The sequence below is a fragment of the Oxalobacteraceae sp. CFBP 8761 genome (assembly GCA_014841595.1).
Lineage (GTDB): Bacteria > Pseudomonadota > Gammaproteobacteria > Burkholderiales > Burkholderiaceae_D > Telluria.
The window spans coordinates 2,239,684-2,470,369 of record JACYUE010000001.1; the positions used below are offsets into that span (position 1 = coordinate 2,239,684).

Below are 230,686 nucleotides of genomic sequence, written 5' to 3' on the forward strand. Positions count from 1 at the left end.
ATACGGTAGGGCGAAGCATATCATTGCGCGTCAGCGTCACGGCGATCGATGGCGACTGTCAGGGCCCATGCCAGGGTGTTACCATGCCGGCACGATTCTTTTTTCATTTTCATTCTTCGACTTCAGACATGCCAAAAAACAAGCGTCCGGTGCCCCGCACCTCGAACAACACACGCGAACCGGACACCAATGCCCAGGCCCAGGAAATGGCCGATCTGGCGCTCGAGATTGCCGAGCGCGAAGACCTGGAAACGGGCGAGCCCGACACCGTGCGCCGCGACCAGCTCGTGCTGGCGGTGCGCAAGGCCGTGCGCAAGAAGCGCGACGAGGTCCTGTACGAGGCCATCGAACTGGCCCGCTTTACGGATCCACTCGCCTGCCGCGTGCTGCGCGGGTGCATCGAAGAAGAAGCAGCGACGCTGCGCGTTGGGCGCGAAGGCGGCCCGGAACACGAGATCGACGCCTTCATGGTGCCGCTGTTCGTGCGCAGCGAGGGCGGGTTGGTGGCGCAGGAATTGTTCCAGGACGAAGCGGCCTTCGAGGCGCTCGTGGCCAGCTTCCGCAGTGGTGGCCTGGACAGCCCGGATGCGCGCGTGATCCTGCTCCAGCACGCGTTCGACCTGGGCGAGATCGACCATATCGCCTACGGCACGCTGCACGAGATGCTGCGCGAAGCCGCCGCCTCGCTGATGGAAAAGAAATTGCAACCGGCCCCGACCATCGCGGCAAGCATGCGCGGCTGGACCGGCGAGCCGGTCGCGCCCGACGAAACGGCGCTCGAGCTGCGTTTTCTGCTGGGCTTTTCGTTCAAGCGCAGCGACGATGCCTTCTACCGGATTCCGAAGGACGAGGCCGGCAGCGACGCCTATTTCACGGCCCGCATGGACCGATACCGTGACTGGACCGTGGCGGCGGCGCCTCTGGTAGCGCGCTGCCTGGCGGCCGACCCCGCACGGCTCGACCTGAACTTTTTATACCAGGACCTGTTCTACGGCGCCAAGGAGCAGGGCGTGGCCGAGCTGGCGACGCTTGGCGTGCTGGCCGAGATCAAGGGCCTGCTGCAGGCCAAGGACCTGGCGCCGGAGGCCGTGCATGCGGCTGTTGCGCCGATCGATATGGGCGAACATATCCTGCTGCGCGCGAACCTGTATGCGCTGGATGGTGGTCAGCCATGGGGCAGCGTCGAGAAGCTGGTCGACTTGGCCGCCGATCTGGTACTTGAGGTCGACGAACTGTGCGACGCGCTGCTGTCGCTTGGCCTCGAAGGCGTGTCCATTGCCGTGGGCTTCAGCGACGACGGCCATGCTGAGGGCGCCGAACCGTACCACCCAGGCTGAGCTGCGCAACCTGTTCGGGCGCATTGCCAGGCGCGCCCGGACAGGTTGACGGTACTGGAATTGCCAATCTGTTGTGCAGCGCAACCTGTCTGAACTTCCAATTTTTCGGCGTGACTTTTGGTGAGTTTCGTCAAGATTTTCACTTCTATTCGTAGTGGAATTTCCTGTCGCGCTGTAGGACGCCACTGACAGGAAATCATGTCAAAAATCGGCTTCTCCTATGAAGCTCGACAAAAATCTTCCACTGTCCTGTTACATTTCCTGAAATATTGCTATGCACAAATCAAAAAATTAAGAAAATTGCATGTTACGATCCACTCGTCCGGCCAGGTTCCCGCGCGCAAGCAGCGGTGGTCCCGAGTAGAGAGAGAAGAACCGTCCGGCTGCACAATTACCAACAACTATAGCGCCACCAAGGCGAAAAGGAAAACTCACATGCCGACCCTCATCGTGTTCTGCCATCTCCGCTGGGATTTCGTGTTTCAACGCCCTCAGCACCTGATGACACGTCTGGCTCAACACTACAAGATTCTCTTCGTCGAAGAGCCGATGCACACGGATGGCGAAGCGCGCCTGGAAAAGATGGAAGTTGCCGACAACATCACCGTCTGCCGTCCGCACACGCCGATTCATCAGTGGGGTTTCCACGATGACCAGCTGCCAACGCTGCAAGTTCTCCTGGCCGACCTCGTGCCAGCTGGCGAAGAGCCAATCGTCTGGTTCTACACCCCAATGGCACTGCCACTGCTGCAAGGCCTGAAGCCTTCGAAGGTGATCTACGACTGCATGGACGAGCTGGCAATGTTCAAGAACGCCCCGAAGCAGCTGCTGCAGCGCGAAAGCGCCTTGCTCAACATCGCCGACGTGGTGTTCACCGGCGGCCCGAGCCTGTATCAGTCCAAGCGCGACCGTCACGCCAACGCGCACTGCTTCTCGAGCAGCGTTGACGCCGGCCACTTCCGCCAGGCACAGGATGCCGCGATTTCGCATCCTGACCAGAACCATATCGCCCATCCGCGCCTGGGTTTCTATGGCGTGATCGACGAGCGCTTCGACGTCGACCTCGTCTCGAGCATGGCCGATGCGCATCCGGAATGGCAAATCGTCCTGGTGGGTCCGGTCGTCAAGATTGATCCGGCAACGCTGCCAAAGCAGGCCAACGTGCACTACATGGGTCAGCGCACCTACAACGAGTTGCCACAGTTCCTGGCAGGCTGGGATGTGTGCCTGCTGCCATTCGCGATCAACGACTCGACCAAGTTCATCAGCCCAACCAAGGTGCTGGAATACATGGCAGCTGAATTGCCATCGGTGTCCACACCGATCACCGACGTCAAGGTGCCATACGGTGACGTGGTCGAGATCGCCGAATCGCACGCTGACTTCATCGCAGCCTGTGAACGCCAGCTGGCGCTGACGCCCGAAGCCCGTGCAACGATGGCGGCGCGCATGCGTGAGGTCGTGGCCGGCACGTCGTGGGATCTGACCGCGCGCAGCATGCATGAGCTGATCGAGAGCGCCGTGCGCAGCAACAAGGTCGAGCGCTTCTTCGCCAGCAACCAGGAAGCCGTGCCAAGCACGCCCGATCTGGTCGCGGTTGCCAACGCGGGTTAATCGCGGCAGCAAGCGGTAATAAAAAGGCCGGTGTCGCAGGACACCGGCCTTTTTTTTTGCGTGGGCACCTCGTACGGGCTATGTCATCTGCCGCAGCACGTCCTCGATCGCTTCCACGGTTGCCGGCTTCGTCAGGTGCGCATCGAAGCCGGCCTGCGCGGTGCGTTCACGGTCGGCCGCGCCGCCCCAGCCGGTCAGTGCCACCAGGCGCACGGCCGCGTAGCGGGCATCGGCGCGGATCGCGGTGGCGACCTCGTAGCCGGACAAGCCCGGCATTCCCAGATCCAGAAACACAACGTCCGGCATCAGCATTGGCAGCATCCGCAGCGCCTGATGGCCATCGTTGGCGACCGGTGCGCTGTGGCCCAGCATCGACAGCAGTGCGGCCAGGGTTTCAGCCGCATCACGGTTATCGTCGACCACCAGCACGCTGCAGGGTGGCACCGCGCCTGCCGGGACCGCCTGGGATGCTGGCGGCGCTGCACCGACATGCTCGCTGTCAATGGGCAGGCGCACCGTGAACCGGCTGCCCGCATTCGTCCCGGCGCTATCGGCGCGCACGCTGCCGCCATGCAGTTCGACCAGGCTGCGCACGAGCGACAGGCCGATGCCGAGGCCGCCGGAGCCTGGCTGCTGCGCCTGGCCAACCTGCGTGAACATCCGGAATACCACTTCGAGCGCATCGGTTGCGATGCCGATGCCGTTGTCAGTCACGGTGATGACGGCGTCGTTGCCATCCCGCTCGGCGCACAGCGCGATGCGCCCGCCCTTGGGCGTGTAGCGCGCCGCGTTGTTCAGCAGGTTGCTGATGACCTGGGTCAGACGTGTGGGATCGGCCAGCAGCGGCAGGGGCAGGGTGGGCAGGTTCACGGTGAACGTGTGCCGCGCCGCCTGGAGCAGCGGCATGCTCGTCTCGATGGCTGCGTTCACGACCGTGGCCAGGTCGACCGGTTCGCAGCGCAGCTCGACCTGGCCGCGCTGGATACGGGCGACGTCGAGCAGATCGTCGACCAGCAGGACCAGGTGGTCGAGTTGCCGACCCATGATCTCGTGCACGCGGCTGACCGCAGCGGCGTCGCCCGGCGCGCGCCGGATGAATTGCAGCCCGCTGCGGATCGGCGCCAGCGGGTTGCGCAGCTCGTGCGCCAGCGTGGCGAGAAATTCGGTCTTGAGCCGGTTGGCCTCGGACAGGTCGGCCGCCATCTGGCGCAGCGCCGCGTCCGACCGGCGCCGTTCGGTCACGTCGGTGAACAGCACCGCAAGGCGGTACGCGAACGGCCCGCCCAATCGTGTGGCATACACGTCGTACCAGCGCGACAGGCCCTTGACTTCGTTCTCGAAGCGTACCGGCGCGCTAGTGGCGGCAACCCGGCCATAGATGTCGAACCAGTGCTGTTCGAGGCCTGGCACCAGTTCGCGCGCGGTCTTGCCGATCGCGTCGACGAGACCGGTGTGCTTGATGAACGCGGGATTGGTTTCGACGAAGCGGTAGTCGCATGGTGCGCCGTCGGCATCGAACAGCATGTCGATCACGCACAGGGCGTCGTCGATCGAGTTGAACACGGTGCGGTAGCGCTCTTCGCTGGCGCGCAGTTGCTGCTCTGCCTCGAGCTGGCGGGTGGCGTCGATGATCACGCCGCGCACCGTCGTGGGCAGTCCGTCGCCGTTGGTGTCGACATGGCCGCGCGCCATGACCCAGCGCCAGCCGCCGCCGGGCAGACGGATCCGGTAGGTGGCCCCATACGCGCTGCACGCCGCAATGGCCGTGCGGATCTCGGCCCGCGTCGACTCGACGTCTTCGGGATGGATGGCGGCCAGGTAGCGGGCCAGCGGGACGCTGCTGCGTTCGTGGCGGGGGACGCCAAACAGATCGGCCACGCGCTCGTCGGCCTCGACGCGATCGGCGCTGATATCCCACGACCAGATGCCCAGTTCGGCAGCTTCGATGATGCGCGCGAGGCGCCGGCTGGTGTCGTCGAGCGCGACCTCGGCGCGCCGGCGCTCGATCTGCGTGTCGAAGGCAGCGGTGTAGAAGCGCGCTTTGGCACGCAGGATCGTTGGCGAGAGTGGTTCGGTCAGTACGGCAATGACGCCGGCGTCGTACAGCGACTCGTGCGACATCGGCAGCGGCAGCGGCAAGCCCATCGCAACGATGGGCGTCAAGCTCGACCGTGCATTGCTGCTCACGGCGGACACGACGGCGAGCATGCCGTCCGGGTCACCCGCATAGCCGACCAGCACCAGGGCGAAATCCCGGCGCTGTACCTGCGTCAGGCCGTCTTCGAGGGACGTCGCATGCACGACCGCCCTGCCAAGTTCGCGCGCGACCTCCGTCACGACAGGATCGACGGTGGCGTGCGGGCAGATGAACAGAATGCAACTACTGGTGAGACTGTCGGGACAGTCGTTGGGAGTGTTCAACATGCGCCTGGCTTGCGAGTGTGTTTACTCTGACAATCTAATGCGCTGCTGAGCAAGTGTCAATGACAGACTTGCTCGCAAACAAGGCGGCTGGCACCACTGGCACCACTGGCACCACTGGCACCGGCCGCGCAATCACGGTATTACGGTTTTTCAGGCACCTGCTGCGAAGGTACCGGGGTTTTCAGTGCCTCTGGCAGAGAATCGGCGATGCCGTTGCCCGGCGCCTGGCCGATGCGTCGCGCTTCGTCGGAGTGCTGATCCAGACTGACTTCCTCGGCAACATCGAAGCGGCCGTCCTCGAAACCTTCCTCGCCTGGCAGCAGGTTCTCGGAGCGTTGTTCCTGACCACCGGCCGGTACCGGCGCGTCTGGCTTGCGGTCTGCTTGTTCTTGATCGGTCATGATAATCTCCAGCGTTGGTTTGATATGCGCCAATTATGTCGCAGCGACCGGGGGCAGGGCGCACGTCAACACCGACTGCGTCACACTGCGCGGACGGTGCGTGGCCTGCCGGTGCGGATGCGCTACGAGAATTTTATGCTCGGGAAATTGTCGCTCAGCTAGAATGCCCGCTGTTTCCCTCACCGTATCGTCATCATGTTCCGATTGTCCTTTGCCAGTATTGCCGCCCGGGTTGCATTCGCTGGCGCGTTGCTGGCCTCCGCGGCCGCCCAGGCCGCGAGTTGCCCTGTCCATTACCTCGACGGCCGTCCGCCGGAAATCCAGAACCAGAAGCTGGCCGTGTCCACGCGTGAACTGTGTTACGGCGTGTTTGGCATCGTGCATTCCGGTGTGACCCGTACGCCGTTGTGGTCCGCCGAATATGTGCGCGCCGATAATCTCAAGCGTGCCCAAGGGCTCGATCGGGACGATAAATTCCACGCCGAGTCGCGTCTGCCGCGGGGTCAGCGCGCCGAGCTGTCCGATTACGCCCGCAGCGGCTTCGACCGCGGCCACCTCGCGCCGAACGCGAACATGCCCGACCGCCGCACCCAGCGCGAAAGCTTTTCGCTGGCCAATATGGTCCCGCAAGATCGCGACCATAACCGCAAGATCTGGGCGCCGATCGAAGGCGCCGTGCGCACGATGGCAAAGAAAGAAGGCGAGCTGTACGTGATCACGGGGCCGGCGTTTTTGGGCACGAGCCTGAAAAAAGTCGGCAACGTGATCGTGCCGACCCATCTGTACAAGGTGGTCTACAGCCCGCGCCAGCGCCTGGGCGCGGCCTGGCTGACCGAAAACCGGGCCGATGCCCCGATCAACGTCGTGCCCGTGGCCGAGCTCGAGCGGATCGTCGGCATCGAACTGTTGCCGTCGCTGAGCACGAAGCAGAAGGAACGCATGCTGCGCCTGCCGACGATCAAGCCATCCAAGAAACGTTCATAACACGGAGGATCCATGAGCAAGAAAAAACCCGTCAGCTTTGTCCCGTTCGCCAATGAAGCCGATGTGATCGGGATCGGCGACCTGATGCTAGAAAACCGGCTCGACCGCATCACGATATCCGGCGACGTCGACCTGACTGTGGACGTGCCCGGTCTGGCGCATGCCCGTCGCCTGCACGCCGTGCTGGGCGACATCGTCGCCGCGCTGGAAGCCCGCGAGTCCTCTGGCGAGTTGCCGGCGCAATTACCGCCGCCCGACATCAAGACGATCGACAATCCATTCGCCTGACGTGTGTGTCGACCGGAACTAAATTTCCGCTCGTCAATGGTGTGCGAGTTCTACCGAGAATAGAGTAATGTTGACAACATAGCGCGAACGAAAGAGGCGGCGTCGCCGCCCGCGCAAGACCTACTATTTCGGAGGAACGACCATGCAACATACTCTCGTCGCGGTGTTCGATAACCGCACTGATGCACAGAACGCAATGAACGAATTGCTGTCGTCGGGCTTTACCCGCACCGATGTGCGACTGTCGACCGCCGATGCAGACACGATTGGTCAGAGCGATAGCCTGAACGCATCGTCCGATCTCGATACGACCCGCAGCGCCGATGGCGACACGGGCATCACGGCCAGCATCAAGAATTTCTTCGGCGACCTGTTCGGTTCGGATGACGCCGAACACGCCAACCGCTATGAAGGCGCGGTCAACCGCGGTAGCCATGTGCTGACGCTGGTGGCGAACTCGCTGCCGGAAGTCGAGCGCGGCGCCGACATCGTCGAACGCTACGGTCCGACCGACATCGATGAAACCTCGAGCGGCACGCCAGATCTGGCTTCGACCGGCTTCAGCAGCGGCGCAATGCACGCCGGCAGCACGATCGGCATGCAGCAGGCATCGTCGATGTCGGCGCAATCGAGCTCGACCCCAACCTCGACTGGCGCCGGCTCGGTGCAAGCCGCGGCGATCCCGTCCCTGGACAATCCAGGCGACCGTCAGCTGTTCCAGCATCAGGAATCGCTGGGCACGTCCGATCTGACCAACTCGACGCACCAGGAACCACTGGGCCAGAGCGGCCTGACCGCGACTGGCGGGACGTCGCTGCAAGGTTCGACCCTGCGTGACACGGCAATCCAGGGTTCGGCTCTGGATGGTTCGATCCGCCAGGGTTCGACCGCTGTTGATCGTGGCGACTCGCTCCAGCGCGATACGACGATGGGCGGCGCCAACAGCACCGGCACCCGGTTCACCGACAAGCAGCGCAATGGCGTGCGCATCTTCTCGCGCGGCCAGTCCGATGCCGCACTGGGCACGGCGCCGGGTTTTGATTCGGGTTCGGGCAGCAGCGCGATGGGTTCCCTGAACGGCGACGACACGTATTACCGCAATCATTTCGACACCACGTACGGCGCGACTGGCGCATCGTACGACGAGTACGCACCTGCGTACAGCTACGGTAGCGAAGCTGCCCGCAGCGGCCGTTACACCAACGGCGCCTGGGACGATATCGAGACCGACCTGCGCAACGACTGGGACAGCCGTTACGCGACCGGTGGCGAGCCATCGACCTGGGAAAAGATGAAGGCCGCCGTGCGTCACGGTTGGGAACGCATGACCGGTGACAACGACGACGATCAGTACCGCAGCCACTACGACAGCACCTACGCGTCGACCGGCGAAAAGTATGACGACCTCAAGCCGGCCTACTCCTACGGCACCGAAATGCGCCGTAGCGAGATGTACCGTAACCGTCCATGGGACGATGTCGAGAGCGACCTGCGCACTGGCTGGGACAGCCGCATCGACGGCACCCGCGAATTTTCCACCACCGGCAGCGACAGCAGCGAGCCATCGGCCTGGAATCGCGTCAAGAACGCCGTGCGTCATGGCTGGGACAAGATGACCGACGACAATGACGACGACATCTACTACCGCAGCCACTGGAATTCGGTCTACGGCAGCACCGGCGGCGCCTACGACGAATTCCGTCCGGCTTATAACTACGGCACCGAGATGGCGCGCGAAGAAAAGTACCGCAACCGTCCATGGACCGAAGTCGAAGCCGATCTGCGCAGCGATTGGGACAACCGTTATCCGGGCGAGCAATCGACCTGGGACAAGATGAAGTCGGCGGTTCGTCACGGCTGGGAACGCATGATGCGTTAAGCCTGTCGGATAACTGACAGAAGTAAAACGGCGCCTGTTGGCGCCGTTTTTTTTACGCCTCGAGCCCGTAATATCGGCCATGTGCCAGCAGATCACGCCGCCTCGGTCATCGGCAGGCTGATCCGGTTACGCCCCAGGTGCTTGGCCCGGTACAAGGCTGCATCGGCAATCGCGACCAGCTGGTTGGCATGGTTGTCCGGCCCGGCGATGGCCGTGGCCGCGCCGATCGACACGGTGACGTGGCCGGCGGCGAAGCGGCACGGCAACTGCAGTTGTTCGACCCGGCTGCGGATCCGTTCGGCCACGATGGCTGCGCCCTTGAGCGACTGGTTCGGCAGCACCACGGCGAATTCTTCGCCACCGTAGCGCGCCACCAGGTCATTGGCCCGCATTTCGCTGGCCACGGCGCGTGCAACGCGCTTCAGGCATTCGTCGCCGCCCAGGTGACCATGGGCGTCGTTATAAGCCTTGAAATTGTCGACGTCGACCATTAACAGCGAGAGCGGCTGCACCTGACGCAGTGCGCGCGCCCATTCCGCTTGCAGCGTGTCATCGAAGCAGCGTCGGTTGGCCAGGCCTGTCAGGCCGTCGCGGGTTGCCAGTTGCTCCAGCGCCGCCTGGGCCATCTTTTCATCGGTCAGGTCGCGCAGGGTTTCAACCACGGCCGACAACTGGCCGTTGGCGCCGAAGATCGGACTGGCGTCTGCCGCCAGGTAGCGCCGACGGCCAGCCCGTGGCATGTCGCACCAGCTCTCGATGGACAGCCCCGGCGCGGCGCGCCCGGCATCGCCCGGGGCGGCGAGTGCCTCGCCCGCCTGTGCCGGATCGCAACCGGTGCGCAGGACGAGATCGGCGAGGGTGGGCCGCTGGACGTCGTAGAAGCTGCGCCAATGGTCGCCCGTGCCAAGCACTTCGGGCGCGGGCACACCCGTCAGCTGCTCACAGGCACGGTTCCAGATCGTCACGCGCGCATGGGTATCGAGCACGAAGACCGGTACCGACAGGCTTTCCATCAACTGACCGACGAAGGCGACGTCCTGGAGCAGGGCTGTCGGGTATGCCGCGCTGCTGCTTGTGTTGATCATGAGCAGTCCTCTGCGAGTGGTAGCGCTTCGGTTTGCGGCAACCGGGTAGCTGCCGTCAGGAACCGATTCTGCTACTCGCATCAAGACATGCTATTGATCTTTAGCAAGGAGGTTTCAGCGTTGTGTTTAACGTACACGGTTGTGCGGTCGCACGCCGCTCATCACACGCTGATCACGCAACCACGGCCATTTCCGCAGCAAGTTCGGCAGCGGGATTCCTGACCGGCAGTGACAGGGACCAGCGCCCGGCATGCCCAGCGGTGGCAACGACGCGCAGCACGCCGCCCATGGCGCGGATCTGGTCGATCAGCTCGGCCGGCAGCGAGGCGACTGCGCCAGGGGCACTGGCGCAGCCATCGATCTCCAGACCCAGCGAGCTCGCGTTTTCCAGCAGGCGCACATGCAGTTCGCCGTGCTGGACGCGCGCAGCAGTGGCGAGCACATCCTGCAGCACACGAAACACGGCCAGCCGCGCGGCGCGATCCTGGCTGGCGCGCGAACTGGGGTCGACGCCGGCCTCGAAACGATAGCGCATGCCGTACAGGTGCGCGTGCTCGGCCAGGCAACGTTCGAGCGCGTGGCGCAGGCCGTCGCCCGGACCGAAGCCGCGCAAGCCGCTCGCTACCGCGCGCACGGCGCCGATCGCACCGTCGATGTGCGCCATGGCGCTGTCCAGGCGACTGGCCAGGGCCGGCGCCTGGGCCGTGGCGGCGCTGTCGTAAAGATTCGAGAGATCGGCGCGCAGTGTCAACAGGCGGCGCCCCAGTTCGTTCTGCAGTTCGCGTGCAATGCGCGTGCGTTCGCTGTCGCGGACATCCTCGTTCTGGCGCACCAGCCGGTAGACGACGTCGTGGTTGTCCGCCAATGCCTGCTCGGACTGCGCGCGCGATTCCCGTTCAGCCGCCAGTTGCCCGTGCAGGGTCCGGGCCCGTTCCTCCAGGCCCATGCTGCGGCGCAGGCTCAGGCATGCCAGCACCAGCGCCGCCATCGTCACCAGGATGCAGGCCAGCAGTTCCGGCGCTGCGCTGCGTAGTAGCATCGGCACCATGAAATAAGCGTCACCTGCGCTGGCGCTGCTGGCGACGAAGGGCAGGGTCACCAGCAAAAAGTTCGGTTTGTTCATGATTGCCCTCGTGAAGGTGTCGGAAGTTTGCGTAAGAACTTACCGCTCCGCTCATGTAGGAATATTGTTCAGTCTCAAACCTGACGTTTCCGACACCGTCTCAGCGAGCGGCCGTTTCCGCTGCGCAGGTCAATGCACCGCGCTATAATGGAAGGTTGACGAGAGGCTTAACGTGACTTACAGCATTAAAGAGATCTTCTACACCTTGCAGGGAGAGGGTGCCCACGCTGGCCGGCCGGCCGTATTCTGCCGCTTTTCCGGCTGCAATCTGTGGACTGGCCGCGAGCAGGACCGCGCCACATCGATCTGCCAGTTCTGCGACACCGATTTCGTCGGCACGGACGGCGAGCGCGGCGGCAAGTTCAAGGAAGCGGCGCTGCTCGCCGCCGAGATCGACGGCCTGTGGCCTGCTACCTATCCTGCCAGTAAATATGTCGTGTTCACGGGTGGTGAACCGCTGCTGCAGCTCGATCGCGCGCTGATCGACGCCATGCACGAGCGCGGCTTTACCATCGCCATCGAAACGAATGGCACGCTGCCGGTGCCTGACGGTGTCGACTGGATTTGCGTCAGTCCCAAGATGGGCTCGACGCTGGTCGTGGAAAAAGGCAGCGAGATCAAGGTGGTCATCCCGCAAATCGGACAAGACCTGGGCGCGTACGAGCGGCTCGATTTCGACCATTTCTTCGTGCAGGCCATGGATGGACCGCTGGCGGCGCAGAATATCCGCCTGGCCATCGAGACCTGCCGCGCCAATCCGAAATGGAAGCTGAGCCTGCAGACCCACAAGCTGCTCCAGATTCCCTGACTCATTCACTCCATTATCACTCCATTACCTAGCAAAGCAGCAATGTTGACCATTACCCGCAAGCTTGAATTCGATGCCGGACACCGGATTCCCGACCACAAGAGCCAGTGCCGCAACCTGCACGGGCATCGCTACACCCTCGAAATCACGCTGACCGGCGAAGTCATCGACGCTGACGGAAATTCCGACAACGGCATGATCATGGATTTCTCAGACGTCAAGGCGCTGGCCAAGCAGCATCTGGTCGACGTGTGGGACCATGCCTTCATCGTGTACGAAAAGGATGACAAGGTGCTCGACTTCCTGTCGTCGCTGCCGGATCACAAGACCGTCGTTATCGACCGCATCCCGACCGTGGAAAACCTCGCGCAAGTGGCGTTCACGATCCTCAAGACCGTGTTCATCGACCGCTTCGGTACCGGGCTGCGCCTGCACAAGCTCGTGCTGCACGAAACCCCGAACTGCTGGGCCGAGATCACCGATGCCTGAGGTATCGTCCGCAGTCGTGCATGACCATGCGGCGCACGCGCGTTTCATGGCGCTTGCCCTGGCCCAGGCACAACTGGCGTGGGACCGTGGCGAAGTGCCGGTCGGCGCTGTCGTGGTCAAGGACGGCGAAGTCATCGCGACCGGTTTCAACCAGCCGATCAGCGGCCACGACCCGACGGCGCATGCCGAGATCGTGGCGCTGCGCGCCGCCGCCGACAAGCTGGGCAATTACCGGCTGCCCGGTTGCGAGCTGTACGTGACGCTCGAGCCGTGCATCATGTGCTCGGGCGCGATGATGCATGCGCGCCTCGCGCGTGTCATCTACGCAGCAACGGACCCGAAGACCGGCGCCTGCGGCTCGGTCGTGAACCTGTTCGACGAGCCAGCGCTGAATCACCACACCGACGTGGTCGGTGGCGTGCTGGCCGATCAGGCGAGCAGCCTGCTGCGCGCTTTTTTTGCCGAGCGGCGTGCATTGGCGAAGAAGGCCAGCGCAGTTTGACCCTTCGTAGGCGAGTTGACTGACCTTGATCGGCACCGGTGGGCGCGGTAAGATGTTTCCAGATTCCACACACGTCTTCCCGCCCACCAGTGATCACTTCCCGTCTCGGCATCGCCATCGTGGCGCCCGCCGGCTGCACCAACGATCCGCTCGCCGTCGAGCGTGCCATCGCACGCTTTGAAGCGCAGGGCTGCCTGGTCCGCAACTACTACGATCACAGCTGTACCCATCAACGCTTCGGCGGCACCGACGACGCCCGCCTCGCGCAGCTCAACGCAGCGGTGCTCGACCCCGACATCCACCTGATCATCGCACTGCGTGGCGGCTACGGTATCAGCCGCCTGTTGCCGGCGCTCGATTTCGACGCAATTGCCGCCAGCGGCAAGATCATCGTCGGCTTTTCCGATGTCACGGCGCTGCACATGGGCCTGATGGCCAGAACGGGCGCGCTCAGCTACGCCGGCCCGATGGTGGCTGGCGACTTCGGTGCCGAAGAGCCGGTGCCGTTCACGCTCGACGATTTCTGGGCCTGCCTGGCCGGCCCGACGCACACGATCCGCGAGACGGTCAGCGGCAACCCGCAGCTCGATGTGCGCGGCACGGTCTGGGGCGGCAATCTCGCCATGATTGGCTCGCTCGTCGGCACCCCGTATTTCCCGCAGATCGATGGCGGCATCCTGTGGCTCGAAGACATCAGCGAGCACCCGTACCGCGTCGAGCGTTTGCTGCTGCAACTGATGCAGGCGGGCGTGCTGGAACGCCAGCAAGCGGTGCTGCTGGGTGACTTTTCCGGATACCGACTGGGGCCGCTCGATAATGGCTACGACTTCGACGCCATGCTCGAGTATGTGCGTCGCACGTTGCCGGTGCCCGTGCTGACGGGGCTGAGTTTCGGGCACATCCCACGGCGCGTCACGATCCCGTTCGGCGCGCAGGGGCAGCTCCAGTCGGATGCCGACGGTTTCAATCTGCTGCTGTCGGGCTATCCGACTGTGCGCCGCGCCTGAAGGGTCGCCGGTAAAGCTCGTCGGCCAACGGCGCCCGTCAATCCAGTCCATTCGCCCTGCAGGGCGTGCGATGGTAAAATAGCCGGTTAATCAAATACGCTTTTTGGGGTCATACAGTGCTATCCACAGCCAACATCACGATGCAATTCGGCGCCAAGCCGCTCTTCGAGAACATTTCCGTGCGCTTCGGCGACGGCAACCGCTACGGCCTGATCGGTGCCAACGGCTGCGGCAAGTCGACGTTCATGAAAATCCTGGGCGGCGACCTCGAGCCGTCCGCGGGTAACGTCAGCCTCGATCCGGGCGAGCGCCTGGGCAAGCTGCGCCAGGACCAGTTCGCCTACGAAGACACGCGCGTGCTCGACGTCGTCATGATGGGCCACACCGAGCTGTGGAACGCGATCGCCGAACGCGATGCGATCTACGCCAACCTCGAAGCGACCGACGACGACTACATGAAAGCCGCCGAGCTCGAAGGCAAGGTCGCCGAATACGACGGCTACTCGGCCGAAGCGCGTGCCGGCGAACTGCTGCTGGGCCTGGGTATCGGTACCGAGCTGCACCAGGGCCCGATGAGCGCCGTGGCGCCGGGCTGGAAGCTGCGCGTGCTGCTGGCGCAGGCGCTGTTCTCGAATCCGGACATCCTGCTGCTCGACGAACCGACCAACAACCTGGACATCAACACGATCCGCTGGCTGGAAGACATGCTCAACGAGCGTAACTCCACGATGATCATCATTTCCCACGATCGTCACTTCCTGAACCAGGTCTGCACGCACGTGGCCGACATGGACTACGGCACGCTGAAGGTGTATCCGGGTAACTACGACGAATACATGCTGGCCTCGACCCAGGCACGCAACCAGCAACTGTCGAACAATGCCAAGGCCAAAGAGAAGGTAGCGGAACTGCAGGACTTCGTGCGCCGCTTCTCGGCCAACAAGTCCAAGGCACGCCAGGCCACGTCGCGCGCCAAGCAGATCGACAAGATCAAGATCGAAGAGTTCAAGCCATCCTCGCGCGCCTATCCGTTCGTGCGCTTTGAAGGCGAGAAAAAGCTGCACCGCCTGGCGGTGGAAGCCGAGAACATCTCGAAAGCCTACGACCGTCAACTGTTCAAGAATTTCTCGATCATGGTCGAGGCCGGTGAGCGCATCGCGATCATCGGCGCCAACGGCGCCGGCAAAACGACGCTGCTGCGCACGATTGGCGGCGAGCTGTGCGGTCTGCAGCCGGATGGTGGCCGCGTCAAGTGGGCCGAGAACGCGAATCCCGGCTACATGCCACAGGATCCGACCGAAGAATTTGCAGTGGGCGACAACCTGACCGACTGGATGGGTCAGTGGACGCAAGAGGGTGACGACGATCAGGCCGTGCGCTCGATCCTGGGTCGCCTGCTGTTTGGCGGCGACGAAGTCAAGAAGTCGGTCAACGTGCTGTCGGGTGGTGAGAAGGGCCGCATGATGTACGGCAAGCTGATGCTGGGCCGTCACAACGTGCTGCTGCTCGATGAGCCGACCAACCACATGGACATGGAGTCGATCGAGTCGCTGAACATCGCGCTGGACAAGTATGCCGGCACCCTGATCTTCGTCTCGCACGACCGTGAGTTCGTCTCGTCGCTGGCCACGCGCGTGCTGGAAATCCGTGAAAACGAGATCGTCGACTTCCGTGGCAACTACGAGGAATACCTGGCGAGCCAGGGCATCGACGCGTAATGTAGTAATGGCAGGGGCGGCGCGTTCGGCACGTCCCCTGCCAAGGAGACCGAGAAGAGTATGGACACCGTACCGATCAAGACGTATGAATACGACCGGCCCCAGGCCGGTCTGGCCTGCACCGCCGAGGCCTGGGCACGCATCCCCAGCGCGCCCGAACTGGCCGAGCGCAACGCGCTCAAGGACAAGATTCGGCGCCTGCTAAAAGAAAAGGGCGCCGTCCTCGTCGCTCACTACTACGTGGACGCCGACCTGCAGGACCTGGCCGAAGAAACGGGCGGCTGCGTGTCCGACTCACTGGAAATGGCGCGCTTCGGCCGTGACCACGCCGCGCAAACGCTTGTTGTCGCCGGCGTGCGTTTCATGGGCGAGACGGCCAAGATTCTCAGCCCCGAAAAAACCATCCTGATGCCCGACCTCGACGCGACCTGTTCGCTCGACCTCGGCTGCCCGGCCGACGAGTTCGCAGCATTCTGCGACCAGCACCCCGACCGCACCGTTGTCGTCTATGCCAACACCAGCGCCGCCGTCAAAGCGCGCGCCGACTGGATGGTGACGTCGTCCATTGGCCTGGATATCGTGGCCGAGCTGCACGCGCAGGGCAAGAAAATCCTGTGGGCACCCGACCGTCACCTGGGCTCGTACATCCAGACCAGGACCGGCGCCGACATGCTGCTGTGGCAGGGCTCGTGCCTCGTGCACGACGAATTCAAGGGCATCGAACTCGACCTGCTCAAGGCTGAGTACCCGCTGGCCAAGGTGCTCGTGCACCCGGAGTCGCCAGCGAACGTCGTGGCGCAGGCCGACGTGGTCGGCTCGACCACGCAGCTGATCAACGCCGCGCAGACGCTGGACGCCACCCACTTCATCGTCGCTACCGACAACGGCATCCTGCACAAGATGAAGATGGCCGCGCCTGGCAAGACCTTCATCGAAGCGCCGACCGCCGGCAACAGCGCCACCTGCAAGAGCTGCGCGCATTGCCCGTGGATGGCAATGAACGGCCTGCGCAATCTGGCCGACGTGCTCGAGTCGGGCGCCAACCAGGTGCACGTCGACCCTGCCGTCGGCCTGCAAGCCAAACGCGCGATCGACCGCATGCTCGATTTTGCTGCGGCCAAACGCGCCAAGGCGTTGCCAACCGGCGCGCTCGAACAGAATGCCCCCATGTTTTCCGGAGTCGGCCCCGCATGACCAGTCTGCACAATCCCCACGCCCAGTTTGATGACAAGCTGCAGGCGGCGTTCGAACAGAATATCCTGGCCGCGCTGCTGGAAGACATCGGCAGCGGCGACCTGACCGGCAAGCTGGTGCCAAGCGACACCCGCGTCTCGGCGCGCGTGATCGTGCGCGAAGCGGCCGTGCTGTGCGGCGCCCCGTGGTTCGAGGGCGTCATGCTCGCGGTCGACCAGGACACCGACATCGCGTGGCAATTTGCCGAAGGCGACCTGATGCCGGCCAGCAGCACCGTCTGCACCATCACGGCGAACCCGCGCGCGCTGCTCACGGCCGAGCGCGCCGCGCTGAACTTCCTGCAGCTGCTGTCTGGCGTGGCGACTGCCACCCGGCGCTACGTCGACGTCATCGCGGGTACGAATGCAGCGATTCTCGATACGCGCAAGACGCTGCCGGGCCTGCGCCAGGCGCAGAAGTACGCGGTGCGGGTTGGCGGTGGCAAGAACCAGCGCATGGCGCTGTATGACGGCATCCTGATCAAGGAAAATCACATTGCCGCTGCCGGGGGCGTCACGCCCGCGCTGACGGCGGCCACCAGCCTGAACGCTGGCGCGCCGGTGCAGATCGAAGTCGAAACCATCGCCCAGCTCGAAGAAGCACTGGCTGCCGGCGTCAAGTCGGTACTGCTCGATAACTTTGACCTGGCCATGATGCGCGAGGCGGTGCAGGTGAATGCCGGCCGTGCGCTGCTGGAAGCCTCGGGTGGCATCAACCTGGACACCGTGCGCGCGATCGCCGAAACAGGTGTGGACCGCATTTCCGTCGGCAGCCTGACCAAGGACGTGCACGCCACCGATTACTCGCTGCGCATCGTCTGATCGCACCGCTCAACTCTCAGACTTCATTATGTCGATCACCACCAAACTGAAACGTTCGCTTGTGTTCCGCCTGTTCTGGCTCGGCTTCGGCCTGCTGCTGGGTGTGCCCCAGTTGATGGACGGGATTCTCTACAATATGAAGGGCGAACTGTTCTTCGGCATCGGCATGCTGCTGGTCGGTATTCGCGGCTTCCTGCGCCCGGTCGTGCTGAGCCGGGCGATGGCGATGCAACGCGATGCTGCAGCGTCGGATGCGTCGATTGGGTCGCCCGTGTTGCATGGCGTGCTGTCGATCGCGATGGCGGCGGCTTTGATCACCGGTTTGGTGATCAAGTTCAGCAATAATTAAGCCCTACGCCCCGAACAAACCCGCCACGAGCGGCAAGACCCGCTCGGCGGACGCTTCAATCTTCAGCGTGAGCATGTCGTCAGCGCGCGTGCGCCCGAGGTTCAGCGCCGCAATCGGTTTGCCGGCTGCTTCGGCCAGCCGGCAGAAGCGAAACCCCGAATACACCATCAGCGACGAGCCGACCACGAGCAGTGCATCGGCCGCTTCCATCCGTGCCAGTGCGGCTGCCGTGCGCGCCGCCGGCACATTGTCGCCGAAGAATACGACGTCAGGCATCAGCATGCCGCCACAGTGCACGCATGCCGGCGCCGTGAATTCCGTCACCGCGTCCGGATCGATCTCGGCGTCGCCATCGGGCAGCGGCTGGGCGAGCACCTGGCCCAGGCCCGGATTGTCCGCCTCCAGCTGCACCTGCAGCGCAGCGCGCGTGAAGTTTGCCCCGCAGCCGAGGCACGTCACGTGGTGGATATTGCCATGCAATTCCAGCACATCGCGACTGCCCGCCTGGGTATGCAGGCCATCGACGTTTTGCGTGAGGATCGAGCCGATGCGGTTGTCTGCGCCAAGCGCGGCGAGCGCGCGGTGGCCTGCGTTTGGCGCCGCGCCCGACATCATCCGCCAGCCCACCATGCTGCGCGCCCAATAGCGGCGCTGGACTGCCGGGTCGCGCCGGAATTCCGGACCCTGGATCGGGACCCGGCCGCGCCGCACGCCATCCCGGTCGCGGTAGTCAGGAATGCCGGACGCGGTCGACAGGCCTGCGCCGGTGAGCACCAGCGCACGGGGGTATTGTTCGAGAAACGCCGCCAGCTGCGTGGCCGCGTGGTGTTCGCCAAGTGGGTTGCCGAGTTCGTCGTTCATGGGTGGAATCGTACCACCGCTCCGCATTTACCGCGCCGACACGACAATTCCGCCGACGATCAGGCCGAACGCCGCCACGTGGTACAACTGCGGCAGTTCGCCCAGGAAGGCGGCCGACAGCAGCGCGGTAAACAGCGGCGTCAGATTGATGAAGAACGCACTGATCCCGGGCCCGGCGCGCTGGACGCCCGCGCCCCAGCAGCGCATGGCGATGATTGCCGGCCCGATCGCCAGGTACAGCAGGGCGCCGGCGAGGGGCCAGCTCCATACGACCTGGGGCGTGCCCAGCGCCCACTCGCCGCCGGCGAGCGCGGCCGACCACATCACGCCATACGCAACCTGGGCCAGCAGGAAGGCCGCCCAGTCCGCACGCAGGGCCGGCACATCGTTCTTTTGCAGCAGTGACCAGCTGTAGAACGACCAGACAATGGTCGCCACGATCATGATCAGGTCACCCGCTACCAGGCGGAGCGCGGCCAGCTCGGCCAGGCTACCCCGGCACATGACGACCAGCACGCCGGCAATCGACAGCACGGCGCCGCCGATCTGCCGGCCCTTGACGGGCACGTTATAGAACAGCCGGCCGACCAGCAGCATCCAGACCGGCACGCCGGATGCCACGAGCGTCACGTTCAGCGGTGACGAGGTCGTCAGCGCCAGGTATTGCATCGAGTTGTACAGTCCGATTCCCAGCAGACCGAGCAGGGCGTAGCGACGCCAGTTGCGCAGCACGCCGCTGCCAGGGCGGAGTGCGGCGCGGCCCAGCACCAGCAGGATCACGAGCGCAATCGACCAGCGTAGCAGGTTGAGCGTCATCGGCGGCATGGCGTCGCGCACGAGACGGCCGATGATGGCATTGCCCGCCCACAGTACGGGCGGGATGCTCAGCAGAAGGACCGTCGTGAGCGAAAGCCGCTGCCGTTCCATGCTAGCGTCGGCGCGGCGTGAGCACGCTCGGGAGTGCCTTGGGCAAGGTGTCCGGGAAATCGCGCGAATAGTGCAGGCCGCGGCTTTCGTGGCGCGACATGGCGCTTTTCACGATCAGGTGCGCCACTTCGACCAGATTGCGCAGCTCGAGCAGATCGGGCGTGATGCGGAAGTTGCGGTAGTACTCGTCGATCTCTTCCTTGAGGAGCTTGATCCGGTGCAGCGCGCGTTCGAGGCGCTTGGTCGTGCGCACGATGCCGACGTAGTTCCACATGAAGCGGCGCAGCTCGTCCCAGTTGTGGGCGATGACCACTTCTTCGTCAGCGTTCGTGACGCGGCTGGCATCCCAGTCCGGCAGCGCAGGGTTGACGATCGCCGGACTCGCCGCGATCTGCTGCGCGCAGGCACGGCCAACGACGACGCATTCGAGCAGCGAATTGCTGGCCAGCCGGTTGGCGCCATGCAGGCCCGTGCAGGCGACTTCGCCGACCGCATACAGGCCGGGGATATCGGTGCGCCCGGCCAGGTCGGTGACCACGCCACCGCAGGTAAAGTGCACGGCCGGCACGACGGGGATCGGTTGCTGCGTGATGTCGATGCCCAGTTCGAGGCAGCGCGCATAGATGGTCGGGAAGTGCTCCATCAGAAATTCGGGCGGTTGGTGGCTGATGTCGAGGTTGACGTAATCGAGGCCCCGTTTCTTCATCTCGAAGTCGATCGCGCGTGCCACGACGTCGCGTGGCGCCAGCTCGCCGCGTTCATCATGCGCCGGCATGAAGCGCTCGCCGGCCTGTGCGCCCGCTTCCGGCGGCAGCTTGAGCAGGCCGCCTTCGCCGCGGATCGCTTCGGTGATCAGGAACGACTTCGCATACGGGTGGTACAGGCAGGTGGGATGAAACTGGATGAACTCCATGTTCGACACCCGGCAGCCGGCGCGCCAGGCCATTGCGATGCCATCGCCAGTAGCCGTGTCGGGGTTGGTCGTGTACAGATACACCTTGCCGGCGCCGCCCGTGGCCAGCACCGTGTGCTCCGCCTCGAAGGTGAGCACGTCGCCGCTGTTCACATCCTGCACGTGCAAACCGTAGCAGCGCGGCTGACTGCCATGCGCGACCTTGGGCCGCAGCTTGGCGGACGTGATGACGTCGATCGCGACATGGTGCTCGAACAGCGAAATATTCGGGTGGGCGCGTACCTTCTGTTCCAGCGTGACTTGCACGGCGTACCCGGTGGCGTCGGCCGCATGGATGATCCGGCGCTGGCCGTGGCCGCCTTCGCGCGTCAGGTGAAAGCCCATCTCAGCGGTGGCGTCACGCGTGAACGGCACGCCCTGATCGATCAGCCATTCGATTGCTTCGCGCCCGTGTTCGACGATGTAACGGGTAGCGGTTTCGTCGCACAGACCGGCGCCGGCAACCAGGGTATCGGCCACATGCTGCTCGTGGCTGTCGCCCGAATCGAGCACGGCGGCGATACCGCCCTGGGCCCAGGCGCTGGCGCCGTCGAGCAGGGTGCGCTTGGAGATGATGGCAACCTTGCGGGTCTGGGCCAGGTGCAGGGCTACCGACAGGCCGGCCAGGCCGCTGCCGACGATCGCGACGTCGAATTTCATGGGATGGTTGAAATGTTTACAGAGGCAATACTATAAGCGATTTGCCACCGGCTGCGGGACAGCCTGACCAGGCCAAAGTCATCCGCAGCGGGTCGCAAATGTACGCCCGCGCACCGAACGGCGGCGTCCGGCACGCTAGGATGAGCTATTACTCACCCAATCAAGGATTCACCATGACCGCAGACCGCACCCACGTCGCAGCCCTCGAAGACCGCATCGGTTCCCTGCGCTTTGCCATGTTCACGTTCCGTGACCAGCACGACCACCTGGCCAGCCAGCCAATGACCAAGCAGGACGTCGATGCCGAAGGCGGCATCTGGTTCTTCGTGCATTCGGCCACCGCCCTGTGGGACAGCATCGCGCACCAGCCTGAAGTGAACATCAGTTTCTCGGATATCGACGACAGCACCTATGTCTCGGTCAGCGGCACCGCCGAGCGCATCGTCGATCGCGACAAGATTCGCAGCATGTGGAACCCGATGGTCCAGGCCTGGTTCCCGGCCGGCCCGGAAGACCAGCACGCCGTGCTTGTGCGCGTGGTCCCGCACGCAGCCGAGTACTGGGATTCAAACGACAGCAAGATGGTGCGCCTGTTTGCCGTTGCCAAGGCAGCCGTGACCGGCAAGCAGCCGGATCTGGATTCGGAGCACGGCACCATCAAGCTGTAAGCATTCCTCTGCACTAACTTGCGGCGGGGCATGAGAGTGGCGTAGAGTAGCCGCTCTCATTCAGAGGACATTCACTATGTTCCCATCCTGGCTCCGCCGCATCCGATGATATCTCCGCTTGAACTGGCCGCGAACCTCTTCACGGCTGCCGCAATCTTCCTGGCAGGCCGCAACAACGTCCACACCTGGTGGACCGGGATTGTTGGCTGCACCTTGTTTGGCTTGCTATTCATGGGGGCGCAGCTGTATGCCGACGTCGTACTGCAAGCGTTCTTTGTCGTGACGGGTGTGCTGGGGTGGTGGCGCTGGTTGCATGGTAAAGGCGGCGCACCGCTGCCGATTACCCATGCGGGCTGGCGCACGATGGCGTGGATGGCGCCTGTCGGACTTATTGCCACTGGCGCGTATGGCGCTGCACTTCACTTCTATACGAATGCTTACGCACCATTCATCGATTCAGCGGTGCTTGTGTTTTCTGTTATCGCGCAGTTGCTGATGATGGGGCGGCGCATCGAGAGCTGGCCGGTGTGGTTGCTGGTCAATACCATTGCGGTTCCGCTGTACTTCAGCCGCGGCTTGTACCTGACGGCGTTCCTGTACATGTGCTTCTGGGTGAACGCGATCGTGTCGTGGATCTGGTGGCGCAAATTGGCGAAGCAAGAGCAGGTTGCGGCACAGGTCTCAAGGGGGGAGCATGCTGCTGCAGGCGGCCCGCCGTGAAGTTTTGTGGTTGCCTGGCCTGCGTGGATAGCTGGCCAGACGAACATCGAAACGTTAGTGGCGGGCACAACTTACATCAGCGCGTGAATGGCGGCAGATCACCTGCGTTTTGATTGCCACCCGTTTCCGGCGCGCCCATGCCGGTCACCTTCGGGCCAGCCTGGCCTGGCCGCGTGTCCTGCGCGCCTGGATTAGTGTGCGTTGCTGCCGTGTCGAGCGGTACCGTGCTTGGCGCTTCCGGTTGCGGTGCGGCGCTGCCGTCAGTAATCGGCGGCTCATCGCCTTCGGTACCGTCGGGCGCGTTCACATACGGTCCGGACTGATTACGGGTCAGCCCCGGGCCACCATTGCCGCCAGTTTCTGTCTGCGACTCATGCGATGGCGTCGCGCCTTGCTGGCCGCTGGTCTGGCCACCAATACCGACAGTAGTGGCGTCCTGGGTTGCAGTCGTCGATGCGGGTGCGTTGCTGTTCATGGTAGTCCCCTCCGTAAAATGGATGATCCATTGTCGTGCAGGGCAGGGCGGACACGTATCGGCGCGCAGGGCATGGCGCTGTAGGACGAGAGCGCCCTTCATGGGTAATTTAGCGAAACTTTGGGCCATCAGACCTTACGAAGCCCGGCGGCACGATGCTATACTGTATATCCATACAGTTATATTCATTCGTGCTCATGCCTGTGTTCGTACCGATCAATCTCGACCCATTGCCACCAGCCGACCCTGATCGCGCGGCCGCAAGCCGGCTCGGTGCGGGCAGCTTTTCCAGCATGTACGATGAGCCCGTCACTTCGGCGACGAGCGATGCCGAACTGGCGCGCGAATACATCTCTCATGGGGAGCTCAGTCCCAAGTCGGTCGCCAATCTGCAGAAAGAGCTGTACCGCTTCCTGACCTGGTGCCGCGAAGAAGCAGGCAAGACATTCCAGCAACTGAACGTCGGCGACCTCAATCTGTACAAGGAATTCATCCGGCAGCCGCCGCCCGCGTGGATCAGCACCACCAAATGGCCACGCAACGACCCGCGTTATCGGCCGTTCACGGGTCCACTGTCCGATACCAGCCGCCGCCAGGCGATGATTGCGATCAAGGGCGTGCTGACGTTTGCCGAGCAAACCGGCTACCTGCGCCGCAATCCTGCACGGCTCGTGCGCAATGTCCGCGCTGCACACGCGAGCCGCATCACCCGCTATCTGAGTCCGGCCGCGATTGCCTATGCGCTGGCCGCGGCCGAAGCACGGCCTGGGGATACCGAAGCGACCGCGCGTCAACGCGCGCGTGACCGCTTCCTGCTGATCGCGTTCGCGCAGACCGGCGCGCGCCTGAACGAAATCGTCAGCGCGAACATGGGCGCCGTCTACAGCGAGGGCGACGGGCGCTGGTGGCTCGACGTGCTGGGCAAGGGCAACAAGCCGCGCCGGCTGCCGGCGCCCCCGGCTACGGTCGGCGCCTATCGCGACTACCGGCGCGCGTTCGGTCTGCTGGAGCAGACGAGCAGGGGAGATCGCATGCCTCTGGTGCTGTCGAGCCGTACAAAAGAGTATGTAGGAATCACCGACGAGGCCGCGTCCGAAGCGCTCAAGGCGATCTTCCAGCTCGCAGCGGATGATGCGGCGGCGAAAGGGGATGGCGACAGCGCGTCGACGCTGCGCCTGGCGTCACCACACTGGCTGCGCCACAGTATGCTGACCAATCATGCGAACAGTGGCGTGCAACTCAAGACGCTGCAAGATACAGCAGGGCACGCGAACATCGCGACGACGGCGGCCTATCTGCACAAGACCGATCACGAGCGGCATGACGAGATTCTGCGTTCGAATGGTGACCGGGGAATTAATTGACTGTGAAAGAAGACGTGGTCTTCTCTTTTAAAAGGTAACTAACCAACAGAGACAAGAAGCCAAAAATAAAACGCTAACGCCAACAACTCCGGCCATGACAATGCTGATCAGGCAAGCTACCAAGAGCGGGGGCGGTTTGGATCGACCTTGGGCAGTGCAAGATAACAGGGGGCACTGCCCCCTTTGTGCGCCTGCTCCCCGCTTATACCGGAATGGAGGAGGTGCCGCCTTCGGCGCTACCGTAATTCTGTAATTCGTCGAGTGTCAGACGCCGTTCGTTCAACGCGGTGATGATCGCCCCGAGCTGCTCATCATCCGGCTGGATATAGACGATTCGCTGTTCGAGCAGATTGTCCCAATAAGGAGTGTACGGAACAGCGGTCTCGGCCATGATCTCGGCAGCAAAGCTGCCATCGTGCATTTCGCCGACGAGCGTGATGCGGGTGGTTGCGGGGACAGTATTTTGGACGGTGATGTTCATGATGTTCCTTTGAGTGATCAATCAGTGTTCTGGCATTGTCACGCAGTCACCAATTACGCGCAAATTCCCGCCCGCGTGCCGTGCGCAGTTCGAGGCGATGGGCGGATTGCTGCATCCCCGGAAAAGGATGCAGCGTGTGGATGCAGACAGGCGATCAGCGATCAGCGACAGTAGGGGAGCAGCTCCCGCGGGGCTGGGGTATCGTTAGTGCGCGGCAGAAGCCAGAGAGGTGGTAAGTTCACTGGGGCCGGAGTTCCACATCTGGTTTTGGTATGTCAATCAACTGGAGGTCATCATGTCGAACAAAATTGCACCACAAGACAATTCATCCAATATGGATAACGCGAACAAGGGCACGCCCGGCACGAACAGGCAATATGACCAGGTTCAGGGCAACCGGGGAAAGCAGATAGCGGAGTCGAACAAGCAAGGCGGAGGCAGCACCACGACCAAAGGCGGGAAATCGAAGTAATTACACCGAAGGCGGCCGGCGAAGAGCCGGCTTTTCTGTCCAGTGAAAAAGCGTATTCCGAAAAAGCTCGTTGGGCGCACGGTTTGCTGGTGGCTCAACGGCCATGCTCCGAAGGATCGCGGGCCGGTATTGAGCAACTCGGAACATAGCGCCGTGCTACAGGTCTGCGCGCGCTGCGGCGTCCAACCTGATATCAATCACCTCCGGCGTGCATGGGCCCCTCCGTAATCTCGGTAGGGAAGAATGACCTTCGCGCGGTTATGTACGTGCGAACGGCACAGTATCCTGGCACACGCATCGCTACGCGTGCGCCACTTGCTCGCGGCCATTCGAGATCAACCAGTTATGGTGGTCCGGAACCGTAACAATTTTGTCTTTTCTCCTTTCGTCCATATCACAGTTTTGGTGGCTCGTAAGGTTTCAGGTTTCGGTTTTCGGGCGTCAGAAATTCCTGGTCCTTTTCCGGCCAATATCCTTGCCCGTTGCGGTCGCTCTTGTGGATGGCCAGCGACTGTTCTGCCAGCATGGTTACTGGACTGCTCAGATACCATACAAAGTCGGCGCTGCGGGTCATCATGCCGGTGCGAAAGCCGCGTGCCGGTTCCAACAGATTGACGCGGCGTGGTAATGGTGACTGCGCGTGCAGCGGCATGCTCATGCGCCACTGGTTTGCCGAATTCAAGCTGCGCTGCAGGGCGAAGTAGAGCGCCGGCGGTGGTTCAACCACCGCCTCTTGGGTCAGGGTTAGCGTCAGCATGCAGATCTTCGGCGGCGGCAGCTGGATGAGCGCCGGCGTCAGTACGCCGGTCTTGCTGTCGAACAGCCGCATCTCCAGCGTCACAGCGTTCTGCTTGACGCGTGTCAGCGTCGCCATCAGCTGCAGCACATCACCGGCCCGCAGCTGCGCCGGGGTACCGTCCTCTTCCAGCAGCACGGCAAGCGGCAACTCATAGACCGTGCCAGGTTTCATGACAAGGGCGCTGGCTCCTGCCGTGCTTGACAATTTCAGATCCCGTGATTTGCCGGCGACCGGCACCAGTCGCAGCGTCAGACGGCCCGCTGCGGTAGCACTTGCTGCTTCCAGGTCGCCGCCGGGGCCGACGCCAGCTTTTTCCGCGGCCGCCTGCGCCAGCTCGTCCAGCCGTTTTTCGTAGGCGATGTCGAGCATCAGCGTGATCACGCCACGGGTGTTGACGCGGGCGCGGTCAGCCGCCAGGATCATGCGCAGCGCGCCACGTTGCTGGTCGCCACCGGTTGCGGCCAGTGGCGCGCCATTTGTCGCGGGTGGCCCGGCCAGGTCGCGGTTGTAGGCCGGGTCGCTGAACACCATGGTGGCCGGCATCATGGGCAGCGCGCCGCGTGTGGACAGCGCCAGATACAGCGGCATGCGCAGCGTCAAGGGCGCACGCTCGGCATCCCCCTCGATCAGGCGCCCTTCGTGCCGGGCGGCGGCATCGAGGGCAATCGCCTCTTTGCCAAGCGGCACGAGGGCACGCGCAGAGCCTGGCTTGACGGTCCATTGCAGCTCCACCGGCGGCAGCGTGACCGAGCCGGATAGGGCCAAACTGATCGCGTCTAACACAGCTGGCGTCTGCTGATGCGCCGGCAACTGGCGCGGATCGAGCGTCAGGATCACGCTGGCACTATGCGTGACGATCCCGGCGGACTCGTCTTTGCGCCAATCCACCAGCTTGGCATGGGGTTCAGGCAGCAGCCAGCGGTAGTCGATGACGTGTTCGCCAATTTTGAGGCGCGCGCTGCTCGCATTGCTCTCGAGCTTGAGTACCGTCGCAAGAAAGGCGGCTGGCGTCGCCACTGGTTTCGGCCGTTCGGCCAGCTCGAAGCGCACGTCGATGCGGCACACCAGCCGCAGCGAGCCGTCCCAGCGCTCGCTGACCACGCTTGCCGTCTCCGGGCTGGCCACGACTTCGATGGCCCAACTAAGGAACTTGTCACCGCGATCCTTCGCGGTGCCCTCGAACGCGCCGCGCCCGCCCTGCACCAGGTCGGCTGAACCGAGCACCGCGCTGGCGGGTGCCAGCGGGCGCGCGGCCGACGCCTGTACACGGCGGTCGCGCGCCGGGTCGCCGACGTTGACCGGCAGCGGACCCGGGCGCGGGGTGCGCAGTTTGCGCGCGAATGATGATCCGGCCTGGGCCGGCGCGCCAAAGCGCGGGTGCATGGCATCGTAGGCATCGATGGCGGCGGCGGCGGGCGCGTCGAGCCGGGTCAGCAGGCGCACGCGGCGCACGGTCATGATCCCGGCCCGTTCGCCCACTGCCGCCGCGCCCAGCCATGCCGGCATGAACGATTGCACGTCGCCAGCTGCTTCGGCGGCGCCACGTGGCGCGCTGTCGCGCACTGCCGTCGAAAGATCGGCGTCCGTCGGCAGCCGCACCAGCGGCGGGGCATTCTGCAGCCAGGCCACAGGCACCCCCTGCAAGCCCTTCAATTGCAGCGGGAGGTACACCGGTACCTGGGTCTGCGACAGCCACACTACCGGCGCGGCGCCGACGTTACCGGCGAGCTTCATCCGCGCCGTCGCCGAGGTGGGTAGCGACAGATCGCGCGCCAGGCCGGCCAGACCCGAGCCAGTCCACGCCGAGCCCGGACCGCCGGGCTGTCTGGCGTCGCGAATCGGGCGCGCGGGACCTTCCAGCGCGGGCGCCAGCCAGCGCAGGGCATCGGATGCGGGCGCAGCGGGCAGGCCCCGGCCGCCATCGGCAAACCCGTTGTTGCCCGGGGCGCGCGCAGAGCCGCTGTCGAGTGCCAGCGAAGCGATGGCGCCGGTCAGGTAGCGCCGGCCGACGGCGGCGCCGGCCTGCACCAGCATGAATGCAACCGGATCGGCATCGATGGTGGCGGCCAGCGCCCGCAGATAGGCCACCATGGCGTCCGGCAGCTCGGCGCCGGATGCACTGCCATGCCAGCGGGCGTGGCGCAGCGTGGCGCCCAGCACGTACAGGCACGCTCTGTCAGACGCTGGTGGAATAGTCGGCTCCACGTCGCCCATGGCAACCGAAGCCGCCAGCGACAGCGGCCTTGCATCGCCCCGAACCAGGCTGGCAGCCACCAGCGACAGTGACGTCACGGTGTGCTTCGGGTCCGCCGGCAGGTTCAGCACGGCGTCGACCGAAACCGCCGCCGCCGCAAAGAACACCCCGCAGGCGAGCGTGACCGGCCCACCGTTCGGGCGATAGTCGAAGCTTTGCTCTACCAGCAGCGAACCCGCCAGCTGTGCATCGCCGGCGCTGGCACCCGCATGCACCAGGGAGCCGGCCAGCAGTGCTGCAGCCAGTGCCTCGTACGAAGCGTTGGCAGGGGAGGGCGCAGTGGGACGGCTGAGCGACACCGCGCGCGCTGCCGCGCCGTCGTTCCAGGCCAGCTCGATGCCGCCGCTGTCAAATTGATCCTGCGCCAGGGCCACGCCGCTGCCGGCCAGCAGCGGCAGGCGCAGCAGCGGCGCGGTCTCGGTCGCCGGCGCCAGCGTCAGCAGACCAAGGTACCCACCGCCCAGCATCAGCCGGTTGCGCTGCTCATTGTCGGCCGGCGTGCCGGCCCAGTAAAGCTTGCGCAGGGCGCCACCGAGAGCACCCTGCAGCACCGTGGCCGCGCCGCCCACACCGGCCCGCAGCATGCCCGGTTCGTCGTTGCCAAAGGTGCCGCCGGTGATATTGCGCTTGTAGCGCGCGGCAAACAGCAGCGGCTCACTGGCATGGCTTGCTGATGGATGGGGAATCAGACCCGCAGGCCGGCCCACGGCCAGCGATTCGACCCCGGTCCAGCTGACGTTGGTGGCGCCGCGTATCAGGCTGTGGCGTGCCATTGCAGGAACCACCCACACTACGCTCGAGTCACGCTGCATCACGGCCGCCGCCAGTTCGAGCGGCAAGCTGTGCCCAGCCAAAGTCCAGCGCACCTGGTGTTTGGCGCTTGCCCCGGCGCCCTTGCTGATCAGTACGCGCCCGGTGCGCGGCTTGGCGTTGGTCATGGGAAGGGGCACCGGCTGATCGGTTGCCACCGACAGTGCCGGCCAGGCAATGTCGCTCTGGGCGTCGATCTGCGCGCTCACCACCGCCGCGCCGTGCCACGGGCTGTCTTTCTCGGCACTGACCTGAAACTCCAGGCGCCCGCCCTGAATCTTGATGCCGGGACCGAACAGGCTGTCCGCTCCCGCGATGTAGCAACTCTGGTCCTGTTCCAGTACGCCTTCGCAGCGGCCCGCCACCAGGTCGACGGTGCCGTTGGCGCGCGTGGGCTTGCCGAGGCGTACTACCCAGGCCGCTTCGAATGCCGCCGTGCCGCCACCAACGGCAAAGCTGCCCGCCATACGTCCCGACAGCGCGCCATTGGCTTCTTCCACAGTCGGGCGCGCTCCAGCACTGTCAATGCCCAGCAGGGTGAGTTTGGCCGCACCGTCCAGTCCGAAGCTCAACGCCTGCTGTCCCTGGGAGAACAATTCGATGGTGCGCGTCCATGTGAGCTCCGGAGCAAGATCGGTCAGGCGCAGGCTGGCACCGGCACCGTCGATCCGGTAGCCGGCCTTGACTTCGGCCTTGGCAATGCGCAGGCGCGATGTGGATTCAGGCGCAGCGGACGGCGTGGCATTGATGGCAACCTGACACGCGCCGGCTACGTCGGCTGCTGGGGCGATGCTGGCCTCGCCCAGCTCCACCATGACGCCTGCCACATCGATGGCACAGGCGCTGGCGGCGAGGGCAAAACCGGTGCTGCCAGTGAAGTTGGCAGTGATCAGCACGCGGCGAAGGGCGTTATTTTTATCATCCTTGTCGTGCGCCATCAGGGCAAAGCGCAGCGGCAGTCCGGCGCGGACCAGGGTAAAGCCTGCGACGATGGGCTGGCCAGCCCCCTTCCTGGTCAGTGTCAACCGGACCAGGTTGCCGCTATCGATGCGCGGCGACAGGGTCAGGCGGCATAGCAGGGCTGTCGTTTCAAGGTCATCGTCCTTGACGGTAAGCGCCAGCAGGCGCAGCGGCTCCAGGCGGAAGCCGAAAAATGGAATCTCGCTGCGGCCCAGCAGCAGCGTCAGGGCCGCGTGGTCAAGCCCTGCCGCGCCAAGGCGCCACTCGAAACCGCCCACGGCCAGCTTGTTGTCGTCCTCCAGGGCGTCAAACGCCAGCGGCGCGGCGAGATCGTCCTTCAACTCCGCTTTGTCGTGCGTGAACAGCACATCCTTGAACCAGAACTGAAACACGCTGCCGTTGATCTGGAACTCCAGAGGCGCCGCGAGCGACAGCAGGCGCCTGCCGGTGCCGGCACCGCCAACCGTGACCGCGCGCTCGATCAGCCGCTTGTTGGCCGTGTGGACGGCGCGGGCCGCGCCCGTCAGGGCATTGTCCAGTTCCATGTCATTGGCATTCAAGGTACCCGGGCTGAAGCCGCGCACCCGCACCGCGCCCGGCGTCGACGCCAGGGCCGGGTTCAGTTCACTGCGCCGCAGGTCGGGCAAGAACCAGCCGTCGTAGCCGGTCAGCGCACTATTGCCACTGATCGGGGCGGCTCCGGCCAGGTGCAGTGCGCCATAGGTGGGCTGGCCCGCAACCGGGCGCGTGTCGAGCTGCCAGGTGGTTTTCCACGCCAGTTGGCGCACCAGGGTCTTGACCTTGACGTCGAGCATCGTATCGACCGCGCCGAAGCCGCTCAGGTAACTGTCGACCACGCGGCTGTTTTGCTGCTTGCGTTCCTGGTCCTTCCAGAAGGCGGCAAGCAGGGGCCAGTCGAGCGTGGTCGGCACGCTGGCATCGGAAGGCGGCTCCGGATTGGAAGCCGGGGCGTCCGGCGGCGGCAGCGTAGCTGTAGCAAAGGCTTCGTCCAGCAGCGGTAGATCGTAGCGCAACGCCGCCTCGAAACTGATCTTTCCGTAACCGGGCGCCGTGCCGCCACTGTTGATCACCCGCAGCTCGGCGCCGGGCACGGCGGCCATTGCAAAGGCAATGCCGCGCTCGTACAGTTTAGAGCATTCGATCCTGCCGGTCGGTTCGGGCCAGCATGGCAGCGAGTTCAGGCTGAAGACGGTGCCGTCCACCTTCTGCAGCGCCAGCAGGGGCGCGTGGTGCGACATGGCCAGCAGCGCCAGTGGCAGCGTGCCGCTGGTGGGGAGGGCACCGCCGGGGCGCAAGGCGAACGGGATCAGGTCGCGGCTCTCGAGAGGGCGGGCGGAACCTGCGCCGGCACGGGTCATCGGCATCGCAGCCGCAAGCGGCACGGTGGGATGGCGCAGCCAGGCGACGGCGGGTAAGGGGGCCTGGTATTGTTCGGGCTTGGGCGAAAGAGTGAAGTCATCGATCACGCAGTCGCCTGCGGCCTTGAGCGCAACATGTGCTTCCTGTGGTTTCAGAACCTGCTTGACCCAGCGCAGGTTGTCGACGCCAAAGCCGAGCGCCATCGACGTCCAGCCCAGCGCGGCCTGCCCATGCATCCCCTTTACCTCCACTGAAATCGACAGGCCGTCGACGCTGGCGGTGAGCGCGCTGCGCTCCGGACCCACGGTTTGCGGGCTTTGCATCAGCACATCAATGAAGGCGCCAGGGCCGGCCCCTAGCCGTGGCAGCGCTTCCTGTGTGTCCGGTCGGTCGGCCGACAGCCACAGCATGCCACGGGTGGACAGCACCGGGTCATGCAGCACGAAGGTGGCCGATTCGAGCGTGGCGGCACTTGCGCCGCTGCCTGGCGTGAGTACCACCGTGCCCGCCACAGCGCCGGCCTGCTCGACCGTCACGCTCCAGGGGGCGGCCATCTGGCGCGGCGCGCCCGCCGCAGGAAAGTGGCCCGATTGCACGGCGCCGGCCATGCCGGGGTGGCGCACGCGCAGAAAGCCGCCCAGCACATTGCGCGGTTGAGTGCGGGCAATCGTTGCAAACGCCAGGTCGTTGGTGCGGTCGAGCGGGCCCAGGTTGGGCACGGTCAGCTGGAGCCAGCCATTTTCAAGGGCCACGAAAGCAGGAATCAGGGGACGGCCAAATTCACGGCCGAGCGGACCGGGGTCGTTCCTGGCCGGGACTGGCGGCGGCGTCGGAAGTCCGTAGGCATCGCGCAGTGAGCGCGACAGCCTCACCAGTTCAATGTCCAGGCTAAGCTTTTCCTGCGCCATGTTTTCGAGCGTGAATGTGCCGACTGCGCACCGGCAGCGCAGTGCAAAGCTCGACTTGGGAGCGGCGCCGTCGGCCAGCGTGAACAGGATCTTGCCTGCTAACCCCGCCTGGCCTTCCGACGCGTGCAGCCGTGCCGGGAGCAGCGCCGCGACGCTGTCGATGGCGCCCATCACCGGTGGGCTGACCAGCGAGACGGCACAATCGGTACCGTCAACTTCGACTGCACGCTCCGGCAGCGCCATAGGCTCGCGGCCGCTGCCGTCAATCGCTACCGGCCAGGAAAAGCCGGGCAGCTTCCTGTCGCGCCGCGCCGAGAACTTGAGCCCCGCCAGTCGCTCGCCGGCGTCGCCGGCAGCCGGCACGATGGCATTCCAGGCGTCGGCCCAGGCCTCGTGATCAGCCGGTGCCAGCAGGTGCGCCCGGAAGGCGCCATGGCCATCCCCTGGTTCGGGGCGCAGCAAGATCCTGCCGCTCAGCGCCGAACGGCCCGGGAAGGGCAGCCTGGCGTCGAACTCAATCCCATCCGGCACCAGCCAGACGACCGGCCAGGTGTGCCAGTCCTTGCTTGCGCTGTCCACGCCGACCAGTCCCATGCGCACCAACCAACGGGCGTCGCGTGCTTGCGGATTGACTCGCAAGCCGACGCGGCCGGTCACCAGGCGCAGGGGCGCCAGCGGGATCACACGATCGCCTTGATGTTCAGGATTCGGGGCGACCTTGTCGGGCCTCGGCCAGCCGTCCGGCAGCAACTCGGCCACCACGTGAACGAACGGCGCCGCGCCGTCCGAAGCGTCACTCCCTTCGGGGGCGGTGCGCAGGCTGTGCCCGAAATTGGCCGGCAGCGAACGCGCGTTGCGGGTCCAGCCGAACAGCAGGCCGTCCGGATCTTCGTTATTGTCGGCGGCCACTTCGGGCTGACGGTAGCGCTCGTTCTGGGCGCCTACCACCAAATGCAGGTCGAACAGGCGCGGACGCATGGCCGGTGGTGCGCCGCTACCGGATGGGTCGGTGGCAAGGACCCGAACCGGATGCACGTGGTCGGCCACGGTGCCGTTTTTCTTGCCTTTGGCATCGACCGCGTTCTGGGCGCCGAAGCTGGGCGCGCCGGCATGCAAAATCCACATGGGCCACGAATGCGTGCCGTCGCCCACCATGGGGCCGGCCAGGCTCACATTGCGCAGCAGGTCCGGCCTCTTCGCCAGATCATCGATGATCTTGTCCATGTCCATGTCCGTCTCCTCAGTCTGCCCACGTGGTCCATACCGGAAGGGAGAGTGCGCCCTCCATCTCGCCCGGCGCGATCCACGTTGCCGTGCCATTTACCACCTTCGTGCCTACCTCGTTGCGGGTATCGACCGCGCGGATGACCATCTGCCGTCCGCCGCCAAGCAAGCGCTCGCGGCAGGCTGTCCACAGCTTGCCGCCCTGGATGGCAACAGGATGACCATCCTCGAACACCTTGTCGGCCTCGCTGTTGACCGGCACATCGCGGACCAGCAGCACGCGCTCGCCGAGCGTTACGCTGACGGTCAGGTTAAATGGCGTATCGTCGCCGAGCGCATCGAGCGGCTCCGGCTCCATCATGACTACGGTGACTCGTACCCGGTCCAGGCGGTCGGTTGGCGGCCAATCGCCAGCGGCAATGGCTTGCGCCTCTCTTTCCAGCCCGTCCGCCAGCGCGGCAAGCGCATCGATGGCTACCTGGAGCCGGTCACGCCCGAGGTCGGCCAGCTTCTTTGCGTGCTCGCGCAGGGCAATGGCGCGCGCCCCGAGCCATTGCACCGCGTCCGGTTGGGCCGGCGCGTCCTCCATCGGTCGGTATGCCAGCGTTACCCTGGTACGGATGCGGGCGAAATTGGCCGCCGCCAGGTTGAAGCTGTCGGCTTGCGCATCCGTCCCCGCCAGGCTGCCGGCCAGGCGCAGCGTTTGCTCGTCGGCCGGCGCCAGCGGCAAGGGGAAGCTCAGGTAGAAGTGGCGTGCGCTTGCGGCGGAAGCCCAGGTCACTGCGGACTGGAGGGCCTTGCCGGCGGGAGCCACAAAACGGGATCCGCGCAGCGCCAGCACGACCGGCTCGAAATCGGTGGCATCGTCGCCCAGGGGCCGGGAAATGAGACTGACCTGGGCATCTTCATCTTCGAAGCTGCGTCCCTCACCCAGCGATCCGCGCCGCAGTACGGTGTAGCGCACGTTCGGATCGGGCAGCCATGCTATGTCAGCTTCCTCGCCGGTGAACCAGGAGTGAGATTGCGTTTCGCTCAGGTCGGCGTGCGACACCATGCGCAGGCCCTCGACTTGAATCTCGGCGCTGGCGCCCGCCGCGGGACGAGAAATCGCCAGCACGGGCTTGTCCAGCAGGGCGACCGTTTCCTGCTCCCGCTCCGGAGCCGGCACGCGCAGCGTGAGCGCCAACGGCCGCCGCGGCGTCGCATCCTGTACCGCGGAGACCACCCGCGACACCACCAGACCGGCGCGCGCCACCGCCAGTGCGGCGACCCGGTAGTGAGCCGGCAGTTGCGCAATGCGCCAGATGTCGGCGCCTTTCCACAGTGACGGGTACTGGTGCGCCAGCCGGGACAGGGCATCGTCGCCAATGCTGGCCGCCATGCCCGGAGCCGTAGCGGCCAGATCGGCATGTCGTTCCGGGTACATGATGCAATTGAGCGCCCCCTGCGGTTGGGCCAGTTGCAACAGCTTGTCAGGCCATTGCGGATCGCGGTATTCGCGGATGAAGCTGAGCGCCGTCCCTTCGGTGCCGAGACGCGCGAACAGCGAGCGATTGGAGAAGGCCAGCGCTTCCTCACCGTGGCGGGCCACCACCAGTTCCCACTCGGACCGCTCGCCTTGTACCAGCTGCGAGCCGAGGATGACGGGCGGCTCGATGCGTTCGGTACGGGGTGACACGGCCAACGCGTAACCGAGCGCGTTGCGCAGCGTTGGCCCTTCGCGCAATGCCTCCGTCACCAACTGCTCGCTCTCGCTCTGCGCTTTGTAGTAGCCGGCGCCTAGCGCCAGGTTTTCGTAGCGCGGCGTCGGCCGCACCGCATACACCCGTGCGTGGGACCAGCGGTCGGCATGCAGGAACGACAGCGCAAGCTGGCCATTGGCATCGGCCGCCAGTCTCAGTGGATTGGCCCGGATCGGCGCGGCGAGCGCGAAGTGCACGGTGCCGGCCGGCCGACCTGGGGCGGCCGCATGATCGAGGAAGCGCTGCCACCACGGTACATAGGCTGCGGCTACCTGCTTGACGTCGGCCAGTGACACCTGGTCCACCCAGCCCGGGCCGGGCCAGACCAGCGCCGGTGCGACGTAGCGCAAATTCTCGCGCAGCGACTGCAAGGCGCCTGCCGCCGCGCCGTTGCTGGCGGCCAGGGCCTCGGCCCAAGTGTCGGAAGTCAGGGCGGGAAAGCGTTCCCACGGTGTAGGCCCAGCATGATCCAGATTGGCGGGCTTCTCATTGGCTGGACTGCTGACAGGATTGAATGTGATCCCACATTTGAATGGGGTGGCGGGAAACTTAACATCCTTGCCCGTCGGTTTGACCGCCATTTCCTTGAGATCCTCGAAAGACACGAGTGCTTCGGTCGCCTTGCAGGTATCGCTGCTCACCGTGCGTACCCGTGCCACCAGTCCCACGCCTGGCACCTGGTCGCCGTCGGGGGTGCGCAGCAAGTATTCCAGGGGCGCGCGGGCGCCCCGCACCACTCCCTTGGGAAACGCGCTCAGTGGAAAGCGCACGTTTTCGGCGATCAGTTCGCGCACGCCGCCTTCTTGCAGGGAAATAAGGTCGCACGGCACCGCGCCCGCACTGAACTCGACCTCATACCCGAGCAGGGTACGGGTAGCCATTCCATCAGGCGTGAGTTCGTGGGGCCAGAAGCCGGCCTTCCATTCCAGCGACAGCGTCAGGTAATGGCGCGCCGGCGCCGGCGCCGGGCGCAGCGAGATCTGGGCAATCGCAAGTGCCTCGTCAGCCAGGTTGAGGTCGCCCGCTTCTGTCTCAAGCCCGGCGCTGGACAGCACCGCTTCAAACGGACCTGCGCGCCGGTCCTGACCGGGCCGCATCAAGATCTCGACCATGGGTTGGCCGTAGAAGCGCGCATTATTTTGCGCATCGGGGAAACGGCCCAGGTAGCGCGTCATGGCGGCCTGCAGTACGGGCTCGATCCGTGTTAGCAGTTCGCCGGCGTCGAGGAAGCGGTCGAGGTCGCGATCGTACAGCTTGACTGTGCCGGCCAGGCCCAGTTGCTGCAGCACGCCCCAGCCGTACGGATCGGCTTCGGGATTGCTGTCGGCCAGGAATGCGGCCATGGTCGTCACTTCCAGCGGCTGCACCGGCTGCACCGATACCACATAGCGCCGATACAGGCGGTCGTGGTGGGAACTGTATTCGAGCTCGCCAAACACTTCTTCCAGGATCGGGTGCAGGAAGGACGACAGCACCAGTGGCTGAAGCACGGTTCCAGTTATCAGGTCCGGCTTGTTCGGCACAGCGGGCCGGCCTACCACCTTCAGCGCGCAGCGGATGCCTTCGCCTGCGGCCAGGGCTCTTTCCTGGAACGCATCCAGACCTGTGCCAGGATCCCAGCATACGCCCATCAGGGCGGCGCGCAGGCGCGCTGCGTCGAACGGGTCGCCATTGGTGATCCGCAGTTCCATGGCGCCATTGGCTGCAGTGGCGGTCAGCGCCAGGCGCGGCACCTGCGGGCTGCCAAAACCAAGATGGTCGCACTGCAAGGTGGCATTCTCCTTCAGCGTGGCGGCCAGTGTCTTGAGCCGGTCGTCGGCATCATCGGCCACGGTCCATATCAGCGTCAGCACCAGCCGCTGGGGAATGCCGAAGCGCAGCAGGTCGGCCACCGCCGCTTCGGAGGCGGTAGGGAACAGGCGCCGGCGCGGCACCCGGGCCGCGAACAGCGCGCTCGACTCGGCCGCCGAGTACCATGCGGCGCGGCGCGGCTGCGCCTGGCCCCTGCGGCCGTCAGCACGGTGCTGCAGGCGCCAGGTTTCGCTCGGGTAGTGGGCATGCCAGCCCGACCAGTCCTGGTTCGACTCGGGGAGCAGGCGCGCCATGGACGGCGGTACGCGTTCGATGCGCGCCACCCGCCGCGCCCGGTCCCAGGTAGTGGCGCTGGTTTCGAACTCCAGCTCGATGTTGGTGTCGAGCGCGGCGAGGTCGTCGAGGTCGATCTCGTGCAAATCGAAGCCGGCGATGCTGCTGGCATGGACGGGGTCCACCGTCGGCCCGGGTGTCTGGGCAAACGCCGGCTGGGCATCGAAGCTGATCTCGGTCAGGATCCGGCGCTCGGGGTCGCGCACCAGCGCGCAGGCCGCCTTGCCACCCTTTTCCAGGAAAGTCTTCAGGCTGTCCTCAGCCCGAGGCGCCCGAAAACGCGCGAAGCCGCTGCTTGCACGCACCTGGCCGGGTCCGTGCGGCGGCAGTTCCAGATGCACCGGCCACTCGAAGGCCTCCGGGCGCATCAGGCCTTGCTGGCAGCCCGCCTGCGGTGCGACGACGACTTCGATATTGACCGGCACGCGCTGCGAGATCCTGATGACCTTGTAGGTTTTTTTGTTGTCGTGATTGCCCTCGACCAAGTGCACTGTCTGGAGCCAGAAGCGGGTGGCGATGCGGGCGCCGGCACTGGCACCGTCGCGCCGCCACAGGCTTTCAAGGAAACCGACCAGGTCTTTGGGCTCGACCGCCTGCGGCGCATTCAGCGGAACCGCCTTGTCGACCGCATCGTTCCCGCTCGAACCGGCCAGGCGGCACCAGGCCGGATAAGTGCGCAGGGTCTCTTCGTCCGATTCGATCTGGTGCACCGGATTGTCGTCGCGCACGGTGCCACCGGGCTTGAGTGCTGAAACGAATTGCCCACCGGCGATCTCCCAGATCCGTTCGTCCGCGCCTTGCAAGGCCATGGACGCTAGTCCCGGGCGCTGCTCCGAGAGGCCGTCGGTGCCGTAATGGCCGGACGGGCTGATGTTGTCGGGGTCGGCGATCAGGTGGTAGCGGCGCGTGATTTTGCCGTTTGCCGTAACGAGCGGCGCGTGGTCGCCCACTGCCAGCAGCACGCCCAGCGCGCCGGCCGGCACGGTGCCGCTGTGGTGGGTGCCGCCATCGATACTACCAAGGTGGTGCACCATGAAACGCAGCTCGGCCTGGGCCGGACGCAGGTTCGGCGAGGGCTGTTCCACCTCGACCAGGAAGGACTTCGGCATGCCGCCCGAGCCGGCAATGTCCACTGGCGTGACGGTGTAGCTGATTGACAGGGTTTTCTGTTCGCCCACCAGCAGGGACCAGCCGAGCGCGGCCTCGAAGGCGGCGTCATCATCCTTGGTGGGCAGCAGGGCGCGCCGCAGGTCGGGGTCGAGGTCGGCCAGGTCGTCGGTGAACTGCCATTCGGGTGCCAGCAGCGTGACCATGCCATCGGCGTTGCGCCCGCCGAGTGTGGCCGCGGCCTTGACCTCAACGACACGCGGGGTAAATTCAAGGCCCTCGACCGTGCGCACGATCTCGTAGTGGTGCAGGAAGTGCTCTGGATCGGCCTGCGAACCGGGTGCGTCGGGTGTGGCGAAAGCAGTGGACAGATCCCAGCCCAGCTTGATGCCTTCGTGCCCCCTGGTGCTGCGGTCGCTGGCCAGTACCGGGTCGTCGGTGACGAACCAGCTCTGAAGCGGATTGAGCACGGTCACGTCGCCCATGCCGCCATGTTCAGGCCGCGGTCCCAGCAGGTCGTTCTTGATGACCTTTAACGCGGCCAGTTGTTCAAGGTCGTCCAATTTGCCGTAGAACACCAGACCGAGGTCGGTGACATGGGCAAACCGTGTCGGCGGCACGCCGTTTTTGGCCAGGTTGACAAACTGGTCGGCGAACATCGACAGCACCGACGAGCGCGCCTGATAGGCGCCCTCGACCACAGGGTTGGCTGCCGCCTGGGCGGAGCAGGCACGCTGGATGCTGTCGCGCTCGGCATTGCGCTCTTGCTCGGTACCGCTGGCGGCCCGCGTGGCCCGGGCGTGGATGCGCGCGGGCACTTCGGCCCAGGCCGTGGTGCGGCGGTATGGCGGTGCGCCATCGATGCCGGCACGCCACTCGGTGTCGGACAGATAGCATTCGTCAAACACCAAGGCCAGGGTCAGGTCGGCGGAGCCGTCTTCGGTCTCGACCGGGCTGTTCCACTGCGCCGCAATTGGCTGCCACTGATTTTTTTCGAGATCGAACGGAACGAAGTTGCGCGCGGCAGTGGGGTCGCAGCGCTTGAGTCGGTTCAGTGCATCGCGCTGCTCGTTTGTGACGTCTGCGGGCAGGTACAGGTAATGGGCGGGCTGGGCCGGGTCGCGCTTGCCCGAACCGGGCATGAAAAAGCAGGCCGGGGCGTAGAAGGCGTTCAGGTAGGCGTCCGGTCCGGGGTCGCCCGGGCGCTGGCTCAGGCGTGCTTCGCGCGGCAGCAGCAGCGCGTAGCCATAGCCTTCCGGGATGAGCGCGTCATCGAACACGGCGGCTTGGTGCAGAACGCACCAGAATGCCGTTTCGCGCACCGCGGTGCCGAATTTTACGCGCGTTTGCGAGGCGGGCAGGGTCATACCGCCAGGGCCGGGCGTGCTTACCTCAGCCGGCGCGGGGGCAGCGGCGGCAGCCTGAGCATGCTGCGCGTCCTGTTGCATGCGCACGTCGCCGCTCTGGTTCAGCGCGGCGGGCGCGGCATCCGGTTCCTCGGCCGTGATCGACATGGCCAGGAAGCGCTGAACACGGGCGCGCGCTTCATCGAGCTTGCCGCTCCCCAGCACGAAGCCGACCGAGACCGACAGGGTAGCGCCGAACACCGACACCGCCACGCGCGCATCGACGCGGGCGCCGATTCCCTCCGGCGACAGGGCGAGTTCGATCGCGGCCGAGAATTGCAGTGTTGCGGAGAAGCCAATGCGAATGGTGAACTTCTTGATCCCGAGGTCGATTTCCATCCACGCGCGGAAATTGACCATCAGCCTGGCATCGAGCGCGATCAGGCCGTAGATGAGCGAGCCGGCGAAACGCCACGACAGGTAGCAGATCACGCGCGCCAGCAAGCTGGCAGTGAGGGTGGCTTCGGCGCAGACCCCGACCGGGCCGCTCTGGACCGAGCCGCCAAAGCGGAAATAGGCGTCGGCCTCGATGTTGTAGCCCCACAGCAGGCCATCCTCGGCGGCGCGGAAAATCATGCCGCCGCGAACAGTCACGCGCATGTTTTCTTCGTCGAACAGGCGTGCCGCCAATTGGTTCGGCCAGCCCAGTTCGTAGTGGAAGAGGCCCGGCTTGATGAACAGGGTGGCCGACCAGTCGACCGACTGCAGGGCCTTGCGCAGCGGCGCCCCCTCGGCCAGGGCGGGGATACGGTCACCGATATACCCCTTGCTGTCGCCGATCATCCGTGCCAGCAGGCGCTGTTGCGGAGCCGAAATGTACAGGTAGCCGCGCAGGCCCGGCTTCGAGCGCAGTCCATCCTTGTCTTTGAGGTAGTCGATGTAATTGGTGCCTACCCAGCCGCGCAAGCCCATGAACAGCGTGAAGTCGGAGCGGATTGCCGCTACCAAGTCGAACATGAAGGGGTTTTGCGCTTGCTTTTCCGCTTCCTCGTCCCAGGTCTTGGCGGCCGGATAAGCCTGGATCGCGCCCTTCAGGGCCAGGGTGACGCGGTCGCTTTCCGGTTCCGGCTTCCAGGCCGAGAACTTGTGCAGATCGCCCGCGGTCTTCGACACTTCGTCCAGCGCGTTGATCAGCTTTGGAATCGAGGTGGCCTTGTCGGCGGCAGCGATGGCGTCCAGCGTGTAGCGAAAGCCCAGGCCAAAGCCGGCTTCCCGCAAGTAGAAATTCCATGCGGGCGTGGGAATTTCAATGGCCAGTTTCTTTTTCTCGGCGTAGAAATAGAAGGACTTGCGACGCTCGCCCGGACGGTCCGGGTGTTCCAATTCCAGAAAGCCAAGGCTGGCGCCCATGGAGCCCCAGCCGGGAATGTCGAATTCGCCCCGTCCCAGGAAGCCGTAGGTTTTGTAGCCATCGGGCGCCAGCTCGCTGCCTTCCACCGTCGGGGTGTCGGCGTCAACCGCGATGACGGTGCCGCGCACCCGGATCGCGCCTTTCAGGTTCAGGTCGATGCCGAGGCCGTCCGCCTTGATACGCGGCAGTGATTCGTGTTCCCGGGGCGGCGCGATCCACAGGCCGTGGAAATCGATCGACGGCGCCATCACGTCGCCGATCTCCACAAACTTGATCTGGCCCGATATGTTGACCGCTGGCGAACCATCGAACTTGGGCGATGCGGGGTGGTAGCCGAAGCCGCGCAATTCAAAGGTGAACAGGTTGAACAGGTTGAAGCTTTTCTTTGGATTGAGCGTCTTCTGGAACGAGATGTGCTTGACCAGCACCCGCGGATCGGCCGACAGCGGCGTGCGTTCCAGGTTCATTTCGACACCGTCGAGATACTGCAGCAGACCGTTTTCAAATTCGCCCTCTTTGGGCGAAAAGCGCAGCGCCCCTGTCACGAGATAGTAGAAGTGATAGCCGCCATCCTTCACGAATGCAATGTCGAGGTCGCTGATGGTGAGCGTGAAGCGCGCCGCGTGGCAGATGATGGGATCGTTCTTTTTGTCCAATTCCACCTTGCCTGCCTGAAGAACGATGCCTTCGCCAGGCACTTCGCCGAAGGTCAGCGCGACCGTGCAGTCGGCTTCCCCGATCAGGTCCGGCGGCAGCGCGCCGCGTCCGGCGACCGTGGCGCTGACCAGGCGCCCGCCCTTGATTTCCAGCTTGCCCTCGGTGAAGTGGAAGGGAACATCGATGCCGTTCAGGCGCACCGGATTGTCGGCCACCCTCGCCACCAGATCGAGCCCGCCGGGGCCGATCCTGAAAGTGTCGACCTCGAACACCAAGCCTTGGCCGTCGGACGATAAGCCATTGAAGCGCAGTCGCATGCGGGCCTTGCCTTTGGTGTCCGCGTCGGTCAAGGCGCGGTTGAGCTCGAATCCGCTCTGACCGCCGGCAAAACCAATCGAGAACATGTCGATTTTCGTGTTGGCCAGGCGCTCGTCTTCGTTCGCCTGTTCGATGACCCACACCAGGCCCAGGGCTTCTTCCTCGATCCGGTCGGAAGCAATCGGGAACACATTCGACGCTTCCAGGCGCATGGCCAGCGAATCGAGCGAAAGGAAGGCTTCCAGGTCGAGCGTGGTTTCCAGGCCGGCCGCTTTCAGTCCGAGCAGCAGATTGATTTTCACCTCGCGCGTGGCCAGGCTGCCACTGCTTGTGCTGTCCTTGACCCACACCACGTTCCCCAGCGACTGCTGCAGCTTGTCGAGGAAACTGGAGCCGTCGGCCTTTTCCCCCTGCTGCTTTTTCTTGTCACCCGATGCCCCCATGCCCAGCAGGGGCAGGATGCGCTCGGTGGCCAGTTTGACGTCAAGATTGAAATCGTTGTCCGAGAGGGGTTCGAGCCGGAACGGGCCGTCGATGCTGCGCGCGTGCAGGCCCAGCTGGCCGGGAATGGGAATCTCCATCGAATTCCCGGCCAGGCGCTGGAAGAACACGCTCTGGCCGCGGTTCAGTCCTGCCAGGACCAGCATGGTGGTGGCGGCCCCGGTACCAGTTGCCAGAGCGAGTTCGAGGCTGAGCAGGGGCTGGTCCCCGGGCTGGCGTGGTTCCGGTGCGCTGGTCTTGCCGTCAACATCGCGCAGCGCCTGGCTTTCGACCTTGCCGCCGGCCCCGGCACGATCGAGCCACAGGTCGGTGGACAGGGTGGCGACATCGAGCTGGCCGACGCCTGGGTCCTGGTCGCAATGGAGTACCAGGTAAGCGCCTGGCTGGGTGGCAAAGTCGAGCAGCAGGCCCGCCTTCCAGCGCTCGGGAATGGACAGCTTGAAGCCCAGCATCTCGCGTGCCTGTTTGGGCAGCGGCTTTTTCAAGGTCACCAGGATTTGCTGCAACGCCAGCGGACGAGTGGCAACGCGCACTTCCAGCGCCAGGTCGTTCGTTCCGGGGGCCGCTGGCATGAACTCGGCCAGCTTACTGAACAGCTCAGCCAGCATTTCGCCGACCCCGGCCACCGCATTGGCCAGCATGTCGCCCAGCGAGTTCAGGGCACCGTCGGCCTTTTCCGCGATCAGGATCGCAGCGCGACCAAGAGCGGCAGCCATGCTCCCGAGGATGCCGAGCAGCTTTTGAACTCTTTCCTGAGCGATGTCGGCCAGACTGGCCACGATACGCAGGACGCCGGCACCGGCACGCACGATGTCGTCAGCGGCGCTGGCTAGCAGGACCAGCGGATAGGGCTGGACCAGCGACAGCCTGAGAAGCCGAGCGCCGGAAGGGTCGATGTCGACCGCGCCGTCGAAGGTGAGGAAGGCCTCGGGGTCGTCTGTCACGCGTAGCGTCAGGCCGGTGAATTCCATCACTGCGCGCAAGGTGGCGCCCTTGACGGAAGGCGCGCCACCGAAGCTGTTGCCTTCGTGTGAGGGCGTGAGCGTCATCGTTTTCCAGCTGACCTCGAACGGGCCAAGCCGTTCGAGCCCGTCGGACGGGAGTTCGATGGGGTCCGCCCTAGCCACCACCACGCCACCGAAAATTTCCTTCCCCGCCACGTCGCCCAGCCGCAGGTCGGCGATTTCCACGCTGAGGCCGGGGGCGGCGGCGCTGCTCGTGACGACCTTGAACATTGCGATCTTGTCGGTCGTGGTCAACAGTTCATCGACATAGTCACCGTTGACCACCAGCCAGTCGATGCCGGGAGCGCCAGAGCGCGTCCGCAATATCAGTCGGGGCGGGCCGGCGGCGTCGTTGACATGGGTGACCTCAACGTCGGCATCAGGAATCATTTCCCTGAGTGAGGAGACTGCGTTCGTCAGGCCATCGGCCAGGTCGAGCGGCGGCAGGTTCAGGGCGAGGTCGAAGCCGCTGAGATCAAAACTGGGAAACGACACGCCAAGATCATCGGCATCGATACGCAGCCTGGCATCGAGCCCGGCATTGAGCATCACGATCAGCGAGGCGGCGCGTTTCACGCCGGCAACCATGATCGTCATGCCGACACCGAATTCCAACGCGGCGCCGTTTTTTACGGCGAACTCGGCGGGCGCGACCTCGGCGTTTGCTTCCCAGATATCGAAACGCAGGCAGGCACTGGCGAACGCGCCGTCAGCAGGCGTCATGCCAAGAAACGTTGGCTTGAGATCCGCGTCGACCTTGAGATCGACCGCCATGGAAGCCGCACGCCGGATGGCTTCCTGGACGGTTGCCACGAAACGCTTGCGCAGTTCGGCGGCGACGAGACCAAGCTGGTCGTTGATCTCTTTGCTGGTACTCAAGCGGTCCGCCGTGATCAGGGCGCCGGGGATACGCAGGGGACGCGCCAGCATGAAATTGCAGGACGCGTCGAGCGGCATCTCATCCGGCTTCGCGCTGCACGGGCCGACGAGGCCGGTGACGTCGACGTAAGCTTCGCTCAGGCTGCCGTCTTCGAGCACTTTTCCAAGGGTGCCCGAAAAGGTACCGATCAGATAAAAGCCGGGCGTCCTGGCAAACGGGATGGCGATGAAATTTGGCACGTACGGCTCCTCTGACCAGCAAGCGCGAGGGCCGCGGGTCAATTGGGTAGGGCGGAGAAAGCGCTACTGGCGTCGAACGCCGTGCGATATGACGGGGCCGCTAGCGCGCGTGGCGGCGCTTGCGCAGCAGGTAGGGAGACCAGGAAGACGGGATGTGGATGGAAGCTGGCACTGCGCGTTCGTTAAAGCCGGGCATATCAATTCCTTTTGGGAATATTATAGGATCGAGCTAAGAACTGGCGGTTAAGCAAATAATGCGGTGGCAATCAAAAAAACTGTTTGACATGTCGTTTCGTTAATTCGATAGTGCAGCGGTGCAGCTTTTTAGTCAATGCACCACAATTAATATTGAAGCAAGGCTTGTCGTACGCAAGCGACGGGTTGCGGCAATACTCACCGGACAGAATGATTGACGCCTCCTTGCGCTTATTCCGGTATGAGCGCAGTCAGCGCGCTCCAGATACCAGTTAACTTTTTGTCCAAAAACAGTGGAATTGCAAGGACTGCCCATGGGTTCCGCCCGACTCATCGACGACTTCCGGCGCCGTGCGGTCAAAACGGCAGGCAGCGGGTGACGCGCGCAGGTGGCGGGGGCGGAAATGGTGCGCCGATCCGATCGCAGATCAGGAGGCGCATCGGGATCAAGGCGCCAGCGGACCTCTTGATAAGGGGCGCCTGGCACCCTTATGGGTCGTTTTCCTCTACTGGTCCAGCCCGGCCGCACTGCTGCTTGAGCGTTTCCAAAGATACGAGCAGGTGCTTCAGCCGAGACTTGATGAACTGCCCAGTGCACGCCGAGTAGGGGTGTGGTCCCGTACCATACTGAGCAAGGCGCTCTGCTGTCGCGACAATGCCGGGTAGCTCGGCAGCCAGCGCCTCTGGGGGCATGTAGGTCGCACACCTGACCATGCGTTCCAGGCCTTCCAGGTCGCATGCCAGCCGGCGCAGTATGTCTGTCCTTGCGTCGACCAAGCCGGAACGGTTAAGGCCATACACGTCGATACTGGCGTGTGCATATCGGTCGTCGCCGCCTTCGACCTGTTTTGGGACCGCGAGCGCCGGGCCGGGCACTGCTGGGTCACCGGTTGCCCATGTGAGATGGTCCGCCGGATCACGCTGGCAGGGATCGATCAGCAAGGCGTCCTCGTCCGGGAGCGCATCGGCCACGCATCCCGCGCGCCGGTTGCCCGCAATCGGAAACATGTCCTGCTTGCCGGCCAGGTGCCGCAGGTTGGTCACATCGCCGCCCTCTGCCTCGATGCGGTATAGGTCCTGGTAACGACGTCGATTGCAATCGATGCAGGACGGTAGCAGGTTTGTCCATTCCGCGGCCAGCCACCAGTAACCCGGGTGGTCCTTGTCGTCAAATACCGCGCCTTTCGGGCGGTAGTGTTCGACATCCATCGGATGGACCGCCGCGTAGCTGCTCTCGCAGTAGGCGCATTTTCTGTGGAACAGCGTGGCCAACGCGTCGATCACGTCGCTGGACTTGTATGCCTTGAAGCTGAACGCTGCCGCATTGGGCGTGGTGTAATGTTCCCGTGCCGTTTCCAGTTCCCTCAGCCCGGCGCCGTCCGGATGGGTGAGGGACGCGGGTGGTGCAATGCGCGTCCGGTCGACGAATCTCATGATTGCAGGTTTCGCTTGAGTACATCCATCACGGTGGTGATGGCGTCTTCGCGCATGCCCGCTTGATAGACGATGTCGCGCGCCGGAGCTGCACGCAAATGTCGTGTCAGGGCTTCCGCAAGGATCTGCCGGTCGAGGCTCTCGCGGATGGTCGGAATTCCGCCATACTGTTCGAGCAGCCAGTCGCGCCGGGTTCGCTGTGAAGGCAAAAGCTCGGCGTCGCTACCTCGCACCAGGCCGGACAATTCGTTGAGCATGCGCTCCTGGGCCGGCTCGGCAGTGCTGAACAGGCCAAAGTAATCCGAGATGAGAATCTGCTCAATCCTCAGCAATTCGATATTCGGCAAGTCCGTCAGCAAGGCCACTTCACTATCTGCTGTACGGTACATGAGCTGCACTTCGCCGTTTCGCATGCCGCGCAAACATAAGGGGTCGTGGGTCGTCGCGATGTACTGTACATGGGGCATCGCTTCGCGCAACGCCGCCATCACCCGCAGCTTCCAGCGCGGATGCAGGTGGGTTTCGATTTCATCGATCAGGACGATACCGCGTGCGTATTCAAGGTTGGGCGAATCCTCCAGCATATTACGCATGATGTCGGCGGCCATCCCGAACAACGACCGGTAGCCGTCGCTCATATGTTCGATCGGCGATGTCCGCCCGTGCGCCTGCACCAATACCACGCCCTCGCTGCGAAAAATCCGGTCATCCGGGCGCAGCGCCAGGATGGCGCGCATGGCGCGTGCCACCGCATCGAACTGCTGGCCATCGAGGCGGTGCAGCCAAGCGCTCGGGTCGCGCAGGGCGGCCATCGGGTTGAACAGCGAGCGGTTGGCGGTTCCCGCCACGTTCGCCTGGAATATGCGCCGCGAACCGTAGGCAAGCAGCGTGACCTTTTTTCTTCCTTCTACCACGAAGCGATTGCTGTCTTCCGAATATGAAAGGTGGACGGTACTCTTGTCGGCAAACCTGAGCGTGACCGCCAGTGCACCGGTGCGATCGAATTGCCAGCTCCCTTTCGCGCGGCTGACGAAGTCTTCCGCATTGAGTCCCAGCCGGCTGAGATTCCCCTGGCTCATCAGCGGGATAGCGATAGCCTGGAGGACCGAACTTTTGCCGGTCGAGTTCTCGCCCAGCAGCATGGTTGCGCTTGCACGCTCGGAATCGGGCGGCGGCAACGTCATCTCGAGCTGGCGGATCCCCTTGAAGTTCTGGATGGTGATGCTCGCCAGCGGAGCTTGTTCCCGCACCTCGTGGCGAAATGTCGCCCGATGTGGCTGTGATGCCGGCAGGGCAAGCGGCAGGGGGTGGCGCATCGAGTCCAGCGCCGTCTGCAGGTTTTCAGCGTCCACGCTCGCGAGATAACCGAGCACGGCGGCGATATGGGCCCGGGCCAGGAAATAGCGAACCGGTTTGGGTGCCTTGGCGCGTTTGCACAGTTCGAGCAGAAAAATCCAGACCGCTCCGTAATGCGGCGAGGACTCGTTGCAAACAGTCGCCCCGTTTGCCCCGTCGCCCCGTTTCCCTGAGCCGGAGGACGATTTTAGCGATGTCAGGACCAGTCCGATCGCTTGTGCGCGGGCATGGCGAAGTTCGGGACGATCGAGCCCAAGGACCTCGATGGTCGTCATTCCACGTTCGCTGAGTGGATAGGTTTCCCCGTGGAGCGTAAAGCCGATGTGCGCCACCGGGTCATCGGCGCAGGGATCGAGCAGCAGGGCTTCCTCTCCCTTGCCGGCTTCTGACCAGGTCGACATCAGCAAGGCGCGGCGTTCGCCCCGTACCGGAAACAGGTTGCGCTTGTGCCGGTTGCAGCCCGGGCAGATCAGCAGCAGATTCTTCCAGTCATAGGCCAGCCAGGAGTAATGATCGGGGCTCTCCGGCTGGTCATTGGCGGACGAGGCATTCGAGACAGGCCGGTAATGCCCGACGTTGCGAAACGACCGGTCCAATACCTGCTCGCAATACGCGCATTTGCGCGCAAATACCTCGTCCAGCGCGTGAATGACCTCGTCGTGAAGAAGGACGTCGGGATCGTAGGGCGCCCGCTGGCGCATGCGTACTTGCTGCTCGAGCCTGAAGTGTTCGCGGAGCTGGCCGAGCTGCGTCGCCAGGTTCGTGCTTCTCAGGCGTTCGGGTCGTGGAACAAATGCACGGTCGATTTTACGCATTGTGCCTCCTCAGCCCAGCTTTGGCGTGATTTCCAGGGTTGGACGGGGCCGTGGGACCGTTTCCGTCAAGGCATGGATGTCGCTCGGGTCCAGCCCTTTCTCCAGAGCGTCCCAGAAAATGAGCCCTGCCTTCCGGGAGGCGGGACCGAGTTTGTAGGAAGTGGGCTGACCGGGAAAGGCCCCCTCCCACATCTCGTGGTAGCTGGGGGACTGGGCGTTGCTGCGCCACGTCCTGGCCAGTGGCGCAATCGTATCCTGCAGGACTGCCGTTGTGCTGCGTGCCCGGACCCAGCGATGATTCAGCCAGCCTTCGCCCTTGCCGTCGGAGCCGACAAAGCGCTCGATGACCTTATTGGCCGCCAGGATGCCGCTCTTGCTCATGGCCTCGATGGCGCTATGGGGCATGTTCAGGTTGAGACCGCCTTCCTTCTTCGTGTGGCGAATGCGCACGATCCGGTCGCGATATCCCGGAGTACGTTGCAAGGCTTCGTCACGCCAGGCACGCGAGGTGTTCAACAGGGCAATGATAAAACTCAACAGGGACGGCTTGCCCGCCCGGTTATCGACGGACAGGTAACTGCTGACCAAGCCCTGCGCGTGCGTGTCCGGGAGCTTGACGCGCTGGCAGTCAGGCGCGCCTTCGGCCAGGCTGTTTTCCAGTGCAACCCCGAAGGCAGGGCGCTCGGGCAGCAGCTCATCGAAGAAATGCATCGGGAAGTTGCTCGATAGCCCGCCGTCCGAAAACCAGATCGGCGCTAGACGTACAGAGCCTTCATCGATGCCATTGCCTTCGATGTAGCGTAGGCGAAACAGCGGCACCGCTTGCAGGAGGATGGGAAAACTCAGGCTCAGGCGTGCAGCAAAAACGACCGGCAACTGCTCTTCCGGCGGCAGATAGAAGACGTCTGCCCGATCCGTTCCGAAATGCGGGTCGGCCTTCCGCAGCGCCTCAAGGGTGGCCTTGCGTGTGCTTGTCTGGCGCCCATGTGTACAAAGATGATCCACGACATCCGCGGGAAACAGCTGGGCCAGGTGGGAACGGCGAAACAACAGGTCATCGCTGTCGTGCGGAAGGCGGTGGGCGCGGCGTTCCGCAAGGCCCGTGCTCATGAATGCAAGGGTGATGGACTTCGAGGAGTTCGCGAGTTCGCCAAAGGTCAACGGCGGGTGGGTCTTCGACTGATAGGCGATTGCCTGGATCAGCCCATGCAGCCACTGCGTCAACGCCGGCTCCCCGGCATCGCTCCCCATCCCCGGACACATGCCGAAATTATTCCGGCACAGCGCGAGGTAACCGGTCACCACGAACTGGATCACGGCGAGCAGCACGATCATGAGGGCCGAAATCAGGACAAGTGCGATGAGCGACAACTGCCCGAGCGCGTAGCCAAGCAGGCAGCCGAGCAGGCCCAGTGCGGGGGCTTCCCAGCAATGAACAATCGTCGAACGAACCCCTGCGGTCACCCTGGACACGGCGCTCGTGCGATTGAGCACCGACGATAATATCGCGAAGTGCCGGCGCAGGCCCGGGCAGGGCTGGAACAGGGAATACAGCGTCGACTTTCCGTTTTTCCTGGGCTCGCACAGTTCTTCCGGCAGACAGGCAAGGCGCTGGAAACCCAGTTCGGCCGCTGCCGGATCACCTTGGGCTTGACAGGCATTGCGCCAGAACTGGGCAGCAGCCGTTGCCGATGCCGCGACAGCGCCGACACTGGTACCGCCGATACAGCGAAAATCAAAGCGGGTCGAAAGACGCGCGATAAAAGACGGGAAGACGACGCCGGAAGTCACGCCACCTTCCATGATCACGTCGCATTCGGTCGGTACAGTGAGGTGCTTGTCCATTTGCCCTCCGTTATAACGAAGCCGGCCGGGCCGGCGTGTGCAGGGTCCACCCCAGCACAGTGAGCGGATTGGCGCGCTTGGGTGCTGCCGAGGTTCCGGGCGGCAACAACGCGAAATGGACATGGCTCGAAGTCAGACCTTGGCCATTCGGGGAGGACGAGCAGGTGCCGGCATAGTCGGCATTGCCCGAGCAGCCGATATAGCCGATCGTCTCGCCCTTTGGTACGCTACGAGGCGCGCCATTGCGTGCGCCGAGGTGGCCGTAGTGGAATTCGTAAGTTTTACCCGCGACGCTGATCGAGAGCACTGCATACAAGCCCAATCCACCGTTCTGGTCGCGGAAGCTGAGCTCACCGTCGACGACCGCGACCAAGGCTTGACCGACCGGACCGTAAATATCAACGCCCCAGTGCTTCTTGCCATTACGGTTGCCCTGGTAGGCAGACCATTCAGGCTTCCAGAGGAGGGCGCCGACTTCGCCGTACATGCCGCGCAGCTCGCCGGCCTTGCCCGGCTGGATTAATTCGCCCTGGGTCGGATACAGGATCGATGGAAACAGCGAGGCGGTCCGCGCCGCTGGCTGGAGTACGAATGGCGTCGCCACGTCGACCGGCGTCACGGGCAGGATTTCGTCGTCATGATTCACGGGCATCTTGGTCTCCTTTGTTCAATAGGTGAAGCATGGGCGTCAGGAACTCGTCAGCCGCCGCGGGGACGCATGTCTGGCCGTTGCGGTTGTTTGCGATCGGGGTAAGCGAGCGTCCCGCTGGCTTTCGCATAGCTGGGCCAGAGACGCGCCTTCAGGGTGACGGGCAGGGCGTCGATCCAAAGTGCGAAGGCGATGTTGATGGGCGCCGCTTTCTCGCCCATGGTGGGCGCCGGATTGCGGGACCCGACGATGTTCCGGAGAAGAACATAGGCACCGCGCAATCTGCTGCCGATGTCCAGGATGTCGCCGAGCTCTACGGAGCGCTGGCCGCACACATAACACTCCGGAATGCCCGGAATTGACAGAGCGATGAAGGCCATCGGTTTTCCCTGTATAGGTGGCTTGCCACAACATCGGCCAGACTGCAAGAGTGTCGGTGATGCTGATCCGAAGAATGTAGTTTCGATGCGCTTGGATCAAGCCACATCGAATGTGAGACTGTCGGCAGTACGTAGTCTATCCGTAGAAACACCGAAGGGGAACACGCGGTTGATCCTGAACGCCGATATTTTCTTAGCAAAGTTGCTAGGAGCCTGAAACGGCGCAGTGCGCTATCATCGCGTCCCCACTGGCTTGGGTTGCGGTCACAGTTACCGAGAAGCGCTGCACCATTTCGCCCTGGCAGGCCGGCTACAGATTTATCCTTGGCGCTGCCTCCTTCCGAGCGGCAGTGGCCGGTGCGACCCAAACGTGGAGAGTGGGTGGGAACTGGGACGCCGCAATAATGGAGAGAGCATTAGCCGCAACACCATATGAAGGATTTTCAATCGACATTAGAGAATATATTGTCGAGTTAGATCTTGTAGTCAGGGTATGTCCTTGTCCCCTGTTTGTGATAAGGGTAGAGTCCCGATAATGATCAAATTTACCTTTCCTGATGAAGATTGAGCATATTTCTGCCGGGGCCAACGTCGCTTTGCAACGCAATGATGACCACGTTGCGCTGTTCACTTCCGCTGGAGTGGCCGACATTGTCGTCATTGACGGTGGCTCATCCGTGGCGGAACGGGATTACATCGACGGCATCCACGGCGATGTCGCATGGTTTGTCCATGCATTTGCCAGCGCACTTGAAAGAACCCTGATACCAGGGCGGGATCAGTCTGAATGCGTCCGGACGGCAATTGCCGATGTCCGAGAGCAGTTTATGCACCTGACAGCCGGTCACGACGTTCCAGTGCACGCGTGGCCAATCGCAGCGATGACCTGGTTAAGGATTTCACATCACGATGAGTCGACACGTGCGACGCTGTACAGCCTTGGCGACTGCACGACGCTGTTGTACACGGGCTCTGGTCCTTGTATCGATCTGGATCCATTCGTGAATCCTCAGGAAGCTGTTCTACAGAATGTGATTTCCAAATTAACGGCCGACGGTATCGAGGATCCGTTACGTCGACGCGAACAGATGCTCCCAATGCTGCGTGCTCGGCGGGAATCACAAAACATGGCGCAGGCGCCCGGTATCCTGTGTCTCGATCCGAATGGGCCGTTCCAGGCGCGTATGCGAAACGTCGAGCTGGAGCACGGTGCCAGCATTCTGGTGATGACAGATGGCTTCTACCGGCTGGTTGATCTCTACGGCTTGTACACTGATGCGGCGCTGGTGGAGGCGTGCATCACCGACGGGCTCAGGGCGCAACTCGACAAGTTACGGAACTACGAAGCAACGGGTGCACACACTGCAGCACGCGCAGTGAAGGCCGCAGATGATGCCTCTGCAGCGATCTGGACTGCGTCGTAGATTGCACCGAGAGGGAGGCATTTCCGCTGTTCGGCTTCCTGTTTGCCGCCCACACATACAGCGCATTTAACATAATATAGATTATGCGGTTTTTGGATTTTCGTTTGGCTGACTGCATCTCGATTCATACCCGAGCCATATTTCAGTCATGCCCCAAGTCTTTCCCATCGAAATCCCCGGCCACCGGCAAAACAAACCCATGACCCAATTGCGCCATGTGTAACGCCTGTTCAAGTGACTCGATGCGGCGCAGCAGCGTGAGTGCCAGCGCAAGACCGTTGCGGTCCAGTTCAAAGTCATCGCGCAGCCGGCGCGCCTGTCTTGCAGTCAGCACGTGCGCCAGATGGAAGCCGGTCGCCGGATCCGATGCATCGGCTGGCGCCATCACGCCATCCTCGACCAGATTCCTGATGTCATCGGGCGACAAACCAGATACTTCGACCAGATGCTCGATCGAACACACTGCCGTATCGTTCAGCCAGACCGCATGAGTCACTTGCATGGACATGAGTAAATCTCCTTAGCCGAAGTTGGCACGAGCGTGAAACCTGGATGCCTCTGCCAGTTGCTGATACAGCGCGCGCTCGGCGTCGCTGACCTGAGATGGAACCTTGATGACGATGACCGCGTAAAGCGCACCGGCAACACCATCCGGCCCGCGCAAGCCACGCTTGGCCAGGCGCAGTTGCTGGCCCGCTGTGGATCCTGCCTTCACAGTCAGTTCGACGTGGCCATCCAGTGTCGGAATCCGAACCGCTGCGCCCAGCACGGCCTCCCACGGAGCAAGCGGCAGATCCATGTACAGATCGCGCCCGCTGAGGCGATATAACGGGTGCTGCGTCAATGCCAGCGCGACGTAGAGGTCGCCGGGCTGACCACCATGGTGGCCGGGACCACCCTTGCCTGCCAGGCGCAGCCGCTGACCGCTGGCCGCGCCGGCTGGGATCGTGATGCGAAACGTCCGGCTGACCAGATGTTGCACGCCGCGGGCATCGGACTCGGGCAGATTCGCACGTACTTCAATCTCTCCGCCGCCGTGAATCTGCTCGAGCGTGACGTCCGCGGAAATATCCACGTCCTGGCCCCGGACGGGCGCTGGCCGGCGTGCTTGACCACCTCTCCCGCCACGTCCAAACGCGGCAAATAGATCGGCAAGGTCGGCGTCGTCGAAGCCGGCCCCAGCCGTGCTGAAGTTGTTCTGCCATCCGGGCGGCGGCGCAACGTCGGCGCCTTCCGGCGCCTTGCCAAGCGCATCGTAGGCAAGGCGCTTTTCAGGATCTTTCAAGACCGCATAGGCCTCGCCGATTGCCTGGAATTTCTCCTTCGCCGATGCATCCTTCGAGACATCAGGATGAAATTTGCGTGCCAGTTTGCGATACGCCTGCTTGATCTCGTCAGCACTGGCGGTGCGCGGAACGCCCATGGTCTGGTAGTAGTCTTTATATTTCACAGAGATCCCGGGAAAGTAATTGCGATGTCAACTGTTGCGATGTGATGCCGTTCGAGCACCCTGCTCCGCCCGCTATCGCGCACTGCTGCTCAGGATGCCGTGTTCGACGGCGAAGACGGCCGCCTGCACGCGGCTCGTCAGTTTCAGTTTCTTGAGAACATTCTGGACGTGGATCTTGACCGTGCTTTCGGCCAGGTCGAGCGTGCGGGCAATCGCCTTGTTGCTTTCTCCGCGGGCGAGGCAGCCGATGATCTCGCGTTCGCGCGGGGTCAGTTTGTCGAGCTCCGAGGCCACGGGCAACGCGCCACCGTGCAACTGGGCGACCAGCTTGGCCGTCATGGCTTCGGCGACGACGGTTTCACCTGCGGCGGCGCGGCGGATCGCGCGGGTCAGGAAATCGGTATCGATATTCTTGAGCAGATACCCGGCCGCGCCGGCAATCAAGGCGGCCGACAGGTCGAGTGCATCTTCGGACACGGTCAGCATCACCACGGCGCTGTCCGGGCAATCCTGGAGGAGCAGGTGGAGCGTTTCGAGCCCGGACATGCCGGGCATGTGCAGGTCGAGCAGAATGACCTGGGGTTGCAGCTGCAGCGAGCGCTTGATGCCGTCGACCCCGTCGGCGGCTTCGCCGACCACCGTGAATTCCGGATGGCGCTGCAGCAGCGAGCGTATGCCGCTACGGAATAACGTGTGATCGTCGATCAACAGCACGCTGATTGTATCGGCGCCCGGGGTGGTAGGTTGCTCCATGTTTTTCTTGTTCCGTGATGGCTAGGCCGCGCGCCGTTGCGCGCTTGCCAGACTGAGCTGCACCTGCGTTCCGTTGCCCGGCGCCGATGTGATGTCCAGCGTCGCATGCATCCGGCGGGCCCGCTCGCCCATGATGTGGATACCGATATGGCCGTCGTCCTCGGCGCCGACCAGCGCCGGATCGAATCCGGCTCCGTCGTCATCGATGCTGAGCGAGAAGTCGTGCCGGTCATGCAGGCGGACCTGCACGTGCCGGGCGCCCGCATGCTTGCGGATATTCGACAGCGCCTCCTGCACGATGAACAGCATCTGCAACTGCTGCTCGCGCGGGAAAGGCGCCCCGTCGGTATCGGCCTGCAACGCGATCTCGATGCCCGTCTGCCGACGAAACTTTGTCACGGTCACTTCGAGCGACTGTACAAAATTCCCTTCTTGCAGCCGGGTCCGGTAGTTCTGCAGCAGCTCGCGCACGTCCTGATAACTCTCTTCGACGCCTGCGCGCAGCGCCGGCACGATAGTGGCCACGTCCTCGTACTGGTTCTGCGCGAGCGACTGCTCCAGCATCTGCACCTGCAGATTCAGAAAATTCAGGCTCTGCGCGATGCTGTCGTGCAGCCCCTGCGCCACCAGATTGCGCTCCTCGGAAATGGCCATCTCGCGCTCGCGTTCGGCCAGGCGCTGATTTTCAATGGCCGTGCCCAGCAGCTGCCCCAGCGTTTCGAGCAGGGCCAGCTGGCGCGGATTGAAGGTGGTCGCTTCCCGAAAATGCAGGTTGAAGAAGCCCAGGTGCTGGCTCTGCGCAAAAATATGAAACACCGACACGGTCGCGAAGCCCTGGCGATGACATGCAAGGCGCACCGATTCGGGCATGCGGCGCATATCGTGCACGACCGAGATTTTTTTCAGGGCCGCGTCGCCGCACAGGCAATCGCCCACTTTCAGGCAGTGATCGGCCTCCATCAGTTCGTCTGAAATACCCTGATGACACATCATGTGCAGGATGCCGCGCGTGGGATCGAGCACGCGCACCGAGCCGCCATCGGCGTTGAAGAAGGTGCGGATCCGGGTGAGGAATCCAGCGCACAGCGCTTCTGCCGATTGGGGGTGCTGCAGGAACGACGCGCTCTCGAACAGCAGCGACAGCTCCAGATTCCGGCTTTCCAGCGCGACGGTTTTGGTTTCGACCAGCTGCTCCAGATTGCCATACAGCGCGTGCAGGCGATCGGCCATCAGGTTGAAGTCTTGCGCCAGCCGGCCGAATTCGTCGTTGCTGTCGACCGGCAGCCGCACGCTGAAATCCTGCTTGCGCATGCGCTCGATGCCCCCTTGCAGGCGCTCGACCGGCGCAATGATCATGTTGAACAGCAGATAAATCACGGCAATCGTGCCGATCAGTGCCAGTGCAAGCAAGGCCAGTTGCGACGCGCGCAGCCAGAAGGCCCGTGCCTCGCTGTCGCGCTCGATCAGGCGCACAAGCGCATCGGCCCGACTGACGAACCGGGCAATGCCGGCTTCCAGGTCGTCCTGCCCGGCCGGCGACACGGTCAAGCGGTCCAGGTGCGCCAGAATCTGCGGGCGCAGCGCGTTGTGCCACTGCGTGCTGACGTGGCCAAAGCCGGTCTGGATCTCGGCCCCCGGCGGCAGCAACAACGGCCGCTGCGGATCACCCCTGCGGATCAGGGAAAGGGTGTCGTCCATCTGCGCGACTTGTGCCAGCACCCTCGCCCGGTGCACCGGCCTGTCGCCAGGCGCTGGCGCGGTCGCCAGCAGCATCCCGAGCCGGTAGCTGTTCATGCGCAGGCTGCCGGTGACGTTGATGGCCCCGCCGCTGCCTTCGAGCTGCCAGGTCAGCAGCAAGGTAGAGCCAATAACCGTCAAACCCAGGCATAAAAAACTCACGAGCATGACGACAATGCGCGTGGACAGCTTCTGCCACGTCGAGATGACGAGCGGGGTCAGCACGGCGCAACTGCGCGCGGGCCTGAAGGTGCAAGACCTGGAACAGCATGACGCATGGCGGCTCCGTCGGTAGAAGAACAAGTGGATGTGCGACCGAGTATATACCCAGTATCTGAACGTATGGAAACTTCGGTCACTCCCGGTGGCTACTGCACCAGCGGGCTGTCCGCCCCTTCCAGTTCCACGCCCTCGATGCCCGCACGGCCCACGAGGATATGCAGGTACTGGTGCAGTGCGCGTTGCCACGATTGCCGTCGCAGTTCGTCGGCAAGCTGTTCGTGCACCGCGTCGAACGGTACCTGCCTGCCCTCGATGCGGCGTTCAGCCTGCACTATGTGCAACCCGAAGCGCGTTTCCAGCAGGCGGCCCGACAGCTCACCCGGCTGGAGCCGAAACAGTAACTCCTCGAATTCCGCAACGCACTGGCCCCGTCCCAGCTGGCCCAGGCTGCCGCCAACGGCGCCTGACGGGCAGTTCGAGTATTCACTGGCCAGCGCGGCGAAGCGCTCGGGGCGTAACCGTAACTCGTCGAGGATCAGTTCGGCAGTCTGGCGCACCAGGTCCAGCGGCGCCGACGCCGTCACCTGGAACAAGATATGGCGCGCCTCGACCATGGCGCCGCTGGAAAAGCGCGCGGCCTGGCTCTGGTAATAGCGCAGGCAAGCCTGTGCATCGGGTTCCGGCACCCGCACTTCGCGCACGAACAGCGCCTCGATGCGGTCGTCCTCTTCTAACTGGCCCAATCCGAGGCGCACCGCTTCCTGCAACAGGACTTCGCGCAGCACCAGTTCGTGCACCGTTTGTTTCAACGGATTGTCTGCGCCCTGATGGTGCGCCAGTTCGCGCGCGATGGTGGCGTCGCTCAGTTCGACGCCGTTGACAGCAATACCCATGATGTTCTCCTTGACGAATCAGCGTGCGCGCACGAGTTGCCAGGCGCGGCCAAGGTAGCCCAGGGCGCCAAAGCCGCTCCAGACGTGCACCAGGCGGGTGAACGGGAAAACCACGAACAGCGACATACCCATGAACAGGTGGAGCTTGAAGACAAGCGGCGCGTCGATGACGAACGAGGCCGCATCGCCGCGCAAGGTCAGCACGTGCTGCGCCCAGGTCATCAGCATGACCATCATGTGGCCATCCATGTGCGAGGCCGACGCGAAAATCGACGAAAGTCCCAGCAACAGCGTCGCCAGTATCCAGAACAGTACGATCTTGTCGCGGAACGTGGTCACCCGCAGCAGGCGGTCGTTCGAGAACCGGCGCGCCAGCAACAGCAGCAGGCCAACCAGCGTCAGTAGTCCCATGACGCCGCCGGCCACCATGGCCACCAGTTGCTTGGTGCCGTGGTCGATGCCGAGCGTGTCCCAGACCACGACGGGGGTGAGCAAACCGACGACGTGGCCGAAGAACAGGCCCAGGATGCCCACGTGGAACAGCGGGCTGGCCAGCCGCAGCCAGCCCGTGTGCAGGGTCTGGCTCGACTCGGATTTCCAGGTGTACTGCTCGCGGTCGAAGCGGATCAGGCTGCCGAGCAGGAAGACGACGAGCGCGATATACGGATAAATCCCAAACAGGAATTGATTCAGGTAGTTCATGGCGGTTCCTTCAAGGGCGCTGCGTGGCAGCGGCCTTCGGATAGAAGTTGATCGGTTGGGCCCCGCCGGTCATCGTCTTGAGCAGGGGCTCGACCCCGTCTGCGCCAGGGCCAAAGGTTTCCAGCGCTTCGTCCATGTCGCGCACGGGCGGCTCGGTGAGCGCCTCCGCAGCAACCGGGCTCATCGTTTCGAGCAGCGCGAACACGCATGCATATGGGCTGGCATTCGCGGCGAGCTTGCCGCCGATGTGGGCCAGCACATGGATCGCATCGCCCAGCAGGCGGGCAGCTTCGTCGTCACTTTGCTGGCCGATGAATTCGAGGAACAGCGGCACGAAGTCGGGCAGGTCGTTGCCGACCATCTGCAAACCATGGCGGCTGTACTCGGCCAGCAGGTCGACCATCGCCTGGCCACGGTCGCGCGATTCGCCGTGAATGTGCTCGAACAGGTGCAGCGAGTGCGACGGATTGCGGTCGAACGTCATCACATACTGCTGCTGCAGGTCGATCAGCGGCGTTGCCGCCAGGTGCGCAAACAACGGGGCGAGCCGGCTCAGGGCGCCCTCGTGCGGCGCCAGGGCTGCGCTCAGTTCGGGCAGCGCCTCGCACAGCGCGCGCTCGGGGTATTGCAGCAGTGCGGACAGAACTTGGTAGGTTTTCATGATGGTTCCTGGGTTACAGCTTTCTTGCGCGACCGTGGCATCGCCATGAAGATGGTCGAGCCCTGCTTCTTTTTGCCGAACAGGCTCGGCTCGCTCACGCCATCGGCGCAGCCGTTGCCGAAGCTGAAGCCGCAACTGCCCTTCTCGTTGAAGCTGTCTTCCGCCATCTCCTTGTGGCTGCTCGGGATCACGAAGCGGTCTTCATAATTGGCAATGGCCATGATGTGGTACATGTCCTCGACGGTGGCCTGGTCCAGCCCCACCTGTTCGAGCACGTCCAGGTTGACGACTTTCTCGACGGTCTTGCTGCGCATGTAGGCACGCATCGCCAGCATGCGGTCGAGTGCCCGCACGATCGGCGGCCCGTCGCCGGCCGTGAGCAGGTTGGCCAGGTATTGCACGGGAATGCGCAGGCTCTGCGTATCGGGCAGGATGCCGTTGCGGCCCATGCGGCCCGATTCGGCGGCCGCCTGGATCGGCGAGAGTGGCGGGATATACCAGACCATCGGCAGCGTGCGGTATTCCGGGTGCAGCGGGAATGCCACCTTCCATTGCACCGCCATCTTGTAGACGGGCGAGCGCTTGGCGGCGTCCAGCCAGCTGTCCGGAATGCCCTGCAGGCGCGCCTCGGCGATGATCGCCGGGTCGTGCGGATCGAGGAACAGACCCAGCTGCGACGGATACAGGTCGCGCGGATCGGCCACCGATGCGGCTTCTTCGATCTTGCCCGCGTCGTACAGCAGCACGCCCAGATAGCGGATACGCCCGACGCAGGTTTCCGAGCACACGGTCGGCTGGCCGGCCTCGATGCGCGGATAGCAGAACGTGCATTTCTCGGCCTGGCCGGACGACCAGTTGTAATAGATCTTCTTGTACGGGCAGCCCGAGATGCACATGCGCCAGCCGCGGCACTTGTCCTGGTCAATCAGCACGATGCCATCGTCCTCGCGCTTGTAGACCGAGCCGGATGGGCACGACGCCACGCAGGTCGGGTTCAGGCAATGCTCGCACAGGCGTGGCAGGTACATCATGAAGGTGTTCTCGAACGTGCCGTACATCTCCTTCTGCATATTGTTGAACAGCTGATCCTGGCTGCGCTTGGCAAATTCGCCGCCCAGATCGTCTTCCCAGTTCGGGCCCCACTCGATCTTTTCCATCGTCTTGCCGGTCAACACCGAGATGGGCCGCGCAGTCGGCGGCGTTTCGGACAACGGCGCATTCTGCAGGCGCTCGTAGTCGTACGTGAACGGCTCGTAGTACTCGTCGATCTGCGGCAGGTTCGGATTGGCGAAGATGTTGGCCAGGATTTTCAGGCGGCTGCCCTGACGCGGCTCAAGCTTGCCGGCGGCGGTGCGACGCCAGCCGCCCTGCCATTTGTCCTGGTTTTCCCACTGCTTCGGGTAACCGATGCCGGGCTTGGTTTCGACGTTGTTGAACCAGGCGTATTCGACGCCATCGCGGCTGGTCCAGACGTTCTTGCAGGTGACCGAGCAGGTGTGGCAGCCGATGCACTTGTCCAGGTTCAGGACCATGCCGATTTGCGCTCTGATTTTCATTCTGTGCTCCTTGATGGTGACGCGCTCATGCCGGTTGCTCCAACGGGCCTTCCAGCCAGTCGACCTTGTTCATCTTGCGAACCAGGACAAATTCATCCCGGTTCGAGCCGACCGTGCCGTAATAATTGAAGCCCCAGGACAGCTGCGCATAGCCGCCGATCATGTGGGTCGGCTTGGTCACGGTGCGCGTGACCGAGTTGTGGATGCCGCCCCGTTTGCCCGAGATCTCCGCACCCGGCACATTGATGATCTTTTCCTGGGCGTGGTACATCATCGTCATGCCTTCGGGGACGCGCTGGCTGACGACGGCGCGCGCCGTCAGCGTGCCATTCACGTTGAACACCTCGAGCCAGTCGTTGTCGACGATGCCGGCCGCCTTGGCGTCGGTTTCGGACAGCCACACGTGCGGCCCGCCGCGCGAGAGCGTCAACATGCGCAGATTGTCCGAGTAGGTCGAGTGAATTCCCCACTTCTGGTGCGGCGTGATGAAGTTCAGCGCGATTTCGCGGTTGCCGTTCGGGCTGGCGCCCAGCATGGCCGCCGTGGTCTTGGTGTCGATCGCCGGCTTGTAGACACACAGGCCTTCGCCGAAGTCGCGCATCCAGCGGTGGTCCTGGTAGAACTGCTGGCGGCCGGTCAACGTGCGCCACGGGATCATTTCATGCACATTGGTATAGCAGGCGTTGTAGCTGACCTCTTCCGATTCCAGGCCCGACCAGGTCGGCGACGAAATGATCTTGCGCGGCTGGGCCTGCACATCGCGGAAGCGGATCGTGTCGTGCTCGCGCGGCAGCGCAAGATGGGTATGGTCGCGGCCCGTCATGGCCGACAGCGCGGCCCAGGCCTTGACTGCCACGTGGCCGTTGGTTTCCGGTGCGAGCGACAGGATCATTTCGCAGGCATCGATCGCCGTGTCCAGGCGCGGCTGGCCCTTCGAGACACCTTCTTCCGTCACCACGCGGTTCACGCCGCGCAGCACCTCGACCTCATGGCCGGTCTTCCAGGCGATGCCCTTGCCGCCGTTGCCGGCCGATTCGAGCAGCGGCCCGACCGACGTGAACTTCTTGTAGATCTGCGCATAGTCGCGCTCCACGACCGTCATGTTCGGCATGGTCTTGCCCGGAATCGGCTCGCACTCGCCGGCACGCCAGTCTTTCGGATCGAACGGCTGGCCCAGCTCGCCCGGGGTATCGTGCATCAGTGGCGTGAGCACCAGATCGTGCTGGATGCCCAGTAACGCGCCGCCGATCTCGCTGAATTTCTCGGCAATGCCCTTATAGATGTCCCAGTCCGAGCGTGACTGCCACAATGGTTGCACGGCCTCGGATAGCGGATGAATGAACGGGTGCATGTCGGACGTGTTCAGGTCGTCCTTTTCGTACCAGGTGGCGGTCGGCAGCACGATGTCGCCATACAGGCAGGTCGTGGACATGCGAAAGTCCAGGACCACCAGCAAATCGAGCTTGCCTTCAGCGGCGGGACGTACTTTGACGTCGCGCGGCTTGATGCAATCGTCTTCGTTGCTCATCAGCGCGTTCTGCGTGCCGAGCAGGTATTTCAGAAAGTATTCGTGGCCCTTGCCGGAGCTGCCCAGGATGTTCGAGCGCCAGACGAACATATTGCGCGGGAAGTTCGCAGGATTATCGGGGTCGTCGCACGAGAATTCGAGATTGCCGGCCTTGATCTGGGCCAGCGCGTAGTCGGCCGGCGTCTTGCCCGCAGCAAGGGCGGCACGCGCCACATCCAGCGGGTTCGTTTGCAGCTGCGGCGCGGACGGTAGCCAGCCCATGCGCTCGGCCTTGGCGTTGTAATCGAGCAGACTCATTGGCGCCACGTCATCCCCCGCCAGTGGCGACGAGATTTCTTCGGTGTGCAGCTTTTCGTGGCGCCACTGGCTCGTGTGCGCATAGAAGAACGAGGTGCCGTTCATCTGGCGCATCGGCCGGTTCCAGTCGAGCGCGAAGGCAAGCGGGGTCCAGCCCGTTTGCGGGCGCAGCTTTTCCTGGCCGACGTAGTGGGCCCAGCCGCCGCCCGACTGGCCGACGCAGCCGCACATCATCAGCATATTGATGATGCCCCGGTACGTCATGTCCATGTGGTACCAGTGATTCAGCGCCGCGCCGACGATGACCATGCTCTTGCCGCGGGTCTGGTCGGCATTCTGCGCGAACTGGCGGGCCACGGTGATCACGTCGGCTGCCTTCACGCCGGTGTGCTTGACCTGCCATGCCGGCGTGTACGGCACATCGTCGTCAAAGCTCGTGGCCACGTTGCCGCCGCCCAGGCCGCGGTCGATGCCGTAGTTAGCCAGGGTCAGGTCGAACACGGTGGCCACGAGCACGCTGCGGCCATCGGCCAGCGTGACCCGCTTGACCGGTACGTTGCGTGGCAACATGTCGTTGGCATCGCGGCCGCCAAAGTACGGAAAGCCGACTGAGACCACCGCGTCGCTGCTGTCGATGAGCGACAGGCGTGGATCGATGGGCTGGCCGTTCCCGCCCTGTTTCATCTCCAGATTCCACTTGCCCGACTCGCCCCAGCGGAAACCAATCGAGCCGGCCGGTGCCACGATGTCGCCGCTGGCGTCGTCGATGACAAGCGTCTTCCAGTCCGGGTTGTTGGTCTCGTCGAGATTGTGTGCCAGGTGCGAGGCGCGCAGAAAATACTCGGGCGCCAGGTAGCCATTCTGCTCGGTGAGCAACACCAGCATCGGGAAGTCGGTGAACTGCTTGGCGTAGTCCTTGAAATACTGCGACTGGCTCTGGGCATGGAACTCCTTGAGGATGACGTGGCCCATGGCCATGGCCAGCGCCGCGTCGGTGCCCTGCTTCGGCGCCAGCCAGATGTCGCCGAACTTGGCCATCTCGCCGAAGTCGGACGACACGGCCACGGTCTTGGTCCCCTTGTAGCGCACTTCGGTATAGAAGTGGGCGTCGGGTGTGCGCGTCATCGGCACGTTCGATCCCCATACCATCAGATAGGTCGAGTTGTACCAGTCGGCCGATTCGGGCACGTCGGTCTGCTCGCCCCAGACTTGCGGGCTGGCCGGCGGCAAATCGCAGTACCAGTCATAGAAACTCAATGCCACGCCGCCGATCAGCGACAGGTAGCGCGTGCCGGCCGCGTAGCTGACCATCGACATCGCAGGGATCGGCGAAAAGCCGACAATGCGGTCAGGGCCGTATTTCTTGATCGTCAGCGCATTGGCGGCGGCGATGATCTCGTTGCTCTCGTCCCAGGTGGCGCGCACGAAACCGCCCAGGCCGCGCACCGACTTGTACCGCGCCGCACGTTCCGGATCCTGGCTGATGTAGTCCCAGGCTGTGACCGGGTCCATCGTCAGGCGTGCTTCGCGCCACATCTCCATCAGGCGGCCGCGCACCATCGGATACTTGACGCGCTGCGCCGAATACACGTACCACGAATAGCTGGCGCCGCGCGGACAACCGCGCGGTTCGTGGTTGGGCAGGTCGGGCCGGGTACGGGGATAGTCGGTCTGCTGGGTTTCCCACGTGATCAGGCCGTTCTTGACGTACACCTTCCAGCTGCACGAGCCGGTGCAGTTCACGCCGTGCGTGGAGCGCACGATCTTGTCATGCTGCCAGCGCTGGCGATAGGTGTTCTCCCACGTGCGGTCTTCGTCGACGGCGGCGCCGTGGCCGTCCGAGAACGTCGATGTGGTCTTGCTGAAAAACTTCAGTCGATCCAGAAAATGACTCATGCTGCCTCCTCGCTGGCGCCGCGTGCCGGGCCAGGAAATGAATTCGGTCCCACGCACGCTGCATGGACCGCCGATGAAATCAGTCTACGGAGCACGACTGTTTCCCGGTATCGGCAAGAAGCCCGCATCCGGATGCGAGAGGAACTAGTCCGGCGTACACCTTTATGACTAGGCGTGCGCCGCCTGTGCCAAAAGGACTACCCGCACTAGTTACTGCCACCGATTGGCAGGCCTGGGCGGGCAGGCTATAAGGGTCAGGGTGCCGTCACTTTGCCGCGCGCCGCAGATCAACAGGAATCAATGATGACTATCGACAGTTTCGAAGGGCTGCTGGTTGCAGCAGCAATGCAGGACGAGCCACAACGGTTGCTGCTGGCCTTTGCCGCGTCAGAGGCCGAACCGGGGCCCACGGCGGCCGCCCCACGCCAGACTCTGGTCCCGGTCATGTGTGTGGCCAAGCAGGTCGGGGAGCTCGATACATTCGCCAACCTCGAAGCGGAGGCCAGCAAGTTGGGCATGCACTGGGATGTCGTGCTGGTGAGCACGCTCGGTGGCGCTGGTGGCCTGCTGCCGGACAGCCGACGCACCGACGCAGCACTGGAGAAGATGGTGAGTTACATCCGGGCCGGTCAGATGGACCGGTTTGCCGCGTTCGGCCGCGGTGGCGCCGTACTGCGCTACGCCTGACGCCCGCCGCGCCCTGCAACCGACCGCAGCGGCGCTGGCAACGCGGCGCCACGCCGGGGGCTCAAGCTGCGCGCGCAGCCTCCACGCTGTCCGTCCACGGCAGAGCGCTCTTGTCCACCTGCCCAAGCTGCACATCGCGGCGCGGTACCAGCGGACACACAAGCGGCAAGAATCGCTGCTGCCGCGCAGAATAGGCCATCAACGCACCTGCCTCGATATCGAAATACCACCCGTGCAGCTTGACCAGTCCCTGTTCGACGCGGCGCTTCAACCACGGGTAGGTCAGCAGATTGTCGAGCGACTGCAGAATGCTGGCGAACTCGCAAGCCTTGTGCTGCTCGGCGCTGCTGCGGTGCGCCAGGTCGCGCCTCACCTGGCGCGCTACCGGCTCTGCAATGCGCATCCACTGACCGACGAAATCCGTCTCGGCCACTGGCGTGCGCGGGCCCATCAGGGCGCGGATTCCGCCGCAATGCGAATGACCCAGTACGATGACACGCGCGACCTCGAGATTGCAAATGGCAAATTCGATCGCCGAACTGACGCCAGGCGGCGCCTGCGGCGTACATGGCGGCACCAGGTTGGCGATATTGCGCACCACGAACAGCTCACCCGGCAGGCTGCCGGTCAGCAGCATGGGATCGACGCGTGCATCGCAGCACCCGATGACCAGCGTGGCTGGACGCTGCCCGGCCCGCAAACTGTCAGGCACGTTCTGCGGCTCACTGAAGTATTGCTGCTGGAAGCATGTGAAACCGTGCACAAACTTTTCAATATCGTGCACCGACGTTCTCCTTGGTGGCGTGATTGCATCAGCCGGCATAGCGTCGTCATGCACCCGTGGCAAAGTCCGGGTCGTCACGGTCGGATACGACGATTAACGCGGCCCTGATTGCGTTGGCTTGCGCACGAGTTCCGCATCGAATGGCAGTGGCTGCAGAGGTGGCAAAGAAACCTGCCATAGCGCCATCAACATGGCATGTCCGCGTCCTTGCGCGCGTAACACCACCAGGTAATGACGATGCAGCTGACATAGAAGCCGATGAAGCACCACAGGGCTGCATCGGCGCTGCCGGTCAGTGCGATCGAGGTGCCGTAGCTCTTGGGAATGAAGAATGCGCCATAAGCCGCCACCGCCGACGTGAAGCCCAGCACTGCAGCGCCTTCCTTGTTTGCATCGGCGACCGCCTGGTGCTGGAGCGCGATGCTCTTGCCCTTGGCCGCGCGCTGGTGTTCGGTCAGGAAGATTACGGGAATCATGCGGAACGTCGATGCGTTACCCACGCCGGTGCCGGCGAACAGCAGCATGAACATCCAGAAGAAACCGGTGAAGTCGCCGTTCGTGCCGGCGTTTGGCAGGAACCAGATCACGCCGTAGGCAGCCGCGATCATGCCGGCAAACGTCCACACGGTCACGCGCGCGCCACCCAGTTTGTCAGCGACGATTCCGCCCAGTACCCGCGCAAGCGCACCGACAAGCGGCCCCAGAAAGGCATATTGCAGTGGATTGACATCCGGGAACTGGGTTTTGATCAGCAGCGGAAAACCAGCCGAATAGCCGATGAACGAGCCGAATGTCCCGGTGTAAAGCCAGCACATGAGCCAGTTGTGCTTGCGCTTGAAGATGACGGCCTGCTCGGCAAACGAGGCCTTGGCCGAGGCCAGGTCGTTCATGCCGAACCATGCCAGCACGGTACTGGCGACGATGAATGGCACCCAGATGAAGCCGGCGTTCTGTAGCCACAGCGTGCTCGTCGTTCCGGCCTTGATTGCCTGCTGGGGCGCTCCGCCAACAGCGCCGAACACGCCGGCAATAATGACCATCGGCACGACGAACTGCACGACCGATACGCCCAGATTCCCCAGGCCGGCATTCATGCCGAGTGCATAGCCCTTTTTCGCCTTCGGGTAGAAAAAGCTGATATTCGCCATCGACGAAGCAAAATTGCCGCCGCCAAAGCCGCACAGCAAGGCCAGCAGGAGCATGGTCGGGTAGCCGGTGGTGACATCCTGCACGGCAAAACCAATGCCGATGGCCGGGATCAACAGCGAGGCTGTCGAAATCGTGGTCCACTTGCGGCCGCCAAAGATAGGCACCATGAACGAATAGAAAATGCGCAGTGTCGCACCCGACAGGCCGGGCAACGCAGTCAGCCAGAACAGCTGATTGGTACTGTATTGAAAACCAATAGCGGGCAGGTTGACGACCACCACACTCCACACCATCCAGATGGCGAAGGCCAATGCCAGCGCCGGAATGGACAGCCACAGGTTGCGATTGGCAGTTGCACTGCCCCCGTCGTGCCAGAACGCTGGATTTTCCGGTTCCCAGGCGTTGATCACATATTTGCTCATGAATGTCTCCAGATTGCGATTGAAAGTCAGGCAGCCGCGCGCAGTGCTGCAGCACCAGGCGCCACAGCGGCATCTGGCTTGAATGAGAAGTGCATCCAGATCAGCGATACACAGACGGTGCCGTAGAGCAGCATGAAGGCGCTCGACCGGACACCGGTGAGGTCCAGCAGCACACCGAACAGGATGGGCAGGACAAAGCCGCCCAGTCCGCCGGCCAGACCCACTACGCCGGAGACGGCGCCGATGTTGTCGCTGTATTCGTCGCCGATGAATTTGAAGACTGACGCCTTGCCGATCGCCATCGCCGTACCGACGATGAACAGCAGGCCGGTAAACATCCACGGTGTCAGTGCCAGGCTCAGGTTCATTTCGCCGTTGACCGTCTTGATGGCCATGCTGGTCGGCGGATACGACAGCAGGAAGAAACAGACCCAGCACACCCACATCACCCACCAGGTGACCTTATAGGCGCCGTAACGGTCCGAAATCCAGCCGCCCAGCGCACGCAGCACGCCGCCTGGCAGCGAAAAGCATGCAGCCAGCAAGGCCGCCAGACGCAGATCGAACCCGTATTCGCCGACGTAGTATTTGGTCATCCAGAGCGCCAACGCTACATAGCCGCCGAACACCACCGAGTAGTATTGGCAATAGCGCCACACGCGCGGGTCCTTCAGCACCTTCATCTGTTCCGAGAACGGCACACTGGCGCCGCTCTGGTGCGCGGGATCGGTCGCGCTGAATAGCCAGAACAGGATTGCCGTCACGAGGAGCGTCACGGCATACACTGTAGGCAGCATCTGCCATCCGTAGGCAGCGATGATCGCCGGTGCGACGAATTTGGTGAGCGCGGAACCGGAGTTGCCGGCCCCGAAGATACCCATCGCAAGTCCGCGGCGCTCTTTCGAGAACCAGCGCGCCACATACGGCGTGCCGACCGAGAACGAGCCGCCAACGATACCCACGATCAGGCCCAGCACCAAAAATTGCCAGTATGCGGTCGCCTTGCCGATCAGGTAGATCGGGATCACCGATACCAGCATCAGCAGGAAGAACACGATCCGTCCGCCATATTTGTCGCACCAGATGCCCAGCGGTACACGTACCAGCGACCCGCTCAGTACCGGCATCGCTGCCAACAGGCCAAACTGCGTTTCGTTCAGGCCCAGCATCGCTTTGATGGGAATGCCAAGCACCGCGAACATCATCCAGATTGCGAAACAGATCGTGAACGATATCGTGCTGCTGGCCAGTACCTGCCCTGCCTTGCTTTTGCTTGCCACGTGATTCTCCTGACGCCTTGGGGATCGCATGAGCTTAGTGGGCGCGTGTACCCGCGCCAATTGGCAGGAAGGGTGAATACGAATGGCAAGCGGCCTAGCCGCATCCGTCAAACTGACTAGGCCATCACGGCAATTGGCGCCTTGCCCGGGAACTGACGCACCTGCAAGCCGCCGGCACATCACTTCAGCGCCCGGCGTCAATCGGTCTCAATATGTCTATACCAGGTACAAAGCCGATCGAATATTCGGCCTGGAATATCATTTCCGCATTGATACGCGCCGGTGCAGCCAGTGGGGAATTCGGTCGCAACGGCGCAAGTGTTTTAGCTGAGCGGCCGAGATCTTCGCTGTTACTTTCCCCAAGCACCAGATTGTTCTGTCAGTTGGCTTAGACAGTTTTGTCAATGAATCGCGTGAACCTTCTGAAAGTAATGAGACAGGTGTAATTGGAACCTCTGGATGCGGATGAAAACACATGCGACAAGCCATGCAGGCTCAACTCTCATTCGTCACGATTTGTATCGTTCCCGCGAGCGTCTTATGCACCGGACATTTGTTCGCAATGTCGGTAAGGCGCGCCCTTTCTTCGCTGCTCAATTCACCGACATAATGAATACTCCGGGTAAATGCATAGGACCCGTCCTGCTGACCGTGGCTGATATGCACATTCACATCGTCAAGCTTGTAACCCTTGCGTCGCGCATACATTGTCACTGTAAGCGCGGTACATGCGCCCATTGCTGCCGCCAGCAGGTCGTGAGGCTCGGGGCCGGTCGCTTCGCCTCCCGCCTCAACCGACGCATCCGCAGTGAGGCGATGCGATCCAACCTCGATAATCTGTTGCAGCTTGCCTTCGCCGTGATGCGTGACGATCTCCATTTGATATCTCCCTGTTCGTTGTGACGTTTCAGTCGCGAGCGCAGGACGCCATGCGCGCAAGAACTGCGGCTGCCAGCCTTCAGCGGTTCTGATAGCCGCCGTAGACAGCCACCGGGCTCCACGCCGGCGACACAGGCGGCATTTGCGGATTCAGCGGCGAATAAGGACCGGCGCCGTAGACCACCGTGCCGTTCACCACGGTCAACAGGCTCTCCAGGCGCTTGATGCCTTCCGCCTCCATCGTGAAGTAGTCCTGGGGCAGGACCACGAAGTCGGCATACCGGCCACGCCGAATCGTTCCCTTGAGCTTCTCTTCGCCGCTCATCCAGGCCGAACCCGTGGTCATCAACCTCAGGGCCTGATAGCGGCTTGGTACATCCCTCGCCTGCCAGGTCGACATGCCGCCAGCAGTCTTGCCAGTGGCGGCCCAATACAGCGACGGCCAGGGGTTATAGCTCGACACCCGTGTGCCATCGGTACCCAGGCCGCCCGGGATCCTCATGTCCAGCATCTTGCGAATCGGTGGCATCTGGCGCGTCTGCGCGCCATAGCGCTTCCAGTAGCTCTCGCCCTGGAAGTGCATGCGGTCCTGGACTGCGATGCCGCCACCCAGCTTCTTGATGCGCGCCAGCTGGGCGTCGGTGACGGTCTCCGCGTGGTCGACAATGAAGCGCAGCCCGTTCAGCGGCGTTGTCGCGTTGACCTTCTCGATCACCGCCAGGTCGCGGTCGATGCTTTCACCGTAGGTGGCGTGCAGCCGGAACGGCCAGCGCTTCTGCACCAGCAGGCTGACCACCTGCTCCAGCTCGTCCTCCATGTGGGTTGGCAGGTCGGGACGTGGTTCCAGGAAGTTTTCGAAGTCGGCCGCGCTGGCGACCAGGTTCTCGCCCGCACCTTCCGCCGAGAAGCCATTCGGATAGAACATGTGGTCGTTCTTCTTTGGGTGGGTCATGCCGATCCAGCGCTGGAAGTCTTCCAGTTCCTTGCCGGGACGCTGGGCAAACAGGTAGTAGGCGGTGCGCACGGTGAGCTTGCCCTCGCGCGCCAGCCCGATCGTCACGCCATAGTCGTCCGGGTAGTTCTGGAAGCCGCCGCCAGCATCGATGACGCTGGTCACGCCCAGCCTGTTGAGTTCGCGGTAGTAGTGCAGCGTGGAATTGACCTGATCTTCGCGGCTGAGCTTGTTGGTCTTGGCCAGCGTCGAGTACAGGATCAGCGCACTCGGCTTGGCGATCAGGCGCCCTGTCGGATCGCCGTTGGCGTCCAGCTCCACCACGCCATCCTTGTACTTCGTCTCGCTGGTGTAGCCGAGCGTCTCGATGCCTTTCCTGTTCAGGAAGCCCAAGCCGTACAGGTAGAGAACGAAAACCGGCCGATCGGGCACGGCCGCAGTGATCTCCTCCAGCGTCGGCAAGCGCTTTTCCTCGAACTGGTACTCGTTCCAGCCACCCACCACCTTCACCCATTCGCCTTCCGGCGTGCGCGCAGCTTGCTCCTTCAGCATGTCGAGCGCGCGCTTGAGCGATGTCACGCCGTCCCAGCGCAGCTCCATGTTGTAGTTCAGGCCTTCGCGGATCACATGGGTGTGGGAATCGTTCAGGCCGGGAATCACGGTGCGCCCGCCGGTGTCGATGACCCGGGTCGTGGCGGTCTTGTGCTTCAGCACAGCGGCATTGCTTCCCGTTGCCAGCACCTTGCCGTCCTTGACCGCGACGGCCTGGACGAACTCGCTCTCGCGGACCATGGTGGCAATCTTGCCGTTGGTGAGGATCAGATCGGCCTGGGCCTGGGCCGCCGCTGCGGCCAGCAGGCCGGAGGCCAGCAACGCCGCATGGACGCCGGTACGACGGGATGGGATGGTGTGGTTCATGGCGCTTCTTTCGTTGGTATCAAGCGAGATGCATGCTTTTCTTACCATAGCAGCGTAGCACCTGGCCGGCCCCTGTCATTTTGCGGGGGCGGACGGCAGCGCAGTCGGCTCTTCGGGCATCCGGGCCCTGCAAAAACACACGCGCATAGAACTATCGTATGAATGATATGTCAACGCAAGCAGCCATAATCAATCGGCGGCGACCTTCTGCGCCCCGCCCCAGATTGTTCACTCGATGAAAGCACGTCCCATCCCATGAACCAGGTTCCACACACTGCCCTGTCAGTCCGGCCCCTGCGTGATCCACACCCACATGCGGCGTCATCTAGCGCAAGCGCGGTCAGCCGCAAGCCCGATGCGGCCTGGCAGCTGGCGGCAATGGTCACGTCGGTCATGGCCAGCCTAGAACAGGCGGCCTGCGAACTGGCATCCATCTGCGAAGATGACGCAGCGCCGGCCTGCGCTGCGCTCTGCCTTGCGAGTACCGGGTTTGCGGCAGGCATGCCCTTGCCGGAACTGGCGGGCCGCCTGGCCCAGGCAAGGCGCCGGCCCGCGGGCGCGCAGGACCGGGCGGAACTGGCCGGCCGCGCCGCGCTGGTGGACATCCTGCTGGTCGGCGACGAGGCGGTGGCATCTACCGCACCCGATGGCGCGATGCTTGAACATCGCTTCGGCCACTGGCTCACCGTCCTGCAAACAGCCTGGTATGCGGGTGCGCAAACCCAAGCCATGAACGCCATCGCCCGCGCCCGCGCCCTCGCCGCTGCACCGCAGCCTCCGGCAGAGCGCATGAGTTTCCACCTGTTCGCTGCGCTGGCCACGTCGCGCAACATGGATGCTGGCGCCGACTGCAAGCCGGACATCCATTGTGCGGAGCTGCGCCGCATGGCCTGGCTGCACCCGGCCAATGCCGCCAGCTTTTCCCTGCTGGCCGATGCGGCGCACGCGCGGCACAACGGCGATGTCCTGGCCGCCTTGCGCGGTTATGAGGCGGCGGCCGACGCGGCCACCGGCCAGGGGCGGCACTGGATGGCTGCCCTGGCCTGGGAAGAAGCGGCGCACCTGACCCATGCTTGCGGCCTGGCCTCGGTCACCAGCCACTTCCGGCAGGCCGCGCTTACCAGCCACGGCCACTGGGGGGCCCACGGCCGGCGTGCCTGCCTGCGGTCACGGTGGGGCCTGGTGGAGTCCGGCCACGCGGGCGAATCGCCCAGTTTGCCGATGGAGGCGCATGCGGTTCAAGCGGCCGGCCTCGGTGAACTCGGCTTGTCGATCGCGCACGAGGTCAACCAGCCGCTGGCGGCAATTTCGCTGCACGCCGCGGCGGCAAGGAAATGGCTGCGCAAGGCTGAGCCGGACATTGACCGCGCCCTTTCATCGATCGCCCTGATCAGCGACGCCGGGCGGCACGCCGGCGAGATCGTGCGCAGCATGCAGCGGCTCGCGGCGCACCGACATAACGATATGGGGCAGGTGAAGGTCGACCAGACCGCGCGCGACGTTCTCCAGCTCCTGCAGCGCCGCATGCGCAAGGAAGGCATCGACGTGAAGGTTGCGCTGGGCCTGGGTGAGACCACGATTCACGCCAATGCCACCCAGCTGCAGCAGGTCATGACCAACCTGCTCGTGAATGCGATCGAGGCGTTGACCGGCTCCAGCGCACCGACCGGACCGAAACAAATCAGTATCGCCACGCGCCCGCATGGCAGCCACGAGGTGGAAGTGCGCATTAGCGACAACGGCCCCGGCGTCCCCTTGCACCACCGCGAGCGCGTGTTCGGTAGTCTGTTCACCACCAAGCCCGGCAGTACCGGCCTGGGACTGGCAATCTGCCTGGCCATCGTGCGCGCACACGGGGGGCGGATCGCCTACGAGCCGGGGCAGCCCCGGGGTGCCTGTTTCCACTTCATTGTTCCCATGCACCCAGGCCGGCTTGACCTGGGCTGAAAGCCGCGCCAGACTGTTATTCGTTTTACAGCTTGCCCACATCGACATGGACACATGAACCATCCCGACCAGCCGATCCGCGTGATGATCGCCGACGACCACCCCATGATGCGTGACGGGATTGCCGCCACCCTGCGCGCCCAGGGCGGCATGGACATCGTCAGCCTGGCCAGCAATGGCGCCGAAGCCATCGCCCAGTTCGCTCGCCACCGGCCGGACGTGACGCTGATGGACCTGCAAATGCCGGTCAAGGATGGGCTCGAGGCGATTGTGGCGATCCGCGCCTTGCATCCCGATGCACGCATCATTGTGCTGACGACCTTCAGCGGTGACGCGCGCGTGATCGCCGCACTGAAGGCGGGTGCCACCGGCTATCTGCTCAAGGACGTGACCGCGGCCGAACTCGCTCATACGGTACGCCACGTCTACCAGGGCGCGAGCGTCATCGCGAAGGTGGCCCAGGATGAGGTTGATGGCCACTTCCCTGCCGACAAGCTGTCTGCGCGCGAACTCGAGGTGCTGCGTCTTGCTGCCAACGGCAATTCCAACCGCATGATCGGCGCCATCCTCACCATCAGCGAACCCACCGTCAAGAGCCACATGAGCACCGTGCTCGTCAAGCTGGGCGCGAGCGACCGCACCCACGCGGTGACCCTGGCCATCAAGCGCGGCTACATCACCCTGTAGCGCCCGTCCGCCTTGCACGCAGTGCGACCCCGTCATTCGGCAGGGTCGCGCTGCGCGGCGCCGCCGTAGGATAGACGTGACGGACCTTGCAGCCATGGTCCGCAGCTATTCATCACCACGGCATCGATCGACCATGAAAACACGACTTCTCCCAACAGGCATACTCGCCATTCTTCCCTTTTGCCTTGGCTCGGCCGCCCGGGCCCAGTCCGACACGGTCCAGATGTACGGGCGCCTCAATCTCGGCCTGGAATCGGCGCAAGCTGGCCGCTCGCCCCCTGCCGCAGCGCGCCTGACGCGGCTGGCGAACTACCGCTCGGTGATCGGGCTGCGCGGCAACGCCCCGCTCGGCGACACCCTGCATCTGATCTGGCAGGTCGAGGGCGCGGTTGCGCCCGACACCGGCACCGGCGCCCTCGCCTCGCGCAACACCCGTGTCGGCCTCGAAAGCCGCTGGGGTACCCTGTTTGCCGGCAACTGGACCACGCCCTACAATGCCTCGACCGCCGATCTCGATCCCTTCTACGTGACGACGGCGGGCTACATGAGCATCATGGGCAACGGCGCTGCGCCCAGCAGCGACAACCTTTCCGATATCAGTTCCTTCGATCGGCGCCAGCAGAACAGCCTGCATTACTGGACGCCGGCCTGGCGGGGCCTGTCGCTACGCCTGGCGCACGGCTTCAGCAAGGAGCGCCCCGCAGGCGGCGCCCGCCCGGCGCTGGACTCGGCAGCCCTGCTGCTGGAGCGCGGACGGCTGTACGTGGCACTGGCGCATGAACGCCATCGCGACTACCACGGGCCGGCCCGCGATGACCGTGGCACCAGGCTGGCGCTGGCCTATCGCGTCGGCCCGACGCGCCTGGCACTGGTCGGCGAACGCCTGGATTACCGCACCAAGAGCGGCGCGCTGCGACGCGACGCCTGGTACATGTCCGCGACCCGGCAGGTTGGCCAGCATACCCTGAGCCTCGGCGTGGCAAAAGCGCAGGACGGCAAGGGCACAGCGAGGGAACGGATCGGCTTCGTCAGCGCAGGACCTGACACCGGCGCGGTGCACGCCACCATTGGCTATGAGCTGGCCCTGTCGCGTCGCACCACCTTGTTCGCCTTCCACACGCGTCTGCACAACGATGATCGCGGAACCGTCGACTTTGCCATCAACGGGCTGGATCCGGTCGCAGGCGCCCACCTGCGCGGCACCGCGCTCGGCATCAGGCACGCATTCTGAGGCCGTACTAGCGGCTGCGCGCCCTTGCGATCTGAAGCCGCTCGGCGTAGCGCACCAGGTCGGGCAAGGAGCGCGCGCCCATCTTGTCCATCACCTTGCGCTTGTGGGTCTTGGCCATGATTTCGCTGACGCCCAGGGCGTCGGCCACCTGCTTGTTCAGCAGACCTCCGATGACCAGCTCCATGGTTTCGCGCTCGCGCGGGGTCAGGCTCGACAGGCGCTGGCGCAGTTGCGACGTTTCCCGGCGCGCCGCCAGGTTCGCCTCGTCGGTGCGCAGGCCGTCACGCACCGCGCGCAGAAGTTCGTCCGGTGCGACCGGCTTGGTGAGAAACTCGATGGCGCCGGCCTTCATCGCCTGCACCGTCATCGGAATCGAGCCGAAGCCGGTCATGAAGATGATGGGCATGTCGCTGCCCTGGCGCGCCATTTCAGCGGCGACCTCCAGGCCACCCAGCTCGGGCATCTTCATGTCGCAGACCAGGCAGGCCGCCGTATCCGGGCGCGCTGCCCCGATGAACGCCGTACCGGCTGCGAACCCGCGCGCCTCGAAACCCTCGGCCGCAAGCAGGTTCAGGATCGACGCGCGCACCGCGTCGTCGTCGTCCACCACGAATACCATTGGCGCCGTCATGGCGAATCTCCTTTCAGGTCGGCCGTCAATGGCAGGATGAAGACCAGGTGACAGCCATGCGGTGCGCGCGGCTGCGCCCGGATGCTGCCACCATGGGCTTCGATGATCGATCGGCATACTGCCAGGCCCATGCCGATCGCCCCGGGCTTGGTGCTGACAAACGGCTCGAACATGGCTTCCAGCCCTGCCTCGCAGCCGCCAACGCCGTTGTCCGACACCTGGACCTCGACGCCGTCCCGGACGCAGACGGTCGCCACCTGCAGGATCCGTTCACGGCCCGTGGTGGTGGCCATCGCCTCGATCGCATTGCCCAGCAGGTTGGCCAGTACCTGCTGCAACTGTACCGCGTCGACCTCGATGCGGTCCGGATCGGCTGCCAGGTCAAGCATCACCCTGATTTCATGGCGGTCCAGCTCGCCGCGCGCGAGCGCGAGGGCATCCCGTATCATCGCATGCAAGTGGGCCGGGTGGAATACGGGGCTTTGGTGTCCCAGCGCCTGCAGGGTCTGGATGATCCTGCCGGCGCGCTGGCTCTGGCCGACGATGTCGTGCAGCAGGCCGCCCAGCTTATCGAGCGCCGGCGTGTCGCGCTGCAGCCAGCGCAGGCCGGCGCCTGCATTGCTCGAGATCGACATCAGCGGCTGGTTCACTTCGTGCGCGATCGCAGCCGTCAGCTGGCCAACCGTGGTCAGCCTGGCGCCGCGCACCAGTTCCTCCTGGGCCCGCTGCAGCGAAGCCTCCTCCGTCTTCCGGCGCGTGACGTCGCTGACGGTACCGACGTAGATGTCGGTCTCGTTGTCGGCCATCGGCTGCCCGATGACGGACAGGTGGCGGATTTCCCCCTTGGCCCCCGTGATCCGGTGCTCGAAACGAAACGCCTTGCGGGCGGCGGAGGCTTCGCCCAGCAGGTGCGCGGCGCCGGCGCGGTCGCCCGGATGGATACGTGCCATCAGGGCGTCAAAGGCAATCCACGTCACCTCGGGATCGAGGCCGAAGATACGGCGGAACTCGGGGGAACAGTTGACCACGGCGTCCTCGATTTCCCAGGTCCAGCTCCCGCTCTGGTTGATCCCTTCCCCCAGCAGCAGGGTTGCGCGGCTTTCCCGCAAGGCACGCTCGGCCTGGCGCCGCTCGCGGTTTTCCTGCAGCAGCTCGGCATACAGGTTCGCATTCTCGAGCGATACGGCCGCCTGCGCCGCCAGCAGCGACAGCAACTGGGTATGCTCGCCGGTGAAGCCGCTGGACGACAGGCGGTTCTCGAGATACAGCATGCCGACCAGTTGCGATCGCTTGATCATGGGAATCGCGATCGCAGCGCAGCGCGGGTGAGTGCGCAGGTAGGGATCGAGCGCATGGCCGGGAGGGCGCTGGCTGTCGCTGACGCTGACCGCCGTGCGCGAGCGCAAGGCGGTATGGATGAGCGTGAGTGGAAGATCCAGTTCGCCCGGCGTCGCCTGAGTCATGTCGATGTCGATGTCGACGCCGTCGGCGCCGAGGCGCGCGCTGGCCTGGACCTGCAGCCGGTCGCCGTCGCGCCGCAGGAGCACGCCGCGCTGGGCGCTCGCATATTCCAGTGCAATGCTCATCAAGGCCTTGACCAGTGGCGCCGGGTGAATCTCTTCCGACAGGGCGCGCGTCGCACGAATGACGCCGTCGATGTCGCGGATCGCCCCGGTGGCGCCGGGCGGGCCCAAAGGGGCCGCGCCGCCCGACCCCGGACAGGCAGCCTCGAGTCGGGCCACCTTGCCGAGTGCGCCCCAGCGGCGGTAGGCCGCGCACGCGGCGCTGGCGTGCGCGCTCGCCGCAGTGGCCAGGCCCCCGTGCCGGGCCAGCCGCGCAGCACATTCGTGCGCGATTCCTTCGATGTGCGTGCTGCCGCCCTCCTTCGCCAGCGCCGCCGCGTGTTCGTAGGCCGCGAGCGCGGCCATGGCCTCGCCGCTGCGGTCGAGGACGGCGGCATGGGCCAATGCCAGCTTGTCGGCGAAGCCGCGCGGATAGCCGGCGGCCCAGGATGCAAGCTGCGCGACATGCGCATCAACACGTGCACGGACGCCAGCGTCGCCAGCATCGCCAGCGGCCAGGCCAGGCGCGCGGCACAAGGCAAGGATGCTGAACAGGTGGTAGTCGGCCTGGTGCAGGTGCGCTGGCGCCGACCAAGCGAGCAACCCGGCCTGCTCCAGGCAGAACAGGGCCTGCGCGTCATCGCCATCCAGGTAATCGAGCATGCCGATGTAGAGCCAGTGCCAGAAGCGCAGCGTTGACATGGATTCGGCAAAGCCGTTGCCGGGCTGCTCGTGCCGGCACAGCAGCGCCGTTCGCTCGCTGCCGCCCGCCTGGACCGTCCTCAGGCAGTCCACGACATCGCGCTGCACGCACAGGATCGCTTCCACATCCGCAAAGCCGACCTGAGTGACGAAGGCCAGCGCGCGTTCGATTTCCTCGCGCACCGCCTCGAGCCGGTCGCCTCGCGCCAGCAGGATGCAGGTCCGATGGCAGGCTTCGAAGCAAGCGATCGTGAAGTCTCCCTGCGCGCGCGCGGCTTCGAAGCCGGCCTGGGCGCAATCGAGCGAAAAGTCCAGCGGCTGGGTCCAGACGCTGGCCTGGTCGAGCGCCAATAGCACTTGCGCCTCGTGCGAAACGTAGCCATGCCGCCCGATCAGCTCGCGCGCCTGCTGCGCATAAGCGAAGCCGTCGTCAAACGCGCGGTAGCGCTCGCATACAACGACGCCGAGCCAGGCGAGCGACACGGCCGATGCCGGCGTCATGCCATGCCGCAGGGTCAGTTCCAGCATGTGGCACAGCTGCATGAACAGCAGGTTCAACGACGTGAAGGCGGCAGGCACCAGCAGGCTGGCCAGCAGCGAGACCACGATCCGGGCCTCGGGATCCGTCAGCGGCGCCAGGTTGCCCAGCCCGTCCAGCCTCGCGCGCAGCGCGGCGTAGGCCCAGTCGCAGGCGTGCTCCGACGGTTCCAGGGGAATGGCGATCCCGAATCCGCGCAGGGCGTCGAGCGCGATGGTGCTCGCCTCACGGTAGCGGCCGCGCCGCACCTCCAGCTCGACCGCGAGGCACTGTACCTGGGCCTGGACGAACCGGTCCGGCACCGTCGCCAGCAGCTTGCGCACCAGGGCAGCGCAGTCGTCCAGCTGGCCGGTCAGGAAGCGGCCATGGGCCAGTTCGAGCTCAATGTCGAGGGCGAGCGCGGCGCCCGGTACGGACGCCGGCACCCGCGTCAGCAGCTCCAGGGCCTGCAGCTGGTAGCCGCAGGCCGCAGTGTAGGCGCAGGCGCGGCGCGCGAGCCGGCCTGCGCGCAACGCCAGCGTTGCCAGTTCGACCGCCTGCGCGGCCGGTACCAGGGCGGCGGCGTGCGCCAGGTGATCGACCCCATGAAACAAGGTACGGTCCTGGCCGTCGAGTCGCGCGCGCGCCAGCAGCACGAGAGCTGCCGCGTAGTGCAGCCGGGTGCGGCGGGAAGGCTCGAGCATGGCGCAGGCCGCCTCCTGCAGGCGGTCATGCGTGAAGACGAAGCTCCCGCCGCGCCGTGCCAGCACATCGGCGCGCAAGGCTGGCGCGAGCATGTCGTCGAGCGCCTCCGGCTCGGCGCCGGAGACGTCGCACAGCAGGGCCAGATCGGCCGCCCGTCCCAGCACAGCGATCGTGCCGAGCAGTTCATGCAGTTGCTGTGGCAGCTGGATCAGGCCCTGCAGGGCCAGGCCCAGCATATTGTCCGTGAAGGGGCGCCGCCATATCCCGTCGAAGTCGAACTGCCAGCCCGTCTCCCCGAAGTGCGCCAGGCCACCGTCGGTCAACCCCTGTAGGAACTGCCGCACGAAATACGGGTGCCCGCCCGTTTTGTGATGCACCAGGCCGCCAAGCTGTTCCAGCTGCGGCTGCGCGCCCTCGAAGGTATCGGCCAGCATCTGCCCCAGTTCTGTCACTGACAGGGTCTCGACCGCCAGCTCGCGGTAGTAGGCGGCGCGCGCGGCCAGGCGCCGGCCCAGGCCGGCGGCCTCTCCAAGGGTACTGCCGGCACGCGAGCGGGTCCCGATCAGAAGCATCACCGGCAGCCCGGCGGCCAATCCGACCACCTGCTCGAGCAGCGTGGCCGCGGCGGGGTCGAGCCAATGGGCGTTATCGATCACGATAACAAGCGGGCGCTCGGCGCTGGCGAAGGCACGCAACAGCTGCAGGACCGCCGCCGCCAACCGGCCGCCGCCATCCAGGGAAGCTTGGGGCGGTTGCCGCGTCGCCGCTTCCAGCAACAGGGCGAGTTCCGGCACCAGCGCAAGCGTCAGCTCGGGATCCGTCACAGCGGCGCCGATGCGGCCGCGCCAGTGTGCTACCGCGGCTTCGCTCTGCCCGAGGATGTCCGTCACCAGCGCGCGCATCCCGTCCACCAGTGCCGCATAGGGTGCGTCTCCCCCGTATTGGTCGGCCCGGGCGCTGATCACCGTCGCATCGCACAGAGAGGGGTCGGCCAGGAAACGCGCCAGCAGCGCCGACTTGCCGATGCCCGAGGGGCCGTGCACGACCGACACCCCGAAGGTGCGCTCGCTGCGCACCCGGCCGAAGTCCGCAGCCAGCTGGGCCAGCTGCCACTCCCGGCCATACAATCCGGACAGGTCGTGCGCGGCAGGCGGATCGGGCGACGCCGTCATCCGGGTCGCTTGCGGGTGCTGAGGGCACATTCGATGTGCTCGAACAGCAGGTCGGGGTCGACCGGTTTGCGCAGCAGCGCGATCGCGCCAGCGCGGGCCGCGCGCAGTTCCATGTCGCGGTCGCTGTGACCGCTCAGGAACAGCAAGGGAATGGCCAGGCCCATGGCGGCGAAGCGCTCCTGGGTCGTGAAGCCGTTGATGCCGCGCAGCTTGACGTCGAGCAGGACAAGGTCGATGTCGGGCAAGTGCGGCGATGCGAGGAAGCTTTCGCCGGACTCGAACAGGAATGTCGCGTAGCCGTCCGCCTGCAGCAGGTTGGCCATGGCCTGGCGTACCGCGGCGTCGTCGTCGACCACGCAGATGCGCGCCGGTGCTGCATCGTCACTCGCTTGCTGGTTCATACCGTTGCCCGTCCCGCTTCACGCTTGTGGCTCGCCTGTCGTCGGCGCATCAGCGCGACCCGTGGGCGTTCCAGCGTCGGTGGGGCTGGCGGGAATGCCGGTGATCTGGGCCACGCAATGCGTGCGCAGCCAGCTCGCCGTGATCGGTTCCCTGGCGAGCATGCGCTTGACCAGCGGGACCGACTGCTCGCCGATCAGCATGCCGAGCAAGCCGACCAGGGCAACAACCGGCGGCGCCGGCGAGCGCACCTGCAGCAGCGCATAGATCAGGCCGACCAGCAGGCCGGCTGCCAACGCCACGACATAGATTTTCATGGGATCCTCCATAAAAAGAACGGCAAGGCGGCACGGCGCCACCGTGCCGGCCCTGCCGGATTGCCGCGCTGACGGATTATTTGGCGGGCACCGGTGCCAGCGTTTCGTGGCTGCCGGTGATGCGCTGCGGCGCCTTGTGCACCATCGTGTAGGCGTAATCCACGCCCATGCCGTAGGCGCCGGAATGCTCACGCACGATCGCCATCACGTCATTGTAGGTGTCGCGGTGCGCCCAGTCGCGCTGCCACTCGAGCAGCACCTGCTGCCAGGTGACCGGCACGGCGCCGGCCTGCACCACGCGCAGCATCGCGAAGTCGTGGGCGTCCTTCGAGGTGCCACCCGACGCGTCGGCCACCATGTAGATCTCGTACTCGCCTTCCAGCATGGCGCACAGGGCGAACGTGGTGTTGCAGACTTCGGTCCACAAGCCAGCGACAATCACCTTTTTCCGGCCGTTGCTGGCCAGGGCGTCGCGCACCTTCTGGTCGTCCCACGAGTTCATCGATGAGCGTTCAAGAATCTCCTTGCCCGGGAAGACGTCAAGCAGCTCCGGGTAGGTATGGCCGGAGAAGCTTTCGGTCTCCACCGTGGTGATGATGGTCGGGATATTGAAGGCCCTGGCGGCCTTGGCCAGCCCGACCACGTTGTTCTTCAGGACCTGGCGGTCGATCGACTGCACGCCGAAGGCCATCTGCGGCTGGTGATCGATGAAGATCAGCTGGGAGTTTTGCGGGGTCAGGACTTCGAGTTTCGGGTTGGGCATGATGTTCTCCATGTCGTTGCTGGGGCGGCTCATCGTGGTGTGGGCCGCAATGGTGGGAATCGTACGACGCGGCTTCCCCTGGAACCAGTATCCAAAGGTATACCTGCCTTACGGTGGGGTCGTCCGCTCCTGCACCGGCATTGCCGGCGTTTCGCTCGCCGTCAGGCCGAGCAGGATCAGGACGGGGAGTACCAGCGCGGCAAAGCCGAACCGGTGGAACGCGAAGGCCGCGACGACGCAGCCGATGGCGAACGCCGCCAGGGGCCAGATGAACTTGGCACACCGGCCTTTCAGGCCCGGATCGTTGGCCCCGCGGGCGGCGTCTGTCAGGTCGATGACGATCTGGGTGACGTTTCCGGTCATCATGGAAGTCGGTGCCAGGTGGGCCAGCAGCAGACGGCTGGTGGCGCTGTGCGCCCCCATTCCCGCGGTGCCCAGCAGGCCCGCCGCCATCGCCAGCCACCCGGCGTGCCCGCCGATCGGGGTGGCCGCGATGCCGCAGGCCATGAAGCCCGACAGCAGCACGACCTGCAGCAGCAAGGCCGGGCGCAGCGCGGCACCGCCGCGCCGCTCGACCGCGACAATCAGCAGGCGCGCCATGACGACGCCGACGATGAAGGCCGGGAAAGCCAGGAACTTCAGCAGCACCATCTCGCGGCCGGGGTCGGCCAGCGCGGCGCCGATCATGATGAAATTGCCGGTCACGTGGGCGGTGAACAGGCCAAACAGGGCGAGAAAGCCCAGCGAGTCGACATAGCCGGCCAGGAAGCCGAGCGCCAAACCCTGCGTGCGGTTATGTGTTGGTTCGCTCATGCGACTCTCCAGGTTGGGTGGTGGATGGACGGCAATCGATCCTTCACCGGCCACCGCTGCCCGACATCGTAGGCAACCGGGGTACGTCGCGCCCATCCCATTTGGCCAGTTTTACGACCTGCCCCTCCTATCCATTGGTATAGCTAGACCGTCATGGCGACCACGCCGACAATGCGGCCATCAGACTACGGACAGCGGAGCATCCAGCATGGACAAGTCCCCAATTTCACTGGTCATCGCCGACGACCACCCCCTCATCCTGGCCGGTCTTGCCAGCCTTATCGAATCCGAGCCGGACCTGGCGCTGCTCGGCCAGGGCGCCAGCGCGGCCGAGGCGGTTGCGCTGTATGAGCGCCTGCGCCCGGACGTGATGCTGGTCGACCTGAACATGCCGGGCGGCGGCCTCGAAGCCATCATCGCGACCCGCAGGATGCATCCGGACGCGAGAATCGTGATGCTCACCAGTTACGAAGGCGATGAGAACGTGCACCGCGCACTGCAGGCGGGGGCGGCGGGTTACCTGCTCAAGCAGGCCGGCTTCGAGGAGATCGTGCGCTGCGTGCGCCAGGTCGTGGAACAGCGCCGCTATCTGCCGGCGCTGCTGGCGGACAAGCTGGCGCTGCGCATCCACACCAGCCCGCTGTCGCGGCGCGAGCTGGACATCCTGGCCCACCTGAGTGCGGGCAAGAGCAACAAACTGATCGCACGCGACGCGGGAATTGGCGTGGGCACCGTGAAATACCACGTCAACAACATCCTGTCGAAGCTGAACGTATCGTGCCGCACCGAGGCTGCATCCGTGGCGCAGCAACGCGGCCTGCTGCACGCCTTCTAGACTATCCAGGAACAGGGACCACCCATCATGAACCAATCCACCAGCACCGCCGCCAAGACCGCCCCACTGATCCTGTTCAACGGCTGCTTTCACACGGTTGACCGCCAGAACCCCCAGGCCAGCGCAGTGGCGATTCAGGACGGCAGATTCCTGGCAGTGGGCGATACGGACGAGGTGATGCGCCATCGCCAGCCGGACAGCCAGGTGATCGACCTCAATGGCCGCACCGTGATTCCCGGCCTGAACGACTCGCACATCCACCTGATCCGCGGTGGACTGAACTACAACCTGGAGCTGCGCTGGGAAGGCGTGCCCTCGCTTGCCGACGCGCTGCGCATGCTCAAGGCGCAGGCCGAGCGTACCCCGCATCCCCAGTGGGTACGCGTGGTGGGCGGCTGGAACGAGTTCCAGTTTTCCGAAAAGCGCATGCCAACGATCGAAGAGATCAACCGCGCCGCGCCGGACACGCCGGTGTTCGTGCTGCACCTGTACGACCGCGCCCTGCTCAACCGCGCCGCCCTGCGCGCGGTAGGCTACGACAAGGACACGCCCAATCCGCCGGGCGGCGAAATCGTGCGCGATGCGGCCGGCAACCCGACCGGCATGCTGATCGCGCGCCCGAACGCCATGATTCTGTACGCCACCCTGGCCAAGGGCCCGACCCTGCCGCTTGACCAGCAGGTCAATTCGACACGCCAGTTCATGCGCGAACTGAACCGCCTGGGCGTGACCAGCGTGATCGATGCCGGCGGCGGCTTCCAGAACTACCCCGAAGATTATGCCGTCGTCGATGCGCTGGCCAAAGATGAGCAGCTGACGGTGCGGATCGCCTACAACCTGTTCACCCAGAACAAGGGTCAGGAGCTGGGCGACTTCGAACGCTGGACCGCGCTCGTCAAGCCGGGCGACGGCAGCGACTTCTACCGCCACAACGGCGCCGGCGAGATGCTGGTGTTTTCGGCCGCAGACTTCGAAGATTTTCTGCAGCCACGCCCCGACCTGGCCGAAGGCATGGAGGCCGAACTCGAAAAAGTGGTGCGTCACCTGGTGCAGCAGCGCTGGCCGTTCCGCCTGCACGCCACCTACGATGAATCGATTTCGCGCATGCTGGACGTGTTCGAGAAAGTCGACCGCGACATCCCCTTCGCCGGCTTGTCCTGGTTCTTCGACCACGCCGAGACGATCACCCCCCGCAACATCGACCGCGTCAAGGCCCTGGGCGGCGGCATCGCCATTCAGCACCGCATGGCCTTCCAGGGTGAATTTTTTGTCGAGCGCTACGGTGCTGACGCAGCCAGGGCCACGCCGCCCATCACCCGCATGCTGGAGACCGGCGTGCCGGTCGGCGCCGGTACCGACGCGACCCGCGTGGCCAGCTACAACCCGTGGACCGCGCTGTACTGGCTGGTATCAGGCCGCACTGTCGGCGGCCTGCGCCTCTACGATGCGGCGCAGCGCCTGCCGCGCGAGACCGCGCTCGCGCTGTGGACCAGCGGCAGCGCGTGGTTTTCGAGCGAGACCGGCAAGAAAGGCTGCATCCGCGAAGGCATGCTGGCAGACCTCGCGGTACTCTCCAGCGACTTTTTCCGCGTGGAGGAAGAATCGATCAAGGACATCGAGTCGGTGCTGACCGTGGTCGGCGGCAAGATCGTCTACGGCCAGTCTGAATTCAGTTCGATCGCGCCACCGCCGATTCCCGTGCTGCCCGACTGGTCGCCCGTGAACACCGTGCCGGGCCACCACCGGAAAGCGACGCCGGTTGCCGCACTGCCCCACCAGTGCCGCGGTGCCTGCGGCGTGCATGTTCACGCCCACGACCGGGCGCGCAGATCAAACGTGCCGGTGTCGGACTTCGCCGGATTCTGGGGTGCCTTCGGCTGCAGCTGCTTCGCCTTCTGAGCGTTTTACCGCCAACCCGGCGCCGCCGGCATCGCGCCATCCTCCTGAAAGGAAACACCATGAGCCATACCATCAATACCGTGACCACCCACGACGGCACCATCATCTACTTCACCGACTGGGGCCACGGTACCCCGGTGGTGTTCAGCCACGGCTGGCCGCTGAACGGCGACGCCTGGGAAAACCAGATGATGTTCCTGGCCGAGCACGGCTACCGGGTGATCGCGCATGACCGCCGCGGCCATGGGCGCTCGAGCAAGGCCTGGCACGGCAACGACATGAACACGTACGCCGACGACCTGGCGGCACTGCTCGAAACGCTCGACATCACCGGCGCCACCCTGGTCGGCCACTCCACCGGCGGCGGCGAAGTGGCGCGCTACATCGGACGCCATGGCACCAGCCGTGTCGCCAAGGCAGTGCTGGTGGGCGCGGTCACGCCCCAGATGATCGTCTCGGCTGCGAATCCGGACGGCGTGCCGATGTCGGTGTTCGACGGCATCCGCGACGGCGTCAAGACCGACCGTGCCCAGTACTTCCTTGATCTGGCGGTGCCGTTCTTCGGCTTCAACCGTCCCGGCGCCAAGACTTCCGACGGCCAGCTGCAGACCTTTCTGATCCAGGGCCTGCAATGCAGCCTGAAGAGCGCCTATGCCTGTATCAAGCAGTTCTCCGAGACCGATTTCACGGAAGACCTGAAGAAAATGACGGTGCCGACCCTGGTGGTGCACGGCGACGACGACCAGATCGTCCCGCTGGCCAGCACCGCACGCCGCGCCGTCGAGCTGCTGCCGCAGGGCCGCCTGTCGGTATATGAAGGTGCAGGTCATGCGCTGCCGGTGACCCACAAGGACCAGCTGAACGCCGAACTGCTGGCGTTCCTGCGCAGCTGATATGCCTGGCGCTCCCGCCTGAGGCGGGAGCGCTGAGCGTCAACCACACCGGGCGTCGGCCGCTGCAGTCGCGCGGCCCCTACTCGCCACTGGCTCTTTCGTCTCGCTTGATTTAGTATCCCATTCACTTCAGGTCAGACAATCTCAACGCAAATTGGTTACAAGCGCACTCATTTCACCCGGCGCATGGCTGCGCGCCGTATCCTCCATTCTGGCCGTCGCCATGCTTGCGCCGTCCGTTGCGGCGGTCGAGACGCGCTCGCCTGCACCGAACCTGCGCGACTACCACCACACGCGCTGGACCGCCGAGGAAGGCGCGCCGCAAGCGATCCGCGCAATGGCGCAGACCTCCGACGGCTGGCTCTGGCTCGGCACCATGGACGGTTTGTACCGGTTCGACGGTGTGCAGTTCTCGCGCTATCCACTTCCGCCCGGCCTGGGCCTGAACCGCAACATGATCCGCTATCTGCACGCCGGCAGCCGCGGCGAGTTGTATATTGGCCGGGCCGCCGAAGGCATGTCGGTGCTGCATCCCGACGGCCGTTTGCAGGACTTGCCGCCAACGCCCGGGCCGGGCGCCATGATCGACATCCTGTCGGCCGATGCCGATGGCAGCGTGTGGATGGTCAGCAAGGGGGTGTATCGCCTGGAAGGAAATCGCTGGCTGGCCCTTCAGTCTGGCGCGGACTGGGACGCACTCGATGTACGTGGCTTCCTCCTGGACGGGCAAGGCCAGCTCTGGATCAGCAGGGATAACAGTATCTGGCGACTCGACCCGCAGACCCGCCGCTTCGTGCGCATTCTGGACACAGGGGGCGACCTGCTGCGCGCGCCCGACGGCAGGCTGTGGCTGATCTCCGGCGAAGGCGAAATGCGCTTGCTTCCGGCCGGCGCCTCGCCCGGTCGCCGCACTGTCCCGCGCTCCCCGGAGGCGCTCGGTACCGGTCAATTCTCCGACGACGGCGCCCTGTGGGTGCTCGACTGCCCCGGGCCGCCGTGCGTGGTGCCAGGCGCCGCACGCCATGCCGCTCCCGGATACAAGGTGGGGCGGCCAAGCGCCGCGCCAGCCGACGCGACGATCCGGATGTCGGGAAAAACCCTGACCTCGATCCTGGTGGATCGCGAAGGCGCGACCTGGGTCACGTCTGAAGGCGGCATCGACCGGTTTCGCCCGAAGCGGGTAGTTCCCACTGAACTGGAAGGAGAAGGCGTTGTCTACAGTACGGTGGCCGATGGCGCTGGACGGATGTGGGCCGCGAATGCAGTGACGGGCAAGATGTGGCAGTTGCTGCCCGAGCGCGCCGTGCCAGTAGAACCTCGGCATCCGGTCACGGTACTGGGCCGGGACCCGGCCGGCGCCCTGCTGCTGGGCGGAAAACGCAGCATTTGGCGTCACCATGCGGATGGTGCGGCGGAGATACCACTGCCCCTGGGGGCAGACGGGAAGCCGATGGACCGGCGGCTGTTCGGTATCCTGGACGACGGCAAGGTGTTGTGGACAGCAGCAGCCGATATCGGATTGATCGGCTGGCGCGATGGGAAATGGCAACCTGGCAGGAACTTCAATCTGCCGCCCAAGATTTACCAGTCGGCCCTGGCCGGGCCCGGGCAGATGTGGCTGGCTACCGGAAACGGTGAGCTGTTCCATTACGACCTCGCGACCGATGCCACCCGCCCGCCCATCGATATCCGTGCCCTTGGCATGACTGCGGCGATCTTTCCGGAGACGGATCTCGTGCTCAGTGGGGACAACGGCACCGGTGTCGTACAGGGCGGCGTTCTGCGCATGCTGCACGCTGCTGACCCGAGCGTCCTGCGCAATGTTTCAGGCTTTGTCGTCACAGGCGACGGTGACCGCTGGTTGAACGGCGCCGCTGGACTGGTCCATGTGACAGCTGCAAACTGGAAGCGCAGCATCGACAATCCCGGTCTGCCGCTGAATTATGACGTCTTCGATGCCCTGGACGGCTATCCCGGCCGCGCCGTCATCGAAAGTCGCTGGCGCAGCGCATGGACCGTGGACGGCCGCACGCTCTGGCTGGTGGCGACCGGAGGCGTGATGCGGGTCGACAGCGCGAACCTGAAGCGTAACCACGTTGCGCCGACACCATTGATCTTGTCCCTATCAAGCGACAAGGCCGTGTTCACCCCCGGATCGCCCGGCTGGAACGCGGCGATCCTGCCAGCGGGAACCGAACGTTTGCGTGTCGACTTCACCGCGCCCTCGTTGCGCATGCCGGAGCGTGTGCGTTTCGAGTATCTGTTGGAAGGGATCGATTCGGTGTGGCAAGACGCCGGCACACGCCGCACGACGTCGTACACCAATGTGAAGCCCGGAAATTATGTATTCCGCCTGCACGCCATCAACGAAGACGGCAAGCGCAGCGCGACGCAGGCGGTGCTGCGCTTTACGGTCGAACCGACAATTTGGCAGACAACGTGGTTCAAACTGTTCGGTATGGCGCTGATCGGTGCCCTGCTGTTCCTGGCCTATCGCTACCGCGTGCGCTATCTGACACGGCGCGTGGCCGAGCGCATGCACGTGAAGATGGCCGAGCGCGAACGCATTGCACGCACCTTGCACGATACCTTCCTGCAGACGGTCCAGAGCCTGGTATTTCGTGTGGATGCGATCGCTGCGGGTTTGCCCAAGGACGCGGGGGCGCGCGGAGAGATCGAACAAGTGCTCGGCCATGCCCGCCGGGCGCTCGGCGAGGGGCGCGAACAGCTGCAAGAGTTGCGTTCAGTCGGCAGCGAACAACCCGAGGACCTGCTGGAGGACAGCATTGCCGCGTTGCGGGAAGCACATCCGGGCATTGCCATCGCCCTGCGGTCCAGCGGCCTTCGGCGCCGCCTTGCTGTCGGGACCGGCGCAGAAGTGGCCGCCATCGCCCAGGAAGCGCTGCACAACGCCTGTGTCCATGCCGCCGCTTCCCATGTTGAAGCACGCCTGGAGTACCAGCCCGAGCGGCTGGTACTGACCATCAGCGACGATGGACGGGGCATCGACGCAGCGGTGTTGCACAAGGGCGCCGCGGACGGCCGCTGGGGCCTGGTCGGCATGCGCGAGCGTGCCGATCGCATCGGCGGCACGCTGGAACTCGAATCGGGCAGCGACGCAGGCGCAGGCGCAGTCGTCAGACTGACGGTTCCCGCCGTACGGGCCTATGCCGGTTAACGACCGGCCATCGGGACTGCCCGTATCGTTCGGCCAGTCCCGACGGCCTGGCCTTCTGGCCGGGTGCAGGCAAGGCACGATTCTTTAGACTGGAGACAGCCCTGGGCTTGCGAGCACAGGCTTCTGTCCAACCTGAAAGGATCCACCATGTCGAACCAAGCTACCCTGTCGCGCCGCAGCCTGCTGGCGGGCGCCGCATCCGGCGCCATCGGCGCCGGCCTCGCGGTGGCCGGCAACGCTGCCGCCGCGACCAAGCCACAACGTCCGTCCACACCGGGCGGGCGCGCCGGCAACTACCTGACCGTCGAAGACGGCACTGTCATCCACTACAAGGACTGGGGCAGCGGCCATCCAGTGGTGTTCAGCCATGGGTGGCCACTGCAGGGCGATGCCTGGGAAGACCAGATGTTTTTCCTGGCCGCGCGGGGCTACCGGGTGATCGCGCACGACCGCCGCGGCCACGGCCTGTCGAGCCAGCCGTGGAACGGCAACGACATGGACCACTACGCGGACGACCTGGCGGCACTGATCCGGCACCTCGACCTGAAGAACGCGGTGCTGGTCGGTCATTCGACTGGCGGCGGCGAAGTCGCACACTACATCGGTCGCCATGGCAATCAACGCGTGGCCAAGGCGGTGCTGGTGGGCGCGGTCCCGCCGCAGATGGTCCGGTCGGCCACGAACCCGGGCGGCCTGCCGATGGACGTGTTCGACGGCATCCGCAAGTCGGTGGTGGAAGACCGCTCGCAGTTCTTCATGGACCTGACGATGCCCTTCTACGGCTATAACCGCCCGGGCGCCAAGGTCTCGCAGGGCGTGCGCGACACCTTCCGGACGCAGGGCATGCAGTGCGGCCTGAAGAACGCCTACGATTGCATCAAGCAGTTCTCGGAGACCGACTTCACCGCCGACCTGAAAAAGATCGACGTACCAACCCTGATCGTGCATGGTTCGGACGACCAGATCGTCCCGATCGACGCCTCCGGCAAGGCGGCGGCGAAGCTGGTGAAGAACGCGACCCTGCTGGTCTATGAAGGCGCGCCGCACGGCCTGCCGACCACCCACAAGCACCGCCTCAACGCGGACCTGCTGGCCTTCATCAAGGCCTGACGCGCCTCAGCCCCCCTGCGCCGGCTTCCCGGACGGGGGCCGGTGCGGCCTGGCCTGTTCCGTAGAGACCCGGGTTTCCACGTGGTCGAGCATGGCGCTCTCCTTATCTGTCTCGGGTCTCTGCCATGTCTCCCGCTTCCGTGGCCCGCGGGCGAACGTCCGGCTTGAGCCAAATAAGTGCGAGCAGCATATGCACCAGCGCACCTGCCAGCGTGGACCAGAGCGACAACAGGACGGCCAGTGCATACATCAGCACCGAAAAGCGGTTCTTGCGGCTGGCCCAGGCGGTGCCTGCAGCGCCGCTACCGCGCTGCAGGCACCACGACAACAGCGTGAAGGCCAGCGCGCAGTTCATTAGAATCACGCCATACAGTGCCACCGGTACCGGATCCATCGGGTGCTGGCCGGCCCACGCCGTCACGTAGGGAATCAGCGACATCCAGAACAGCAGGTGCAGGTTGGCCCACAGCGCCGGCGCGTCGATGCGCCGCACCCGGTCCAGCAGCGCATGGTGGTTGACCCAGTAGATACCGACGTAGACAAAGCTGAGCAGGTAGCGCGCCAGGGCCGGCCCGGCATCGACGATGGCAGCCAGGCTGCTGGATGCGGGCGCATGCAGCTCGAGCACCATGATCGTGATGATGATGGCGATGACGCCGTCGCTGAATGCCTCGGTGCGGTTCTTGTCCATGCCGCCACCTTAGCGCGGAACACGGCGCGCTTCCCCTATCAAGGGATAGTGGTGACGGCCGGCGCGTACGACCTCGGCCCGCCACGAATGCTGCCTTCTCCGGGTGCATTGGACCAACAGAAGTACAGCGACAGTTTTCGTAATTGCTGGAGTTCCGGTTTACTGGGGGTCGTGGAGCGCCTAACCCGGTGAAGAAGTCCGCGACCCTGTGCTGCCGACTACGTCGTACTCAGTCAACAGGAATTGCAGTACGGCCAAGGTAATGATCACACCCGACTCGACGAAGATTCCGACGTTATAGCCTTCTCGCAGCACTGACGACAAGATTGCGCGAAGACACATGTACGCGATCACCAGGTAATGTGTCGCCTTGCGCTTGATGCGCAGTGTCGTCATGCATGTCGGGCACGTGACGGTACTGTCGAGCGTAGTCGATAACGTCGAGGAAGCGGAGATGGCGTGATCGTGACATTGAGGACATTGGAACATACTTCCTCCCGGTTAAATGATCGCGTGCTTCGGTTTGATGGTATCTCAAAAAATTCCCCTTAACCTCACAGAAAGTCACGCGTAGCCAGATAAGCTACTTTCCGGTCCCTCCTCCTGCATCAGCGTGTCTGGACTGACCTGGCTGTTCCGAAGTCGACGGATAAGACAGGATCAAACCTCCTCTCTGTAGACTGCCTTTCAGTTGCTGTCTCAAATGTAGTCGAATAGCGTGATATGGTAGCTTTGCTCGAATCATATGTTGGTTAGTTACCTTTTTATGGTACTCTACAGCTTCGTCATCCAACCTGATCTTCCATGCTCACACCAACTTCATGGGACCGTGATCCCATCCAGGCATTCAGGCAATTCGTCGCCACGACAGCATTCGCCGAAACCGGCCGTCGCCTGCCTGCCGATGGCACGCTGCGCATCCCGTCAGCGGCATCGGCCAAGATCTACAACTTCATGTTCGCCAATGTGGCAGGCTGGATGTTCGAGAATGGCCTCACCTTCTCCACAGTGACCCACACTGACCTGGCCCGTTTCATCGGCCGCACCACCAAGGGAAAGCTCATCCTGAACAGCAAGATCGCCTACCGCTACCTGCGTCTGCTGGAGCGCTGCTACGAGCACCTGGACGTCAACCCCAACCCTGCGCAGCTGGCCATCCTCCACATCGACCGTGCCCATATGACCCGCGATGAAGCCGGCCGTACATTGTCCGACGAGCAGTTGGTGCGGTTCTTTGCGGCCTTGCCAGCCGAAGCGCCCAAGCGCCGTACCAGCACCCCGTTCGAGGGCTGGAAGCGTCGACGCGACCGTGCCATGCAGGTCGTCATCGCGCTGGCTGGCTTGCGCGTATCGGAAGCGATCGGCTTGCTGATGTCCGAGATCGGCCGCCAGCAGGCGCTCGACGGCTCGATCGTGCTGACGATCACGCCGGACGAAAAGCATGACACCAGCCACGAACACACGATCACCCTCCCCCGCGACGGCGCCGATGAGCTGCTGCCGTGGCTTGCCGAGCGCGAGACGCTGGCCATCCCTGGCCAGTTCGTCTTCCCGGCCAATGCTGCCGGCGCCAGGATGACGAGAAAAACGGTCTATGTGCAGATGCGCGCGACATTCGAGCGCGCCGGGATGGATCTGGCGCGCTCCGGCGGGCGCACGCTGCGCAACACGTTCGCCAAGCAACAACTCGACAACGGCGCGAGTCCTGACGACCTCAAGGACGTCCTCGGCCTGGCGCTCGAGCGCTCTGCGGCCGATTACAAGCTCACGCGCGTCAAGCCGGATCCGGGCGAACACACCGACGACAAGGGCTGATCCGACCGGCTCACTCTGTCCGGGCCGACGCAGCCTCACGACGAGCGCCCGGATCACGCGCAACGATGGCGCCAATAGCAATGGCATCGGCCATTCTCCGGTACCCGGCATCGCCCGGATGCAGATGGTCGCCCGAATCGAACGCTGCCTGCATGCGCTGCGGTCGCGCTGGATCGCGCAGCACAGCGTCGAAGTCGACCACCGCATCGAATATGCCAGCGCCACGAATCCAGTCGTTCAAGCGCATGCGCAATGCCTCTTTCTGCGGGCTGTAATGCCCGGCAAACGGTGTCCCCTCCAGCGCCCCCTCGAACGGTGGCAGCGTGCCCACCGTGATCCGGATTCCCCTGGCCTGCGCGACAAGCGCAAGCTGGCGAAAGCCCGCCGTCAGTTCGTCGGGCGTCACCATCGGTTCAGCCAACGCGAATGGGCTGCCAGGCCAGCCGATGTCATTGATACCCAGCAGGACAATCACGTCCGCCACCCCGGGCTGACCCAGCACATCGTGGTCAAACCGGGCCAGCGCGCTGTCGCCCATGCCGTCTTTCAGCAACCGCGCGCCGGAAATACCGGCATTGGCCACGGCGATGCCATGCGGCGCCAGTCGGCGCGCGAGGAAATCGGGCCAGCGCTGATCAGCATCCGGCGTCGACCCATTGCCGTCGGTAATGGAGTCGCCCAGCGCCACCACCGTGCGGCCACCCGGTAATGCATCGACCAGTACGGCACTGAGAAACAGGCGCCCTTCCACCCGCGCCGCCTTCGAGAAATCGGCCGCCTTCCTGGCGTTGCCGGCAGCGATGCTGATACGTTGCGACGCGCCCCAGTGAAACCCGGTGATGGCGGTGCGCCGTGGCAGATAGGTCGTGACCTGCAGCAGCGCCAGCGGCTTGACGGGCAATGTGATCGGGTCACTCGTGACCGTCGTGCCAGGCGGGATCATCACATGCCGCATGCCTTCGAACGTCACCGCCCGCGTCATCACGCTGACCGCGCCGATGTCGAGCGGGACTTTGCCATAACGGTTGGTGAAGACCAGTTTGATGCGATCTCCGCCAGCACTGATGCGAACGTACTCACGTACGGTTTCATCTTCCAGAAATGCAGGGACGTTCATCGGCAAGACGAACGTGCTGTCCCAGCCTGGTTGGGATGCTGCATACCAGGACGTCACCCAGTTCGTGCGTACTTCTCCTGCCAGCGCGTTGCCTGCGAGGGTGATTGCGATCCAGATCGCTGCGGTGTGAAAGTGATGGTTCATGGGATCCCTTATGAATGATGGGCCCAAGGTAGGTCATTCGGATATCGGCAGGAAGATGGTAAATTGGAACATCACTCATTCGATTTGAGAATATATCGATGGATACCCTTCGTGCCATGTACGAACACTCGAGCTGGGCAGCTTGTCGGCGGCAGCACGCGATCTTGGGACCACGCAGCCGACGGTCAGCAAATTGCTGGCCCAGCTAGAGCAGCACCTGGCCGTACGGCTGTTCCAGCGCAGCACCAGGGGCTTGTCGCCGACCGAACAGGGGCGGCAGTTCTATCTCGATGTCAGACTGGTGCTCGACGGATTCGACGCTGCCGTCGGTACTGTCCAGGGCATGGCAGGGCAACTCTCGGGCCTCCTGCGCATCAATGCGCCGGTCGGCCTGGGGCAGTTGCAACTTAATGCGATCGTCGGGCGTTTTCTTGCGGCGCACCCGGCCGTGGAAATCGAACTGATACTGGACGACCGCTACATCGACATGGTCGCCGAAGGCGTCGATATCGCTTTCCGGCTGGGTGGACCGCTGCCGCCGGACGTCACCGGCCGCCACCTGGCCACGATCCCCCGCTTTCTGGCGGCCTCGCCCGCGTATCTGCAGCAACGCGGCGTCCCACGGCAGCCGGCCGACCTGGACGGCCACGACTTCGTGCGCTTTGCGTGGACACCCGGCACCACCATTGAACTGCATCGCGGCGATCAAGCGATCCAGGTCCCGGTGCGCAGCCGGTACCGCGTCAATAACGCGCTGGCGATCCGTGAAGCCGTCGTACATGGCAGCGGCATTGCCGTTTGTCCCGACTGGCTGATCCACGATCTGTTGGCGCGCGGTGCGCTGGTGCAGGTGTTGCCAGACTGGGCCGCCGGCCACCAGGATTTGTACGTGCTGACGCCGTCTCGCCGCTTCCAGCCGCTGCGCGTGAAGACCTTCATCGACTTCACGGTGGAGCAATTCCGGCAGCTGGGCGGGTTTCATGTAGCGGTGCCAGCGCCGGCGGCAAGCGATCAGACAAACGCCCTTTCTACGTCGCCGTATGCGCGATGAAGGCCGACAGGCGTACCTGCCCGAATTCACGCAGCAGTGTGCCAGCGGCCTGGGCCATGGCCACTTCGAGCGCCCCGTTGATTGCTTGCTCCTGCGGGCAGCCCGAATGATCGACATTCGCGCCGATTGCAAAGATCACGGGTTCTTCCAGCGCCTGATACACATCGAGCACCGTGATCGCGTCGGGATCGACCGCCAACACCCAGCCGCCATTGCGCCCTGACGTCGACGTTACATATCCTGCGGCGCGCAGTCCCCCCATCATCCGGCGCACGAGCACGGGATTGGTGTTGAGCATGACCGCAAGTTCCTCGGAACTCGTGGTATTGGTGCGACCGTGAATATGGCTCAGGACGTGCAGCATGCGCGCCAGTCTGAAATCTGCTCTCATCGTTGTGATCCTCCTGACGCAATGATACCGAAACTTCAGGAGTATCGATATAATCGTCATTTAAATGCAATTCGTCGAGTTTCAGTTTGACGCGCTGTCATTGGCCCTGCGTGTGGTAACGCACCCAGTCATCGGGGCACATGCGCTATCCTCGAATCACACTACATCACGAAAGCAACCATGTCCCTGAATAACGCTGTCGTCTGGCTCGACCACACCAAAGCCCAAGTCATCCACTTCGACAAGAATGCGTCGGAATCCGAATCGATGAAAACCCATTCGACCCACCCGCATCCGCACCAGAAGCACGGCGACAACCATGTCAACGGCGATGACAACACGCTGTTCTACAAGGACATCGCCGCTGCGCTGACCGATAGCGAGCAGATCCTGGTCGTGGGCCCAGCCGAAGAAAAAACCGCGTTCGTGAGCTACCTGACGAGCAAGATGCCGGCGATTGCCGACAAGATCAAGTCTGTCGAAACCGTGGATCATCCATCGGAAGGCCAGTTGCTGGCCTACGCACGCGAGCATTTCATCAGCAGCGGCGGCATGCAGTAATTCGCTGACAGTCTTTCAGCGCCAGCGCGCTGCCAACCCGCTTGCCGTCATGGCATAGCGGGTTTTTTAACGCCTTCGCTTAAACCGCAACTTCAGCAGTATCAATTCCGCCACCGTACTGCCTGACGGTCAGACCGCACGCCCCGCGCACATGGCCATCGCCATCAGCTGCTGCTCGCGCATCAGTCGGTACGACATCGAGACCTCGCGCATCAGGCAGATGAAACTGGTCGTCAGGGCCAGCATCGCGCCGATGAAACTGGCAGCAATCAGATGAACGAGCGGCAGGCCGGTGGCGTCGCCGAGAAACAGCATTGCGATCACGAGACAGATCAGCAGGCCGCACAGCGTGCTGGCGGCAATGGCGATGTTGATCAGGTTGGAGCGGCGGTGCAGACCGCTCAGCGCAGTCACACACTCGGCGTCGACGCACTTGATGGCGCGCTCTTCCAGCAAGCGCATCTGATCGATGATGCGGCCAAGCCGGTTGGTCAGTACGATCAGCAGGATGCTGACACCAGCGAGCAGAAATACGGGCGCGATTGCCAACTGAATGACCTGACCGATATCGCCGAGCTGGAAGTTCATTGCAACGCTGTCCGTGAGAAGGAAGATGGCAGAAGTGTAGCAGCAACAGAATGCAAAGCACGCGTGTCGGATGGACGCCACGCCGACTGAATAGTGCATGACTGTGTGATATGGCGAACAGGCGAAATCGCCCCTGGCCTGCTAGGATCAGATCGTTGCCATAAAAACACATCGCCATGCAGAATCCTGTTTCAACCGTCCCTGCACTGACCACCCTGCGCAGCAGCTTGACCAGCCTTGCCGGCATGCCCCCGACCGAGGCGCTGTGCGAACTCGTGCGCGCTGGCCATGCACGCCTGCCATTGCCCGGCCACGGTGCGACGCTCGCCCGCTGGCAGGCGCTCGCCGCCGTTGGCGCGCATGATCTGCCCCTGGCGAAGGTGTTTGAAGGTCATACGGATGCGCTGGCCATCCTGCACGAAGCACAGGCGCACGCGCTGGCCGACACCCCGCAAGCTACCTGGGGCACCTGGTGTGCGGAACCACCCGATGCGCGCCTGGCTCTGCTGGCCGTCGATCACCGCCATGTTCTGCGCGGTCGCAAGGCCTGGTGCTCGGGGGCGCATGGCGTCACGCATGCGGTGGTCAGTTGCTGGGATGACGCTGGGGCCCCGATGCTGGCGGCAGTCGACCTGCGCCAGCGTGGCGTGCGTGTTACCGACGACGGCTGGAACGCGGTGGGCATGCGCGCCACGGCGAGCGTCGACGTCTGGTTCGATGATGCCGTGGCCACGCCACTGGCTGGTCCGGGCTTCTATGTTGAGCGGGCTGGTTTCTGGCACGGCGGCGCAGGCGTGGCCGCATGCTGGTTCGGCGCTGCCACGCGTCTGGCCGATGCGCTGCGTGAACGGCTGGCCGAGCGCAGCGATCCCCATCGCCTGGCACAACTTGGCGAGGTCTCGGTCGCACTGCAAGGCTGCGCCGCGCTGATCCGCGAGGCCGCGGCAGCCATCGACAGCGCACCGGACGCGAACGCCATGGGCACGGCGATGACAGTCCGCCTGAGTGTTGAAGCGACGGCCAACACGGTCTTGCGTGCCGTTGGCCGCGCACTGGGCGCCGGTCCGCTGTGCAAGGATGCCGCGCTCGCACAACTGTATGCGGACCTGCCGGTCTTCATGCGCCAGAGCCATGCGGAGCGCGACCTGGAAGCCGTCGGCAAGCTCGTCACTGCGCTGGAGGATGCACCATGGACCTTGTGAATAGATCACGTCATATTGGGGGCACCGGCCCGGCAGCGGACGATTGGGCGCGCGACGCTGCGCTGGCCGCCGTTCCGCAGATTACGCTGGATGCGCTGATCCCGCCGGGCACGCGCGTCGTCGTGGTCGCGCCCCATCCCGATGACGAAATCCTGACCTGCGGCGCCTTGCTGCAACTGGTCGCCGCGCGGGGCGACGCACCGCTGATTGTGGCCGTCACCGATGGTGAAGCCAGCCATCCCGGCTCGCCTGCGTGGCCGCCCGAACGCCTGCGCCAGGCACGGACCGACGAAACCAATGCCGCCCTGGCCCACCTGGGCATCGACGCCAGCCGCGTGCGACGCCTGCATATCCCGGACGGCGGCGTCACGGCGGCCGCGCCCGCACTCGAGCGCCAGCTGGCCGCAATCATCGCGCCGGGCGATATCGTCATCACGACCTGGCGCTTCGACGGCCACCCGGACCACGAATCGACGGCGCTGGCCTGCAGTGCCATCGCGCACCAGCGCGGTGCCCGCGTGCTGCAGGCGCCGGTCTGGGGCTGGCACTGGAGTGCGCCGGGCGACGGCGCAATGCCCATGAACCAGGCGCGCAAATTGCCGGTCCCCGCTGACGTTCTGGCGCACAAGCGCGCCGCCCTCGGGTGCTTCCACAGCCAGATCGAGGGCGACGCCAGCAGCGGCGCAGCGCCCATCCTGCCCGCGTTTGCCATGGAACGCGTCCTGCATCCTTTTGAAATTTACTTCCCTGATCATGCGTGACGCCCAACCTCTGGCCCATTTCGAAACTCTCTACGCCGCATCGGACGATCCCTGGGACGTGCGCGGCGCCTGGTATGAACAGCGCAAACGCGCGATCCTGCTCGCCAGCCTGGGCAAGCCGCGTTACCGCAGCGCGTTCGAGCCTGGCTGCGGCAACGGTGAAATGAGCGTGGCGCTGGCCGGACGTTGCGAGTGCCTGCTGGCGTGCGACGGCGCCACCAGTGCGCTGGACGCCGCACGGCGCCGCGTCCCCGACGCTGCCACGCGCGGCATCCGCTTCGAGGCGCGCCGCCTGCCGGCCGACTGGCCACTGGACGACACCTTCGACCTGATCGTGCTCAGCGAACTGCTTTATTACTTCGACGAAGACGCGATCGCCTCGATGCTGGCGGGTGCTGCGGCCAACCTGGCGCCGGACGGTGAACTCGTGCTGTGCCACTACCTCCACGACTTCGACGACCGCATCACGCCGACGGCGACCGTGCACGATCTCGCCGACGCGCTGCCCGGCCTGCGCCGCTCGCTGCACCATCGCGACGAGGCGTTCGTGCTCGACGTCTGGCGCCCGGTAGCGCCGCTGCAGGGAGTACAGGGAGAACGCGCATGATCGGCGTCGCCATCCCCGCCCATAACGAAGAAGCATGCCTCGGCGCCTGCCTGCAGGCCGTCCTGCGGGCAGCGACGCATCCGCAACTGGCCGGCGAACCCGTCATCGTGTGCGTCGTGCTCGATGCCTGCGAGGACGGCACCGCCGCGATCGTCCGCGAATGGCAGACGGCGTTCGCGCTGGCCGGTTGCCGGCTCGACGCCTTGGAGATCTCCGCGCGCCAGGTGGGCAGCGCGCGTGCTGCCGGCGCGCTGCACCTGATTGCAGCAGAGGCGCGCTGGCTTGCGTTCACCGATGCCGACACGCGCGTCTCGCCGCAATGGCTGGCCGTGCAGGTCACGCTGGGCGCCGAAGTCGTCTGTGGCTCGGTGGCGGTCGACGACTGGTCGCCCCATGCGGACAAGGCGCAACTGCTGCGCGAGCATTTCGCCCGCACCTACCACGACCGCGAAGATCACCGTCACATTCACGGGGCGAACCTGGGCGTGTGCGCACTGGCCTACCAGGCGGCCGGGGGTTTTGCGGCAGTGGCCTGCCATGAAGACGTGCTGCTGGTGCGGGCGCTGGAACTGTCGGGCGCCCGCTTCGCCTGGAGCGCGCTGCCACGCGTGTTCACCAGCGCCAGGCTCGATGCCCGGGCACGCGGCGGATTTGGCGACACGCTGCTGGCCGTGACGTGCGAGATGGAAGTGCCCCTGACGACGACTTGAGCGTCGTCGGGGGCGGCCAGCGACGCCCCGCCAGATTACGTTACATGAACGTGGCTGCGAACCATCCGGCGCGCCGCAGCGATGCGCATCCCATCCACCAGCAGCTGCGCCGCCCAGCGGAACACCGTGTATTGACTGACGACACCGCGCATCGCGCGCAGGCGCCGGGTCTGCTCATCCGGCGGCATGTCCAGCGCACGTTCAATGGCGCGCGCCATGCCGGCGATGTCACGCGGATCGACGATCAAAGCCTGGTGCAATTCGGCGGCAGCGCCAGCCTGACTGCTCAGCACCAGTGCGCCGCGCAGGTCGGTACGGGCCGCCACGAATTCCTTCGCCACCAGGTTCATCCCGTCATGCAGACTCGTGACCAGGCATACGTCGGCCGCGCGGTAGCAGGCCGTCACGGTGGCTGCATCCGCGCTCTGCGCGTGCAGCACGACCGGCTGCCAGTCGTCCTTGCCAAAGCGTGCGTTGATCCGCTGCGTGAGCGCACCCACGTCGCGCGTGATCGTTTGGTAGGCGGCCAGTGCCGAGCGGCATGGCGCGCCGATCTGCAGCAGCGTTACTTGCCCGCGCAAGTCGGGCCGCCGCTCGAGCAGCAGCTCGAACGCCTGCAGGCGCTCGCTCAAGCCTTTCGTGTAATCCATGCGATCGACACCGACCAGCAGTCGTACGCCAGGCGCGATGCCGAACTGGCTGCCTACCGCGTCACGCACGCCAGGTGTGGCCACATCATTCCTCGCCGGCCACGCGATCGAGATCGGATAGGCGCCGGCGTGTGCCGCGCCGCGGCCTTGGGCCCCGGGAATGGCAGCACGCGCCAGGCTGAAGTTGGTCAGATCGGCCGGCGTTTGCAGGCCCATCACGGTGCTGGCGAGCAAGCCCGACATCATCTGCTGCGCCCATGGGAACGTGGCCAGTACCTGCGGGGTGGGGAAAGGAATGTGCCAGAACAGGATGATGACGGCGTCCGGCAACCGCTCACGCACCATCTGCGGCACCAGCGCCAGGTGGTAATCCTGCACCAGCACCACCGGCCGCTCGCTTGCGGCTTCGGCAATCACAGCGTCGGCAAAGCGGCGGTTGACGGCCACGTAATGCGACCAGTCGTCGAGGCGGAAGGTCGGCGCGACGCCGGTGCGGTGGCACAGTGGCCACAACGCCTCGTTGGCCAGGCCATCGTAGTAGCCGGCCACTTCGGCATCGCTGAGCCACAAGCGGCGCAGCCGGTAAGGCGCATCGAGATGCTCGGGCAGGACGTGGTCGTTGGCGTCGACCGTGGCACGGTCGGCCGTGCCGCTGCCATGGGCGATCCAGCAGCCGCCTTCTTTGGACAGCACGGCTTCGAGCGCCGTCACCAGGCCGCCGGCGGGCCGCTGGGCATTGACGCCGTCACCGGTCTGCGAATGCACGCACGGTGCGCGGTTGGATACGACGATCAGGTCGTCGCCACAGCCAAGTTGTTCAATCAGGCGGGCCAGGTCGGCGCTGTCGCGCACGTCCTCGGGCAGCAAGGCTGTGGGGCGCGCGATCTTGCGGCGCTCGCCCGGAAAGGTTGGAAGGGGTAGAGGCGCCGGATTGCTGCGCATCCTCGTCGTGGGGGCGGAGTGGTATCGAGCTGTCATGGGAACAGCTTAAGATGTTAGCGTTCTCCGCTTCTGTTCGATGACGAACCCAACGTGGCTCAAACCGCCATCAGCAAGGTCAGGTAATGGTCGGCCAGCAGCGCGCCGAACAGCAGCGCCAGATACACGATCGACCAGGCAAATGCCTTGCGCGCGATCGCGTCGCTGTAGTGCTTGTGAACCAGCCAGCCATGGCGCAGGAACACGGCGTTCAGCGCGCACGCGCACGCCAGATAGAACAGCCCGCTCATGCCCACCGCCCATGGCAGCGCAGTCCCGACCGCCAGCGCCACGCTGTAGCGCCATACCTGCTGGCCCGTGTGGGCCATGCCGTGGGTGATCGGCAGCATCGGCAGGCCGGAGCGCGCGTAGTCGTCGCGCCGCGCCATCGCCAGCGCCCAGAAATGCGGCGGCGTCCACAGGAAGATAATCAGCACCAGCAACCATGCCTCGAGCGGTACGCCATTGGCCACCGCCGCCCAGCCGAGCGCCGGCGGCATGGCGCCGGCAAACCCGCCGATCACGATGTTCTGCGGCGTGGCCGGTTTCAGCAGCAAGGTATAGATGAAGGCGTAGCCGACAAACGTGGCCAGTGTCAGCCACATCGTCAGCGGATTGACCTGCGTGTACAGCAAGGCCGCGCCGGCACCGCCCAGCACCAGCGAAAACACGACCGTCGGGGCTGGCCCCAGGTCGCCGCGCGCGGTGGCCCGGCGCGCCGTGCGGGTCATCCGCGCATCGACCTGCGCTTCCAGCAGACAATTGACGGCAAAGGCGGCGCCGGCGAGCAGCCAGATGCCGGCAGCGCTGTAGAGCAACACGGACCAGGAGGGTGCGCCATCGGTGGCCAGCAGGCTGCCGATCACGGCGCAGAACACGGTCAGCAGCGTCACGCGCGGTTTGGTCAGCGCCCAGTACTGGCCGGCGCGCTGCGCCAGGCCACCAGCGGGCGAGGCGCCAATAACGACGCCAGTAGCGACATCAGGAATGGCCAGGGCGGCTGGCGGGATTTCGACAACTTTTGAATTCGACATGATCGGGCGACCGCTGCAGGCAGGTGGTCATTTCACAGAACCCATCATGCTAGAGGAAAACGGCGGCGCGACCAACGGGCAATTTGTCCTACTTGCCAAGCGAGCCACATGCGCGCCACCAGCAAAACCGGTTCAGCGCACCTCTTTTGCGCGAGCAGCGCGCGCATCGACGCCGTGCTCATGGCGTGGACCCATGGCCGGCACCCGGTGTCGCAGGACAACCGCTTGCAGACTGCACAGCGCCACGTAGGCCAGCAGCTCGACCAGTTCTTCGAAGACCTGTGACCGTGACGCGATCAGATCGATATGGCATGACATATGCCCCTCGGCGCAGGTCGACCCCACGGCGGCGCCAAGCGCCACGAACAGCAGCAGCCAGGGCGCGCTGCGCACGAACGCCACGCGCACCACCTCGTCGATGCGGTAATGCCATGCGCTGTAGACAAGCCAGCCGATGAGCAACGCCGCGCCGGGCCAGACCAGCGGCTGGAACCACAGCGGCTCCGGTGGCAGCGCCCTGCCCGCCGCATCGAACCCGGGCACGGCGCGCCAGGCGCGGCCCCAGCTGAGCTCACGGCCCGCCAGCAGCAACCAGACGGGCGCGGCCCACAGCGCCAGCATCGCCGTGCGTTCCGGGCGACGCCGTATGAAGACGACCACCGCCAGCACGAAGCCACTCAGCAATACCAGCACCTGCAGGTTCTCCAGAACGCCGGCTTCACGGCCCCATGAAAGCGGCAGGAGCAGGCTCGCGGGGTAACAAGCCACAAGTGCTGCCAGCAGCGCCCACTGCGCTGGACGCGCCTTCGCCCATGAAAATAATCGCCCCATCGTCTCTCCGCTTACAAAAGTATTGCCCAGTTGAACGGGCTAATTCGCAATTGTACGAATTGGCAGGTCGCGCACGATTGGTTTTTGGAGAAATGCGACGGGCCTGGACGGTATTTATTGGAGACGACAGGCGTGGAACTGTCACATCGGCGCAGATTCCTTGACACGTCTTCAACCGGTCGGTTACCTTATGGTCAATAATTGCCATAGAGCAATTATAACGATCCCGGTCGGCGTAGATGGTCGGGGCATGCGGAAAGCAGTTTGAAGTTCACCCATCGACGTTCATACGAAGGAGTTTCACCATGGATCAACTGCCTCGCGGGCAGTCGTCACGCCGCATCCGCATGCCCGGCGTGCCACTTGCACCCATCCTGCTGCTCCCGCTACTGCTGGCGGGTTGCGGCGGCGGCACGGCGGAGTCGCCTGTTGCCGTCATGCAGAACGCCAGCGCCAGCCTGTTCAGGACCGTGGCCGGCGTGTCCGCCAGCACCGAGACCGCGCTGACTCCGGTCAAGGCCCAGGCCAGCTCGGCCGAGCGGCCTGATCTCGACGGCCCGGCGGCGATCGACCACGACAACACGACCCGCTGGGGCAGCCGCTTCACTGACGATGAATCGTTGACCCTCGACTACGGTGTGACACAGACGATCACCCGTGTGCGCATCGACTGGGAAGCCGCCCATGCGAGCGCCTATCTGTTGCAGGTGTCCGAAGACGGCGGCAGCTGGACCACGATCAAGAGCGTCACCGACAGTGTCGGGGGTACGGAGGATTTCACGGGACTGAATGGCCAGGGCCGCTACCTGCGCATGAAGGGCGTCAAGCGCGCCGGCCAGTATGGCTATTCGATCCTCGAACTCCAGGCGTTTGCCGGCACCCCGGCAGCACCGACGCCCAGCCCCAGCCAGCCGGCGCCGGAACTGCCGGTTGACCTGACCCGTCCCGGCGTCGCCATCAAGCCAGTCGCTGCGACGTCGTCGACGCCGGAGAACGGCGGCATGGCGGCCGGCATGGCCATCGACGGCAAGCCGGGTACGCGCTGGTCGAGCCGGCCCGAGGACGGCGCCTGGATCAATTTCGATTTCGGCGCGCCTGCCGCAATCGGCTACATGAAGCTGAACTGGGAACAATCGTACGGCAAGGTGTATACGGTGCTCACGTCGAACGACGGCGTGGCATGGACGCAGCTGCGCCATGTCGGCACCGGCAAAGGTGGCGTCGAGGAATTCTTCAATCTGGGTTTTCGCGCCCGTTACCTGCGCCTGCAGGGTGTCGCGCGCGCGACGCAATACGGTTACTCGCTGTTTGAAGTCGAGTTCAAGACGCCGGGCAGCGACAATACGCTGCCCGATGCACCGACGTCGGCAGTGGCGTTCCCGGCCAATGGCGCTGCCCTGAGCCCACTGCCGGGCACGGCCGAGCCGATCGAATCGCTGCAATTTACGCTGGCGGACGGCACGCTGGTGACGCGCTTCGGCGCCCGTGGCCTGGCGCGCCATGGCCGCGAGCGCGGCGAAGAGTGGAACGAGATCGGCTACGGCCCGAACGACACGATCGATCCGGCCAGCGGCCTGCCCGTTGACAAGGGCCCGGGCAACTACCTGACGTTCGTCCCGCAGTATCACAAGAACCGTACCTGGGGCGTCGAGATCATCGACAACAGCCGTGTTGCGGGCGTCACGCAACCGACGCTGGTCGTGAACCAGTACACGACGGTCGACTTCCTCAAGGGCGGCGTCGCCTTTTTCCGCCAGTTTGACGAGCCCCATTCGACCGGCTACGGCTGGATGCGGCCCGGCGAACTGGTCAACAACGATATCCCGATCTGCAAGCCGACGCCCTATCCGCAGAATAACCGGCTGGCCAGCGCCAACGGCATCAATGGCGGCTGCACCCTGCTGGTCAAGGACTACCCGGGCCACAGCGAGCTCAATAGTGAAGGCTTCAGGACCGGCCGCAGCGTGCCGGGCCGGCCGCTCGTCAAGGGCGACATCATCGAAGTCTCGCCATCGTACTTCACCACACGCGAGGCATTGGGCGCGCTGGGTGACACGGGCGGCATCCGCTACTACTCGCAGGAATGGAGCTACGTCGTCGGCCAGGGCCTGCGCCCATGGTACGGGGTGCAGCCGCGCCTGAACTCGGTGCCGCTGCCGGACGACGTACTGTCGGGCGGCCTGGGCTCGGTGTCGTACAACTACAGCGACAATGGCCTGTTCATGTTCCAGCAGCCGCACAACAACGTCGGCATGCAGAACATGCAGCGCTTCGTCGAAGGCCGGCGCCTGCTCCACACCAACTTCACCACCGGTGAGCACAATGAACCGGGCAACGACCGCTACGCGGCGGCAGTGGGTCTGCAGGGCGGCCGCTTCAACCAGTCGGCTTGTATCGCCTGCCACGTCGGCAATGGCCGCAGCCCGGCCCCGGCGGCGATCAACCAGCGCCTCGACGGGATGGCGGTGCGCGTGGCGCGGGTTGGTCCGCAGGGCCAGCAACTGCCGCATCCGACCTATGGCACCACGGTGCAGATGAATGCGGTCTCCGGCAACGGCACCCCGCAGAACTGGGGCACCGGCGTGCGCGTGGCCGGCTTCGACACCCGCGTGGTCCAGCTGGCGGACGGCACGAACGTCGAACTGCGCAAGCCCAAAATCGCATTCGATGGCCCGGTGCCGGAGACCGTCTCGCTGCGTGCGGCCCAGCCGATGATCGGCACCGGTCTGCTCGAGGCGATTCCCGAAGCCAACATCCTGGCGCGGGTGCGCTCGAGCCCGGATGGCGACGGCGTGCGCGGTACGGCCAACTTCGTGTTCGATCCCGAAACCGGCGCCGTGCGCCTGGGACGCTTCGGCTGGAAAGCGTCGAAGGCCACGCTACGCCACCAGGCCGCGTCGGCGCTGCTGGCCGACATGGCGGTGACGTCGCCCGTCTACCCGAGCCTGTCTTGCGACGCCAACCCGGCCGCATGCGCCACGGCGCCCCGCCAGCGCGGGATCTCGGACGCGGAGCTGCAGTCGATCTCGAACTACCTGGCGCTGCTGGCCGTACCGGCCCAGCGCAGCCTGGCCAGCGGGTTCCCGAAAGGCGTCGCGCCACTTGACGAGCACCGGGTCGACACACGCCAGGTTGCCACGGGCCAGAAGCTGTTCGAAACGATGCGCTGCGTGGCCTGCCACACGGCGTCGATGAAGACCGGGGCAAAGCACCAGTTCGCGGAGCTGCGCGACCAGACCATCCGGCCGTACACCGACCTGCTGCTGCACGATATGGGGCCGGGGCTGGCAGACAACTACGTCGAGGGCCAAGCCACCGGCAGCATGTGGCGCACCGCGCCGCTGTGGGGCATCGGTTACAGCGACAAGGTGATGGGCAAGGATGGCAAGGTCGGCTACCTGCATGACGGCCGCGCGCGCACCCTGAGCGAAGCGATCCTGTGGCACGACGGCGAAGCCGCCGCCGCACGCAAGCGCTTCGAGAAGCTGGCGACGGTGGAACGCGAGGCGTTGCTGGCGTTCCTGCGCTCGCTGTAATGTTCGCTCTGATGTAACGAAGGCGCCGGGCTCGCAGCCCGGCGCTTTTTTTGCCTCGCATATTCTGCACTGTAAAAGCGGGGGGTCAGGTCTGACATTCGGACACGATCTCGACAGCTGGATAGTCGAAACTCGCCGGCATTGGGCTATGCCAAGGCTGATCGATACACGATTGGACGTGGCTCACGCTGAGGCCGTGTCTGAATGTCAGACCTGACCCCGGCTGTGCATGACCCCGGCTGTGCAGTGACCGGTTTCCCTTGGCTCCACCGGCGATTTAATATATACTTCGTATACGATTCATTTAAGGAGTATGCCCATGGGCATTGTCAATATCGACGGCGACCTGCACGATCAGGTCCGGCTCGCCACCAAGGTGTCGTGCCGCTCCATCAACGCACAGGCCGCATTCTGGCTGAAGGTCGGCATGCTGGCCGAAACCAATCCATCGCTCAGCTTCAACGAGATCATGGCGCGCGAACTGGCGGCCGCCGGCGTGGCGGTGCCGCCACTCGTCACGGGGTTGCGCGTCGCATGACCAAGCAGCCGCATGAACTGGCACTGATGGCCGAATCGGGACGCCTGCTGGCGTCGGTATTCGGCATGCTCGATGGCTTGACCCTCGCGGGCATGACCACCCTCGATGTCGATACGCTCGTCGAGCGCTTCATTGTCGACGAGCTGCACGCGCGGCCGGCCAGCAAGGGTCAGTACGACTACGGCTTCGTGCTCAATGCCTCGATCAACCACGTAGTCTGCCACGGCGTGCCCAACACGCGCGATGTACTCAAGGACGGTGACATCGTCAACTTCGACATCACGCTCGAAAAAGACGGCTTCATTGCTGACTCCAGCAAGACGTATCTGGTCGGCGCGGTCGACCTGGCGGCCAAGCGCCTCGTGCAGACGACCTATGAAGCGCTGTGGAAAGGCATCCGCGCCGTGCGGCCGGGTGCGCGCCTGGGTGACATCGGCGCAGCGATCGAGCGCCATGCGAAGCGCAATGGCTGTTCAGTCGTGCGAGAGTATTGCGGCCACGGCATCGGGCGCGAGATGCACGAAGAACCGCAGGTGCTGCACTTCGGCGCCAAGGGTACGGGCCTGAAGCTGGTCGAAGGCATGGTGTTTACGATTGAGCCGATGCTCAATCGCGGTGGTCGCAGCGTGCGCACCGAAGACGACGGCTGGACAGTGGTGACGCGCGACGGCTCGCTGTCGGCGCAGTTCGAGCACACGGTGGCAGTCACAAGGACCGGCGTGGCGGTGTTGACGCTGCGGCCTGAAGAAACCGGAATGCTGACGGCTTAGAACACCAGCATGCGCCAGCCGGGCGCGCTGCCCTGCTCGACAAACGTCACCATGCCTTCGACGCCAGCACATTGGGGCGACAGCGCAGCGAGGTCCGCGCCAAGTGCGCTGAGCGCCTGGCTGCAGGCGCGGATCTCAACGCCCAGGTCAACCGTCGCATCCAGGTGCCGCGCAACCGTCCAGCGGTCAGCACCGAAGCCGGTCAGACGTGCGCTATGTTGGCGCAGCAGCCACGCGACCGACTGGTTCGTGAACAACATCTTGACGGGCATGTCGAGCGCCGCTGCGGCCTGCGCCGTCATGAACGGCGTCGTCAACGCTTCGGGCCGGGTCAGGTCGCACGACCAGACCATGATCGCCAGACCCGCCTGGGCTGGATTCACGGCTTGATCCAGTCATCGACCGGCTCGAGCCGCATGCGCCGCTCGGCCTGCTCAACCAGATCGGCGCCATGCGCCAGCCGAGAGCGGTCGCGTTCCCAGTTGGTGGCCTGAATCACGGAAATCCAGCCGGCACCGTACGGGTCCTGATGGATCAGTTCGGGCGTTTCCTCGAGCGCCGTGTTGATCTCGACGATCGACCCGGAGACTGGCGTCTTGATCGTCACGACCGTCTTGCTGAGCTCGACGACACCCACCGTCTTGCCCTGCTCGACCTCGTTCCCCACCGGCTTGGGCCGGCACATATAGAAATGGTTGCCGCTGATCTGCACACCGAACGCGCTCACGCCCACCTGCATGCGGCCGTCACCCACCGGGCGGCACCACATATCGTTGTCGAGGTCGAAATAGCAGTCGTCCGGATAGTCGAAGCCGAGGATGATCATAGGAGTGTGTAGAACAGGAACAACAACAGAAAGGATGGCGGAAGGATGCGGGAGTCGAACCCACCCGGCGACGCATGGCGCCACCAACTGGGTTTGAAGCCCAGCCGCCCCACCAGGGACGATTTCCTTCCGTTGAGCCGGGATTTTACCTTGTACTGGAAAATTGCGTCAGGGTCACAGCGTTTTCTCTGAAAACAGCAACGTTCCCGGCCGCAGCAGATGCGCGTCGCCCACGCGGCGCAGCAATCCAATGCGATCGAAGAACTCCAGGATCTGGATCGCGCGCTTGCGCCCCAGGCCCGTCAGGTCGCGAAAACGCGCGGCCGTAACCTGGCCACCGGCTTCTTCCGCAGCGAGCTTGCGTGCCAGCGCCGCCAGTTCGTACATCACGGCCGGGTGATAGAACAAATCCTTGACCACCTGGTACACGTCGCCGCCACGCGCCATGCGGCCCAGCACCTGGCGGACCTGCGCTTCGGGCAACCGTGCCTGCAACGCGATGTCGCGTACCCACGGCGGATCGAAGCGCCCTTCGCGCAGCATGGGCAGCGCGTGTTCGGCCACGATCTGTTCGGCCGCGCGCAAGGCGACACCGTGCTCCGGCAAATGCAGGAAGCCATTCCGGCGCGCGAGCACGCCGGCCTCGATCATGTGGCCTGTGAGCTGCAGCCAAAGGGCCTCGGGCATGCGTGGCGCGGCCAGACGGCGCGCGCGCTGTACGTCGGGGCCGATTTCATCGGGATACTTGTCGTGGAAATCGCGCAAGGCCGCCAGCAGACCGGCCTGCGCTTCATCCAGGCGCGCGCGGGCGATCAGCCACTCGCCGCCAGCGCCCACGACGATGTCGGGCACGCTTGCCAGATCGAACGGCCAGCGCGCCAGGCCACTGCTGCGCAGCCAGGTGGCGCCATTGACGCCGTACTGCGCCTGCGCCAGCGCGCCCTGCAGTCGGGTCAGCGGATCAATCGCGCGCTGGGTATCCAGATACGCAAGGCGCTCGGGCGTCTGCCGGTAACGGATCGGGCCCAGTGGATCGAGCACCTGGCCACCGGCCACCGTGCGCACCGCCGACGCGTCGCGCAGTATGAAACGGTCGCCATGCCAGACATTGGCCGGCTTGTGCAGCACCAGCTGGGCCGGCGCGCCGGCACCCGGGGCGATGGACGGCTGGCCCAGCACGGCCACCGTCGCCAGGCAATCCTGGGTGGCCGCGTGCAGATGCACGAGCGTACCCGAGCGCAGCGCCTTGTCTTCGGTGGCGGCGACCTGCAGCCAGACATCGATCCGCTGCGTGGTGAGCGCAATGGCCGGATCGCACAGCACCTGGCCACGCAGTTCATCCGTGCGTTCCAGGCCCGCCAGGCCCACGGCGCAGCGCTGGCCCGCCTGGGCCGCCTGCGCCGCGCGGCTGTGTACCTGCAGGCTGCGCACGCGGTAGGTATCGTCCGGCGAGCCCGCCAGCGACAACGTGTCGCCAATCGTCACGCCGCCCGCCGAGACGCTGCCCGCCACCACGGTGCCGACGCCATCCAGCGTGAAGGCACGGTCCAGGCCCATGCGGAAACCCGCGCCCTCCACGCCGTCACCTGGCGCGTGCGCCAGCGCGTCGACGAGATCCGCGCGCAAGTTGTCGATACCGTCACCGCGCACGCTCGAAACGTGCAGCACCGGATACGCATGCAGCCCGCTGCTGGCCAGCAGTGCACGTACACGGGCTTCGGTCTCGGCGACGCGCGCCGGCTCCACGCGGTCGATCTTGGTGATCACGGCCGCGCCACGGCGCACGCCCAGCAGCGACAGGATCGTCGCATGCTCGATCGTCTGCGGCATCGGGCCGTCGTCCGCTGCGATGAGCAGCAAGCCGAAGTCGATGCCGCTGGCGCCGGCCACCATCGTGCGTACGAGCTTTTCGTGACCCGGCACGTCGACAAAACCGATGCGGCGGCCGTCTTCCAGCGGCATCCAGGCGTAACCGAGTTCGATGGTGATGCCGCGCCGTTTTTCTTCCGGCAGCCGGTCGGCGTCGATGCCCGTCAACGCGCGCACCAGCGCCGTCTTGCCGTGGTCGATGTGACCTGCTGTGCCGACAATCATGGGGCTTCTCCGATGATGGCCAGGCGCAGGCCAGCCAATTGATTGATGACCTCGCCTGGATCGTCGACGCAGCGGCAATCGAGCAGCACCCGGTCGTCGGCAATCCGGCCGATGATGGGCGCCGGCAAGCCGCGCAGCGCGTCCGACAGCGCGTCGAGCGCGGTGCCCATGCCACGTTTGCCGGACAGCACCGGCGCGATCGCCAACCCGCACGATGGCAGGCGGTCGATCGGCAGCGAGCCCGAGCCGATCTGGCTCAGCATCGGTTCGAGCGTGACCGTATAGCGCGGCGCCAGCGCAGCGCGCAGCGGCTCCAGGATCGCGTTTGCGGCCACCGCCACCTGCTCCTCTGTGCGGGTCAGCCAGCGCAGCGTCGGCAATTCGCGCACGAGCAGTTCGGGTTGCAGGTACAGCTGCAAGGTCGCTTCCAGCGCCGCCAGCGGCAGCTTGGACAGCCGCAGCGCGCGCTTCATCGGAAACTTGCGGATGCGTCCGATGTGTTCGCGCGTGCCGACGATCAGGCCCGCCTGCGGGCCGCCCAGCAATTTGTCGCCCGAGAACATGACCACGTCGCAGCCATCCGCCAGCATCTGCTGCGGCGTCGGTTCCTGCGGCAAGCCGTACTTGCCCATGTCGATCAGCGAGCCGCTGCCCAGGTCCGACACCAGCGCCACGCCGCGGGCGCGGGCCAATGGCGCCAGTTCGGCTTCAGTCACCGCACTGGTAAAGCCCTGCACCATGTAGTTGCTGGTGTGGACCTTGATCAGCATCGCCGTGCGCTCGGTGATCGCGCGTTCGTAGTCCGCCAGGTGCGTGCGGTTGGTGGTGCCCACTTCGACCATGCGCGCGCCGGCGCTGTCCATCACGTCCGGCATGCGGAACGCGCCGCCGATTTCCACCAGTTCGCCGCGCGAGATGATCGCTTCGCGCCCGCCGCTCAGGGCGGCCAGCGACAGCAATACCGCCGCAGCGTTGTTGTTGACGACCGTCGCCGCTTCGGCGCCGGTGATTTCGCACAGCAAGCCTTCGACGATGCTGTCGCGATCGCCCCGTGAGCCGCTGTCGAGGTTGTATTCGAGATTGTTCGGGCCGGCCATCATGGCCGTCAGGTGGCGGATCGCCACGTCCGGCAGCACGGAGCGGCCCAGATTGGTATGGATGACCGTACCGGTCAGGTTGATCACGCGGCGCATGCGCGGCGCAATGCGCGCAGCGATGCGCTCGGCCAGCGCTTCGCCCAACGCATCGGGCGTTACTGCGCTTGCCGCAAGCACGCCGGCCAGCGCCTGTGCGCGCAGGTCGTCGACCAGCGCGCGTGCCTGCCCGGCGACCAGCGTGTGGCCGTGGGCAGACAGCTGCGCCTGCACCGATGGCAAGCGCAGCAGTTTATCGATCGAAGGCAACTCCTTGACTGTCGCCTTCGAGCCGTGGACCACGGACTCGTTGAGCGACATGATCAATTACTCCGGTTCGATGGTGGTGCGATGGCCGGTTCGCCCGGTGCTTCCTCGCCGCCCGACAGCAGCAGCAGGTTCACGCCATGCGCCTCGTAGCCCGCTTCGGACACCAGGATGTCCAGCGTCAGCGACGCCAGGTCGTCCGCCACCGGATCGACATTGAGCTCACGCTCCATGCGCACGATCTTGATGTAGTGATGGCACTCGTCGCACGTTTCGGCTTGCACCGACGCCTGCGACGCATCCTGCACCGCGCCATCCGTGGCCAGCGCCTCGAGTGAATGGTAGTGGATGCCCTTGGTGCTTTCGCAGTGGCTGCACTTGACCCGCACCATGTGCCACTGCGCGGAGCACAGCGAGCAGTGCAGATAGCGGAAGTTGCTGCCGGTCTGGTCAACGCGCGTGATCGACGACGTTGGCAGGCTGCCGCAGCACGGGCAGGTCGTCATGTCGAGCGTGCGGCCGTACGGCTGCTGGCGCGCGGCGCCATACGCTTCCTGGATCGCCAGGACCATATTCGTCCAGTACACCTGCAGACCGGCCGCTACCAGCGGTGCGGCGCTCATGTCCAGGCCCGCCGCGCCTTGCAGCAGCAGTTCGGCCTGGCCTTCGAGATGGTCGTCGCCCGCAGCCAGCAGGTTCTGCACGGCGGCTTGCGCCGGGCTGCCCGCCAGACGAGGGACCAGCAGCTCCAGCATGCGGCGCATTGCGCTGCGCCAGACCGGATCGCGCGGCCACAGCGGCGCCGGCACCGGCGCCTGGGCGGCGCGCGCGGCGGCGGCCAGGTCGTCCAGCGTCGGCAACGTGACGGTCGGGTAGTCCTGCAACACGTCGTGCTGCACGGCGGCAAGTTCGGCGGCAAACAGCAAGAAGTCGTGCATCGCGTGCCCCGGCGCCAGCTGGCGCAGACGGGTCGCACGGGCGGAGAACAACTCGCGGCGCACCGGGAGTTGGATATACGGCATTTGCTCGCCAGCCCGGACAGCGATTTCTTCGGGGCTGAGCAGCTTTGAGGCTTTGGTAATGCTCATGGAAAGGATGCTTCCTATTCGGTTCTTGCGATGGTCAATCCGATCGGCCGGGGCCCATTTACTGCCCCCGTTAGTGGAAAGACCGTCGTTCCCGCGGTGGCGGAAACGACGGTCTCGACAGCCAGCTTAGCCGAACAATACTACGTTAGCGCTTGTTGCGCTTGGCGTCCTCTGCCACTTCCTTGTACCACAGCGGGTGGTGCGCCTTGGCCCAGTCCTCGTGCACCGTGCCACGGGTCATGGCGCGGAACGAGCCCTTGACCCAGATGGCGGCGTACACGTGCATGATCACGCTCAGCACCAGTGCCAGGGCCGCAGCCGCGTGCACCAGCATCGCGAAACGACGCAGCGGAATCGGGAAGAAGTCCGCGAACCATGGTTGCCAGAACATGAAGCCGGTGATCAACAGCAGCACCAGGCTCACGGCAAAGATCCAGAACACGGCTTTCTGGCCCGCATTGTACTTGTGTACAGGCGGCATCGCGTGCTCGTTACCCTTGAGGAGTTCCGGCGCTTTCTTGACCCAGGCCGTATCGGTCTTGGTCCAGAAGTTGTCACGCACGACGGCGAAGAACAGGAACACGAAACCCAGCACCATCAGCAAGCCGAAGAACGGATGCAGGATACGCGTCCACTGTCCACCACCAAACAGCGTGGAGAAGAAGTACATCGACGGATGGAACAGGGCAAGGCCAGTCAATCCGGCGCAGATGAACAACAGGGCCACGGCCCAGTGGTTCATGCGCGTCATGTCGCGATAGCGAGTGATAAACATGGTCTTCTCCTTATACCCGTTCGTCGTCGCGCTGGTCGGGACCAGGCGTCGGCTGAACATCGGGTTCGTCGTGGTGCGTCTCGATCGGGCCAACCTTCATGTAGTGGAAGAAGCCGGCCACAGCGGCACCGACCATCGCAGCCACACCCAGCGGCTTCGCGATACCCTTCCACAGCGCCACGGTCGGGCTGATGGTCGGATTCTCGGGCAGGCCGGCATACAGATTCGGCTTGTCCGCGTGCTGCAGCACGTACATCACGTGCGTGCCGCCCACACCAGCCGGGTTGTACAAACCGGCGTTCTTGTAACCACGTTCCTTCAGGTCGACCACGCGGTCACCTGCGTACTCGATCATGTCTTCTTTGGTGCCAAAACGGATGGCGCCAGTTGGACAGATCTTCACGCAGGCCGGTTCCATGTTCACTGCAACGCGGTCGGCGCACAGTGAGCACTTGTAGGCCTTCGAGTCCACCTTGCTGATGCGTGGCACGTCGAACGGGCAACCGGCGACGCAATAGCCGCAACCGATGCAGTTCTCGCTGATGAAATCAACGATACCGTTCGTGTACTTGACGATCGCACCCGGGGCCGGGCAGGCCTTCAGGCAGCCTGGCTCGTCGCAGTGCATGCAGCCGTCCTTGCGGATCAGCCACTCCAGACGATCCCCCTCTTCCTCGGACTTGGTCACGACTTCCGAGAACTTCATGACGGTCCACGACTGTGGCGTCAGGTCGATCGGGTTGTCGTAAGTACCGTGGTTTTCGCCGATTTCATCGCGCAGATCGTTCCACTGCATGCACGCCACCTGGCATGCCTTGCAGCCGATGCAGCTGGACACGTCGATCAGCTTGGCCACTTCGGGCTTGTGCGTACGGGCCACCGGCGACTGCGTGGTGGTTGCCGAACGCGCCGCAATATCGAGAGATTGTAATGAAGACATTGTTTAGACCCTTTCGATATTGACCAGGAACGACTTGAATTCCGGGGTCTGGGTATTTGCATCGCCCACGAATGGGGTCAGCGTATTGACCAGGAAGCCCGGCTTGGCCACACCGACAAAGCCCCAGTGGTTCGGCAGACCCACTGTATCGACCTTCATGCCATCGCAATCGAGTTGCGGAATACGCTTGGTCACCAGGCACTTGGCCTTGATGAAGCCGCGCATCGACGACACCTTGACCATATCGCCATTCGTGATGCCCTTGGCCTTGGCCAGCTCTTCACCGATTTCCACGAACTGCTGTGGCTGGATAATCGCGTTGGAAACAACGTTCTTGGTCCAGTAGTGGAAGTGCTCGGTCAAGCGGTAGCTGGTCGCGACGTACGGGAAGTCCTTGGCCGTACCGAACGCTTCCATGTCGCCCTTGAACACGCGGGCCGCCGGATTGGCGCGGGCAAGCGGGTTTTTCGGGTGCATCGGATTGACCGGGAACGGCGACTCGAACGGCTCGTAGTGCTCCGGCAGCGGACCTTCGGCCATGCCGGTTGGTGCGAACAGACGCGCCACACCTTCGGACGTCATGATGAACGGCTGCGTACGGTTTTCTTCGGCCGGATCGGCGTCAGGACGGATGTCCGGAATATCCGAACCAGTCCAGGCCGTACCGTTCCACGAGATCAGGTTCAGCGCAGGATTCCACGGCTTGCCCGTCTTTGGATCGGTCGACGCAGCGTTGTACAGCACGCGGCGGTTCGCCGGCCAGGCCCAGGCCCAACCCAGCGTTTGTCCGATGTTGTACGGGTCTGCATTGTCACGGCGCGCCATCTGGTTACCCGCCTGCGTCCATGCGCCGGCATACACCCAGCAACCGCTCGCGGTGCTGCCATCGTCGCGCAGCACGCCAAAGCCCGGCACCTGCTCGCCTGCCTTCAGGATGAGCTTGGTCGGATCTTTTGCGTCATAGATATCGGCCAGCGCCTTGCCGTTGAATTCCTTGGCCAGCTCTTCGGCAGAAGGGCTGTGCGGAATCTTGTACGGCCACGATAGCTTGGTGATCGGATCCGAGAAGGCACCGCCATCTTTCAGATAGAGGTTCTTCATGCGCGAGAACAGGTCGGCGATGATCTCGATGTCCGGCTTGCACTCGTACGGCGCTTCGGCGCCCTTCCAGTGCCACTGCAGCCAGCGGCTCGAGTTCGACAGCGAACCGTCTTCTTCGGCGAAGCACGTGGTCGGCAGGCGGAACACGGTCGTCTGGATCTTGCTTGGATCGACGTCGTTCGACTCGCCGAAGTTCTTCCAGAACTCGGACGTTTCGGTGTTCAGCGGATCCATCGTCACCAGGAACTTCAGCTTGGACAGACCGGCGATGATCTTCTTCTTGTTCGGGAACGATCCAACCGGATTGAAACCCTGGCAGATGTAACCGTTCAATTTACCTTGACCCATCAATTCAAACGCCTGCAGCACGTCGTACAGCTTGTCGATTTTCGGCAAGTAGTCGAAGGCCCAGTTGTTCTCTTTGGTCGCGGCATCGCCCCACCAGGCTTTTTGCAGGCTGACGAAGAACTTGGGATAGTTCTGCCAGTAGCTCATCTGGTTCGGACGCAGAGGCTTCAGTGCGCGCGGCTTGTAGTAGGTCTCGAGGTCCTGCTCTTTGTCGGTTGCCAGCGACAGATAGCCTGGCAGCGAGTTCGACAGCAGACCCAGGTCGGTCAGACCCTGGATGTTCGAGTGACCGCGCAGTGCATTCAGGCCACCGCCGGCGATACCGACGTTACCCAACAGCAGCTGCATGATCGCGCCGGTACGGATGATCTGGCTACCCTGGCTGTGCTGGGTCCAGCCCAGTGCGTACAGGATCGTCATCGCACGGCCTGGCTGGGCAGTCGACGCGATGTATTCGCAGACCTTCAGGAATTGCTTGACCGGGGTACCGGTGATCTTGCTGACCTGCTCAGGGGTGTAGCGCGAATAGTGGCGCTTCATCACCTGCAGCACGCAACGCGGGTGTTCCATGGTCGGATCGACCTTGGCGTAACCGTCGTCACCCATTTCGTAGCCCCAGCTTTCATTGCTGTAGCGACGCTTGGCTTCGTCGTAGCCCGAGAACAGGCCATCCTGGAAGTCAAAGCCTTCGTTCACGATGAACGGGGCGTTGGTATAGCTCCGGACGTATTCGGTCTGGATCTTGTTGTTGGTCAGCAGATAGTTCAGGACGCCGCCCAGGAAGGCGATGTCCGAGCCAGCGCGGATCGGCGCGTAATAGTCGCTCATGGCGGCCGAACGCGTAAAGCGCGGGTCGACCACGACCAGCTTGGCTTTATTGTGATGCTTTGCTTCGATTACCCATTTAAAACCGCATGGGTGTGCTTCAGCGGCATTGCCGCCCATGATCAGTACAACATCGGCATTCTTGATGTCAACCCAATGGTTGGTCATCGCTCCTCGTCCGAACGTCGGGGCCAGACCGGCCACCGTAGGTCCGTGTCAAACGCGAGCCTGGTTATCGAATACGAGCATGCCCATCGAACGCATCGCTTTGTGCGTGATGTAGCCCGTTTCGTTGCTCGACGCGGACGCGCACAGCATACCCGTGCTCGTCCAGCGATTGACCAGCTGGCCTTCGGCGTTGGTCGGAATGAAGTTCGCATCGCGGTCAGCCTTCATCAGGCCAGCCAGGCGCGTCATCGCCTCATCCCACGAAACGCGTTTCCATTCGTTGGTGCCAGGTTCACGGATTTCCGGGAACTTGAGACGGTTAGGCGAATGGATGAAGTCGAGCAAGCCGGCGCCTTTCGGGCACAGCGTACCGCGATTGACCGGGTGATCCGGGTCGCCTTCAATGTGGATGATGTCCGAGGTGACGTTCTTTGCGCCGTCGCCCAGACTGTACATCAGCAGGCCGCAGCCCACCGAGCAGTACGGACACGTGTTGCGCGTCTCCTTGGCTTTCGCCAATTTATAGTGCCGCGTCTCTGCCATCGCCGGCAACGGCGAGAAGCCGAGCGCGACGATGGTGGAGGCGGCGAGTCCCGCACCGCTTGCGCGGAGGAACTGCCTTCTGTTCATGCCCATCTAGATTCTCCTGCTAGTAATGGATTGCGCACATCAGAATGGGGTCAGCCAGGGTCGTCGCCCTGGCTTTGTTTCCATCCTGACCGTTACCGACGCCACCATGCGCCGGTGTGCGCGCCGTTGGACTCGCCGGCAATTATTTTGCCGGCGGCGTCGCTGCCTGCGTGGTGGCGCCATCGCCACCCGTTGGTTCTGAAGCACCGCTGTCGCGGGGTTTGTTCGATTCTGCATCCTGACCGGCAACCATGCCGCCGATCGCGGTACCGCCTTCGGCAGGACCGGTTTCAGCCACTGCCGCAGGGGCGGTGGCCGATTCGGATTTCAGGCCTGCGTGCGGGTCAATGGCAGCGCCATTCGGACCAGCCACATCAGGCGTCTGCACCGGAGCGGTCGCTTCCTTCTTCTGGCACGCGGCCAGGGCGAATACAGCGGTCGCCACGATGGCTGCATTGCGCAGGGTAAGCGCTGTTTGTTTGATATAGATCATTGCAATATCCATTGACTTAGAGATACAACTGAAAATATAGCGGAAATGCGGAACTACTTGAATAAGTATTTTACGCACAGCCGTTCGTAAAGGGTGATTTTCCGTGAGTTTTGACCCGCTTATATGACAAATTTTTTCGTCAACGGCGAATGTAAAGGCTGTCTGGCCGCCAAATTGACGGATTTATCGACATCCTGACTGTTTCGTGCCCGCTTTCCGGCGGGTCGCAACCATAGGGCAAGGCTAGTGTAGCCTGCCTTCGCGCGCGTTGCAGACACACGTCAAATTTCAGATTTTCACAGCACAAATCGCTGTCATCCACGGTGTCACTGGGCGTGTATTTTCTGGCTGGCGCCCTACCCTATTCACATCAAACGACGCGACCGCGTCAAGTGCTATGTAGCAAAAATGGTATTTACCAACAGGCCTTAACAAAAAATGGTTGCGCATAACATTTAGTGTTATATTATTTTACAGCTTGCATGGACGCCGCCCCTACGCCCCTGACGAGCAAGGTATTTCCAGCAGAGAGTCCCGGCAGATGGGCTCTTCACAACAAAGACGGAGACAACAGAATGAAGCATCTGAATCGATCGGCGATTGCCGTGGGCGTGGCACACCTGTGCTGGTTGTCCGCAGCGTTTGCCCAGGAAGCCGCCCCGGCCCCTGCCGAAGCACAGGTCGTGACCATCACGGGTCAGCGCGCCGCACTCAACAGCGCACAGCAACTCAAGAAGAATTCGGACGAGGTCGTCGATTCGATCGTCGCCGACGACATCGGCAAACTGCCCGACAAGTCGATCACCGAAGTCCTGCAACGCATCCCGGGCGTCACCATCGACCGCACCATGTCGCGCTCCGACCCGGAGCACTTCTCGGTCGAAGGTTCGGGCGTATCGATCCGTGGCCTGACCTGGGTGCGCTCGGAACTCAATGGCCGCGACTCGTTCTCGTCCAACGGCGGCCGCGCACTGAGCTTCGAGGACGTCCCGCCAGAGCTGATGGCCGGCGTCGACGTCTACAAGAACCCGTCCGCCGAGCAGATCGAAGGCGGCATCTCCGGCCTGGTCAACCTGCGCACGGCACTGCCGTTCGACATCAAGGGCCAGCGCATTTCGGGCAGCGTCGAAGGCACGTACACCGAACTGAACAAGAAGAAGGACCCGGCCGGCTCGTTCATGTATTCGAACCGCTGGAAAACCGGCATCGGCGAATTCGGCGTGCTGGTCAACTACGCCAATTCCGAGAGCAACACCCGCACCGACGCCTTCCAGGTCGAGCCGTACTACCCGGTGGCCAATGCCGAGCCGGGCCGCACAGTATGGATTCCGAAAGGCGCCCAGTGGCGCACGCTGGACTTCGAGCGCAAGCGCCAGGGCGCCTACGCCGCGCTGCAGTGGAAGCTGGACAACACGCTGCGCAGCCACCTGACCTACTTCAAATCGAAGTACAAGATGCAGTGGGACGAGAACGCGCTGTTCTCGGCCGAAGGCAATCCGACCAATCTGCGCGTGACCAACGGCGTGTACGACGCCAACGGCGCGTTCATGAGTGGCATCCTGTCGAACCCGACCAATGACGGCATCGAGTTCGGCAACGATACCCGCACGTCGAACCGCGATTCGTCGACCACCGACGTCGCCTGGAACGTCGAGTGGAAGCCAGCGACCAACTGGACGCTGACGTCGGACGTCCAGCACGTCAAGGCGAAGTCGGAAGGGCTCGACTCGACCGTGGCGCTGGGCACGATCATGCAGCAGCAAAACCTGGACCTGACCGGCAGCTACCCGAAACTGATGTTCGATGCGGCCCAGACCGCCGGTCTGAGCGACCCGAACAACTACTTCTGGGCCTTCACCCAGGAACACCGCGACCGCAGCATCACCGAGCAGACCGCATGGAAAGGCGACGTCAAGTACGACTTCGACCATCCGATCCTGCGCGACATCCGCGTCGGCGTGCGCTTCACCGACCGCGATGCCAAGACCATCAATTCGAACCCGAACTACAACTGGTCGGCCATTTCGCAGCGCTGGATGATGCCATGGCAGATCAACCAGCTGGCAACGCTGAGCGATCCGCGTTTCAATGCACCGACGACGGTCAACCAGTTCAAGAACTTCTTCAATGGCGACGCAAGTGTCCCTGCCGTCGTGTTCCCGGCGCAGTCGCTGACGGCCGGCTACCCGGACTCCTACACCCAGCTGCACAGCTACCACGACATCTTGTGCGCGCAGGCCGGCAACAGCTGCGATCCGTGGAAAGCAGCCGCCTTCGGCGAAGCCAACCCATCGGGCGACAACGAGCAGTCCGAGAAAACCAAGGCACTCTACACGCAGCTGCGCTTTGCGTTTGATGACCTGAAGATGCCGATCGACGGTAACATCGGCGTGCGCTATGTGAAGACCGACAACAAGTCGTTCGGCTACACCGTGTACAACTCGACCTTCATCATCCCGCCAGGCGGCACCACTGGCCTGGCAGTACCGACCATCGCGCCGTTTGCCGGTCGCCAGGATTACGAGAACACCTACCACAACTGGCTGCCGAGTCTGAACCTGCGCATGAAGGCGAGCGACCAGCTGCAGTTCCGCTTCGCACTGGGCAAGGGCATGTCACGCCCTGACTTCGGCCAGTTGCAGGCGTACACCACCCTCGGCCAGAGTGTCCAGAGCACGACCAGTGGCACCGGCGCCGCCCAGGTCACCAATGTGACGTCCGTGGCCCATACCGGCGAATCCGTCGGCAATCCACTGCTGCGCCCGGTCACCTCGCGCAACATGGACCTGACCGCAGAGTGGTACTTCGCCCAGGCCGGTTCGCTGACCTTCGCCGTGTTCGACAAGCGCCTGAAGGACATCATCGTCAAGCAGAATTCGTCCTACCAGCTGACCGACTCGGCCGGCCGTGTAATCGATTTCAATGTGGCGACGCCCGTCAACGGCGCACGCGGTTCGGCGCGCGGTATCGAGATGGCATACCAGCAGTACTTCGACAAGCTGCCAGGCTGGCTGTCGGGCTTCGGCGTGCAGGCCAACTACACCCACGTCAAGAGCAAGCGCGACCTGTACAGCCCGGTTTTCTCGCAGTACTGCTCGAACGTGAGCGGCGCGGCCAACCTGAACCTGAACCTGAACGGTTGCGACACCGATGGCCGTACCTTCGGCGACCTGCCGCTGGAATACCTGTCGCGCAACTCGTACAACCTGGCGCTGCTGTACGACAAGGGCCCATGGTCGGCGCGTCTGGCCTACAGCTGGCGCTCGAAGAGCCTGCTGGGTAACAACAACAATGGCACCAACGGCACCAACGGCGTCGACACCAATCCGGACAGCCCGACCTTCGGCCAGAACGTGATTGCCTGGGGCTTGCCGATCTGGGCCGACGACTACGGTCAGCTCGATGGCGGCGTCAGCTACAAGTTCAACGAGAACTTCCGCCTCGACTTCCAAGGCACCAACCTGACGGACGCGAAGTACAAGCAGATCATGACGCACCACATCGGCGACAAGGGCCGTGCATGGTTCGTCAGTGGTCCCCGCTACAGCGTGCGTCTGGGCGTGTCGTTCTAAGTCGATGCTGATGTAATCCCGACGCACGCTGACCTGCCGCCCCGCGCGGCAGGTCAGCGGGCTTTTTGCTTTTCCAGGAAAACCCGACCAATGCAAAGCTCGACTTTCTCGTCGCTGGACACGTTCGTCTTTTTTGTCTACTTCATCATCGTGGCCGGCTACGGCTTCTGGGTCTACAAGCGCAAGCAGCGTTCGGCCTCCGCCTCGCACGACTACTTCCTGGCCGAAGGCTCGCTGACCTGGTGGGCGATCGGCGCCTCGATGATCGCGTCGAACATCTCGGCCGAGCAGTTCATCGGCATGAGCGGCTCGGGCTTCAAGATGGGCATGGCAATCGCCGTCTATGAGCTGATGGGCGCCTTCACGCTGATCCTGGTGGCGGTCTTCTTCATGCCGATATACCGCCGTAACCGCATCTACACGATGCCCCAATTTCTCGAACAGCGTTACGGCAGCACCGTTGCCACCGTCATGGCGCTGTTCTGGCTGTCACTGTACGTCATCGTCAACCTGACCTCGATCCTGTACCTGGGCGCGCTGGCCATCGGCGCCATCGCCGGCATTGATGTCTGGACCTGCATGGTGTTCCTGGCCGTATTCGCCGTCATCATCACGCTGGGTGGCATGAAGGTCATTGGCTACACCGACGTGATCCAGGTCCTGTGCCTGGTGCTCGGCGGCCTCGTGACGACCTGGCTGGCACTCGACCTGGTTGCGCAGAACAATGGCGGCGGCGGCGTGATGGCCGGCTTCAACCACCTGCTGGGCGTGGCGCCCGATCACTTCGACATGGTGCTCACGCGCGACAACCCGAACTACCTTGACCTGCCAGGCGTGTCGATCCTGATCGGCGGCATGCTGATCGTGAACCTGAACTACTGGGGCTGCAACCAGTACATCATCCAGCGCGCACTGGGCGCCGACCTGCACACGGCCCGCAAGGGCATCCTGTTCGCGGCCGGCCTCAAGCTGCTGATGCCCGTGATCGTCGTCCTGCCGGGCATCGCGGCGTTCGTGCTGCACCAGCAGGGCGTGCTGGGGGCATCGATGGGCGTGGGCGCGGACGTCAATCCGGACCGCGCTTACCCGGTGCTGCTTACGCTGCTGCCGACAGGCCTGAAAGGCATCGCGTTTGCCGCGCTGACGGCTGCGGTGGTCGCTTCGCTGGCCGGCAAGGCCAACAGCATCGCCACCATCTACACCTTCGACATCCACAAGAAAGCCTTCAACCAGGGCATCTCCGAACAGCGCATGGTCTGGATCGGCCGCGTGACCGTGGTCGTGGCCATGCTGCTGGCGGTGCTGATCGCGCCGTTCATGGGCATCGACAAGAAAGGCGGCTTCCAGTACATCCAGGAATACACGGGCTTCGTCTCGCCCGGCATCCTGGCCATGTTCCTGATGGGCTTCTTCTGGCGACCGGCCACGGCCAGCGCAGCGATGTTTGCCACGGTCGGCGGCTTTCTTGGCTCGATCATCCTCAAGTTTTTGCCCGGTCTGATGGACCTGTCGTTCCTGGCGCCGATCGGTTTCGCCGTGCCGAACAGCGCCGGCGTCTACGAGATTCCTTTCGTCGACCGGATGGCGATCGTGTTCGTCGTCGTCATCATCGGCATGGTCATCATCAGCAAGCTGTGGCCAAAGGCCGGCCTCGAGCAGAGCAAGGGCGTCGAGGTCGAAGCGTCGATGTTCAAGGTGCAGCCGGGGTTCGCGTTTGGCGCGACCGTCATCTGCATCGCGCTGATCGCGATCTACAGTGCGTGGTGGTAGGCTCACGCCGCGGTAACAACGTACCAATACAAAAACAGACACACTAGGAGACACACACATGCACCCAGCTTTGCCCTTCGGCCGCTCGGCCATCGCCCTCGCCGCCGCCCTCGCCTTTGGTGCGGCGCACGGTGCGCCAAATACCGCACCGGATGCCGCGCAAGAGCGCGCCGCCAAACTGGTGGCCCAGATGACGCTCGATGAAAAAATCGGCATGGTGTTCGGCTACTTCGGCACCGAATTCAAGGGCCAGAAAGCGCCCGAGGGCGCGCTGCCCCAGTCGGCCGGTTTCATCAAGGGCATCGAGCGCCTGGGCATCACGCCGCAGTGGCTGACCGACGCCGGCATCGGCGTGGCCTCGCAGCCGGGCAAGGACGCGCGCGAGCGCACGTCGCTGCCGGCGGGGATTGCCACCGCCGCCACCTGGAATCCGCAGCTGGCGTTCGAGGGCGCCGCGATGATCGGCAAGGAAGCGCGCCTGTCGGGCTTCAACGTGATGCTGGGCGGGAGCGTGAACCTGGCGCGCGAGCCGCGCAATGGCCGCAACTTCGAGTACACGGGCGAAGACCCGCTGCTGGCCGGGATCATGGCCGGCGAACAGATTCGCGGCGTGCAGTCCAACCATGTCGTCTCGACGCTCAAGCACTACGCGTACAACGACCAGGAGACAGGCCGCAACCACCTGAATGTCAAGATCAACGATGCTGCGGGCCGCATGTCCGACCTGCTGGCATTCCAGATCGCCATCGAACGGGGTGACCCGGGCTCGGTCATGTGCTCGTACAACCGCATCAACGGGCCGTATGGCTGCGAGAACGACCACCTGCTGAACAAGGTGCTCAAGGGCGACTGGGGCTACAAGGGTTACGTGATGTCCGACTGGGGCGCGGCCCACTCGACGATCCCGGCCGCGCTGGCAGGCCTGGACCAGCAGTCGGGCTATCCGTTCGACAAGTCGCCCTACTTCGACGGCGCGCTGAAGGAAGCCGTCGAAAACGGCCACATCCCGCAGGCCCGTCTGGACGACATGGTCGCCCGCATCCTGTGGGCGCTGGGCGCGCACGGCGCGCTGGATCACCCGGTCAAGGTCCAGGCCAAAGAGATCGACTACACCGCGCACGGCAAGATTTCGCAGCTTGATGCCGAAGAAGCGATCGTCCTGCTCAAGAACACGGGCAACGTACTGCCGCTGGCAAAGAACGTGCAGCGCATCGCCATCATCGGCGGGCACGCCAACAAGGGCGTGCTGTCGGGCGGCGGCTCGGCGCAGGTCTACCCGCGCGGCGGCATGGCCGTGCCGAACGAAGGCCCGGCCGCCTGGCCAGGCCCGATGGTCTACCTGCCAGGCTCGCCGATGAAGGCGCTGGCGGCGCGCACCAAGGCCAGAATGACCTGGCACGATGGCAAGGATGCCGCCGCAGCCGCGAAAGTCGCGGCGGGTGCCGACGTGGTGCTGGTGTTCGCGACGCAGTGGACGTCCGAAGCGGCCGACGTGCCCACGCTGGCGCTGCCGAACAACCAGGACGCACTGATTGCAGCGGTGGCCAAGGCCAATCCCCGCACCGTCGTCGTGCTGCAAACGGGCACGCCAGTCACCATGCCATGGGTGAACGATGTGGCCGGGGTGGTCGAGGCCTGGTATCCGGGCACGAACGGCGCCGAAGCCATCGCGCGCGTGCTGACGGGCGAAGTCGATGCGTCGGGCCGCCTGCCGCAAACCTTCCCGCTGGCCGAGAACCAGCTGCCGCGCCCAAAGATCGATGGCATCGACCTGCCGAAGGACACGCGCTTCGACGTCGACTACGACATCGAGGGCGCCGCCGTCGGCTACAAGTGGTTCGACCTGAAAGGCCACAAGCCGCTGTTCGCATTCGGTCACGGCTTGTCGTACACGAGCTTCACCTACACGAACCTGAAGGCCGACGCGACAAACGGCAGCATCCGCGTGCGCTTCAACGTGGCCAACAGCGGCGCGCGCGCCGGCAAGGCAGTGCCGCAGGTGTACGTGTCGAAAGTGGGCGCCGGCTGGGAAGCACCGAAACGTCTTGGTGGCTGGGACAAGCTGGCACTGGACGCCGGCGCAAGCCGCACCAGCGAAGTCACGATCGATCCGCGCACGCTGGCCGTGTTCGACGGTGCCAGCAACCGCTGGAAGATCGCGGCCGGCGACTACCGCGTGATCCTGTCGACGGCGGCCGACGCGCCGGTATCGACGGTGACGGTGCGCCTGCCGGCGCGCGAGTTTGCCGCCGGGGCGCGCTGATTGCGGTCCTGCGCGACCACCGACTGAAAGACTGACCGCCCGTGCCCTGCCAGCAGCACTCGCTTGACCCGCAGCGCGACCGCGAGAGGTCGGCGATCCTGTACGCGATCGCCAGCCGTTTCGCGGATGCGGAGCTCGAGCTGGGCGCGGTTGCGCATGGCGCCGGCGTGAACCGCAACAAGGTCAACGATGTGCTCAAGGCTGAACTGGGTTGCACGTTCACCGGTTACCTGAACCGGTTGCGCCTGACCGAAGCAGCGCGCCTGCTGGCCGAACGCGATTCGGCCAGCATCACCGACATCGCCTACACGGTCGGCTACAACCACGTCTCGTATTTCAACAAGCTGTTCAAGCTCGATTATGGCTGCACACCGAAGGCATTTCGGGCGCAAGCGCATCGCACGCCCATCTGCCCCTCGCCCCCATCCGGAGAAAAGACCCCATGAAGCACACGATTACCACCATGACGCTGGCGACGCTGCTTGCCCTGCCAGCCGTGGTCCATGCGCAGCAACGTGTCATCGACGTCGACGTCACCCAGGTCAAGGGCCAGCTCGATCGCATGTTCAACCTGTCGGTTGGCGCCGGCCGCGCCAATGAGGGCCTGCGCGCCGACTGGCAGCAGCAGCTGGCCGAACTGCGCAAGGACACCGGCTTTCGCTACATCCGCATGCATGGCCTGCTGAGCGACGACATGGCCGTGTTCCGCATCGACGCGCAGGGCAAGGAGCAGTACAACTTCCAGTATGTCGATGCGCTGTTTGACTATCTGCTCAGCATCGGCATCAAACCGTTCGTGGAACTGGGCTTCATGCCGTCCGCGATGGCCAGCGGCACCAAGACCATCTTCTGGTGGCGCGGCAATGTCACGCCGCCGCGCGACTACGCCCAGTGGGAACGCCTGATCAAGGCGCTCACCACACACTGGACCGAGCGCTACGGCAAGGCCGAAGTGGCGAGCTGGTACTTTGAAGTCTGGAACGAACCGAACCTGGACGGCTTCTGGGCCGGCACGCAGGACGAGTACTTCAAGCTGTACGCGCACGCCGCGCGCGCCGTCAAGAGCGTCGACGCGTCGTACCGCGTGGGCGGCCCGGGCACTGCCGGCGCGGCCTGGATTCCCGAGATGATCGGGTACGCCAGCAAGAACGGGGTCCCGCTCGATTTCGTCTCCACCCACTCGTACGGCGTGAACCAGGGCTTCCTCGACGAATTCGGCACCACCGGCACGGTCCTGAGTCCCGACCCGATGGCCGTGACCCACGATGTGCTCAAGAACCGCAAGGAGATTGCGGCCTCCAGCATGCCGAAGCTCGAGTTGCACTACACCGAATGGAGCTCGTCGTACACGCCGTCCGATCCGACCCACGACAGCTACCACCAGCCGGCCTACATCCTGAGAAAGCTCAAGCAGAGCACTGGCGCCGTGCAGTCGATGTCGTACTGGGTGTTTACCGACATTTTTGAAGAAGCCGGGCCGCGCTTCGAAGCGTTTCATGGCGGCTTCGGTTTGATGAACACGCAGGGGATCAAGAAGCCAGCCTATTTTGCCTACCAGTTCCTCAACCAGCTGGGCGATCGCGAACTGAAGAACGCCGACCAGGATTCGACGGCGACGCTCGACGACAAGGGTAACGCCCAGGTGCTGCTGTGGGATTACTCGCACACGCTGCCGGCGGGGATCAACAACCAGCAGTACTTCATCAAGGACTTGCCTGCGAAATCGAAAGGCCAGGTCAAGGTGGCGATGCGCGGCCTGAAGCCGGGCGCTTACACGATGACGGTCTCGCAGGTGGGCTACAAGCAGAACGATGCGTTCACCGCGTATATCGGCATGGGCTCGCCCAAGCAGCTGACGCGGCCGCAGGTCGCGGCATTGAAGGCGACGGCGACCGGCAAGCCGTTGAAGCAGCAAGCGGTGACGATCGGGCGCGATGGCGTGTTTGCCACCGCGTTGCCGCTGCGCGAGAACGATGTCTACCTGCTGCAACTTGAGGCGGCGCGTTAGCGCTCGCTGTCGCGCGGTGCGCCCAGGCTCAACTCGACGCGCCGGGCCTCGAGACGCTCGATGACGCGTGCAGCGAGCAGGCGCAGCGCGTCGAGCTGATGGACGGTCAGCTTGCGCGGCTCGGTATCGATCACGCACAGCGTACCCAGCGCCTGACCGGTTGACGTCACCAGCGGCGCGCCGGCATAAAAACGGATGCCGGGATCGCCCGTCACCAGGGGATTGCCGACGAAGCGCGCATCGAGCGTCGCATCCACGACCTGCATGACCTGCTCCGGTTGCTCGATCGCGTGGCTGCAGAACGCGTGTTCGCGCGGTGTTTCACGGGCCTGCAGTCCCACGCGCGCCTTGAACCATTGACGCTTGTCGTCGATCAGCGAGACCAGCGCGATCGGCGTCTGGCAGAACGTGCTGGCCAGGTGTGTCAGCTCGTCATAGGCCGCTTCTTCTTCGGTATCCATGATGTGCAGGGCCGCCAGCTCCGCCAGCCGTACGCGCTCGACCCCTTCGTCGGGCGCGCGCGGCGGCTGGCCAAAGACGGTTTCGACGAGGGTCATGGCATGCGTCGTACTGACCTTGGCAACGCTTGCAGCGCGGTCGCGCCGGAGCACGGCCTCGTGCAGAAGACGCGCAAGATCGTCCAGCGCGTACGGCTTGGGCAGCAGCAGGAATCCGTGGTCCGTTTCCTGCGCCAGAACGTGGCTGTAGCCACTGGTGAGCACGACGGGGATGTCGATCTGCAGGCGTGCCAGTGCGCGCCCCAGGTCGATCCCGGTCATGCCCGGCAGGACAACATCGGAAAACACGGCCGCGTAAGGTTCGGCATCATCGCGCAGCAATGCCAGCGCCTGCTCCGCACTGGTCACGATGGTCGTTGCGTAGCCAAGTTCGTGCAGCGAGCTCTCGACCATCGCGCGCAATTCGGGATTGTCCTCGACCGCCAGGATGCGCAGTCCCCCGCCGCCGGGCAGCGCGTGCTGGACGCCCGGTGTGCTGCCGCCAGCAAGCGCTTGCGCTGCACACGGCAGGTACAGCGTGAAGGTCGTGCCTGCACCTGGCGTACTCACGACCCGCACATCGCCGCCCGACTGGCGCGCAAAGCCGAACACCTGTGACAGCCCCAGGCCGGTGCCGTGGCCGACGCCTTTGGTCGTGAAAAACGGCTCGAAAATCTTTTCAAGATTTTCCGGCGCGATGCCAGCGCCGGTGTCATGCAGCGACACGGCCACGAACATGCCGCTGATTGCCGGTTGCAGGCCGTCCTGCGGCAAGCCCTCGACCGACGCGACCTTGACCGACAGCGTTCCGCGCGACTGCATCGCGTCGCGCGCATTGACGGCGAGATTGACCAGCGCAGTATCGAACTGACTCTGGTCCGCGTTGACGAAACAGGCCTGGTCGGGCAAGTCGAGCACGACCTCGACCCCGACGCCGGTCAGGCTCCCGATCATTTCCCCGATCGCGCGCGTGCTGTTCCCGACGTCGAACACGGCCGGCTGCAGGGCCTGCCGGCGTGCAAAGGCAAGCAGCTGACCGGTCAGGCGGGCGCCGCGCGTGACTGCGCTGGAAATCGAATCCATGAAGCGCTGGCGGCGCTCGTCGCCAAGCTGTACCCGGCGCAGCAGCTCGATGCTCGACTTGATCACCGCCAGGACGTTGTTGAAGTCGTGCGCCACACCACCCGTGAGCTGACCGATCGCTTCGAGTTTCTGGGACTGCCGCAACGCCTCCTGGGTTTCGACCAGCGCTTGCTGCTGCTCATGCCACTCGGTCACGTCCAGTGCCGTCATGAAGGCGCCGATCTGCTTGCCCTCGTGATCGCGCAAGATCTCGAAACGCATTTCACTGGTGCGCTGTTCGGGTGCGGCCTGGCCGGACGTCTGCTGCAGCGAGAACGCCTCGCCGCCCAGCGCGCGGTCCCACAGCGCCAGAACTGCCTGCAGTTGCTCTGGCCGGTCGGCCAGCACGTCGGTCAGGCAATCGCCAACCGCGACACGGCGCTTGATCAGGCGCCAGTAGTCATCGACGCTGGCCTGGTTGATCGCCAGGAAGCGGTAGTCTGCATCGATCACCTGCAACAGCAGATTGGTGGCCTGGAACACAGCCGCAAGCACGTCACGTTCGCGCGTGCGCAGTATCAACGCTTCGCGCTGCTGCTTTTCGTCGGTGACGTCGCGTGCGGCGCAGTACACCTTGCCGTCCTCCGGCACGGCAACCCATGACAGCCAGCGCCAGACACCGCCACTCGTGCGGTAGCGGTTCTCGAAACGCACGACCGCCTGACCCCGCTCACTCGCCTTGATCCAGGCCGCCTGCGTCGCCGCGAGGTCGTCGCGGTGCACGAACGCCGTGAATGGCTGGCTGGACATCTCGGCTTCGGTCCAGCCCAGCACCGTCTGCCACGCCGGATTGGCCAACTCGACATAGCCATTGGCATCGATGATGCACAGTGGCTCCAGGCTCACGGCCCATGCTCGGTCCGGCGCCAGGGCGCGCGGGGCGCAGCGCTGTTCAAGTTTTGCGACTCGTTCACGCAACGCGTTGCCAGCGCGCGCCTGGCCAATGCGTGCCAGGGCCGCGCCCATGGCGACGCAGACGTGGTGCAGCAGTTCGCGCTCGTGCGGTGTGAATGCGTGCGTGTGCGTGGTAGCGCCGGCGCACAGGGCCTGCTCGATCTGCTGTGCAGATGGCGCGTCCTGGTCAGGCTGGACCAGCCCGTGGACGATCAAGGACAGCGCGGATGGGTCGAGCGGCAGAATTCCGGGAAGGCGGTCCAGCGACAACTGCACCACGTCGTCGACGCTGTCGAGGCCAGCCAGGGCGGATACGATGTCGAGGACCTGGAGCAGGCGCTCTTGGGGGAAGACGGTGTCCACCCCGGTTACAGCGGGACCGTCAAACGGGCGCGCCCATCGGGCTGCCCCGCCACACCTGAAGCCACTGCATACTGCGATTCGAGAGCCTTGACGTTTGCCATTCCACGACCATGTAAAGAGGTACAGGATGGGACGCACATGCCTACCCACATCCCATTAAACGTGGTCATATTAGCATGTTGTGCTGGCCGCGACGGCACGCTTGCACCGCTGTGCGCGGTCTTATTCGTCCCATCCTGTGGCCGACAATGCCGTGACGAGGTCTCTGGAAAGAACAGCACCAGCGGGGTCAGGTCTGACATTCGGACACGAGCTTAACAAGAAGTCTGTTGACGGATACCTTTTCAAACGTACTAGGGTAGAGTCCGTGTCCAAATGTCAGACCTGACCCCGGCTATTTTCCGTAAGCGATCGCATCCTCGAGACGGTCATTCCCCCAGAACATCTCGTCGCCAACGAAAAACATGGGTGCGCCAAAGATGCCGCGGGCCTGGGCATCAGCTGTACGAGCACGCAGCGCGGCCTTGCACGCATCCGTTTTCGCTGCCGCAATGATCTCTGCACTGTCAGCGCCAAGTCCTGCGAGAATCCCGGCCAGCACCGCCTCGTCGCCAATGTCGCGGTCGTCCGCGAAATTGGCCAGCATGACCTGTTCACAGAAACCTTCAAGCCAGCATGTGCCTTCGCCCTGTAGTGCGATGCGCGCGGCAAGCAGCGCATTACGGGGAAATACGGAAGGGCGCTGCCAGCGCAAGCCGTATTTGACGCACTGGCGGCGCATGTCACGCCATACGTAATCCCCTTTCAGCGTCTGCAGCACGAATGGCGACGTCCCCCACCCCAACGACTTGAAGATCGGGCCGAGCATGAACGGCTTCAGCTCGACACCCAGGTTGGCAGCGGCCGCCGCGCGCCGTATCCGCATCATGCTCAGGTAACTATAGTTGCTGCCGAAATCGAACCAGAATTCGATGGTGTTCATTTAGCGTGGACCCTGTGAGTCGAAGATGAAAAGGCAACGGTTCTCGATACTCTCACGGGGAGGAGTATCGGTCGGCGTGGCAGGATGGGTGAATGCCGCGTGGGGCGCATGGCATGGCATGTCGGTGGCCGAGTCGTATTGCTTGAAAAGCAGCACCTCATCGAACTGCATCTCCTGGAGATCGATTCAGGCGTGGGCCGGGTTGTACAGCACTTCGAGGACTTCGACCACACCGGCGGGGTCAGGTCCGACATTCAGGCACGGGCTTAACAAGATGCCTGTTTAATGATGCCTGGTTGAAGGTACTAGGAAGAGTTCGTGTCCAAATGTCAGACCTGACCCCGGCTACTGACCCCGGCTACTCAGGCTACCGCAAGCTTGTGCCACAAGGCGCACCGATGCACTCGTGCGGTGACGCCTTCCAGCGTGCACTCAAACTGTCCCCAGAAGGGAACAGCAAGCTTCTACAACGTCGAGGTCAACGGCAAAGTCAACAAGGATGCGGCCTGGCCGTATGCCACACCGCCGTGAGCCCAGGCCTGCCTCACCGCGGCATTCCTGGGACAGCATAAGCGGGCTCGAAACGCGTCCCGCTTATCATGCTAGAGTTGATTGCCGAATCAAACAACCAGCGCCATGCCCCATATTGCTGTTGACGTCAATAACGTGCGCATTACGACAATCAATCTGGCCTCAGCGCGCCTCATGAATGTGTCCGTGCATGGGGCGCTCGACCGGGCATTGAAAGCAACCATCGATGCGATGGGCGGTCGTTACGAAGAAGGCAGCTGCGGCCATTTGACCTGGTTGATCGACCATCCCCTGCAGCCGGGAGACATCGTCCGCGTCCACCTGAACCAGCATGACGCGAAGGGCGATGCCGGCAAGACGTTCGAGGAACTGTTCCCTGACGAGCCGCCATCGACCCAGACCGATTTTTCGATCTCCGACACGATGGCCGCTGAAATCCGCGCCAGGCCACGCCTCCATGCGGCATTCGAGGTGCAGGCATCGACATCGGCCGGGCAACAGGCAACTGCCACCAGCGACGAACGCAATACTGACTTCAGATTCAGCGTGCTATGGGATCACTTCCAGCCGGACGAGGCCCGGATCCACCTCGCAACCTACTGCCTCGATCATGTGCTGGCCCGCATGGCGGGAACGACGCATCTGCAAACGACGATCCGCGCAGGCGAGACTGCGACGTTCTCACTCGTGGCATGACAGGCACTGCACCGTTATTTGGTCCCCGTCCAACCCAGTTTTTTTCGCACGAACGCGGTCAGCAAGTCCGCATTGGCCTGATGCTGTTTGACGCGCGGATGCTGGCCGTAGCCGGTGAACGGGAAGAACAGCGTATCGATGCGCGCGTCACCTGATGCGCGCAGGTTCGCCACCGCCGACTTGACGTAGCCCGGCCACACGGAACCGGCACGGGTCGCGTCCATGCTCCCCAGCGCGCAGACGATGTACGCTTTCGGATACAGCGCGCGCACGCGGGCAACGAACGCCTGGTACGCCGCGATCCGCTGCGCATCCGTCGGTTCCGGCTGCAGCTTGTGATCGCGCCCGATCAGCCAGCTGTCGTTCTGCATCAGGTTGATGACGACGACGTCAGGCGTCCAGCGCTTGAAGTCCCAGCGGCTGTCGTTGTCGCCGACGGCATTGATCTGGTCATAAAAATCCGGCATCGTGAACGGGAACCAGCTGATCATCACGCCGATGCCGCTTTGCGACGTGATGTGCGCTTCGGCGCCGAGCTGGCGCGCTGCGATTGACGCATACGATTGGTAGTTGTTCTTGTCCTTGCCCAGATCGTCCCGCCCATCATCGGGCGCTTCGTTGCCCATGCCGCTCGTGATCGAATCGCCGAAGAACTCGATCCTGCGCGTCGGCCGTGGGGGCGGCGGCGCCAGCGTCGCCTTGTCATCGAGCTCGATGCCCTTGAAGACGGTGGCGCCCTCCTCGCCCTCGGTGCGTTTGGTCAGCAGAAAACGGTGCGCGCCCGCTGCCAGGCCATTGGCGACCAGATAGGTCTTGCTGCCCTTCTCCAGCTGCAGAATGACGGGCCGCGCGGTGTCGCCATCGACGAACACATTGAAGTAATTTTTGCCGTGCTGGTCGTCGAGCACGATCGCGAGCGACGTCCCGGTAAAGTTGCCGGCAATCGACGTACCGGGCCAGCTCAGAACGGGCGCCTTCACATCGGTCATGTCCACGCGGCCCGTATAGGCCAGGTTAGGATGATCCGCCGCGATCTGGTTGGCAGCGCCAGCGGGCGCAAGATGCAGCAAGGCGGCCAGTGCAAGTGAATACGCGAGATTTTTCATGGATGTCAGTATGAAAAAAGCCGGGTGCATGCTGGCACCCGGCTGTTGATAAGCGCCGTAATGATTACAGCTTGATGGTCACCGGCTTGCCGTCATAGACCACGGTCTTGTCGGCCGCGTCCAGATTCTCCGCCGTCGACACGCCCGGCTTGATGACGCGCACCTTGAACTCGCGCTTCATCGGCATGCCCTTGTACTGGCCGGCGCGCTCGCCGATCTGCACGACGCCTGTCTTGTCGTCGTAGGCGATGCGGATGCGGCTGGCCTCACCACGCTCGTAGGCATTGGTCACGCCATCATCTTCGTACAGCGTGGCTTCGCCATTGGCACCCGCGTACACGAACAGCGTGACCGGCGCATCCGGCTTCTCGTCGACGTACTGCGTCACCGGGCCCGCCGTGATAACTGAGCCGGCCTTGACGAACAGCGGCATGCGCTCACGCGGTGCCTGCACGGTGCGCGTGGCCCCGCCCTTGAAGCGCTCGCCCGTATGGAAGTCATACCAGTCCGCGCCCGCCGGCAGGTACACCTGGCGCGACGTGGCCTTGTACGCGTACACCGGCGCCACCAGGAACGATGGGCCGAACATATACTGGTCCTTGATGTTCTTGACCTTCTCGTCGTGCGGGAAGTCCATCACCAGGCCACGCATCATCGTGCCCGAACCGTAGTGCGTGTCGGCCGCCATCGTGTAAATGTACGGCATCAGGCGATAGCGCAGCTTCAGGTACCACACCATGTTGTCGCGCATGGTGTCATCGCCATTGGCGATATTGTAGATCTCGCGCTTGACCACTTCACCGTGCGAGCGGAACAGCGGCGTGAAGGCGCCGAACTGGAACCAGCGCTGGTTCAGCTCACGCCATTCCTTCATGTCTTCCGGATTGGCTTCGGCGCGCGAGGTGACGCGGTTTTCCTGGGCCGAGCCCACGTCGCCCGTCTGGTAGCGCACTTCCTGCGCGTAGCCGCCGATATCGTGGGTCCAGTTCGGGATGCCCGACATCGACATGTTCGTGCCCGATGCGATCTGGTCGAACAGGTTGTTCCAGCGGCCGACCGTGTCGCCGCTCCACACTGCCACCGAATTGCGCTGGATGCCGGCAAAGCCTGAGCGCGACAGGATGAACTGGCGCTTGTCCGGCTGGTCGCGCGCCAGGCCATCGGCCATTGCGCCCGTGCTCACCAGGCTGTACGGATTGAACGTGATTTCGCCGGCGCCATACACGGTCGGGCCGATCAGTTCCTTGAAGTCTTCCAGGCGGCTGTTGGACAGAACGTCAGGCTCGGTATTGTCCATCCACCAGGCGTCGAAGCCCAGGTCGACCAGTTTCGTCTTCAGCTGGCGGTAGTAGATGTCGCGCGCTTCCTTGGTATACGGATCGTAGTGGCTGTTCAGGTAACCCTTGCCGACCCAGTCGCGCGAGCCGTTCTCGACGTTCTTGGTCCACATATAGCCCTTGGACTCGAGCTCCTTGTAGTTGTCGGTATTGGCGTAGAACTTGCCCCACACCGACAGCATGATGCGCGCGTTCTGCTTGTGCACCGCGTCGACCATGCCCTTCGGGTCCGGGAAGCGCTTCTGGTCGAAATCGTGCGAACCCCAGCCGTCTTCGGGCCAGTAGAACCAGTCCTGTACGATGTTATCGAGCGGCCAGCCGCGCTTGCGGTACTCGGTCACTGTATCGAGCAGCTGCTGCTGCGTCTCGTAGCGCTGGCGCGATTGCCAGAAGCCGTACGACCATTTCGGCATCATCGGCTGCTGGCCGGTCAGGTGGCGGTAGCCGGCAATCGCGCGGTCCATGTTGTCGCCGCTGATCACGTAGTAGTTGATCGCTTCGGCGATCTCGGACGACAGCGTCAGCGAATGGCGCTCCGGCGCCGGCAACGGATTGTTGTGGGTGATCGCGACCATGCCGCCCGATGGCTTCCACTCCAGGTGCAGCTTGACCGGCTTGTTCTTCGCGAACTTGACTTCGAAGTTGTGGTACCACGGGTTCCAGCCCATGCGCCAGACATCCATGACCTGCTTGCCGTCGACGGTCAGCGTCGTGTAGTCCGACGAGTACAGCTGCATCTTGTGCACGCCCGGCTTGTCGCTGCTCATCGTGCCTTCCCAGACCACGCGCACGTCCTTCAGGTCCTTGTGCGGGCCGAGCTCTTTCGGCCAGTTCTCGTCGAGGTCCTTCAGGTACTGATAATCGATGTCTTTCTCTTGTCGCGTCAGCGCCAGCTTGCCGCCGATGTAGTAGCGGGCCGTCAGGCCTTCGCTCTTGCCATCGACGCCGCGCAGCACCAGGTCACGCGACATCAGGTCGTACGGCGTCTGGTCGCCGAAACGCGAGATCGAATTGTTGTCCCACAGGACGCCATAACCCTTGTCGGACACGACGAACGGCACCGCGGCGATCATATTGTGCTGCTGGAGCAGCACGTCTTCGCCGTTGTAGTTCATCTGGTTGTTCTGGTGCTGGCCCAGGCCGTAATACGCATCCTTCGTGCCGTGGTTGAAGCCCTGCTTGATCGCCACGAACGGCTTGCCGCCCACGTTCACGGGCTGCATCGATTCGGAAGCCTGCGCCAGGAAGCGCTTGCCGTTGGCATCGAAGAAGGCAACCTGGCCATCCTTGAGCGACACGGTGGCGGCGATCTTGCCGGCCTTGAGCTGGACCGTGTCCTTGCCCGGCGTGACGGTGAAAGCGCAGCTGCTGGCGCACGGTTTGGCCACCGTCATCAGGGATGGCGTGAGCGTCTTGTCGGCCTGGTCAAGCTTGACCACCTGGACGATGTTGTCGCTCATGAGGTTCAGCCGCACCACCTTGGCGCCGCTGTCTGGACGCACTTCGATACCGGTCGCGGTCTGTTGGAAGGTGCCAGCATCGGCCCCGGTTGCCGCCAGCATCACTACTGCGGCCGCCACTTGTGTCATACGCATTTGTCGATCTCCTGTTGTGTACTTTTTATGTTTATTACTTGTTATGCCTACTCGGTATAGGTGCCCAGCCGGACCTTGAGGACGGTCGGCGTGGCCGGCAAGTTCAGGCCGTAATCGGTCTGGTCGCCATTCCAGTTGCGCTCCATGACCCATGTGCCATTCGCGTCGAAGCGCCCTTCTTCGACCCGTGCCAGCATCGACGGCTTGCCGTAGTTGGCGCCGCTGCCGGAGAGCTTCACGCGCGCCTGCTGGCCGACGATGACGAATTCGTTGTCGCCGATCTGCGCGAACGCGACGCCGCCACCCGGCTGCTCGGTGCCCGACTGGTACTCGTTCTTGTCCTTCAGGTACTGGCGCTCGCCGAACTGAAACTCGCGGAACGACACGTTCGCCGTCCAGCCCTGCATGGCCACCGTCTGCGCGGCGCGGTCGTCGCCCTCGGCCACGCCGTAGGTACGGCCTTCGAAGGCCCAGCGCGCCCACTGGCGCGTCATCGGCGCGAACACGCCGTACACCTTGGCGAATGGTTCGACCATCCGCTTGTCGGTGTGCTTGGCGCCCAGTGGGTAGTTGCTGTAGTCGGCGTAATCCAGGCCGAACGGCGCCACACCGATCGCGCCCATGCCCAGGGCCTGGTACACATAGCGCGCGTAGCCGGGCGCGTTGCCCATTTCCGGGATCATCAATGGGTTGTCGGGCCGCTGGAACGACTTGAGGACCGCCGTGACTTTTTTCGATTCCGGCATGTAGATGTCCGGCGCAGCGAAGTCAATATGAGGAGCGGCCACTTTATAAATGTCGAGGACGTCATAGGTTGGCCCGCCACTGGCGAAGCCCCCGCCGTCCTTCCACAGTGCTGCCGGTTTGCCGTCCAGCGCCGGTTCGCGCAGCGCATTGTTGACGAACATCGGCAAGTCGTAGACCGCGCGGCCGGCCTTGGCGATCGACTCGATGTAGCTGGCAATCGCCCAGGAATGGAAGTACTGGGCGGCGTAGTCGCCGTACACCTGGGTCCAGGTGCCACTCGTGACGCCCTGGACCTTCGGCGTCTGGCGCGCCACGACGGCGGCCGGCACTGGCTGCGCGAACGCGGCCTGCGCGCGCGCGCCGAAGTCGCGCTCGAAGCCGTAGGTGCCCACCTCGTTCTCGACCTGCACCATGATCACGGTGCGGTGCGCACTGTCGATCTTCTTGATGTGCTCCATCATGCGCACGAATGCGCGGCGGTCCAGCGCCAGCGTCTCTTCGCCAAACGGCGAATGGCTGTAGACGGTCTTGCCGTCCTTGTCCTTCATGCGCGGAAAGCGCGCGTTGTCGAACTTGACCCACTCGGGCAGGTAGCCGGGCCCCGTGTTCTTCCAGGTGCCGAACCAGACGATCACGAGCCGGATCTTGTTGTCGCGCGCCTGCTTGACCAGCGTGTCGAGGAAGCTGAAGTCGTAGCTGCCCTCTTTCGGTTCGATCTGCTCCCACGCGATCGGCATCTCGAGCGTATTGGCGCCCGCGTCCTTCAGCGCGGCCCAGACCTTCGGCAAGGCCGCCGGGTAATTGCTGGAGTTGTGGGCCTGGCCCGCCAGCATCGTGAACGGCGCGCCGTCGACGATCAGGGCGTGGCGGCCGTCCTTGCTCTCGAGGCGCGGCAGCTGGGGCGCGGCCAGCACGCCGTGCGCCGTCAAGGCCAGGCACAGTGGCGCGAGATGCGTCAGGCTGCGAGCGATCTGGTTCAGCTTCATGCGGGTTGTCTCCTTCGTGGTGTCGTTTTTTATTTGAACAGCGAGGCAGACACAGTGCGGCTCTGCCCTTGTTTGAGTTCGACTTCGGTCACCCAGGCGCCGTAGCGCAGCTTGACCTTGCCGTCGTTCGACAGGGCGCGCACGGTGACGTTCTTCAGCAGTCCCTTGCGCCAGACGATGTCGACTTCAAAGCCGCCGCGCGCGCGCAAGCCCTTGACCGAGCCCGTGGCCCAGGCTTTCGGCAACCCGGGCAAGACCTGGATTTCACCTGCGTGCGATTGCACGAGCATTTCAGCCATCGCGGCGGTGGCGCCGAAATTGCCGTCGATCTGGAATGGCGGGTGCGCGTCCAGCAGGTTCGGGTAGGTACCGCCCGCATTGTTATGTTCCGAGAAGATGCCGCCCTGCTCGGCGGCGCGGGCGCCGGGCGCGGCCAGCACGCCGCGCAGCATGCGGTGGGCGCGTTCGCCGTCGTGCAGGCGGGCCCAGAACGCCATCTTCCACGCCATCGACCAGCCGGTGCCGGCGTCGCCGCGCGCTTCGAGCGTGCGTTTGGCCGCAGCGGCCAGCTCAGGCGTTTTGACAGGCCCGATCTGGCGCCCCGGGAACAGTGCGAACAGGTGCGACACGTGGCGGTGCGTGTCATGCGGCGTATCGAGCACCGGATCGTGTTTTTCGTCCAGCCACTCGAGCAGCTGGCCCCAGCTGCCGATGCGCGGGCCGGCCAGGCGGTCGCGCAGATTGGTCAACTCGGCGCGCAGTTCGGGATCGATGTCCAGGATGCCGGCCGCTTCGATCGTGTTGTTAAAGAGGTCCCAGACGATCTGCTGGTCGTAGGCGACGCCGTCTTCGACCGGGCCGTGCTCGGGCGACCAGCCTTGCGGCGCCACCAGGCGTCCGTCGGGCAGCACCTTCAGGTAGTCCTGCCAGAACGCGGCAGCCTCCTTCATCATTGGATAAGCCGTCTCGCGCAGGAAGCGTTCGTCGCGCGTGAAGGCGTAATGTTCCCAGAAGTGCTGGGCGTACCAGGCGTTGCCCGTCTTGTTCCACAGGTAGCCCATCGCGCCAAACGGGTTCGATTCGGTGCGCAGTGTCCAGCCGCGAATCGGCGCGCCATCCTTGCCCTTGAATTCCTGCGCCGTCTGCTGACGCCAGACCGGCGCCAGGCCATTCACGAAGCCGAAGAACGGTTCGGCCAGTTCGGAGAGGTTGGTCACCTCGGCCGGCCAGTAATTCATCTGGACGTTGATGTTGGTGTGGTAGTCCGCACTCCATGGCGGCGCATAGCTGTTGTTCCACAGGCCCTGCAGATTGGCCGGCAGCGAGCCGCGCGAACTGGCGGTGAGCAGGTAGCGGCCATACTGGAAATACTGCGCTTCGAGTTCGGGGTCGCCGCCTTCGCGCGTGTAGGCCAACAGGCGCGCGTCGGTCGGCAGCGCGCGGCGCTCGGCGAGTGTCGGGCCCAGATCGAGCTCGACGCGCTTGAGCAGGCCGCCCAGATCGCGCTCGTGCTCGACGCGCAGCTCGTCGACGGGGCGCGCGGCGGCCGTGCTCACCTGCTGCGTCACGCGTGCGAGCGGATGGCCGCCTTCAAAGCGGCGCGCCGGATCCATCACGAAGCTGGTGCCGGCGCCCAACACCAGCGTGACCGAATTTGCATTCGCAAAGCCGATCCGCTTGCCGTCGACGGCCAGCTTGCCGCCGTCGTTGAGCACCTGGACCTGGCTCGCATACGACATCACGTTCGTGCTCGGGGCCTGGTCGGGCAGCACGAAGCCGGCCAGCGTGCCCGCCGCGTACAGGCGGTTGCCGCTGACGGCCAGGTGGGCGCCGTGGCGGTCGGTCAATGCGACGCTGCCCGTGTAGCGGCCCGGCTTGTCGGCCGACAGGCGCAGCACGATCACCTGCGCCGGATAGCTGGCCCAGGCTTCGCGTTTGTAGTTCACGCCGTCGTGCGTGTAAGTGACCATGTGCACGCCACGCACCATGTCGAGCGTGCGGCGGTAGTTGGTCACACCGCTCGCATGGGCTGGCAGGTCGACCAGCACGTCGCCGAAAGGTTGAAAAGCGCCCATCGTCCTGTCGTCGCCGGTCCAGAGGGTGATGTCGTTGAACTGCAGGTGTTCGCGGCCCGGCTGGCCGAACACCATGGCGCCGATGCGGCCATTGCCGATCGGGAGGGCTTCCTTCTCCCAGCCGGTGTCGTTGTCCTGCGCGGGCGCGTGGTAGCGCAAGACGAGGTCGGGAGCGGCCAGCGCGGCGCCGGCAAAGGTCAGGCCGAAGCCAAGGCTGGTGGCGGCAAGCGCCACGCGCAGCGTGTGATTCAAGGTCATTGGGTAACAGGCTTTCCGTGCACGATGCCGCGTCCGGCAGTGCTCATGTAGACAACGCCGAAGCGGTTCATGTCACCGACGATGAAGTGGCCGTCGCCAGGGCCGCCGTACTGGTGCGCGTCATCGTTGATGCGCTGCCAGGTGGCGCCCGTGTCGAGCGAGCGGTAGATCCCGCGCACGCCCTTGACACTGCCCCAGATGAACACCGTCGGATACGTTTTGCCCGGTGCAGCCTTGCCGAAGCCGACCGCGCCGCAATAGTCGATATCGAATACCGGCTTGAAGCTGGCGCCGCCATCGATCGAGCGCGCAAGGCCCCCCTGCTTGAGCGGGGCCCACAAGTCGCCTTCCCGTTCGGGCGCCGCGCGGATCAGGCGCGAGCCGCCCGAAGGCAGACTGGCGCGCGCCGTGAACGTGGCGCCGCTGTCACTGCTGGCCACCAGGGCTTTGTCATCATACGCGTAGAACACGTTCGCCCGCACCGGATCGGCCACGGCGCGCATCCGGTTGCCCGTCAGGCCGGCGACCGGGGTCCAGGTGGCGCCCGTGTCGCCGGAGCGGAACGAGGTCGTCGAGTCCTGCGGCGTGTGCACGAGCGTTGCGCCATCGGCCGAGATGGCAATCTGGCCCCGCTTGCCCTGCATCGTCGGTGTCTTGTTCCAGGTGGCGCCACCGTCGCGCGTGACCAGCATCGCGTCGCCAACCCGCACCAGGGTGCCGGGCCGGCGCGCCGCCGCGTCCAGGCCCGTCGTGGTACCGATTTCGGGCTTGTGGATGCGGCCATGGCGCGCCGGATCGTCGTGCACGAAGCCGTCGTAGTCGCCGATGGCGGATACCAGCGGTGCGCCCGGCATGCTCACCAGGCCGAGCGGCACCGTCTCTTCCAGCCCCTTGACCGTGAACGTCCAGGTGGCCGGGACGGCGTCGATGTTCGCGGTGCGGAAGATGCCGTTGCCGGACGTGACCCAGACCGCGCGGGAGTCGCGGGGATCGAATTCGACCGGCCCGGCCCAGTGAATCGCATGCCCTTCGAGCCACGGCACGCCGGCGGCGTCGCGCCGGAAGCCACGCGCGATGACGTCGGTCCAGGTGGCGCCGGCGTCGTTCGACACCAGGATGCGGTCGCCTTTGGCGTCGCCTTGTGGAATAAACGTGTTGATGGTCGAGACGACAAGGCGGCGCGGGTTGACCGGGTCGACGCTGATGCCGGCGAACGGGCGCGTCCAGCCGGCCGGCGTGACGTCGGCCCAGGCACCCGTGGCGATCTTGTAGCGCCAGACCTGGCCCCGTTGCATCGGTTCGTTACCGCTCTTGTCCGGATGCGGACCGGCGCCGTCGGCGTACGCGATATACAGGTTGCCTGCGCCATCGAGCGCGGCACGCTGGGGCATCAGGCCGGCCGGTCCGCCTGTCACCGGCTGGAAGCTCGCGCCGGCATCGTCGCTGCGGTACAGGTTGGGGCCGACGCTGCCGAAGCGCGAGACGCCGACGAACACGCGGCGCGCGTGTCCATCTTTTACGCTGGCGGGATCGGGCAGCACGATGTTCAGGCCGACGTCGTTCGGCGTCGTCGTGACGGGCAGCGCGTCGTTTCTCTGCCAGGTCTTGCCGGCGTCGTTACTGGCAAACAGGCCGTTGCGGCGTGAGCCGAGGTACAGGCGTGTATTCGTCGATTGATTCGATCCCGGATCGACAGCGAGCCGCTCGCCGTTTTGCCGGCCGAAGCCATTGCCGTGGGTTTTGAACTGGGCGGTGACATCGACGACGTCGAAGGTCTTGCCATAGTCGGTCGAGCGCAGGATGGCGGTGCGGCCGCCGTTCAGGTAGGCGATACCGGCCAGCAGCCAGATATTGCCGGCGTTGTGCGGATCGACGGCGAGTGCATCGATGCCCAGGAAGCCCGTCTGGTCTTCGCCGACCCAGTCGAGCAGCGGATACCAGCAGCCCTCTTTTGCGCTCCAGCGGTAGGCGCCGCCAACATCGGTGCGCGCATAGGCGACGTCCGGCTCGCTGCGGCTTGGCACGACGGCCGTCACGAAGCCACCGCCACCGATGGCGACGCTGTCCCAAGCATAGGCGACGGTCGATGCAGTCGATGCAGTCGATACAGTCGCTGATACCTCAGCGCCGGATGATGACGCCGCGGTCGCTGTGTCCGTGACGGTGGCCGTGGCCGTGGCAGCGGCCCCGACGACGATGGCCGCGACCGCGCCCACGAACACGCCAAGCTGGCGCGCGTACGTGGAAGGCATGGTGTCTCCTGATTGTTCTTATGTGTCGCCTGTGGGTGGCGACTATTAGCTTGATGCAAACCATGCTAAACAATACAGACGACGCTGGCAAGCAGAATGTTCGCGCTAACAAATAATTTTCAGGATAGGAAGCAGGATCTCGCCCAACATCTCCACGCAGGCATGATTGCGTATAACATTGGCGACCTATACGAATTCAACACAGGAGATTGCATGAACATCAGCGGAGAAATGATCATTGGCGCACGCATCGTGCGCGGCGCAGCCGGCACCGTGCGTGCCTACAACCCGGGCACGAAGCAGGAGCTCGAACCCGCGTTCGGTCTTGCCTCGCCCGACGACCTGGCCCAGGCCTGCCTGCTGGCCGACGCCGCCGTCGAACCGTACCGCGCGCTGAGCCTGGAAGAGCGCGCCAATTTTCTTGAAACGATCGCGCAGCGCATTTTGGATCTGGGTCCGGCACTGATTGAGCGCGCCAGCCAGGAAAGCGGCTTGCCGACGGCGCGCCTCGAAGGCGAGCGTGGCCGCACCGTCGGCCAGTTGCGCCTGTTCGCCAAGGTCGTGCGCGACGGCTTGTTCCTTGAAGCGACGCTCGACTCGGCCCTGCCCGAGCGCACGCCGCCGCGCGCCGACCTGCGCATGCGCAAGATTCCCGTCGGCCCGGTCGCCGTATTCGGCGCCAGCAACTTCCCGCTCGCGTTTTCCGTCGCCGGTGGCGACACCGCTTCGGCGCTCGCCGCCGGCTGCCCGGTCGTCGTCAAGGCGCACAATGCGCACCTGGGCACGTCCGAGCTGGTCGGCAAGGCTGTGTTGCAGGCAGCGCTCGACTGCGGCATGCCCGAAGGCGTGTTCTCGCTGCTGATCGGCGAAGGCAACATGATCGGCGGCGACCTCGTGAGCCATCCGGCAATCCGTGCGGTCGGCTTTACCGGTTCGCGCGCAGGCGGGCTGGCCTTGGCGCAGATCGCCAGCCGCCGCAAGGAACCGATTCCCGTCTACGCCGAGATGAGCAGCATCAATCCGGTCTACCTGCTGCCGGGCGCGCTGGCCACCGGCGGCGCCGCGCTGGCAGGCGCGTTCGTCGACTCGCTGACGATGGGCGTCGGCCAGTTCTGCACCAACCCGGGCCTGGTGATCGGCGTGGCCGGGCCGCAGCTCGACGCGTTCCGCACTGCGGCAGCGGCAGCGCTGCAACTCAAGCCGGCGGGCACGATGCTCACCGCGGGCATCCATACTGCCTATACGGACGCGGTGGGTATGCGCGCCGGTATCGCGGGCGTGACGCTCGTCGCGCACGGCAGCAGCGAAGGCGCGGGCTGCGCGGCGAAGGCGGCGCTGTACGAGTGCGACGCCGCCACCTTCCTGGCCAATCCGGCGCTGGAAGAAGAAATCTTCGGCCCGGTCTCGCTGCTGATCGCGTGCCAGGATGAAGGAGAGCTGCTGGCAGTGACGCGCCACCTGGAAGGCCAGCTGACGGCCACCGTGCATGCAGTCGCGAGCGACCATGCACTGGCCGGCGCCCTGTTGCCGCTGCTGGAACGCAAGGTCGGCCGCATCCTGTTCAATGGCTTCCCGACCGGCGTCGAGGTGGCGCATGCGATGGTGCACGGCGGCCCGTTCCCGGCCACCACCGATCCACGCAGCACCTCGGTGGGCGCGACTGCCATCGAACGCTTCCTGCGCCCCGTTTGTTACCAGGACGTGCCGGCTGGCCTGCTGCCCGATGCGCTCAAGGACGGCAATCCGCTGCGGATCGCCCGCCTGGTCAATGGCGAGCTGAAGCTGCCTGCGTAAGCACCACGAACGCTGACCAGGGTTGCGGGACCAACACCGCGGCCATGGTCAGCGTCTGCGTCCGCTTCTACGTCTACAAATGCTGCCGTTCGATATCCTCGGCATCTCCGGACAACATATGCGCATCGTCCGGGGCGAACGCGAGTTCGACCCGGATCTCGCTGGCCAGGATGGCCTTGCCGGCCGGCGGACGATCGCCGTCGACACGCACCCAGGACAACGCGAGCTCGCTGAAATTGACGCGGTCTTGCCGCGCCAGCAAGTACGACACATCGAATTCGATCCGTGGCGTGCCGTGGTGCGCTGCGGCGGCGATCTGGAATGCGCCCAGTGTGCCGATGAGCGACGCCTCACGCTCCGCCTGCGACGCAACCACGGCCGGCAGGTCGAGATACAGCGCATAGAAAAAGCCGCCCTTCTTCGCGGCCGTGCCGACGGCCAGGTTGTCAAACACCAGCTTGATCGTGCCCGGCATCTGTCGAGAATTGGAAAGAGAATCGGACTTGGAATCCAGCTCACCAACATCACGGCACAGCGCAACGACCCGTGCAAGTTCGGCCGCATCGCTTTTCCCCAGCCGCAGCAGCACCGATACCGATTGCTCATCGAAAGGCACTTGCGCCACGCCACTCACTGACCGCCGTGTGCTCGACAGGCGGCGCCCTGCCACCGTCCTGAACGACTGGAACGGCGGCCGCTCCAGCAGCGCTGCACGGGCCGCAGAAACGGCAGGGACCGGTGGCAGCGTCGTCGGTACAGCGTTGGACGCATACGTCGTGCCCAGCCAGCCGGGGATTCTGGTCTTGTAGCGCTCGATGCTCAGACCGCTCGCATACACATGGTTGCCTGCCCAATAGACATCGCTGTTGGTCGACGAATACGGATTCGCTGACTTGGGCATGGTCTTGCCCGTTAGCAGCGACCATGCATGCGTCAAGCGGTCGACACTGGCGTGATGCAGGAAAAAGATGGGATCGAGCGGCGACTGCATCGTGCTCATGACGCCGCCGATCAGATCATGGATGGGATTGTGCACGTCTTCGATGCTCGGCTCGAACGCGTTGCTCTTGCCACGCTGAAAATTGCGCACCGCCGACGCGAATGGCGCCAGGCTCAGTGCGCTGCGAACGTTCGAACTCTGCCTGGGCACATACAGCGGATTGCCGGGCGCCGTATCGGTAAACTCCGCTGGCAAGGTCGCGTACGCATAATAGTCCCAATACGGCAGAGTCAGGTTCGGATTGCCGGACACGGTACGCAATTGCTGCTCGAAGTGATACAGATACCCGCGGTGCCATGAAATGAAATAGGGCACGCCGTGCGGACAGGTGTTGACATGCACATTGGACCAGTAAGACAGTGAGCCGGGGCTGGCCTGACTGGCGTTGGCGCGCATCGTCGCAATGGCATTGACGAAGGCCGGATATTGATTGGTGGTCTTGAACTGTTTCCATTCAAGCCGCGGCCCACTACTCGCCTGCGCGGCCGCCAGGCCGGGAAAACACTGTAAGACAGTGACCCCGATACCTGTTTTTAGAAACGTTCTCCTCGCGCCACTATGGGTTTTCATCGCATCCCCCGACTGAACAAAAAACGCTACATGTTCAGTCGAGTGTAGGAAAAGATCCGGCGGATGGCGCGCGCACGATTGTCCGATTTAACAGCGATCAAAAACGCGCCAAAGCGCGTGGCTCACATCGGACAATTGGTGCGCTGACAGCGATAAATCCAATGAAGCTTAACGCGTGTTGCCGCGCGTCGCGACATCCAGCCACACGGCCAGTGTCAGAATCAAGCCCTTGACGATCATTTGCCAGTACGCATCCACATCCAGCATCGACATGCCATTGTCCAGGCTTGCCATCACGAGGGCGCCGACCAGGGCGCCATGCACGGTGCCGGCGCCGCCGCGCATCGAGGTGCCGCCGATGAAACAGGCAGCGATCACGTCGAGCTCGGCCGACACCCCGGCCGACGGCGAACCGGCCGCCAGGCGCGCCGTGTTGATCAGGCCAGCCAGCGCGCACATCAGGCCCATCAGGCCGAAGATCCACAGCTTCACCTTGCGCACGTCAATGCCGGACAGGCGCGTCGCTTCCATATTGCTGCCCACCGCGTAGATGCGGCGGCCGAACACGGTCTGCCGTGCGATGTAGCTGAACACACCCAGCAGCACCAGCAGGATCAGCACCGGCAGCGGAATGCCTTCGTAGCTGTTGAAGGTCGAGATCAGGCCAGCCAGAACTGCGCCCGCAATCACCACGCGCAGCGCCGAGCGCCACATCGGAATGACCGGCAGCTTGTGGCGCGCCTGGCTCGCACGCTGGCGCCAGACCAGCACGCATGTCAGCACGAACAGGGCCACGCCCAGGATACTGCCCCACAGCGGCGGCAGGTACGCCTGGCCCAGCTGCTCCATGCCAGGCGACACGGGCGCCACGGTGGCGCCGCCGGTCAGCCCCAGCACGACCCCGCGGTACGCCAGCATCCCGCCCAGGCCGACAATAAAGGACGGTATGCCCGCATACGCCGTCAGGTACCCGTTCAGGAACCCGCACAACAGGCCCGCACCGAGCACGATGAGGACCGACAGCGGCAGCGGCAAGCCATGCGTGACATCGAGCACGGCGGCCATCCCGCCCAGCAGACCCAGCAGCGAGCCGATGGACAGGTCGATTTCGCCGGCGATGATGACGAACACCATGCCGCAGGCGAGGATACCGGTCACCGACATCTGGCGCATCAGGTTCGACAGGTTGCGCGCCGAGGTAAAGCCGCCGTCCGTCTTCCAGCTGAAGAAGGCCCAGATCAGCGCGATCGCCACCAGCAGCGCCAGAATCTTGTACTGCGTGAAAATCCGTTTGAACGTCATCGTGGTCATTGTGTGATTGTGGTTGTCATGCGTGATGTGGGATCGATGGCGCGGCGGCGGCCTGGCCCAGCGCGGCGGCCAGCACCGTTTCCTGGTTCAGGTCCTGGTTGACGAAGTCGCCGTTCAGGCGCCCTTCCTTCATCACCAGCACGCGGTCGGACACGCCCAGGACTTCGGCCAGTTCGGACGAGACCATGATGATCGCGATCCCCTGCGCCGCCAGTTCCAGCATCAGTTTGTAGATTTCGAACTTGGCGCCAACGTCCACGCCGCGCGTCGGTTCATCCAGGATCAGCACTTTCGGGCCAGTCAGCAGCATCTTGGCCAGCACCGCCTTTTGCTGGTTGCCGCCCGAAAGCGACGTGATGGCCAGGGCCGGCGTCGCGGTCTTGAGCGCCAGCCGGCTGATTTGCTCGCTCACGGCGCCCGCTTCTTCGTGGTCGTCGATGCGGCTCGCGTGCGAAAAGCGCGGCAGGACCGACAGCGTGATGTTCTCGCCCACCGACAGGTCGCGCACGATGCCGTGGTGCTTGCGGTCTTCGGGCACCAGCGCGAAGCCGGCACGGATGGCTTTCAGGGGTTCGGACGTATCGACCTTGCGGCCCTCGAGCCAGACTTCGCCTTCATGCTTGCCCGGGTACGCACCAAAGATGGCCGTCACGAGTTCCGTGCGCCCGGCCCCGACGATCCCGGCGATGCCGAGAATTTCGCCGCGCCGCACCTGGAACGACACGTCGTCGACCTTCTTGCGACCCGGCTGCTCCGGGTCGTAGCACGTGATGTGGCGCGCCTCCATGACCACCTCGCCCACCGGATGCGGCAGCGACGGATACATCTGGCTCATCTCGCGGCCGCACATCTGGTTGATGATGCGCTCGACGCTCATCGCTTCCATCGGCGTGGTGGCGATATGCTTGCCGTCGCGGATGACGACGACGGTGTCGCAGATGGCCGCGACTTCTTCGAGCTTGTGCGAGATGTAGACGCAGGCGACGCCCCGGCTTTTCAGGTCGCGGATGATGTCGAGCAGGACCGCGATCTCCGACGCCGTCAGCGATGCCGACGGCTCGTCGAGGATCAACAGGCGCGCGTTCTTGTTCAGGGCCTTGCCGATCTCGATCAGCTGCTGGTGCCCGCCGCCGTAGTGCTTCACCGGCAGCACCACGTTCACATCCGGCAGTTTCAGGCCGCGCAGGATCTCGGCAGCCTTCTGGTTCATGGCCGGATAATCCATGCGCCCGCCGGGCAGCGTGATCTCATTACCCAGAAAAATATTCTCGGCCACGCTCAGTTCGGGCACGAGCATCAGTTCCTGGTGGATGATGATGATGCCGGCGTCCTCAGTCTCGCGCACCGAGCGCGCCCGGAGTAGCTGGCCATCCAGCACGATCTCGCCCTCCCAGGTCCCGTGCGGATAGACGGCCGACAGCACCTTCATCAGCGTCGATTTGCCGGCGCCGTTCTCGCCGCACAGGCCGATGCACTCGCCCGGGCGGATCGCCAGGTCGATGCCATCGAGCGCGGGCACCCCGTTGAATCGCTTGGCGATTCCCTTCATTTCAAGCAGATAGCCGGCCATCGAAAGACTCGTTTCAAGACGTTGGACCACCGGCCGGCGAGGCTCGCCAGCCGGTGCGCCCGCAGGCGCGGACGCTGTAGCAGCGTGACGCCGGCTTATTTGCCGGCCAGCTGGCCCTGGGTGTAGAAGCCGTCCTTGACCAGCATGTCGACGTTGGCCTTGTTCAGCAGGATCGGCTTGAGCAGGATGGTGTTGACGGGCTTGAAGCCGTTATTCAGCTGCGCGTTGTAGGCCGGCTTTTCATTGCGCACCAGTTGCACGGCCAGCGTCGCGGCGCTGGTGGCGATATTGCGCAGCGGCTTGTAGACCGTCATCGACTGCGTGCCGGCGATCACGCGGCGCACGGCGGCCAGGTCGGCGTCCTGGCCCGAGACCGGGACCTTGCCGGCCAGCTTCTGCGAGGCCAGCGCCTGGATCGCGCCACCGGCGGTGGCGTCGTTCGAGGCCACGACGGCGTCGATCTTGTTGCCGTTGGCGGTCAGCGCATTCTCGATGATCGCCATCGCTTCGGACGGGCTCCAGTCCTTGACCCACTGGCGGCCGACGACCTTGATGTCGCCCTTGTCGATCAGCGGCTGCAGCACCTTCATCTGGCCTTCGCGCAGGATCTTGGCGTTGTTGTCAGTCGGCGCGCCGCCCAGCAGGTAGTAGCTGCCCTTCGGCTTGAGCGCGACGATCGACTGCGCCTGCAGTTCGCCGACGGCCTTGTTGTCGAACGAGATGTAGGCGTCGACATCGGCGTTGAGGATCAGGCGGTCGTACGACAGCACCTTGATCTTGGCTTTTTTCGCTTCGCGGATCGCGTTGTTCAGCACCGTCGCGTTGTATGGCACGATGACCAGGACGTCCACGCCGCGCGAGATCAAGTTCTCGATCTGGGCGATCTGGCGCTGCTCGCTGGCGTCGGCCGACTGCACGTAGACCTTGGCGCCGAGCTTTTCGGCCGCGCCGATGAAGTAGTCGCGGTCACGGGTCCAGCGCTCCAGGCGCACGTCGTCGATCGAAAAGCCGATCTTCGGATTCTTGGCGTCGGCCATGGCAGGGGCCGATGCGAACAGCATTGCGCAACCGATGCCGACTGCCGTGATGAGTTTTTTCATGCTTGTCTCCAGTTATTTTCGACGCGTGGACAGTACCGTCCAGGCGAAGTTCCGACATTCTGCTCAAGAATGGCTATGAATGCCACTTTTAGTCATCGTACAAACTGCCGTTTAGTGGTTATGCCGCGGCATCGCGCCGGCCACGGCCCGGTACGGCAAGGCCAGTTCCATGCAGGCGCCCGTGTGCAGCTGGCCCACCGTCGCGCGGTAGATCTCTTGCCACGGGGTCTGGCTTGGCGGGATCGCGGGCGGCGTATCGAGCTTGCGCGCCTCGAGTTCGGCGTCCGACAGCAGCACGTCGCAGCGGCCGTGCACCAGGTCCACGCGCACGATGTCGCCCGTGTGCAGCAGCGCCAGATTGCCGCCGGCCGCGCTTTCGGGTGACGCATTCAGGATCGACGGACTGTCCGAGGTGCCCGACTGGCGACCATCGCCCAGCGTCGGCAGGTTGTTGATGCCGCGCTTGATCAGCGCATCGGGCGGTTGCATGTTGACGACTTCGGCCGAACCGGGCCAGCCGATCGGGCCCGCGCCGCGGATAACCAGCATCGTCTGCTCGTCGATACCCAGTTCAGGGTCATTGATGCGCGCATGGTAATCGTCCGAGCCGTCGAACACGACGACCTTGCACTCGAAGCAGTTCTCCGCGCCCGGCGTGGCCAGGTAGCGTTCGCGAAAGCTCGGCGAAATCACGCTCGTCTTCATGATCGCGAAATCGAACAGGTTGCCCTTCAGGACCAGGAAGCCTGCGTTTTCCTTGAGCGGATCGGCGAATGGGCGGATCATCTCGCGGTCCATCGTCTGGTGCATGTCGATGTTCTGGGCCAGCGTTTTGCCGGTCACCGTCAAACGGTCCGAGCGCAACAGGCCCGCCTGATCGAGTTCCCACATCACGGCCGGCACGCCGCCGGCGCGGTGGAAGCGCTCGCCCAGGTATTTGCCGGCAGGCTGCATGTTCAGCAGCAGCGGCACTTCGTAACCGTAGGTCATCCAGTCCTCGGTCGTGATCTCCACGCCCGCATGGCGCGCCATGGCCATGATGTGCGGCTGCGCATTGCTCGAGCCGCCGATGGCCGCGTTGACGACGATCGCATCGAGGAACGCGTCGCGCGTCAGGATGTTTGACGGGCGCACGTCTTCCATCGCCAGGCCGACGATGCGCCGGCCCGTCTCGTACGCCATCTGGCCGCGCTCGCGGTACGGCGCGGGAATCGCGGCGCAACCGGTCAGCGACATGCCCAGCGCTTCGGCCACGGCGTTCATCGTGGAGGCCGTGCCCATCGTGTTGCAATGGCCGGCCGACGGCGCCGAGGCGGTGGCGATATTCATGAATTTCTGTTCGTCGATCGAGCCGGCGGCCAGTTGACGGCGCGCCTTCCAGATCGCCGCGCCCGAGCCCACCAGTTCACCGTCGAACCAGCCGTCGAGCATCGGCCCGCCCGACAGCACGATGGCCGGCATGTCGACGGTCGACACGGCCATCAGCTGGGCCGGCGTGGTCTTGTCGCAGCCGGTCGTCAGCACCACCGCATCGATCGGGTAACCATGCAGGATCTCGACCAGGCCGAGGTAGGCCAGGTTGCGGTCCAGCGCCGCGGTCGGGCGGCGGCAGTTTTCAAAGATCGGGTGCAGCGGGAATTCCATCGGGATGCCGCCGGCATCACGGATGCCGTCGCGCACGCGCTTGACGAGTTCCAGGTGGATCCGGTTGCACGGCGTGATGTCGCTGCCGCTCTGGGCGATGCCGATGATCGGTTTGCCCGAGCGCAGTTCGTCGGGCGTGATCCCGTAGTTCATGAAGCGCTCGAGGTACAGTGCCGTCATGTCGATCCGCTCCGGATTGTCAAACCAGTCCTGCGAGCGGAAACGGAAGGTGGATTGCTTGGTCATGCGGTGATTCTCCAGTGCGCGTTACAGGTGCAACGCATGTTGCGGCAGGCCCGGCGCATCGGCGCGGAACGTGAACAGGCCACCGGCCAGCGGCTGCGCCAGCAGATCGGCCTCGCTCAAACCCTTGCGCGCGGTGGTGGCATACACGGTGCGCAGATCGTCGCCGCCAAAGGCCGGCTTGGTGATGTTCGCGCACGGGAAGCGCACCTCACCGACCTTGCGTCCTTGCGGATCGTAGCGGTCGATGCGCCAGCCGCCGAAGACGGCTACCCAAAGGTGCCCTTCGGCGTCGACTGCCATGCCGTCCGGATGGCCGCTGCCTTCTTGCGTGACGAACAGGCGTTTGCCCCTGATCGCGCCGTCCGGGCCCAGGTCGAACGCGTAGATGGTGCGTGCCAACGTGTCGGTGTGGTACAGCGTGCTCGCGTCCGGGCTGATGGCCGGGCCATTGGTGATGATATAGCCGGCGTCCATTGCGCGCGCCGGCTGGCCGGCGCCGTCGAAGCGGTACAGCGTGCCGGTGGCCTCGCTCTCGCCATTGTCCATCGAGCCAAACCACAGACGCCCGGCTGCATCGACGTGGCCATCGTTGAAGCGGTTGCCCGGCAGGTCGGCTTCGACGCGGGCCAGCGCGATGAACGCGCCGTCGTTCTCGGCAAAGCGGTACAGGCCATCTTCGAGCCCGCACACCATGCCACCATCGTCGCTCGGCGCGAGAAAGCCGATCTGCGACGGCGCATCCCAGCTCTGGCGCGCGCCGCCGTCTTCATCGCAGCAGTGGATGCGGCGGCCCTTGATGTCGACGAACCAGATCTTGCGCCGGACCGCGTCCCACAAGGCGCCCTCGCCCAGCGTGGCCTTGACGTCCCACAGGCAGTGCACGGCGCCGCTCATGCGCCGTACCAGCCAGCGTCGACGAAGTATTCGCGGCCGCTGCAGCGGCGCGCGTTGTTCGAGGCCAGGAACAGCGACAGCGCCGCCACGTCCTGCATCTCGACGCGCTGCGGCAGGCACTGGCCGGCCAGAATGCGCGCTTCTTCTTCCGGCGTGTGCCACAGCGCCTGCTGGCGCGGCGTGCGTACGGCGCCCGGGATGACAGTATTGACGCGGATGTTCTCGGCGCCGAGGTCGCGCGCCAGGCCGCGGCTCATCGCCTCGATCGCCGCCTTGGCCATCATGTACAGCGACAGCTGGTTCGACGCGAGGTACCACGAGATCGAGCCGAAATTGAGGATCACGCCACTGCCCTGGCGGCGCATCATCGCGACCGCCGCCTGGCTGCAGAAATAGGTGTGGCGCAGATTGACCGCCATCCGGCTTTCCCAGTAGTCGGGCGTGACGTCGTCGATGCCGTGGCGGTCGTCGTTGGCGGCGTTATTGAGCAGGATGTCGATGCCACCAGCATCGGCTTCGATGGCGGCAAAGGTCGCGGCCAGCGCATCGAGGTCGGTCAGGTCGCACGGCAAAAAGCGTGGCTTGTGCGCGGAACCGGCCAGCGCGTCGGCCAGCGCCGTCGATGCTTCCCTGGCGATGTCGAGGAACCAGACCTGCGCGCCCTGGCCGGCAAATGCCGTCACCAGTTCGCTGCCGATGCCGGTACCGCCACCGGTGATGACGACGCGCTTGTCGCGCAGGTCGGGATAGGTCGCGTAGACCAGCGCGGCGGGGGTGGAATCTGGTGTTGAATCGTGCATCGTGAACTCGTGGTTATCTTGAAGCGGATCGGGAAGCGAAACGTGCAGCGCGCCGTCAGGAGGGGTCATGCTGGACGGCCTGCCAGCAGGTCGCGCCGGGCCAGGTTCTGGTACAGCGCGCGCACGCCGAAAGTCCATGGCGTAATGGTGTCGCTGCGGCCGACCGTGTTGACCAGGGCGCCCAGCGCCGGGGTCGAGATGGTGACCTTGTCGCCCGGGTGGTGCGTAAAGCCGCCACCGGCCGCGCCGCGGTCCTTGATCGGCGAGAACATCGTCCCCAGAAACAGCATGAAGCCATCCGGATACTGGTGATGCGCGCCGCAGGTCTGGGCCACCAGATCGAGCGGGTCGCGGCTGATCTCGCGCATGCGGCTCGAGCCGGCCAGCGTGAAGCCGTCGTCCGCGCCCTCGATCAGCATGCCCACTTCGCAGCCGCGCAGCGTGTCGAGCGTGAAGTCGCCGTCGAAGAGGCGCACGAACGGGCCGATGGCGCACGAGCCGTTGTTGTCCTTGGCCTTGCCCAGCAGGAGCGCGCTGCGCCCTTCAATGTCGCGCAGGTTGACGTCGTTGCCCAGTGCGGCGCCAACGATTTCGGCGCGGCTGTTCACGGCCAGCACGATCTCGGGTTCCGGGTTGTTCCAGTGCGACGACGGGTGCAGGCCGACCACCGCGCCATGGCCCAGCGACGACATCGGCTGCGATTTGGTGAAGACTTCGGCGTCCGGGCCGATGCCCACTTCCATGTACTGCGACCACAGGCCGCGCGCGCTCAGCTCCGTTTTCAGGCGCATCGCGGCGCTGGAACCCGGCACCATCTCGGCCAGGTTGGTGCCGATGGTGGCCTGCAGCTCCGTGCGCAAGGCAGAGGCGCGGGCAGGATCGCCCTTGGCCTGTTCTTCGATGACGCGCTCGAGCAGGCTGACGGCAAACGTCACGCCGGCGGCCTTGATGGCCTGCAGGTCGCATGGCGCGAGCAGCCCGACGCCGCCCTCGCCCAGGCCACCGTCCAGCGCGGCCTGCAGCAGGCTGGCAGCGTCGCCCAGGTCCTCGCCCGCCGCGCTCCTGACGATCGCCAGCATGTCGGCGGCATCGCGCTCGAACAGGTCGGCGACGGTGGCCGCGTGGTGGGTGATGTCGATCAGGCGGCCGGCGCGCACGGCGACGACTGCCGGGCCGTCGATCGGCGCCGGGCGCCAGACGCGGCCAACCAGCAGGGCCGACGCGATGTCATCGGGTAGCGAAGATGCGGTCATGTTCTCTCTCGTTCGTGGTGATGGGTCTTGGCGGGCGCGCAGACGGATGCAAAGCAGCGTGGCGCGGGCAACCGGGACAGACCGGTACTCAGGAGGTGTGACGGGAAGGCGCGCGGCGCAGCGTGGCTGCAGCCACGCCGGCGGGCAGCCGGGTGTGCGGGTCTGGCATGGTGGTCTCCTGATGCTTTTTGATTATTTTAATGTGCGTCACAACAATCCTTTAACAGAATTGTTAGCGCAACCATTGCAGTCTAAACTTCTGCTCGGACGGTTGTCAACGAATTATTGGAAAGCTTGCAGGCGGGAGAGACGGGTACAGAAATCGTTGCTGCGTGCTGGCCCCGGCCCACGGCGGGGCCAGGACGGCATCTTGATCAGAGGGTCCGCGCAGCAGCAGGCAGGCGTGCTGGCGGGCGCACGCGTGGCGCGGCGTCGGACTGGCGCCGCACCAGAACGAAGTCCATCCGCGTCTGCTCCGGCTCGGCCGGTTCTTCTTCGCGCATTGCGCGCACACGCCGCACCAGCGCCTGCACCGCTTCACGCGCCATCTCGGCAATCGGCTGGCGCACCGTCGTCAGTTCGGGCCAGATGGTCGTGGCCAGCGCGGTATCGTCGAAACCGGTCACGGTGAGGTCGCCCGGCACGTCCAGCGCCAGGCGGTGCGCGACAGCGACCGTGGCGGCAGCCATGTCGTCGTTGCTGGCGAAGATCGCTGTCGGTCGCTCGGCGAGCGCGAGCAACTGCTCGGCCGCGTCCAGGCCCGAGCGGTAGGTGAACATCCCCTGCACCACCAGTTCATCGGCCGCGTCGGCGTTCATTTCCGCGATCGCGGCGCGGTAGCCGTCGAGACGGCGCGCGCTAGCGCTCTGGTTCGGGTGGCCGACGATGAAGCCGATGCGCTGGTGGCCGAGGGCGATCAGGTGGCGCGTCATGTAGTGGGCGGCATCGTAGTCGTCGATGCTGACGGCGCCCAGGCCCGGTGCGGGCGAACCGCAGGCAACGACGACGGCGGGAATGCCGGCGCGTTCCACGCAACCCAGCACGGCTTCGCTGTCGCACAGGGGTGGCGGCAGGATCACGCCATCCAGCCCGTTGTCGATCAGGCGCTGCGTGTGTTCGGTTTCGTGGTTGCCCGCTTCGCACTTCTCGACGAACAATTGCACGTTGTTCAGGCCCGACTGGTTCAGCAGGCCGACGAGAAATTCGCTCAGGTACGCGGCACTCGGGTTGCTGTACAAGAAACCGACGCGAATCGGCTTGGAACCGGCCAGATTGCGCGCTTCCTGGTTCGGCGTATAGTTCAGTGCAGCGACCGCATCGGCAACCTTGCGCCGAGTGCTCTCACGCACCAGGGTTTTCCCGTTCATGACGCGCGAGACCGTCATGGCGGACACGCCGGCCAGTTTGGCGACGTCCACCATCGTTGGCTTACCGTGTTCCATCGCTTCACGGATGCTGTCGAGCGTCACTTTACTCATGTCAGGATTGTTTTCAAGGCCAGGGAAATGGGCTTGATGTTAGCACAGCAACGCTTGGGATTGCGCTAACATCCTCTCGCGTCGACCGGCGCTGCAACGTCGCGGCACATGACGGCAGCGCGCCGACTGGCTATAATCCCGGTCTTCGCATCGAAGGATTCCCCATGTCATTGCTAGCCCACGAGCTTGAACTGCTCTCGCCCGCCAAAACCGCCGAGATCGGGCGCGAGGCGATCCTGCACGGCGCCGATGCCGTCTATATCGGCGGCCCGGCATTCGGGGCGCGGCATAATGCCAGCAACCCGCTCGAGGACATTGCCGGGCTGGTGCAGTTCGCGCACGCCTACCGGGCGCGCATCTTCGTGACCATGAACACGATCATGCACGACAGTGAACTCGAGCTGGCACGCAAGCAGATCTGGCAGCTGTACGAGGCCGGCGTCGATGCGCTGATCATCCAGGACATGGGCTTGCTTGAACTCGACCTCCCGCCGATCCAGCTGCATGCCAGTACCCAGTGCGATATCCGTGGGCCAGAGAAAGCGAAATTCCTCGCCGACGTCGGTTTTTCGCAGCTGGTGCTGGCGCGCGAATTGACGGTCGAGCAGATCCGCAAAATCCATCAGGTAACCGACACACCGCTCGAATACTTCGTGCACGGTGCGTTGTGCGTGGCGTACTCGGGCCAGTGCTATATCTCGCACGCCGACAACGGCCGCTCGGCGAACCGGGGCGACTGCTCGCAGAATTGCCGCCTGCCCTACACGCTCAGTGATGGTCAGGGCCGCGTGGTTGCGTTCGACAAGCACCTGTTGTCGATGAAAGACAACGATCAGAGCCGCAACCTGGGCGCGCTGGTCGATGCGGGCATCCGCTCGTTCAAGATCGAAGGCCGCTACAAGGACATGGGTTACGTGAAAAACATCACGGCCCACTACCGGTTGCTGCTCGACGAACTGCTGGACCAGCGGCCGGAATTCGTGCGCGCCTCGAGCGGCCGCACGCGCGTCATGTTCACGCCGGATGTCGACAAGAACTTCCACCGCGGCCATACCGAGTACTTTGCGCAGGGCCGCCTGACCGACATCGGCGCGTTCGATTCGCCGAAATACGTGGGCGTGGAGCTGGGCATCGTGGCGCGCCTGAATGGCGACAGCTTCGACGTCGTGACGGGCGCGCCGATGGCCAACGGCGACGGCCTGAACTATATGTACAAACGCGACACCGTCGGCATCCAGGCCAACAAGGCGGACAAGCTGGGCGACGAGGCCGATGGCCAGCGCTGGCGCGTGTATCCGAATGAGCCGATGCAGACGCTGGCGGGCTTGAAGGTCGGCACTGTCATCCATCGCAACCGCGACCACGGTTGGGAAGCGACGCTCAACAAGAAATCGTCCGAGCGCAAGGTTGCGCTGGAACTGGTGCTCAGCGAACAGCCGGATGGACTGCGCCTGGACATCATCGACGAGGACGGCATCGCATCGCATGCAGCGGCGGCGATTGCCCTGCAGCCGGCGACGCAGGCCGCGCAGGCAGATGCCTCGCTGCGTTCGAGCCTGGCCAAGCTGGGCAACACCATGTTCGAAGCCGGTCACGTCGAGCTCAAGCTGAGCCAGCCGTGGTTCGTGCCGAGCGCGGCGATCAATGCGCTGCGCCGCGACGCCATCGCGGCGCACGAAGCGGCGCGCCTGGCGGCCTGGCAGCGGCCCGAGCGCAAGTCGGCGACCACGCCGCCGCCGGTGTATCCGGACGTGCAGCTGAGCTACCTGGCCAATGTCTACAACGACAAGGCACGCGCGTTCTACCAGAAGCATGGCGTGCAGCTGATCGATGCCGCGTACGAGTCGCACGAAGAAGCCGGCGAAGTCTCCTTGATGATCACCAAGCACTGCCTCCGCTTCTCGTTCAACCTGTGCCCGAAGCAGGCCAAGGGCGTGCAAGGCGTGCAGGGCCAGGTGAAGGCCGAGCCGATGACGCTGGTCAGCGGCGAAGACCGCTACACGCTGCGCTTTGACTGCAAACCGTGCGAGATGCACGTGGTGGGCGCGATGCGCTCGAACATCCTGAAGCAGCCGCCACCATCGGCCGTGTCGTACACGCCATTGACGTTCCATCGCCAGCGGCCGCGGGCCTGACCGGCTGCTGCCGGCTTATTGTTGTCAACCAAACGGCGCCTGCGGGCGCCGTTGTTCATTTCCGGAGGATCGTGCAATCGATGCCGAGGTTTCGGCATGGGCAACGCCACGCCCGATGCCCATACTTGCGCCACTGTCAACACACCAGGGAGCACAGCATGGAACACGCATCGAAAGTCATCCTCATTACGGGCGCCAGCAGCGGCATCGGTGAAGCCACCGCCCGTTTTCTCGCCGCACAGGGGCACCGCGTCGTCCTTGGCGCGCGCCGCGTCGAGCAGCTGGTGGCGCTGGCAGGCGCCATCCGCGCTGCAGGCGGTGCTGCCGACGTCGCCCGGCTCGACGTCACCAGCATGGAAAGCATGACGGCGTTCGCCGACTTCGCGCTCGACTGCCATGGCCGGATCGATGTCCTCGTCAATAATGCGGGCGTCATGCCGCTGTCGAAACTCGACGCTTTGAAGATCGATGAATGGAACCAGATGATCGACGTGAACATCCGCGGCGTGTTGCACGGGATTGCTGCCGTGCTGCCCGGCATGCAGACGCGTGGCAGTGGTCAGATCATCAATATCGCGTCGATCGGTGCCTATGCGGTCAGCCCGACAGCGGCAGTGTATTGCGCCACCAAGTTCGCCGTGGCAGCGATCACCGAGGGCTTGCGGCAAGAGGTCGGCGGCGCGATCCGCGTCACGCTGGTGTCGCCTGGCGTCGTGGAGTCGGACCTGGCCGAGTCGATCTCGGACTCTGCTGCGCGCGCCGCGATGCGCGAGTTTCGCAAGGTGGCGATCAAGCCGGAAGCCATTGCACGGGCGATCGGGTTCGCGATCGATCAGCCGGCCGACGTGGATGTCAGCGAGCTGATCGTACGGCCCACGGCCAGTCCTTACTGAGGCGGATTTGCCGGCTTGATCATGCCGGGATCTTGAGCCCTTTTTGCACGGTTGGGCGCGCGAGGAATGTAGCGAGCGCGGCCGACACGTGCGGGCAGTTCTCGATGCCGACCAGATCCCCTGCTTCGTAGAAATTCAGCAGGCCATTGATCCAGGGGAAGATCGCGATATCGGCGATCGTGAATTCGTCGCCCGCGATCCAGGCATGCTGCGCCAGTTGGCCCTCGATCACGCCCAGCAGGCGGCGTGACTCGTCGGCGTAGCGGTCGCGGGGGCGCTTGTCCTCATAGTCCTTGCCGGCAAACTTATGGAAAAAACCGAGCTGGCCAAACATCGGCCCCACGCTGCCGATCTGGAACATCACCCACTGGATGACCTGATAGCGCGCGGCCGGGTCCTGAGGCATGAGCTTGCCGGACTTGTCCGCCAGGTAGATCAGGATGGCGCCCGACTCGAACAGCGGCAGCGGCTGGCCACCGGGGCCGGCCGGATCGATGATCGCCGGGATCTTGTTGTTCGGGTTGAGCGACAGGAAGGCCGGCGAATGCTGTTCGTCCTTCGCGAAGTCGACCTTGTGCACTTCGTACGGCATGCCGACCTCTTCCAGCATGATCGGAATCTTGACCCCATTGGGCGTTGGCATCGAGTACAGCTGCAGCCGGTCCGGATGCTGCGCCGGCCATTGCTGCGTGATGGGGAATGCGGAGAGATCGGTCATGGTGATGGCGCCCGCCCGATCAGCCGAACAGCTTGGCGGCGGTCTCGGCGATCAGCTTGCCCTGGTGGCGCGCACCGCCCAGGTCGATCTCGCTTGGTTGACGCTCGCCCTTGCCGCCGGCAATCGTCGTTGCACCGTACGGGCTGCCGCCGGCGACTTCGTCGAGCGTCATCTGCTGCTGGTAGCTGTATGGCAGACCGACGATGGTCAGGCCCAGGTTCATCAGATTCGTGATGATCGAAAACAGCGTGGTTTCCTGGCCGCCGTGCTGGGTGGCCGTCGATGTGAAGGCGCCGCCGACTTTGCCGTTCAGGGCGCCACGTGCCCACAGGCCGCCGGTCTGGTCGAGGAAGGCCGCCATCTGGCTCGGCATGCGGCCGTAGCGCGTTGGTGCGCCGATGATGATCGCGTCGTAGTGCTCCAGCTCATCTACCTTCGCGATGGGCGCAGACTGCTCCAGCTTGAAGTGGCCGTTCTTGGCGATGTCTTCGGGGACGGTTTCAGGGACGCGCTTCACGTCGACCGTTGCACCGGCGCCGCGTGCGCCTTCCGCCACTGCATTGGCCATCGTTTCAATGTGACCGTAGGTCGAGTAATACAGAACCAGTACTTTTGCCATGGACTTCTCCGATAGGTGAAAACAGAAAAGCCATTGTAGCGAGATCGGCAAAGATGCCTGTTTCGCTACAATGGCTTGTCGTGTCGTCTCTGACGTGTCGTCTCTGACGTGTCGTCTCTGACGTGTCGTCTGATTATCGGCGCGGTTGGCGTACGTCAGATCCAGTAAATGAATGCGGCTAGTGCGATGACCAGCGCCACGCGCGTGATGTTGTACGCGGTCTTGTTCCAAGCCTTGAAACGGCGGCGGTACTGGCCCATGTAGAACGAAATGCGGAACAGCTTGCTGACCAGGCCCACCTGGTCGCCCGTTTCGTTGGGCGATGCGGCGGCCGTCATCAGGTTGCGGCCGAGCCAGCGATTCACGCTCTGCATCCAGCGATAGCGCATCGGGCGCTCGACATCGCAGAACAGGATGATGCGGTCGCTGTCGCTGCCATTGATCGCCCAGTGGATATAGGTTTCGTCAAACACGACGCCCTGGCCATCGCGCCAGCTGTGGCGCTCGCCATCGACTTCGATGAAGCAGCGGTCATCGTTTGGCGTGGCCAGGCCCAGGTGATAGCGCATCGAGCCGGCAAACGGATCGCGGTGCGGATTGAGCTTGCCGCCAGGTGGCAGCTCGGCGAACATCGCGGCCTTGACGGACGGGATCGACTGCAGCAGCGCATAGGTCTGCGGGCACAGGCGCTCGGCCGACGGGTGGCTGGCGTCATACCATTTCAGGTAGAAACGCTTCCAGCCATTCTTGAAGAAGGAATTGAAACCGGCGTCATCGTTCTGCTCGGCAGCCTTGATCTTTTTGAGCGCGAGCATGCTCTCGGCTTCGGCGCGGATGATCGGCCAGTTCTCTTGCAGGCGGGCCAGTTCGGGAAATTCGGAGAGCGGTGTAAACGGCGCATTGGGTACGCGCGAAAACTTGTGCATGAAGATATTGATCGGCGCCATGAACGACGAGTGATCGAAAATCTGGCGACGAAACGGTAGACGGACTCGGCCGCGGAAATGGATGTGCAGGATCGATAACACGTAAAAACCGACGACAACCCACTTCATACCATCCTCCATCCCAGTCCATCGCGTGGCTGGCTTGCTTGATCAAGGACGCAGAATACCACAACGGCTATGGGGCCGTTGCGGGCGGGCCAGGTTCACAGGGAGAGATGCCGGCGCATCGGCAAGGGGCGAATTGCGCGCTTGCCGATGGAGGAGAGTTGACGGGCATGAGGGCCCGCCGGGGAAATCTTAGTGCGTCACCGACGTGATCGCGTACCCTTTTTCAGCGATCTGGTCGCTCAGGTGTTCGATGTCGAAATCCTTGATCGCATCGGTGTTGTCTTCCACCTCGTAGCCCTGGGCTTCGACTTCCCAGTCGGTGTTGGTGGCTTCTTCAGGAATGCTTTTCGATTCCGGGACGGCCAGGTACGAAAACTTGCCATCATGTTCAGCTCGGCGATAGATATCCAGGCGCATATTATTTCCTCTATTTAATGTTTGCTTTCGAATGAAAGCGAGCATCTTCACAGTAGAAGATCGCGCTCGACGCGTCTGTTAATTGCCCAACACTCAGTCATGCCATAACGTCATCAGCAACCCGGTTGCTGCCTCAATACCCGCGCCGGCAGCATGACGATGGCTTTGAGCAGATTGAACACGGCATCAACACCGATCCCCAGCAGCCTGAACGGCAGCAGCAAAAGCCACACGACCGGATAGATCAGCAGCGCCAGCAATGCAATCGGCCAGCACACCATCAACAGCAGCACCCACACCAGAAAACTCAGCATATTGCCTCCACGTTGAACATGAAGGCACTTTACCGGCCACCATCTTCAACAGGCCACCCTCATCCGACGCACGGTCATTTCCCCGGCACGAACGGTCGCACACCCCGATAAACGGCCCAGGCAATAGCCATAAGGCTCAATCCAAACAATTAGGGTCAGTGTCGAATTATTGAGCAACTGATTTACTGAAGTTGGCAAACAATTCGACACTGACCCTATTTATCCGTCGAGCAATGACCCATCAATTGGGGTCAGAGTAAAATTATTGAGCAACTGATTTACTGAAGTTGTCAAACAATTCGACACTGACCCTGGTTGGGGGTTAGGCGTATTCGGGGATTTGTTCGGTGACGGATTGGGTGACGACGTCGGCCTGGATCGAGGCTTGCAGGGACGGGATCGAGCCGCCGGCGCGGTAGGCGAAGGACAGGCGCAGCAGGTCGCCGGCTTTGACGGTAATGGGCGTGTAGAGTGGCAGCGTCATGTAGTGGTTCAGCCAGTCGATCGTGGTGGCTTGCTCCTGCACGATGGCCAGGACGTTTTTCGTCACGAAGCGCATGGCGTTCAGGGTGCCGGACTGTTCGATCAGGACCGAGCCTTCCCAGGCGATCAGGCTGTCGACCGGTTGGCCGAAGTCGATGATGCTGTAGACGGCGGGCTGCGACAGCTCGATCGTGCCGGGCTGGACGACGCCGGTTTCCTGGAACTGGACGATCGGGGCGTAGAAGCCGTCGAAGTCGTATTCCTGCTGGAGCGGCTGGACAGCCATGATGACGGCTTCCGGCATGAACAGTGGCAGCGGGCCGCCGAATTTGGCCAGGTAGCGGCGCTTGAACGATTCGATCACTTCGACCTGTTTTTCACGCAGCATGCCGACGTGGATCATTTCGCAGATGACGACATCGACCGGCTCCGGTGGCAGGTAATCGAATGCGTCGGCGTGGACGACTTCGACTTTGTGGCCGTTCGGGTTCATGGCCAGGAAACGGCGCGCTTCGCGCACCATGTCCGGGTTGTATTCGACGCAATAGACTTTCGATGCTTTCTGCGCCGCGAAGAACGACAGCACGCCCGTGCCGCCGCCCAGTTCCAGCACCTTGGCGCCGGGGAATACCGAGTAGTGGATGGCGGACTTGAAGCTGTGCATCCGGTTCTGGTCCATCAGCATATTGTGATGGTAGTGGACTGGAATGAACTGCCCCAGGTAGCAGCTTTCGATTTCGCGTTCGTTCAGCATGATTATCCTCGTCGTCCTGTGTTGTGGGACCGTAGGACTATTATGGATACTCTTTCCTGCGCGCAATCTGTCGAGGTGAGGGGCAAATGACGTCCAATTCAATCCGGACGCCATTCGCCACTCTTTACCGGCCGGACAGCAGTCCGGCCAGTTTGTCGTGCCCGGCCTGCTTTGCCAGCTGGGCAGCGGTGAAGCCTTCTGTATTCTTCAGGCCCGCGTTCGCGCCCTTGGCCAGCAACAGGCGCACGATCCCATCCTGTCCCTCGCGCGCCGCCATCATCAACGGCGTCACGGCGCCGGACGGTCGCGGCGACAGTGCATTGACCTGCGCGCCACGCTCGATCAGCAGTTGCGCGATCGCGGCGTCGCCGCTGGCGGCTGCGTAATGCAGCGCTGTCCAGCCGGGCTGGTTGACCTTTGCGCCCTTGTCCAGCAGCGCGCGCACGGTGTCGCCATCACGCTTGAACGCTGCCATCATCAGTGCCGTGTTGCCGTTGACTGCCTTGCGTTCCAGATCGGTGCCCGGATGCGCCAGCAGATCCTGCACGACCGCCGTCGAGCCTTCGCGGATCGCCAGTACCAGCGCCGGTTCGCCACCCAGCGGATTGAGTTCGTTCGCGTTGACGATCGTGCCGACCATCTTGCGCACGGTGCTTGCATCGTCCATCTGCACGGCGCGGAAGAACGACGACACCTGCTTTTCATTGGGCGCCTGGGCAGCGATGGCATCGACGGCCACCACACTCAGCACACCGGCCGCGCACATGCGCGCCATCGAACGAACAATCCGCATGCGTCAGCTCCTAGCTGTCTGGAACAGGTTGAAGAAGTTCTCGCTCGTCTGCGCCGCGACATCGCGCAGCGACACGCCCTTGAGCGTGGCGATGTACTCGGCCACGTGCGCCACATACCCCGGCTCGTTCATGCGCCCGCGAAACGGCACTGGCGCCAGGTACGGCGAATCGGTCTCGATCAGCATACGCTCGAGCGGCACGGCCAGCGCCACTGCCTGCAGATCCTTGGCGCTTTTAAACGTGACGATGCCCGAGAACGAGATATAGAAGCCCTGCTCCATCGCCGCCTGCGCCACTTCCAGCGACTCGGTGAAACAATGCATCACGCCCGCCACGCCACCGGCGTCGGTGCCGGCGCCCTCTTCCTTCATCAGGCGGATCGTGTCTTCACTGGCGGCGCGCGTATGGATGATCAGAGGTTTACGCGTCTCACGCGACGCGCGGATATGCACGCGAAATCGCTCGCGCTGCCATTCGAGGTCACCCTTGAGGCGGTAGTAATCCAGGCCCGTCTCGCCGATGGCGACGATCTTCGGATGGTCCGCCAGGTCGACCAGCTGCTGCACGGTCGGCTCAGGGGTCTCCTCGTAGTCGGGATGCACGCCGACCGAGGCAAAAATATGCGGATACTGCTCGGCCAGCGCGAGCACTTGCGGAAAGTCCGGCAGGTCGACCGACACGCACAGGGCGTGCGTGACCTGGTTCTCGGCCATCTTGGCCAGCACCTCGGGCATGCGGGCGGCCAGTTCCGGAAAATTGATGTGGCAGTGGGAATCGATAAACATCCCGCCATTGTACGCGAGGCGCCCGGCCGCAGCATGGGCGCAGCCTACGCGCTCAGGCCACCCGCTTGCCCAGAATGATCAGATCTCGCTCGATGCCGTCGAGGTTCGCCACGCGCGGGAAGTTGGCCCAGGTCTCGAACCCGTACTTACCGAACAGCGCCAGGCTCGGCGCATTGTGGCCAAAGATGAAGCCCAGCAGCGTGTGCACCTTGACCTCGGGCGCGAACGCGATTGCCAGCTCCAGGCAGTAGCGCCCCAGGCCCTGGCCGCGCGCGCTTTCGGCGATATAGATCGAGACTTCCGCCGTGCCCGAATACGCCGGGCGGCCATAGAAGTTCGAGTACGACAGCCAGCCAATGACGGCCGGCTGTTCGCTCGTATCGAGCGCATCGTGAATCACCCACAGCGGGCGCCGGTCGGGCGTGTGCTCGTTGAACCAGGCTTCGCGCGACTGCACCGATACCGGTTCGGTATCGGCCGTCACGTCGCGCGAGGCGATGGTGGAATTATAGATATCGACGATGACCGGCAGGTCGTCGCGTCGTGCCAGGCGATGGACGTAGGAAGGCATGCAGCAGGGATGGGTTAGTGACAGAATTTGGTGAGTTACAGAGTATGGGTGGCGCGCGACGAACGCAGCGCGGCGCCGAGAATTTCTTCGATGCGCTGGCGGGCGCGCTGGCCCGATTCATCGGCCGGGAAATGCACGCCGATGCCTTGCGCCTTGTTGTTATTGGCGCCCGCCGGCGTGATCCAGGCGACGGTGCCGGCAATCGGGTATTTGTTCGGGTCGTCCATCAGCGCCAGGATCAGGTAGATCTCGTCGCCGATCTGGTAGGGCTTGGTGGTCGGGACGAACATGCCGCCGTTGCGCAGGAACGGCATGTAGGCCGCATAGAGCGCTGCCTTTTCCTTGATCGCCAGCGACAGCACGGACGGCCGCGGGGCCTGGGCTGCGGTTGCATCTGGCGGATTGGCGCTCATCGTGGTCCTCTCATGTACAGCAGCCAGTGTACTCAAGCAGCATGTCCTCGACAAATAATTTTGCCGACAGCGGATGATCGGCCACTGCGCGCCGCTCGTTCATGGCCTTGATCGCGCGCAGCAGGTTGTTCGTCTGCGCCCGGCCGGCCAGCGCCGCCAGCTCTTTCTGGTAGCGCGGGTAGTAGCGGATCTTGCCCGACAATTTGTACGAAAACACATCGTACAGCCAGCGCTGGGTCCACGCCACCAATGCCGGCAACTCGGCCTTGGCCAGCTTGTCGGCCGCGCGCAGCGCCGCATCCGGCGCCGGGCGCGCCAGAAACGCGAGCAGCACGTCGAGTTCTTCGCGGCTGCCGTGCGCCGATGCGGCCAGCGCCGCCAGCGGTGCGCCGCCCTGCTCGCGCAGCCAGCTGTCGGCATCCGGCACGCTTTGCGCGTTGAGCCACGCCAGCGCGTCATCGTGCGACGGCATCGGCAGCGCGAACTTGCGGCAGCGCGACAGGATCGTCGGCAGCAGCCGGTCCAGGCTATTGGACGACAGCAGGAACACGGTGCCCGGTGGCGGTTCTTCCAGCGTCTTGAGCAGCGCGTTCGAGGCCGGTGTATTCAGCGCCTCGGCCGGATATAGCACCACGACGCGCAAGCCCTGGCGGTGCGTCGAGATATTCATGAAGTCGGCCAGCGCGCGGATCTGCTCGATCTTGATTTCTTTCGACGGCGCCTTGGTCGACTTCGATTTACGATCGCCGTCGCCTTCCTCGTCGCCCGCGCCCGGTTCGTCCTCGAGTGCTTCGGGCCGCACGCGGCGGTAATCGGGATGGTTGTGCTGGGCAAACCAGCCGCACGATGCGCAGACGCCGCAAGCCTGGCCGTCAGGCCGGGCGTTCTCGCACAGCAGCGCCTGGGCAAACGCTTCGATGAAATCGGCCTTGCCGGTGCCGGCCGGGCCGTGGAACAGGATCGCGTGCGGCATGCGCGCGCGCAGCGCCTGCAATTGCGTCCAGGCGGCGCCCTGCCACGGATACATCGTCACAGCAGGCGCTCCAGGACATCCGCGAGTTCGCGCTGGATCGCCTCGATGCTGCGCGTCGAATCGACGACGACGAAGCGCCCCGGGAACTGCGCCGCGCGGCGCAGATACTCGGCGCGGCACCGGCCAAAGAATTCAGCCTGCTCGCGCTCGAACTTGTCGAGCGTGCGCGAAGCCGCAAGCCGTTCGCGCGCTACTTCCAGCGGCACGTCGAACAGCAGCGTCAGGTCCGGCTGCAGCGCTGGATGCACCCATGCCTCGAGTGCTTCCATCTTCTCGCGCGACAGGCCGCGGCCACCGCTCTGGTACGCGAAACTGGCATCGGTGAACCGGTCCGACAGCACCCAGTGACCCTGCGCCAGCTGCGGCGCAATCACCTGCGCGATATGTTCGCGGCGGCTGGCGAACATCAGCAGCGCCTCGGTCTCCAGATGCATCGTTTCGTGCAGCAGCACGTCGCGCAGCTTTTCGCCCAGCGGCGTGCCGCCCGGCTCGCGCGAGGCGACGACGGTCTTGCCATGCGTTGCGAGAAAATCGGTGACGAAACCGATATGGGTCGATTTTCCGGCGCCGTCGATGCCTTCGAACGTGATGAACTTGCCCTGCATGGAACAACTTTCTGTCATTGGGTGGTGATCCCGCGCTGGTAGCGATTCACGGCGCGGTTATGGTCCGGCAGATTGCTGGAGAACTGGCTGGTGCCGTCGCCGCGCGAGACGAAATACAGCGCCGGCGTCTCGGCCGGCGCGAGCGCCGCCTGCAGCGATTGCAGGCCGGGCAGCGAGATCGGCGTGGGCGGCAAGCCGCCGCGCGTATAGGTATTGTACGGCGTGTCGGTCAGCAGGTCCTTCTTGCCGATCTTGCCGACGAACGCGTCGCCCATGCCGTAGATGACGGTCGGATCGGTCTGCAGCAGCATCCCGGTGCGCAGGCGGTTGACGAACACGCCGGCAATCATCGTGCGTTCGCTCTTCTGCCCCGTTTCCTTCTCGACGATCGAGGCCATGATCAGCGCCTCGTACGGCGTCTTGTACGGCAGATCCTTGTTGCGCTTTTCCCAGGCTTCGTTCAGGTGATCCAGCATGGCCTGGTGCGCGCGGCGGTAGATCTCGATCTCGGACGAGCCCTTCGCGAACAGATAGGTATCGGGGAAGAACAGGCCTTCCGGATCCTTGTACTCGGTCGAGATTTTCGCCATCAGTTCGGCGTCGGTCAGCTTGACGGTATCGTGCTTCAGGCGCGTGTGGCTGCTGATCGCCTGGCGCATCTGCTTGAAGCTCCAGCCTTCGATGATCGTCACGGCTTCTTGCGCGAATTCGCCGCGCACCAGTTGCGACAGCAGGCGGCGCGGCGATGTGTTCGGCTTGAGTTCATAGCTACCAGCCTTGATGCGGCCCGCGTCGCCCGTCAGGCGCGCCAGCAGCACGAACAGCGTCGGGTTGACGGGCACGCCGGCGGCGGCCATCTGCTGCGCGCTGGCGGCCACGCCACTGCCGGGGTTGATCGAAAATTCAATCGGGGCACCGGGGACGGGCAAGGCCTGCTTGGTCCACCAGGCAAAGCCGCTGGCGGCGGCGACGGAAACGATGACGCCGGTAACGAGTAATTTTTTTATCAGTGCCATGTCTTTGCGCGGTCAACGTGCGAAATGGACCGCGCCCGGCGCGATTTTCCACACAACTCTATAATGAGGCCGTAATGATAAAGCCTAATTGCCTAAATATAAGCGGATTTTGATGACGACCCAGACAGACATCCAGAACACGCCTTCGCCAGCATCCGGTCACGACCAGCTCGCGGTCGCCGCGCAGGCCATCGAGACTGGCCCGCAGCTCACGCTCGACGACGTCACCGCCGGCTTCATCGCGACGGTACGCGACCAGGGCCTGATCGCCGTGAGCGGTGACGACGCTGCCAAATTCCTGCATACGCAACTGACCAACGACGTCGAGCACCTGACGGCAACGGACGTGCGCTTCGCGGGCTTCTGCACGCCGAAGGGCCGCCTGCAGGCAAGCTTCCTGATGTGGCGCGACGTCGATGCCGTCTACCTGCAACTGCCGCGCGCGATCCAGGCGCCGCTGCAGAAACGGCTGTCGATGTTCGTCATGCGCTCGAAGGCCAAACTTGTCGATGCAACCGAAGCGGCGCCATTCGCCACGGTGCTCGGCCTGGGCGGCGCGCGCGCGCAAGCGGCGCTCGGCCAGATCGTGCCAACGCTGCCGGCCACGCCGATGACCAAGACGGATGGTGCGTTCGGCACCGTGCTGCGCCTGAACGATGCGTTCGGCGCGCCGCGCTACCTGTGGCTCACGTCCGCCGAGACGGCAAGTGCTGCACTGTCCGCATTGGGCACGCAGCTTGCCGTCGGCGGCGACCAGGCCTGGCAACTGGCGACGATCCACGCGGCCGAGCCGCAGGTGGGCCCCGCCACGCAGGAACAGTTCGTCCCGCAGATGATCAATCTGGAGCTGCTCGGTGGCGTCAATTTCAAGAAGGGCTGCTATCCAGGCCAGGAAATCGTCGCACGCACCAAGTACCTCGGCAAGATCAAGCGCCGCGCTGCGCTGGCCCGTATTGACGACGCGGGTGCACGCGCCGGCGACGAAGTCTTTTCGTTGCTCGACCCGAGCCAGCCATGCGGCATGGTCGTCAACGTCGCACCCAACGGCATCGGCGGCGCCGACGCGCTCGTCGAAATCAAGCTGGCGCAGCTGACGGAAGACGTGCGCCTGGGTTCGGCCACCGGCGCGCGCGTTAGTTTTCTGCCGATGCCGTACAGCCTCGACGCGATCGACGACTGACGATGGCCGATTTGTCCGTCTCCGACCTGTACGTGTATTACAAGGTGCGCGACGCCGACACCGCGCAACTGGCCCCGCTGGTGCGCGCGATGCAGGCAGCCCTCGTCGCCAGCGAAGGCGTGAGCGTACAGCTCAAGCGCAGGCCCGGCAACCAGGATGGCCGGCAAACCTGGATGGAAGTCTACCCGTCCGTCCCCTTTGGCTTTGACGTCGCGCTCGCGCGCGCCGTCGACGAAGCCGGATTCGAATCCCTGCTCGCCGGCCCGCGCCGTGTCGAAGTATTTACGGAGTTGCCGCCATGTGCCTGATCGTCTTTGCATGGCACGTCGTCCCTGGCGTGCCCGTGATTGCCGCTGCCAACCGCGATGAATTCTATGACCGCCCGACCCTGCCCGCCGCGCCCTGGCCCGAACATCCGCACGTGATCGCCGGACGCGACCTGCAAGGCGGCGGCAGCTGGATGGGCGTGTCGCTCACGGGGCCGAACGGCCCGCGCTTTGCCGCGCTGACCAATATCCGCAGCCCGGGCGAACGTCAGCCCGATGCGCCGACACGCGGCGCGCTGGTGGCTGACTACCTGGCAGGCGAGCTCGATGCGGGCGCCTACGTCGCGCAGCTCGCGGCGCAGCCGGACAACTACAACGGCTACAACCTGGTGCTGGGCGACGGCGAGACGCTGTACTGGTACTCGAACCGCGGACAGCACGACCCGCGCAACGGCCAGCCGCTCGAACGCGGCCGGATCTACGGCATCTCGAACGGTCTGCTCGACGCGCCGTGGCCGAAGGTGCTGCGCACGAAAGCACAGTTCGCGAGCCTCTTGTGCCAGGGCGCGCCGGAAGACGCGTACTTTGAAATGCTGGCCGACACGACCCGTGCACCCGATCTGCGGTTACCCGAGACGGGCGTGCCACTCGAGATGGAGCGGATGCTGTCGTCGGTCTGCATCGAGTCCGAGGAGTACGGCACGCGCACGTCGACGGTCGTCAAGCTGTACGTCAACGGCGCGCCTGACCTGCACGAGCGCGTCGTGGTGCCGGGCGAGCAGGTCGAAGCCTGACGCAGTAAACGTTTGGCCGCTTAGCGGCGGCCCTTCAGGCCCGCCTTCAGGATGTCGCGAAGGTGCGGCGTGGCTGCATACGGGTCGGGCGGCTGCCGGCCATGCACCAGCGCATCGGCATGCTCGGCCACGGAGCCCAGCGCCTGCGGATGCGAAAACACATAGAATCGCTCGGCGCGGATGGCGTCGAACGTCAGCTGCGCCACCTGCGCCGCGGACACCTTGCCCGAGCCAACGGCTTTTTCGGTCAGCGCCTGCGCCGCCAGCTGGCTGGCTGTCATGATCTCGTCGGTGCGCAGTTCGTCCGGCCGGTGCCGGTGCGACTGTGCGATCTGCGTCGGGATGAAGTACGGGCACAGCACCGACGTGCCGATCGGCGCATCGACCAGCTTGAGGTCGTGATACAGCGTTTCGGTCAGGGCCACCACCGCATGCTTGGACACGTTGTACAGGCCCAGCGCCGGTGAATTGATCAGCCCCGCCATCGACGCCGTGTTGACGACATAGCCCCGGTACGCAGGATCCTTGGCCGCGCATTCCAGCATCACGGGGATGAACGCACGCACGCCGTTGACGACGCCGTACAGGTTCACGCCCAGCACCCACTCCCAGTCTTCCTTCGAATTTTCCCAGATCAGGCCACCAGCGCCAACGCCCGCATTGTTGAACACCAGGTGCACCGCGCCGAAGCGCGCCATCGCCGAATCGGCCAGCTCCTGCACGTGCGCGCTCTTGCGCACGTCGCACACCATCGCGATGACCTCGGCACCGCCGTCCATCAGTTCCTCGGCAGCTTTCTCGAGCGGCTTGCGCTGCACGTCGCCCAGCACCAGCTTCATGCCTAGGCTGGCCGCCATGGTGGCGAACTCGCGGCCCATGCCACTGGCCGCGCCCGTGATGACCGCGACCTTGCCTTTGAAATCATCCATCGTCATGTCCTTTGACCGAACGTTGAGACAACCGTCAGACAGCAGTCACGCCGCCATCGACCGCCAGTATTTGTCCCGTGATGTGCTTGCCGGCGTCGGAGGCGAACAGCACCACCGCGCCTTTCAGGTCTTCGTCGTCGCCCAACCGGCCCAGCGGCGCAGCGGCTGCCAGGCCTTCGGCGCCGTAGGCGGCCAGCACGCCCTTGGTCATCTTGGATGGGAAAAAGCCGGGCGCGATCGCATTGACCGTGATGCCATGGCGGCCCCATTCGCCTGCCAGCGTGCGCGTGAAGTTGATGACCGCACCCTTGGACGTGTTGTAGGCGATGGTCTGCATGGCATCCGGCGGGTTGCCCGACAGGCCGGCAATCGACGCGATATTGACGATGCGCCCGTAGCGGCGTGGGATCATCGACAGCTTGCCGACGGCCTGCGCCACGAGGAATACCGAGCGCACGTTCAGGTTCATGACCTTGTCCCACGCCTCGAGCGGATAATCCTCGGCCGGTGCGCCCCAGGTAGCGCCGGCATTGTTGATCAGGATATCGACGTGACCCAGGCGCGCCAGGGCCGTCTCGACCAGACTTGTTGCGTGCGCCGGGTCGGACAGGTCGCCCGCAAAGCAGCTCGCCTCGATGCCCAGATCGTGCAGCCGGGCGACGGCGGCGTCGAGTTCTTCCTGCTTGCGCGACGTGAGGATCAGGCGCGCGCCCTGCTCGCCCAGCGCCTGCGCCATCTGCAGGCCGAGCCCGCGCGAGCCGCCGGTGACGATGGCGGTCTTGCCCTCCAGTGAAAACAGTTGCTGCGTGGTGCGCATATGGCCTCCGGTCAGAACGGCGGGGTCAGACTTCGTAATCCATGCACTGGCGGCCTTCGCGGATCGCGCCGATGAAGGGCACCACAGCCTGGTGCACCGGGTGGGCGACATACGCCTCCAGCGCTGCGCGGTCGGCAAATTCGGAATACAGCACGATATCGTAGGTCGCTTCGAGGTCGGGCTGGGCCAGTGTGACTTCGAACGTGATGATGCCTGGGACGATCGCGGCGCATTCGTCGAGCCGGCGTTTCATCTCGCGTGCATTGGTTGCGCGGTCCGCGCCTTCGGCCTCTTCCTTCAGCTTCCACATGACGATGTGCTTGATCATTCGTTCTCCTGTTGTATGCATCGTGGGCAGCATTGCCTGCCCTTCGCAACCAGTATAGCGACCGCATGACCGTTCGCCAAAACCGTACAAAAAACATATTTACACCAAGGGGATCCGATCACCCTTTTTGCAAGATTCGCGTAAGGTTCGAGGCGCACATTGCGTTGGCTGACCAACAATCAGCCTTTCCGCTTAAACACAAAACAATGAACGGAGACACGCCATGGCCATCACACCCGGCAATACTGTCGGCGCCGTACCACCTCCCACCACCACCGCCGGCCTGACCAAGGAAGAGCGCAAGGTCATTGCCGCTTCCTCGCTCGGCACCGTGTTCGAATGGTACGATTTTTACCTCTACGGTTCGCTCGCCACGATCATCGCCAAGCAGTTCTTCATTGGCGACCCCAACACCACCTTCATCTTTGCGTTGCTGGCGTTTGCCGCCGGCTTCATCGTGCGACCATTCGGCGCGCTCGTGTTCGGCCGCCTGGGCGACATGATCGGCCGCAAGTACACGTTCCTGATCACGATCCTGCTGATGGGCGCATCGACCTTCCTCGTCGGCATCCTGCCCAGCTACGCACAGATCGGCATCGCCGCGCCGATCATTCTCGTCACGCTGCGCATCCTGCAGGGCCTGGCGCTGGGCGGCGAGTACGGCGGCGCGGCAACCTACGTGGCCGAGCATGCGCCACACGGCAAGCGCGGTCTCTTCACGGCATTCATCCAGACCACTGCAACGATCGGCCTGTTCCTGTCGCTGCTGGTCATCCTCGGTACCCGCACGCTGATCGGCGAAGAAGAATTCCAGGCCTGGGGCTGGCGCATTCCGTTCCTGATCTCGGTCGTGCTGCTGGGGATTTCGGTCTGGATCCGCCTGTCGATGAACGAGTCGCCGGCGTTTGCCAAGATGAAAGCTGAGGGCAAGACGTCGAAAGCGCCGCTGTCGGAAGCCTTTTTGAAACCGAAGAACGCCAAGATCGCCCTGCTGGCGCTGCTCGGCCTGACGATGGGCCAGGCCGTGGTCTGGTACACGGGCCAGTTCTACGCGCTGTTCTTCCTGACCAAGACGCTCAAGATTGCCGACCCGACGGCCAACATCCTGATCGCGATCGCCCTGCTGCTGGCCACGCCGTTCTTCATCATCTTTGGCGCGCTGTCGGACAAGATTGGCCGCAAGTGGATCATTCTGGGCGGCTGCGCGATTGCGGCAGCGACCTACTTCCCGATCTTCAAGGCGATCACGCACTACGGCAATCCGGCACTGGAAACGGCGCTGCGCACCGCGCCCGTGTTCGTCGTGGCCGATCCAGCGACCTGCAGCTTCCAGATCGATGCAACGGGCACGCGCAAGTTCCCGTCATCGTGCGATATCGCCACGCGCATGCTGACGGCCGCCTCGGTCAGCTACAACCGCATCGATGCGCCAGCCGGCACCGTCGCCACGATCAAGATCGGCACGACCGAGTTCAAGTCGTTCAACGCCGTCATGACGCCGGATAACCTGAACTTCAACGATGCCTCGAAGGCCAGCGAAGCGGCGCTCAAGAAAGAGGTCAACGGGGCGCTGGCCAGCGCGGGTTATCCGGAGAAAGCCGATCCGGCCGCGATCAACAAGCCGATGCTGGTCGTGCTGCTGTTCATCCTCGTGCTGTACGTGACGATGGTGTATGGCCCGATCGCGGCGATGCTGGTCGAGATGTTCCCGACCCGGATCCGCTACACGTCGATGTCGCTGCCGTATCACATCGGGAATGGCTGGTTCGGCGGGCTGTTGCCGACGACGGCTTTCGCGCTGGTGGCGTTCAAGGGTGATATCTACTACGGCCTGTGGTACCCGATCATCATCGCCATGACCACGTTCGTGATCGGTGCGCTGTTCGTGCGGGAGACCAAGGACAACAATATCTACGCGAACGACTAGTCGTTTTGTTGTCTGCTTGATGCGTGGAAGGCAGCGCCGTCCCCGCATCAAGCCGTTTTATCTTCAGGCGTTGAACGCGCCATTCGCCGCGGCCAGTTGCACCAGCAGCGGCGCTGGCGTCCACGCCTCCCCATTGCGCCCACGGGCAAAGCCTTCGATTGCCGCCAGCACGGCCGGCAACCCGACCATGTCGGCATACAGCATCGGCCCGCCACGGTGCAGCGGGAAGCCGTAGCCGCTCAGGTAGACCATGTCGATGTCCGATGCCCGCAGTGCGATGCCTTCTTCGAGAATCTTCGCGCCCTCATTGACCAGCGCGTACACGAGCCGCTCGACGATTTCAGCGTCCGCAATGGCGCGGCGCGCGACCCCGATCTCGTCCGAGTACTGCGTCACCATCGTGTCGACGGTGTCTGAGGGCGTGGCCGCCCGTGCGCCCGACTGGTAGTCATACCAGCCGGCGCCCGTCTTTTGCCCGAAGCGGCCCCCCTCGCACAAGCGGTCCGGCAGCTTAGAATAGGCAAAGTCCGGTGACTCGATCGCACGCCGCTTGCGGATATGCCAGCCGATGTCGTTGCCGGCCAGGTCGCTCATCCGGAATGGGCCCATCGCGAAGCCGAACGCCTCGATCGCGCGGTCGACCTGTTCCGGCAGCGCGCCTTCTTCCAGCAGAAAGTAGGCCTGGCGCAGATACTGCTCGAGCATGCGGTTGCCGATGAAACCATCGCAGACGCCAGAGACCACACCCGTCTTCCTGAGTTTTTTCGCCAGCGCCAGCGCCGTGACCAGCACATCGGCCCCGGTCTGCGTACCGCGCACGATTTCGAGCAGCTTCATCACATGCGCGGGGCTGAAGAAATGCAGGCCGATCACATCCTGTGGCCGGCCCGTGAATGCGGCAATGCGATTCACGTCGAGCGACGAAGTATTGGTGGCCAGGATTGCGCCCGGCTTCATCAGTTTGTCGAGTTCGCGGAACACCAGCTCCTTGACGCCCATGTCCTCGAACACGGCTTCGACGACGATGTCGGCCTGCGCCAGCGCATCATACGACAGCGTGCCGGTGATGGAGGCCATGCGCTGCGCCAGTTTGTCGGCCGTGAGCTTGCCCTTGGTGACGCTGCGTTCGTACACGGTGCGGATGCCGGCCAGGCCCTTGTCGAGCGCTTCCTGCTTCGTCTCGAGGATCGTCACCGGGATGCCGGCATTGGCGAAGGTCATCGCGATGCCGGCGCCCATCGTGCCGGCGCCCACCACGGCGGCGCTGGCGATCGGGCGCGGGCGCATGTCGGGAGGCACACCCGGCACCTTGCCGGCGGCGCGCTCGGCAAAGAATGCGTGGCGCAGCGCCTTCGATTCGGGCGTCGTGGTCAGGTACATGAAGCGTTCGCGCTCGAACTGCAAACCGGCCTCGAACGAATCGGCGGTGACCGACGCGGCGACTGTCTCGACGCACTCGCGCGGCGCCGGAAATGGCCCGGCCATTGCATCGACGCGGGCACGCGCCGCTGCCAGGAAGCCGGCGGCGTCAGGGTGGGCGACGGCGCAGTCGCGCACTTTGGGCAGCGGGCGCACGGCGGCAATGGATTCGGCAAACGCAATGGCAGCCGACAGCAGGTCGACGTCCGCATCGAAAACACGATCGAACAGCGCCGTCCCGGCCAGTTTGTCTGACAACACTGGCGCGCCAGTGAGGATCATGTCGAGGGCCTTTTCCAGGCCAAGCATGCGCGGCAGGCGCTGCGTGCCGCCCGCGCCCGGCAACAGGCCCAGCTTGACTTCCGGCAGCGCGATCTGCGCACCGGGCGCCGCGACGCGGTAATGGCAGCCCAGCGCCAACTCAAGGCCGCCGCCCATGCACACGCTGTGGATTGCGGCAACGACCGGCTTGGCAGCGCCCTCTGCGGTCGCGATCAGCGTATGCAGCGTGGGCTCGGTGAGCGCTTTGGGGGACGTGAATTCACGGATGTCAGCGCCGCCCGAGAACGCCTTGCCGGCGCCGGTGATCACGATGGCCGTGACGGCCGGATCGGCTTCAGCCTGGTGGATGCCGGCAACGGCTGCCGTGCGGGTCGCCAGGCCAAGGCCGTTGACGGGGGGATTGTTCAGCGTGATGACGGCAACGCTGCCGTGCACCTGGTAGTCGGCGCTCATGTCGATTTCGTCTCCTGAAAGTGGGAATGACCGAGCCGCCAACTATACCGCAAATAAACGAACGAACGTGTTATTCGGGCACGCCAGGCTGGTGATTACCCGTTCAGAATTGGCCGCGCTGGCTCGCCTCGGCGATCTTCTTGTCGGTCTTGTACTCGTTCAGCGCGTACACGGCCCAGATCGCGGCAGGCAGCCAGCCGACCAGCGTGATTTGCAGGATCAGGCAGATGACGCCGGCAATAGGACGACCGATCGTGAAGAACGTCAGCCACGGGAAAATGAGGGCGATAAGCAGGCGCATGGGAATTCCTGTGAGTAGAAGATTGTTAAAAGTGACACAACTTTACCCGCCCGCCCCAAACTGCGTCGCACAACTATGTTTCGCGGCTCTGCGCCGATGGCAGACGATGCCGGGCATACGTCTCGCGCAACCGGTTCTTCTGGATCTTGCCGGTGCCGCCAACGGGCAAGCTGTCGGCGAACACGACGTCGTCCGGCGTCCACCAGCGCGCGACCTTGCCGTCGAACCAGCTGATCAACGCGTCGCGCGTGACGTCCATGCCGGGCCGGCGCACGACCACCAGCAGCGGGCGCTCGTCCCATTTCGGGTGCGCGACGCCGATGCAGGCGGCCTGCAGCACGGCCGGATGCGCCATCGCCACGTTTTCCAGGTCGATGGTGCCGATCCATTCGCCGCCGGATTTGATCACATCCTTGCTGCGGTCCGTGATCGCCAGATAACCGTCGGCGTCGATGGTGGCGACGTCGCCTGTCGGGAACCAGCCATCGACCAGCACATTGCCGCCCTCCTCGCGGAAGTAGCCGGAGACGACCCACGGCCCCTTCACCAGCAGATGGCCATACGTCACGCCATCCCAGGCCAGTTCGGCGCCAGCGTCGTCGACAATTTTCATGTCGACCCCATAGATGGCGTGGCCCTGCTTGCGCAGCACGGCGCGCTGCGCCTCCGGTGACAGTGCCTGATGCGCGCTGTTCAATGTGCACGCTGTGCCCAGCGGCGACATCTCGGTCATGCCCCAGGCATGCACGACCTCGATGCCGAAACGGTCCATCAGCGTGTCCATCAGCGCCGGCGGGCAGGCAGAACCGCCGATCACCGTGCGGCGGAACGTGGAGAACGTCAGATCATGCTCGATCACGTGGTTGACCAGGCCCAACCAGACCGTGGGCACACCCGCCGAGAACGTCACGCCCTCGCCTTCGAACAGGTCGTACAGCGAGCGCCCATCGAGCGCCGGGCCTGGAAACACGAGCTTGGCGCCCGACAGCGGCACCGAGTACGGCAACCCCCACGCGTTCACATGGAACATCGGCACCACCGGCAGCACGACGTCGCGCGACGATACATTGAGCGCGTTCGGCATGGCCGAGGCGTACGCGTGCAGGACCGTCGAGCGGTGCGAATACAGCGCACCTTTCGGATTGCCGGTCGTGCCGGACGTGTAGCACAGGCTGGCGGCCGAGCGTTCGTCGAACTGCGGCCACGCATAGACATCGCTGTGCGCGCCGATCAGGTCTTCGTAGCACAGCAGCGTGTCAATCCCACTGTCACGTGGCAGCGCCGCGCTGTCGCACAGGGCCACCCAGGCCTTGACGCCCGTGCAGGTGCGCGCCAGCGCGGCGACAATCGGCAGGAAGGTCAGGTCGAAGAACAGCACCTGATCGTCGGCGTGGTTGACGATATAGGCGATCTGTTCTGCGTGCAGACGGGGATTGATCGTGTGCAGCACGGCGCCGGAACCCGAGACGCCGTAATACAGTTCCAGGTGCCGGTAGCCGTTCCAGGCCAGCGTGGCCACCCGGTCGCCCATGGCGATGCCAAGGCTGTCCAGCGCATTGGCCAACTGGCGCGAGCGGGCGGCCGCATCGCGCCAGGTGTAGCGGTGCAGGTCGCCCTCGACGCGGCGCGAGACGATGTCGCCATCGCCATAATGGCGCGCGGCGAATTCGATGATGCCGGAAACCAGCAACGGTGCATCCATCATCTGGCCTTGCAGGGGACTCATCGGGTAATCAGGCATGTGGGCTCCGGAATCGTAGGGTCATAACACTCAGCAGCAACGTCGAAAGTGTCGTGTGCGATGCGGCGCGGCGTCAATGCAATTCGATGATGCAGCGCCGCATCGCTCAGGTGCTGCCCGGCCGGCGTCGTTACAGGGTGTAACGCGCGTGAACCGGTATGCCCGATCACGCGTAATATCACGGTCGGGTAAAATCGTTTCATTGCCGACCACGCCAACGAGGACTGCCATCACTGCCGATGAACTTGCACTGAACAATTCTTTCGCCGAATTGCCGCCAGCGTTTTACACGCGCCTGATGCCCACGCCATTGCCTGCGCCGCATTTCATCGCGGCCAGCCAACCTGCGGCCGCCCTGATCGGGCTGACTGTCGAGGATCTCGCGCGCCCTGATTTTGTCGAGGTCTTCACCGGCAACAAGGTGGCGCCGCGTTCGCAACCGCTTGCCGCCGTGTATTCCGGCCACCAGTTCGGTGTCTGGGCCGGCCAGCTCGGCGACGGCCGCGCGATCACGCTGGGCGACATCGCCACTCCCGCCGGGCCGATGGAAATCCAGCTCAAGGGCGCAGGGCGCACGCCGTATTCCCGCATGGGTGACGGCCGCGCCGTGCTGCGCTCGTCGATCCGCGAGTTTTTGTGTTCCGAAGCGATGGCGGCGCTGGGCATCCCGACCACGCGCGCGCTGTCCCTGACCGGCTCGCCGCAAGGCATCGCCCGCGAAACGCTCGAAACGGCCGCCGTCGTGGCGCGCATGGCGCCGACGTTTGTTCGCTTCGGCTCGTTCGAGCACTGGGCATCGCATGACCGCCAGGACGAGCTGCGCGTGCTTGCCGACTACGTCATCGGGCAGTTCTATCCCGAACTCGCGGGTGAAGCCAATCCCTATGCGGCGCTGCTGGCCGAAGTCACGCGCCGCACCGCGCGCATGATTGCGCACTGGCAGGCCGTGGGCTTCATGCACGGCGTCATGAACACCGACAATATGTCGATCCTGGGCCTGACGCTCGACTATGGCCCGTTCGGCTTCATGGAAGCGTTCGACGCGCGCCACATCTGCAACCACACGGACCAGGGCGGGCGCTATTCGTATGCCAACCAGGTGCCGGTCGGCCACTGGAACTGCTATGCGCTGGGCAATGCCCTGCTGCCGCTGATCGGCGAACCCGAGGTGGCCGAAGAAGCCCTCGCCGTATATCGGCCCGAATTCGGCCGTCAGATGGATATCCTGATGCACGGCAAGCTGGGCCTGCAAGACAGCCAGGACGGCGACGCCAAGCTGTTCGAAGACACGATCGAGCTGCTGCAGGCGAACCACGCCGACTTCACGCTGTTTTTCCGCCTGCTTGGCGACCTGCAGGTGGCCGCGCCCGGGCAGGATGAACCGCTGCGCGATCTGTTCATCGACCGCGCTTCGTTCGACGCCTGGGCCACGATCTACCGCACCCGCCTGCGCAACGAACACAGCGTGGACGCTACCCGGCGCGCTGCGATGAACCTGGTCAATCCCAAGTACATCCTGCGCAACTACCTGGCCCAGACGGCCATCGAACAGGCCCAGATCGGCGATTTCAGCGGCGTGCACAAGCTGCTGGCCGTGCTCGAGCGCCCGTTCGACGAACAACCCGACAATGCTGCCTACGCCGAGCTGCCGCCCGATTGGGCCGCGCATCTCGAAGTGAGCTGCTCTTCATAAACACACCAACGAGACACGAGGAAACCACATCATGACCGACAAAGTCACCAAGACCGACGCCGAGTGGCGTAACCAGCTCGATCCAATGGAATACGAAGTCACGCGCCATGCGGCCACCGAACGCGCCTTTACGGGCAAGTTCTGGGACCACCACGAGCATGGCATTTACAGCTGCGTCTGCTGCAACACGCCACTGTTCGAATCGGACACCAAGTTCGACTCGGGCTGCGGCTGGCCAAGCTACTTCCGTGCACTCGATCCGGCCAATGTGATCGAGAAAACCGACCGTACCCACGGCATGGTGCGCACCGAAGTCATTTGCGGCGTCTGCGACGCGCACCTGGGCCACGTGTTCCCGGACGGTCCGCCGCCAACCGGCCTGCGCTATTGCATCAATTCCGCTTCGATGCGGTTCGACCCGGCCTGAGAGTGATTGCACGATGAAATTCCTGTTCGACTTTTTCCCGGTCCTGCTGTTCTTCGGCGTCTATAAGTATGGCGACAGCAACCAGGCCTGGGCGCATCGCATGGCCGTCGAGTATCTCGGCCCCCTGATTGCCGGCGGCGGCGTGCCGCCGTCACAGTCGGCGATCCTGCTGGCCACTGCCGTGGCCATCATCGCCACCGTGTGCCAGGTCGGTTACCTGCTGGCGCGCGGGCGCAAGGTCGACAATGCGATGTGGCTGACGCTGGGCGTGATCCTCGTCGCCGGCGGCGCCACGATCTATTTCCACGACGACCTGTTCATCAAGTGGAAGCCGACGATCCTGTACTGGGCATTCGCACTGGGTCTGTTCATCGCGCAAGTGTTTTATCGCAAGAACCTGATCCGCTCGGTGATGGAGCCGAACATGAAACTGCCCGAGCCGTTCTGGAACCGCATTGGCTACATCTGGATGGCGTTCTTCGTCGCGATGGGTTTGCTGAACCTGCTGATGGCGTTCGTGGTCTTCCATAACGATACCGGCGCCTGGGTCAGCTTCAAGCTGTTCGGCTTTACCGCCATATTCTTTGCCTTCATCATGATTCAAACGATGATGCTCTACAAATACATCAAGGAGGAAGACGCATGACCACTCTGACAGACAAAAGCGATCGCGAACCACGCATGCGCGCCCAGCTCGAAGCCGAGCTGGCCCCTACCCTGCTCGAGATCAGCGACGACTCGCACCTGCACGCAGGCCACGCTGGCGCGGCCTCCGGCGGCAGCCATTATTCGGTCAAAATCGTGTCGTCGCGGTTCGAAGGCCTCAAGCTGGTCATGCGCCATCGTCTTGTGTATGATGCCGTGCACGATATGATCAACAAGGCGGAAATCCACGCTCTGGCCATCAACGCCATCGCGCCTTCCGAGCTGACCTGAAAGCGGGTTTTCAGGTAGTTTTAAGAAATTTGCCCGACAATCGAACAGATAAGTACACCACCTGAACTTCTCTTGTCCAGTTAAAACCCGTCACAGGAATACACATGACCTTTAAGCCCGCTCGCCTGCTGTTAGCCCTCGTTGCCATCGCATCGGCTCCGGCCTTTGCCCAGAACATCGCAGTGGTCAACGGCAAGGCGATTCCTTCGGCACGCGCCGACGCCGTCGTCAAGCAGGTCGTTGCCCAGAACCAGGGCAAGGATTCGCCAGAGCTGCGCGAAGCCGTCAAGAACGACCTGATCGCGCGCGAAGTGCTGATGCAAGAAGCCGTCAAGCAAGGCTGGGACAAGAAGCCTGAAGTGCGCGAAGCCATGGACAGCGCCCGCCAGTCGATCGTCGTCAACGCACTGGCCCGCGATTACATCGCCAAGAACCCGGTGACCGATGCCGAGATCAAGGCCGCCTACGACAAGGTCAAGGCAGAAACGGGCGACAAGGAATACCACGTCCGCCACATCCTGATGACGACCGAAGCCGAAGCCAAGGCAGCGATTGCCAAGATCAAGGGCGGCGCCAAGTTCGAAGACGTCGCCAAGACCTCGAAAGACACCGGCACTGCCAACACCGGCGGTGATCTGGACTGGGTCACCCCGAACACGATGCCGCCAGAATTCGCGGCCGGCTTCACCAAGCTCGCCAAGGGCGCGATCACCGACGTGCCGGTCAAGACCAATGCCGGTTTCCACGTGATCAAGCTGGACGACACCCGCGCGACCAAGCTGCCACCGATGGAGCAGGTCAAGCCACAGATCTCCGAGACGCTCGCGCAAGAGAAGCTGCGTGACTTCCAGGAGCAAATGGTCAAGAAGGCAAAGGTGCAGTAAGATGTATTGTCGCCGGCGCGCACACTGCACGCCGGCATTCGTCGCCTGCGGCGATACTTTTCGAGTTTATATAGGATCTCAACGATGATTTTGAAGCCAGCCAGCCTGTTGTTCGCCATGATTGCAGTCGTTGCCGTGCCTGCCCTCGCGCAGAACGCCGCTACCGTCAATGGCAAGGCAATCCCGCAAGCTCGGGTCGACCAGCTGGTCAAGCAGGTCGTGGCCCAGGGCCGCGCTGCGGACTCCCCTGACCTGCGCGAAGCGATCAAGAAAGACCTGATCAGCCGTGAAGTATTGATCCAGGAAGCCGACAAGCAGAACATCGGCGCCCGCGCCGACGTCAAGTCGGCCATCGACAACGCCCGTCAAAGCATCATCATCAACGCGATGCTGGCGGATTACGTAAAGAAGAACCCGGTCAAGGATACCGACGTCAAAGCCGAGTATGACAAGCAGAAAGCGCTGATCGGCGACAAGGAATACCACGCACGTCACATCCTGGTCGACTCCGAAGCCGATGCCAAGGGCATCATCGCCAAGCTGAAAGCCGGCGGCAAGTTCGACGAACTGGCCAAGCAGTCGAAAGACGGCAGCGCACAGAACGGCGGCGATCTGGGCTGGGCCAGCGCGGCCACCTACGTGCCTGAGTTCTCGAAGGCCATGGTCGCCCTGCAAAAAGGCGCCATCACCGAAACGCCTGTGAAATCGCAGTTCGGTTTCCACGTCATCAAGCTGGAAGACGTGCGCGCAGCCAAGGTGCCGGCGCTGGAAGAAGTCAAGCAGCAAGTCACCGAAGGTCTGCAGCAGCGTCAGCTGGCAGCCTATCGCGAGACCCTGGTCAAGAAAGCCAAAGTGCAGTAATTCGCTGCCTGGCTGGACCGCAAAGAGCGCACCCAAGGGTGCGCTCTTTTTATTTGGAGGCTGGCGTTTATGCATCCCGTATTTCGTGAAGCGGCGTACAACGATATACCGCACATGACCCGCATCCGCCTGGCGGTGACCGAGAACGTCTTGCGCGACCCCACGAGAATCACGCCGCAGATGTATGCCGATTTTCTGGAAAAGCATGGTCGCGGCTGGGTGGCGCTGGTCGATGACGAGATCGTCGCATTCAGCTACGCCAACAAGATCGACGGGTCAATCTGGGCCCTGTTCGTCGATCCGCGTTTCGAGGGACAAGGACTGGGCAAGGAATTGCTGGCAACGGCATCTGGGTGGCTGTTCTCGCTGGGGTTCAGACGCGTGACACTGAGCACCGGCGCACGCACCAGAGCCGCGCAGTTCTACACGCGACTGGGTTGGCGCCCTGCGCCGTCAAGCAACGACGACGTCATCTTCGTGCTCAACGCCTCATAAGATGAGCGACGATGCCACCCACGCGTCCAAATTCACTTCAAGAGCCTCAAAAGCCGGGGTCAGGTCTGACATTCGGACACGACCTCGACATATAACTTACCAAAGCTGGGGGTCGGGTCTGACAATTGGACACGAACTCGACAGTCAACCGGTCCGGGTTCGCTGGCATCGTCCATGCTGACTCTGAACAAGCCATCATTGGAAGTGGCTAAAGCTGAGGTCGTGTCCGAATGTCAGACCTGACCCCAGCTGTGACCCCGGCTGAGAAGTGGCTAAAGCTGAGGTCGTGTCCGAATGTCAGACCTGACCCCGGCTGTGCCGGCTGTGCTACGGCGCAAAAAAAAACGCCTCCGAGGAGGCGTTTTTCATTTCAGTCAGCCGATCAGCCGACCCACTTGCGTGCGTTGCGGAACATTCGCATCCATGGCGATTCGTCGCCCCAGGATTCCGGTGCCCACGAATGCACCGAGGCGCGGAAGACGCGCTCGGCGTGTGGCATCAGGACCGTGAAGCGGCCATCGGCCGTCGTCACCGACGTCAGTCCACCCGGCGAGCCGTTCGGGTTGAACGGGTACGTTTCGGTGGCCTGGCCGCGGTTGTCGACGAAGCGCATCGCCTTGATCGATGCGTCGTAGTCGCCCGTCAGCGAGAAGTCGGCGAAGCCTTCGCCGTGCGCGATGGCGATCGGCGCGTGGGTGCCGGCCATGCCCTGGAAGAAGATCGATGGCGAATCCAGCACTTCAACCATGCCAAAGCGCGCTTCGAATTGCTCCGACTTGTTGCGGGTGAACTTCGGCCATGCCTGCGCACCCGGGATGATCGACTTCAGGTTGCTCATCATCTGGCAGCCGTTGCAGACGCCCAGGCCGAAGGTGTCCTGGCGCGCGAAGAAGCGGGCGAACTGGTCCGACAGCTGCGGATTGAACAGGATGGTCTTGGCCCAGCCTTCGCCGGCGCCCAGCACGTCGCCGTACGAGAAGCCGCCCACGGCGATCACGCCATGGAAGTCGTCCAGCTTGGCGCGGCCGGCGATCAGGTCGCTCATGTGCACGTCGACGGCAGCGAAGCCCGCCTGGTGCATGACCCAGGCCGTCTCGATGTGCGAGTTGACGCCCTGCTCGCGCAGGATCGCCACGCGCGGACGCTTGCCGGTCGCGATGAACGGCGCAGCAACATCCTCGTCCAGGTTGAAGCTGATCTTCGGCGTCATGCCGATATCGTGCTCGTCCAGCAGGCGATCGTATTCGGCGTCCGCGCACGCCGGATTGTCGCGCAGGCGCGCGATGCGCCAGCTGGTCTCGCTCCACAGGCGGTGCAGGCTGCTGCGTTTTTCGTTGTAGATGACTTTCGCGTCGCGCGTGAATTCGATCGCGCCACGGTCGTTCAGTTTGCCGATGATGTGGCTGCACGCACCGAGACCGGCTTCGCGCAGCACGTTCATGACAGCCGTCTTGTCGTCCATGCGCACCTGGAAGACGGCGCCCAGTTCTTCACTGAACAGCGCGCGCAGCGTCATTTCGTTGCGGCGCTCGGCCACCTGGCCGGTCCAGTTCTTGGCGTCGCCCCAGTCAGCCGCGTGCTCGCTCTCCATCGTCAGGATGTCGAGGTTGACCGACACGCCGGTGCGACCGGCAAAGGCCATCTCGGCCAGCGTCGCGAACAGGCCGCCGTCCGAGCGGTCGTGGTAAGCAAGCAGCTTGCCGTCCTTGTTCAGCGCCTGAATTGCGCCGAACAGCGCTTTCAGGTCGTCCGGCGAATCGACGTCCGGCACCGAGTCACCCAACTGCTGCGTGACTTGCGCCAGGATCGAGGCGCCCAGGCGATTCTTGCCGCGCCCCAGGTCGACCAGGATCAGCGCCGTCTCGCCCGCGTCCGTCCGCAGTTGGGGCGTCAGCGAGCGGCGGATATCGGCCACGGGTGCGAATGCCGAAACGATCAGCGATACCGGCGAGATCACGGCCTTAGCGGCGCCAGCGTCGTTCCAGGTCGTGCGCATCGACAGCGAATCCTTGCCGACCGGGATCGACACGCCCAACGCCGGGCACAGTTCCATGCCGACCGCTTTCACGGTGTCGAACAGTGCGGCGTCCTGGCCCGGCTGGCCGCAGGCCGCCATCCAGTTGGCCGACAGCTTGATGTCCGAGATATCGTCGATCGCGGCGGCCGCGATATTCATGATCGACTCGGCCACGGCCATCCGGCCCGATGCGGCAGCGTCGATCACGGCCAGCGGCGTACGCTCGCCCATCGCCATCGCTTCGCCGAGGAAGCCGTCGTAGGCCATTGCCGTGACGGCGCAATCGGCCACCGGCACCTGCCACGGGCCGACCATCTGGTCGCGCACCGTCATGCCGCCAACCGTGCGGTCGCCGATCGTGATCAGGAACGATTTGTCGCCCACGGTGGGATTCTGCAGCACGCGGCGCGCCGCTTCCACCAGCTCGATGCCCGTCAGGTCCACCGGCGGGAAGGTGTTCTGCACATGCTGCACGTCGCGCGTCATCTTCGGCGGTTTGCCGAGCAGGACGTCCATCGGCATGTCAACGGGCGACGCATTCGGGCCACCGGCCTGCTCTTCGTCGAGCAGGCGCAGCTGACGCTCTTCGGTCGCGGTACCGACGACGGCAAACGGGCAACGCTCACGCTCGCACAGCGCGGCGAACTTCGCCAGGCTCTCGGGCGCGATCGCCAGCACGTAGCGTTCCTGCGATTCGTTGGACCAGATTTCTTTAGGCGCCAGGCCGCTTTCTTCAAGCGGCACCTTGCGCAGATTGAAGATCGCGCCGCGCTTGGCGTCGTTGACGATTTCCGGGAACGCATTCGACAGGCCGCCCGCGCCCACGTCGTGGATCGAGATGATCGGATTGTGCGCGCCCAGCTGCCAGCAGCCGTTGATGACTTCCTGTGCGCGGCGTTCCATCTCCGGATTGCCGCGCTGGACCGAGTCGAAGTCCAGGTCGGCCGTGTTGGTGCCGGTGGCCATCGACGACGCGGCGCTGCCGCCCATGCCGATGCGCATGCCAGGGCCGCCCAGCTGGATCAGCAGGCTGCCGACCGGGATGTCGTCCTTGTGCGTGTGCGCGGCCGAGATGCTGCCGATGCCGCCGGCGATCATGATCGGCTTGTGATAGCCGTAGACCGCGCCGGCTGCGCCGACGTTCTGTTCATAGGTGCGGAAGTAGCCGCCCAGGACCGGCCGGCCAAATTCATTGGAAAACGCGGCGCCGCCGATCGGACCTTCGATCATGATCTGCAGTGGCGAGGCGATGCGTTCCGGCTTGCCGTACAGGGCATCCGAGCGCACCTGGCCCGTCACGTCCGACGCGTTTTCCCACGGCCGCACGGCATCGGGAATCACCAGGTTCGAGACCGTGAAGCCGGCCAGGCCTGCCTTCGGCTTGGCGCCGCGGCCCGTTGCGCCTTCGTCGCGGATTTCGCCTCCGGCGCCGGTGGAGGCGCCCGGGAATGGCGAGATCGCGGTCGGGTGATTGTGCGTCTCGACCTTCATCAGGGTGTGCACGAGCTCCGTCGACGGGCCGTATTCTTCGCCATCGCGCGGGAAGAACCGGGTGACGGTCGCGCCTTCGATGATCGACGAGTTGTCGCTGTAGGCGACGACGGTGCCGCGCGGGTTCAGCTGGTGCGTGTTCTTGATCATGCCGAACAGCGAGATGCTCTGCTTCTCGCCGTCGATGACCCAGTCGGCATTGAAGATCTTGTGGCGGCAGTGCTCCGAGTTCGCCTGCGCGAACATCATCAGCTCGACGTCGGTCGGGTTGCGCTGCGCCTTCGTGAACGCGTCGTTCAGGTAATCGACTTCGTCGTCCGACATCGCCAGACCGAGTTCGGTGTTGGCGCGCACCAGTGCGGCGCGGCCAAGACCCAGCACGTCGATGCTCTCGAGCTGCTTGCCCTCGAGTTCATTGAACAGGTGCTGCGCGTCGTCGGCATTGCGCAGGACGGTATCGGTCATGCGGTCGTGGAGCAGGCCGATCACCGCCTGCAGCTCGTCGTCCGCCAGCTTCTTGGGCGCGCCGAAGCTGCTGCCGAGGATGCCGGTCTTGAGCACGACGGTATAGCCGATGCCGCGCTCGATGCGGTGGACATGGCCCATGCCGCAGTTGCGGGCGATATCGGTCGCTTTCGAGGCCCACGGCGAAATGGTGCCCAGGCGCGGGATGACGAAGAATGCTTCGGTGACGCCTTCGTACAGGGTTTCCGGCGCAGGCTCGCCATAGGTGAGCATGGCCGACAGGCGCGACGTATCGTCGATGGACAGTGGCGCGCTGGTGTCGATGAAATGGTAGAAACGGCCCTGGACGGCGGCGATCGACGGGGCGACAGCTTGCAGTTGGCTCAGGAGGCGTTGGCTACGGAAGGCGGACAGGGCATTGGAACCCGGCAGAATCAACATGGCTTGGACAGTCGGTTGATGCAGCGTCGCTGCTAGGGTGGAAGATAGGCCGGTATTATACAGCCTCGCCCCTCTGGCCGGGCCGTCATCGACGACCGGCTGGCACCCCGCGCACGCAGCGCACTGGTTTCCTTGATCGATTCGGCACTTGCCGGTATCTTAACGGTGGACAATCTTGCGATGTGCGCCGTCCGGCGTACGCGGCCAGAGCAGACAAGAGCGACGAGAGCGACGATGCAAGAAAACGCGAACCTGGCGGTGCTGGTGGTCGATCCCAATCCGGGCATGCGCACCAGCCTGCAAAACATGCTGGGCCTGGCCGGCATCACGAAGATCGAACACGCGGTCAATGCCAACACGGCGATCCGCCAATTGCAGCAACGCGCGTTCGACATCATCCTGTGCGAATACGACCTGGCCAGCGGCGCCGGCGAAGGCCAGGACGGCCAGCAACTGCTGGAAGACCTGCGCCAGCATCGCCTCATCACACCGTCGACCATCTTCATCATGCTCACGTCCGAGGCCGAGCGCGCCAAGGTCGTCAGCGCTGCCGAACTGGCCCCCACTGACTACCTGCTCAAACCGTTCACGGTCGACTTGATCAGCACGCGCATCAAGCGCGCGCTCGATCGTCGCACCGCCCTGCTCCCCGCCTGGCAACTGGCGGCGCAAGGCAGGCTGCGCGAGGCGATCGTCGCGTGCGCCAGCGACGCCCAGGCGCAGCCGCGCTTCGCGGCCGACCTCGCGCGCGTGCGCGCCGAACTACACACGACGCTGGGCGAACATGCCGAAGCTGCTGCTGTCTACCGCGATGTGCTGGCCCAACGCCCGCTGGGCTGGGCGGTGCTGGGCCTGGCGCGCACGATGCTCGCGCTGGATCAGATTGATGACGCCCGCGCGATCCTCGAAGAACTGCTGGTGGCCAACCCGCGCCTGATGTCTGCCTACGACCTGCTCGCGCACTGCCTCGAAGCGGACGGCGAGCCGGCACTGGCCCAGAGCGTGCTGGCCGATGCGGTCGCCATCTCGCCGCACGTCGTGGGGCGCCTGCGCAAACTGGGCGAGCTCGCGCTGACCACGGGCGACATGGCCGTGGCCGAGACGTCGTTCCGCCAGGTCGTGGGCAAGGCGCGCTACTCGGCGTTTCGCGATCCCGAAGACCACGTCAGCCTGGTCAAGACGCTGGTGGCGCGTGGCGACCTGCTGCAGGCCAGCGGCGCGATCCGCGACCTCGAACGCACGCTGCGCGCGGCCCCGGGCTACGATGCCTGCCACGCCTATGCCAACGCGCTCCTGCACGACAAGACCGGCAATAGCGGCGCGGCCGTGGCCGGCCTGCAGAACGCCGTGTCGGCGGTGCGCGCCAACAATGCGCTGTCCTCCAGCCTCAAACTCGAACTGGCGCGCGCCTGCCTGGCACACCGGCTCGACGAGCAGGCCGCCGGCGTGATGCTGACCGTGGTGAATGACGCCAGCAGCGGGGTCTCGCCCGACCAGGCAATGACGGTCTTCGTGAATGCCGGCCGCGCCGACCTGCTGGAAAACATGGACCAGCAGCTCAAGGCGCAGGCGCAGATCCTGCTGGGCGTGGCCGACGAAAAACGCAATATGGGCGACGTGCGCGGCGCGGTCCAGACGCTGCGCGAAGCGCTGCACCTGGCGCCGCACAACCTGCAGGTGATGGCAGCCACCGCCGGCGGCATTCTTCGCCAGATCAACGAACTGGGCTGGGACCATCCACTGGGCCAGACCGCGGCCGGGCTGCTGGATGGCATCCGGGCCCAGGATGCGCAGCATCCAAGGCTGGCCACGCTGACCGAGGAATACCAGGCAGCACGGCGCAAGTACGGGATCGCGGCCGGCTGAACGCCGTGCTCATGACCTGCATGCAAGCCGTCCTGCTCTACCTTGCCATCGGCGCGACTGCCATCACCGGGTCGGGCATCGCACGCGCCGCCGACGCGCAGTCGGCACTTAAATTCGATTTGTACGCCTGCCAGCGCCCCGTCTGGCCTGCCGCCGCGCTGGCGCAGCACGCCAGCGGCACGACCACGCTCGAATTACGCATCCACGAAAAAGGCTATCTCCTCGAAGCGCGCGTGACCGGTTCTGCGGGCCGGGCCGACCTGGACGAGGCTGCGCTCGACAACACGCGCGGTTGCACCTATCACGCGGTGGTATCCACGGGCGAGGTGCCGAGCGGCTGGCTCAAGACGCAATTCAAATGGTCATACACCGGCACATTCCCGGCGTCCGACGCGTCGCTGCTGGTGGCCACTACGGCGCAGGCGACCGGCGGCGATCCGGCGGCCCAGAACCGGCTCGGCACCTGGTACGAGCGCGGCACCCACGTCAAGACCGATCTCGCACAAGCCGCGCTCTGGTACGAAAGGGCGGCGCGGGCCGGCAATGCGCATGCACAGAACAATCTGGGCGTCCTGTACCTGCGCGGCGCCGGCGTACAGCGCGATCGGCAGAAGGCAACCTGGTGGTACGCACAGGCGGCCGCACAGGGGCATGGCTGGGCGCAGGCCAACCTGGCCTGGAGTTATCAACATGGCCTGGGCAACGACCTCGACCCCGAACTGGCCACTTACTGGCTGACGCAAGCCGCCGATGGTGGCCTGCCTGACGCCCAGATACGACTCGGCACCATGCTGATGCGCAGCGCAGTAAACGACGATGAACGCCATACCGCTGCCGGCTGGCTGGCGCGCGCTGCGGCGCGGGATGACCCATCCGGGTTGTACCTGCTGGGCCGCACGTACGAGCTGGGGCTCGGCAATGTGCAGGACGACGTCGAGGCAGCAGCACTGTACCGCAAGGCACTGGGCCGTAGCGACGGGCGGGCCGAAACTGCCCTCGGCGTCCTGCTCGATACGCTGCGGGCGCAGCCGCAGGCTGACGATGAAGCGGCGCTCCTGTACGAGCGCGCCATGGGAGCGCGCCACCCGACCGCGTTCTACCGGTATGGATTGTTGCTGGAACAGCGCGGCGAGGAAGCGCTCGCCGTTGCCCTGTACCAGCACGCCGCCGCGCAGCGCAACTGCGACGCCGTGCTCAGATATGTGCAATTGCGGCCCGCGGTGCTGGTGGCGGATCCCCGGGACAGTCATCCGCCGCTTTGGGAACGCCGGCAACGCTCGTGCAGGACCGACCCCGCAATGCAGCCGCGCTTCGAATGATCCTGCAACCTCACCACGACCACCTGCCATGGCATTGCTCTCTCTCGCTCTGACGCTGCTGTCGGCCTTGACCTTCTGGCTCGCCATCCCGATCTTCATCCTGCCGCCGCTGGGCGCGTATGCCGGTTATCGGGCGTATCGCACGCGCCGGCAACAGCAGCCGCGCATGAGCCGGACACGGAAGCTGGTGTGGATGCTGCCCATGCTGCTCGCCATCGTCGCCATGCCTCTCGAACTGTACGTGCTCAACGCCGGCTATCGAGCCTAGGCCTGCAAACTTGACGCACTGCACAAGTTACGGTCTACTGTCGATGTCATTGTTACTACAGCGGCCCGATCGCCTTCCATTTTGCTCGACCTAATCAACGCCCTTCCCCGCAACCTCTTCCTGCCTCCCACCAGCCTGTTCCTGATCATCGCGCTGGGTTTGTTGCTGTGGCGTTTCCGGCCCAGAGCCGGGCGCATCGTCGCCGGTACCGGGCTCGCCCTGCTGACCTTCATGTCGAGTCACGCGGGATCGAGCTTCCTGGTCGGACCGCTGGAGCAGATGACCAAGCCGCTGGCGCGGCCCGAGAGCGCCGGCGCCCAGGCCATCGTCGTCCTGGCAGCGGGCCGGTTGCGCAGCGCGGGCGAATACGACAACCGCGACATCCCCGACCATACCGCGCTGGCGCGCCTGCGCTACGGCGCGCACCTGCAGCGACGCACCGGCCTGCCAATTCTGGTCACGGGCGGCAATGGCGGCAGTGGCGTCGATCCGGCCAGAATCGACATGGGATACACCAAGGCTGATGCGATGGCCAGGGCGCTGCGCGAGGATTTCGGGGTGCCGGTCAAGTGGATCGAACGGCGTTCGCGCGACACGGGCGAGAATGCCATCTACAGCAATGTGCTGCTGCGCCCGGCGGGGATCAAACGAATTTTGCTGGTGACCGATGCGATGCACATGCACCGCGCGCGCAATGTGTTCGAGCGCGAAGGCCTTGAGGTGGTCGAAGCGCCGACCATGTTCGTCTACAACCCGCACTACGGATTCGATGCGTGGCTGCCAAGCGCGGAAGGCATGCGGCGCTCGTGGTATGCAACCTATGAGCTGCTGGGTCTTGCGTGGTACCGGATCCGGGATCGCGAAGCGCCGGGCGCCAAACAGGATGCGGTGGCAACGCCACCGCGCCGGACGACAGTGGCGCCGCCGTTGACACCGGCGCCAGCACTGGAGACAGCACCGGCGCTGGAGAAAGCACCGGCACCGGCAAAGGCACCGGCTGCGAATTAAAGGACGTCGAGCAGTTCGACCTCGAACACCAGCGTGGCGTTTGGCGGAATCGGACCCGCGCCGCCGGCGCCATAGCCCATGTCGGCCGGCACGATCAGCGTGCGCTTGCCGCCGACTTTCATGCCCTGCACGCCCACATCCCATCCCTTGATGACCTGGCCGGCGCCGAGCTGGAACTTGAACGGCTCGCGACCGATCGACGAATCGAACTCCTTGCCGCGCTGCTGCGGCGCCGCCGGCTCGTACAGCCAGCCGGTGTAGTTGACGACAGCGGTCGCGCCGGCCGTGGCTTCCTTGCCGGTGCCGACGACGGTGTCGATCTGTTGGGAGGCGACGGCCGGCGCAGTGGCGCTGGCGGTGCTGTCAGCGCTGGCAGCAGCAGGGGTGGCCGGTGCTTCGGCGCGCTTGCAGGCGGTGACCGTCAGCAGCATTGCCGCCACCAGGGCGGAGCAGGTCAGTACACGTTTCATGGTTTCTCTCATAGGGTGAATAATGTGGTGAAAATCGGTGCTGGTGCAGCATACAGGGCGCGCGGGCGCGCCACAATATGCCGCCCCATCCTAGGGCTTGCCGTAACCGCCGCCGCCCGGCGTCTCGATGACGAACACGTCGCCCGCGGCCATGTCGATCTTGCCGATATGGCCTACCTGCTCGATGCGGCCATCGGCACGCTCGACGCTGTTTTTGCCGCGCGCTGCCTCGCCGCCACCGGCCATGCCGAACGGTGCGTGAATCCGGTTGTTCGACAGGATCGCCGCCGTCATCGGCTCTAAAAAGCGCACCCGGCGAACGCCGCCATTCCCACCATGCCAGCGCCCCGCCCCGCCCGAATTCGGACGAATTTCATAACGCTCAAGTCGCACGGGAAAGCGGAATTCCAGGATCTCGGGATCCGTCAGGCGCGAGTTGGTCATATTGGTCTGGACCACGTCGGTGCCGTCGAAACCGTCGCCCGCGCCGGAGCCGCCCGAGATGGTCTCGTAATACTGATAGCGCTCATTGCCGAACGTGAAGTTGTTCATCGTGCCCTGCGCCGCCGCCATCACGCCCAGCGCGCCATACAGCGCATTGGTGATGCAGGTCGACGTTTCGACATTGCCCGACACGACCGACGCCGGATAATGCGGATTGAGCATCGAGCCGGGCGGAATGATCACCTTCAGCGGTTTCAAACATCCGGCGTTCAGCGGAATCTCATCGTCGACCAGCGTGCGGAACACATACAGCACGGCGGCCATGCACACGGCCGACGGGGCATTGAAGTTGTTCGGCAGCTGGCCGGACGTGCCGGTGAAGTCGATTTCCGCACTGCGCGCCGCAGCGTCCACGCGAATCGCGACGTCGATGTGCGCGCCGTTATCGAGCTGGTAGTGGAAGCTGCCATCCTTGAGCGCCGAGATCACGCGCCGCACAGCCTCTTCGGCATTGTCCTGCACGTGGCCCATGTAGGCGCGTACGACGTCCAGGCCAAAGTGCGCGACCATTTTGTGCAGCTCTTCGACGCCTTTCTGGTTCGCGGCCACCTGCGCGCGCAGGTCGGCCAGGTTCTGGTCGGGATTGCGCGCCGGGTAGCGCGCACCCACCAGCAGCGCGCGCGCCGCGTCTTCGCGCAGCACGCCGTCCTGACCGTCAATCAACCTGAAATTGTTGATCAGGACGCCCTCCTGCTCGATGTGGCTCGAGTCGGGCGGCATCGAGCCTGGCGTGGTGCCGCCGATGTCGGCGTGGTGGCCGCGCGAGCCGACATAGAACAGGATCTCGCCGCCCGCTTCGTCGAACACGGGCGAGATCACCGTCACGTCGGGCAGGTGCGTGCCGCCGTTGTACGGGTCGTTCAGGATGTACACGTCGCCTGCATGCATGCGGCCAGCGTTCTCGCGCATCACGGTCTTGATGCTCTCGCCCATCGAACCCAGGTGCACCGGCATGTGCGGTGCGTTGGCCACCAGGTTGCCATTCTGGTCGAAGATCGCGCAGCTGAAGTCGAGCCGTTCCTTGATGTTGACCGAGTGCGCCGTGTTCTGCAGACGCAGGCCCATCTGCTCGGCGATCGACATGAACAGGTTGTTGAAGATCTCGAGCATCACCGGATCGGCCGTGGTGCCGATCGCGCGCCGTTCGGGCAGGGCTTCCACGCGCTGCAGCACCAGATGGCCATACGGCGTCACGCGCGCTTCCCAGCCCGGCTCGACGACCGTGGTCGCATTGTCTTCGGCGATGATCGCCGGCCCGCGCACCGCATGTCCCGGCTGCAGCGCGCCGCGGGCATAGACACCGGTATCGTGCCAGCGGCCCGCGCTGTACATGCGCGCGACATCCTGTGGGGCAGATTCCCCGACCTGCGCGGTGGAGGCCACCAACTGCTCCGGCGGCGCATCGGACTGGCCGATGGCCTCGACCGACACCGCCTCGACGATCAGCGCGCGCGCCGGCATCAGGAACGAATAGCGGCGTTTATAGGCTTGTTCAAACTGCGCCGTCATCGCTGCCATGTCGCCCGCAAGCACGACCAGCGCCGAGTCGGTGCCTTCGTAGCGCAGGTGCACGCGTTCGACGAGCGTGATGCGAGCGGGCGCGACACCCTGCGCCTGCAACTGCGCGCGCGCGGCCTCACCCAGGACGCCGAGACGCCCGGCCAGCGCCGGCAGTACCGCATCGACCAGCCGCTCTTCGACGGCCTGCTCGCGCATCGCGCTCTGGTCGGCCAGCCCCATGCCATACGCCGACAGCACGCCCGCCAGCGAGTGGATGAACACCGTCTGCATGCCCAGGGCATCGGCCACGAGGCACGCGTGCTGGCCGCCGGCGCCGCCAAAACTGGTGAGCACGTAGTCGGTGACGTCATGGCCGCGCTGCACCGAGATCTGCTTGATCGCGTTGGCCATATTGCCTACTGCGATCGCGATGAAACCTTCGGCCACCGCTTCCGGCGCGGGCCGTTCACCCGTCGCGGCGCCAATCTCGTTCGCCAGCGCATCGAAACCGCGGCGCACGGCGGCGACGTCCAATGCTTCATCGCCGCGCTGGCCGAACAGGTGCGGGAAATAATCGGGCTGCACCTTGCCGAGCATGACGTTGCAGTCGGTGACGGCGAGCGGGCCGCCGCGCCGGTAGCTGGCCGGGCCGGGATTGGCGCCGGCGCTGTCCGGCCCCACGCGATAGCGGCTGCCGTCGAAGTGCAGGATTGAACCGCCGCCGGCAGCGACAGTATGGATGCTCATCATCGGCGCGCGCATGCGCACGCCGGCAACCTGGGTTTCGAACACGCGCTCGAATTCGCCCGCAAAATGGGATACATCGGTCGAGGTGCCGCCCATGTCGAAGCCGATCACGCGCTCGAAGCCGGCCTGCCGGCTCGCGCGCACCATGCCGACGATGCCGCCGGCGGGGCCGGACAGGATGCTGTCCTTGCCCTGGAACGCGCGCGCATCGGTCAGGCCGCCATTGGACTGCATGAACTGCAGGTTCACGCCGGGCAGTTCGTCGGCCACCTGGTCGACATAGCGGCGCAGGATCGGCGACAGATAGGCGTCGACCACCGTCGTGTCGCCACGCGCGACGAGCTTCATCATCGGGCTCACTTCATGCGAAACCGACACCTGCGTGAAGCCGATCGCGCGCGCGATGCGGGCCACTGCCGCCTCGTGCGCCGTGTAGCGGTAGCCGTGCATGAAGACGATGGCCAGCGAGCGCAGGCCGGCGTCGAACGCCGCCTGCAGGCTGGCCTGGGTAGCTGCTTCATCGAGCGGCTGCACGATGTCGCCGTGCGCGCCGACGCGTTCATCGATTTCGATCACCTGCGCATACAGCAGCTCGGGCAGCACGATGTGGCGGTCGAACAGGCGGGGCCGGTTCTGGTAGGCGATGCGCAGCGCGTCGCGGTAGCCGCGCGTGATGGCCAGCACGGTCGGCTCGCCCTTGCGCTCGAGCAGCGCATTGGTGGCCACGGTCGTGCCCATTTTGACCGCCTCGATGCCGGCTGCCGGCAGCGGCGCGCCCGCGGCAACGCCCAGCAGGTGACGGATGCCGGCAACGGCCGCGTCGCGGTACTGTTCGGGGTGCTCGGACAGGAGCTTGTGCGTGACGAGTTGCCCATCCGGGCGGCGCCCCACGATATCGGTGAATGTGCCGCCACGGTCGATCCAGAACTGCCAATCCATACTCACTCCCTGTGCTGACCAGATGATGGCAGCCATTGTAGTGCGGACGGCGCGCCAACGTTGGCGCGAATGCACGACAATGGTCGCATTCTCATTCACGCAAACGACCATGGCATACCCTCTCTACACCGTCGCGCAGCTGCGCGCCATCGAACACGCGGCCAGCAGCACGCTGGCGCCGGGCACCTTGATGACCCGCGCCGGCAAGGCCGCCGCCGACTATGCGCTCGAGTTATTGCGCGCATCAGCGGGTGCATCTCCGGATGGCCTGCGTGGCGCGCCGGTGCTGGTGCTGGCCGGCCCCGGCAACAATGGCGGCGATGCGCTGGAGGTGGCGGCCAACCTGGCCGAAGCCGGTGTCAACGCCACCGTCCTGCACTTGCCGGGCGACGGTAACGACGACGCCTCGAGCGAAACCGCCGCGGCCTACGAGCGCGCGCGTTCCGGCACGGTCGGCTGGCTCGACATGCTGCCGCCCGATGGCCAGTGGGCGCTCGTCGTCGACGGCTTGTTCGGGATCGGCCTGACGCGCGCGCTCACCGGCGAATACCGCGAGGTCGTTGCGGGCCTCGACGGTCTGCGCTGCCCGATCCTGGCGCTGGACGTGCCGAGTGGCCTGGACGCCGACACGGGCGCCGTCATCGGCCCGGACGGCATCGCGGTGCGCGCCACGCACACGATCACGTTCATCGCCGACAAGCCGGGCCTGCACACGGCCGACGGGCGCGATCATGCAGGCGTCGTGCATGTAGACGCGCTCGGCGTGGATGCGGCAGCAACGACCACGACGGCAGCCATGAACGGGCTGCCATCGTTTGCGCACTGCTTCGCGGCGCGCCGCCAGAACTCGCACAAGGGCAGCTTTGGCGACGTCGCCGTGATCGGTGGCGCGCACGGCATGGCCGGTGCACCGGTACTGGCCGCGCGCGGCGCGCTGTATGCCGGCGCGGGGCGCGTGTATGTCGCGGCGCTCAACACGCCGCCCGGCTACGACAGCAGCCAGCCCGAAATCATGTTCCGCGCGGCCGACGACCTGGATCTGTTTGGCCGTACGCTGGTGCTAGGGCCGGGCATGGGCGATTCGGTCGACGCGATCCGGCTGGTGGCCAAGGCGCTCGACAGCGACTGCCCGCTGGTGCTCGACGCCGATGCGCTGAACCTCATCGGCGCCAGCCCCGACCTGCAGACGCGCCTGGCCCAGCGAAGCGCACCGGCCGTGCTCACGCCGCATCCGCTGGAAGCGGCCCGAATGCTGGGCATGACGGTGTCGGTGGTGCAGGCCGACCGCCTGGCCAGCGCGCGTGAACTCGCACAGCGCATGCATGCGGTCGTGATTCTCAAAGGGTCCGGCACCGTGATCGCCGGGCCCGATGGCGCAGTGCTGATCAACCCGACCGGCAACGCGGGGCTGGCCACGGCGGGCAGTGGTGACGTGCTGGCAGGGATCTGCGGCGCCCTGCTCGCGCAAGGCTGGCCGGGCAAGGAAGCGGCAGCGGCGGCGGCCTGGTTGCATGGCGCCGCGGCCGACGCGCTGGTCGAAGATGGCGTGGGGCCGATCGGCCTGACCGCCGGCGAGCTGCCAGCGGCCGTGCGCAAGGTGCTCAACGCGCAGGTGCGCGCAGGCAGCTGATTAATTATTTGACGAGGCGGCCCGCGGCGATCGTGATCGTCCGGCCGCAACGTGCGGCCATGCCCGGATCGTGCGTGACCAGCACCAGCGTCGAGCCGCGTTCGCGATTGAGTTCGAACATCAGTCCGATGATCGATTCGCCGGTGGCGGCATCGAGGCTGCCGGTGGGCTCGTCGGCAAACAGCAGCGGCGGCTGCGTGACAAAAGCGCGCGCCAGCGCAACGCGCTGCTGCTCACCGCCCGACAAAAACTTGGGATAGTGCTTCAGGCGGCTGCCCAGGCCGACGCGGCCCAGCATGTCGGCCGCCTTCTCGCGCGCACCGGATTCGCCCCGCAATTCGAGCGGCAGCATCACGTTCTCGAGCGCGTTCAGGTGCGTGAGCAGCTGGAACGACTGGAACACGAAGCCCAGCTTGGCCTTGCGGAACGCGGCGCGGCCGTCTTCATCGAGCGCGAAGATATCGGTGCCATCCAGGCGCACGGTGCCGGACGATGGCGTGTCCAGGCCTGCCAGCAGGCCCAGCAGCGTCGACTTGCCGGAGCCGGAAGCGCCGACGAGCGCGAGCGTCTCTGCCGGTTGCACGGTAAAATCAATCTCTTGCAGGATGGTCAGCTCGCCGCTGGCGTCAGCGACCTTCTTCGACAAGCCACTGACCTGGATCGCGGGCGGCCGGCCTGTCATTACATCGACGTCAGTGACGTCATTTTTGAATGCCTCGGGATGATCACGCATGCTTGCTTTTCTTAAGAACGCAGTTCTCGGTAAATTAATTGTCGGCGCTGCACTGGGGTTGAGTCTGTCCCTGGCGGCGACGGCGAACGCTTATTCTGCACCAAAAACCGTACTCGTGGTGGGCGACAGCCTGTCGGCCGAATACGGCATCGCCCGTGGCGCCGGCTGGGTCGCACTGCTCGAACAGAAAATGAAGAGCGAAAAAATCGACGCCAGGGTCGTCAACGCCAGCATCAGCGGCGAGACCACCAGTGGCGGCAAGGCGCGCCTGCCTGCCCTGCTGGGCCAGCACAAGCCGGACCTGGTCGTGATCGAACTGGGCGCCAACGACGGGCTGCGCGGCTTGCCCGTGCCGTCAGCCGAAGCGAACCTGCGCGCAATGATCGCCGCAGCGCAGGCGCAGAAAGCGCGCGTGCTGCTGGTGGGCATGCGCATGCCGCCCAACTACGGGCGCGCCTACACCGAGCGCTTCTTCGGCATGTTCAAGACCGTGGCGACGTCGACCAAATCGCCGCTGGTGCCGTTCATGCTTGAAGGCGTGGCCGACAAACCTGCCCTGTTCCAGCAAGACCGCCTGCATCCGACCGCGCAGGCGCATCCCATCATCCTAAACAATATCTGGCCGACGTTTGAAAAAATGGTGAAGCAGCCATGAAGTACCCGGAAGTCGCAGGGTTCGACGCCCTGCTCCCGCGCCTCGGTGAATTCGACGCGATCATCGACGTGCGCAGCGAAGCCGAATTCGCACTCGACCATATCCCCGGTGCGATCAACTGCCCGGTGCTGAACAACGATGAACGCATCCTGGTCGGCACGCTGTACAAGCAGACCAGCGCTTTCGACGCCAAGAAAGCCGGCGCGCCGATCATCGCGCGCAATATCGCGCACCACATCGACACGCTGTTTCACGACAAGCCGCGCGACTGGCGTCCGCTGGTGTACTGCTGGCGCGGCGGTAACCGCAGCGGCGCGATGGCACTGATCATGGCGCGCATCGGCTGGCCCGTGGCGCAGCTCGAGGGCGGCTACAAGAATTACCGGGCCTGGGTCAGCGCGGCGCTGGCCGAGCCGCCTGCCGTCGATTTCCGCGTCGTCTGCGGCCCTACCGGCAGCGGCAAGAGTCGCCTGCTCGAAACGCTCGACGGCATCGGCGCGCAGGTACTCGACCTGGAGCAACTGGCCGCGCACCGCGGCTCGGTGCTGGGTCACTTGCCGAACGAACCACAGCCAAGCCAAAAGATGTTCGAGACGCTGGTGCTGGCCAAGCTGCGCAGCTTCGACCTGGCCCGCCCCGTGTTCGTCGAAGCCGAGAGCAAGAAGGTCGGCAACCTGCGCGTGCCGGATGCCGTGATGGTGCGCATGCGCGCCGCGCCCTGCATCGACCTGCAACTGGCGCGCCCCGCGCGCGTGCGTTTGCTGATGGAAGACTATCAGCACTTCTGCGCCGATCCTTCCGTGCTGGCCGATCAGCTGACGCACCTGACATTGGTACATGGCCGCGCCAAGATCGCTGACTGGCAGGCGATGGCGCAAGGCGGCGCGCTGCCGGCGCTGGTCGACGAGCTGCTGGTGCAGCACTATGACCCGGCCTACCTGCGCTCGATCGACCGCAACTTCGTGCAGTATCCGCAGGCGCAGGTGGTGCAACTGGCCGATATTGGCACCAGGGATTTCCTGGACGCGGCGCGCCGCCTGCACGACGTGCCCGCCTGAGGCTACGGCGCGATCCGACGCAGCTCGTCGATCGCGACATCCCGCCAGAGCGTGTCGTCGCGCGCGTGCTGCGCCGCCCACACACGGTAGACGCCGGGCTCGATGACGAAGCCCGGCCTGTCGCCGCCCACCCGGTAGCGTGCAAGGATGCGCGGCTCAAGGTCGAGTTCGACGGTAGCGCGTTCGCCGGCTGCCAGGGTTGTTTTGGTGAAGCCTGCCAGGCGCCTGACAAAGCCGTCGGCGCCCTGCTTGTCGACGTAGATCTGCACCACGACTGCGCCCGTGCACGCGCCGGTATTGGCCACCTCAACGCTCGCGCTATACCGCCCGTCAACGCTGACGCGCAGACCGGCCAGTTCAAACGTCGTGTACGACAGGCCGAACCCGAACGGGAACAGCGGCTGATGCCCTTCACGCGTGAACCACCGATAACCGACATCCGACCCTTCAAGATCGTAATCGAGCGGGATGATGCCGCCCTTGCGCGGCGTGGCCGGGTTGGACGTCGTGGTTTCCGGATCGATCTGTTCGGGGCGCGGCAACTGCGACTCGCTGGCCGGGAACGTCACAGGCAAGCGGCCCGATGGATTGACGCGCCCGAACAGCACGCCCGCCACGGCCGGCCCGCCGCCCGATCCCGGGTACCATGCGGCCAGGATCGCGGCCACGCGGTCGCGCCACGGCATCGTGACGGGGCCGCCCGACTGGATGACGACGATCGTCGCCGGGTTGACGCCGGCAATGGCCTCGATCAGCGCATCCTGGTCGTCGGGCAGTGCGAGGCCCACGGCGTCGAGGCCTTCCGAGCGCCACTCCTGCGCGAACACGATCACCGCATCGGCGTTGCGCGCGGCGTCCAGCACCTGTTGCCGATCGGTGCCGTCGACGAACACGACGTCGCGGGCGCCGCTTTCTTCTTCGATCGCGTTGACGAGCGACGACGGCTGGACGACCTTGGCCACGTCCATCCCCATGATGCTGGTGCCGGGCAGCTGCAGGCTGCCGATGGGCGTTACGGCCGATGAACCGCCGCCACACAGCACGCCATGGTCGGCATGCTCGCCGACCACCAGCAACCGGGCCAGGCGCTGCGGCAGCGGCAGCGTGGCGTTCCGGTTCGTGAGCAGCACGATGCCTTCTTCGGCCTGGCGCTGCGCGATCAGCTTGTGCTGGCTGAAGTCGACCGGCTGCATGCGGTCGTCAGGCAACGCTTGATCGAGCGCGCCGACACTGATCAGGCCTGTGAGGATGCGTGCGACCATATCGTCGATGCGCGCCTGCGGCACCTGGCCCTCGCGCACCGCATCGCGCAGGGCCTGGCCGAAGTAATGCGCATTGTCGAGATTGGCGCCCGATTGCACGTCGAGGCCTGCGAGTGCCGCCTTGACGGTCGAATGCGTGGCGCCCCAGTCCGACATGACCCAGCCGGCGTAACCCCATTCATCCTTGAGCACCTGCTGCAGCAGGAAGGCGTTCTCGGACGCATAGTGACCATTGACCAGGTTATAGCCGGGCATGACGGCGCCAGGCTTGCCGATCGCTATCGCGATCTGGAACGCCAGCAGGTCGGATTCGCGCAACGCCGCTTCGGCCAGGTTCGCGCTGACCATCACGCGCCCGGTTTCCTGGCCATTGGCGACGAAATGCTTGACGGTCGACACCACGCGCTGCGCCTGGATGCCGGCAACCGAGTGGCCGGCCAGCTCGCCGGTGAGCAGCGGGTCCTCGCTGATGTATTCGAAATTGCGGCCACCGCGTGGTTCGCGGATCAGGTTCGCGCCACCTGCAAGCTGCACATTGAAGCCCTTGGCCCGCGCTTCGCGTCCGACCAGCGCGCCGCTGTCGTGTGCGAGCTGGCGGTTGAAGGTGGCGCCCAGCAACAGCGAGCTGGGCAATCCCGTCGCATGGTCACCAGGGCGCACGCCGCCGATATTGCTGATCCCGAGACTAGCGTCGGCCTGCTGCATGGCAGGGATGCCCAGCCGTGGGACGCCCGGGTAGAACGCAGCCGAACCGATGGCGCCCTGCGCTTTGAGCTCGTCCGTCAGAGGAATGGCCATCGGGCCGGACAGCCAGGCAAATTTTTCGTCCTCCGTCATGCGCGCGACGAGATCCTGAGCGCGCTGACGGCTCGTGGTGGCAGTGGTCATTGGAAGTCCCTTCATGATGGAGAGTAGCTGATCCGTCCAGTGTTCCAGATGCCATCCGCCGGGTCGGTTAAGCACATCGCAAAAAAGCCCGGCTGCTTGCGCAACCGGGCTTTTTCAGTGAAGACCGAACAGGCGACGACTTACTGCGCGTCGGTATTCGTGCCCAGCTGCGACGGCGTGGCCGTTACCTTGGCCTTGGCCTTGACCTTCAGCGCTTCGACGTAATCGACCATCTGCTGCTGGCCCATCATGTTGCCGATCTGGTCCGCTTCCTGCTTGCGGCGCGCCGCGTCGAGCTGCGCCGGCTGCGAGACCTTGTTGATTCGATAGACGGCGTAACCCTGGCCCGGCACATCGACACCGACATACGCCGGCAGCTTGGTGGCGTCAGCCTTGAGCACGGCAATCGCACCGGGCTGGTTGATCGTCGGCTGCTTGGTCCGCGAGACGACCACTGGTGCGCCGAAACCGGTTGCGTCGCCTGCCGCCTTGGCTGCCGCCAGCTTGGCTTCGCCTGCCTGCCGTGCCAGGCGCACTGCTTCCTCGATCGTCACGCGCTGACGAATCTGCGCCTCGACCTCGGACAGCGGACGCTTGGCCGCCGGACGCAGTTCAACGACGCGGCCTGCCACCAGCACGCTTGGCGCGACTTCCACTGCTTCGGTATTGCGCTTGTTCTTCAATGCGTCGTTGCCGAACAGCGCCGTCAGGAACTTGGCGTTGTTGAACGGTGCATCGCCCAGCGCCGGATTTGGCGTACGGGTCAGGTTGTCGACGGTCTGGATCTGCAGCTTGAGCTTGTCGGCCACCGGCTTCAGGCTATCCGACTGGTCATACGCGGTCTCGGTAAAGACGCCAGCCAGTTCGGTGTACTTGGCAGCCATCTTCTGCTTCTTGAGGTCGCCTGCAATCTGCTCACGCGCCGTGTCCAGCGACTTTTGCGTCGCCGGCTTGATCGAATTGAGCTTGATGATGTGCCAGCCGAATTCCGACTGCACCAGGCCGCTCGTCTCGCCCTCTTTCAACGCGTAGATCGAATCTTCAACCGACTTGACGAACAGGCCCTTTTCAACCACGCCCAGATCGCCGCCAGCCTGCGCCGAGCCCGGATCCTGCGAGTTGGCCTTGGCAATGGCGGCAAAATTGGCCGGCGCTGCGCGCACTTGCGCCAGCACGGCTTCCGCTTTCGTCTTCGCTGCAGCCTGATCGGCTGGCTTGGCGTCCTTGGCCACCGTGATCAGGATGTGGCTGGCGCTGCGCTGCTCGGGCGTCGTGTAGTTCTTGAGGTTCTTGTTGTAGAAGTCGCTGATTTCGGCATCCGACACCTGCACCTGGTTTTCGACGGTAGCGGCGTTGAAGACGACGTACTCGGCCTTGACCTGCTCAGGAATCTGGAACAGCGTTGCGTTCTTGTCGTAGTACGCCTTGACCATCGCATCGGAAACTTTCACCTGCGGCAGATAGGTCGCAATCGGGAACACGATCTCCTGCACTTCACGTTCCTGATCGTTGATGTTCGACAGGCGCGTTGCGACGCTGCGCGGTGCAAATGCGGTGGCCTGGATCGAACCGGTCAGCTGCTGCACGGTGAGGTCACGGCGCAGGCGCTGGTCGAACATCGCCGGCGTCATGCCTTGCGCTGCCAGGGCGGCCTTGTAGCCTTCCATGTCGAAGCCACCGTCCGGCTGGCGGAACTGCTGGATCTCCATGATGGTCTTCTGCAGTGTTGCATCGCTGACATTCATGTGCGAGCGGGCGATCTCGGTACTGATGGCGCGTTCGCCGACCAGATTATTGAGGATCGTTTTCTTGGCTTCGGCGGTCTCGAACATCTTCTGGTCGAACTGGGCGCCCATCATCTGGCGTGCCTGATCGATCTGACGACGCTGCGCATCTTCCCATTCCTGGCGCGAGATCTTTTCGCCGCCAACGGTGGCGACGTGGGTCCCGGCATCGTTACTCTGGTAACTCTCCATCCCGACAAACACGAACGATGGGACGATCAAAAGAAGCAGGATCCCGTACATCCAACGCTTGTTGTTCCGAATAAATTCAAACATGGTCAGCCATTCAAGGTTGAGAATGCAATAACAGCACAAGTTAAAAAAAAAGGCGAACTCGCGTTCGCCTCTTCTGGCGGAGCTACCCTGAAGGGCACTCCATACTACTCGAATTCTGGCGGAGCGGACGGGACTCGAACCCGCGACCCCCGGCGTGACAGGCCGGTATTCTAACCAACTGAACTACCGCTCCAGACATACTGTCTGTGCGTTTTTTGTGGCGGAGCGGACGGGACTCGAACCCGCGACCCCCGGCGTGACAGGCCGGTATTCTAACCAACTGAACTACCGCTCCAGCAAAAAACACACCAACGAACATCAGGGACTACACAACAACCCCTGCTGCTTTCCTTCGCTTGTCACCGCGAAGAAGGCATTAGTTTACAGCATCTTTCAGCGCTTTACCAGCCTTAAATTTCGGGACGCGTGCAGCCTTGATTTTGATGGGCTCCTTGGTGCGCGGATCGCGGCCCGTGCGTGCAGCGCGCTCGCCGACCGTGAAGGTGCCAAAGCCGACCAGCGTGACGCTGTCGTTCTTTTTCAGGGTCTCGGTCACGGCGTCGATCACGGCGTCGAGGGCACGCGCTGCCGATGCCTTGGTAATGTCCGCGGACTTCGCGATTTCTTCGATCAGTTCTGTCTTGTTCACTCGTTCCCTCGTTTCCCGTTCGTGACGCACACGCGCCGCTGCTGCAAAAGTGCAGGCCGTATTAAACAAGGGCAACATGGCGCTGTCAAGCGAGCCCGGTTCAACGCAGGTTCATCTGTGGCATATGGCGCGCCAATACGACGACGCAAAAAAAAGGGGCGCAGTCAACGTTAAATAGAGACCAGCTTCGAACTGACGAGCACTCCAATGGTCCAACCCTGTCCCCAGTGTCAGGAGTCGATCATGAAAGCGCCACGCTTCAAGGGTTGGTTCGCAAAACTGCCTTTACTGAATCAGCCGCAGCGGCGGCAAGTGCTCGATGCCCTGCATCCTGCAGCCGGACTCGATCAAGTGGTCGCGCTCATCAGTGAGGTCAGAGCGCCAGGTCGCTGCTGCCCCAGATGCGGCAACGAGCGCTGCTACCGGCACGGTTTCGCCAATGACTTGCAGCGCTACCGCTGCTGCGCCTGCGGCCGCACCTTTAACGACCTGACCGGTACGCCACTGGCGCGGCTGAGGCTAAAGGGTAAATGGCTCGCGTATTCGCAAGTGCTGCTCGATTCACTGCCCGTACGCAAGGCCGCAGACCGGGTCGGCGTACACCGCAATACCGCCTTTCGCTGGCGCCACCGCTTCCTGCATTGGGTCAAGCTCGACCGGCCCGTAGCCCTTAATGGCATCGTCGAAGCTGACGAAACATTTCTGCTCGAGTCACAGAAAGGTTCGCGCACGCTTGATCGGCCAGCGCGCCGTCGCGGCGGCCACGCTGCCAAACGGGGCATTTCCGGTGAACTGGACTGCATCCTGGTTGCGCGCGATCGCGAGGGGCGCACCATTGATTCCGTGACCGGCCGCGGAGCGCTCACGGCTGCGCAACTCGACCGTGACTTGCTACCCAGGCTAGACAGGCAGGCCTTGCTGGTCAGTGATGGCCATCCCGCTTACCGCGCCTTTGCACGCAAGCACAGGATCGCGCACGAGACGATCAATGTGCGCGCCGGGGTGCGTGTGAGGCGCCCAGGCAGCCTTGCCATCCATGTGCAGAACGTGAACGCCTACCACCAGCGCTTCAAGGCGTGGCTGCAGGGCTTTCGGGGCGTGGCGTCGCGCTATCTACCCAATTATCTTGGCTGGCGCTGGGCGCTGGATGGTGCGCGAATTTTTTCGCCAGAACAATTGCTTAGTATCGCTATCAGTGTCATCAACAGATAACGCTGACTGAGCCCCAAAAAAAACAGGCGCCACATGGGCGCCTGTTTCAGGGAGCTGACCAGCAGCCCGGTACTGTCTTAGTGCTTGACTACTTCCGGCTTGGCTTCCACCGGCGCTGGCGCAACGGCCACCGCAGGATCGTCCACCAACGGCTGTGGCTGGCGCTCCAGTGCGATCTCCAGCACTTTTTCGATCCAGCGCACCGGTACGATCTCGAGCTTGTTCTTGACGTTGTCCGGAATCTCGGCCAGGTCCTTCACGTTTTGCTCAGGAATCAACACCGTCTTGATGCCACCGCGATGCGCCGCCAGCAGTTTCTCTTTCAGGCCACCGATCGGCAGGACTTCACCGCGCAGCGTGATCTCGCCCGTCATTGCCACATCGGCGCGCACCGGGATGCCCGTGAAGGCCGAGACCAGCGCCGTCGTCATGCCGATACCGGCCGACGGACCATCCTTCGGTGTCGCACCTTCTGGCACGTGGATGTGGATGTCGGCCTTCTCGAACGCCTCGTTCTTGATACCGAGGCGTGCGGCGCGGCTGCGCACCACCGTGCGGGCAGCTTCGATCGACTCCTTCATCACGTCGCCCAGCGTACCGGTGCGGATGATGGCGCCCTTGCCGGGCACGTTGACAGCTTCGATCGTCAGCAGATCGCCACCGACTTCGGTCCACGCCAGACCAACCACCTGGCCGACCTGGTTATCTTTCTCGGCAACGCCAAAGTCATAACGGCGCACGCCCAAGAACTTGTCCAGGTTCTTGCCGTTGACGATAACGCGCTTGTCGGCGCCCGTGCCTGGCTTTTTCAGCAGCAGCATCTTGACGACCTTGCGGCAAATCTTCGACACCTCGCGCTCGAGCGAACGCACGCCGGCTTCGCGGGTGTAGTAACGGATGATGTCGCGGATCGCGGTCTCTTCGACCTTGATTTCCTCTTCCTTCAAGCCGTTGTTCTTCAACTGCTTTGGCAACAGATAGCGCAGCGCGATGCTGGTCTTTTCGTCTTCGGTGTAACCCGACAGGCGAATGACTTCCATGCGGTCCAGCAGCGCCGGCGGAATGTTGTACGAGTTCGACGTCGCCACGAACATCACGTCCGACAGATCGAAGTCCACTTCCAGGTAATGGTCCGAGAACGTGTGATTCTGTTCCGGGTCCAGCACCTCGAGCAGGGCCGACGACGGATCGCCACGGAAATCGGCGCCCATCTTGTCGATCTCGTCGAGCAGGAACAGCGGGTTGCGCACGCCGACTTTCGCCAGCGATTGCAGCACCTTGCCCGGCATCGAACCGATGTACGTGCGGCGGTGGCCACGGATCTCCGCTTCGTCACGCACGCCACCCAGGGCCATGCGCACGAACTTGCGGTTCGTCGCGCGGGCGATGGACTGGCCAAGCGACGTCTTGCCGACGCCCGGAGGACCGACGAAGCACAGGATCGGCGCTTTCAGCTTGTCGACGCGCTGTTGCACTGCGAGGTATTCCAGGATGCGTTCCTTGATCTTGTCCAGGCCGTAGTGATCTTGTTCAAGCACGGCTTCGGCACTGGCCAGATCGATCGCGACCTTCGACTTCTTGCGCCATGGCAGCGACACCAAGGTGTCGATGTAGTTGCGCACGACGGTGGCTTCGGCCGACATCGGCGACATCAGCTTGAGCTTGCGAATTTCGGCCTGGGCTTTTTCCATGGCTTCTTTCGGCATCTTGGCGGCGACGACTTTCTTTTCGAGTTCCTCGATGTCGGCGCCCTCTTCGCCCTCGCCCAGTTCTTTCTGAATCGCCTTGACCTGCTCGTTCAAGTAGTACTCGCGCTGCGACTTTTCCATCTGGCGCTTGACGCGGCCACGGATGCGTTTCTCGACCTGCAGGATGTCCAGTTCACCTTCCAGCTGGCCGAGCAGATGCTCGAGGCGCTTGGCGACGTTGAAGATCTCCAGGATCACCTGCTTCTGCTCGAGCTTGAGCGGCAGGTGTGCAGCGACGGTATCGGCCAGGCGGCCTGCGTCATCGATGCCGGCGAGCGAGGCCAGGATTTCTGGTGGAATCTTTTTGTTGAGTTTCACGTACTGGTCGAACTGCTGGACGATCGCGCGGCGCATGGCCTCGACTTCGGAGTCGTCGCCGATTTCCGATTCGACCGGCGTCAGTTGCGCGGTGAAGTGCGTGGCGCCGTCGTTGATCGTATCGATACGGGCGCGCTGCGAACCCTCGACCAACACCTTGACGGTACCGTCGGGCAGTTTCAGCATCTGCAGAATATTGGCGACGCAGCCGATCTCGTAGATGTCTGCGGCGGACGGTTCGTCCTTGGCGGCGGCCTTCTGGGCGGCCAGCATGATGCTTTTGCCCTGCTCCATCGCGGCTTCCAGAGCCTTGATCGATTTAGGGCGGCCAACGAACAGAGGTATCACCATATGCGGGAACACAACCACATCGCGCAACGGCAGAAGTGGCAGCGTCGTTTGCTCGGTTAATTTCGAAGTTGTCATGGCATACCTTATAAAAAGCGTGTTCTGAACTTGGGCGCTGGACAGCCAAAACACAAGACCGTCCGGTAAAAATATATTCTGTAAGTAAAAGAAATCTTACTTGTCAGAGCATATAGCCGTTCCAATAAAAAACCCTCGGAAAATGAAAAAGCCACCGCACGGCGTACCGCGAGTGGCTTTTCGAATGAAGCCGGGCTCTCTTATTGAGATTGATTGTACCGAGTTGAATCCGTGCGGCAAGCAATTTGTCGCTTGCCGACGGATTTTTTTCAGTTTTCTCCCGACGCTTTTGCCGTTTCGCTGTAAATCAGCAAAGGTTTCGCGCCGTTCGTGATCGTATTTTCATCGATCACGACTTTCACGACATTTGACTGGCCTGGCAATTCATACATCACGTCGAGAAGCGCATGTTCGAGAATAGAACGCAGGCCACGCGCACCGGTTTTACGGGCCAGCGCTTTCTTTGCAATCGCATGCAGCGCTGCCGGACGAATCTCCAGCTCGGCGCCTTCCATTTCCAGCAATTTCGAATATTGCTTGATCAAGGCATTCTTCGGCTCGATCAGAATCTGGATCAGCGCTTCTTCGGTCAGCTCGGACAATGCAGCCACCACCGGCAGACGGCCGACCAGCTCGGGAATCAGGCCGAACTTGATCAGGTCTTCAGGTTCGGCTTCGAGCAGGATCTCGGCGTTGTAGCCGGAATCGAGACTCTTGACCGTGGCGCCGAAGCCGATGCCGCTCTTGACCGAGCGGTTCTGGATCACCTTGGCCAGGCCATCGAATGCGCCGCCGCAGATGAACATGATGTTGGTCGTGTCGATCTGGACGAAGTCCTGGTTCGGGTGCTTGCGTCCGCCCTGTGGCGGCACCGATGCCATCGTGCCTTCGATCAGCTTGAGCAATGCCTGCTGGACGCCCTCGCCTGACACGTCACGGGTGATCGACGGGTTGTCGGACTTGCGCGAGATCTTGTCGATCTCGTCGATGTAGACGATGCCGCGCTGGGCCTTTTCCACTTCGTAGTTGCAGCTTTGCAGCAGCTTCTGGATGATGTTCTCGACGTCTTCACCGACATAGCCGGCTTCGGTCAGCGTCGTCGCATCGGCAATCACGAACGGCACGTTCAGCATGCGTGCGAGCGTCTGGGCCAGCAGCGTCTTGCCGGAGCCGGTAGGACCGACCAGCAGGATGTTGCTCTTGGCCAGTTCGACTTCGTCTTTCTTGCCCAGGTGCTTGAGGCGCTTGTAGTGGTTGTACACCGCCACCGACAGGATGCGCTTGGCCGTTTGTTGACCGATCACATACTGGTCGAGCAGTTCGGTGATTTCAAGGGGCGTCGGCAGGTCGGACTTGGCGCCCGTGACCGTTTCGACGTTCGAGGTTTCATCGCGGATGATGTCGTTGCACAAGTCGATGCATTCATCGCAGATGAACACGGACGGTCCTGCGATCAGCTTTTTGACTTCGTGCTGGCTCTTTCCACAGAACGAGCAGTACAACAGTTTTTCGCCGCTGGAGGATTTTTTCTCTGACATGGGGGCAGGACTCTATTGAATTGCTATGAATATAACGCTTAACCGGAAACGCAACAAGGGCGAATCCAAGGGCGCAACTGGTGCGCATGCGAACATGCTACCCGAAATAAAAAACAAACGCCCGAACGTGTTCGCGTCCGGGCGTTTTTTTCCAACATCGCGCTGGATGCTCGGGCAATTTCTTAACCGCGGTGCGTGAGGACCTTGTCGATCAGCCCATACTCCACCGACTCTTCGGCCGACATGAAGCGGTCACGGTCGGTGTCACGGTGGATCTGCTCGATGCTCTGGCCGGTGTTATCGGACATGATGCGGGCCAGACGCTCGCGCAGATACAGGATTTCTTTCGCCTGGATTTCGATATCCGAGGCCATGCCCTGTGAACCGCCCGATGGCTGGTGAATCATGACGCGCGAGTTCGGCAGCGAGAAACGCTTGCCCTTGGCGCCGGCTGCCAGCAGGAAGGCGCCCATCGAGGCCGCCAGACCCGTGCACAGCGTCGAGACGTCGGGCTTGATGAAGTTCATCGTGTCGAGGATCGCGAGGCCGGCCGAGACCGAGCCACCCGGCGAGTTGATGTAGAGCGAGATATCCTTGTCAGGATTTTCGCTTTCCAAAAACAGCATCTGGGCGACGATCAGGTTGGCCATCTGGTCGTTGACCGGACCGACCAGGAAAATCACGCGTTCTTTCAAGAGGCGCGAGTAAATGTCGTAGGCGCGTTCGCCACGACCACTTTGCTCGACAACCATCGGCACCAAGCCGAGTGCCTGTGTATCCAGTGCTGGATTGTGCATCATACCTGTCTCGTTCCTTGTTAGGGGTTGGTCAAATGGGCCATTGAAAAAAGCCGGCCTCGAGGGGCCGGCCTGCTTTCCTTAAGCCTGTGGGACGCTGCCCATCAGTTCATCGAAAGCGACGGTCTTGTTCGAGACCTTGGCCTTGCCAAGTACGTAGTTGACGACGTTTTCTTCCAATACAAGGGCTTCGACTTCACCGAGGCGACGACGGTCGCTGAAGTAGTACTTCAGGACTTCTTTCGGGTCTTCGTAGCTCTGCGAGAAATCTTCGATCTGGGCTTTCACCTGATCTTGCGTGGCTTGCAGATCGTTGTCAGCAACCAGTTGCGACAGGATCAGACCCAGACGCACGCGGCGCTCGGCCTTGTCCTTGAACATCTCGGACGGGAATGGCAGCTTGGCCACGTCCATGCCGCGCTGTGCCATGTCCTGGCGGGTCATTTCGGCCAGACGCTCCGAATCCTGCTCGACCATCACGGTCGGCACGTCCAGTTCGGTGGCCTTGACCAGTGCGTCCATCACGGCTTCCTTGTTGCGGGCCTTGACGCGGGCGCGCACTTCGCGCTCCAGGTTCACCTTGATGTCTTCGCGCATCTTGTCGATCGAGCCGTCTTCGATTCCCAGCGACTGGGCGAATTCGGTGTCGACGGCAGGCATGTGCGCCCACTCGAGTGCTTTGAGCGTGATGGTGAACTCGGCGGTTTTACCGGCGACGTCCTTGCCATGGTAGTCCTCTGGGAACGCCAGTGGGAAGGTCTTGGCTTCGCCGACTTTCAGGCCGATCGTTGCGGCTTCGAACTCAGGCAGCATGCGGCCTTCGCCCAGCACGAAGGCATAGCCTTCAGCCTTGCCGCCGTCGAATTCGACGCCGTCCAGCGTGCCGACGAAGTCGACGGTGACGCGGTCACCTTCGGCTGCGACTGGCTCGCCGCCGGTGCCGTGTTCGCCTTCTTCGCCCTTGGTGTGATAGTGCACACGCTGCTTGCGCAGGATGTCGATGGTCTTGTCGATTTCGGTGTCGGACACTTCGGTCACGACGGTTTCGACTTCAACGGCTGCCAGGTCGCCAATGACGACTTCAGGATAGACTTCGAAAGTCGCGTTGAATTCGAGGACGCCTTCAGGGGCGTCGTCTTTTGGCTCGATTTTCGGGAAACCGGCAACGCGCAGTTCGTTGGCGACAGCGGCTTCGTTGAATGCGCGGCCAACTTTGTCGTTGAGCACGTCCGATTCGATCTGGTAGCCGTACTGGGCAGCGACCATCTTGAGCGGCACTTTGCCCGGACGGAAGCCAGGCGCCTTGGCGGTCTTGGCCTGCTGTTTCAGGCGCTTCTCGACTTCAGTGCGGACGTCAGCGACCGGAAAAGAGATCGTCAAGCGACGTTCGAGTTTACCCAGGGTTTCGACTGCAGTTGCCATTGTAAAAATCGTCCAAAAAAATAATTATTCGTGGTGCGAGGAGGGGGACTCGAACCCCCACACCATTGCTGGCGTCAGGACCTAAACCTGGTGCGTCTACCAATTTCGCCATCCTCGCTCAGGATTGCAATATCGCCTCAAAAACAAAGGGCGCCCGACAGTAGAACCCGGCCGCCCTGCACTCCATTGTTTAGGGGCTACAACTTCAATCGATTATTTTACTGGAATTTCTGACACTATTGGGCATCATTTTTTCCAGTGCGGGGGTACGTGCTTTCATTCGATGCCTGCCCCTGCCGGCTTTTTGACGCGGAACCACGCCGCGTACAAGGCCGGCAGGAATAACAGCGTCAATGCCGTCGCCACCATCAGGCCGCCCATGATGGCCACCGCCATCGGCCCCCAGAACGTCGAGCGCGACAACGGGATCATCGCCAGCGCCGCCGCGGCGGCCGTCAGCAGGATCGGCCGGCAGCGGCGCACGGCTGCTTCGATGATCGCATCCCACGGATGGCTACCGGTGGCAATATCCTGCTCGATCTGGTCGACCAGGATCACCGAGTTACGGATGATCATGCCGAACAGTGCGATCACGCCCAGATTCGCGACAAAGCCAAAGGGCCGGTCGAGGATCAGCAGCGCCATCGCGGCGCCCGCCACGCCCAGCGGGCCGGTCAAAAACACGAGCAGCGAGCGCGAGAAGCTGTGCAGCTGCAGCATCAGCAGCGCAAACACGATGAACAGCACCAGCGGCACATTGGCTGCGATGGATGCCTCGGCTTCCGAGCTGTCGGCGGCGGCCCCTTCGATTGTCAGGGCGTAGCCGGCCGGCAGCCTGGCACGCAGCGCGCGCAACTGCTTGTCGACTTGCGCGGTCACGGTCGGCCCCTGGATACCGTCGACCACGTCAGCCTGGACCATGATGGCCCACTCGCGGCCTTCACGCCAGACGACGCCCGGCTCCCAGACGAAGCGCACGCGCGCCACCTGGCCGATCGTCACGGCCTGCCCGCCGGTGGTCGGCACCAGCGTTTCCGACAGCCGCGTGATGGTCGAGCGCTCTTCCAGTGGCTGGCGCACGACCATGTCGATCAGGCGGTTCGATTCGCGGAACTGGCCGACCGTCGTGCCGGTGAGCGTCGTGTTGACCGCGCGCCGCACGGCCTGCGACGTCACGCCCAGCGCGCGCAGCTTGTCCTGGTCCAGGTCGAGGCGCAGCACCTTGATCGATTCGTTCCAGTTATCGTTCACGCCCAGCGTGTTCGGATTGGCCAGCAGCGTCGCCCTGACCTGGTCGGCGATCCCGCGCACGACGCCGATGTCCGGCCCCAGCACCTGGAACTGCACCGGGTACGGCACCGGCGGGCCGTTGGCCAGCAGCCTGACGCGCCCGCGCACTTCGGGGAAATCGTGCCTGAAGATGTCGACGATCTTCAGGCGCAGCGCGTCGCGCGCCTTGGTATCGACCGGCAGCACGACCACCTGCGAGACGTTCGACTGCGGGAAAATCTGGTCCAGCGGCAGATAGAAACGCGGGCTGCCGGTGCCGACATAGCTCGTCACGCTGCGCACGCCCTGCTGCTGCGCCAGAAACGCCTCGAAGCGCTTGACGGTCGCTTCGTTGGCGGCAAAGCTCGTGCCCTCGGGCGACCAGAGTTCGACCATCAGCTCGGGCCGGCTCGAATCCGGGAAGAACTGCTTCTCGATGAACGTGAAGCCGAAGATACCCAGCGCGAACACGGCAAGCGTCAGCGCGATGGTGGTCTTGCGCCACTCGACGCACCAGGTCACGATGCGCCGGAAGCGCCGGTAGGCCGGGGAATCGAAGACTTCGTGGCCACTCTCGCCATGGACGTGCGGCTTGACCTTCAGCAGCATGAAGCCGATATAGGGCGTGAACATCACCGCCACCACCCACGAGATCAGCAGCGCCAGTCCATTGACCGAGAACATCGTGAACGTGTACTCGCCGGCGGCCGATTCGGCCAGGCCGATCGGGAGGAAGCCCGCCGCCGTGATCAGCGTCCCGGTCAACATCGGCATGGCCGTCGATGTGTAGGCGAAGGTGGCGGCCTCGAAGCGCGACATGCCCTCTTCCATTTTGCGCACCATCATTTCGACGGCAATGATGGCGTCGTCCACCAGCAGGCCCAGCGCGATGATCAGCGCGCCGAGCGAAATCTTGTGCAGCGAGATGTCGAGCATGCGCATGGCCAGGAACGTGATCGCCAGCACGAGCGGGATCGACAGCGCCACCACCAGGCCCGGATAGATATCGATACGCCATTTGGGCTTGCTGTGCAGACCGAGCGCCAGGAACGACACGACCAGCACGATGACGACCGCCTCGATCAGCACCTTGACGAACTCGCCGACCGATTCCTTGACGGCCTGCGGCTGGTCGGCCACCCGTTCGAGCTCGATCCCGACCGGCAGCTGCGCACGGATGCGCGCCACTGTCTCGGCCAGCCCCTTGCCCATCGTGATGATATTGCCGCCCTTTTCCATCGACACGCCCAGGCCGATCACTTCCTTGCCGTTAAAGCGCATCTTGTCGGCCGGCGGGTCCTGGTAGCCGCGTTTGACGGTGGCGAAGTCGCCGAGGCGGAACGTGGTGCCGCCAGCGCGCAGTTGCAGCGCTTCGATCTGGTCAAGCGTGCCGAGCGCGCCCGTTACCCGCACCGACAGATTGTCCGTGGGCGTGACCAGCACGCCGCTGGCCTCGACCGCATTCTGCGTGGCGATCTGGTTCACGATCTGCTCGAACGGCACGCCCAGCTGGGCGAATTTCTTGCTGGAGAACGCGATATACACTTTTTCGTTCTGCACGCCGAACTGCTCGACCTTGGCCACCAGCGGCACGCGCAGCAGTTGCTGGCGCACGAAGTCGGCGTAGTCGCGCATTTCGCCATAGGTGAAACCATCGCCCGACAATGCGAAGATCGACCCGTAGGTGTCGCCGAATTCGTCGTTGAAGAATGGGCCGATCACGCCCTGCGGCAGCGTGGCAGTGATGTCGCCGATTTTCTTGCGCACCTGGTACCACGCGGCCGTCGTTTCCTTGGGCGGCGTCGATTCACGCAGCTCGATCAGGATCGTGGTTTCGCCCGGCTTGGAAAAACTGCGGATGCTCTTGACGTACGGCGTCTCCTGCAGCTTGCGCTCGAGCGGATCGGTGACCTGCTCGGCCATCTGCAGCGCCGTTGCACCCGGCCACACGGCGCGCACGACCATCGCGCGGAACGTGAAGGGCGGGTCTTCGTCCTGGCCCAGTTCGAAGTAGCTCAGGATACCGAACAGCAGGCAGGCGGCGATCAGGAAGCGCGTGAGCGGGATGTGTTCCAGCGCCCAGCGCGACAGGTTGAAGCCTTTCATCGTGCGGCCCCGCCGTTGGCCGTCATGGCCGCTTCGGCGTCCGCCCGGCGCGCGACATCGGCGGTGAGGATGCGCACCTTCTGGCCCGGCTTGAGCAGGTTCACGCCGGCCGTGACCACGTTCTGGCCGGCGCGCACGGCGCCCGATACCAGCACGTCGTTCTCGACCTGGCCGGCCACCTGCACCGGCACGAGCTTGACGGCGCCGTTTTCGACGACCCAGACGCTGCTCGCGCCCTTGTTGTTGACCAGCGCGCTCAACGGTACGCGCAGGCCGCCGTTGGTTGCCGCGCCCGTGGCCAGCTCCACCGTCGCGCTCATCCCCAGGCGCGCATCGGCGCGGGCGGGCAGCGCGACCTTCACGGTGTAAGTGCGGGTTGCGGCGTCGGCCATTGGCGCGATTTCGCGGATCTTGCCCGGGATGGTCTGCTCTGCATCGGCCCACAGGCGTACGACCACGTCGGCCGACTGGCGCAATCCGTCCACTTTGTTTTCGGGGATGCCGATGACGACTTCCTTCTCCGTGGTGCGGGCCACGCGCACCACCGGCGTGCCGGCCTGGACGACCTGCCCCACTTCGGCATCGATGGCCGTGACGACGCCATCGACGTCGGCAACCAGGGTCGTGTAATCGGCCTGGTTCGACTGGCCGCGCAAGCCGGCGCGCGCTGCATCGACATTGGACTGGGCCGCCTTGAGCGCGCTTTGCTTGGCGTCGAGCACGGCCTGGCTGACGAAATTCTGGGAGCGCAGATTGACGTGACGCTGGTAATCGGCAGCGGCCAGTTCGCGCTCGGTGTCGGCGGCGCGCAGCGTGGCGCGGGCCTGGGTTTCGGCCAGCCGGATGTCTTGCGGGTCGAGCCGCATCAGCACCGTGCCGCGCTTGACGGTCGCGCCCACGTCCACCTTGCGTTCGATGATCTTGCCGCCCACCCGGAAGCCCAGTTGCGACTCGTAGCGCGGCCGCACGTCGCCTGCAAACTGCGACCGCTCGGCGCCCGCATCTGCCACCAGCTGGATCACCCGCACCGGACGGATATCCTCAAGCGGCGGCGCCGGCTTCGAGCACGCGGCGAGGGCGCCGGCGGCGCAGAAGGCGAGCACGGCCGCCCGCAGGATGGGGGAAGAAAATCGGACAAACACGGTGGTGATCCTTTGACTGGGCATGCGGCGTCTCAAGCCGAAGCTGGCGGCGCGTGGAGTGCTGCGTTGGCGCCAGTTTGTAATTCAGCAATTATAATCATGCAAATAGACAATGTGACGACTTTAGCGTCTTCCCTCTAAACATGGCCGTCAATCACTACGAGAACTTTCCTGTTGCGTCGATCCTGCTGCCGCGCCGCCTGGTGCCGGCGGTCGAGGCAATCTATGCCTTTGCGCGCAGTGCCGACGATCTGGCCGACGAAGGCGACGCCACGCCTGGCGAACGGCTGGCGGCGCTGCAAGCCTACGACCAGCAGTTGGACCGCATCGAGGCTGGCAGCGTTCCCGATGAGCCGATGTTCGCCCGGCTGGCGCATGTCGTGGCGCAGTACCGGCTGTCGGTCGGGCCGATGCGCGACCTGCTGTCGGCGTTCCGGCAGGATGTCGTGACGCCGCGCTACCAGGAATACGCGAGCCTGCTCGACTATTGCCGCCGCTCGGCCAACCCGGTCGGGCGCCTGATGCTGGCCCTGTACGAGGCCGACGACGCGGTCAACCTGCGCGACTCGGATGCCATCTGCAGCGCGCTGCAACTGATTAACTTCATCCAGGACGTCGCAATCGATCTGACCAAGGGCCGGATCTACCTGCCGCTGGAAGACCTGGCGCGGTATAAGGTCAGCGAAACGGCGCTGAAGGCAGGCGTCGTCGATGCACCGTTCCAGGCCCTGATGCGCTTCGAGGTCGAGCGTGCCCGCGCGTTGATGCTGTCGGGCGCGCCGCTGGCCAGGCGGCTGCCGGGCCGCATCGGCTGGGAGCTGCGCATGATCGTCCAGGGCGGCCTGCGCATCCTCGACCGGATCGAGCGCGCCGGCTACGATGTGTACCGGCGCCGCCCGACCTTGGGCACCGCGGACTGGGTTGCCGTCGGCTGGGGCGCGCTGCGCATGTAAAAGTCACGGCGCACATCGCCGGCTGCGCTGTCTACCCTGCTAGAATGCTCGCCTGACGGCACAGCCGTGCCGCAGCCGCCCAACCAGCACTCCACGACGATTTTCATGTCTCCAGACGAATACTGCCAGCAAAAGACCGTTCAAAGCGGCTCCAGTTTCTACTACAGCTTCCTGTTCCTGCCGCCCGAACGCCGGCGCGCGATCACGGCGTTGTACGCTTTTTGCCGCGAGGTGGACGATACGGTTGACGAAGCCACCGACGGTTCCGTCGCGCGCATCAAGCTGGCGTGGTGGCGCACCGAGGTCTCGAAGATGTATGCGGGCACGCCGACGCATCCGGTGATGCTGGCGCTGCAGCCCCATATCGCGGTCTACAAGCTGGAAGAACAGCACCTGCAGGCGATCGTCAACGGCATGGAGATGGACCTCGACCAGAGCCGCTATCTCGATTACCCCGGCCTGCAGCGCTATTGCTGGCACGTGGCGGGTGTCGTGGGCATCCTGTCGGCCAGCATTTTCGGCTACACCAATCCGCAGACGCTGGCGTACGCCGAAAAACTGGGCCTCGCGTTCCAGCTGACGAACATCATTCGCGACGTGGGCGACGACGCGCGCAAGGGCCGTATCTACCTGCCGGTCAACGAACTCCAGCAGTTCGGCGTCACGGCGAACGACCTGCTCAAGCTCCAGCACAGCGAGAAATTCGAAGCGCTGATGGCGTTCCAGGCCAAGCGCGCGCAAGCCATCTATGACGAAGCACTGGCCCTGCTGCCAAAGGAAGACCGGCGCGCCCAGCGTCCGGGACTCATGATGGCGTCGATCTACCGCACGCTGCTCGATGAAATCCAGCGCGACGGCTACCACGTGCTGAACCAGCGCATCTCGCTCACGCCGCTGCGCAAGCTGTGGCTGGCGTGGAAGACGTATGTCCGCACCTAGACTGCGCGTTGCAGTCGTCGGCGCCGGCTGGGCCGGCTGCGCAGCAGCGGTAACGCTGGCGCGCAAGGGCGCGGACGTCATCCTGTTTGAAGCAGCGCGCACCCTTGGCGGGCGCGCCCGCGGGGTCGACGTACGCGGCCTGACGCTGGACAACGGCCAGCACATCCTGCTGGGCGCTTACGCCGAATCGCTGCGCATGCTGCGTCAGGTGGGCGTCGATCCCGATGCGGCGCTGCTGCGCCTGCCGGTGCAAATGCGCTATCCGCCCGGCGGCGCCGGCATGGATTTCGTTGCATCACGCCTGCCCGCGCCGCTGCACCTGGCGTTCGCGCTGCTGCGCGCCAACGGCCTGACCCGCGCCGACAAGCTCGCACTGGCCCGTTTCAACAGCGCCGGGCGCTGGATGGGCTGGGCGCTGGACGTCGATTGCACGGTGGCCGAACTGCTCGAACGCTTCGACCAGACCGAGCGACTCACCACACTGATGTGGCGTCCGCTGTGCATCGCGGCGCTCAATACGCCGCCCGAGCGCGCGTCAGCGAATGTATTTTTGGCGGTCCTGCGCGACAGCCTGGGCGCCAGCCGGCGCGCGGCATCCGACATGCTGTTGCCGCGCGTGGCCATGGGCGCGCTGTTTCCGGAGCCTGCCGGTGCCTGGCTTGCGCATGAAGGTCACACAGTGCGCGCTGGCGTCAAGGTTGCGGCGATCGCGCGCAACGTGGATAGCGATGGCTGGTGCCTGACAACGGGCGCGGGCGAGGAGCGCGTCGATGCCGTCGTGCTGGCCACGCCCGCGAGCACCAGCGCCACGCTGCTGGCGCCGTTTGCCGACTGCGCCGCGCTTGGTGCGCAACTGGATGGTTTCACGTACGAGCCGATCGCGACCTGCTACCTGCAATATGCACCGGGCACGCGCCTGGACCTGCCGTTCTGCGCGTTGCTGGACGATCCGCAGGCAGGCCGCTGGGGCCAGTTCGTGTTCGACCGTGCCCAGCTCGACCCGGGCCAGGATGGCGTGTTCGCTGTCGTCGTCAGCGCCGCCGCCGAGGCTGCAGCGCTGCCGCGTGAGACGCTCGCTGGCGCCATTGCGGCGCAGCTGGCGCGCGACTTCGGCCGGCCCGAACTGGCAGCGCCGGTCTGGACCCAGCTGATTACCGAGAAGCGCGCCACGTTCACCTGCGCGCCCGGCCTGGTCCGGCCAGGCAACGTCACGCCACTCCCGGGCGTGGTGCTGGCGGGCGACTACACGGCCAGCGACTACCCGGCGACACTGGAGACGGCGGTGCGCAGCGGTCAGGGGGCGGCGACGGCCATCCTCGCCTATGGCGCCCTGCCCCGCGAAAAGCGCAGCCTGTCGCACGGCGATGGTGCAGCGGCGGCCGGCGCCATAGAGTAGCACCATCGAAACACGCCTGATGGACATCACCATGACACCCCGACTCGGACTGCGAACGGTCGCCCTGCTGCTTCTCGTGGCGGCCAGCACGCTCGTACTCGTCATGCCCGAACTGATCGGCGGCGGGGCCCCCGGCACGGCCAGCGCGATCGGTGCGATCCCGGTCCTCGGTCATCACTAGGCCGGCACACATCGTATGGCTTACTTTTTCTCCAAGCTCGACTACCTCGATGCGCTCAAGCGCGCGTTGATGGGACTCCCGCCCGACGTGCAGGCCAAGACGCTCGCCTGGTACGAACAGCGCTTCGTCGACGGCGCAGCGCTCGGGCGGCTTGAACCGGATGTGGCCCGCGAGCTGGGCGACCCGCGTGACGTCGCCCTGACGCTGCGCACCAATGCCCATTTCGCGCAGCTGGCGCACAAGCCGGCGCCGCCAGCGGGCTCCGTGGCGCGCACCATGGTGTCGGGCTTCGGCCTGCTGGTGTTCAACCTGTTCATGCTGATTCCGGCGGCGGTGTTTGCGTCGCTGCTGATGGCGCTGTACGTGTCGGCGTTTGGTGTCTATGTGTCAGGCATTGCCGTCACCGCCAGTGGCCTGGCCGGCTCGAACGAGCTGGTGCTGAGCGCCCCGTTGAGCCGCCTCGAAATGACGAACGACGACGGCGCAAGCGAAACGCAGACCCGGGTGTCGATCGGCGAGCATGGCATCCAGGTGTATGAAGAGCCGGTGCTGAGGCCGGATTTGCGGCCCGAGGCGGGCGACGATGGACAGGCCGCCGACGTCGTCAGCGACAATCGTGACAAGCGCTCGCGCGTGCTGCGCGGCGCTGAAGCGGTGGCCGAACGCCGCATCCAGATCACAACCGACCTCGATCCCGATTCGCGCACGACGCAGGTGGTGCTCGGGTGCGGGCTGATCCTCGGCGGCATTGCGCTGTTCCTGTTGTCGCTGGTGTTCAGCAAGTACACGATCGCCGGCATCCGCCGCTACGTGAACATGAACATGTCGTTGTTGAAGGGATAACCGCCATGCGCTCATTGATGAAAGTGGGTTTCAGCCTGCTGCTGCTGGCAGCGGTGCTCGTCGCGCTAAGCTACAGCATGCTCAAGGCCAGCGGCACGGTCAGCGCCGCCGAAGGCCGCGCCGTCGCCCAGGACACGCGCCCGGTACCGGCCGGCGTGGAGATCGTCGAACTCGACGGCCCCATCGACCTGAACCTGCGCTACGGCGCCACGCCGATGCTGCGGGTCAGCGGCGAGCAGCGCATGCTGGGCAATGTCGAGGTCACGGGCGACGGCAAGGTCCTGCGCATCGGCATCCGCGGCATGGTGCTGCGCCACCGCGAACCGCTGGTGGTCGAGCTGGTGCTGCCGGTACTGACATCGGTGACGATCGAAGGCAGCGGCGACAGCACGATCAACGGCTTTTCGGGCGACGCCATCGCAGTCCAGCTCAATGGCTCGGGCAGCGTGCGCTTCAATGGCCGCTACCGCGACGCCACGGTCGGCTTGACCGGCAGCGGCGACCTCGACGTCAATGGCGGCGCCGCCATGGACCGCGTCGACACCCGCCTGATGGGCTCGGGCAGCATCACGGTCTCCGGCACTGCCCGTGCTCTGGAAGCCGACACGACAGGCTCCGGCCGCCTCGACGCCGAACACCTGCGCGCCAGCGAAGTCACGCTGAGCCAGACCGGCTCCGGCGACAGCGTCGTCCAGGCCCGCGACACCATCCGCATCACCCTGAGCGGCAGCGGCGACGTCGAAGTCTGCGGCAACCCCGCCGAACGCAGCACCAGCCGCACGGGCAGCGGCAGCGTCACCTACCAAGAATAACCGCCAAACAAATAGGGTCAGTGTCGAATTGTTTGACAACTTCAGTAAATCAGTTGCTCAATAATTCGACTCTGACCCCAATTGTTGGGCAATTGTCTATTGGATAATTAGGATCAGAGTCGAATTGTTTGACAACTTCAGTTAATCAATTGGCTAATAAATCGACACTGACCCTGCGTTTGCTCAGCAGGCGGTGGGTTTCAGGCGCTCGACTTCGAGGCCGAAGAAGGGGCGCAGGCGGGTGCCGACGACGTTGCCGATGAAGGCGACGACCAGCCACAGCCAGCCGTGCAGGCTGCCCGACAGGATGCCGCTGAAGTACGCGCCGATATTGCAGCCGTAGGCCAGGCGGGCGCCGTAGCCCAGCAGCAGGCCGCCGACGATGGCCGCGATCAGCGAGCGCAGCGGCAGGCGCCAGACTGGGGCGTAGCGGCCGGCCAGCGCCGCTGCCAGCATCGCGCCCAGCACGATACCGATGTCCATCACCGACGTTACGTCTTGCGAGATCGGCGAGGCCAGTGCGGCGGCGTTGGCTTTCGTGGACCAGTAGGTCCAGCTGGCCGTGTCGATGCCCATCACTGCGGCCGCTTTCGCGCCCCACAGGGCGAAGGCCGACGTCACGCCCCACGGACGGCCGGACAGCGCCAGCGTTGCGAAGTTGAGCACCACGAGCGCGAGCGCACCGGCCAGCAGCGGCCACGGGCCATGCAGCCATGGCGAGCGATGCGGCGGCTGCACCTGCGCCGGGACCAGTTTGCCGTGGCGGCGCTTTTCGACGACGATCGTGATGAACGCGATCAGCGCGAAGATGCCCCAGTTCAGCGCCAGCGCCGGCGCCAGGCCCAGTTCCTTGACGGCCGACAGCGGCGCCAGTTGCGGCATCGAGGTCCAGAACGGCATGTGCGCCGTGCCGATCAGCGAACCGATGATGAAGAACAGCAGCGTGACGATCATGCGCGTGCTGCCGCCACCGACCGTATACAGCGTGCCGGAGGCGCAACCGCCACCCAGCTGCATGCCGATGCCGAAAATGAACGCGCCGAAGATCACCGATGTGCCGGCCGGCTGCACCAGGCCCGTCACCGGGTTGCCGAACAGCGTGCCGGCAGCCAGCGCCGGGAAGAACAGCGCCACGCCGACGGCCAGCATGACCATCTGCGCGCGCAGGCCGGCGCCACGGCCATCGGCGATGAACACGCGCCAGGCCGACGTGAAGCCGAACGCCGCGTGGTACAGCGCCACGCCGAGCAGCGCGCCGACGATATACAGCGCCGACTGGCGGCCGCTCACCGCCTGCGCGAGATACCACGCGCCAAGCACGAGCAGGAACAACGCCACGCCAAGCGGGCGCACATTGAGATCGACGCGGGGCGCCATCGACAGAGTGGAAGGATTGGACATGACAGGGACCGTGCAAATGAAAGTAGGCCGGTATTGTCGTCGCTTTTGACAATCGTTGCTGGCCGCGCGCCCATTTTGCGCGTCGAAGACACTGCAGGCAGCAGGCCGGCGCGTCAACGCTTACAATGCGCCTGCTGCTGCGAACCTGCACGGCACATCATGCAACCAGGACCGAGATGGCCGCCCTCACCCCACATGTCAATCCAGCCGAAGTCGAATTCAGCGCAATCCGGGCCCAGGGTCCGGGCGGGCAGAACGTCAACAAGGTCTCGTGCGCCGTGCATGCGCGCTTCGACATTCCGGCGTCGTCGCTGCCACAGCCGGTCAAGGAGCGGTTGCTGGCGCTGCGCGACACGCGCATCTCGCATGAAGGCGTGCTGGTTTTGAAGGCGCAACAGTCGCGCAGCCTGGAACAGAACAAGGAAGACGCGCTGCGGCGCCTGCAGGAACTGGTCGACAAGGCCGCGATCGTGCCGGTCATCCGCCGTCCCACCCGGCCAACACGCGGCTCGCAACTGCGGCGGCTCGACGGCAAGACGCGCAGCAGCCAGACCAAGGCACTGCGCGGCAAGGTTACTGACTGACCGTCACGCGCGAGCGTGCGAAGACCTGGACTTGGACTCCACCCCGTCCAGCGCCTCGAACCACGCCGCATACGGCGTATTGACCGCCATGCGCCGGTTGTAATCCGGCGCGCCATCACTCCACCAGACCGGCCCACGCTCTCCCAGCGCCCGCTTGACCTCATCGACAGCGACGCGGGCCGCGCGCTCGGCTGCATCATCGTTCACCTTGAGCGCTGCCCCGACCTGCCGCCGTGCGTCCATCAACTGATTCACCAATTGCTGGCGCTCGTCCGGCGCCAGATGCGGATTGCTGCTGCGCCAGAGGCGCCCCTTGACGACAAAGTAGCGGCCGTCCGGCGTGTTCGGATAACGGGAAGAAGAAGGCATGGTGTCGACTATACCCGCCGGCCCGGGATGCCAGCGCCCGGCTGCAGGATGCTCAAGGCATCACGCCATAGCGGTCGATGAAATACTTGACCCCGCCCGGATTCGCGGCCATCCACGCCCCCAGCGCCGGCCGGTACGCCTGTCTGAACATCAGCAGCAGGATCGCCGGTTCGAGCTGTCCTTCGCGCGCCAGCGCCCGCATCTGCAACAGGCCCGGATCAGTGATGCCTGCGCCGCTATTTGCCTCGGCCTCATCGGCGCTCTTCAAGGCCCGACGCCACGTTTCGAGCTCGATCTCGAACGCCGACTTGCGCTTGTCCTTGTCGTCGGTGCGCAGCGCAACCTCGTTCATGCCCAGCGCCAGCCGGAACGCATGATCGGGCGTCTTCTCCCCATCCGTTTGCGAATCGAGACTGATCACGTATTTGCCGTCCGCGTTTTCCGCCACGCGTACGCCACGGCGCAGGCTCAGCGCCTTCAGTGGCAAGCCGGCGCCGGCCCGATACCTGGCCAGCTTGCTCCAGTTGGGCCGCTGTGACGGGTCGGCCTCGATGGCCTTGTACAGCATCGCCTCGGCCGTGCCCCGTTTGTCCTGGTAGAACAGCGCATCGGACAAGTAGCGCCAGGCCTGCGCATTGTGCGGCTCGATCAGGGTCGCCTGACGAAAGAGCGCCTCGGCGCCCTTCCAGTCCCGTTGCACATAATGACAGTTGCCGGCGGCGACCCAGGCGCTGGAATACTGCGGATCGGCCAGCATCGTCGCCTCGTACTTTGCCAGCGCGGCCTTGATGTCCTGGCGCGCAAATGCCGCCTCGCCTTCGGCCATCAGTTTCGCCGCCCTGGCATTGGGCTGATGCAGCGGCGGCGGCGCCGGATCGTCCAGCATGCGCAGGACTTCTTGCGCGACCGGATCGTCGGCCGCCAGCAGCGTCGCCCGCTCGGCCAGCGCGCGCGCCATGTCGCGCAGCTGCGGCGCCTTGTCCTGCGGCGCCACCGTCGAGAGTTTCAGCACGAGGCCCGCCGCCAGCGACAGCGGGATCGAGGCGGTGGGATCGGCCTGTTCGGCCGCCTTGTACTTTGCCAGCGCTTCCTGGTAGCGGGCGCGCCCCTCCAGCGCCTGCGCTTCGAGCACCAGGCCACGACATGGCTGGCCGCAGCCGATGCCTGCACGGGCGCTCGGGGCGCCGGCGACATGCGCAACGGCGAGAACAACTGCGAGCGTCAGTACGCGAAAGGAGTTCATGAAATGGACGTGGCGCGGAACGCTGATGAAGCGCTTATCTTACCAAGCATGCGCCCCGAATAATTCACGGAATGTCACCGCTGTGCAGCATCCAGCCAGGCCAGCACGTCCCGCCCCGCCGCACGTCCGCTGGCAAAGCAGGCCGTCAGCAGGTAGCCGCCGGTGGGCGCTTCCCAGTCCACCATTTCGCCGGCGACGAACACGCCGGGCAGCGCGCGCAGCATCGCGCTCTGGCCGACCATCGCATCGAATTGCACGCCGCCCGCGCTGCTGATCGCCTCGTCGATCGGGCGCGCGCGCAGCAGCGTCACCGGCAGCGCCTTGATCGCCGTGGCCAGCCGCGCCGGATCGGCGTAATTGGCCTTTGACAGGCACTCATGCAGCAGGCCTGCCTTGACGCCCTTGATGCCGAGCCGGCTTTGCAAGTGGCTCGACATCGAGCGCGAACCCCGCCCGCGCGTCACCTCCTCAAACACCCGTTCAGCACTGTGATCCGGCGCCAGGTCGAGCCACAGCGTGGCCTTGCCATCGCGCGCAATCGCGTCACGTAGCGGCGCCGACAACGCATACACCAGACTGCCTTCGACGCCGCCTTCCGTGACGACCAGCTGGCCCTTGCGCCAGGCGATGGCGCCGTCGGCACCGCGCACGCCGGCCGCCACCGTCAACAGCGGCGCGCCGGCAAAGCGGCTGCTGAAATGCGCGCTCCAGCCGGTGTCAAAACCGCAGTTGGCCGGCGCCAGCGGCGCG

The 230,686-nt window shown here is 64.3% G+C and carries 177 protein-coding genes and 4 tRNA genes (1 of these 181 cut by a window edge); 73 read left to right on the top strand and 108 right to left on the bottom strand.

The genetic code is table 11. The annotated features are described in order from the left end of the window. Positions 1 to 128: 128 nt before the first annotated feature. Positions 129 to 1,337 carry a hypothetical protein gene (locus IFU00_09830; protein MBD8542581.1) on the top strand — a complete coding sequence of 403 codons (1,209 nt, stop codon included), beginning with the start codon at positions 129 to 131 and terminating at the stop codon, positions 1,335 to 1,337. 435 nt (positions 1,338 to 1,772) lie between these two features. After that, on the top strand, positions 1,773 to 2,951 hold the full coding sequence (locus IFU00_09835) for a glycosyltransferase (protein ID MBD8542582.1): 1,179 nt from the start codon (positions 1,773 to 1,775) through the stop codon (positions 2,949 to 2,951). A gap of 78 nt (positions 2,952 to 3,029) precedes the next feature. Here IFU00_09835 and IFU00_09840 read toward each other — a convergent pair whose 3' ends face one another. Together IFU00_09840 and IFU00_09845 are read right to left on the bottom strand one after the other, a co-directional pair. Next, positions 3,030 to 5,375 (bottom strand): response regulator, encoded by a 2,346-nt coding sequence (locus tag IFU00_09840; protein ID MBD8542583.1) that lies wholly within the window; start codon positions 5,373 to 5,375, stop codon positions 3,030 to 3,032. Positions 5,376 to 5,515: 140 nt separating this feature from the next. Continuing rightward, positions 5,516 to 5,776, bottom strand: a complete 261-nt coding sequence (locus IFU00_09845; protein ID MBD8542584.1) for a hypothetical protein — start codon at positions 5,774 to 5,776, stop codon at positions 5,516 to 5,518. A 195-nt stretch (positions 5,777 to 5,971) separates the two neighbouring features. Here IFU00_09845 and IFU00_09850 point away from each other — a divergent pair, with 195 nt between their 5' ends. The 3 genes from IFU00_09850 (at position 5,972) to IFU00_09860 (ending at position 8,927) form a co-directional block, all read left to right on the top strand. Further along, positions 5,972 to 6,760, top strand: a complete 789-nt coding sequence (locus tag IFU00_09850) for a DNA/RNA non-specific endonuclease (protein ID MBD8542585.1) — start codon at positions 5,972 to 5,974, stop codon at positions 6,758 to 6,760. A 12-nt stretch (positions 6,761 to 6,772) separates the two neighbouring features. Then, positions 6,773 to 7,048 (top strand): hypothetical protein, encoded by a 276-nt coding sequence (locus IFU00_09855; GenBank protein ID MBD8542586.1) that lies wholly within the window; start codon positions 6,773 to 6,775, stop codon positions 7,046 to 7,048. Between the two features lie 142 nt (positions 7,049 to 7,190). Then, positions 7,191 to 8,927 carry a hypothetical protein gene (locus IFU00_09860; GenBank protein ID MBD8542587.1) on the top strand — a complete coding sequence of 579 codons (1,737 nt, stop codon included), beginning with the start codon at positions 7,191 to 7,193 and terminating at the stop codon, positions 8,925 to 8,927. Positions 8,928 to 9,019: 92 nt separating this feature from the next. On the opposite strand, the gene IFU00_09865 is transcribed toward IFU00_09860, so the two are convergent. Both IFU00_09865 and IFU00_09870 read right to left on the bottom strand, forming a co-directional pair. After that, positions 9,020 to 9,940 (bottom strand): diguanylate cyclase, encoded by a 921-nt coding sequence (locus IFU00_09865; GenBank protein MBD8542588.1) that lies wholly within the window; start codon positions 9,938 to 9,940, stop codon positions 9,020 to 9,022. A gap of 244 nt (positions 9,941 to 10,184) precedes the next feature. Further along, on the bottom strand, positions 10,185 to 11,135 hold the full coding sequence (locus IFU00_09870; protein MBD8542589.1) for a hypothetical protein: 951 nt from the start codon (positions 11,133 to 11,135) through the stop codon (positions 10,185 to 10,187). A gap of 172 nt (positions 11,136 to 11,307) precedes the next feature. Between IFU00_09870 and queE the strand changes: the two genes are divergently transcribed. From queE to IFU00_09910, 8 genes are all read left to right on the top strand, one after another. Beyond that, positions 11,308 to 11,943, top strand: coding sequence for a 7-carboxy-7-deazaguanine synthase (gene queE / locus IFU00_09875; protein MBD8542590.1), 636 nt, complete (start codon positions 11,308 to 11,310; stop codon positions 11,941 to 11,943). A 42-nt stretch (positions 11,944 to 11,985) separates the two neighbouring features. After that, positions 11,986 to 12,432 carry a 6-carboxytetrahydropterin synthase QueD gene (queD, locus tag IFU00_09880; GenBank protein MBD8542591.1) on the top strand — a complete coding sequence of 149 codons (447 nt, stop codon included), beginning with the start codon at positions 11,986 to 11,988 and terminating at the stop codon, positions 12,430 to 12,432. Continuing rightward, the gene (gene tadA, locus IFU00_09885; GenBank protein MBD8542592.1) at positions 12,425 to 12,934 is read left to right on the top strand and encodes a tRNA adenosine(34) deaminase TadA; all 510 of its coding nucleotides are present in this window, start codon (positions 12,425 to 12,427) and stop codon (positions 12,932 to 12,934) included. Before queD ends, tadA begins: the two co-directional genes overlap by 8 nt. A gap of 89 nt (positions 12,935 to 13,023) precedes the next feature. Further along, on the top strand, positions 13,024 to 13,941 hold the full coding sequence (gene ldcA, locus IFU00_09890; GenBank protein MBD8542593.1) for a muramoyltetrapeptide carboxypeptidase: 918 nt from the start codon (positions 13,024 to 13,026) through the stop codon (positions 13,939 to 13,941). A gap of 116 nt (positions 13,942 to 14,057) precedes the next feature. Further along, positions 14,058 to 15,659: an ABC-F family ATPase gene (locus IFU00_09895; GenBank protein MBD8542594.1), complete on the top strand. Its 1,602-nt coding sequence runs from the start codon at positions 14,058 to 14,060 to the stop codon at positions 15,657 to 15,659. A 60-nt stretch (positions 15,660 to 15,719) separates the two neighbouring features. Further along, positions 15,720 to 16,853: a quinolinate synthase NadA gene (nadA, locus tag IFU00_09900; protein MBD8542595.1), complete on the top strand. Its 1,134-nt coding sequence runs from the start codon at positions 15,720 to 15,722 to the stop codon at positions 16,851 to 16,853. Then, positions 16,850 to 17,713 (top strand): carboxylating nicotinate-nucleotide diphosphorylase, encoded by an 864-nt coding sequence (locus IFU00_09905; protein ID MBD8542596.1) that lies wholly within the window; start codon positions 16,850 to 16,852, stop codon positions 17,711 to 17,713. Before nadA ends, IFU00_09905 begins: the two co-directional genes overlap by 4 nt. A gap of 28 nt (positions 17,714 to 17,741) precedes the next feature. Next, positions 17,742 to 18,062 (top strand): hypothetical protein, encoded by a 321-nt coding sequence (locus IFU00_09910; GenBank protein ID MBD8542597.1) that lies wholly within the window; start codon positions 17,742 to 17,744, stop codon positions 18,060 to 18,062. 3 nt (positions 18,063 to 18,065) lie between these two features. On the opposite strand, the gene IFU00_09915 is transcribed toward IFU00_09910, so the two are convergent. The 3 genes from IFU00_09915 to nadB are packed head-to-tail and all read right to left on the bottom strand — an operon-like array spanning position 18,066 to position 21,462. After that, a complete protein-coding gene (locus tag IFU00_09915; protein MBD8542598.1) occupies positions 18,066 to 18,923 on the bottom strand; it encodes an NAD-dependent protein deacetylase in 858 nt (285 codons plus the stop codon). A gap of 27 nt (positions 18,924 to 18,950) precedes the next feature. Continuing rightward, complete coding sequence (locus IFU00_09920; protein ID MBD8542599.1) at positions 18,951 to 19,850, bottom strand: DMT family transporter; 900 nt, start codon at positions 19,848 to 19,850, stop codon at positions 18,951 to 18,953. 1 nt (position 19,851) lies between these two features. Continuing rightward, complete coding sequence (gene nadB / locus IFU00_09925) at positions 19,852 to 21,462, bottom strand: L-aspartate oxidase (protein MBD8542600.1); 1,611 nt, start codon at positions 21,460 to 21,462, stop codon at positions 19,852 to 19,854. Positions 21,463 to 21,635: 173 nt separating this feature from the next. On the opposite strand from nadB, the gene IFU00_09930 reads away from it, so the two are divergent. Both IFU00_09930 and IFU00_09935 read left to right on the top strand, forming a co-directional pair. Then, complete coding sequence (locus IFU00_09930; GenBank protein MBD8542601.1) at positions 21,636 to 22,130, top strand: pyridoxamine 5'-phosphate oxidase family protein; 495 nt, start codon at positions 21,636 to 21,638, stop codon at positions 22,128 to 22,130. A 105-nt stretch (positions 22,131 to 22,235) separates the two neighbouring features. Then, on the top strand, positions 22,236 to 22,850 hold the full coding sequence (locus IFU00_09935; GenBank protein ID MBD8542602.1) for a nicotinamide mononucleotide transporter: 615 nt from the start codon (positions 22,236 to 22,238) through the stop codon (positions 22,848 to 22,850). 76 nt (positions 22,851 to 22,926) lie between these two features. On the opposite strand, the gene IFU00_09940 is transcribed toward IFU00_09935, so the two are convergent. Further along, positions 22,927 to 23,325, bottom strand: a complete 399-nt coding sequence (locus IFU00_09940; GenBank protein MBD8542603.1) for a hypothetical protein — start codon at positions 23,323 to 23,325, stop codon at positions 22,927 to 22,929. 197 nt (positions 23,326 to 23,522) lie between these two features. Between IFU00_09940 and IFU00_09945 the strand changes: the two genes are divergently transcribed. Then, positions 23,523 to 24,689, top strand: coding sequence for a tyrosine-type recombinase/integrase (locus IFU00_09945; protein ID MBD8542604.1), 1,167 nt, complete (start codon positions 23,523 to 23,525; stop codon positions 24,687 to 24,689). Positions 24,690 to 24,891: 202 nt separating this feature from the next. Here the strand turns inward: IFU00_09945 and IFU00_09950 are convergent, their stop codons facing one another. Then, positions 24,892 to 25,170 carry a hypothetical protein gene (locus IFU00_09950; protein ID MBD8542605.1) on the bottom strand — a complete coding sequence of 93 codons (279 nt, stop codon included), beginning with the start codon at positions 25,168 to 25,170 and terminating at the stop codon, positions 24,892 to 24,894. A 295-nt stretch (positions 25,171 to 25,465) separates the two neighbouring features. On the opposite strand from IFU00_09950, the gene IFU00_09955 reads away from it, so the two are divergent. Next, positions 25,466 to 25,642, top strand: a complete 177-nt coding sequence (locus IFU00_09955; protein MBD8542606.1) for a hypothetical protein — start codon at positions 25,466 to 25,468, stop codon at positions 25,640 to 25,642. Positions 25,643 to 26,036: 394 nt separating this feature from the next. Here the strand turns inward: IFU00_09955 and IFU00_09960 are convergent, their stop codons facing one another. From IFU00_09960 to IFU00_09990, 7 genes are all read right to left on the bottom strand, one after another. Further along, the gene (locus IFU00_09960; protein ID MBD8542607.1) at positions 26,037 to 33,977 is read right to left on the bottom strand and encodes a hypothetical protein; all 7,941 of its coding nucleotides are present in this window, start codon (positions 33,975 to 33,977) and stop codon (positions 26,037 to 26,039) included. A 16-nt stretch (positions 33,978 to 33,993) separates the two neighbouring features. Next, positions 33,994 to 45,327: a hypothetical protein gene (locus IFU00_09965; GenBank protein MBD8542608.1), complete on the bottom strand. Its 11,334-nt coding sequence runs from the start codon at positions 45,325 to 45,327 to the stop codon at positions 33,994 to 33,996. A gap of 684 nt (positions 45,328 to 46,011) precedes the next feature. After that, entirely contained in the window at positions 46,012 to 46,956 is a 945-nt protein-coding gene (locus tag IFU00_09970) for an HNH endonuclease (protein MBD8542609.1), read from the bottom strand. Further along, positions 46,953 to 49,127: an AAA family ATPase gene (locus IFU00_09975; GenBank protein MBD8542610.1), complete on the bottom strand. Its 2,175-nt coding sequence runs from the start codon at positions 49,125 to 49,127 to the stop codon at positions 46,953 to 46,955. The genes IFU00_09970 and IFU00_09975 overlap by 4 nt, the downstream gene beginning before the upstream one ends. A gap of 9 nt (positions 49,128 to 49,136) precedes the next feature. Continuing rightward, on the bottom strand, positions 49,137 to 50,972 hold the full coding sequence (locus tag IFU00_09980) for a patatin-like phospholipase family protein (GenBank protein MBD8542611.1): 1,836 nt from the start codon (positions 50,970 to 50,972) through the stop codon (positions 49,137 to 49,139). Between the two features lie 10 nt (positions 50,973 to 50,982). Beyond that, positions 50,983 to 51,624 carry a M23 family metallopeptidase gene (locus tag IFU00_09985; GenBank protein ID MBD8542612.1) on the bottom strand — a complete coding sequence of 214 codons (642 nt, stop codon included), beginning with the start codon at positions 51,622 to 51,624 and terminating at the stop codon, positions 50,983 to 50,985. A gap of 47 nt (positions 51,625 to 51,671) precedes the next feature. Then, positions 51,672 to 52,001: a hypothetical protein gene (locus IFU00_09990; protein ID MBD8542613.1), complete on the bottom strand. Its 330-nt coding sequence runs from the start codon at positions 51,999 to 52,001 to the stop codon at positions 51,672 to 51,674. A 557-nt stretch (positions 52,002 to 52,558) separates the two neighbouring features. On the opposite strand from IFU00_09990, the gene IFU00_09995 reads away from it, so the two are divergent. Next, on the top strand, positions 52,559 to 53,425 hold the full coding sequence (locus tag IFU00_09995) for a protein phosphatase 2C domain-containing protein (protein MBD8542614.1): 867 nt from the start codon (positions 52,559 to 52,561) through the stop codon (positions 53,423 to 53,425). Between the two features lie 142 nt (positions 53,426 to 53,567). On the opposite strand, the gene IFU00_10000 is transcribed toward IFU00_09995, so the two are convergent. The 9 genes from IFU00_10000 to IFU00_10040 all read right to left on the bottom strand — a co-directional run bounded on the left by IFU00_10000 (position 53,568) and on the right by IFU00_10040 (position 65,120). Further along, a complete protein-coding gene (locus tag IFU00_10000) occupies positions 53,568 to 53,933 on the bottom strand; it encodes a hypothetical protein (protein ID MBD8542615.1) in 366 nt (121 codons plus the stop codon). Positions 53,934 to 53,945: 12 nt separating this feature from the next. Then, complete coding sequence (locus tag IFU00_10005; GenBank protein ID MBD8542616.1) at positions 53,946 to 54,875, bottom strand: DnaJ domain-containing protein; 930 nt, start codon at positions 54,873 to 54,875, stop codon at positions 53,946 to 53,948. A gap of 72 nt (positions 54,876 to 54,947) precedes the next feature. Further along, on the bottom strand, positions 54,948 to 55,628 hold the full coding sequence (locus IFU00_10010; protein ID MBD8542617.1) for a response regulator: 681 nt from the start codon (positions 55,626 to 55,628) through the stop codon (positions 54,948 to 54,950). A 21-nt stretch (positions 55,629 to 55,649) separates the two neighbouring features. Beyond that, complete coding sequence (locus IFU00_10015) at positions 55,650 to 57,533, bottom strand: type IV pili methyl-accepting chemotaxis transducer N-terminal domain-containing protein (GenBank protein MBD8542618.1); 1,884 nt, start codon at positions 57,531 to 57,533, stop codon at positions 55,650 to 55,652. A 200-nt stretch (positions 57,534 to 57,733) separates the two neighbouring features. Beyond that, complete coding sequence (locus IFU00_10020) at positions 57,734 to 58,480, bottom strand: peptidylprolyl isomerase (protein ID MBD8542619.1); 747 nt, start codon at positions 58,478 to 58,480, stop codon at positions 57,734 to 57,736. A gap of 18 nt (positions 58,481 to 58,498) precedes the next feature. Next, entirely contained in the window at positions 58,499 to 59,182 is a 684-nt protein-coding gene (narI, locus tag IFU00_10025) for a respiratory nitrate reductase subunit gamma (protein ID MBD8542620.1), read from the bottom strand. A gap of 10 nt (positions 59,183 to 59,192) precedes the next feature. Beyond that, the gene (gene narJ, locus IFU00_10030; protein MBD8542621.1) at positions 59,193 to 59,843 is read right to left on the bottom strand and encodes a nitrate reductase molybdenum cofactor assembly chaperone; all 651 of its coding nucleotides are present in this window, start codon (positions 59,841 to 59,843) and stop codon (positions 59,193 to 59,195) included. Then, complete coding sequence (gene narH, locus IFU00_10035; GenBank protein MBD8542622.1) at positions 59,840 to 61,399, bottom strand: nitrate reductase subunit beta; 1,560 nt, start codon at positions 61,397 to 61,399, stop codon at positions 59,840 to 59,842. Before narH ends, narJ begins: the two co-directional genes overlap by 4 nt. A gap of 25 nt (positions 61,400 to 61,424) precedes the next feature. Continuing rightward, entirely contained in the window at positions 61,425 to 65,120 is a 3,696-nt protein-coding gene (locus IFU00_10040; protein ID MBD8542623.1) for a nitrate reductase subunit alpha, read from the bottom strand. A 303-nt stretch (positions 65,121 to 65,423) separates the two neighbouring features. Between IFU00_10040 and IFU00_10045 the strand changes: the two genes are divergently transcribed. After that, entirely contained in the window at positions 65,424 to 65,807 is a 384-nt protein-coding gene (locus IFU00_10045; GenBank protein ID MBD8542624.1) for a hypothetical protein, read from the top strand. A 61-nt stretch (positions 65,808 to 65,868) separates the two neighbouring features. On the opposite strand, the gene IFU00_10050 is transcribed toward IFU00_10045, so the two are convergent. From IFU00_10050 to IFU00_10070, 5 genes are all read right to left on the bottom strand, one after another. Next, the gene (locus IFU00_10050; protein ID MBD8542625.1) at positions 65,869 to 66,591 is read right to left on the bottom strand and encodes a carbonic anhydrase; all 723 of its coding nucleotides are present in this window, start codon (positions 66,589 to 66,591) and stop codon (positions 65,869 to 65,871) included. Between the two features lie 185 nt (positions 66,592 to 66,776). Continuing rightward, a complete protein-coding gene (locus IFU00_10055; protein ID MBD8542626.1) occupies positions 66,777 to 68,162 on the bottom strand; it encodes a NarK family nitrate/nitrite MFS transporter in 1,386 nt (461 codons plus the stop codon). A 26-nt stretch (positions 68,163 to 68,188) separates the two neighbouring features. Further along, complete coding sequence (locus IFU00_10060) at positions 68,189 to 69,472, bottom strand: NarK/NasA family nitrate transporter (GenBank protein MBD8542627.1); 1,284 nt, start codon at positions 69,470 to 69,472, stop codon at positions 68,189 to 68,191. 465 nt (positions 69,473 to 69,937) lie between these two features. Next, positions 69,938 to 70,321: an OsmC family protein gene (locus tag IFU00_10065; protein MBD8542628.1), complete on the bottom strand. Its 384-nt coding sequence runs from the start codon at positions 70,319 to 70,321 to the stop codon at positions 69,938 to 69,940. A 79-nt stretch (positions 70,322 to 70,400) separates the two neighbouring features. After that, a complete protein-coding gene (locus IFU00_10070) occupies positions 70,401 to 72,191 on the bottom strand; it encodes an amidohydrolase (GenBank protein MBD8542629.1) in 1,791 nt (596 codons plus the stop codon). Between the two features lie 255 nt (positions 72,192 to 72,446). Here IFU00_10070 and IFU00_10075 point away from each other — a divergent pair, with 255 nt between their 5' ends. The 3 genes from IFU00_10075 (at position 72,447) to IFU00_10085 (ending at position 76,056) form a co-directional block, all read left to right on the top strand. Next, positions 72,447 to 74,138, top strand: a complete 1,692-nt coding sequence (locus tag IFU00_10075) for a hypothetical protein (protein MBD8542630.1) — start codon at positions 72,447 to 72,449, stop codon at positions 74,136 to 74,138. 54 nt (positions 74,139 to 74,192) lie between these two features. Further along, a complete protein-coding gene (locus IFU00_10080; protein ID MBD8542631.1) occupies positions 74,193 to 74,825 on the top strand; it encodes a response regulator transcription factor in 633 nt (210 codons plus the stop codon). 133 nt (positions 74,826 to 74,958) lie between these two features. Beyond that, a complete protein-coding gene (locus IFU00_10085; GenBank protein MBD8542632.1) occupies positions 74,959 to 76,056 on the top strand; it encodes a porin in 1,098 nt (365 codons plus the stop codon). Positions 76,057 to 76,063: 7 nt separating this feature from the next. On the opposite strand, the gene IFU00_10090 is transcribed toward IFU00_10085, so the two are convergent. The 6 genes from IFU00_10090 to IFU00_10115 all read right to left on the bottom strand — a co-directional run bounded on the left by IFU00_10090 (position 76,064) and on the right by IFU00_10115 (position 83,637). Beyond that, the gene (locus tag IFU00_10090; protein MBD8542633.1) at positions 76,064 to 76,687 is read right to left on the bottom strand and encodes a response regulator transcription factor; all 624 of its coding nucleotides are present in this window, start codon (positions 76,685 to 76,687) and stop codon (positions 76,064 to 76,066) included. Continuing rightward, a complete protein-coding gene (locus IFU00_10095; GenBank protein ID MBD8542634.1) occupies positions 76,684 to 81,345 on the bottom strand; it encodes an AAA family ATPase in 4,662 nt (1,553 codons plus the stop codon). Before IFU00_10095 ends, IFU00_10090 begins: the two co-directional genes overlap by 4 nt. Then, a complete protein-coding gene (locus IFU00_10100) occupies positions 81,342 to 81,746 on the bottom strand; it encodes a response regulator (GenBank protein MBD8542635.1) in 405 nt (134 codons plus the stop codon). The genes IFU00_10095 and IFU00_10100 overlap by 4 nt, the downstream gene beginning before the upstream one ends. Positions 81,747 to 81,764: 18 nt before the next feature. Beyond that, positions 81,765 to 82,061 carry a XapX domain-containing protein gene (locus IFU00_10105; GenBank protein ID MBD8542636.1) on the bottom strand — a complete coding sequence of 99 codons (297 nt, stop codon included), beginning with the start codon at positions 82,059 to 82,061 and terminating at the stop codon, positions 81,765 to 81,767. A gap of 76 nt (positions 82,062 to 82,137) precedes the next feature. Then, the gene (locus IFU00_10110; GenBank protein MBD8542637.1) at positions 82,138 to 82,824 is read right to left on the bottom strand and encodes a hydrolase; all 687 of its coding nucleotides are present in this window, start codon (positions 82,822 to 82,824) and stop codon (positions 82,138 to 82,140) included. A 108-nt stretch (positions 82,825 to 82,932) separates the two neighbouring features. Further along, positions 82,933 to 83,637 (bottom strand): DUF1275 domain-containing protein, encoded by a 705-nt coding sequence (locus IFU00_10115; protein MBD8542638.1) that lies wholly within the window; start codon positions 83,635 to 83,637, stop codon positions 82,933 to 82,935. A 208-nt stretch (positions 83,638 to 83,845) separates the two neighbouring features. On the opposite strand from IFU00_10115, the gene IFU00_10120 reads away from it, so the two are divergent. The 5 genes from IFU00_10120 (at position 83,846) to IFU00_10140 (ending at position 91,552) form a co-directional block, all read left to right on the top strand. Further along, positions 83,846 to 84,472 carry a response regulator transcription factor gene (locus IFU00_10120; protein MBD8542639.1) on the top strand — a complete coding sequence of 209 codons (627 nt, stop codon included), beginning with the start codon at positions 83,846 to 83,848 and terminating at the stop codon, positions 84,470 to 84,472. A 27-nt stretch (positions 84,473 to 84,499) separates the two neighbouring features. Beyond that, positions 84,500 to 86,371 carry an amidohydrolase gene (locus tag IFU00_10125; protein MBD8542640.1) on the top strand — a complete coding sequence of 624 codons (1,872 nt, stop codon included), beginning with the start codon at positions 84,500 to 84,502 and terminating at the stop codon, positions 86,369 to 86,371. A 59-nt stretch (positions 86,372 to 86,430) separates the two neighbouring features. Continuing rightward, entirely contained in the window at positions 86,431 to 87,264 is an 834-nt protein-coding gene (locus IFU00_10130; protein MBD8542641.1) for an alpha/beta hydrolase, read from the top strand. A gap of 223 nt (positions 87,265 to 87,487) precedes the next feature. Beyond that, on the top strand, positions 87,488 to 90,442 hold the full coding sequence (locus tag IFU00_10135; GenBank protein ID MBD8542642.1) for a hypothetical protein: 2,955 nt from the start codon (positions 87,488 to 87,490) through the stop codon (positions 90,440 to 90,442). Positions 90,443 to 90,589: 147 nt separating this feature from the next. Then, positions 90,590 to 91,552 carry an alpha/beta hydrolase gene (locus IFU00_10140; protein MBD8542643.1) on the top strand — a complete coding sequence of 321 codons (963 nt, stop codon included), beginning with the start codon at positions 90,590 to 90,592 and terminating at the stop codon, positions 91,550 to 91,552. Positions 91,553 to 91,655: 103 nt separating this feature from the next. Here the strand turns inward: IFU00_10140 and IFU00_10145 are convergent, their stop codons facing one another. Beyond that, the gene (locus tag IFU00_10145) at positions 91,656 to 92,243 is read right to left on the bottom strand and encodes a DUF1211 domain-containing protein (protein ID MBD8542644.1); all 588 of its coding nucleotides are present in this window, start codon (positions 92,241 to 92,243) and stop codon (positions 91,656 to 91,658) included. 804 nt (positions 92,244 to 93,047) lie between these two features. Between IFU00_10145 and IFU00_10150 the strand changes: the two genes are divergently transcribed. Continuing rightward, the gene (locus IFU00_10150; GenBank protein ID MBD8542645.1) at positions 93,048 to 94,058 is read left to right on the top strand and encodes a site-specific integrase; all 1,011 of its coding nucleotides are present in this window, start codon (positions 93,048 to 93,050) and stop codon (positions 94,056 to 94,058) included. A 10-nt stretch (positions 94,059 to 94,068) separates the two neighbouring features. Here the strand turns inward: IFU00_10150 and IFU00_10155 are convergent, their stop codons facing one another. Next, positions 94,069 to 95,319 (bottom strand): SGNH/GDSL hydrolase family protein, encoded by a 1,251-nt coding sequence (locus tag IFU00_10155; protein ID MBD8542646.1) that lies wholly within the window; start codon positions 95,317 to 95,319, stop codon positions 94,069 to 94,071. Between the two features lie 94 nt (positions 95,320 to 95,413). Here IFU00_10155 and IFU00_10160 point away from each other — a divergent pair, with 94 nt between their 5' ends. Next, positions 95,414 to 96,370 (top strand): LysR family transcriptional regulator, encoded by a 957-nt coding sequence (locus IFU00_10160; protein ID MBD8542647.1) that lies wholly within the window; start codon positions 95,414 to 95,416, stop codon positions 96,368 to 96,370. On the opposite strand, the gene IFU00_10165 is transcribed toward IFU00_10160, so the two are convergent. Further along, positions 96,348 to 96,761: an Rrf2 family transcriptional regulator gene (locus IFU00_10165; protein ID MBD8542648.1), complete on the bottom strand. Its 414-nt coding sequence runs from the start codon at positions 96,759 to 96,761 to the stop codon at positions 96,348 to 96,350. The genes IFU00_10160 and IFU00_10165 overlap by 23 nt on opposite strands. Before the next feature lie 180 nt (positions 96,762 to 96,941). Here IFU00_10165 and IFU00_10170 point away from each other — a divergent pair, with 180 nt between their 5' ends. Next, the gene (locus tag IFU00_10170) at positions 96,942 to 97,322 is read left to right on the top strand and encodes a translational machinery protein (protein MBD8542649.1); all 381 of its coding nucleotides are present in this window, start codon (positions 96,942 to 96,944) and stop codon (positions 97,320 to 97,322) included. A 129-nt stretch (positions 97,323 to 97,451) separates the two neighbouring features. On the opposite strand, the gene IFU00_10175 is transcribed toward IFU00_10170, so the two are convergent. Continuing rightward, positions 97,452 to 97,910, bottom strand: a complete 459-nt coding sequence (locus tag IFU00_10175; GenBank protein MBD8542650.1) for a DUF2721 domain-containing protein — start codon at positions 97,908 to 97,910, stop codon at positions 97,452 to 97,454. A 176-nt stretch (positions 97,911 to 98,086) separates the two neighbouring features. Between IFU00_10175 and IFU00_10180 the strand changes: the two genes are divergently transcribed. The 4 genes from IFU00_10180 to IFU00_10195 are packed head-to-tail and all read left to right on the top strand — an operon-like array spanning position 98,087 to position 101,190. After that, complete coding sequence (locus tag IFU00_10180) at positions 98,087 to 99,112, top strand: acyl-CoA dehydrogenase (GenBank protein ID MBD8542651.1); 1,026 nt, start codon at positions 98,087 to 98,089, stop codon at positions 99,110 to 99,112. Continuing rightward, positions 99,100 to 99,873, top strand: coding sequence for a PIG-L family deacetylase (locus IFU00_10185; protein MBD8542652.1), 774 nt, complete (start codon positions 99,100 to 99,102; stop codon positions 99,871 to 99,873). The genes IFU00_10180 and IFU00_10185 overlap by 13 nt, the downstream gene beginning before the upstream one ends. Beyond that, positions 99,866 to 100,480: a class I SAM-dependent methyltransferase gene (locus IFU00_10190; protein ID MBD8542653.1), complete on the top strand. Its 615-nt coding sequence runs from the start codon at positions 99,866 to 99,868 to the stop codon at positions 100,478 to 100,480. Before IFU00_10185 ends, IFU00_10190 begins: the two co-directional genes overlap by 8 nt. Then, a complete protein-coding gene (locus IFU00_10195) occupies positions 100,477 to 101,190 on the top strand; it encodes a glycosyltransferase (protein ID MBD8542654.1) in 714 nt (237 codons plus the stop codon). The genes IFU00_10190 and IFU00_10195 overlap by 4 nt, the downstream gene beginning before the upstream one ends. A gap of 35 nt (positions 101,191 to 101,225) precedes the next feature. On the opposite strand, the gene IFU00_10200 is transcribed toward IFU00_10195, so the two are convergent. From IFU00_10200 to IFU00_10210, 3 genes are all read right to left on the bottom strand, one after another. Continuing rightward, positions 101,226 to 102,782, bottom strand: a complete 1,557-nt coding sequence (locus IFU00_10200) for a trehalose-6-phosphate synthase (GenBank protein MBD8542655.1) — start codon at positions 102,780 to 102,782, stop codon at positions 101,226 to 101,228. A 95-nt stretch (positions 102,783 to 102,877) separates the two neighbouring features. After that, complete coding sequence (locus tag IFU00_10205; protein MBD8542656.1) at positions 102,878 to 103,852, bottom strand: protoheme IX farnesyltransferase; 975 nt, start codon at positions 103,850 to 103,852, stop codon at positions 102,878 to 102,880. Positions 103,853 to 103,984: 132 nt separating this feature from the next. Beyond that, positions 103,985 to 104,620 carry a hypothetical protein gene (locus IFU00_10210; protein MBD8542657.1) on the bottom strand — a complete coding sequence of 212 codons (636 nt, stop codon included), beginning with the start codon at positions 104,618 to 104,620 and terminating at the stop codon, positions 103,985 to 103,987. 368 nt (positions 104,621 to 104,988) lie between these two features. Here IFU00_10210 and IFU00_10215 point away from each other — a divergent pair, with 368 nt between their 5' ends. The 3 genes from IFU00_10215 (at position 104,989) to map (ending at position 109,527) form a co-directional block, all read left to right on the top strand. Further along, positions 104,989 to 108,219 (top strand): discoidin domain-containing protein, encoded by a 3,231-nt coding sequence (locus tag IFU00_10215; protein MBD8542658.1) that lies wholly within the window; start codon positions 104,989 to 104,991, stop codon positions 108,217 to 108,219. Between the two features lie 319 nt (positions 108,220 to 108,538). Then, on the top strand, positions 108,539 to 108,757 hold the full coding sequence (locus IFU00_10220; protein MBD8542659.1) for a ParD-like family protein: 219 nt from the start codon (positions 108,539 to 108,541) through the stop codon (positions 108,755 to 108,757). Continuing rightward, entirely contained in the window at positions 108,754 to 109,527 is a 774-nt protein-coding gene (gene map / locus IFU00_10225; GenBank protein ID MBD8542660.1) for a type I methionyl aminopeptidase, read from the top strand. The genes IFU00_10220 and map overlap by 4 nt, the downstream gene beginning before the upstream one ends. Here the strand turns inward: map and IFU00_10230 are convergent. The 10 genes from IFU00_10230 to IFU00_10275 all read right to left on the bottom strand — a co-directional run bounded on the left by IFU00_10230 (position 109,524) and on the right by IFU00_10275 (position 120,293). Further along, positions 109,524 to 109,910, bottom strand: coding sequence for a DsrE family protein (locus IFU00_10230; protein MBD8542661.1), 387 nt, complete (start codon positions 109,908 to 109,910; stop codon positions 109,524 to 109,526). The two genes, map and IFU00_10230, sit on opposite strands and share 4 nt — an antisense overlap. Beyond that, positions 109,907 to 110,353, bottom strand: a complete 447-nt coding sequence (locus IFU00_10235) for a glycine cleavage system protein H (protein MBD8542662.1) — start codon at positions 110,351 to 110,353, stop codon at positions 109,907 to 109,909. The genes IFU00_10230 and IFU00_10235 overlap by 4 nt, the downstream gene beginning before the upstream one ends. Before the next feature lie 35 nt (positions 110,354 to 110,388). Beyond that, a tRNA-Sec gene (locus tag IFU00_10240) sits at positions 110,389 to 110,484 on the bottom strand. A gap of 43 nt (positions 110,485 to 110,527) precedes the next feature. After that, the gene (gene selB, locus IFU00_10245; protein ID MBD8542663.1) at positions 110,528 to 112,447 is read right to left on the bottom strand and encodes a selenocysteine-specific translation elongation factor; all 1,920 of its coding nucleotides are present in this window, start codon (positions 112,445 to 112,447) and stop codon (positions 110,528 to 110,530) included. Then, a complete protein-coding gene (selA, locus tag IFU00_10250) occupies positions 112,444 to 113,901 on the bottom strand; it encodes an L-seryl-tRNA(Sec) selenium transferase (GenBank protein ID MBD8542664.1) in 1,458 nt (485 codons plus the stop codon). Before selA ends, selB begins: the two co-directional genes overlap by 4 nt. Before the next feature lie 2 nt (positions 113,902 to 113,903). Continuing rightward, positions 113,904 to 114,935 (bottom strand): formate dehydrogenase accessory protein FdhE, encoded by a 1,032-nt coding sequence (gene fdhE / locus IFU00_10255; protein MBD8542665.1) that lies wholly within the window; start codon positions 114,933 to 114,935, stop codon positions 113,904 to 113,906. 145 nt (positions 114,936 to 115,080) lie between these two features. Beyond that, positions 115,081 to 115,710 (bottom strand): formate dehydrogenase subunit gamma, encoded by a 630-nt coding sequence (locus IFU00_10260; GenBank protein MBD8542666.1) that lies wholly within the window; start codon positions 115,708 to 115,710, stop codon positions 115,081 to 115,083. A 10-nt stretch (positions 115,711 to 115,720) separates the two neighbouring features. Then, complete coding sequence (gene fdxH, locus IFU00_10265) at positions 115,721 to 116,650, bottom strand: formate dehydrogenase subunit beta (GenBank protein ID MBD8542667.1); 930 nt, start codon at positions 116,648 to 116,650, stop codon at positions 115,721 to 115,723. Positions 116,651 to 116,653: 3 nt separating this feature from the next. Next, complete coding sequence (gene fdnG / locus IFU00_10270) at positions 116,654 to 119,728, bottom strand: formate dehydrogenase-N subunit alpha (protein ID MBD8542668.1); 3,075 nt, start codon at positions 119,726 to 119,728, stop codon at positions 116,654 to 116,656. A 136-nt stretch (positions 119,729 to 119,864) separates the two neighbouring features. Further along, a complete protein-coding gene (locus tag IFU00_10275; GenBank protein MBD8542669.1) occupies positions 119,865 to 120,293 on the bottom strand; it encodes a hypothetical protein in 429 nt (142 codons plus the stop codon). Between the two features lie 497 nt (positions 120,294 to 120,790). Between IFU00_10275 and IFU00_10280 the strand changes: the two genes are divergently transcribed. The 5 genes from IFU00_10280 (at position 120,791) to IFU00_10300 (ending at position 129,828) form a co-directional block, all read left to right on the top strand. Beyond that, the gene (locus IFU00_10280) at positions 120,791 to 123,787 is read left to right on the top strand and encodes a TonB-dependent receptor (GenBank protein ID MBD8542670.1); all 2,997 of its coding nucleotides are present in this window, start codon (positions 120,791 to 120,793) and stop codon (positions 123,785 to 123,787) included. A gap of 90 nt (positions 123,788 to 123,877) precedes the next feature. Then, positions 123,878 to 125,557 carry a sodium/solute symporter gene (locus tag IFU00_10285; GenBank protein MBD8542671.1) on the top strand — a complete coding sequence of 560 codons (1,680 nt, stop codon included), beginning with the start codon at positions 123,878 to 123,880 and terminating at the stop codon, positions 125,555 to 125,557. Between the two features lie 58 nt (positions 125,558 to 125,615). Further along, positions 125,616 to 127,820: a glycoside hydrolase family 3 protein gene (locus IFU00_10290; GenBank protein MBD8542672.1), complete on the top strand. Its 2,205-nt coding sequence runs from the start codon at positions 125,616 to 125,618 to the stop codon at positions 127,818 to 127,820. Positions 127,821 to 127,861: 41 nt separating this feature from the next. Next, on the top strand, positions 127,862 to 128,266 hold the full coding sequence (locus IFU00_10295) for a helix-turn-helix transcriptional regulator (protein MBD8542673.1): 405 nt from the start codon (positions 127,862 to 127,864) through the stop codon (positions 128,264 to 128,266). Beyond that, positions 128,263 to 129,828, top strand: a complete 1,566-nt coding sequence (locus tag IFU00_10300; protein ID MBD8542674.1) for a glycoside hydrolase — start codon at positions 128,263 to 128,265, stop codon at positions 129,826 to 129,828. The genes IFU00_10295 and IFU00_10300 overlap by 4 nt, the downstream gene beginning before the upstream one ends. On the opposite strand, the gene IFU00_10305 is transcribed toward IFU00_10300, so the two are convergent. Next, complete coding sequence (locus IFU00_10305) at positions 129,825 to 132,704, bottom strand: PAS domain-containing protein (GenBank protein ID MBD8542675.1); 2,880 nt, start codon at positions 132,702 to 132,704, stop codon at positions 129,825 to 129,827. The genes IFU00_10300 and IFU00_10305 overlap by 4 nt on opposite strands. A 394-nt stretch (positions 132,705 to 133,098) precedes the next feature. After that, on the bottom strand, positions 133,099 to 133,686 hold the full coding sequence (locus tag IFU00_10310) for a 2-hydroxychromene-2-carboxylate isomerase (protein MBD8542676.1): 588 nt from the start codon (positions 133,684 to 133,686) through the stop codon (positions 133,099 to 133,101). A gap of 348 nt (positions 133,687 to 134,034) precedes the next feature. On the opposite strand from IFU00_10310, the gene IFU00_10315 reads away from it, so the two are divergent. Together IFU00_10315 and IFU00_10320 are read left to right on the top strand one after the other, a co-directional pair. Next, positions 134,035 to 134,217 carry a DUF427 domain-containing protein gene (locus IFU00_10315; GenBank protein MBD8542677.1) on the top strand — a complete coding sequence of 61 codons (183 nt, stop codon included), beginning with the start codon at positions 134,035 to 134,037 and terminating at the stop codon, positions 134,215 to 134,217. A gap of 105 nt (positions 134,218 to 134,322) precedes the next feature. Then, positions 134,323 to 134,913 (top strand): hypothetical protein, encoded by a 591-nt coding sequence (locus IFU00_10320; GenBank protein ID MBD8542678.1) that lies wholly within the window; start codon positions 134,323 to 134,325, stop codon positions 134,911 to 134,913. Positions 134,914 to 134,927: 14 nt separating this feature from the next. Here IFU00_10320 and IFU00_10325 read toward each other — a convergent pair whose 3' ends face one another. From IFU00_10325 to IFU00_10345, 5 genes are all read right to left on the bottom strand, one after another. Then, on the bottom strand, positions 134,928 to 136,019 hold the full coding sequence (locus IFU00_10325) for an electron transporter RnfD (GenBank protein MBD8542679.1): 1,092 nt from the start codon (positions 136,017 to 136,019) through the stop codon (positions 134,928 to 134,930). 64 nt (positions 136,020 to 136,083) lie between these two features. Continuing rightward, positions 136,084 to 138,951: a DUF5110 domain-containing protein gene (locus IFU00_10330; GenBank protein MBD8542680.1), complete on the bottom strand. Its 2,868-nt coding sequence runs from the start codon at positions 138,949 to 138,951 to the stop codon at positions 136,084 to 136,086. Positions 138,952 to 138,998: 47 nt separating this feature from the next. Then, a complete protein-coding gene (locus tag IFU00_10335; protein ID MBD8542681.1) occupies positions 138,999 to 140,684 on the bottom strand; it encodes a DUF5597 domain-containing protein in 1,686 nt (561 codons plus the stop codon). A gap of 29 nt (positions 140,685 to 140,713) precedes the next feature. After that, on the bottom strand, positions 140,714 to 143,017 hold the full coding sequence (locus IFU00_10340; GenBank protein MBD8542682.1) for a glycoside hydrolase family 95 protein: 2,304 nt from the start codon (positions 143,015 to 143,017) through the stop codon (positions 140,714 to 140,716). Then, positions 143,014 to 145,269, bottom strand: coding sequence for an exo-alpha-sialidase (locus tag IFU00_10345; GenBank protein ID MBD8542683.1), 2,256 nt, complete (start codon positions 145,267 to 145,269; stop codon positions 143,014 to 143,016). The genes IFU00_10340 and IFU00_10345 overlap by 4 nt, the downstream gene beginning before the upstream one ends. Positions 145,270 to 145,482: 213 nt before the next feature. On the opposite strand from IFU00_10345, the gene IFU00_10350 reads away from it, so the two are divergent. Then, positions 145,483 to 147,063 (top strand): aldehyde dehydrogenase (NADP(+)), encoded by a 1,581-nt coding sequence (locus tag IFU00_10350; protein MBD8542684.1) that lies wholly within the window; start codon positions 145,483 to 145,485, stop codon positions 147,061 to 147,063. 73 nt (positions 147,064 to 147,136) lie between these two features. Here IFU00_10350 and IFU00_10355 read toward each other — a convergent pair whose 3' ends face one another. The 9 genes from IFU00_10355 to IFU00_10395 form a co-directional block, all read right to left on the bottom strand. After that, positions 147,137 to 148,633 (bottom strand): tyrosinase family protein, encoded by a 1,497-nt coding sequence (locus IFU00_10355; GenBank protein ID MBD8542685.1) that lies wholly within the window; start codon positions 148,631 to 148,633, stop codon positions 147,137 to 147,139. 168 nt (positions 148,634 to 148,801) lie between these two features. Further along, a complete protein-coding gene (locus tag IFU00_10360; GenBank protein ID MBD8542686.1) occupies positions 148,802 to 149,944 on the bottom strand; it encodes a sugar ABC transporter permease in 1,143 nt (380 codons plus the stop codon). 16 nt (positions 149,945 to 149,960) lie between these two features. Continuing rightward, positions 149,961 to 151,514, bottom strand: coding sequence for a D-xylose ABC transporter ATP-binding protein (gene xylG, locus IFU00_10365; protein MBD8542687.1), 1,554 nt, complete (start codon positions 151,512 to 151,514; stop codon positions 149,961 to 149,963). A 95-nt stretch (positions 151,515 to 151,609) separates the two neighbouring features. Next, on the bottom strand, positions 151,610 to 152,614 hold the full coding sequence (gene xylF, locus IFU00_10370; protein ID MBD8542688.1) for a D-xylose ABC transporter substrate-binding protein: 1,005 nt from the start codon (positions 152,612 to 152,614) through the stop codon (positions 151,610 to 151,612). 111 nt (positions 152,615 to 152,725) lie between these two features. Beyond that, positions 152,726 to 154,504: a dihydroxy-acid dehydratase family protein gene (locus tag IFU00_10375; protein MBD8542689.1), complete on the bottom strand. Its 1,779-nt coding sequence runs from the start codon at positions 154,502 to 154,504 to the stop codon at positions 152,726 to 152,728. A gap of 21 nt (positions 154,505 to 154,525) precedes the next feature. Further along, entirely contained in the window at positions 154,526 to 155,398 is an 873-nt protein-coding gene (locus tag IFU00_10380) for an SMP-30/gluconolactonase/LRE family protein (GenBank protein ID MBD8542690.1), read from the bottom strand. Further along, positions 155,395 to 156,162, bottom strand: a complete 768-nt coding sequence (locus IFU00_10385) for an SDR family oxidoreductase (GenBank protein ID MBD8542691.1) — start codon at positions 156,160 to 156,162, stop codon at positions 155,395 to 155,397. The genes IFU00_10380 and IFU00_10385 overlap by 4 nt, the downstream gene beginning before the upstream one ends. A gap of 101 nt (positions 156,163 to 156,263) precedes the next feature. Beyond that, entirely contained in the window at positions 156,264 to 157,451 is a 1,188-nt protein-coding gene (locus tag IFU00_10390) for a fumarylacetoacetate hydrolase family protein (protein ID MBD8542692.1), read from the bottom strand. Positions 157,452 to 157,825: 374 nt separating this feature from the next. Further along, positions 157,826 to 158,929 (bottom strand): LacI family DNA-binding transcriptional regulator, encoded by a 1,104-nt coding sequence (locus IFU00_10395; GenBank protein MBD8542693.1) that lies wholly within the window; start codon positions 158,927 to 158,929, stop codon positions 157,826 to 157,828. A gap of 164 nt (positions 158,930 to 159,093) precedes the next feature. On the opposite strand from IFU00_10395, the gene IFU00_10400 reads away from it, so the two are divergent. Together IFU00_10400 and IFU00_10405 are read left to right on the top strand one after the other, a co-directional pair. After that, the gene (locus IFU00_10400; GenBank protein ID MBD8542694.1) at positions 159,094 to 161,064 is read left to right on the top strand and encodes a U32 family peptidase; all 1,971 of its coding nucleotides are present in this window, start codon (positions 159,094 to 159,096) and stop codon (positions 161,062 to 161,064) included. A 158-nt stretch (positions 161,065 to 161,222) separates the two neighbouring features. Further along, a complete protein-coding gene (locus IFU00_10405; GenBank protein MBD8542695.1) occupies positions 161,223 to 161,957 on the top strand; it encodes an SDR family oxidoreductase in 735 nt (244 codons plus the stop codon). A 19-nt stretch (positions 161,958 to 161,976) separates the two neighbouring features. Here the strand turns inward: IFU00_10405 and IFU00_10410 are convergent, their stop codons facing one another. The 13 genes from IFU00_10410 to mltG all read right to left on the bottom strand — a co-directional run bounded on the left by IFU00_10410 (position 161,977) and on the right by mltG (position 171,534). Continuing rightward, entirely contained in the window at positions 161,977 to 162,675 is a 699-nt protein-coding gene (locus IFU00_10410) for a glutathione S-transferase N-terminal domain-containing protein (protein ID MBD8542696.1), read from the bottom strand. A 19-nt stretch (positions 162,676 to 162,694) separates the two neighbouring features. Next, entirely contained in the window at positions 162,695 to 163,294 is a 600-nt protein-coding gene (wrbA, locus tag IFU00_10415) for an NAD(P)H:quinone oxidoreductase (GenBank protein MBD8542697.1), read from the bottom strand. 155 nt (positions 163,295 to 163,449) lie between these two features. Next, positions 163,450 to 164,349 carry a lipid A hydroxylase LpxO gene (gene lpxO / locus IFU00_10420; protein MBD8542698.1) on the bottom strand — a complete coding sequence of 300 codons (900 nt, stop codon included), beginning with the start codon at positions 164,347 to 164,349 and terminating at the stop codon, positions 163,450 to 163,452. Between the two features lie 189 nt (positions 164,350 to 164,538). Next, entirely contained in the window at positions 164,539 to 164,766 is a 228-nt protein-coding gene (locus IFU00_10425) for a hypothetical protein (GenBank protein MBD8542699.1), read from the bottom strand. 113 nt (positions 164,767 to 164,879) lie between these two features. Continuing rightward, complete coding sequence (locus IFU00_10430; protein MBD8542700.1) at positions 164,880 to 165,080, bottom strand: hypothetical protein; 201 nt, start codon at positions 165,078 to 165,080, stop codon at positions 164,880 to 164,882. Positions 165,081 to 165,402: 322 nt separating this feature from the next. Then, the gene (locus IFU00_10435; GenBank protein MBD8542701.1) at positions 165,403 to 166,317 is read right to left on the bottom strand and encodes a methyltransferase domain-containing protein; all 915 of its coding nucleotides are present in this window, start codon (positions 166,315 to 166,317) and stop codon (positions 165,403 to 165,405) included. Positions 166,318 to 166,441: 124 nt separating this feature from the next. Further along, positions 166,442 to 167,092: an ankyrin repeat domain-containing protein gene (locus IFU00_10440; protein MBD8542702.1), complete on the bottom strand. Its 651-nt coding sequence runs from the start codon at positions 167,090 to 167,092 to the stop codon at positions 166,442 to 166,444. A 21-nt stretch (positions 167,093 to 167,113) separates the two neighbouring features. After that, entirely contained in the window at positions 167,114 to 167,896 is a 783-nt protein-coding gene (locus tag IFU00_10445) for a TatD family hydrolase (protein MBD8542703.1), read from the bottom strand. 52 nt (positions 167,897 to 167,948) lie between these two features. After that, a complete protein-coding gene (locus IFU00_10450) occupies positions 167,949 to 168,467 on the bottom strand; it encodes an N-acetyltransferase (protein ID MBD8542704.1) in 519 nt (172 codons plus the stop codon). A 35-nt stretch (positions 168,468 to 168,502) separates the two neighbouring features. Continuing rightward, complete coding sequence (locus tag IFU00_10455; GenBank protein ID MBD8542705.1) at positions 168,503 to 168,880, bottom strand: PilZ domain-containing protein; 378 nt, start codon at positions 168,878 to 168,880, stop codon at positions 168,503 to 168,505. Between the two features lie 10 nt (positions 168,881 to 168,890). Continuing rightward, positions 168,891 to 169,907, bottom strand: coding sequence for a DNA polymerase III subunit delta' (locus IFU00_10460; GenBank protein ID MBD8542706.1), 1,017 nt, complete (start codon positions 169,905 to 169,907; stop codon positions 168,891 to 168,893). A gap of 2 nt (positions 169,908 to 169,909) precedes the next feature. Continuing rightward, positions 169,910 to 170,536, bottom strand: coding sequence for a dTMP kinase (locus IFU00_10465; GenBank protein MBD8542707.1), 627 nt, complete (start codon positions 170,534 to 170,536; stop codon positions 169,910 to 169,912). Continuing rightward, positions 170,533 to 171,534 carry an endolytic transglycosylase MltG gene (mltG, locus tag IFU00_10470; protein ID MBD8542708.1) on the bottom strand — a complete coding sequence of 334 codons (1,002 nt, stop codon included), beginning with the start codon at positions 171,532 to 171,534 and terminating at the stop codon, positions 170,533 to 170,535. Before mltG ends, IFU00_10465 begins: the two co-directional genes overlap by 4 nt. Positions 171,535 to 171,646: 112 nt before the next feature. On the opposite strand from mltG, the gene IFU00_10475 reads away from it, so the two are divergent. Genes IFU00_10475 through IFU00_10485 form a run of 3 tightly spaced genes read left to right on the top strand, consistent with a single transcriptional unit; the run spans position 171,647 to position 173,774 of the window. Next, entirely contained in the window at positions 171,647 to 172,714 is a 1,068-nt protein-coding gene (locus tag IFU00_10475; GenBank protein MBD8542709.1) for a folate-binding protein YgfZ, read from the top strand. A gap of 2 nt (positions 172,715 to 172,716) precedes the next feature. Next, positions 172,717 to 173,022 carry a DUF4936 family protein gene (locus IFU00_10480; GenBank protein ID MBD8542710.1) on the top strand — a complete coding sequence of 102 codons (306 nt, stop codon included), beginning with the start codon at positions 172,717 to 172,719 and terminating at the stop codon, positions 173,020 to 173,022. Continuing rightward, positions 173,013 to 173,774: an NRDE family protein gene (locus tag IFU00_10485; protein ID MBD8542711.1), complete on the top strand. Its 762-nt coding sequence runs from the start codon at positions 173,013 to 173,015 to the stop codon at positions 173,772 to 173,774. Before IFU00_10480 ends, IFU00_10485 begins: the two co-directional genes overlap by 10 nt. A gap of 20 nt (positions 173,775 to 173,794) precedes the next feature. On the opposite strand, the gene IFU00_10490 is transcribed toward IFU00_10485, so the two are convergent. From IFU00_10490 to IFU00_10500, 3 genes are read right to left on the bottom strand one after another with little or no spacing between them, the layout of a single operon-like run. Continuing rightward, positions 173,795 to 174,703, bottom strand: coding sequence for an SDR family oxidoreductase (locus IFU00_10490; protein ID MBD8542712.1), 909 nt, complete (start codon positions 174,701 to 174,703; stop codon positions 173,795 to 173,797). Between the two features lie 34 nt (positions 174,704 to 174,737). Then, on the bottom strand, positions 174,738 to 175,520 hold the full coding sequence (locus IFU00_10495) for an SDR family oxidoreductase (GenBank protein MBD8542713.1): 783 nt from the start codon (positions 175,518 to 175,520) through the stop codon (positions 174,738 to 174,740). A gap of 25 nt (positions 175,521 to 175,545) precedes the next feature. Further along, entirely contained in the window at positions 175,546 to 175,848 is a 303-nt protein-coding gene (locus tag IFU00_10500) for a Dabb family protein (protein MBD8542714.1), read from the bottom strand. A 223-nt stretch (positions 175,849 to 176,071) separates the two neighbouring features. Between IFU00_10500 and IFU00_10505 the strand changes: the two genes are divergently transcribed. Further along, complete coding sequence (locus IFU00_10505) at positions 176,072 to 177,775, top strand: MHS family MFS transporter (GenBank protein MBD8542715.1); 1,704 nt, start codon at positions 176,072 to 176,074, stop codon at positions 177,773 to 177,775. A gap of 63 nt (positions 177,776 to 177,838) precedes the next feature. Here IFU00_10505 and IFU00_10510 read toward each other — a convergent pair whose 3' ends face one another. The 3 genes from IFU00_10510 to IFU00_10520 form a co-directional block, all read right to left on the bottom strand. After that, positions 177,839 to 179,929: an enoyl-CoA hydratase/isomerase family protein gene (locus IFU00_10510; GenBank protein MBD8542716.1), complete on the bottom strand. Its 2,091-nt coding sequence runs from the start codon at positions 179,927 to 179,929 to the stop codon at positions 177,839 to 177,841. A gap of 103 nt (positions 179,930 to 180,032) precedes the next feature. Further along, positions 180,033 to 180,230 (bottom strand): YqaE/Pmp3 family membrane protein, encoded by a 198-nt coding sequence (locus tag IFU00_10515; protein ID MBD8542717.1) that lies wholly within the window; start codon positions 180,228 to 180,230, stop codon positions 180,033 to 180,035. A 73-nt stretch (positions 180,231 to 180,303) separates the two neighbouring features. Beyond that, the gene (locus IFU00_10520; protein MBD8542718.1) at positions 180,304 to 181,947 is read right to left on the bottom strand and encodes a fatty-acid--CoA ligase; all 1,644 of its coding nucleotides are present in this window, start codon (positions 181,945 to 181,947) and stop codon (positions 180,304 to 180,306) included. A 100-nt stretch (positions 181,948 to 182,047) separates the two neighbouring features. On the opposite strand from IFU00_10520, the gene IFU00_10525 reads away from it, so the two are divergent. From IFU00_10525 to IFU00_10555, 7 genes are all read left to right on the top strand, one after another. After that, the gene (locus tag IFU00_10525; GenBank protein ID MBD8542719.1) at positions 182,048 to 183,664 is read left to right on the top strand and encodes a YdiU family protein; all 1,617 of its coding nucleotides are present in this window, start codon (positions 182,048 to 182,050) and stop codon (positions 183,662 to 183,664) included. A 31-nt stretch (positions 183,665 to 183,695) separates the two neighbouring features. Beyond that, complete coding sequence (gene msrB / locus IFU00_10530) at positions 183,696 to 184,091, top strand: peptide-methionine (R)-S-oxide reductase MsrB (GenBank protein MBD8542720.1); 396 nt, start codon at positions 183,696 to 183,698, stop codon at positions 184,089 to 184,091. Positions 184,092 to 184,104: 13 nt separating this feature from the next. Next, positions 184,105 to 184,737 (top strand): septation protein A, encoded by a 633-nt coding sequence (locus tag IFU00_10535; protein MBD8542721.1) that lies wholly within the window; start codon positions 184,105 to 184,107, stop codon positions 184,735 to 184,737. Further along, positions 184,734 to 185,027 carry a BolA family transcriptional regulator gene (locus tag IFU00_10540; protein ID MBD8542722.1) on the top strand — a complete coding sequence of 98 codons (294 nt, stop codon included), beginning with the start codon at positions 184,734 to 184,736 and terminating at the stop codon, positions 185,025 to 185,027. Before IFU00_10535 ends, IFU00_10540 begins: the two co-directional genes overlap by 4 nt. Positions 185,028 to 185,131: 104 nt before the next feature. Then, complete coding sequence (locus IFU00_10545; protein MBD8542723.1) at positions 185,132 to 185,911, top strand: peptidyl-prolyl cis-trans isomerase; 780 nt, start codon at positions 185,132 to 185,134, stop codon at positions 185,909 to 185,911. Between the two features lie 84 nt (positions 185,912 to 185,995). Then, on the top strand, positions 185,996 to 186,772 hold the full coding sequence (locus IFU00_10550; protein MBD8542724.1) for a peptidyl-prolyl cis-trans isomerase: 777 nt from the start codon (positions 185,996 to 185,998) through the stop codon (positions 186,770 to 186,772). A gap of 114 nt (positions 186,773 to 186,886) precedes the next feature. Further along, positions 186,887 to 187,267, top strand: coding sequence for a GNAT family N-acetyltransferase (locus tag IFU00_10555; protein ID MBD8542725.1), 381 nt, complete (start codon positions 186,887 to 186,889; stop codon positions 187,265 to 187,267). A gap of 382 nt (positions 187,268 to 187,649) precedes the next feature. Here IFU00_10555 and purL read toward each other — a convergent pair whose 3' ends face one another. Beyond that, positions 187,650 to 191,681, bottom strand: coding sequence for a phosphoribosylformylglycinamidine synthase (purL, locus tag IFU00_10560; GenBank protein ID MBD8542726.1), 4,032 nt, complete (start codon positions 191,679 to 191,681; stop codon positions 187,650 to 187,652). Positions 191,682 to 191,915: 234 nt separating this feature from the next. On the opposite strand from purL, the gene IFU00_10565 reads away from it, so the two are divergent. From IFU00_10565 to IFU00_10580, 4 genes are all read left to right on the top strand, one after another. Next, positions 191,916 to 193,547: a response regulator gene (locus IFU00_10565; protein MBD8542727.1), complete on the top strand. Its 1,632-nt coding sequence runs from the start codon at positions 191,916 to 191,918 to the stop codon at positions 193,545 to 193,547. An 11-nt stretch (positions 193,548 to 193,558) separates the two neighbouring features. Beyond that, positions 193,559 to 194,866 (top strand): TonB family protein, encoded by a 1,308-nt coding sequence (locus IFU00_10570; protein ID MBD8542728.1) that lies wholly within the window; start codon positions 193,559 to 193,561, stop codon positions 194,864 to 194,866. 28 nt (positions 194,867 to 194,894) lie between these two features. Then, positions 194,895 to 195,134 (top strand): hypothetical protein, encoded by a 240-nt coding sequence (locus IFU00_10575; protein MBD8542729.1) that lies wholly within the window; start codon positions 194,895 to 194,897, stop codon positions 195,132 to 195,134. Between the two features lie 81 nt (positions 195,135 to 195,215). After that, a complete protein-coding gene (locus IFU00_10580; GenBank protein ID MBD8542730.1) occupies positions 195,216 to 196,142 on the top strand; it encodes a YdcF family protein in 927 nt (308 codons plus the stop codon). Here IFU00_10580 and IFU00_10585 read toward each other — a convergent pair. Beyond that, complete coding sequence (locus tag IFU00_10585; protein MBD8542731.1) at positions 196,139 to 196,612, bottom strand: FKBP-type peptidyl-prolyl cis-trans isomerase; 474 nt, start codon at positions 196,610 to 196,612, stop codon at positions 196,139 to 196,141. The two genes, IFU00_10580 and IFU00_10585, sit on opposite strands and share 4 nt — an antisense overlap. A 90-nt stretch (positions 196,613 to 196,702) precedes the next feature. Then, complete coding sequence (locus tag IFU00_10590) at positions 196,703 to 200,302, bottom strand: hydantoinase B/oxoprolinase family protein (GenBank protein ID MBD8542732.1); 3,600 nt, start codon at positions 200,300 to 200,302, stop codon at positions 196,703 to 196,705. A gap of 109 nt (positions 200,303 to 200,411) precedes the next feature. On the opposite strand from IFU00_10590, the gene IFU00_10595 reads away from it, so the two are divergent. After that, a complete protein-coding gene (locus IFU00_10595; GenBank protein ID MBD8542733.1) occupies positions 200,412 to 201,932 on the top strand; it encodes an NAD(P)H-hydrate dehydratase in 1,521 nt (506 codons plus the stop codon). A gap of 4 nt (positions 201,933 to 201,936) precedes the next feature. Here the strand turns inward: IFU00_10595 and IFU00_10600 are convergent, their stop codons facing one another. Next, complete coding sequence (locus IFU00_10600) at positions 201,937 to 202,614, bottom strand: ABC transporter ATP-binding protein (protein MBD8542734.1); 678 nt, start codon at positions 202,612 to 202,614, stop codon at positions 201,937 to 201,939. 49 nt (positions 202,615 to 202,663) lie between these two features. Between IFU00_10600 and IFU00_10605 the strand changes: the two genes are divergently transcribed. Both IFU00_10605 and mnmH read left to right on the top strand, forming a co-directional pair. Further along, the gene (locus IFU00_10605) at positions 202,664 to 203,320 is read left to right on the top strand and encodes an arylesterase (GenBank protein MBD8542735.1); all 657 of its coding nucleotides are present in this window, start codon (positions 202,664 to 202,666) and stop codon (positions 203,318 to 203,320) included. Then, positions 203,317 to 204,378 (top strand): tRNA 2-selenouridine(34) synthase MnmH, encoded by a 1,062-nt coding sequence (gene mnmH / locus IFU00_10610; protein MBD8542736.1) that lies wholly within the window; start codon positions 203,317 to 203,319, stop codon positions 204,376 to 204,378. Before IFU00_10605 ends, mnmH begins: the two co-directional genes overlap by 4 nt. Positions 204,379 to 204,380: 2 nt before the next feature. On the opposite strand, the gene IFU00_10615 is transcribed toward mnmH, so the two are convergent. The 5 genes from IFU00_10615 to IFU00_10635 all read right to left on the bottom strand — a co-directional run bounded on the left by IFU00_10615 (position 204,381) and on the right by IFU00_10635 (position 209,237). Further along, positions 204,381 to 206,543 (bottom strand): glycoside hydrolase family 3 C-terminal domain-containing protein, encoded by a 2,163-nt coding sequence (locus IFU00_10615; GenBank protein MBD8542737.1) that lies wholly within the window; start codon positions 206,541 to 206,543, stop codon positions 204,381 to 204,383. 125 nt (positions 206,544 to 206,668) lie between these two features. Next, positions 206,669 to 208,588 carry a SurA N-terminal domain-containing protein gene (locus IFU00_10620; protein ID MBD8542738.1) on the bottom strand — a complete coding sequence of 640 codons (1,920 nt, stop codon included), beginning with the start codon at positions 208,586 to 208,588 and terminating at the stop codon, positions 206,669 to 206,671. Positions 208,589 to 208,704: 116 nt separating this feature from the next. After that, positions 208,705 to 208,781, bottom strand: a tRNA-Asp gene (locus IFU00_10625). A 25-nt stretch (positions 208,782 to 208,806) separates the two neighbouring features. Beyond that, positions 208,807 to 208,883 (bottom strand) — tRNA-Asp (locus IFU00_10630). An 81-nt stretch (positions 208,884 to 208,964) separates the two neighbouring features. Further along, the gene (locus tag IFU00_10635; GenBank protein ID MBD8542739.1) at positions 208,965 to 209,237 is read right to left on the bottom strand and encodes an HU family DNA-binding protein; all 273 of its coding nucleotides are present in this window, start codon (positions 209,235 to 209,237) and stop codon (positions 208,965 to 208,967) included. 243 nt (positions 209,238 to 209,480) lie between these two features. On the opposite strand from IFU00_10635, the gene IFU00_10640 reads away from it, so the two are divergent. Then, positions 209,481 to 210,449 carry an IS1595 family transposase gene (locus tag IFU00_10640; protein MBD8542740.1) on the top strand — a complete coding sequence of 323 codons (969 nt, stop codon included), beginning with the start codon at positions 209,481 to 209,483 and terminating at the stop codon, positions 210,447 to 210,449. Positions 210,450 to 210,526: 77 nt separating this feature from the next. Here IFU00_10640 and lon read toward each other — a convergent pair whose 3' ends face one another. The 7 genes from lon to IFU00_10675 all read right to left on the bottom strand — a co-directional run bounded on the left by lon (position 210,527) and on the right by IFU00_10675 (position 221,239). After that, positions 210,527 to 212,941: an endopeptidase La gene (gene lon, locus IFU00_10645; protein ID MBD8542741.1), complete on the bottom strand. Its 2,415-nt coding sequence runs from the start codon at positions 212,939 to 212,941 to the stop codon at positions 210,527 to 210,529. A 269-nt stretch (positions 212,942 to 213,210) separates the two neighbouring features. After that, complete coding sequence (gene clpX, locus IFU00_10650) at positions 213,211 to 214,479, bottom strand: ATP-dependent Clp protease ATP-binding subunit ClpX (protein MBD8542742.1); 1,269 nt, start codon at positions 214,477 to 214,479, stop codon at positions 213,211 to 213,213. 182 nt (positions 214,480 to 214,661) lie between these two features. Further along, complete coding sequence (gene clpP, locus IFU00_10655) at positions 214,662 to 215,240, bottom strand: ATP-dependent Clp endopeptidase proteolytic subunit ClpP (protein ID MBD8542743.1); 579 nt, start codon at positions 215,238 to 215,240, stop codon at positions 214,662 to 214,664. Between the two features lie 117 nt (positions 215,241 to 215,357). After that, positions 215,358 to 216,698, bottom strand: coding sequence for a trigger factor (locus tag IFU00_10660; GenBank protein MBD8542744.1), 1,341 nt, complete (start codon positions 216,696 to 216,698; stop codon positions 215,358 to 215,360). 31 nt (positions 216,699 to 216,729) lie between these two features. After that, a tRNA-Leu gene (locus IFU00_10665) sits at positions 216,730 to 216,816 on the bottom strand. Between the two features lie 158 nt (positions 216,817 to 216,974). Beyond that, the gene (locus IFU00_10670; GenBank protein MBD8542745.1) at positions 216,975 to 220,073 is read right to left on the bottom strand and encodes an efflux RND transporter permease subunit; all 3,099 of its coding nucleotides are present in this window, start codon (positions 220,071 to 220,073) and stop codon (positions 216,975 to 216,977) included. Continuing rightward, positions 220,070 to 221,239 carry an efflux RND transporter periplasmic adaptor subunit gene (locus tag IFU00_10675; GenBank protein ID MBD8542746.1) on the bottom strand — a complete coding sequence of 390 codons (1,170 nt, stop codon included), beginning with the start codon at positions 221,237 to 221,239 and terminating at the stop codon, positions 220,070 to 220,072. Before IFU00_10675 ends, IFU00_10670 begins: the two co-directional genes overlap by 4 nt. Before the next feature lie 119 nt (positions 221,240 to 221,358). Here IFU00_10675 and hpnC point away from each other — a divergent pair, with 119 nt between their 5' ends. The 6 genes from hpnC (at position 221,359) to IFU00_10705 (ending at position 226,339) form a co-directional block, all read left to right on the top strand. Further along, positions 221,359 to 222,168, top strand: coding sequence for a squalene synthase HpnC (gene hpnC, locus IFU00_10680; GenBank protein ID MBD8542747.1), 810 nt, complete (start codon positions 221,359 to 221,361; stop codon positions 222,166 to 222,168). A 105-nt stretch (positions 222,169 to 222,273) separates the two neighbouring features. Further along, a complete protein-coding gene (gene hpnD / locus IFU00_10685) occupies positions 222,274 to 223,107 on the top strand; it encodes a presqualene diphosphate synthase HpnD (GenBank protein MBD8542748.1) in 834 nt (277 codons plus the stop codon). Beyond that, on the top strand, positions 223,094 to 224,503 hold the full coding sequence (locus IFU00_10690; GenBank protein MBD8542749.1) for an FAD-dependent oxidoreductase: 1,410 nt from the start codon (positions 223,094 to 223,096) through the stop codon (positions 224,501 to 224,503). The genes hpnD and IFU00_10690 overlap by 14 nt, the downstream gene beginning before the upstream one ends. A 31-nt stretch (positions 224,504 to 224,534) precedes the next feature. Beyond that, positions 224,535 to 224,684: a hypothetical protein gene (locus IFU00_10695; GenBank protein MBD8542750.1), complete on the top strand. Its 150-nt coding sequence runs from the start codon at positions 224,535 to 224,537 to the stop codon at positions 224,682 to 224,684. Between the two features lie 15 nt (positions 224,685 to 224,699). Then, complete coding sequence (locus IFU00_10700; protein ID MBD8542751.1) at positions 224,700 to 225,527, top strand: DUF1700 domain-containing protein; 828 nt, start codon at positions 224,700 to 224,702, stop codon at positions 225,525 to 225,527. A 5-nt stretch (positions 225,528 to 225,532) separates the two neighbouring features. Continuing rightward, a complete protein-coding gene (locus IFU00_10705) occupies positions 225,533 to 226,339 on the top strand; it encodes a DUF2807 domain-containing protein (protein ID MBD8542752.1) in 807 nt (268 codons plus the stop codon). 183 nt (positions 226,340 to 226,522) lie between these two features. Here IFU00_10705 and IFU00_10710 read toward each other — a convergent pair whose 3' ends face one another. Then, on the bottom strand, positions 226,523 to 227,740 hold the full coding sequence (locus IFU00_10710) for a YeeE/YedE family protein (protein MBD8542753.1): 1,218 nt from the start codon (positions 227,738 to 227,740) through the stop codon (positions 226,523 to 226,525). Positions 227,741 to 227,916: 176 nt separating this feature from the next. On the opposite strand from IFU00_10710, the gene arfB reads away from it, so the two are divergent. Then, complete coding sequence (gene arfB, locus IFU00_10715; GenBank protein ID MBD8542754.1) at positions 227,917 to 228,324, top strand: aminoacyl-tRNA hydrolase; 408 nt, start codon at positions 227,917 to 227,919, stop codon at positions 228,322 to 228,324. A 3-nt stretch (positions 228,325 to 228,327) separates the two neighbouring features. Here the strand turns inward: arfB and IFU00_10720 are convergent, their stop codons facing one another. From IFU00_10720 to IFU00_10730, 3 genes are all read right to left on the bottom strand, one after another. Then, positions 228,328 to 228,693, bottom strand: coding sequence for a hypothetical protein (locus IFU00_10720; protein ID MBD8542755.1), 366 nt, complete (start codon positions 228,691 to 228,693; stop codon positions 228,328 to 228,330). Positions 228,694 to 228,745: 52 nt separating this feature from the next. Next, positions 228,746 to 229,936, bottom strand: coding sequence for a hypothetical protein (locus tag IFU00_10725; protein ID MBD8542756.1), 1,191 nt, complete (start codon positions 229,934 to 229,936; stop codon positions 228,746 to 228,748). A gap of 74 nt (positions 229,937 to 230,010) precedes the next feature. Beyond that, a protein-coding gene (locus IFU00_10730; protein ID MBD8542757.1) for a TIGR03862 family flavoprotein crosses the window boundary here: on the bottom strand, positions 230,011 to 230,686 show its 3' portion. 581 nt of this gene lie beyond the right edge of the window; the window shows 676 of its 1,257 coding nt (coding positions 582-1,257); its start codon lies off the right edge, out of view — the gene reads right to left on this strand; it ends in the stop codon at positions 230,011 to 230,013.

Coding starts and splice junctions, on each gene's coding strand:
- IFU00_09830 (MBD8542581.1), top strand. CDS start 129: ATGCCAAAAAACAAGCGTCCGGTGCCCCGCACCTCGAACAACACACGC.
- IFU00_09835 (MBD8542582.1), top strand. CDS start 1,773: ATGCCGACCCTCATCGTGTTCTGCCATCTCCGCTGGGATTTCGTGTTT.
- IFU00_09840 (MBD8542583.1), bottom strand. CDS start 5,375: ATGTTGAACACTCCCAACGACTGTCCCGACAGTCTCACCAGTAGTTGC.
- IFU00_09845 (MBD8542584.1), bottom strand. CDS start 5,776: ATGACCGATCAAGAACAAGCAGACCGCAAGCCAGACGCGCCGGTACCG.
- IFU00_09850 (MBD8542585.1), top strand. CDS start 5,972: ATGTTCCGATTGTCCTTTGCCAGTATTGCCGCCCGGGTTGCATTCGCT.
- IFU00_09855 (MBD8542586.1), top strand. CDS start 6,773: ATGAGCAAGAAAAAACCCGTCAGCTTTGTCCCGTTCGCCAATGAAGCC.
- IFU00_09860 (MBD8542587.1), top strand. CDS start 7,191: ATGCAACATACTCTCGTCGCGGTGTTCGATAACCGCACTGATGCACAG.
- IFU00_09865 (MBD8542588.1), bottom strand. CDS start 9,940: ATGGAAAGCCTGTCGGTACCGGTCTTCGTGCTCGATACCCATGCGCGC.
- IFU00_09870 (MBD8542589.1), bottom strand. CDS start 11,135: ATGAACAAACCGAACTTTTTGCTGGTGACCCTGCCCTTCGTCGCCAGC.
- queD (MBD8542591.1), top strand. CDS start 11,986: ATGTTGACCATTACCCGCAAGCTTGAATTCGATGCCGGACACCGGATT.
- tadA (MBD8542592.1), top strand. CDS start 12,425: ATGCCTGAGGTATCGTCCGCAGTCGTGCATGACCATGCGGCGCACGCG.
- nadA (MBD8542595.1), top strand. CDS start 15,720: ATGGACACCGTACCGATCAAGACGTATGAATACGACCGGCCCCAGGCC.
- IFU00_09905 (MBD8542596.1), top strand. CDS start 16,850: ATGACCAGTCTGCACAATCCCCACGCCCAGTTTGATGACAAGCTGCAG.
- IFU00_09910 (MBD8542597.1), top strand. CDS start 17,742: ATGTCGATCACCACCAAACTGAAACGTTCGCTTGTGTTCCGCCTGTTC.
- IFU00_09915 (MBD8542598.1), bottom strand. CDS start 18,923: ATGAACGACGAACTCGGCAACCCACTTGGCGAACACCACGCGGCCACG.
- IFU00_09920 (MBD8542599.1), bottom strand. CDS start 19,850: ATGGAACGGCAGCGGCTTTCGCTCACGACGGTCCTTCTGCTGAGCATC.
- nadB (MBD8542600.1), bottom strand. CDS start 21,462: ATGAAATTCGACGTCGCGATCGTCGGCAGCGGCCTGGCCGGCCTGTCG.
- IFU00_09930 (MBD8542601.1), top strand. CDS start 21,636: ATGACCGCAGACCGCACCCACGTCGCAGCCCTCGAAGACCGCATCGGT.
- IFU00_09935 (MBD8542602.1), top strand. CDS start 22,236: ATGATATCTCCGCTTGAACTGGCCGCGAACCTCTTCACGGCTGCCGCA.
- IFU00_09940 (MBD8542603.1), bottom strand. CDS start 23,325: ATGAACAGCAACGCACCCGCATCGACGACTGCAACCCAGGACGCCACT.
- IFU00_09945 (MBD8542604.1), top strand. CDS start 23,523: ATGCCTGTGTTCGTACCGATCAATCTCGACCCATTGCCACCAGCCGAC.
- IFU00_09950 (MBD8542605.1), bottom strand. CDS start 25,170: ATGAACATCACCGTCCAAAATACTGTCCCCGCAACCACCCGCATCACG.
- IFU00_09955 (MBD8542606.1), top strand. CDS start 25,466: ATGTCGAACAAAATTGCACCACAAGACAATTCATCCAATATGGATAAC.
- IFU00_09960 (MBD8542607.1), bottom strand. CDS start 33,977: ATGGACAAGATCATCGATGATCTGGCGAAGAGGCCGGACCTGCTGCGC.
- IFU00_09970 (MBD8542609.1), bottom strand. CDS start 46,956: ATGAGATTCGTCGACCGGACGCGCATTGCACCACCCGCGTCCCTCACC.
- IFU00_09975 (MBD8542610.1), bottom strand. CDS start 49,127: ATGCGTAAAATCGACCGTGCATTTGTTCCACGACCCGAACGCCTGAGA.
- IFU00_09980 (MBD8542611.1), bottom strand. CDS start 50,972: ATGGACAAGCACCTCACTGTACCGACCGAATGCGACGTGATCATGGAA.
- IFU00_09985 (MBD8542612.1), bottom strand. CDS start 51,624: ATGCCCGTGAATCATGACGACGAAATCCTGCCCGTGACGCCGGTCGAC.
- IFU00_09990 (MBD8542613.1), bottom strand. CDS start 52,001: ATGGCCTTCATCGCTCTGTCAATTCCGGGCATTCCGGAGTGTTATGTG.
- IFU00_09995 (MBD8542614.1), top strand. CDS start 52,559: ATGAAGATTGAGCATATTTCTGCCGGGGCCAACGTCGCTTTGCAACGC.
- IFU00_10000 (MBD8542615.1), bottom strand. CDS start 53,933: ATGTCCATGCAAGTGACTCATGCGGTCTGGCTGAACGATACGGCAGTG.
- IFU00_10010 (MBD8542617.1), bottom strand. CDS start 55,628: ATGGAGCAACCTACCACCCCGGGCGCCGATACAATCAGCGTGCTGTTG.
- IFU00_10015 (MBD8542618.1), bottom strand. CDS start 57,533: ATGCTCGTGAGTTTTTTATGCCTGGGTTTGACGGTTATTGGCTCTACC.
- IFU00_10020 (MBD8542619.1), bottom strand. CDS start 58,480: ATGGGTATTGCTGTCAACGGCGTCGAACTGAGCGACGCCACCATCGCG.
- narI (MBD8542620.1), bottom strand. CDS start 59,182: ATGAACTACCTGAATCAATTCCTGTTTGGGATTTATCCGTATATCGCG.
- narJ (MBD8542621.1), bottom strand. CDS start 59,843: ATGAAAACCTACCAAGTTCTGTCCGCACTGCTGCAATACCCCGAGCGC.
- narH (MBD8542622.1), bottom strand. CDS start 61,399: ATGAAAATCAGAGCGCAAATCGGCATGGTCCTGAACCTGGACAAGTGC.
- IFU00_10040 (MBD8542623.1), bottom strand. CDS start 65,120: ATGAGTCATTTTCTGGATCGACTGAAGTTTTTCAGCAAGACCACATCG.
- IFU00_10045 (MBD8542624.1), top strand. CDS start 65,424: ATGACTATCGACAGTTTCGAAGGGCTGCTGGTTGCAGCAGCAATGCAG.
- IFU00_10055 (MBD8542626.1), bottom strand. CDS start 68,162: ATGAGCAAATATGTGATCAACGCCTGGGAACCGGAAAATCCAGCGTTC.
- IFU00_10060 (MBD8542627.1), bottom strand. CDS start 69,472: ATGCGATCCCCAAGGCGTCAGGAGAATCACGTGGCAAGCAAAAGCAAG.
- IFU00_10065 (MBD8542628.1), bottom strand. CDS start 70,321: ATGGAGATCGTCACGCATCACGGCGAAGGCAAGCTGCAACAGATTATC.
- IFU00_10070 (MBD8542629.1), bottom strand. CDS start 72,191: ATGAACCACACCATCCCATCCCGTCGTACCGGCGTCCATGCGGCGTTG.
- IFU00_10075 (MBD8542630.1), top strand. CDS start 72,447: ATGAACCAGGTTCCACACACTGCCCTGTCAGTCCGGCCCCTGCGTGAT.
- IFU00_10080 (MBD8542631.1), top strand. CDS start 74,193: ATGAACCATCCCGACCAGCCGATCCGCGTGATGATCGCCGACGACCAC.
- IFU00_10085 (MBD8542632.1), top strand. CDS start 74,959: ATGAAAACACGACTTCTCCCAACAGGCATACTCGCCATTCTTCCCTTT.
- IFU00_10090 (MBD8542633.1), bottom strand. CDS start 76,687: ATGACGGCGCCAATGGTATTCGTGGTGGACGACGACGACGCGGTGCGC.
- IFU00_10095 (MBD8542634.1), bottom strand. CDS start 81,345: ATGACGGCGTCGCCCGATCCGCCTGCCGCGCACGACCTGTCCGGATTG.
- IFU00_10100 (MBD8542635.1), bottom strand. CDS start 81,746: ATGAACCAGCAAGCGAGTGACGATGCAGCACCGGCGCGCATCTGCGTG.
- IFU00_10105 (MBD8542636.1), bottom strand. CDS start 82,061: ATGAAAATCTATGTCGTGGCGTTGGCAGCCGGCCTGCTGGTCGGCCTG.
- IFU00_10110 (MBD8542637.1), bottom strand. CDS start 82,824: ATGCCCAACCCGAAACTCGAAGTCCTGACCCCGCAAAACTCCCAGCTG.
- IFU00_10115 (MBD8542638.1), bottom strand. CDS start 83,637: ATGAGCGAACCAACACATAACCGCACGCAGGGTTTGGCGCTCGGCTTC.
- IFU00_10120 (MBD8542639.1), top strand. CDS start 83,846: ATGGACAAGTCCCCAATTTCACTGGTCATCGCCGACGACCACCCCCTC.
- IFU00_10125 (MBD8542640.1), top strand. CDS start 84,500: ATGAACCAATCCACCAGCACCGCCGCCAAGACCGCCCCACTGATCCTG.
- IFU00_10130 (MBD8542641.1), top strand. CDS start 86,431: ATGAGCCATACCATCAATACCGTGACCACCCACGACGGCACCATCATC.
- IFU00_10135 (MBD8542642.1), top strand. CDS start 87,488: ATGCTTGCGCCGTCCGTTGCGGCGGTCGAGACGCGCTCGCCTGCACCG.
- IFU00_10140 (MBD8542643.1), top strand. CDS start 90,590: ATGTCGAACCAAGCTACCCTGTCGCGCCGCAGCCTGCTGGCGGGCGCC.
- IFU00_10145 (MBD8542644.1), bottom strand. CDS start 92,243: ATGGACAAGAACCGCACCGAGGCATTCAGCGACGGCGTCATCGCCATC.
- IFU00_10150 (MBD8542645.1), top strand. CDS start 93,048: ATGCTCACACCAACTTCATGGGACCGTGATCCCATCCAGGCATTCAGG.
- IFU00_10155 (MBD8542646.1), bottom strand. CDS start 95,319: ATGAACCATCACTTTCACACCGCAGCGATCTGGATCGCAATCACCCTC.
- IFU00_10165 (MBD8542648.1), bottom strand. CDS start 96,761: ATGAGAGCAGATTTCAGACTGGCGCGCATGCTGCACGTCCTGAGCCAT.
- IFU00_10170 (MBD8542649.1), top strand. CDS start 96,942: ATGTCCCTGAATAACGCTGTCGTCTGGCTCGACCACACCAAAGCCCAA.
- IFU00_10175 (MBD8542650.1), bottom strand. CDS start 97,910: ATGAACTTCCAGCTCGGCGATATCGGTCAGGTCATTCAGTTGGCAATC.
- IFU00_10180 (MBD8542651.1), top strand. CDS start 98,087: ATGCAGAATCCTGTTTCAACCGTCCCTGCACTGACCACCCTGCGCAGC.
- IFU00_10185 (MBD8542652.1), top strand. CDS start 99,100: ATGGACCTTGTGAATAGATCACGTCATATTGGGGGCACCGGCCCGGCA.
- IFU00_10190 (MBD8542653.1), top strand. CDS start 99,866: ATGCGTGACGCCCAACCTCTGGCCCATTTCGAAACTCTCTACGCCGCA.
- IFU00_10195 (MBD8542654.1), top strand. CDS start 100,477: ATGATCGGCGTCGCCATCCCCGCCCATAACGAAGAAGCATGCCTCGGC.
- IFU00_10200 (MBD8542655.1), bottom strand. CDS start 102,782: ATGCGCAGCAATCCGGCGCCTCTACCCCTTCCAACCTTTCCGGGCGAG.
- IFU00_10205 (MBD8542656.1), bottom strand. CDS start 103,852: ATGTCGAATTCAAAAGTTGTCGAAATCCCGCCAGCCGCCCTGGCCATT.
- IFU00_10215 (MBD8542658.1), top strand. CDS start 104,989: ATGGATCAACTGCCTCGCGGGCAGTCGTCACGCCGCATCCGCATGCCC.
- IFU00_10220 (MBD8542659.1), top strand. CDS start 108,539: ATGGGCATTGTCAATATCGACGGCGACCTGCACGATCAGGTCCGGCTC.
- map (MBD8542660.1), top strand. CDS start 108,754: ATGACCAAGCAGCCGCATGAACTGGCACTGATGGCCGAATCGGGACGC.
- IFU00_10235 (MBD8542662.1), bottom strand. CDS start 110,353: ATGATCATCCTCGGCTTCGACTATCCGGACGACTGCTATTTCGACCTC.
- selB (MBD8542663.1), bottom strand. CDS start 112,447: ATGATTGTCGGCACAGCAGGTCACATCGACCACGGCAAGACGGCGCTG.
- selA (MBD8542664.1), bottom strand. CDS start 113,901: ATGTCGCTCAACGAGTCCGTGGTCCACGGCTCGAAGGCGACAGTCAAG.
- fdhE (MBD8542665.1), bottom strand. CDS start 114,935: ATGAGCATTACCAAAGCCTCAAAGCTGCTCAGCCCCGAAGAAATCGCT.
- IFU00_10260 (MBD8542666.1), bottom strand. CDS start 115,710: ATGTTTATCACTCGCTATCGCGACATGACGCGCATGAACCACTGGGCC.
- fdxH (MBD8542667.1), bottom strand. CDS start 116,650: ATGTCTTCATTACAATCTCTCGATATTGCGGCGCGTTCGGCAACCACC.
- IFU00_10280 (MBD8542670.1), top strand. CDS start 120,791: ATGAAGCATCTGAATCGATCGGCGATTGCCGTGGGCGTGGCACACCTG.
- IFU00_10285 (MBD8542671.1), top strand. CDS start 123,878: ATGCAAAGCTCGACTTTCTCGTCGCTGGACACGTTCGTCTTTTTTGTC.
- IFU00_10290 (MBD8542672.1), top strand. CDS start 125,616: ATGCACCCAGCTTTGCCCTTCGGCCGCTCGGCCATCGCCCTCGCCGCC.
- IFU00_10300 (MBD8542674.1), top strand. CDS start 128,263: ATGAAGCACACGATTACCACCATGACGCTGGCGACGCTGCTTGCCCTG.
- IFU00_10310 (MBD8542676.1), bottom strand. CDS start 133,686: ATGAACACCATCGAATTCTGGTTCGATTTCGGCAGCAACTATAGTTAC.
- IFU00_10320 (MBD8542678.1), top strand. CDS start 134,323: ATGCCCCATATTGCTGTTGACGTCAATAACGTGCGCATTACGACAATC.
- IFU00_10325 (MBD8542679.1), bottom strand. CDS start 136,019: ATGAAAAATCTCGCGTATTCACTTGCACTGGCCGCCTTGCTGCATCTT.
- IFU00_10330 (MBD8542680.1), bottom strand. CDS start 138,951: ATGCGTATGACACAAGTGGCGGCCGCAGTAGTGATGCTGGCGGCAACC.
- IFU00_10335 (MBD8542681.1), bottom strand. CDS start 140,684: ATGAAGCTGAACCAGATCGCTCGCAGCCTGACGCATCTCGCGCCACTG.
- IFU00_10340 (MBD8542682.1), bottom strand. CDS start 143,017: ATGACCTTGAATCACACGCTGCGCGTGGCGCTTGCCGCCACCAGCCTT.
- IFU00_10345 (MBD8542683.1), bottom strand. CDS start 145,269: ATGCCTTCCACGTACGCGCGCCAGCTTGGCGTGTTCGTGGGCGCGGTC.
- IFU00_10350 (MBD8542684.1), top strand. CDS start 145,483: ATGAACATCAGCGGAGAAATGATCATTGGCGCACGCATCGTGCGCGGC.
- IFU00_10355 (MBD8542685.1), bottom strand. CDS start 148,633: ATGAAAACCCATAGTGGCGCGAGGAGAACGTTTCTAAAAACAGGTATC.
- IFU00_10360 (MBD8542686.1), bottom strand. CDS start 149,944: ATGACCACGATGACGTTCAAACGGATTTTCACGCAGTACAAGATTCTG.
- xylG (MBD8542687.1), bottom strand. CDS start 151,514: ATGGCCGGCTATCTGCTTGAAATGAAGGGAATCGCCAAGCGATTCAAC.
- xylF (MBD8542688.1), bottom strand. CDS start 152,614: ATGAAAAAACTCATCACGGCAGTCGGCATCGGTTGCGCAATGCTGTTC.
- IFU00_10375 (MBD8542689.1), bottom strand. CDS start 154,504: ATGACCAAGCAATCCACCTTCCGTTTCCGCTCGCAGGACTGGTTTGAC.
- IFU00_10380 (MBD8542690.1), bottom strand. CDS start 155,398: ATGAGCGGCGCCGTGCACTGCCTGTGGGACGTCAAGGCCACGCTGGGC.
- IFU00_10390 (MBD8542692.1), bottom strand. CDS start 157,451: ATGACCGCATCTTCGCTACCCGATGACATCGCGTCGGCCCTGCTGGTT.
- IFU00_10395 (MBD8542693.1), bottom strand. CDS start 158,929: ATGAGTAAAGTGACGCTCGACAGCATCCGTGAAGCGATGGAACACGGT.
- IFU00_10400 (MBD8542694.1), top strand. CDS start 159,094: ATGTCATTGCTAGCCCACGAGCTTGAACTGCTCTCGCCCGCCAAAACC.
- IFU00_10405 (MBD8542695.1), top strand. CDS start 161,223: ATGGAACACGCATCGAAAGTCATCCTCATTACGGGCGCCAGCAGCGGC.
- IFU00_10410 (MBD8542696.1), bottom strand. CDS start 162,675: ATGACCGATCTCTCCGCATTCCCCATCACGCAGCAATGGCCGGCGCAG.
- wrbA (MBD8542697.1), bottom strand. CDS start 163,294: ATGGCAAAAGTACTGGTTCTGTATTACTCGACCTACGGTCACATTGAA.
- lpxO (MBD8542698.1), bottom strand. CDS start 164,349: ATGAAGTGGGTTGTCGTCGGTTTTTACGTGTTATCGATCCTGCACATC.
- IFU00_10425 (MBD8542699.1), bottom strand. CDS start 164,766: ATGCGCCTGGATATCTATCGCCGAGCTGAACATGATGGCAAGTTTTCG.
- IFU00_10430 (MBD8542700.1), bottom strand. CDS start 165,080: ATGCTGAGTTTTCTGGTGTGGGTGCTGCTGTTGATGGTGTGCTGGCCG.
- IFU00_10435 (MBD8542701.1), bottom strand. CDS start 166,317: ATGCTGAACGAACGCGAAATCGAAAGCTGCTACCTGGGGCAGTTCATT.
- IFU00_10440 (MBD8542702.1), bottom strand. CDS start 167,092: ATGGCGCGCATGTGCGCGGCCGGTGTGCTGAGTGTGGTGGCCGTCGAT.
- IFU00_10445 (MBD8542703.1), bottom strand. CDS start 167,896: ATGTTTATCGATTCCCACTGCCACATCAATTTTCCGGAACTGGCCGCC.
- IFU00_10450 (MBD8542704.1), bottom strand. CDS start 168,467: ATGCCTTCCTACGTCCATCGCCTGGCACGACGCGACGACCTGCCGGTC.
- IFU00_10455 (MBD8542705.1), bottom strand. CDS start 168,880: ATGAGCGCCAATCCGCCAGATGCAACCGCAGCCCAGGCCCCGCGGCCG.
- IFU00_10460 (MBD8542706.1), bottom strand. CDS start 169,907: ATGTATCCGTGGCAGGGCGCCGCCTGGACGCAATTGCAGGCGCTGCGC.
- IFU00_10465 (MBD8542707.1), bottom strand. CDS start 170,536: ATGACAGAAAGTTGTTCCATGCAGGGCAAGTTCATCACGTTCGAAGGC.
- mltG (MBD8542708.1), bottom strand. CDS start 171,534: ATGGCACTGATAAAAAAATTACTCGTTACCGGCGTCATCGTTTCCGTC.
- IFU00_10475 (MBD8542709.1), top strand. CDS start 171,647: ATGACGACCCAGACAGACATCCAGAACACGCCTTCGCCAGCATCCGGT.
- IFU00_10480 (MBD8542710.1), top strand. CDS start 172,717: ATGGCCGATTTGTCCGTCTCCGACCTGTACGTGTATTACAAGGTGCGC.
- IFU00_10485 (MBD8542711.1), top strand. CDS start 173,013: ATGTGCCTGATCGTCTTTGCATGGCACGTCGTCCCTGGCGTGCCCGTG.
- IFU00_10490 (MBD8542712.1), bottom strand. CDS start 174,703: ATGGATGATTTCAAAGGCAAGGTCGCGGTCATCACGGGCGCGGCCAGT.
- IFU00_10495 (MBD8542713.1), bottom strand. CDS start 175,520: ATGCGCACCACGCAGCAACTGTTTTCACTGGAGGGCAAGACCGCCATC.
- IFU00_10500 (MBD8542714.1), bottom strand. CDS start 175,848: ATGATCAAGCACATCGTCATGTGGAAGCTGAAGGAAGAGGCCGAAGGC.
- IFU00_10505 (MBD8542715.1), top strand. CDS start 176,072: ATGGCCATCACACCCGGCAATACTGTCGGCGCCGTACCACCTCCCACC.
- IFU00_10510 (MBD8542716.1), bottom strand. CDS start 179,929: ATGAGCGCCGACTACCAGGTGCACGGCAGCGTTGCCGTCATCACGCTG.
- IFU00_10515 (MBD8542717.1), bottom strand. CDS start 180,230: ATGCGCCTGCTTATCGCCCTCATTTTCCCGTGGCTGACGTTCTTCACG.
- IFU00_10525 (MBD8542719.1), top strand. CDS start 182,048: ATGCAATTCGATGATGCAGCGCCGCATCGCTCAGGTGCTGCCCGGCCG.
- msrB (MBD8542720.1), top strand. CDS start 183,696: ATGACCGACAAAGTCACCAAGACCGACGCCGAGTGGCGTAACCAGCTC.
- IFU00_10535 (MBD8542721.1), top strand. CDS start 184,105: ATGAAATTCCTGTTCGACTTTTTCCCGGTCCTGCTGTTCTTCGGCGTC.
- IFU00_10540 (MBD8542722.1), top strand. CDS start 184,734: ATGACCACTCTGACAGACAAAAGCGATCGCGAACCACGCATGCGCGCC.
- IFU00_10545 (MBD8542723.1), top strand. CDS start 185,132: ATGACCTTTAAGCCCGCTCGCCTGCTGTTAGCCCTCGTTGCCATCGCA.
- IFU00_10550 (MBD8542724.1), top strand. CDS start 185,996: ATGATTTTGAAGCCAGCCAGCCTGTTGTTCGCCATGATTGCAGTCGTT.
- IFU00_10555 (MBD8542725.1), top strand. CDS start 186,887: ATGACCCGCATCCGCCTGGCGGTGACCGAGAACGTCTTGCGCGACCCC.
- purL (MBD8542726.1), bottom strand. CDS start 191,681: ATGTTGATTCTGCCGGGTTCCAATGCCCTGTCCGCCTTCCGTAGCCAA.
- IFU00_10565 (MBD8542727.1), top strand. CDS start 191,916: ATGCAAGAAAACGCGAACCTGGCGGTGCTGGTGGTCGATCCCAATCCG.
- IFU00_10570 (MBD8542728.1), top strand. CDS start 193,559: ATGACCTGCATGCAAGCCGTCCTGCTCTACCTTGCCATCGGCGCGACT.
- IFU00_10575 (MBD8542729.1), top strand. CDS start 194,895: ATGGCATTGCTCTCTCTCGCTCTGACGCTGCTGTCGGCCTTGACCTTC.
- IFU00_10585 (MBD8542731.1), bottom strand. CDS start 196,612: ATGAAACGTGTACTGACCTGCTCCGCCCTGGTGGCGGCAATGCTGCTG.
- IFU00_10590 (MBD8542732.1), bottom strand. CDS start 200,302: ATGGATTGGCAGTTCTGGATCGACCGTGGCGGCACATTCACCGATATC.
- IFU00_10595 (MBD8542733.1), top strand. CDS start 200,412: ATGGCATACCCTCTCTACACCGTCGCGCAGCTGCGCGCCATCGAACAC.
- IFU00_10600 (MBD8542734.1), bottom strand. CDS start 202,614: ATGACAGGCCGGCCGCCCGCGATCCAGGTCAGTGGCTTGTCGAAGAAG.
- IFU00_10605 (MBD8542735.1), top strand. CDS start 202,664: ATGCTTGCTTTTCTTAAGAACGCAGTTCTCGGTAAATTAATTGTCGGC.
- mnmH (MBD8542736.1), top strand. CDS start 203,317: ATGAAGTACCCGGAAGTCGCAGGGTTCGACGCCCTGCTCCCGCGCCTC.
- IFU00_10615 (MBD8542737.1), bottom strand. CDS start 206,543: ATGAAGGGACTTCCAATGACCACTGCCACCACGAGCCGTCAGCGCGCT.
- IFU00_10620 (MBD8542738.1), bottom strand. CDS start 208,588: ATGTTTGAATTTATTCGGAACAACAAGCGTTGGATGTACGGGATCCTG.
- IFU00_10640 (MBD8542740.1), top strand. CDS start 209,481: ATGAAAGCGCCACGCTTCAAGGGTTGGTTCGCAAAACTGCCTTTACTG.
- lon (MBD8542741.1), bottom strand. CDS start 212,941: ATGACAACTTCGAAATTAACCGAGCAAACGACGCTGCCACTTCTGCCG.
- clpX (MBD8542742.1), bottom strand. CDS start 214,479: ATGTCAGAGAAAAAATCCTCCAGCGGCGAAAAACTGTTGTACTGCTCG.
- IFU00_10660 (MBD8542744.1), bottom strand. CDS start 216,698: ATGGCAACTGCAGTCGAAACCCTGGGTAAACTCGAACGTCGCTTGACG.
- IFU00_10670 (MBD8542745.1), bottom strand. CDS start 220,073: ATGAAAGGCTTCAACCTGTCGCGCTGGGCGCTGGAACACATCCCGCTC.
- IFU00_10675 (MBD8542746.1), bottom strand. CDS start 221,239: ATGCCCAGTCAAAGGATCACCACCGTGTTTGTCCGATTTTCTTCCCCC.
- hpnC (MBD8542747.1), top strand. CDS start 221,359: ATGGCCGTCAATCACTACGAGAACTTTCCTGTTGCGTCGATCCTGCTG.
- hpnD (MBD8542748.1), top strand. CDS start 222,274: ATGTCTCCAGACGAATACTGCCAGCAAAAGACCGTTCAAAGCGGCTCC.
- IFU00_10690 (MBD8542749.1), top strand. CDS start 223,094: ATGTCCGCACCTAGACTGCGCGTTGCAGTCGTCGGCGCCGGCTGGGCC.
- IFU00_10695 (MBD8542750.1), top strand. CDS start 224,535: ATGACACCCCGACTCGGACTGCGAACGGTCGCCCTGCTGCTTCTCGTG.
- IFU00_10700 (MBD8542751.1), top strand. CDS start 224,700: ATGGCTTACTTTTTCTCCAAGCTCGACTACCTCGATGCGCTCAAGCGC.
- IFU00_10705 (MBD8542752.1), top strand. CDS start 225,533: ATGCGCTCATTGATGAAAGTGGGTTTCAGCCTGCTGCTGCTGGCAGCG.
- IFU00_10710 (MBD8542753.1), bottom strand. CDS start 227,740: ATGTCCAATCCTTCCACTCTGTCGATGGCGCCCCGCGTCGATCTCAAT.
- arfB (MBD8542754.1), top strand. CDS start 227,917: ATGGCCGCCCTCACCCCACATGTCAATCCAGCCGAAGTCGAATTCAGC.
- IFU00_10720 (MBD8542755.1), bottom strand. CDS start 228,693: ATGCCTTCTTCTTCCCGTTATCCGAACACGCCGGACGGCCGCTACTTT.
- IFU00_10725 (MBD8542756.1), bottom strand. CDS start 229,936: ATGAACTCCTTTCGCGTACTGACGCTCGCAGTTGTTCTCGCCGTTGCG.